Annotated in this window: 202 protein-coding genes, 8 tRNA genes, 3 pseudogenes and 2 riboswitches (1 of these 215 only partly in view); of the genes and pseudogenes, 115 read left to right on the top strand and 98 right to left on the bottom strand. The window is 60.2% G+C overall.

Going from position 1 to position 229638, the window contains the following annotated elements:
• The 7 genes from M8Q45_RS18330 to M8Q45_RS18300 form a co-directional block, all read right to left on the bottom strand.
• Positions 1-1109, bottom strand: the 5' portion of a protein-coding gene (locus M8Q45_RS18330; RefSeq protein ID WP_249875864.1) for a di-heme oxidoreductase family protein. The gene continues 319 nt to the left of window position 1, outside the view; the window shows 1109 of its 1428 coding nt (coding positions 1-1109); it begins with the start codon at positions 1107-1109; its stop codon lies off the left edge, out of view.
• A 245-nt stretch (positions 1110-1354) separates the two neighbouring features.
• Complete coding sequence (locus M8Q45_RS18325) at positions 1355-2695, bottom strand: sensor histidine kinase (protein ID WP_249875863.1); 1341 nt, start codon at positions 2693-2695, stop codon at positions 1355-1357.
• Between the two features lie 68 nt (positions 2696-2763).
• On the bottom strand, positions 2764-3201 hold the full coding sequence (locus M8Q45_RS18320) for a Spy/CpxP family protein refolding chaperone (protein ID WP_249875862.1): 438 nt from the start codon (positions 3199-3201) through the stop codon (positions 2764-2766).
• A 273-nt stretch (positions 3202-3474) separates the two neighbouring features.
• Complete coding sequence (locus tag M8Q45_RS18315) at positions 3475-4152, bottom strand: response regulator transcription factor (RefSeq protein ID WP_249875861.1); 678 nt, start codon at positions 4150-4152, stop codon at positions 3475-3477.
• A gap of 7 nt (positions 4153-4159) precedes the next feature.
• On the bottom strand, positions 4160-4570 hold the full coding sequence (locus M8Q45_RS18310) for an SH3 domain-containing protein (protein ID WP_249875860.1): 411 nt from the start codon (positions 4568-4570) through the stop codon (positions 4160-4162).
• A 115-nt stretch (positions 4571-4685) separates the two neighbouring features.
• Positions 4686-4985 (bottom strand): YciI family protein, encoded by a 300-nt coding sequence (locus M8Q45_RS18305; protein ID WP_249875859.1) that lies wholly within the window; start codon positions 4983-4985, stop codon positions 4686-4688.
• A 1-nt stretch (position 4986) separates the two neighbouring features.
• Positions 4987-5583 (bottom strand): septation protein A, encoded by a 597-nt coding sequence (locus tag M8Q45_RS18300; RefSeq protein WP_249875858.1) that lies wholly within the window; start codon positions 5581-5583, stop codon positions 4987-4989.
• 87 nt (positions 5584-5670) lie between these two features.
• Between M8Q45_RS18300 and M8Q45_RS18295 the strand changes: the two genes are divergently transcribed.
• The 5 genes from M8Q45_RS18295 (at position 5671) to rluB (ending at position 10421) form a co-directional block, all read left to right on the top strand.
• Positions 5671-6534, top strand: coding sequence for a PHP domain-containing protein (locus tag M8Q45_RS18295; RefSeq protein ID WP_249875857.1), 864 nt, complete (start codon positions 5671-5673; stop codon positions 6532-6534).
• A 13-nt stretch (positions 6535-6547) separates the two neighbouring features.
• Positions 6548-7177 (top strand): L-threonylcarbamoyladenylate synthase, encoded by a 630-nt coding sequence (locus M8Q45_RS18290; protein ID WP_249875856.1) that lies wholly within the window; start codon positions 6548-6550, stop codon positions 7175-7177.
• Positions 7178-8008, top strand: coding sequence for a segregation and condensation protein A (locus M8Q45_RS18285; RefSeq protein WP_502940351.1), 831 nt, complete (start codon positions 7178-7180; stop codon positions 8006-8008).
• Positions 8009-8019: 11 nt separating this feature from the next.
• Positions 8020-8949, top strand: a complete 930-nt coding sequence (gene scpB, locus M8Q45_RS18280; protein WP_249875855.1) for an SMC-Scp complex subunit ScpB — start codon at positions 8020-8022, stop codon at positions 8947-8949.
• Between the two features lie 236 nt (positions 8950-9185).
• Positions 9186-10421: a 23S rRNA pseudouridine(2605) synthase RluB gene (rluB, locus tag M8Q45_RS18275; RefSeq protein ID WP_030142493.1), complete on the top strand. Its 1236-nt coding sequence runs from the start codon at positions 9186-9188 to the stop codon at positions 10419-10421.
• A gap of 227 nt (positions 10422-10648) precedes the next feature.
• Here rluB and M8Q45_RS18270 read toward each other — a convergent pair whose 3' ends face one another.
• Together M8Q45_RS18270 and M8Q45_RS18265 are read right to left on the bottom strand one after the other, a co-directional pair.
• Entirely contained in the window at positions 10649-11614 is a 966-nt protein-coding gene (locus tag M8Q45_RS18270) for a M29 family metallopeptidase (protein WP_249875854.1), read from the bottom strand.
• 84 nt (positions 11615-11698) lie between these two features.
• Entirely contained in the window at positions 11699-11836 is a 138-nt protein-coding gene (locus M8Q45_RS18265) for a hypothetical protein (RefSeq protein WP_249875853.1), read from the bottom strand.
• A 937-nt stretch (positions 11837-12773) separates the two neighbouring features.
• Here M8Q45_RS18265 and M8Q45_RS18260 point away from each other — a divergent pair.
• Complete coding sequence (locus M8Q45_RS18260; protein WP_249875852.1) at positions 12774-14192, top strand: amino acid permease; 1419 nt, start codon at positions 12774-12776, stop codon at positions 14190-14192.
• A 232-nt stretch (positions 14193-14424) separates the two neighbouring features.
• On the top strand, positions 14425-14838 hold the full coding sequence (gene arfB / locus M8Q45_RS18255) for an alternative ribosome rescue aminoacyl-tRNA hydrolase ArfB (RefSeq protein ID WP_249875851.1): 414 nt from the start codon (positions 14425-14427) through the stop codon (positions 14836-14838).
• Here the strand turns inward: arfB and M8Q45_RS18250 are convergent.
• The 3 genes from M8Q45_RS18250 to M8Q45_RS18240 all read right to left on the bottom strand — a co-directional run bounded on the left by M8Q45_RS18250 (position 14835) and on the right by M8Q45_RS18240 (position 16691).
• On the bottom strand, positions 14835-16034 hold the full coding sequence (locus M8Q45_RS18250) for an MFS transporter (RefSeq protein ID WP_249875850.1): 1200 nt from the start codon (positions 16032-16034) through the stop codon (positions 14835-14837). The two genes, arfB and M8Q45_RS18250, sit on opposite strands and share 4 nt — an antisense overlap.
• An 83-nt stretch (positions 16035-16117) precedes the next feature.
• Positions 16118-16330 (bottom strand): hypothetical protein, encoded by a 213-nt coding sequence (locus M8Q45_RS18245; RefSeq protein WP_249875849.1) that lies wholly within the window; start codon positions 16328-16330, stop codon positions 16118-16120.
• Between the two features lie 217 nt (positions 16331-16547).
• Complete coding sequence (locus tag M8Q45_RS18240; RefSeq protein WP_249875848.1) at positions 16548-16691, bottom strand: hypothetical protein; 144 nt, start codon at positions 16689-16691, stop codon at positions 16548-16550.
• A 286-nt stretch (positions 16692-16977) separates the two neighbouring features.
• Between M8Q45_RS18240 and M8Q45_RS18235 the strand changes: the two genes are divergently transcribed.
• The gene (locus M8Q45_RS18235; protein ID WP_249875847.1) at positions 16978-18603 is read left to right on the top strand and encodes a methyl-accepting chemotaxis protein; all 1626 of its coding nucleotides are present in this window, start codon (positions 16978-16980) and stop codon (positions 18601-18603) included.
• A 260-nt stretch (positions 18604-18863) separates the two neighbouring features.
• Here M8Q45_RS18235 and M8Q45_RS18230 read toward each other — a convergent pair whose 3' ends face one another.
• The 3 genes from M8Q45_RS18230 to M8Q45_RS18220 form a co-directional block, all read right to left on the bottom strand.
• The gene (locus M8Q45_RS18230) at positions 18864-19886 is read right to left on the bottom strand and encodes a transporter (protein ID WP_249875846.1); all 1023 of its coding nucleotides are present in this window, start codon (positions 19884-19886) and stop codon (positions 18864-18866) included.
• Positions 19887-20058: 172 nt separating this feature from the next.
• Positions 20059-20364 (bottom strand): PepSY domain-containing protein, encoded by a 306-nt coding sequence (locus M8Q45_RS18225; protein ID WP_030142484.1) that lies wholly within the window; start codon positions 20362-20364, stop codon positions 20059-20061.
• A gap of 121 nt (positions 20365-20485) precedes the next feature.
• Complete coding sequence (locus M8Q45_RS18220) at positions 20486-21613, bottom strand: glycerophosphodiester phosphodiesterase (RefSeq protein ID WP_249875845.1); 1128 nt, start codon at positions 21611-21613, stop codon at positions 20486-20488.
• A gap of 240 nt (positions 21614-21853) precedes the next feature.
• On the opposite strand from M8Q45_RS18220, the gene M8Q45_RS18215 reads away from it, so the two are divergent.
• Entirely contained in the window at positions 21854-22180 is a 327-nt protein-coding gene (locus M8Q45_RS18215; RefSeq protein WP_249875844.1) for a DUF2025 family protein, read from the top strand.
• 142 nt (positions 22181-22322) lie between these two features.
• On the opposite strand, the gene M8Q45_RS18210 is transcribed toward M8Q45_RS18215, so the two are convergent.
• A complete protein-coding gene (locus M8Q45_RS18210) occupies positions 22323-22631 on the bottom strand; it encodes an antibiotic biosynthesis monooxygenase family protein (protein WP_249875843.1) in 309 nt (102 codons plus the stop codon).
• On the bottom strand, positions 22628-23338 hold the full coding sequence (locus M8Q45_RS18205) for a CTP synthase C-terminal region-related (seleno)protein (protein ID WP_249875842.1): 711 nt from the start codon (positions 23336-23338) through the stop codon (positions 22628-22630). Before M8Q45_RS18205 ends, M8Q45_RS18210 begins: the two co-directional genes overlap by 4 nt.
• A gap of 13 nt (positions 23339-23351) precedes the next feature.
• Between M8Q45_RS18205 and M8Q45_RS18200 the strand changes: the two genes are divergently transcribed.
• Positions 23352-24299 carry a LysR family transcriptional regulator gene (locus M8Q45_RS18200; RefSeq protein ID WP_249877351.1) on the top strand — a complete coding sequence of 316 codons (948 nt, stop codon included), beginning with the start codon at positions 23352-23354 and terminating at the stop codon, positions 24297-24299.
• Between the two features lie 3 nt (positions 24300-24302).
• On the opposite strand, the gene M8Q45_RS18195 is transcribed toward M8Q45_RS18200, so the two are convergent.
• A complete protein-coding gene (locus M8Q45_RS18195; protein ID WP_249875841.1) occupies positions 24303-24911 on the bottom strand; it encodes a TetR/AcrR family transcriptional regulator in 609 nt (202 codons plus the stop codon).
• Positions 24912-25100: 189 nt separating this feature from the next.
• On the opposite strand from M8Q45_RS18195, the gene M8Q45_RS18190 reads away from it, so the two are divergent.
• Entirely contained in the window at positions 25101-26141 is a 1041-nt protein-coding gene (locus M8Q45_RS18190; RefSeq protein WP_249875840.1) for an MBL fold metallo-hydrolase, read from the top strand.
• 11 nt (positions 26142-26152) lie between these two features.
• Here M8Q45_RS18190 and M8Q45_RS18185 read toward each other — a convergent pair whose 3' ends face one another.
• Both M8Q45_RS18185 and M8Q45_RS18180 read right to left on the bottom strand, forming a co-directional pair.
• The gene (locus M8Q45_RS18185) at positions 26153-26470 is read right to left on the bottom strand and encodes a helix-turn-helix domain-containing protein (protein ID WP_249875839.1); all 318 of its coding nucleotides are present in this window, start codon (positions 26468-26470) and stop codon (positions 26153-26155) included.
• Between the two features lie 82 nt (positions 26471-26552).
• The gene (locus tag M8Q45_RS18180) at positions 26553-27329 is read right to left on the bottom strand and encodes an AraC family transcriptional regulator (protein WP_249875838.1); all 777 of its coding nucleotides are present in this window, start codon (positions 27327-27329) and stop codon (positions 26553-26555) included.
• Positions 27330-27442: 113 nt separating this feature from the next.
• Here M8Q45_RS18180 and M8Q45_RS18175 point away from each other — a divergent pair, with 113 nt between their 5' ends.
• From M8Q45_RS18175 to M8Q45_RS18165, 3 genes and pseudogenes are all read left to right on the top strand, one after another.
• The gene (locus M8Q45_RS18175; protein WP_249875837.1) at positions 27443-28255 is read left to right on the top strand and encodes a sulfite exporter TauE/SafE family protein; all 813 of its coding nucleotides are present in this window, start codon (positions 27443-27445) and stop codon (positions 28253-28255) included.
• 47 nt (positions 28256-28302) lie between these two features.
• Positions 28303-28653: a hypothetical protein gene (locus M8Q45_RS18170; protein WP_249875836.1), complete on the top strand. Its 351-nt coding sequence runs from the start codon at positions 28303-28305 to the stop codon at positions 28651-28653.
• 26 nt (positions 28654-28679) lie between these two features.
• Positions 28680-29376, top strand: a pseudogene (locus tag M8Q45_RS18165) (DUF6933 domain-containing protein).
• Between the two features lie 34 nt (positions 29377-29410).
• On the opposite strand, the gene M8Q45_RS18160 reads toward M8Q45_RS18165, so the two are convergent.
• The gene (locus tag M8Q45_RS18160; RefSeq protein ID WP_249875835.1) at positions 29411-30397 is read right to left on the bottom strand and encodes a hypothetical protein; all 987 of its coding nucleotides are present in this window, start codon (positions 30395-30397) and stop codon (positions 29411-29413) included.
• A 346-nt stretch (positions 30398-30743) separates the two neighbouring features.
• Between M8Q45_RS18160 and M8Q45_RS18155 the strand changes: the two genes are divergently transcribed.
• The 3 genes from M8Q45_RS18155 to M8Q45_RS18145 all read left to right on the top strand — a co-directional run bounded on the left by M8Q45_RS18155 (position 30744) and on the right by M8Q45_RS18145 (position 32786).
• Positions 30744-32060, top strand: a complete 1317-nt coding sequence (locus M8Q45_RS18155; RefSeq protein WP_249877350.1) for a type II toxin-antitoxin system HipA family toxin — start codon at positions 30744-30746, stop codon at positions 32058-32060.
• Positions 32057-32461, top strand: coding sequence for a helix-turn-helix domain-containing protein (locus M8Q45_RS18150; protein WP_249875834.1), 405 nt, complete (start codon positions 32057-32059; stop codon positions 32459-32461). The genes M8Q45_RS18155 and M8Q45_RS18150 overlap by 4 nt, the downstream gene beginning before the upstream one ends.
• 79 nt (positions 32462-32540) lie before the next feature.
• On the top strand, positions 32541-32786 hold the full coding sequence (locus tag M8Q45_RS18145) for a type II toxin-antitoxin system Phd/YefM family antitoxin (RefSeq protein WP_249875833.1): 246 nt from the start codon (positions 32541-32543) through the stop codon (positions 32784-32786).
• A 159-nt stretch (positions 32787-32945) separates the two neighbouring features.
• On the opposite strand, the gene M8Q45_RS18140 is transcribed toward M8Q45_RS18145, so the two are convergent.
• From M8Q45_RS18140 to M8Q45_RS18120, 5 genes are all read right to left on the bottom strand, one after another.
• A complete protein-coding gene (locus tag M8Q45_RS18140; RefSeq protein WP_249875832.1) occupies positions 32946-33329 on the bottom strand; it encodes a hypothetical protein in 384 nt (127 codons plus the stop codon).
• Positions 33330-33496: 167 nt separating this feature from the next.
• Positions 33497-34006 carry a BRO-N domain-containing protein gene (locus M8Q45_RS18135; protein ID WP_249875831.1) on the bottom strand — a complete coding sequence of 170 codons (510 nt, stop codon included), beginning with the start codon at positions 34004-34006 and terminating at the stop codon, positions 33497-33499.
• Positions 34007-34397: 391 nt separating this feature from the next.
• Complete coding sequence (locus M8Q45_RS18130; RefSeq protein WP_003204812.1) at positions 34398-35645, bottom strand: ribonucleotide-diphosphate reductase subunit beta; 1248 nt, start codon at positions 35643-35645, stop codon at positions 34398-34400.
• A gap of 490 nt (positions 35646-36135) precedes the next feature.
• Entirely contained in the window at positions 36136-36351 is a 216-nt protein-coding gene (locus M8Q45_RS18125) for a hypothetical protein (protein WP_249875830.1), read from the bottom strand.
• Positions 36352-36380: 29 nt separating this feature from the next.
• Positions 36381-36644 carry a DUF2790 domain-containing protein gene (locus tag M8Q45_RS18120; RefSeq protein ID WP_030142463.1) on the bottom strand — a complete coding sequence of 88 codons (264 nt, stop codon included), beginning with the start codon at positions 36642-36644 and terminating at the stop codon, positions 36381-36383.
• A 523-nt stretch (positions 36645-37167) separates the two neighbouring features.
• Here M8Q45_RS18120 and acs point away from each other — a divergent pair.
• The 13 genes from acs to astE all read left to right on the top strand — a co-directional run bounded on the left by acs (position 37168) and on the right by astE (position 52366).
• On the top strand, positions 37168-39123 hold the full coding sequence (gene acs, locus M8Q45_RS18115) for an acetate--CoA ligase (RefSeq protein WP_249875829.1): 1956 nt from the start codon (positions 37168-37170) through the stop codon (positions 39121-39123).
• A 787-nt stretch (positions 39124-39910) separates the two neighbouring features.
• Positions 39911-40684, top strand: coding sequence for an L-arginine-binding protein AotJ (gene aotJ / locus M8Q45_RS18110; protein ID WP_249875828.1), 774 nt, complete (start codon positions 39911-39913; stop codon positions 40682-40684).
• Positions 40685-40774: 90 nt separating this feature from the next.
• Entirely contained in the window at positions 40775-41464 is a 690-nt protein-coding gene (locus M8Q45_RS18105) for an ABC transporter permease (protein ID WP_003178836.1), read from the top strand.
• Positions 41461-42159 (top strand): ABC transporter permease, encoded by a 699-nt coding sequence (locus M8Q45_RS18100; RefSeq protein ID WP_030142460.1) that lies wholly within the window; start codon positions 41461-41463, stop codon positions 42157-42159. The genes M8Q45_RS18105 and M8Q45_RS18100 overlap by 4 nt, the downstream gene beginning before the upstream one ends.
• A gap of 56 nt (positions 42160-42215) precedes the next feature.
• Complete coding sequence (locus M8Q45_RS18095; RefSeq protein ID WP_030142459.1) at positions 42216-42980, top strand: ABC transporter ATP-binding protein; 765 nt, start codon at positions 42216-42218, stop codon at positions 42978-42980.
• A gap of 113 nt (positions 42981-43093) precedes the next feature.
• On the top strand, positions 43094-44074 hold the full coding sequence (argR, locus tag M8Q45_RS18090) for a transcriptional regulator ArgR (protein WP_249875827.1): 981 nt from the start codon (positions 43094-43096) through the stop codon (positions 44072-44074).
• A gap of 405 nt (positions 44075-44479) precedes the next feature.
• On the top strand, positions 44480-45700 hold the full coding sequence (locus tag M8Q45_RS18085) for an aspartate aminotransferase family protein (RefSeq protein WP_249875826.1): 1221 nt from the start codon (positions 44480-44482) through the stop codon (positions 45698-45700).
• A 238-nt stretch (positions 45701-45938) separates the two neighbouring features.
• The gene (gene aruF, locus M8Q45_RS18080; RefSeq protein WP_030142456.1) at positions 45939-46958 is read left to right on the top strand and encodes an arginine/ornithine succinyltransferase subunit alpha; all 1020 of its coding nucleotides are present in this window, start codon (positions 45939-45941) and stop codon (positions 46956-46958) included.
• A 47-nt stretch (positions 46959-47005) separates the two neighbouring features.
• Complete coding sequence (astA, locus tag M8Q45_RS18075; protein WP_030142455.1) at positions 47006-48031, top strand: arginine N-succinyltransferase; 1026 nt, start codon at positions 47006-47008, stop codon at positions 48029-48031.
• Positions 48028-49497 (top strand): succinylglutamate-semialdehyde dehydrogenase, encoded by a 1470-nt coding sequence (gene astD / locus M8Q45_RS18070; protein ID WP_249877349.1) that lies wholly within the window; start codon positions 48028-48030, stop codon positions 49495-49497. The genes astA and astD overlap by 4 nt, the downstream gene beginning before the upstream one ends.
• 145 nt (positions 49498-49642) lie before the next feature.
• The gene (gene astB, locus M8Q45_RS18065; RefSeq protein WP_249875825.1) at positions 49643-50989 is read left to right on the top strand and encodes an N-succinylarginine dihydrolase; all 1347 of its coding nucleotides are present in this window, start codon (positions 49643-49645) and stop codon (positions 50987-50989) included.
• A gap of 69 nt (positions 50990-51058) precedes the next feature.
• A complete protein-coding gene (locus M8Q45_RS18060) occupies positions 51059-51346 on the top strand; it encodes a hypothetical protein (protein ID WP_030142452.1) in 288 nt (95 codons plus the stop codon).
• A gap of 12 nt (positions 51347-51358) precedes the next feature.
• Positions 51359-52366 carry a succinylglutamate desuccinylase gene (gene astE, locus M8Q45_RS18055; protein ID WP_249875824.1) on the top strand — a complete coding sequence of 336 codons (1008 nt, stop codon included), beginning with the start codon at positions 51359-51361 and terminating at the stop codon, positions 52364-52366.
• A 122-nt stretch (positions 52367-52488) separates the two neighbouring features.
• Here astE and M8Q45_RS18050 read toward each other — a convergent pair whose 3' ends face one another.
• Complete coding sequence (locus M8Q45_RS18050; protein ID WP_249875823.1) at positions 52489-52998, bottom strand: 6,7-dimethyl-8-ribityllumazine synthase; 510 nt, start codon at positions 52996-52998, stop codon at positions 52489-52491.
• Positions 52999-53096: 98 nt separating this feature from the next.
• Positions 53097-53264: riboswitch (FMN riboswitch) on the bottom strand.
• Between the two features lie 269 nt (positions 53265-53533).
• On the opposite strand from M8Q45_RS18050, the gene ltaE reads away from it, so the two are divergent.
• The 7 genes from ltaE (at position 53534) to M8Q45_RS18015 (ending at position 59491) form a co-directional block, all read left to right on the top strand.
• Positions 53534-54538 carry a low-specificity L-threonine aldolase gene (gene ltaE / locus M8Q45_RS18045; RefSeq protein ID WP_249875822.1) on the top strand — a complete coding sequence of 335 codons (1005 nt, stop codon included), beginning with the start codon at positions 53534-53536 and terminating at the stop codon, positions 54536-54538.
• Positions 54539-54684: 146 nt separating this feature from the next.
• Positions 54685-57306: an alanine--tRNA ligase gene (gene alaS / locus M8Q45_RS18040; protein WP_249875821.1), complete on the top strand. Its 2622-nt coding sequence runs from the start codon at positions 54685-54687 to the stop codon at positions 57304-57306.
• Positions 57307-57391: 85 nt separating this feature from the next.
• Positions 57392-58633 carry an aspartate kinase gene (locus tag M8Q45_RS18035; RefSeq protein WP_030142447.1) on the top strand — a complete coding sequence of 414 codons (1242 nt, stop codon included), beginning with the start codon at positions 57392-57394 and terminating at the stop codon, positions 58631-58633.
• A 183-nt stretch (positions 58634-58816) separates the two neighbouring features.
• Entirely contained in the window at positions 58817-59005 is a 189-nt protein-coding gene (gene csrA / locus M8Q45_RS18030; RefSeq protein ID WP_003178872.1) for a carbon storage regulator CsrA, read from the top strand.
• Between the two features lie 62 nt (positions 59006-59067).
• A tRNA-Ser gene (locus M8Q45_RS18025) sits at positions 59068-59158 on the top strand.
• A 107-nt stretch (positions 59159-59265) separates the two neighbouring features.
• Positions 59266-59342, top strand: a tRNA-Arg gene (locus tag M8Q45_RS18020).
• Positions 59343-59414: 72 nt separating this feature from the next.
• A tRNA-Arg gene (locus tag M8Q45_RS18015) sits at positions 59415-59491 on the top strand.
• A 19-nt stretch (positions 59492-59510) separates the two neighbouring features.
• Here the strand turns inward: M8Q45_RS18015 and M8Q45_RS18010 are convergent.
• A pseudogene (locus M8Q45_RS18010) lies at positions 59511-60024 on the bottom strand (cell envelope protein SmpA).
• 322 nt (positions 60025-60346) lie between these two features.
• On the opposite strand from M8Q45_RS18010, the gene mgtE reads away from it, so the two are divergent.
• Complete coding sequence (mgtE, locus tag M8Q45_RS18005; RefSeq protein ID WP_030142446.1) at positions 60347-61789, top strand: magnesium transporter; 1443 nt, start codon at positions 60347-60349, stop codon at positions 61787-61789.
• Positions 61790-61910: 121 nt separating this feature from the next.
• On the opposite strand, the gene M8Q45_RS18000 is transcribed toward mgtE, so the two are convergent.
• A complete protein-coding gene (locus tag M8Q45_RS18000; protein ID WP_030142445.1) occupies positions 61911-62237 on the bottom strand; it encodes an Arc family DNA-binding protein in 327 nt (108 codons plus the stop codon).
• A gap of 526 nt (positions 62238-62763) precedes the next feature.
• Between M8Q45_RS18000 and M8Q45_RS17995 the strand changes: the two genes are divergently transcribed.
• The 5 genes from M8Q45_RS17995 to M8Q45_RS17975 all read left to right on the top strand — a co-directional run bounded on the left by M8Q45_RS17995 (position 62764) and on the right by M8Q45_RS17975 (position 68359).
• Positions 62764-62840 (top strand) — tRNA-Arg (locus tag M8Q45_RS17995).
• 219 nt (positions 62841-63059) lie between these two features.
• Positions 63060-64667 (top strand): tetratricopeptide repeat-containing response regulator, encoded by a 1608-nt coding sequence (locus tag M8Q45_RS17990; protein WP_249875819.1) that lies wholly within the window; start codon positions 63060-63062, stop codon positions 64665-64667.
• Positions 64660-65352, top strand: coding sequence for a sensor histidine kinase (locus tag M8Q45_RS17985; protein ID WP_249875818.1), 693 nt, complete (start codon positions 64660-64662; stop codon positions 65350-65352). Before M8Q45_RS17990 ends, M8Q45_RS17985 begins: the two co-directional genes overlap by 8 nt.
• A 328-nt stretch (positions 65353-65680) precedes the next feature.
• Complete coding sequence (locus tag M8Q45_RS17980; protein ID WP_249877348.1) at positions 65681-66922, top strand: glutamine synthetase family protein; 1242 nt, start codon at positions 65681-65683, stop codon at positions 66920-66922.
• Between the two features lie 69 nt (positions 66923-66991).
• Positions 66992-68359 carry an MFS transporter gene (locus tag M8Q45_RS17975; protein WP_249875817.1) on the top strand — a complete coding sequence of 456 codons (1368 nt, stop codon included), beginning with the start codon at positions 66992-66994 and terminating at the stop codon, positions 68357-68359.
• Between the two features lie 62 nt (positions 68360-68421).
• Here M8Q45_RS17975 and M8Q45_RS17970 read toward each other — a convergent pair whose 3' ends face one another.
• The 4 genes from M8Q45_RS17970 to flgA form a co-directional block, all read right to left on the bottom strand.
• Positions 68422-69168 (bottom strand): flagellar brake protein, encoded by a 747-nt coding sequence (locus M8Q45_RS17970; protein ID WP_249875816.1) that lies wholly within the window; start codon positions 69166-69168, stop codon positions 68422-68424.
• Positions 69169-69260: 92 nt separating this feature from the next.
• Positions 69261-69728, bottom strand: coding sequence for a flagella synthesis protein FlgN (locus M8Q45_RS17965; protein ID WP_249875815.1), 468 nt, complete (start codon positions 69726-69728; stop codon positions 69261-69263).
• 49 nt (positions 69729-69777) lie between these two features.
• Positions 69778-70092 (bottom strand): flagellar biosynthesis anti-sigma factor FlgM, encoded by a 315-nt coding sequence (gene flgM, locus M8Q45_RS17960; protein ID WP_030142438.1) that lies wholly within the window; start codon positions 70090-70092, stop codon positions 69778-69780.
• Between the two features lie 161 nt (positions 70093-70253).
• On the bottom strand, positions 70254-71018 hold the full coding sequence (gene flgA / locus M8Q45_RS17955) for a flagellar basal body P-ring formation chaperone FlgA (protein ID WP_030142437.1): 765 nt from the start codon (positions 71016-71018) through the stop codon (positions 70254-70256).
• A gap of 77 nt (positions 71019-71095) precedes the next feature.
• Here flgA and M8Q45_RS17950 point away from each other — a divergent pair, with 77 nt between their 5' ends.
• From M8Q45_RS17950 to flgE, 6 genes are all read left to right on the top strand, one after another.
• The gene (locus M8Q45_RS17950; protein WP_030142436.1) at positions 71096-72022 is read left to right on the top strand and encodes a chemotaxis protein CheV; all 927 of its coding nucleotides are present in this window, start codon (positions 71096-71098) and stop codon (positions 72020-72022) included.
• A gap of 56 nt (positions 72023-72078) precedes the next feature.
• Complete coding sequence (gene cheR, locus M8Q45_RS17945) at positions 72079-72906, top strand: protein-glutamate O-methyltransferase CheR (protein ID WP_030142435.1); 828 nt, start codon at positions 72079-72081, stop codon at positions 72904-72906.
• A 357-nt stretch (positions 72907-73263) separates the two neighbouring features.
• Positions 73264-73671 (top strand): flagellar basal body rod protein FlgB, encoded by a 408-nt coding sequence (flgB, locus tag M8Q45_RS17940; protein ID WP_249875814.1) that lies wholly within the window; start codon positions 73264-73266, stop codon positions 73669-73671.
• 3 nt (positions 73672-73674) lie between these two features.
• Positions 73675-74118, top strand: coding sequence for a flagellar basal body rod protein FlgC (gene flgC, locus M8Q45_RS17935; protein ID WP_030142433.1), 444 nt, complete (start codon positions 73675-73677; stop codon positions 74116-74118).
• Positions 74119-74133: 15 nt separating this feature from the next.
• Entirely contained in the window at positions 74134-74856 is a 723-nt protein-coding gene (gene flgD / locus M8Q45_RS17930; RefSeq protein ID WP_249875813.1) for a flagellar hook assembly protein FlgD, read from the top strand.
• Positions 74857-74884: 28 nt separating this feature from the next.
• On the top strand, positions 74885-76183 hold the full coding sequence (gene flgE, locus M8Q45_RS17925; RefSeq protein WP_249875812.1) for a flagellar hook protein FlgE: 1299 nt from the start codon (positions 74885-74887) through the stop codon (positions 76181-76183).
• 274 nt (positions 76184-76457) lie between these two features.
• On the opposite strand, the gene M8Q45_RS17920 is transcribed toward flgE, so the two are convergent.
• Positions 76458-79349: a ribonucleoside-diphosphate reductase subunit alpha gene (locus M8Q45_RS17920; RefSeq protein ID WP_181288529.1), complete on the bottom strand. Its 2892-nt coding sequence runs from the start codon at positions 79347-79349 to the stop codon at positions 76458-76460.
• Positions 79350-80185: 836 nt separating this feature from the next.
• On the opposite strand from M8Q45_RS17920, the gene M8Q45_RS17915 reads away from it, so the two are divergent.
• Both M8Q45_RS17915 and M8Q45_RS17910 read left to right on the top strand, forming a co-directional pair.
• Positions 80186-80908 (top strand): response regulator, encoded by a 723-nt coding sequence (locus M8Q45_RS17915; protein WP_249875811.1) that lies wholly within the window; start codon positions 80186-80188, stop codon positions 80906-80908.
• Positions 80905-82515 carry an ATP-binding protein gene (locus M8Q45_RS17910; RefSeq protein ID WP_249875810.1) on the top strand — a complete coding sequence of 537 codons (1611 nt, stop codon included), beginning with the start codon at positions 80905-80907 and terminating at the stop codon, positions 82513-82515. The genes M8Q45_RS17915 and M8Q45_RS17910 overlap by 4 nt, the downstream gene beginning before the upstream one ends.
• Positions 82516-82633: 118 nt before the next feature.
• Here the strand turns inward: M8Q45_RS17910 and M8Q45_RS17905 are convergent, their stop codons facing one another.
• Both M8Q45_RS17905 and M8Q45_RS17900 read right to left on the bottom strand, forming a co-directional pair.
• Entirely contained in the window at positions 82634-83359 is a 726-nt protein-coding gene (locus tag M8Q45_RS17905; RefSeq protein WP_249875809.1) for a 4'-phosphopantetheinyl transferase family protein, read from the bottom strand.
• Between the two features lie 176 nt (positions 83360-83535).
• Entirely contained in the window at positions 83536-84324 is a 789-nt protein-coding gene (locus tag M8Q45_RS17900; RefSeq protein ID WP_249875808.1) for a dienelactone hydrolase family protein, read from the bottom strand.
• Positions 84325-84466: 142 nt separating this feature from the next.
• Here M8Q45_RS17900 and M8Q45_RS17895 point away from each other — a divergent pair, with 142 nt between their 5' ends.
• From M8Q45_RS17895 to M8Q45_RS17885, 3 genes are all read left to right on the top strand, one after another.
• Positions 84467-85066 (top strand): membrane protein, encoded by a 600-nt coding sequence (locus M8Q45_RS17895; RefSeq protein WP_030142425.1) that lies wholly within the window; start codon positions 84467-84469, stop codon positions 85064-85066.
• 157 nt (positions 85067-85223) lie between these two features.
• Positions 85224-85901: a response regulator gene (locus M8Q45_RS17890; RefSeq protein ID WP_013694070.1), complete on the top strand. Its 678-nt coding sequence runs from the start codon at positions 85224-85226 to the stop codon at positions 85899-85901.
• Complete coding sequence (locus tag M8Q45_RS17885; protein WP_249875807.1) at positions 85898-87244, top strand: ATP-binding protein; 1347 nt, start codon at positions 85898-85900, stop codon at positions 87242-87244. The genes M8Q45_RS17890 and M8Q45_RS17885 overlap by 4 nt, the downstream gene beginning before the upstream one ends.
• Before the next feature lie 186 nt (positions 87245-87430).
• Here M8Q45_RS17885 and M8Q45_RS17880 read toward each other — a convergent pair whose 3' ends face one another.
• The gene (locus M8Q45_RS17880; RefSeq protein WP_249875806.1) at positions 87431-88429 is read right to left on the bottom strand and encodes an AraC family transcriptional regulator; all 999 of its coding nucleotides are present in this window, start codon (positions 88427-88429) and stop codon (positions 87431-87433) included.
• A 331-nt stretch (positions 88430-88760) separates the two neighbouring features.
• Here M8Q45_RS17880 and M8Q45_RS17875 point away from each other — a divergent pair, with 331 nt between their 5' ends.
• Positions 88761-90092 carry a dicarboxylate/amino acid:cation symporter gene (locus M8Q45_RS17875; protein WP_249875805.1) on the top strand — a complete coding sequence of 444 codons (1332 nt, stop codon included), beginning with the start codon at positions 88761-88763 and terminating at the stop codon, positions 90090-90092.
• A gap of 383 nt (positions 90093-90475) precedes the next feature.
• On the top strand, positions 90476-91657 hold the full coding sequence (locus M8Q45_RS17870) for a CaiB/BaiF CoA transferase family protein (protein ID WP_249875804.1): 1182 nt from the start codon (positions 90476-90478) through the stop codon (positions 91655-91657).
• Between the two features lie 119 nt (positions 91658-91776).
• Here M8Q45_RS17870 and M8Q45_RS17865 read toward each other — a convergent pair whose 3' ends face one another.
• Both M8Q45_RS17865 and M8Q45_RS17860 read right to left on the bottom strand, forming a co-directional pair.
• Complete coding sequence (locus M8Q45_RS17865; protein WP_030142420.1) at positions 91777-92271, bottom strand: SprT family zinc-dependent metalloprotease; 495 nt, start codon at positions 92269-92271, stop codon at positions 91777-91779.
• A gap of 160 nt (positions 92272-92431) precedes the next feature.
• Complete coding sequence (locus M8Q45_RS17860) at positions 92432-93034, bottom strand: Yip1 family protein (protein WP_030142419.1); 603 nt, start codon at positions 93032-93034, stop codon at positions 92432-92434.
• Between the two features lie 305 nt (positions 93035-93339).
• Here M8Q45_RS17860 and ttcA point away from each other — a divergent pair, with 305 nt between their 5' ends.
• Both ttcA and M8Q45_RS17850 read left to right on the top strand, forming a co-directional pair.
• Positions 93340-94164 carry a tRNA 2-thiocytidine(32) synthetase TtcA gene (ttcA, locus tag M8Q45_RS17855; protein WP_249875803.1) on the top strand — a complete coding sequence of 275 codons (825 nt, stop codon included), beginning with the start codon at positions 93340-93342 and terminating at the stop codon, positions 94162-94164.
• A 225-nt stretch (positions 94165-94389) separates the two neighbouring features.
• On the top strand, positions 94390-95064 hold the full coding sequence (locus M8Q45_RS17850; RefSeq protein ID WP_249875802.1) for a DNA-3-methyladenine glycosylase I: 675 nt from the start codon (positions 94390-94392) through the stop codon (positions 95062-95064).
• 99 nt (positions 95065-95163) lie between these two features.
• On the opposite strand, the gene M8Q45_RS17845 is transcribed toward M8Q45_RS17850, so the two are convergent.
• From M8Q45_RS17845 to arsC, 3 genes are read right to left on the bottom strand one after another with little or no spacing between them, the layout of a single operon-like run.
• Positions 95164-95589 carry a DUF2069 domain-containing protein gene (locus tag M8Q45_RS17845; RefSeq protein WP_249875801.1) on the bottom strand — a complete coding sequence of 142 codons (426 nt, stop codon included), beginning with the start codon at positions 95587-95589 and terminating at the stop codon, positions 95164-95166.
• A complete protein-coding gene (gene wrbA, locus M8Q45_RS17840; RefSeq protein WP_249875800.1) occupies positions 95582-96187 on the bottom strand; it encodes an NAD(P)H:quinone oxidoreductase in 606 nt (201 codons plus the stop codon). The genes M8Q45_RS17845 and wrbA overlap by 8 nt, the downstream gene beginning before the upstream one ends.
• The gene (arsC, locus tag M8Q45_RS17835) at positions 96184-96537 is read right to left on the bottom strand and encodes an arsenate reductase (glutaredoxin) (protein WP_249875799.1); all 354 of its coding nucleotides are present in this window, start codon (positions 96535-96537) and stop codon (positions 96184-96186) included. The genes wrbA and arsC overlap by 4 nt, the downstream gene beginning before the upstream one ends.
• Before the next feature lie 104 nt (positions 96538-96641).
• On the opposite strand from arsC, the gene M8Q45_RS17830 reads away from it, so the two are divergent.
• Entirely contained in the window at positions 96642-97106 is a 465-nt protein-coding gene (locus tag M8Q45_RS17830; RefSeq protein ID WP_249875798.1) for a TlpA disulfide reductase family protein, read from the top strand.
• A gap of 154 nt (positions 97107-97260) precedes the next feature.
• On the opposite strand, the gene M8Q45_RS17825 is transcribed toward M8Q45_RS17830, so the two are convergent.
• The 4 genes from M8Q45_RS17825 to M8Q45_RS17810 form a co-directional block, all read right to left on the bottom strand.
• Entirely contained in the window at positions 97261-97665 is a 405-nt protein-coding gene (locus tag M8Q45_RS17825) for an META domain-containing protein (RefSeq protein WP_249875797.1), read from the bottom strand.
• On the bottom strand, positions 97665-98099 hold the full coding sequence (locus tag M8Q45_RS17820; protein ID WP_030142411.1) for a hypothetical protein: 435 nt from the start codon (positions 98097-98099) through the stop codon (positions 97665-97667). Before M8Q45_RS17820 ends, M8Q45_RS17825 begins: the two co-directional genes overlap by 1 nt.
• Positions 98100-98283: 184 nt before the next feature.
• Positions 98284-99273, bottom strand: a complete 990-nt coding sequence (locus tag M8Q45_RS17815; protein WP_249875796.1) for a 2-hydroxyacid dehydrogenase — start codon at positions 99271-99273, stop codon at positions 98284-98286.
• A gap of 263 nt (positions 99274-99536) precedes the next feature.
• Entirely contained in the window at positions 99537-102287 is a 2751-nt protein-coding gene (locus M8Q45_RS17810; RefSeq protein ID WP_249875795.1) for a response regulator, read from the bottom strand.
• 279 nt (positions 102288-102566) lie between these two features.
• On the opposite strand from M8Q45_RS17810, the gene cysM reads away from it, so the two are divergent.
• From cysM to M8Q45_RS17785, 5 genes are all read left to right on the top strand, one after another.
• Complete coding sequence (cysM, locus tag M8Q45_RS17805; protein ID WP_039591907.1) at positions 102567-103469, top strand: cysteine synthase CysM; 903 nt, start codon at positions 102567-102569, stop codon at positions 103467-103469.
• Positions 103469-104839, top strand: a complete 1371-nt coding sequence (gene rlmD, locus M8Q45_RS17800; protein ID WP_249875794.1) for a 23S rRNA (uracil(1939)-C(5))-methyltransferase RlmD — start codon at positions 103469-103471, stop codon at positions 104837-104839. Before cysM ends, rlmD begins: the two co-directional genes overlap by 1 nt.
• Positions 104840-104940: 101 nt before the next feature.
• On the top strand, positions 104941-107187 hold the full coding sequence (relA, locus tag M8Q45_RS17795; RefSeq protein ID WP_181288509.1) for a GTP diphosphokinase: 2247 nt from the start codon (positions 104941-104943) through the stop codon (positions 107185-107187).
• Between the two features lie 135 nt (positions 107188-107322).
• Positions 107323-108156 carry a nucleoside triphosphate pyrophosphohydrolase gene (gene mazG, locus M8Q45_RS17790; RefSeq protein ID WP_249875793.1) on the top strand — a complete coding sequence of 278 codons (834 nt, stop codon included), beginning with the start codon at positions 107323-107325 and terminating at the stop codon, positions 108154-108156.
• 26 nt (positions 108157-108182) lie between these two features.
• Positions 108183-108722 carry a DUF2058 domain-containing protein gene (locus M8Q45_RS17785; RefSeq protein WP_030142404.1) on the top strand — a complete coding sequence of 180 codons (540 nt, stop codon included), beginning with the start codon at positions 108183-108185 and terminating at the stop codon, positions 108720-108722.
• A gap of 139 nt (positions 108723-108861) precedes the next feature.
• Here M8Q45_RS17785 and M8Q45_RS17780 read toward each other — a convergent pair whose 3' ends face one another.
• From M8Q45_RS17780 to purM, 4 genes are all read right to left on the bottom strand, one after another.
• Entirely contained in the window at positions 108862-109056 is a 195-nt protein-coding gene (locus M8Q45_RS17780) for a hypothetical protein (RefSeq protein ID WP_181288507.1), read from the bottom strand.
• A gap of 402 nt (positions 109057-109458) precedes the next feature.
• Positions 109459-110172 carry a DUF3108 domain-containing protein gene (locus M8Q45_RS17775; RefSeq protein ID WP_030142402.1) on the bottom strand — a complete coding sequence of 238 codons (714 nt, stop codon included), beginning with the start codon at positions 110170-110172 and terminating at the stop codon, positions 109459-109461.
• 8 nt (positions 110173-110180) lie between these two features.
• Positions 110181-110831 (bottom strand): phosphoribosylglycinamide formyltransferase, encoded by a 651-nt coding sequence (gene purN, locus M8Q45_RS17770; RefSeq protein WP_030142401.1) that lies wholly within the window; start codon positions 110829-110831, stop codon positions 110181-110183.
• 11 nt (positions 110832-110842) lie between these two features.
• Positions 110843-111901 carry a phosphoribosylformylglycinamidine cyclo-ligase gene (purM, locus tag M8Q45_RS17765; protein ID WP_003204658.1) on the bottom strand — a complete coding sequence of 353 codons (1059 nt, stop codon included), beginning with the start codon at positions 111899-111901 and terminating at the stop codon, positions 110843-110845.
• Positions 111902-112266: 365 nt separating this feature from the next.
• Between purM and M8Q45_RS17760 the strand changes: the two genes are divergently transcribed.
• The 5 genes from M8Q45_RS17760 (at position 112267) to M8Q45_RS17740 (ending at position 117036) form a co-directional block, all read left to right on the top strand.
• A complete protein-coding gene (locus M8Q45_RS17760) occupies positions 112267-113325 on the top strand; it encodes a DUF2066 domain-containing protein (protein WP_249875792.1) in 1059 nt (352 codons plus the stop codon).
• 31 nt (positions 113326-113356) lie between these two features.
• Positions 113357-114430, top strand: a complete 1074-nt coding sequence (locus M8Q45_RS17755) for an AI-2E family transporter (RefSeq protein ID WP_030142397.1) — start codon at positions 113357-113359, stop codon at positions 114428-114430.
• A 314-nt stretch (positions 114431-114744) separates the two neighbouring features.
• Positions 114745-115449 (top strand): DnaA regulatory inactivator Hda, encoded by a 705-nt coding sequence (hda, locus tag M8Q45_RS17750; RefSeq protein WP_003178999.1) that lies wholly within the window; start codon positions 114745-114747, stop codon positions 115447-115449.
• Positions 115450-115709: 260 nt separating this feature from the next.
• Entirely contained in the window at positions 115710-116336 is a 627-nt protein-coding gene (locus M8Q45_RS17745) for a C40 family peptidase (protein ID WP_181288502.1), read from the top strand.
• Between the two features lie 166 nt (positions 116337-116502).
• A complete protein-coding gene (locus tag M8Q45_RS17740) occupies positions 116503-117036 on the top strand; it encodes a C40 family peptidase (RefSeq protein ID WP_030142395.1) in 534 nt (177 codons plus the stop codon).
• A 79-nt stretch (positions 117037-117115) separates the two neighbouring features.
• Here M8Q45_RS17740 and M8Q45_RS17735 read toward each other — a convergent pair whose 3' ends face one another.
• Positions 117116-118426 (bottom strand): PQQ-dependent sugar dehydrogenase, encoded by a 1311-nt coding sequence (locus tag M8Q45_RS17735; protein WP_249875791.1) that lies wholly within the window; start codon positions 118424-118426, stop codon positions 117116-117118.
• A gap of 196 nt (positions 118427-118622) precedes the next feature.
• Positions 118623-119207: a hypothetical protein gene (locus tag M8Q45_RS17730; RefSeq protein ID WP_249875790.1), complete on the bottom strand. Its 585-nt coding sequence runs from the start codon at positions 119205-119207 to the stop codon at positions 118623-118625.
• 159 nt (positions 119208-119366) lie between these two features.
• Positions 119367-119653, top strand: a riboswitch (cobalamin riboswitch).
• Between the two features lie 80 nt (positions 119654-119733).
• On the opposite strand from M8Q45_RS17730, the gene cobO reads away from it, so the two are divergent.
• The 13 genes from cobO (at position 119734) to M8Q45_RS17665 (ending at position 135139) form a co-directional block, all read left to right on the top strand.
• The gene (cobO, locus tag M8Q45_RS17725) at positions 119734-120345 is read left to right on the top strand and encodes a cob(I)yrinic acid a,c-diamide adenosyltransferase (protein ID WP_030142392.1); all 612 of its coding nucleotides are present in this window, start codon (positions 119734-119736) and stop codon (positions 120343-120345) included.
• A gap of 11 nt (positions 120346-120356) precedes the next feature.
• Entirely contained in the window at positions 120357-121763 is a 1407-nt protein-coding gene (locus M8Q45_RS17720) for a cobyrinic acid a,c-diamide synthase CobB (protein ID WP_249875789.1), read from the top strand.
• A complete protein-coding gene (gene bluB, locus M8Q45_RS17715) occupies positions 121760-122410 on the top strand; it encodes a 5,6-dimethylbenzimidazole synthase (RefSeq protein ID WP_249875788.1) in 651 nt (216 codons plus the stop codon). Before M8Q45_RS17720 ends, bluB begins: the two co-directional genes overlap by 4 nt.
• Positions 122407-123315 (top strand): adenosylcobinamide-phosphate synthase CbiB, encoded by a 909-nt coding sequence (gene cbiB / locus M8Q45_RS17710; protein WP_249875787.1) that lies wholly within the window; start codon positions 122407-122409, stop codon positions 123313-123315. Before bluB ends, cbiB begins: the two co-directional genes overlap by 4 nt.
• Positions 123308-124300, top strand: a complete 993-nt coding sequence (cobD, locus tag M8Q45_RS17705) for a threonine-phosphate decarboxylase CobD (protein ID WP_249875786.1) — start codon at positions 123308-123310, stop codon at positions 124298-124300. Before cbiB ends, cobD begins: the two co-directional genes overlap by 8 nt.
• Positions 124297-125748, top strand: coding sequence for a cobyric acid synthase (locus M8Q45_RS17700; RefSeq protein ID WP_249875785.1), 1452 nt, complete (start codon positions 124297-124299; stop codon positions 125746-125748). Before cobD ends, M8Q45_RS17700 begins: the two co-directional genes overlap by 4 nt.
• 249 nt (positions 125749-125997) lie before the next feature.
• Complete coding sequence (gene cobU / locus M8Q45_RS17695; protein WP_249875784.1) at positions 125998-126519, top strand: bifunctional adenosylcobinamide kinase/adenosylcobinamide-phosphate guanylyltransferase; 522 nt, start codon at positions 125998-126000, stop codon at positions 126517-126519.
• Positions 126516-127571, top strand: a complete 1056-nt coding sequence (gene cobT / locus M8Q45_RS17690) for a nicotinate-nucleotide--dimethylbenzimidazole phosphoribosyltransferase (RefSeq protein ID WP_249875783.1) — start codon at positions 126516-126518, stop codon at positions 127569-127571. The genes cobU and cobT overlap by 4 nt, the downstream gene beginning before the upstream one ends.
• Positions 127568-128143, top strand: coding sequence for an alpha-ribazole phosphatase family protein (gene cobC / locus M8Q45_RS17685; RefSeq protein WP_249875782.1), 576 nt, complete (start codon positions 127568-127570; stop codon positions 128141-128143). Before cobT ends, cobC begins: the two co-directional genes overlap by 4 nt.
• A gap of 2 nt (positions 128144-128145) precedes the next feature.
• Positions 128146-128880 carry an adenosylcobinamide-GDP ribazoletransferase gene (locus M8Q45_RS17680; RefSeq protein ID WP_249877347.1) on the top strand — a complete coding sequence of 245 codons (735 nt, stop codon included), beginning with the start codon at positions 128146-128148 and terminating at the stop codon, positions 128878-128880.
• 189 nt (positions 128881-129069) lie between these two features.
• Complete coding sequence (locus M8Q45_RS17675; protein ID WP_249875781.1) at positions 129070-131043, top strand: hypothetical protein; 1974 nt, start codon at positions 129070-129072, stop codon at positions 131041-131043.
• Positions 131044-131336: 293 nt separating this feature from the next.
• Positions 131337-133541 (top strand): autotransporter outer membrane beta-barrel domain-containing protein, encoded by a 2205-nt coding sequence (locus tag M8Q45_RS17670; protein WP_249875780.1) that lies wholly within the window; start codon positions 131337-131339, stop codon positions 133539-133541.
• 119 nt (positions 133542-133660) lie between these two features.
• Entirely contained in the window at positions 133661-135139 is a 1479-nt protein-coding gene (locus M8Q45_RS17665) for a hypothetical protein (RefSeq protein ID WP_249875779.1), read from the top strand.
• Positions 135140-135186: 47 nt separating this feature from the next.
• Here the strand turns inward: M8Q45_RS17665 and M8Q45_RS17660 are convergent, their stop codons facing one another.
• The 6 genes from M8Q45_RS17660 to M8Q45_RS17635 form a co-directional block, all read right to left on the bottom strand.
• A complete protein-coding gene (locus tag M8Q45_RS17660; protein WP_249875778.1) occupies positions 135187-136362 on the bottom strand; it encodes a fimbrial protein in 1176 nt (391 codons plus the stop codon).
• Entirely contained in the window at positions 136353-138869 is a 2517-nt protein-coding gene (locus tag M8Q45_RS17655; protein ID WP_249875777.1) for a fimbria/pilus outer membrane usher protein, read from the bottom strand. The genes M8Q45_RS17660 and M8Q45_RS17655 overlap by 10 nt, the downstream gene beginning before the upstream one ends.
• Before the next feature lie 19 nt (positions 138870-138888).
• A complete protein-coding gene (locus tag M8Q45_RS17650; RefSeq protein ID WP_249877346.1) occupies positions 138889-139644 on the bottom strand; it encodes a fimbrial biogenesis chaperone in 756 nt (251 codons plus the stop codon).
• A 76-nt stretch (positions 139645-139720) separates the two neighbouring features.
• Positions 139721-140272 carry a fimbrial protein gene (locus tag M8Q45_RS17645; protein ID WP_249875776.1) on the bottom strand — a complete coding sequence of 184 codons (552 nt, stop codon included), beginning with the start codon at positions 140270-140272 and terminating at the stop codon, positions 139721-139723.
• Positions 140273-140523: 251 nt separating this feature from the next.
• Complete coding sequence (locus tag M8Q45_RS17640) at positions 140524-145449, bottom strand: RHS repeat-associated core domain-containing protein (protein ID WP_249875775.1); 4926 nt, start codon at positions 145447-145449, stop codon at positions 140524-140526.
• Positions 145450-145510: 61 nt separating this feature from the next.
• Positions 145511-146047 (bottom strand): hypothetical protein, encoded by a 537-nt coding sequence (locus M8Q45_RS17635; RefSeq protein WP_249875774.1) that lies wholly within the window; start codon positions 146045-146047, stop codon positions 145511-145513.
• A 202-nt stretch (positions 146048-146249) separates the two neighbouring features.
• Here M8Q45_RS17635 and M8Q45_RS17630 point away from each other — a divergent pair, with 202 nt between their 5' ends.
• The 5 genes from M8Q45_RS17630 (at position 146250) to M8Q45_RS17610 (ending at position 161068) form a co-directional block, all read left to right on the top strand.
• On the top strand, positions 146250-148031 hold the full coding sequence (locus tag M8Q45_RS17630) for a hypothetical protein (protein ID WP_249875773.1): 1782 nt from the start codon (positions 146250-146252) through the stop codon (positions 148029-148031).
• A gap of 31 nt (positions 148032-148062) precedes the next feature.
• Positions 148063-150468: a hypothetical protein gene (locus tag M8Q45_RS17625; protein WP_249875772.1), complete on the top strand. Its 2406-nt coding sequence runs from the start codon at positions 148063-148065 to the stop codon at positions 150466-150468.
• A gap of 119 nt (positions 150469-150587) precedes the next feature.
• Complete coding sequence (locus M8Q45_RS17620) at positions 150588-152972, top strand: hypothetical protein (RefSeq protein WP_249875771.1); 2385 nt, start codon at positions 150588-150590, stop codon at positions 152970-152972.
• 86 nt (positions 152973-153058) lie between these two features.
• Positions 153059-156442, top strand: a complete 3384-nt coding sequence (locus M8Q45_RS17615) for a hypothetical protein (RefSeq protein ID WP_249875770.1) — start codon at positions 153059-153061, stop codon at positions 156440-156442.
• Positions 156443-156514: 72 nt separating this feature from the next.
• The gene (locus M8Q45_RS17610; RefSeq protein ID WP_249875769.1) at positions 156515-161068 is read left to right on the top strand and encodes an RHS repeat domain-containing protein; all 4554 of its coding nucleotides are present in this window, start codon (positions 156515-156517) and stop codon (positions 161066-161068) included.
• A gap of 114 nt (positions 161069-161182) precedes the next feature.
• Here M8Q45_RS17610 and M8Q45_RS17605 read toward each other — a convergent pair whose 3' ends face one another.
• The gene (locus tag M8Q45_RS17605) at positions 161183-161917 is read right to left on the bottom strand and encodes a response regulator (RefSeq protein WP_249875768.1); all 735 of its coding nucleotides are present in this window, start codon (positions 161915-161917) and stop codon (positions 161183-161185) included.
• Between the two features lie 66 nt (positions 161918-161983).
• Positions 161984-162259, bottom strand: coding sequence for a helix-turn-helix transcriptional regulator (locus tag M8Q45_RS17600; protein WP_283939054.1), 276 nt, complete (start codon positions 162257-162259; stop codon positions 161984-161986).
• Positions 162260-162611: 352 nt separating this feature from the next.
• Here M8Q45_RS17600 and M8Q45_RS17595 point away from each other — a divergent pair, with 352 nt between their 5' ends.
• The 3 genes from M8Q45_RS17595 (at position 162612) to M8Q45_RS17585 (ending at position 165012) form a co-directional block, all read left to right on the top strand.
• The gene (locus tag M8Q45_RS17595) at positions 162612-163016 is read left to right on the top strand and encodes a MarR family winged helix-turn-helix transcriptional regulator (protein WP_249875767.1); all 405 of its coding nucleotides are present in this window, start codon (positions 162612-162614) and stop codon (positions 163014-163016) included.
• Positions 163017-163068: 52 nt separating this feature from the next.
• On the top strand, positions 163069-164277 hold the full coding sequence (locus tag M8Q45_RS17590; RefSeq protein ID WP_249875766.1) for an MFS transporter: 1209 nt from the start codon (positions 163069-163071) through the stop codon (positions 164275-164277).
• Positions 164278-164460: 183 nt separating this feature from the next.
• Positions 164461-165012 (top strand): glutathione peroxidase, encoded by a 552-nt coding sequence (locus M8Q45_RS17585; protein WP_249875765.1) that lies wholly within the window; start codon positions 164461-164463, stop codon positions 165010-165012.
• Positions 165013-165102: 90 nt separating this feature from the next.
• Here the strand turns inward: M8Q45_RS17585 and M8Q45_RS17580 are convergent, their stop codons facing one another.
• The 3 genes from M8Q45_RS17580 to M8Q45_RS17570 form a co-directional block, all read right to left on the bottom strand.
• Positions 165103-166380: an OmpP1/FadL family transporter gene (locus M8Q45_RS17580; RefSeq protein ID WP_249875764.1), complete on the bottom strand. Its 1278-nt coding sequence runs from the start codon at positions 166378-166380 to the stop codon at positions 165103-165105.
• A gap of 144 nt (positions 166381-166524) precedes the next feature.
• The gene (locus M8Q45_RS17575; protein ID WP_030142378.1) at positions 166525-167007 is read right to left on the bottom strand and encodes a hypothetical protein; all 483 of its coding nucleotides are present in this window, start codon (positions 167005-167007) and stop codon (positions 166525-166527) included.
• A 274-nt stretch (positions 167008-167281) separates the two neighbouring features.
• On the bottom strand, positions 167282-167506 hold the full coding sequence (locus M8Q45_RS17570) for a hypothetical protein (protein ID WP_249875763.1): 225 nt from the start codon (positions 167504-167506) through the stop codon (positions 167282-167284).
• A gap of 900 nt (positions 167507-168406) precedes the next feature.
• Here M8Q45_RS17570 and M8Q45_RS17565 point away from each other — a divergent pair.
• Together M8Q45_RS17565 and M8Q45_RS17560 are read left to right on the top strand one after the other, a co-directional pair.
• The gene (locus M8Q45_RS17565; RefSeq protein ID WP_030142376.1) at positions 168407-168730 is read left to right on the top strand and encodes an SEL1-like repeat protein; all 324 of its coding nucleotides are present in this window, start codon (positions 168407-168409) and stop codon (positions 168728-168730) included.
• 175 nt (positions 168731-168905) lie between these two features.
• Positions 168906-170288 carry a DNA recombination protein RmuC gene (locus M8Q45_RS17560; protein WP_249877345.1) on the top strand — a complete coding sequence of 461 codons (1383 nt, stop codon included), beginning with the start codon at positions 168906-168908 and terminating at the stop codon, positions 170286-170288.
• A 223-nt stretch (positions 170289-170511) separates the two neighbouring features.
• Here the strand turns inward: M8Q45_RS17560 and M8Q45_RS17555 are convergent, their stop codons facing one another.
• Together M8Q45_RS17555 and M8Q45_RS17550 are read right to left on the bottom strand one after the other, a co-directional pair.
• On the bottom strand, positions 170512-173982 hold the full coding sequence (locus M8Q45_RS17555) for a hybrid sensor histidine kinase/response regulator (protein WP_249875762.1): 3471 nt from the start codon (positions 173980-173982) through the stop codon (positions 170512-170514).
• A 244-nt stretch (positions 173983-174226) separates the two neighbouring features.
• Complete coding sequence (locus M8Q45_RS17550; RefSeq protein WP_030142373.1) at positions 174227-174766, bottom strand: TetR/AcrR family transcriptional regulator; 540 nt, start codon at positions 174764-174766, stop codon at positions 174227-174229.
• 103 nt (positions 174767-174869) lie between these two features.
• Between M8Q45_RS17550 and M8Q45_RS17545 the strand changes: the two genes are divergently transcribed.
• The 3 genes from M8Q45_RS17545 (at position 174870) to M8Q45_RS17535 (ending at position 179430) form a co-directional block, all read left to right on the top strand.
• The gene (locus tag M8Q45_RS17545; RefSeq protein WP_249875761.1) at positions 174870-176063 is read left to right on the top strand and encodes an MFS transporter; all 1194 of its coding nucleotides are present in this window, start codon (positions 174870-174872) and stop codon (positions 176061-176063) included.
• A 103-nt stretch (positions 176064-176166) separates the two neighbouring features.
• Positions 176167-177330: a TDT family transporter gene (locus tag M8Q45_RS17540; protein WP_249875760.1), complete on the top strand. Its 1164-nt coding sequence runs from the start codon at positions 176167-176169 to the stop codon at positions 177328-177330.
• 225 nt (positions 177331-177555) lie between these two features.
• Complete coding sequence (locus tag M8Q45_RS17535) at positions 177556-179430, top strand: MFS transporter (RefSeq protein ID WP_030142370.1); 1875 nt, start codon at positions 177556-177558, stop codon at positions 179428-179430.
• Between the two features lie 108 nt (positions 179431-179538).
• Here M8Q45_RS17535 and sugE read toward each other — a convergent pair whose 3' ends face one another.
• The 3 genes from sugE to rdgC all read right to left on the bottom strand — a co-directional run bounded on the left by sugE (position 179539) and on the right by rdgC (position 182005).
• Positions 179539-179853, bottom strand: a complete 315-nt coding sequence (sugE, locus tag M8Q45_RS17530; protein WP_249875759.1) for a quaternary ammonium compound efflux SMR transporter SugE — start codon at positions 179851-179853, stop codon at positions 179539-179541.
• A 121-nt stretch (positions 179854-179974) separates the two neighbouring features.
• Positions 179975-180940 carry a bile acid:sodium symporter family protein gene (locus M8Q45_RS17525; protein ID WP_249875758.1) on the bottom strand — a complete coding sequence of 322 codons (966 nt, stop codon included), beginning with the start codon at positions 180938-180940 and terminating at the stop codon, positions 179975-179977.
• A 144-nt stretch (positions 180941-181084) separates the two neighbouring features.
• Positions 181085-182005: a recombination-associated protein RdgC gene (rdgC, locus tag M8Q45_RS17520; RefSeq protein ID WP_030142368.1), complete on the bottom strand. Its 921-nt coding sequence runs from the start codon at positions 182003-182005 to the stop codon at positions 181085-181087.
• 160 nt (positions 182006-182165) lie between these two features.
• Here rdgC and M8Q45_RS17515 point away from each other — a divergent pair.
• The 4 genes from M8Q45_RS17515 (at position 182166) to M8Q45_RS17500 (ending at position 182683) form a co-directional block, all read left to right on the top strand.
• Positions 182166-182241: transfer RNA gene (locus tag M8Q45_RS17515), tRNA-Val, on the top strand.
• A 19-nt stretch (positions 182242-182260) separates the two neighbouring features.
• A tRNA-Asp gene (locus M8Q45_RS17510) sits at positions 182261-182337 on the top strand.
• Between the two features lie 176 nt (positions 182338-182513).
• A tRNA-Val gene (locus M8Q45_RS17505) sits at positions 182514-182589 on the top strand.
• Positions 182590-182606: 17 nt separating this feature from the next.
• Positions 182607-182683, top strand: a tRNA-Asp gene (locus M8Q45_RS17500).
• A gap of 92 nt (positions 182684-182775) precedes the next feature.
• Here the strand turns inward: M8Q45_RS17500 and M8Q45_RS17495 are convergent.
• Together M8Q45_RS17495 and M8Q45_RS17490 are read right to left on the bottom strand one after the other, a co-directional pair.
• On the bottom strand, positions 182776-183912 hold the full coding sequence (locus M8Q45_RS17495) for a catalase family protein (RefSeq protein ID WP_249875757.1): 1137 nt from the start codon (positions 183910-183912) through the stop codon (positions 182776-182778).
• A gap of 31 nt (positions 183913-183943) precedes the next feature.
• Positions 183944-185749, bottom strand: a complete 1806-nt coding sequence (locus tag M8Q45_RS17490; protein WP_249875756.1) for a di-heme-cytochrome C peroxidase — start codon at positions 185747-185749, stop codon at positions 183944-183946.
• Positions 185750-186017: 268 nt separating this feature from the next.
• Between M8Q45_RS17490 and bamJ the strand changes: the two genes are divergently transcribed.
• From bamJ to M8Q45_RS17450, 7 genes and pseudogenes are all read left to right on the top strand, one after another.
• Positions 186018-186731 (top strand): BamJ family beta-barrel-assembly machinery protein, encoded by a 714-nt coding sequence (gene bamJ / locus M8Q45_RS17485; RefSeq protein WP_003204577.1) that lies wholly within the window; start codon positions 186018-186020, stop codon positions 186729-186731.
• 294 nt (positions 186732-187025) lie between these two features.
• Complete coding sequence (locus M8Q45_RS17480; RefSeq protein ID WP_030142015.1) at positions 187026-187481, top strand: YkvA family protein; 456 nt, start codon at positions 187026-187028, stop codon at positions 187479-187481.
• Between the two features lie 114 nt (positions 187482-187595).
• On the top strand, positions 187596-187937 hold the full coding sequence (locus M8Q45_RS17475; RefSeq protein WP_249875755.1) for a helix-turn-helix domain-containing protein: 342 nt from the start codon (positions 187596-187598) through the stop codon (positions 187935-187937).
• Complete coding sequence (locus M8Q45_RS17470; protein WP_003179080.1) at positions 187934-188305, top strand: hypothetical protein; 372 nt, start codon at positions 187934-187936, stop codon at positions 188303-188305. The genes M8Q45_RS17475 and M8Q45_RS17470 overlap by 4 nt, the downstream gene beginning before the upstream one ends.
• Complete coding sequence (locus tag M8Q45_RS17465; protein ID WP_249875754.1) at positions 188306-188707, top strand: SEL1-like repeat protein; 402 nt, start codon at positions 188306-188308, stop codon at positions 188705-188707. It begins immediately after the preceding gene.
• 212 nt (positions 188708-188919) lie between these two features.
• Positions 188920-193558 (top strand): annotated as a pseudogene (locus M8Q45_RS17460) (RHS repeat-associated core domain-containing protein).
• Positions 193559-193561: 3 nt separating this feature from the next.
• Positions 193562-193867, top strand: a complete 306-nt coding sequence (locus M8Q45_RS17450) for a hypothetical protein (protein WP_249875752.1) — start codon at positions 193562-193564, stop codon at positions 193865-193867.
• 181 nt (positions 193868-194048) lie between these two features.
• Here M8Q45_RS17450 and M8Q45_RS17445 read toward each other — a convergent pair whose 3' ends face one another.
• Complete coding sequence (locus M8Q45_RS17445; RefSeq protein WP_249875751.1) at positions 194049-195836, bottom strand: bifunctional diguanylate cyclase/phosphodiesterase; 1788 nt, start codon at positions 195834-195836, stop codon at positions 194049-194051.
• 130 nt (positions 195837-195966) lie between these two features.
• Positions 195967-198045, bottom strand: a complete 2079-nt coding sequence (locus M8Q45_RS17440; RefSeq protein WP_249877343.1) for a carboxy terminal-processing peptidase — start codon at positions 198043-198045, stop codon at positions 195967-195969.
• A gap of 139 nt (positions 198046-198184) precedes the next feature.
• Here M8Q45_RS17440 and M8Q45_RS17435 point away from each other — a divergent pair, with 139 nt between their 5' ends.
• From M8Q45_RS17435 to M8Q45_RS17425, 3 genes are all read left to right on the top strand, one after another.
• Positions 198185-199147 (top strand): zinc-binding dehydrogenase, encoded by a 963-nt coding sequence (locus tag M8Q45_RS17435; RefSeq protein WP_249875750.1) that lies wholly within the window; start codon positions 198185-198187, stop codon positions 199145-199147.
• A gap of 233 nt (positions 199148-199380) precedes the next feature.
• Positions 199381-200016 (top strand): DUF1326 domain-containing protein, encoded by a 636-nt coding sequence (locus tag M8Q45_RS17430; protein WP_249875749.1) that lies wholly within the window; start codon positions 199381-199383, stop codon positions 200014-200016.
• 2 nt (positions 200017-200018) lie between these two features.
• The gene (locus M8Q45_RS17425; RefSeq protein WP_249875748.1) at positions 200019-200807 is read left to right on the top strand and encodes a DUF2182 domain-containing protein; all 789 of its coding nucleotides are present in this window, start codon (positions 200019-200021) and stop codon (positions 200805-200807) included.
• Between the two features lie 206 nt (positions 200808-201013).
• Here the strand turns inward: M8Q45_RS17425 and M8Q45_RS17420 are convergent, their stop codons facing one another.
• From M8Q45_RS17420 to M8Q45_RS17395, 6 genes are all read right to left on the bottom strand, one after another.
• A complete protein-coding gene (locus tag M8Q45_RS17420) occupies positions 201014-201667 on the bottom strand; it encodes an HAD family hydrolase (RefSeq protein ID WP_249875747.1) in 654 nt (217 codons plus the stop codon).
• A 46-nt stretch (positions 201668-201713) separates the two neighbouring features.
• Positions 201714-202703, bottom strand: coding sequence for an ABC transporter ATP-binding protein (locus tag M8Q45_RS17415; protein ID WP_249875746.1), 990 nt, complete (start codon positions 202701-202703; stop codon positions 201714-201716).
• Positions 202700-203500 carry an ABC transporter permease gene (locus tag M8Q45_RS17410; protein ID WP_249875745.1) on the bottom strand — a complete coding sequence of 267 codons (801 nt, stop codon included), beginning with the start codon at positions 203498-203500 and terminating at the stop codon, positions 202700-202702. Before M8Q45_RS17410 ends, M8Q45_RS17415 begins: the two co-directional genes overlap by 4 nt.
• Positions 203487-204323, bottom strand: a complete 837-nt coding sequence (locus M8Q45_RS17405) for an ABC transporter permease (protein WP_217861974.1) — start codon at positions 204321-204323, stop codon at positions 203487-203489. Before M8Q45_RS17405 ends, M8Q45_RS17410 begins: the two co-directional genes overlap by 14 nt.
• Positions 204324-204328: 5 nt before the next feature.
• Positions 204329-205135, bottom strand: coding sequence for an alkaline phosphatase family protein (locus M8Q45_RS17400; RefSeq protein ID WP_249875744.1), 807 nt, complete (start codon positions 205133-205135; stop codon positions 204329-204331).
• A gap of 183 nt (positions 205136-205318) precedes the next feature.
• Entirely contained in the window at positions 205319-206386 is a 1068-nt protein-coding gene (locus tag M8Q45_RS17395; protein WP_249875743.1) for an ABC transporter substrate-binding protein, read from the bottom strand.
• Positions 206387-206736: 350 nt separating this feature from the next.
• On the opposite strand from M8Q45_RS17395, the gene M8Q45_RS17390 reads away from it, so the two are divergent.
• Entirely contained in the window at positions 206737-207462 is a 726-nt protein-coding gene (locus M8Q45_RS17390; protein ID WP_249875742.1) for a UTRA domain-containing protein, read from the top strand.
• Positions 207463-207469: 7 nt separating this feature from the next.
• Here M8Q45_RS17390 and M8Q45_RS17385 read toward each other — a convergent pair whose 3' ends face one another.
• From M8Q45_RS17385 to minC, 6 genes are all read right to left on the bottom strand, one after another.
• Positions 207470-207652 (bottom strand): hypothetical protein, encoded by a 183-nt coding sequence (locus tag M8Q45_RS17385; RefSeq protein ID WP_030142352.1) that lies wholly within the window; start codon positions 207650-207652, stop codon positions 207470-207472.
• Between the two features lie 266 nt (positions 207653-207918).
• Positions 207919-209208, bottom strand: coding sequence for a M18 family aminopeptidase (locus tag M8Q45_RS17380; protein ID WP_249875741.1), 1290 nt, complete (start codon positions 209206-209208; stop codon positions 207919-207921).
• A 215-nt stretch (positions 209209-209423) separates the two neighbouring features.
• On the bottom strand, positions 209424-210059 hold the full coding sequence (locus M8Q45_RS17375; protein WP_018612476.1) for an RluA family pseudouridine synthase: 636 nt from the start codon (positions 210057-210059) through the stop codon (positions 209424-209426).
• 187 nt (positions 210060-210246) lie between these two features.
• Positions 210247-210501 carry a cell division topological specificity factor MinE gene (gene minE / locus M8Q45_RS17370; RefSeq protein WP_003179111.1) on the bottom strand — a complete coding sequence of 85 codons (255 nt, stop codon included), beginning with the start codon at positions 210499-210501 and terminating at the stop codon, positions 210247-210249.
• Positions 210501-211313 (bottom strand): septum site-determining protein MinD, encoded by an 813-nt coding sequence (gene minD / locus M8Q45_RS17365; RefSeq protein ID WP_025214989.1) that lies wholly within the window; start codon positions 211311-211313, stop codon positions 210501-210503. Before minD ends, minE begins: the two co-directional genes overlap by 1 nt.
• Positions 211314-211515: 202 nt before the next feature.
• Positions 211516-212250, bottom strand: coding sequence for a septum site-determining protein MinC (gene minC, locus M8Q45_RS17360; RefSeq protein WP_249875740.1), 735 nt, complete (start codon positions 212248-212250; stop codon positions 211516-211518).
• 118 nt (positions 212251-212368) lie between these two features.
• Here minC and M8Q45_RS17355 point away from each other — a divergent pair, with 118 nt between their 5' ends.
• Positions 212369-213301 (top strand): lipid A biosynthesis lauroyl acyltransferase, encoded by a 933-nt coding sequence (locus tag M8Q45_RS17355; protein ID WP_249875739.1) that lies wholly within the window; start codon positions 212369-212371, stop codon positions 213299-213301.
• A 36-nt stretch (positions 213302-213337) separates the two neighbouring features.
• Positions 213338-214492 (top strand): patatin-like phospholipase family protein, encoded by a 1155-nt coding sequence (locus tag M8Q45_RS17350; protein WP_249875738.1) that lies wholly within the window; start codon positions 213338-213340, stop codon positions 214490-214492.
• 227 nt (positions 214493-214719) lie between these two features.
• Here M8Q45_RS17350 and M8Q45_RS17345 read toward each other — a convergent pair whose 3' ends face one another.
• The 6 genes from M8Q45_RS17345 to puuE form a co-directional block, all read right to left on the bottom strand.
• On the bottom strand, positions 214720-215505 hold the full coding sequence (locus M8Q45_RS17345) for an outer membrane protein OmpK (protein WP_249875737.1): 786 nt from the start codon (positions 215503-215505) through the stop codon (positions 214720-214722).
• A 495-nt stretch (positions 215506-216000) separates the two neighbouring features.
• Positions 216001-217296 carry a urate hydroxylase PuuD gene (locus tag M8Q45_RS17340; RefSeq protein ID WP_249875736.1) on the bottom strand — a complete coding sequence of 432 codons (1296 nt, stop codon included), beginning with the start codon at positions 217294-217296 and terminating at the stop codon, positions 216001-216003.
• Between the two features lie 51 nt (positions 217297-217347).
• Positions 217348-217851 carry an ureidoglycolate lyase gene (locus M8Q45_RS17335; protein ID WP_249875735.1) on the bottom strand — a complete coding sequence of 168 codons (504 nt, stop codon included), beginning with the start codon at positions 217849-217851 and terminating at the stop codon, positions 217348-217350.
• Positions 217852-217971: 120 nt separating this feature from the next.
• Entirely contained in the window at positions 217972-218967 is a 996-nt protein-coding gene (gene alc, locus M8Q45_RS17330; protein ID WP_249875734.1) for an allantoicase, read from the bottom strand.
• Between the two features lie 65 nt (positions 218968-219032).
• Positions 219033-219548: a 2-oxo-4-hydroxy-4-carboxy-5-ureidoimidazoline decarboxylase gene (gene uraD, locus M8Q45_RS17325; RefSeq protein ID WP_249875733.1), complete on the bottom strand. Its 516-nt coding sequence runs from the start codon at positions 219546-219548 to the stop codon at positions 219033-219035.
• Positions 219545-220471 carry an allantoinase PuuE gene (gene puuE, locus M8Q45_RS17320; RefSeq protein ID WP_249875732.1) on the bottom strand — a complete coding sequence of 309 codons (927 nt, stop codon included), beginning with the start codon at positions 220469-220471 and terminating at the stop codon, positions 219545-219547. Before puuE ends, uraD begins: the two co-directional genes overlap by 4 nt.
• Positions 220472-220884: 413 nt before the next feature.
• Between puuE and uraH the strand changes: the two genes are divergently transcribed.
• Entirely contained in the window at positions 220885-221238 is a 354-nt protein-coding gene (gene uraH, locus M8Q45_RS17315) for a hydroxyisourate hydrolase (RefSeq protein ID WP_249875731.1), read from the top strand.
• Positions 221239-221432: 194 nt separating this feature from the next.
• Here the strand turns inward: uraH and M8Q45_RS17310 are convergent, their stop codons facing one another.
• The 3 genes from M8Q45_RS17310 to M8Q45_RS17300 all read right to left on the bottom strand — a co-directional run bounded on the left by M8Q45_RS17310 (position 221433) and on the right by M8Q45_RS17300 (position 224242).
• Positions 221433-222059 carry a LysE family translocator gene (locus tag M8Q45_RS17310; RefSeq protein ID WP_249875730.1) on the bottom strand — a complete coding sequence of 209 codons (627 nt, stop codon included), beginning with the start codon at positions 222057-222059 and terminating at the stop codon, positions 221433-221435.
• A gap of 62 nt (positions 222060-222121) precedes the next feature.
• Entirely contained in the window at positions 222122-223471 is a 1350-nt protein-coding gene (locus M8Q45_RS17305; protein ID WP_249875729.1) for an NCS2 family permease, read from the bottom strand.
• A gap of 333 nt (positions 223472-223804) precedes the next feature.
• Positions 223805-224242, bottom strand: coding sequence for a MarR family winged helix-turn-helix transcriptional regulator (locus M8Q45_RS17300; protein WP_249875728.1), 438 nt, complete (start codon positions 224240-224242; stop codon positions 223805-223807).
• 81 nt (positions 224243-224323) lie between these two features.
• Between M8Q45_RS17300 and M8Q45_RS17295 the strand changes: the two genes are divergently transcribed.
• Positions 224324-225490 carry an aminotransferase-like domain-containing protein gene (locus M8Q45_RS17295; protein WP_249875727.1) on the top strand — a complete coding sequence of 389 codons (1167 nt, stop codon included), beginning with the start codon at positions 224324-224326 and terminating at the stop codon, positions 225488-225490.
• A gap of 143 nt (positions 225491-225633) precedes the next feature.
• On the opposite strand, the gene M8Q45_RS17290 is transcribed toward M8Q45_RS17295, so the two are convergent.
• The 5 genes from M8Q45_RS17290 to M8Q45_RS17270 form a co-directional block, all read right to left on the bottom strand.
• On the bottom strand, positions 225634-226005 hold the full coding sequence (locus M8Q45_RS17290) for a glutathione S-transferase N-terminal domain-containing protein (RefSeq protein ID WP_249875726.1): 372 nt from the start codon (positions 226003-226005) through the stop codon (positions 225634-225636).
• Positions 226006-226106: 101 nt separating this feature from the next.
• Positions 226107-226652 (bottom strand): GTP cyclohydrolase I FolE, encoded by a 546-nt coding sequence (gene folE / locus M8Q45_RS17285; RefSeq protein WP_030142335.1) that lies wholly within the window; start codon positions 226650-226652, stop codon positions 226107-226109.
• Between the two features lie 77 nt (positions 226653-226729).
• Positions 226730-227287, bottom strand: a complete 558-nt coding sequence (locus M8Q45_RS17280; RefSeq protein WP_025214971.1) for a Smr/MutS family protein — start codon at positions 227285-227287, stop codon at positions 226730-226732.
• 74 nt (positions 227288-227361) lie between these two features.
• Positions 227362-227682 carry a hypothetical protein gene (locus M8Q45_RS17275; protein ID WP_030142334.1) on the bottom strand — a complete coding sequence of 107 codons (321 nt, stop codon included), beginning with the start codon at positions 227680-227682 and terminating at the stop codon, positions 227362-227364.
• Positions 227683-227813: 131 nt separating this feature from the next.
• Positions 227814-228404, bottom strand: a complete 591-nt coding sequence (locus M8Q45_RS17270; RefSeq protein WP_249875725.1) for a cysteine hydrolase family protein — start codon at positions 228402-228404, stop codon at positions 227814-227816.
• Between the two features lie 254 nt (positions 228405-228658).
• Here M8Q45_RS17270 and prmB point away from each other — a divergent pair, with 254 nt between their 5' ends.
• The gene (gene prmB / locus M8Q45_RS17265) at positions 228659-229567 is read left to right on the top strand and encodes a 50S ribosomal protein L3 N(5)-glutamine methyltransferase (RefSeq protein ID WP_181289807.1); all 909 of its coding nucleotides are present in this window, start codon (positions 228659-228661) and stop codon (positions 229565-229567) included.
• Positions 229568-229638 lie beyond the last annotated feature (71 nt).

Raw genomic sequence — 229638 nt, 5'->3', positions numbered from 1 at the left:
GTGGCGGACGTGGTGTATTGGGGGGTGTGACAGGACTGGCAACCGGCCTGGAAAAACAGGTTCTTGCCCGCCAGCACCTGGGGCGAGTTCACGTCGCGGCGGGCCGGCACGGCGAGGTTGCGGCTGTAGAACAACACCAGGCGCAGAATATTGTCGCTGACTTCCGGCTCGCCCTTCGGACCGTTGCCGTTGGGCGCGCGCTTGCAATCGACCTGGGCCTCGGTGCAATCGTCGACCGGACGCAGGCTGGTCGTCAGGCCCATGTCGCCGGAAAACGCATGGACGTTCTGTTGATTGAGGTTCGGCTGCCCGGCCTTCCAGCCGAAACGCCCCGGCACGGTCTTTTGCTGGACGTCGTCCCAGACCCTGTTCAGACGGCCAGCAATCCCGTTTTTGTCCCGTGCCTGAGCCTGTGCATTCGCCAGGATGGCGTCGTCGGGGATGGCTTCCAGCAAACCCAGGCCGATCATCGGCGGTGCGACGCGGGCCGAAAAGCGCGTGTCGGGGTGCATCGGGCCATACCCCAATTGGCTGATCTGCAAGGTCGGCTTGCGCAGTTCCACGACGGTGCCGTCGTTGAAACGCACCGGGACCGGCGAGTAGTCGACCCGCACCTTGCCTTCTGGCGCAACGCCTGGCACGGACATGTCCTGCAATTGTCCGCCGTAGGTCGGTTCCGGCACGACGCCGAGCTGTTCGATGACCTTGGCGTAGGGTGGCGCGTCAGGAATCGACAGGCGCACCAGCATCGATACCGCGCTGGTTGCGTCTGGCGCCGGCGGGTGGCCGCGACCGTCCTTGATATGACAGTTCTGACAGGCATTGGTATTGAACAAGGGGCCGAGGCCATCGCGGGCAGTCGTCGTCGAAGGGGCGATCACCCAAGGGCTGCGGAAGAAACTGTTGCCGACGCTGAAATCCACGCGCCGCGAGGGCGGCAGGTTGGCCGAAGGCAGGGAAAAGGCATTCTGGTCAGCCTTGCGTACCGTCGCGTTGCCACCGGACTTGGCTTCGCCGGGCTCGGCCTGGGTGAAACGCGGGGCGTCGTCGCAGGCACTCAGGCCCAAGGCCAACAGCAGAGCGCATAAGCGAAGAGGCAACGACGGCATTGGAAATCCTGCGGGACGAGTGAAACGCGGGCGCAAAGTCTAACAGGGCGGGGCGGTTTGAATAAGAGGAATTATCGTTTGGTTTGATCGGGGCTGTATGGTTCTGACGCCATATAGGAGCCATGTAGGAGCTGCCGAGTGCAACGAGGCTGCGATCTTGTCCCAGACGATTGAATCTGGAGCGAAAGATCAAAAGATCGTCCGAACGCGGCCCGAGCCTTCGGCAGCTCCTACAGTGCGGTGTGTTACGGGAGGACGACAGCCCCTGGCACCAACGGCAATTCCAGCGTCGCGATGAACCCGCCCTCGGGATGGTTGGCCAATACCAGCGCTCCGCCGTGGCGTTCGGCTGCGCGGCGGGCGATCGCCAGGCCCAGGCCGTGACCGGCAGCGGTCTGGCCGGGCGCGCGATAGAACGGTTCGCCCAGTTGGCCCAGATGCTCGGCCTCGACGCCCGGCCCATGGTCACGCACGCTGATCAGGATCCGTTCCCCTTGCTGAACCGCACGCATCTCGACGGGTTGCCCATTTGGACTGAAGCGCTGGGCGTTGCGCAACAAATTGTCCACGGCACGCTCGATCATCGTCGGCCAACCCTTGAGGGTCAGGTCCGGCTGGGTTTCCAGCTGCACGATTTGCTCCGGCGAAGCCATCTGGGCATCTTTTTGTAAATTGATCAGCAGCCCGTTGAGATCGACCTCTTCGGCACTGGCATTGTCGGCATCGACGCGAGCCAGGACCAGAATTTCACTGATCAGCGCTTCCAGGCGATCACACTCACGCGTCAGGCGCGGCCAGAGCTTTTCGCGCTCCTCGGGGCTGGCGCGCTCCGCCAGTGCCAGGGCGATGCGCAGCCTGGCCAGGGGCGAGCGCAATTCGTGGGAAACGTCGCGCAGCAATTGGCGCTGGCTGGCGATCAGGCTTTGCAAGCGCGCACCCATGCGGTTGAAATCCGTGGCCAGCACACCAAACTCGTCTCGGCGGTTGGCCAGCTTGGCGAGGCTGTTCTGCTGATAGGCGGCTTGCCCCAGATCATGCACCGCGCCGCGCAGGCGGCTCAGCGGCCGGGTGATGGACAGGGTCACCAACAGGCTGAACAGGGTCAGCACCACCAGTGCGATCGCCAGTGCGCTAAGGGGCCAGAGCAGGCTTTCGCGATGCCAGGCGTCCAATTCGGGATGGGGAATGCGGTAGATGAACAGGTACGTGTCGCCAGTCTTGGCGCTGGTGAACTCGTCGGTCAGGCGCCGCCAGGGCAGGCGTCGGTCGTCGTTGTTCTGGCGCGCCTCGAACGCGGCGGCACGGTGAGGAAAGGTACCTCGCACCACCGGGTCGCCACTTTCGTTGAGCACTTGGACGTCGATGTGGTACTGGCGCTTGCGCTGTTGGAGGATGTCTTGGGCGGCGTCTTCGCCCTGACTTTCGTACGTCTGCGTCCACTCTTCGGCCAGGGTGTTGAGACCGGGATGACGGCTGAGGATCCAGGCGTCCTGGTTCAACATGTGGCCCATCAGAATCGAAAGTCCCGCCACCAGAGCGATGGCCAGCCAGAAACTGGCCAGGACGCGCCAGAACAATGAGCGCACGGATTTATCCTCGAAAACAAAGAAAGCCCAACGGCGGTGTGCCGTTGGGCTGGTGGTACTTCAGGGCATTATTGCGCTTTTTGCGGCTGTTGCGCTTTCCAGGCCTTGAATTCGGCCCACTCGGCCCGACGTTCGGCCTGCTTCTTCTGGATCGCGTCGAATGCTTTCTGTTGTTCCGGCTTCAACAGTGCGCGGATCTGCGCATCGACCTTCTGGTGCCGAGCCTCCCTTTCATCCTGCATGGCTTTCTGGTCGGCTGGCGACAGCTTGGCCAGGTATTTGTCCACCAGTTCACGTTGTTCGTGGCGTTGTTCACCCATGATCCGACGGATCTGCTGGCGTTGCTCGTGGCTCAGGTCCAGTTGGCTATAGGGGCCTCTGTCGTGCATCTGGCCACCGTGGCGCGGGCCGTCCATCGGGCCCATCGGGCCAGGACCTTCGGGCATGGCCATGGCGACGGTCGGCAGCGCAGCGGCGAACATCAGGGCGGTGAGGGTCTTGCGCATGGTGTTTCTCCTTGTCTCGTTCCCGGTCAGTTCCGGATGTGTCCAGATTACGGAGATCAAGGTCAGCGGCGGTCAGGGGTGGGTAAAGCTTGGGTAAAGACGGTTTGGTGCGGACCTGACAAAACGAGGAGTCAAACACAAATCCCCGTGGCGAGGGAGCTTGCTCCCGCTGGGCTGCGAAGCGGCCCCAAAGATCTTGCGGTTGCTGCGCAACCGAGCGGGAGCAAGCTCCCTCGCCACAGGGCTGGCCATGTCCCTCGGTCCAAGCTGCGTTCAGAGGCTGTAGTAATAACCCCGGCTACGCAGCGCCACGATCCGTGGCCGGCCGTCGGGGTGGGGGCCGATTTTCTTGCGCAGGTTGCTTACGTGCATATCGAGGCTGCGGTCGTACAGGGTCAGCTTGCGGCCCAGGGCGAGCTGCGCCAGCTCCTGCTTGTCCAGCGGCTCGCCCGGCTGCTTGAGCAGCGCTTCGAGCAGACGGCTTTCGGACACGGTGAGGGTTTGTTCCTGCTCGTCGATGCTGACGACGCCGCGTACCGGGCTGAAGGTCAGGTCGCCCAGTTCGATCTGGCTGGACACGGCCGTCGGATGACTGCGTCGCAGCACCGCGCGCAGGCGGGCGGTCAGTTCCCGTGGGTCGCAGGGCTTGGCCAGGTAGTCGTCGGCGCCCAGTTCCAGGCCAAGAATGCGGTCCAGCGGCTCGCCACGGGCCGAGAGCATCAATACCGGCAGATCCGGATGATCGTTGCGCAATTGCTTGAGCAATTCCAGGCCGCTGCCGTCGGGCAGCATCACATCCAGCACCACCGCCGCCGGGGCGGTTTCAGCCAGGGCCTTGCGGGCGCTCAGGCCATCGTGGCAAGCGCGGACCTGGAAACCTTCCTGGCCCAGCCAACTGCCGAGGAGCTCACACAGCTCCTGGTCATCATCTATCAGTAACAGCTCGCTCATGACTCACTCAATTTAGCCATTGCCGACGTTGTCTACGTCCACCGCTGGCAAAGATACCGCAGAGCAGGGCCAATAGCGCTACCCCGGCGCCCACCACGAACCACTGCTGCTGATCGGTCAGCAGGCGTGGCAGGGGACTGGCCTGGGCTTCCTTGAGCTGCAGTTTCAAGCGCTGGTTTTCCTGGCGCAACCGCCCCACCAGCGCGCTTTCGCGTTCGCCGTTGGTGTTCTGTAATTGTTGGGTGAGCTCTTCACGCATGCGCTCGCTGTCTTTCAAGCGTTGCTGCAATTCGGCGATCTGGCCGCCTGCGCTCAGCGACAAGGGCGTCGAATGGCCGGCTTCGGCGGTTTCCTCGCCATGGGCGGGCGCCCCGATCGCCAACGTGACCAACAACAGGCACAACGGACCTTTGCGCATTGCAGCTCCTGAATTCCAATCGAGATTTAGCAGATTAGACAGGTTGTCGGCAGGCGGACGAGAACAATGAGCCATTGGGCGCAATGAGCCAGGAAGGCTCATCGCGCCGGGGGATTTACGGCAGGACTTGCTTGAACGGCTTGACCTCGACATTGGCATAGACGCCAGCTGCCACGAACGGGTCGGCCTTGGCCCAGGCTTGCGCGGCGGCCAGGGACTCGAACTCGGCCACGATCAGGCTGCCGGTAAAACCGGCGGCGCCCGGGTCGTTGCTGTCCACCGCCGGATGGGGACCGGCCAGCACGATGCGGCCTTCGGCCTTGAGCTGTTGCAGGCGCTCCAGGTGCTCGGGGCGGGCAGCCAGGCGTTTTTCCAGGGAGTTGGCGACGTCGGTGGCGATGATGGCGTAGAGCATGTCAGTCCTCGGTTTTTGGCGTGGTGGGGTCGGCATCGTGCAAGTGACGGGACAGGTAGATGCCCTGGCCAATCAGGAACAGCAACGTCATGCCCAGGCTGCCGAACACCTTGAAGTCGACCCAGTATTCCTGGAACGTGAACGCAACGAACAGGTTGGCGGCACCACAGAACAGGAAAAACGCGATCCAGGCGATGTTCAGGCGGGTCCAGACCAGCTCGGGCAGGTTGATGGCGTGGCCCATGATGCGCTTGATCAGCAGGCGGTCGCCGATGAAGTGGCTGCCGATGAAGGCCAGGGCGAACAGCCAGTTGACCACCGGGGCTTTCCATTTGAGGAAGGTCTCGCTGTGGAAGGCCAGGGTCAGGCTACCGAATACAAGGCAGGCGATCAGGGTCAGCCACTGGCTCTTCTCCAGCTTGCGCTGGGAGATGAACAGCGCGCCGTAGACCACCAGGGAACTGATGATCAGCACCGCGGTGGCGCTGTAGATACCGCCTACAGTCAAGGACTGGCCGGCGATATCGACGGTCCGGGGATCAAGTTTGTAGACGATGAAAAACAGCAGGAGCGGGATGAAATCGATGAATTGTTTCACAGTGGCAGCCAGGAGCAGGATGTGGCGGCATAATAACAAACATCCTTGGCCGCGATAGGGCCAGCTGATTTGAGGTAACAAAGTCCCGTGAATGTTGATTTGCACTGCCATAGCACGGCCTCCGATGGCGCCCTGGCGCCTGCGGTTCTGGTGGCGCGGGCGTTCGAGCACGGCGTGCGAGTCCTGGCCCTGACCGATCACGATACCCTCGAAGGCCTCGACGAGGCCCGCGGCGCCGCGACCGCGCTGGGCATGCAGTTGGTCAACGGGGTCGAGCTGTCCTGTACCTGGGGCGGGGCGACCATTCATGTACTGGGCTACGGTTTTGATGTGACGGCACCGCCCTTGGTCCAGGCCATCGCCGAGTTGCGCGATGGTCGTTGGCTGCGCTCCGAGGAGATCAGCCGCAAGCTCGCCCTCAAGGGCATGCCCGGCGCGCTGGAAGGCGCGCGGCAGATCCAACAGGAATTGGGCGACAGCGGCAACGCGCCGGCCCGACCGCATTTTGCCGACTGGATGGTGCGCGAAGGTTTCGTCAAGGACCGCGCCGAAGCCTTCCGCAAATGGCTGGGGGCCGGCAAGCTGGGGGACGTCAAGCAGCACTGGCCGACGCTCGAGGAGACGGTCGGGACGCTGCGGGCCGCTGGCGCCTGGATCAGCCTGGCCCATCCCTGGCACTACGATTTCACCCGCAGCAAGCGCCGCCGCCTGATAGCCGACTATATTCAAGCAGGGGGCCATGCCATCGAAGTGGTCAATGGCCATCAGCCGGCCGAGCAGGTCGGCAGCCTGGCGATCCTCGCCCGGGAGTTTGGACTGCTGGTGAGCGCCGGCAGCGATTTCCATGGCCCGGGGGGCTGGTCCGAGATTGGCGAATACCGCCCGTTGCCGGAAGATCTGCCACCACTATGGTGTAGATTCAAACATGATCCCGTTATCGCCGCCGTCTGAACAGGTAGAACACGTGAGTCAATTTTTCCAGATTCATCCGGAAAACCCGCAAGCGCGCCTGATCAAACAGGCCGTGGAAATCATCCGTGGCGGTGGCGTGGTGGTTTATCCCACCGACTCGTCCTACGCCATTGGTTGCCAGATCGGCGACAAGAATGCCGTCGAGCGGGTCAGACGCCTGCGTCAGCTGGATGACAAGCACAACTTCGCGCTCATCTGCAGCGACCTTTCGCAGTTGGGGCTGTTCGCCAAGATCGACACCGGTACTTTCCGTCTGCTCAAGGCCCATCTGCCCGGACCCTATACGTTTATCCTGAACGCTACCCGGGAAGTCCCGCGGCTGTTGTTGCATCCAAAAAAACGCACCATCGGCCTGCGCGTGCCGAGCCACCCCATTGCCCTGGCGCTGCTGGCGGAGCTGGGGGAACCCTTGATGAGCGTGACGCTGATCATGCCCGGCGAGATCGATCCGTTGACGGATCCCTACGAAATCCGCCAGTTGCTCGAGCATCAGGTCGACCTGATCATCGACGGCGGTTTCGGTGGCATGGAGGCCTCCACCGTGATCAACCTGGCCGACGGCGAGCCGCAGGTGGTGCGCGTCGGCTGCGGCGACCCGACGCCGTTCATGGTCGAGGCCTGAATGTCCGTTGTGGAAACCGCCGTCGACAGCGTGGACAGCCAGGCTGGCGCGCAACAGGAGCTGCCATTCGCGATGGTCTATGGCCAGGCGGTCATGGAAATGCCCCTGGACCTGTACATTCCGCCGGATGCGCTGGAGGTTTTCCTCGAAGCCTTCGAAGGCCCGCTCGACCTGCTGCTGTATCTGATCCGCAAACAGAACATCAATATCCTCGACATTCCCGTGGCGGAAATCACCCGCCAGTACATGGGCTACGTCGAGCTGATGCAGTCGGTGCGCCTGGAACTGGCGGCGGAGTACCTGGTGATGGCGGCCATGCTCGCCGAAATCAAGTCGCGCATGCTGCTGCCGCGTTCGGCCGAAATCGAAGAGGAAGAAGACGATCCACGGGCCGAGCTGATCCGGCGCTTGCAGGAATACGAGCGCTTCAAGGTGGCCGCCGAGGGCATCGACGGCCTGAGCCGGGTTGGGCGCGATGTGGTGGTGCCCAAGCTCGATGCCCCCGAGGCGCGGGCACGCAAGTTGTTGCCCGACGTCAGCCTGGAAGAGTTGCTGATGTCCATGGCCGAGGTCCTGCGCCGGGGCGATATGTTTGAAAGCCACCAGGTCAGTCGCGAAGCGCTGTCCACCCGCGAGCGCATGAGCGATGTGCTGGAACGGCTCAAGGGCGGCGGCTTCGTCCCCTTCGTCGAGCTGTTCACCGCCGAGGAAGGGCGGCTGGGCGTGGTGGTGACGTTTATGGCGGTCCTGGAATTGGTCAAGGAATCCTTGGTCGAGCTGGTGCAGAATGAGCCGTTCGCAGCGATCCACGTGCGAGCCCGAGCCGAATAACGAGCAAATCAATGAATCTGACTGAACCCCGCGAGCTGGCCCCCTTGCTTGAAGCTTTCCTGTTGGCCTCGGGAAAGCCGCAATCGATGGAGCGTCTGTTTGAACTCTTCGAAGAAGGCGAGCGGCCCGAGCCGGCCGTGTTCAAGAAAGCGCTGACATTGCTGGGAAAATCCTGCGAGGGTCGGGCTTTCGAGCTCAAGGAAGTGGCATCCGGGTACCGCCTGCAAATCCGTGAGAAGTTCGCCCCATGGGTCGGGCGCCTGTGGGAAGAACGGCCGCAGCGTTATTCCCGGGCGCTGCTCGAAACCATGGCGCTGATCGCCTATCGCCAGCCGATCACTCGCGGCGAGATCGAGGATGTGCGCGGCGTGGCGGTCAACAGCAACATCGTCAAGACCTTGCTGGAGCGCGAGTGGATTCGCGTCGTCGGTTATCGCGACGTGCCGGGCAAGCCGGCGATGTTCGCCACCACCAAGGCCTTTCTCGATCACTTCAACCTGAAGAACCTCGATGATTTGCCGCCGCTGGCGGAACTGCGGGAGTTGGAACCCGAGCCGATGCTGGAATTCGACGACGCTCCGGTGCCCCAGGGCTTGCAGGAACTGGCCGACGCCAGCGCCGAGCCTGAGGAGCCGAAGGAAGAGACCAGTTTCCATTCGTTGCTGCTGGAGCTGGACACGATGGAGGAGGGCTTGAAGACCGACTTCGACGACCTGCTGCGTGAAGGTCCTGGTCCTGAGGGCGAGACGGATGAGCTGGCGCCACCTCTCAGTGAAATCGAGCACACGCCGGCGCCCGAGCCCGAGGAGGACATCCTTGGCGTCGCCGAAGCCCGGGAAAAATTGCTGGCCGCCGTCGCCGCCCTTGCGCCGACGGAACCCGCACTGAGCGACGAAGAGGCCGAAGCGATCGAGAACGAACGGCGCCAGTTCGACGACTGATCCAACTGATTTGGAAACGCTGGCTCCCACAGGGGGCATTCATTAAGTCCCCGCCAAGCCGGGCATCACCAGTCGGCGGAAAAAGCGCCGGACGCTGGTTGATCAGCTAGTCTCTGATGCGCAATCACCTCAACGAGCGTATGATTCGCGACCCTTTGGCGATCCCTTCGCCGAAAGACCTGTTTTTCAAAGTGTCAGGCCAAGCCTGGCTCGACCACACCGGGAGGTGCCCAGAAATGAACGACCAAGACCAGAACGACAGCCAGGAAATCGGCCCAGCAGGCGAAAAACTGCAAAAAGTCCTCGCCCGCATTGGCGTCGGTTCGCGCCGTGACGTGGAAGCCTGGATCACCCAGGGTCGCATCAAGGTCAACGGCAAAGACGCCACCTTGGGCCTGCGCGTCGACATGCACGACGCCATCACCATCGATGGCAAGGTGATCAAGCGCGAAGAGGCCGCTGAAACGGTGCGCCGCGTGATCATGTACAACAAGCCCGACGGTGAGATCTGCACCCGTGACGACCCGGAAGGCCGTCCGACCGTGTTCGACAAGATGCCGCGCCCGAAAGAAGGCCGTTGGATCAACATCGGTCGCCTGGACATCAACACCACCGGTTTGCTGATGTTCACCACCGACGGTGAGCTGGCGAACCGTCTGATGCACCCGTCCTACGAAATGGACCGCGAATACGCCGTCCGTGTGCGTGGCGAAGTCGACGACGAGATGATCGAGCGTCTCAAGGCCGGCGTCGTGCTGGAAGACGGCCCCGCGCGTTTTACCGACATCAAGCAGGCGCCGGGCGGTGAAGGTTTCAACCACTGGTACCACTGCGTGGTGATGGAAGGTCGCAACCGTGAAGTGCGGCGCCTGTGGGAATCCCAGGGGTTGGTGGTCAGCCGCCTGAAGCGCGTGCGTTTCGGCCCGGTGTTCCTCAACTCCGACCTGCCGATGGGCCGGTGGCGTGAAATGACCCAGCAGGAAGTCGACATCCTGGCGGCCGAAGTGGGCCTCAAGCCTGTGGCAATGCCACAGATGACCGCCAAGAGCAAGGACAAGCTGGAGCGGATGCAGCGCAAGTCCTCGCGTCCGATGGGCAAGACCGAGCGCGTGCGTACGCTGCGTCCTGCGGCCGACGGCGTAGCGACCGGCCCGCGTCCTTCCCGCGAGCCGCAGATCGAAGGCGAACGTCCGGCCCGCAAGCCAGCACCACGCCAGGACGGCGAGCGCGGTCCGCGTGCGCCACGTCCGGCCAATGGTCGTACCGAGCGTGGCGAAGGGCGTGGAGCCCCGGCTGGTCGCGGTACGCCAGTGGCGGATCGCCCGGCCGACACCAAGCGCCCGGCCAAGCCTGCGCCGAAAAAGCGCCCGGGCATCATCCTGGCTGACCGCGACGCACCATCGGGCAAGCGCCGTGGTGCCCCGGCAGGTTCGGGACAGCGTCCGGGGTTTGGGCGTCGTAAGCCGGAGTGAGGCAGCTGTGAGTTTCTAGCTGCAAGCTGCAAGAAAAAACGCCGACCGTTGGGTTGGCGTTTTTTTTTGGCCTGCCTTTAAGTGATGCAGTGCCTTTGAGTCCGTCTTCGCGAGCAAGCTCGCTCCCACAGGGACCGCGTCGAGCACGGACCCATGGTTCACTGAAGATCAACTGTGGGAGCGAGCTTGCTCGCGATGGCGCCAGCAGCCCCACCATCGATTTCAACCTAAAGCACAAACCGCCCATCAAACATCGGCTCATTATCCAACGCCAGCACACCGCTTTCGAAAATCAGATCCAGGTGATGGCTGCCCTTGGCGCCGCCACCGAGCCCCAGGTGCAGGCCGCAATGGCGCTCTTCGAAACCGGCGTTGCGGGCGTACAGGCTCTTGACCCCTTCGTTGGTGCCGATCCCCAGTTCTTCGATGCGTCGATTGGATGGGTTGGCGTCCAGGTACCGGTTGAAATCGTGTTCCAGCCCCGGGACATCGGTGGCGATTTTCTGGATCGTGGAGTCTTCGATCCACAGTTCCAGCGGCGACTGCAGCACGCCATATTTGCGTGCGAAGGGAATCGTGCTCAGGAAAGTCCCTACGAATTTCACCCGGCCATTGATGGTGTCGCTGTGGGTGGCGATTTCGCCGGGAGCCAGGTCGTAATTGCCGACGCCATTGATGTCGGTCCACTTCTTGACGTTGTGCAGCGCGGTGTCGAAATACGAGCCGTGTTCATCCTCGAAGCTCAACGTCGTAGCCTGGGACATGCGGCGGATCAGGTGGCTATTGAGCCCGGCGATCCGTTGGGGAATGACGCTGAAAGTGTCGTAGAAGTAGTCGCCATAGTCCTTGAACAACAGCGATTTTTTCCAGTTGTCCGCCATTACGCCTTGCAGCGCGCGGACAAAATCCGGGCCATCGGGGCGTGGGTTGGGAAGGGTGGATGAGTCGTAGAAGAAAATGTACAGGTCGCTGTCGGCGATGGCCTGGGACAGGCGCTCCGTGGGTTCGAGGTCCAGGCGCATGGCGTTGAACCTGAACGGCGAAGTGCTCCCGGCTTGTTCTGCAATGCTACCGGCCAGCGCTTCGTAATCGGCGGTGTGGCCGAGCAATACCTTGGCGGGCTGGACACCGGCCAGGGCAGGATGATGTTCGAGGTAGTAAAGGAAATGTGAGATGGCTCGTTGTGTGTCCATGCTTATTCTTCCCTGACGATTGATTTGGCTTCCTGACAGCAGGATGCGGAGCCGACCGGCCGGATCAGCTCCGCCGGGTATCGCTTACAGAGGCCACATCGCCGTGCCGAACGGAACGACGGCGTCGGCTTGCATCATTTCAACGGCGGCTTCATGGGTCGGTGCCTCGAACCATTCGTCCAGTTGCAGTTCGGTTTCCAAGTCTTTGTCCAGTGCGTGCATAGTGAATCTCCTAGATGACTTTTGCGGAAAACGCGGGCCGATCCAGCGAGTCATACCCGGCAGAATCGGCACCGCCAAAACTCGCCGGCACGATGCCTGGGCAAGTGGCTGAAAACCTAGTCGAGGGTTTTTTGGAATGCAAAAAATTATTTTATTTTTTTTGTTTGAACTTTTTGTTCCATTTTTTCATGCGCAAATTAGCTGTTTAAAAACAGTCGTCTGGTTGGCTGTCTTAGTTAGGTAGCTACCTACCGTCAATTTGTGGTCAGGCTTTGAAAACACCCTTGATGGAAAGTCTGCTTTACGCGTTGTAAAGAATTGATTACGCAAAAAGCCGTTCATGCGGGTCGTAGAGGCGGGTTTTCCCGGTTGTAAGAAAAAGCTTCCGCATGGCCCCGGCGTGGACGGTTTGCGGAGCTCTGGCCCGCTTGTTTCAGCGCTTCTTCAAGGGTGAGATGCGCTCCATGCCTGTCGTGCAGGCGAATAACAAAAAGGAGGCGCAATGAACGCCGTAGCTCCGTTTCCCTTCTCCCGTGGTTGCGTTTTTCGCGCTCCACCTTTCAACGGCTCGCAAGAGCCCGGACCTGTTTTCGCAGCCGCCCGAGATGTTCGAGGCGGCCCCGTGCGATCCCGGCAATGACACGCTGATCCGGTGGTGTCTGGCAGCAGGGGGGCAGCGGTGTACAATGCGCCGCGTTTTACTGTGACCCTTCGCGTAGCCACGCACTTTCAAGGTTATCCGCCTTGTTCACTCCGCCACGCCACAAGCGTGTCGGGTTCGATTTCGTCACAGATAAAAACAAACAGGTGACGCATGACCGTTGTAAAAACGCTGAATTCCTGGTGCCTGCGCTGGGGTTTGATCGGCGCTGCTTGAGATCCGATTCGAGTGGCAACGTCTAACGAATATCATCAAACCTTGCGTGAGACCCTTTTCATGAGTGGACAAAACTCGCATTCAGGCGAGCTGAAGCGCGGCCTGAAAAATCGCCATATTCAACTGATCGCCCTTGGCGGCGCGATCGGCACCGGCCTGTTCCTCGGCTCGGCGGGGGTGCTGAAATCAGCCGGCCCGTCGATGATCCTCGGCTACGCCATCTGCGGCTTCATCGCCTTCATGATCATGCGCCAGCTAGGCGAAATGATCGTCGAAGAGCCGGTGGCCGGATCCTTCAGTCATTTTGCCCACAAGTACTGGGGCGGTTTCGCCGGATTCCTGTCGGGTTGGAACTGCTGGATCCTGTATATCCTGGTGGGCATGTCCGAGCTGACGGCGGTCGGCAAATACATCCACTACTGGGCGCCGGACATTCCGACCTGGGCCTCGGCAGCGGCGTTCTTCATCCTGATCAATGCGATCAACCTGGCCAACGTCAAAGTCTTCGGCGAGGCCGAGTTCTGGTTCGCGATCATCAAGGTCGTGGCGATCGTCGGCATGATCGCCCTGGGCAGCTACCTGCTGGTCAGCGGTCACGGCGGCCCGCAAGCGTCGGTCACCAACCTGTGGTCCCACGGTGGGTTCTTCCCCAACGGCGTGAGCGGCCTGGTGATGGCGATGGCGATCATCATGTTCTCCTTCGGTGGCCTGGAAATGCTCGGTTTCACCGCCGCTGAAGCCGACAAGCCGAAGACCGTGATCCCCAAGGCCATCAACCAGGTGATCTACCGGATCCTGATTTTCTACATCGGTGCCTTGGTGGTGTTGTTGTCCCTGACGCCTTGGGACAGCCTGTTGGCCACCCTTAACGCTTCCGGCGATGCCTACAGCGGCAGCCCGTTCGTGCAGGTGTTTTCGATGCTGGGCAGCAACACCGCTGCGCACATCCTCAACTTCGTGGTGCTGACCGCCGCGCTGTCGGTTTACAACAGCGGCACCTACTGCAACAGCCGCATGTTGCTGGGCATGGCCGAGCAGGGCGATGCGCCCAAGGCCCTGGCGAAAATCGACAAGCGCGGCGTGCCGGTGCGCTCGATCCTCGCCTCGGCGGCGGTCACGCTGGTGGCGGTGCTGCTCAATTACCTGATTCCCCAGCATGCGCTGGAGCTGCTGATGTCGTTGGTGGTCGCGACCCTGGTGATCAACTGGGCGATGATCAGCTACTCGCACTTCAAGTTCCGCCAGCACATGAACCAGTCTCGCCAGACGCCACTGTTCAAGGCGCTGTGGTACCCGTATGGCAACTATGTCTGCCTGGCGTTCGTGGTGTTCATCCTCGGCGTGATGTTGCTGATCCCCGGCATTCAGGTCTCGGTGTACGCGATTCCGGTGTGGGTGGTGTTCATGTGGGTGTGCTATGTAATCAAGAACAAGCGCGAGGCTCGGCATGAGCTCGCCGTGGCGGCTGCCGCCAAGTAAGCATCGCTGAAAGAAGACAAACCCGGCCGAGTGCCGGGTTTGTCGTTTCAGGCCAGCTACAAATCCCTGTTGGAAACCCCTGTGGGAGCGAGCTTGCTCGCGAAAGCGGTGGATCAGCAGCATTGATGTTGACTGACACACCGCTATCGCGAGCAAGCTCGCTCCCACAAGGGGTTAAGTGTTGTCTTGGGAATTCGCGGTATCCTGTGGGCCCTGACACCGGACACTTTCCATGCTGGTCATTTCCAACACCGTGCACATCCCGGACGCCGAGATCGAGCTGACGGCCATTCGAGCCCAGGGCGCCGGTGGACAGAACGTCAACAAGGTTTCCAGCGCTGTGCACTTGCGCTTCGATATTCCTGCGTCGTCGCTGCCCGAGTTCTACAAGGAACGGTTGCTGGCGCTGCGCGACAGTCGCATCACCGGCGACGGTGTGTTGATCATCAAGGCCCAGCAATACCGCACGCAGGAACAGAATCGGGCCGATGCGCTGGAGCGCCTGGTCGAACTGATCGTCAGCGCCACCAAGGTCGAAAAGAAACGCCGCCCGACCAAACCGACCCTGGGCTCGAAAAAACGTCGCCTCGAATCGAAGACCAAGCGCGGCTCGATCAAGGCCGGGCGCGGCAAGGTGGATTTTTAGAGTTTCTCCCGCGCCTCACGGTAGCGAGGCGCCTGACGGTACAGGTAGACGCTCAATGCCAACCCTCCCAGGGCCGCCAGCGCAGCGAACAAAAAGATCGAGGCAAAGCCGAAGCCGGCAGCTATCGCCCCGGCCAGTGGGCCGGTGACGCCCAGCGACAAATCGATGAATAATGAATAAGCCCCCACCGCCGCCCCACGGCTGGAGGCTGGCACCAGGTTGACCGCTTCCACGCCCAACGCCGGGAACACCAGCGAGAAACCGAAACCACTCAACGCCGCACCCGCCAGTGCCCACTGTGCATCGGGCGCCAGCCATAACAGCAGCAAGCCCAGGGTTTCCACCGACAGGCACGCAATCGCGACCCTGAACCCTCCGAGACGGTTGATCAGGTTGCCGAACAGCAGGCGCGCACCGATGAAACAGGCGCCGAACAGGCTCAGGCAGAGCACGGCGTTGTCCCAGTGCTGCGTGGCGTAGTAAAGGGTGATGAAGGTCGCGATCGTGCCAAACCCGATGGAACCCAAGGCCAAGCCGCAGCCGTGGGGCAATACGCGCCCCAGCACATGCATGAACGGCAGGCGCTCGCCGACGACGATGGGCGCGGCGGTTTTCGGCCAAGCCAATGCCAGCCCGAGCACGGCCAGCAGGATGATGCTGACGCCCATGCTCCACAGCCCGAGGGATTTCACCAGCCACACCCCCAACGGCGCGCCGATCGCCAGCGCGCCGTAACTGGCGATGCCGTTCCACGAGATGACCTTGGCGGTATTCGCCGCGCCGACCCGGCCGATGCCCCAACCGATCGAGCCCGAGCCCACCAGGCTTTCGGCGCTGCCCAGCACCAGGCGACCGATCAACAGGCTGGTCAGGCTCACGGACGGCAGCTCAGCGGTCCACGCGGAAACCAGCATGAATACGCCGCTCAAACCACACCCGGCCAGGCCGAACATGACCGCGCGCTTGCTGCCGAGGTTGTCGATGATGCGTCCCGCATAAGGACGGCTGAGCAGGGTAGCCAAATATTGGACGCTGATGACCAGCCCGGCGATTACCGCGCCGAATCCCAGTTCGCCATGAACGAACCCGGGCAGCACGGCCAAGGGAATACCGATGTTCAGATAGCCGATAAAGGTAAACAGGACGATGGAAACGACTTGCAGCGTGACCGCCATGGGGCGCTGGAGATCTGGCATGGGGAAAAGGTCCACGGGGCAGCAGGATAGATAGGCTGCTTATGATAACGGTGACCGTGCGGGTGGCGCGCAGAAAAGTAAAACTATTTGCCGGACGGCGGTTCGGGTGTCGTCGTGCCAGCGACCAGGTGCGCAGTGACCAGCGCGGCAATGGCATTTTCTTCCGTGCCGAACCGAGTCAACAGGGCGGCTTGTTTCTCGGAAGAGAGGCGGGTCCAGATCTCGACCATTTTCTCGGCGGTGCCGATCAGCACGCTGGCCTGGGCCGGGCTGAAGGAGGAAGTGTCGTCGGTCATGGCGTGGGGCTCGGATTCAGGCGGTGTGGAAAGCGCATCTCAGGCTCTGTACGAAATGTGTTCGCGCGAAGGCCAGACACGGCGAAACGGGGCGAGGAAGCGCAGTGTACTGGAGTACATGAGCATTCCGGGCCCCATTTCAACGCAGTCTGGGCGAGTGCGGATACATTTCGTACAGAGCCTTGCGCTTTCCACACAGTCTGGTGCTGCGGGTGGATCAGTCTTCGTTGTCGGCCTGGCGGCGTTCAGTGGCTTGCTGTTGCTCGGGTTGCTGGGCGTCGGGTTGCCCTCCGGCTTGTCGCGGGGTCGTCTGCTCTGGTTCGTGCAGGCTTGGGAAGGGGAGATTAGGGATCTCGTGCATATCGCGCTCCTCGCAAAGTCTGTTGATCGATCGGGTAGATCCGCGCTTTTACAAAGCGTGGGCAGGATACCCCAGGAGAAATGACAAAAAGACTTTCAATCCGGGTGGGGCGACCGGTGGGCTTGTCTGGACAGGTCATGTCCAGCCAGCGAAAACACCATCGCTACCGGCGGTCGCCACGGCTCAAGAACGGGCGCCGCGGGCCGATGCCGAGTACATATCCTCCACATTCAGTCGCGAGAGTGGACCCTGGACATGGAGGTCCTTTTTCGAAGAGATCGACTCCATGTTTCTACAAAAATCCCTGAGAGCGCAGATTCTGGCCCTGCTGAGCGGCAGCCTGCTGGCGATGCTGCTGATCGCCCTGGCCTCCTTTCATTTCCTTTCCGATGGCATTCAGAATTATCGCAGCCTGATTGATGGCCCGTTGCGTGCGTCGCAATTGATCGACGAGGCCAATCTGCAATTCAAGGTACAAGTCCAGGAATGGAAAAACGTCTTGCTGCGCGGCAAGCAGCCGGCGGACCTGGAAAAATACTGGAAGCAGTTCGATGATCGCCAGCGCGATGTCCAGAACCTCCTGGGTGAGTTGATCAAGCACGAAGGTGTCCCGGCATCGATCAGGGCACGCATTGAACGCCTGCGGGGCGAGCACGCGCAATTGGGCGCCGCCTATCAAAAGGGCCGTGATGCGTTTGTCGCCTCTGGCGCAGACGCCGCGGCAGGGGATGCGGCGGTCAAGGGGGTTGACCGTGCCGCCAGCGAGCAGATGAGCGAATTGGTGGTGGAGCTGCATAAACTGGGCGATGAACAATCGGCGCTGATCAGTGCCGGTGCGGATCGCACGATCCTGTTGGGCACCGGGATCATGCTGGTTTCGGGATTGCTGGTCGGCTTGCTGAGTCTGTGGCTGGTCAACCGCAACCTGGTGCAGCCAATCCGTAGCCTGATCGAATACGTGACTCAACTGAGCCGCGGGCGTTTCGCCGAGCGCGTAACCAGCACGCGCCAGGATGAGTTGGGCGACCTGGCCCTGGCGGCGAATACGCTGCGTGATTTCCTCGCCGAAACCTTTACCCGTCTGCAACGCAGCGCCACGGAACTGGACAGCGCCAGTGGTGAACTCAACGCGATTGCGAGCCTGATGAGCCAAGGCACCAGCGAGCAATTCGAGCGCACCGATCAAGTCGCAACGGCGATGAACGAGATGTCCGCCACTGCCCAGGAAGTCGCCCGTCATGCCGCCGATGCGGCGCGGGCCGCTGATGATGCCGATCATTCCGCGCAGTTGGGTGAAAAGGTCATGCAAGGCACTATCCACACGATCACTCAAATGCGTGGCGAGATTGCCAACACGGCGACGGTGATCCGCCGCTTGGAAACCGACAGCGGACGCATCGGCAAGGTTCTGGAAGTGATTCGCGGGATCGCCGAGCAGACCAACCTGTTGGCCCTCAACGCCGCCATCGAAGCCGCGCGGGCCGGTGAGGCCGGGCGCGGTTTTGCCGTGGTGGCCGATGAAGTGCGCAGCCTGGCCCAGCGCACCGCGTCGTCCATTATCGAGATCAACCAGATCATCCAGACCGTTCAAACAGGCGCGGTGGACGCGGCCCAGGCCATCGAGAGCGGGCAGTCGCGCAGCGAAGAAAGTGTCGAGCAGGTGACTCAGGCCGGTGAGATGCTCGAACGTATCACCCAGGCTGTCGAAGCGATTCGCGACATGAATCGCCAGATTGCCACGGCGGCGGAGGAGCAGACCTCCGTGGCGGAGGATATCTCGCGCAACCTGACTGAAATCACCTGCATTGCCAGCACCAACCTGGACAATGTGCAGCGTACTGAAGCGGCCAGTCGGGATTTGCATGGATTGTCGGGACAGCTGAACGAAGTGACGGCGCGGTTGAGTGCCTGACGGCATTGATCGGTTTGGAACAGGGCTTGGTTAACACCCGTGGCGAGGGAGCTTGCTCCCCCTCGACGCTGTAGGAGCTGGCGAAGCCTGCGATCTTTTGATTTTGATCTTTCGCTTGAGATTCAATTGCCAGGGACAAGATCGCAGCCTCGCTTCGCTCGGCAGCTCCTACACAGCTCCTACACAGCTCCTACACAGCTCCTGCACAGCTGTAGAGCGGGAGCAAGCTCCCTCGCCACAAAGGCCCAAGTGAACCGGGTTCAATAATCGCGCCGCTTGCGAAACGCCCATCGGCCTGCAATCACGGTGAAGGTGGCGACCAGCGCCACCAGGATCCAGAAGCCCTCGGGATCACTGGCCAGCGGCACGCCGCCGACGTTCATGCCGAAGAAACCGGCAATGATGTTGATGGGCAACGCCAGCACCGTGACCACCGTCAGGGTGAACAATGTGCGGTTGCTTTGTTCGTTGAGGTTGGCGGCGATTTCTTCCTGCAGCAGCTTGATGCGCTCGCCCAAGGCCGTGAGGTCATTGATGATCAGGGCGAACTCCTCGGTGGATTTGCGCAGCTCCTTGACGTCCTCTTTCTGCAACCATTGCGGCGGGCGATTGAGCAGGCGCAGCAACGAACCCGGCTCCAGGGCCAGCAGGCGTTGCAAACGCACCAGCACCCGACGCTGGCTGCCCAGTTCGGCGCGGTTGGTGGACAGGCGCGAAGACAGCAACTGATCCTCTATCTGGTCGACGCTGAGGCTGGTCTTGCGCACGATCTGGGTCAGCACCTCGCCTTGGTCGCGCAGCAGATGCACGAGCAATTCCAAAGGCGACCGAAAGCATTCGCCGGCCTTGACCGATGAGCGAAGCTTGTCGACCGAGTGCAGCGGTTGCAGGCGTGCGCTGACAATCAGCCGACTGCTCACGCAAACCCACAACGTGGACACATCCGAGGACACCAGGTTGCTGAGGTTGAACACCACATCGTTGACCACGGCGAGCAAGGCCGAGTCCACGTGTTCGATGCGGGTCGAGCGCGAGCCCTCGTGCAAGGCTTCGAAGAATTCCTGGGGCAAGGCCAGCCGGCTTTTCATCCAGCGCTCGCACGCGGCGTGGGCCAAATTCAGGTGCAGCCAGAGGAATTCGTCGGGATCTTGCGGTTGTTGCAGGCTTTGCAGGGCCTGGGCCGAATCCATTTCTCGTCCGCGCTCGCCAGGCAGGAAGCGAAACCCGTAAAGCAGGCCGAACAGGTCCGGGTCGCGATGGCTTTGGTCGATGCTGTGGTTCATGAAGGCTCGCTGGCGGGAGTGCCTGTCGCGGCGATGACAGGTTCACTTGAGCGGCATCATTGCAGGGTTCTTTGAAGGTTTTGTGACGGTTGGGCGGCGGCGAAGGCTTGGTCAGCGTTCACGAAAAAAGCCGCGCAACTTTCAAGTTGCGCGGCTTCTTTTATTTCATGAATCAAGTGTCTTGTTTGTTCGACAAGACTTTGCCCGTGGTGGCGTCGAAATCAACGTCAAATTCCTTGCCATCGGCAGTTTTGAGTTCCACTTCATATTCGTAGCCGTTGAAGTGGTTATCCAGGTCGGTGTCGGTGATGGTGGCGCCCGGGTGCAACTTCAGGGCTTCGGCATTCATCGACTCGAGGGATTTGATCTTGCCGTCCTTGACCAATTGAGGAATCTGGTCGATTCGTACATCCGCCTGGGCCAGGCCAGCGGTGAGGGTCAGGGCGGCAGCAGTGAACAGGGCAGTCAAAGTTTTCATCTGTCTTTCCTTGGTGTCGTTAAAGGGTGATTCGTTTAAGTGGGGCCAGATTATCTCTGGCAACTTAATTCACCCTTAATTCGAAAAACTTGCAGCGACCGCACCGATCCGGCCCTGATTCTCAATAACCGTTCTTCTCCAATAGTTGCGCCACACTGCCGGTTTCGGGACGCTTGAAGTACTTGAGTAACTCACTGGAGCGGTTAGTGAAAATGCCATCTACGCCGGCATCCATCACTTTCTTGAAGTCCACCGGCTCATCCACGGTGTAGACATGTACCAGCAGGCCCTGCTCATGGGTGTACTGGTTCATCCACGGTTTCACCAGGTCCGAATAACTCTGGCTGCCACCATGGGTCAATGCCGCTGAAGGTCCGGTGCCGATGGCGCCGTGGGCCTTGGCGTACTGGATCCATTGCTCGAACTCGGCCTTGTCCTTGGGCTCCTGTTTGGCGTAGTAGGCGGCCTTGTCGGTTTCGCCGGACTCGGCGAATGTCACTTTTGATTTAGGCTCGATGTTGCCTTCACCCACCCACAGCAGAAGGATTTTCGGCACCTTGGGCATTTCCTGATGAAGCAGTTCCAAGCTGCTCTTCTCGAACGTTTGCAAGACCACTTTGCCTTTGCCCTGGCCCACGCCGGTGGCGCGTTTGGCCAGCTTGGACCCGGACGGACTCAGCCAGCCACGGTCCTGCAATTTGTCCTTGAGGTCGCGTTCGATGCCGGGAAACAGCTTGGGCTCCTTAGTCTCGATGTAGAGCCCTGGTTTCTGCTGGGGGTTGCCCTCGGCGATGTTGATCACCTCGTCCAGCGTCAGGATTTTCAGGCCCACAAAGGAAGGCCGAGCACGGTCCGGATAAGCCGCGTTGAACCAACTGCCGGCGTCCAGCGTCTTGAGTTCGGCCATGGTGAACGCGTTGGCGCTGCTGTCCTTGCGCTCGGGGAACTTGGTCGCGACATCTGTCGTGCGTAGCAGGCTGTCGTCATGCAAGACGAACAGGACGCCGTCCTTGCTGCGTTGCAGGTCGAGCTCCAGGTAATCCGCCCCCAGGTCCCGCGCCAATTTGTAGGCTGCGGCGGTGGATTCCGGGGCGTCGAACGATGCGCCGCGATGGGCGATGACCGCTGGATGGGGAATACCCTGCTGGGTTGCCAGGGCCTTCGGACTTGGCGTTTCGAGGGCGTGTGCCTGGCCGATGCCGAGCAACAGGCTGAGCATCAGGGCGCTACGGGTAAAGGTGACAGGCATGCTCGAGATCCTTTCGTGGTTTCTGTAGAACCTCTCTTTTAACAATTGAACGCTGCGGACGCTATCGCCATACCGACATTGACCTGCGTAAAGCAGATTTTCCCACGCACGTTCGAACCACTTTGAAGTAGCCTTGGCCGCACCAGTTTCCCCGGTAGAGGGAAACCTGAACAGCATTCGCTTGCCCTGCGTGTAAACCATCGATCAGACGTCCCTCGGGACGCATCCGTGAGGTTTACCATGCGCATCACTTCGACACTCATCTGCCAGGCCGCCGACCAGCTAAAAGGTTTTGTCGGCCTGAACCGCAAGACCGGCCGATACATCGTGCGTTTCAGCGAAGACGCGTTTGGCATGGACGTCGCCGACGACGGCATCATCCCCACCAGCGAATTTGCCTGGGCCCCGGCGGCAGGCGGCACCATGGTCCTCAAGCGCGAGCGAATCCAGTTGCTGTTGGACCAGAACGTCGACGACCGGATCAACCTCACCGAGCCGCTGCGTGTGTACATGGCCCGCCGCGATCTACCGGAAATTGTTGCGGTGCGGCAGTTGGTCGAAGGCTGAACCTCCGATCTTGAACCGAACAAAGAACCTGTGGGAGCGAGCCTGCTCGCGATGGCGGTACGTCAGTCACTGTGATGTTGGCTGATACACCGCTATCGCGAGCAAGCTCGCTCCCACAAGGGTTTGTGCCCTGGCATCAGGTTTAGCGTCGGAACGCATAATCCCGTTCAACCTTGCACACCCTCGTTTGGAACTGGGCATACCAGGTTGATCGGCCACGTTCGCGGATCGCGACGTGTTCGGGATGTTGCTTCCAGGCCAGGATGGCTGCCTCGTCACTCCAATAGGAAACAGTGATTCCCAGGCCGTCGTCGCCACGGGCCGATTCGACGCCCAGGAATCCGGGTTGCTCCCGGGCAAGGGCCAGCATGCGTTCGGCGGCTTCGGCATAGCCTTGGTCCCCCTCGGTACGCAGGGAGGTGAAAATTACCGCGTAATAAGGGGCGCTCATGGCGTTTTCCTCGCGCAGGCTTCGACAAACGCGCTGACCAGTGGCGGCACGCGGCCTTCCAGTGCGGCGCGTTCTGGCTGGAACAGCGTGGCGACGAAGAAAGGATGATCGCGCAGTTCCACGGCTCGCAGGTCGCCGGCCGAATCCCTTGCCACGGCGTGCAGGCGCTGGCTCAGCAGATCTTTTTCAAAGTCTGGATTAACCCCGAATCGGCAATGGTAGCCCTCGAACGCAGTCTGTCGACCATAAGCCATGGCAATCAACGAGCCCGCATCGAGCTGAAGGCTGTCGATGGTCTCGACCAAGGCACAGCTCAACGGCGTCAGCAGCGCCCGTTCAGCGTTGGGAGACGTTTCGCCATGGGCGGCGTCAGCCCAGCCCATCACGTTGCGGGCATATTCCAGCACGGCATGTTGAAAACCGCCGCAGGTACCGAGGAAAGGCCGACGTTGTTCGCGGGCAAACCGAATCGCTCGCAAGGCGCCATTTTCATCGCGGTAGGGGCTGCCGGGTACGCACCAGACACCGTCGAAGTCATTCAGCAACGTATCGTCGCCAAGGCCGCTGGTGGCCAGCCACTGGAAGCGAATGTCGTGGCCCGTTTGCCTGCCGGCCAGTTCAAGCGCGATGGGGATCGCTCGGTGAGCGGTGATTTGCGGGTCATAGTCGCCGACCAGGGCGATGTTGAGGGGATGCTGTTTTTCCATGGTGGCTCGCCGCTTGTTGATTCCTGGTTGCCACTATAGATTGGCGTTCACGCAATCAATATTGGCGTTTACCCAAGTGATCAATGCAGCCACGCACTATCGTCTGGACTATCCCGATCTGTCCCTGATCCTCGCGCTGGTCCGTGGCGGGTCTCTGGCACGGGCGGCTCGACTGTTGGCGGTGGATGTTTCCACGGTCTTTCGCTCGGTGCGTCGTTTGGAGGCCGCCCTCGGCCAACCCTTGTTCGATAAAAGCCGTTCGGGTTACTTGCCCACGAGCCTGGCCCAGGCGTTGGCCGAACAAGCCGAACGGGCAGAGCAAGCCTTGGAGGCGGCGCGGGTGGGCGTGGAGCAGGGCGGTGAGGTTATCAGCGGGACGGTGCGCCTGACCTGCAGTGACTCGGTCCTGCAAGCGTTGTTGTTACCGGCGCTTGCGCGTTTCATGCCGGCTTATCCGGCGTTGAGCCTTGAACTGAGCACTTCCAACGACTTTGCCAACCTGAGCCGCCGCGATGCCGACATTGCGTTGCGATTGACCCGTACACCGCCGGAGCATCTGGTCGGTCGAAACCTGGGCAGTGTGGCTTACCGGGTATGTGCCGGGGCCGAGTATCTGCGATCGATGAATACCCAAGCGCTGGCTTCCATGACGTGGATCGCGCCGGACGATTTCCTGCCCGATCACCCCACCGTGGCCTGGCGTCGCCAACATCTACCCGGCGTGGTGCCCACCTATCGTTGTAACAGCATGCTCTCGGTCACCGAGCTGGTGCGGGCCGGCCTGGGGGTTGCGGCGCTGCCGGACTTCCTGATCGACGCAAGCAAGGGCCTGATGCCTCTGGGCGAACCGCTGGAGGGTTACGACACGGCGCTGTGGCTGCTGACCCGTCCGGACTGCCGGGCCTTGCGCTCGGTGGTGACCTTGTTCGACGAGTTGGGGCGCAATCTGCGCTGGCGCTGATACTCAGGTTTCGTAGCGACTCAGGAACATATCGAGCGCCGACTCGATCACCCGGGTCTGCTCCTCCTGAGTCAGGCTCGGCTGGCCCATTGAAACCTGCGGCCAGAACGCGAACGTCTTGAGCAGCCCATGCATCTGTTGGGCGGCAAAAGCTGGCTCAACGGGCTTCAACCGACCATCGGCCTGGGCCTGGCGGATCCAGGCCGTCAGGCCTTCTTCGCGTTCACCCATGCGCGACACCATGTCCTGTGCTCGCTCCGGGGAGTGAATCGTCGCGGCGATGGCAATGCGTGCCAGGTCGAGGAAGTTCTCGTCCGCCAGCAGATGCAGTTTGGCTTGCAATAGCGTTTGCAGTTGCTCCCGTAGTGGCGCCTGGGAGCGGTAGGGCATGTCCTGTTCCGCGGTGATGCTGTTCCATAACCGATTCAGGATTTCGGCAAACAGTTCTTCCTTGCTCGGGAAATGGTTGTACACCGTGCGTTTGGATACGCCCGCAGTCGCCGCGATCCTGTCCATGCTGGTGACCTCGAAACCGCTGCTACGGAATTCAGCAATCGCGGCTTGGAGGATGGCTTCGCGTTTTCGCTCGGTGAGGCGTTGCGGTGCGGTCATGGGCATTCGTCGGTTGAAGGAGAGAATTTACACTCGGCAGTTTACTTGGCTGGAGGATTCATGCAATGTAGAAACTACACCGAGCGGTGTAGTTTTTCTGAATCAAGCGGCTGAGCGTGTACGTAGCGGCCATCCAGCGTCCACAACGGCAAAGCACACAGATGCCGACGCCCTTGGAGTTATCGCATCATGACCATTTCTTCTCCCGATAACCCTGCATCGCGACATGAACAGGGTAAGTATCGCAATCATGCCTTCACACCGCGCGAGGGCTTTGGCACCACACTGCGCATCATCTGGAACATGATCTTCCACAAGCCGCGCTCCACCCGTCCTGCGGGTACCATCGATGTAAAACCGCTGACCCGTGCCGCCCTGCTGGCCGCGCCGAACCACAGCGTCTTCCGCCTCGGCCATTCCACCGTGCTGCTCAAGCTGCGGGATAAATTCTGGCTCACAGACCCCGTGTTCTCCGAGCGCGCCTCACCTGTGCAATGGGCCGGCCCCAAGCGTTTTCACCAACCACCCATCAGCCTGGAAGAATTGCCGCCCATCGAAGCGGTGATCCTTTCCCATGACCATTACGATCACCTCGACCATCAGGCCATTCTCAAGCTGGCGACCAAGACCCGTCACTTCCTGACGCCCCTGGGCGTAGGCGACACCCTGATCAAATGGGGCGTCGACGCCAGCAAGGTGCGCCAGCTGGATTGGTGGCAGGACACCGAGGTTGACGGCATCGAATTCATAGCCACGCCCTCCCAGCATTTTTCCGGGCGCGGCCTGTTCGACAGCAACAGCACCCTGTGGGCCTCGTGGGTCATGATCGACGGCGATACGCGGATTTTCTTCAGCGGCGACACGGGTTATTTCGACGGTTTCAAACGCATCGGCGAACGATACGGCCCGTTCGATCTGACGCTGATGGAAACCGGCGCCTATAACGTCGATTGGCCTCATGTCCACATGCAGCCGGAGCAGACCTTACAGGCCCATGTCGACCTGAAGGGGCGCTGGCTACTGCCTATCCACAACGGCACGTTCGACCTGGCGATGCATGCCTGGTATGAACCCTTCGATCGCATCCTGGCCCTGGCCTGGGAACGAAACGTCTGCATCACCACGCCCCAAATGGGCGAAGCCTTCACACTGACGCAGCCACAATGTGGCCGCGCCTGGTGGCTGGACGTGGAATCCTCGGTGTATCAAGATCAGGCCGGTATCGCCTAGAACCTGTGGCTTTACTCGATCATGGCGTAATCGGATCGCCCCATCGGGTCTGGCGTGGCGCCCTTGATGTTCATGCCGCGCCCCGGTGCGAAGCCGGGGAAGAACACCAGGCCCTCGGCCTCCAGGCGAAACGCCAGGGCCAGGCGGGTCACGTCGAGCAAGTCGCCACCGGCTTCGAAGCGCCGGATAGCCTTGACCGAGACGCCGGACTGCCGGGACAGCTCCTCGACGCTCCAGCCCAACATGGCGCGGGCCTGCGCACTGTGGGCAGGGGTGAATTGATAGACAGCGATGCGTTCCAGGGTGGTTTTGATTGCGAGAGAGGCCATGAGCAGCTCCAAAGCGGCGGATTTTAAAAATACTGTGTTTTTGTACAGTTGTTTTGAAGCCGCTTCAATCTCATTTTTTTGATCAACGACCAGCGGTCATCTCCAACCAAGTGCTCGGAGCATGGCCGAGCGTCCGGCGAAACATGGTGGAAAATGCCGCCGGGCTGTCATAGCCCAGGTCCAGGGCAATGCGCGTCACCGAGTCCCCGTCAGCTAGCCGAGGCAGCGCCGCCATCACGCACGCCTGTTGACGCCATTGACTGAAACTCAGGCCAGTGTGCCGACTGAATAGCCGATTGAACGTGCGCAAGCTGACGTGCAACTGCGCCGCCCATTCCACAGGCGAGGCGTGGGCGCCAGGGTGTGCCAGGAACGCCTGGCATAGTTCGAGCAGCCGTGGATCCCGTGGCATGGGAAGGTGCAGCGGCAAATGGGCACTGCGAAGCAGTTCATGCAATAGCAGACCTATCAGCGCACCGTCCCGTCCAGCCTCGTCGTATTCCGGCGCAAGCTCGACGGCTTCCATCAACAACTGACGCATCAAGGGCGACACGCTGATGACTTGGCAGCGTGAATCCATTGCTGTTACCGCGGCCGGTTCGATGTAGAGACTGCGCGTACTCACGCCCAGCATCAGTACTTCATGATCGACCCCCGGCGGAATCCACACCGCCCGCTGCGGCGGCACCACCCAATTGCCGTCCACCGTGCTGACCTGCATCACGCCGGTGGCGCCATAGAGCAACTGCGCGCGGCGATGGCGATGCAACGGCAATACTTGCCCGTGAGCGTAATCGGTGCCGATGGCAACGACGGCCCTGGGGGTCGCATCCAATAGATCGATAGAACTGTTGCGCATCGATGGGCTACTCGCAATTGGCGTAAACGCGAACATTGTTGGCCTATTTGCTACCGCGAGCCAAGGTTGGCGTCTTTATCGTAGGCGTCTCCCCATTTCACGGATTCGCCGCGATGTTCTACGTATTGCTTGCCTGTTTTGGCTGCCTGAGTGGTGTGACGGCTGTGTTGTTCGGCTTCGGTGGTGGTTTTGTCGTGGTCCCACTGATGTACCGCATGCTCACCGCCAGCCACGGTACCGACGACCCAATCGGCCAATCGGCGATGCACATTGCCGTGGCCACTTCGACCTGCGTGATGATCGTCAACGCGCTGATCGCCACCGTGAAGCATCACCGTGCCGGTAACCTCATTCCCCATTATGTATGGCCGTTGGGCGGTTTCATCGGCCTGGGCGCCATCGTCGGCGCCGTTGCCGCGATGTGGTCGAACAGCGAAGTCATTCGCTATGCCTTCATCGTTTACCTGGGCGTGACCATTCTGGACTGCTTGTTCAGACGCGGTTTTCTGACACAGTCTGACGCTGTGATCCCACGGCGATTGGGCAGGGCAGAGGTCTCGGCTGGCGGGATCTGCATCGGTGCCATTGCCACTTTCCTGGGCGTGGGTGGCAGCGTCATGACGGTGCCCTTGCTGCGCCGTTGCGGGCTGAGCATGTCCCGCGCGACGTCCATGGCCAACCCGTTGAGTTTGCCGGTTGCGGTGGTTGGGACGCTGACTTACATGCTCATGGCTGGTTTTACCGAGTTTGATTTGGGGGCGTGGTTTGTTGGGTATGTGGACTTGATGGCCTTCGTTGTGCTGACACTTGGCGCGTTAGTGGGGATTCGTCTGGCAACGCCATGGATCGGACGGATACCGGATGGAGTTCATGCCTGGGTCTATATTGGATTGTTGGTTGTTGTGATGCTGGGCATAGCTATGTAATGAATGGCTGGGTAGCGTTGCTCTATGTTTTGTTGCGGGAGGGTGGCATGTCGGTATCAGACAGTGACTGGAAGCTTTACAACGGCCTCCGCGATCTCGCGCTGGAGCGCTTCTGCCAAGGCGTTCTTTCGGATGCGCAGGCGGTGGTCCAGAACGAAACGTTATCAGCTCACGCTCGATATCGCACGCTCTACGACCTCATGCGAGAGCGGGACAAGAGCTTGGCGATGGCGTTCAACGTAGGTCGACGTCGAGACATTTCTTTATCTTTGAGATTGCTGATTGCCTACGACCTGCTGAGCGATCAAGAATTGACGATTCTGAGTGAAGAATTACGTGAAAGGGTCTCTGACGCTGTTCGCCAACCCTTCGAGATTGAATGGGCCGACGACGCCTAGCGTTTCTAATATTTCCGAGAATTTGAATGCTGATCTTCAACTGCACCGAAGCGGCCAGCAACTTTTTCAGCCGTGTGAGCAAAGGTAAGAAAGTCACCCCGGTAGGAAAACCGCCATCCCCCTGTTATCGAGGACGATGAACTGGGTGAGCTCGACGAGCAATGGCTGGTTCATGTGATCATTGTGCAGCGCAAACACGTGTTGTTCGTCATCCATGTGCAAACCCGTTACTGCATGATTTTCGCCGGTGCTAAAAAAGCGGACATCGAAGGTTTTGTCCACCGGTTTTCCGAACGATGGATCAATGGCCTGATGCGCCACGCGGGGCACCATGATCTTCTTCGCTGGGTCGATGACGAGCCGATGATGGAGCGCTTCCAGGAAAGTTGCCGTGAGTACGTCTTTTACAAACGTGGTCATCGTGGTGCGCAAAAGCATCTCAATGAGATTTCCTGGATTTTTGAGGACTGCGCTGCCGAATGGGGCACGTTACCCTCCGATGAGTTCTCTGCAGGTCGCTTCGACGGCAATATGAACGACACCCCGAGAAGCAGTAAGGGACATAAGGACTATTACTACCCGGACGAAGAAATGATCGTCCACTGGTTGCGGCGTTATGGCAGCTTGGATGAGCCTGCCGCCCAGGCAGCACACGAGCGGCACATCGAAGTGAAACGAGAGATGCGGTCGTTCGAACGGCAACTTGCTCAAGAAGCGCAATGAAGGAGGCTAGCGCTACGGCTAACCCAAGGCGAAATCAGTTATCGGTTAGCCCCGGCGCCTCCCGAATAATGAAGTGATCCAGGTTCTCGATATTGGCACTGAACACCCCGAACGTTTCTTCGGGGTTCTTCTTGCTCGGCACCTGCTTCAACTCCGGCGTGACGCCATAGAAGAAACAATACAACGGCGCATCACTGTCGATGGCATGCTTGATCTCTGCCAGGAACGCCTTGCGCTTGCGGTAGTTATCGATCAGCTTCTTGCTCAGGTAAACGTTGACCGAGTAAGGTTTTTTCTTCGCCTCGTCCGGCTGCTTGAACCAGACCTTTGCTTCGAAATCGATGCGAAAGCTCAGGGTGTAATCCTTGATTTCCTTGATCTTGCCCCAGTAAATCAAGCCTCTGTTGTCCTGCAGATACTCGATCTTCTTGAAGAACGATCCATAGGGCGCCGTGTGCTCGCCAATCTTCAACGGCTTGCGCTTGAGCAGATCCTTGTCCGCGAAGTTAGAGACGAAACATTCCACTGGGTGGGCGAAGACGCTGGTCTTGTCCGGTGTCGAGTCCTGGGCGGAATGAGCGTTATCACCGTGGGACGATAGGGGGGGCGACGTAGGCCGAGTCGCTGCCTCAACGTCCTTCGACGGATCGGACGGCTTGCGCACGTACTGACGCCGAGTCAGCAACAGCTCCGACGGAAAATGCTCCTCGCGGTCGTCATCTGCCTCAACGCTTTGCGCATCAAGCCCTGGCGTTTTCGGACTGACATAAGGACAGCCCACGATATGCTGGGTCGTCGGCTGATTCTTGAAATGCGGCGTGCGGATGTAATTGACGTTCTTGGCGTTGAACGTCGTCAGCCGATTCTCCTCATCAAACGCCGCCCGACAAGCATCGTTGGGGCACTGAAAGCGCTCCTTGGCCGAATCGAAGGCCATGGTCTCGTCGAAATTCAGATCCCGAACGTCATAGATCGAAAGCTTGGCATCGAGGCTGAGGCAATAGGCGGTGTCGAATTTCATCGGGGCTCGGGTCCGTGAGAGGAAGTGTATTAATACCGAAGGGCAGGGCGGGATGCACCCGAAGTTTCAACGCATCACAAACCCTGTGGGAGTGAGCTTGCTCGCGATTCCCAAACCCAACCCCGCCATCAAGCCCGCCGCCCGCCTGCGCCCTGACATCGACCCGTGGCGAGGGAGCTTGCTCCCGCTGGGCTGCGGAGCCGCCCTCGTTCTGCAACTCCAGGTCCAACTAGTCGGCATTAGAATGCCGATTATCTGCCGCGTTCCGCCATTAATCGGAATTATATTGCTGGTAGAGAGGCTTTGGGCGAGACTAACCGGCATCATAGTTCCGGTTGATTTAAAAATGTCCGAACAACTCACCATCCAGACTTACGTTGAAGGCCATTGGCGCGACGCTGTGGTCTTCAGCGTGTCGAACGCTCAGAAGGTTGAGGAGTCGCGATGCAGCGTATCTTACGACCAGGATTACTTGGTTCACTTCATTAATCAGCTAGATACCGCATTTGAACACGCCCTCAGCGTAAATCTTCCGCTGAGCTGGAATGCTGTCGACGGTAAAGGCTATCCTCCATTCGTCTACGACATCATACCGGCCGGAGCTGCTCGGAAATCGTTGCAGAAGAGATTCGGTGGGGAAAAGCCAGACGGCATGGACATGAGTTTTTTCCTCCTGAGCCGCTGCACACCTTCGCCCATTGGGCACTTAAGGGTGAAGGAGTCTTTTGAGCATATCGACCAGACTCGCAAAGAGGCTTTTGCTCGCAAGGAAGTTGTAGACAGGACCAATGACTTTCTTGAGTACGCCTATGAGTCTGGCGCTGCGCTAGGCGGTGCTACAGGGGCTCAAGGGGAAGCTCCGAAGCTGATTATGGTTGAGGATCAGAATGGCGCGCTTTATGCCGATGCGATGCTTTCTGATGAGCTTGCGCGCCGCCATTGGTTGGTGAAATTTGCTCGCAACAAGGTTACTGAGCGCGACAAGAACATCCTGCGGGCCGAGTACCACTACTACAAAGCGATCTCCCAACTCGATTTGAACACGATATCTACAGATGGACTGGTGCTTGAGGAAGCCGATAAGCCAAGCCTGTGGATGCCGCGCTTTGATCGGCGAGTCGCCAACGGCATGGTGGAAAGAATTCCGGTCGAGTCGATTTATTCAGTGTGTGAGAACGCCGAGCCTGGTTCGAGAATGAATCATGAGGATGTGCTCAGTCGCCTGATCCATCTGTGGCGTACGAATGGACAGGAAGGTGAGCTTGAAGAGCTGGTATTTGAATACCTTCGCCGTGACCTGCTGAACCGTATCCTGGGAAACTCGGACAACCATGGGCGCAACACGGCCATCTTCAGATATCGGGACAAATTCGAACTGGCGCCGATCTATGACCTTGCACCGATGGTGCTCGATCCGGAAGGCGTCACTCGGGTAACCAAATGGAAGGTCGAGCATATGGGAAGTCCAGACTGGAAAGCGGTCTGCAGTGACTTCCAGGACTTGGTCAGCCCTGACGTGCTTTTCGAGCGTCTGCTTGGAGCCGCCGAGACATTCAGGGCTTTACCGGATCTGCTGGTTGATCTTCCAGAGGAAGTGAGGCGCGCTCAGTCTATTCCGTTGAACAATTTGGATAAGCGCCTGGCTGAATGGGGGCTGCGATGAAAGAGAACATCAACGAACGGCGCAGGGAGCTCATTGACGACATCGTCATGCAACATGTAACGGGGATCGAAACCCTGGGAACCGCTATCCGCCGGCTACGGCTTGAGGTGACCGGTCTGGATCAGGAAACCTTTGCTGTCATGTGCAACATGTCGACCAAGGCCCTGTACCAGATCGAGAAGGACAAGGGTAATCCAACCCTTAGCACCATCGAAGCCATCTTGAGGAAGTTCGGGCTGCGCCTGGGACTGACGAAGTCTGCCACGACCCTTTACACGCCGCCGCCCAAGCCGCAAAAAACGACTCCCCAAATGCCCGTTCGCGGTGTTAATCCTAAACGTAAGACCGCAGCACAGCTCGGTACGAAGGCCAAGGATGGCGACAAGGGCGCGGCCGGGTAGGTGGAGAAATGTTCAGAAACGCCAGCTTGAACCTATCGAGCGCTCAAGCTTGGGTCAGTTGAATCCGTGGAGACGGTGTATGAGTGAACAGGTGCAAGTAACCCTGCGCGAAGCAAAGTCCCAGCTCTTACAACTGGGTGTACGTGCATGGCAGGGCGACAAGGTGGTGATCACCAAGACCGGTAAGCCTTATCTGGATCTGCTGCCCCATGTCGCTACACCGCAGGCGCGCAAGCCTGGGCGGTTGAAGGGGAAGATCAGGATGTCGGCGGATTTCGACCGCACACCTGAGGACATCATCAAGGGTTTTGAGTGCCGGCTCTGAGTGTAGGTGAATCCTCTTGATCTGAGATTTCAGCGGATACCTCAGCCGTGCAGGCCTCGTCGAACTCTCGCATGGTGGTCTCGTCGATAGCGCCGATTTTCAGCAGCGCTTCGGCCGAGCTGTGAATCGACTCGAAAGCCTTACTTTTGATTACTGTCTTCACCGGACGCCTACACTCAGTAGGCTCATAAGGATGGAATGTTCGTGCTCCCCGGAATGTGCATCAAGAAAAACCATATCCTGACTAATACCTTGAGAGCTAGAAACACCTAAGACGAACTCTCGTTCCGTAGCGACAGCGAGCCTCCGCGCAAAAGGAATCAAGCGGTTGGCCTGCTCGATGCCATAGTTCTCAATGGGAAGGTTCAACCCAATAAACCAATCGGGCGAGTCATTCTCAGATACGCTCTCATCGCGTTCGTGTTTCTGATTCACGAGGAATGCACCCTGCTCAGACCATTCGCAAACGAGATCATTGAACGCAGCCACAAGCTGTGCCTCGACAGCGTCGTTGTCGCTGCCATCTACATATAGATAAAGCATGTCCTGAGCGTCCGAGGGCTAGAAAGCACCTATGATAGCGCTGGCGCATGCCAGTGTGAGCAGATGCCCGCCACCGTGCTTATAAGTGGGGATCGGGTAGATGACTTCGCCGGATGATTACAAAATAGCCGCCGCCCGAACGATGGACGACGGCTTCCGATTGAATCTCAAAACCCTCGCAAAATCCGAGAGGCTTTCCGCCACCAGGACTCATGCTGGCTAAACGGATCATCCACCAGCACCGCCGGCATATCCCGCAAGCGAATCCATGGCTCATCCTGCCAGTGCAGCATGCAGAGCGACATCTTCGGCCAATCCAACACGCTCAACGTAGGCCGCTCCACCTTATGCGGGTGGCGCTCATCCCGCAGGGTTGGCACCACCTGATGCGTGATCCACTCACGCAGCAATCGATACTCAGGGCAGTAGTGATAAACCAGCAACGCATAGACGCCCGACTCGCTCAGCATCAGACGCTCTTGGGTCAAGCCGTGGACATGCACGAGCATCATCCGGCGCTGGTCAGGATCAAGCTTGCGGGTCATGCGCTCATCGAGGTGCTTGCTCATCAAACGCCCCAAATCGGATGCGCTGAACCAAGCCTGGTTTTCAACCAAGAGGGCATGCAAATGGATGTTATGACGGGTGAAAACCGCCGGAATATAAGCATCAGGCATGATGGGTCTCCGAGGTATACGGAGAGCAGAGCTGCGTTCTTGTGGGCATAACCACCTCTACGTTCGAAGGTTAGCGGTGCAAGCCCGACGTAGAGGATCTAAGAAAAAATCCCAACTAGCTATCTTCTCCCACAGAATTGCAATGTCGTCAGACAGTACGCGGTTCTATGGTCGGCGATTAGCTACTACGTTGGGCGTTTCTTAGGCACCTGCGACTAAGATAGGTAACGAGACGATGTGCCGTCAATGCGGAACAATTCTGAGTTTTGTGTAGGGGAACGGTAGAGTACCGGTCTCAGAGTTAAACGCGGTTTTTAGTTCTGTAGGATAAAAAAACCCCGCTTTCGCGGGGTTTTCAGTTACGCATGAAACATAGGATTATTCTTTCGAATCAATCCCAGCTCAAAGCCCCACCCGTCTGATACTCAATCACCCGAGTCTCGAAGAAGTTCTTCTCTTTCTTCAAGTCCATGATCTCGCTCATCCATGGGAACGGGTTGGTCGTCCCTGGGTACTCTTCCTTCAAGCCAATCTGCGACAAACGACGGTTAGCGATGAACTTGAGGTAATCCTCCATCATCGCCGCGTTCATGCCCAGCACGCCGCGAGGCATGGTGTCGCGGGCGTATTCGATTTCCAGCTGGGTCCCTTGCAGGATCATCTGGGTCGCTTCTTCCTTCATCTCGGCATCCCACAGGTGTGGGTTTTCGATCTTGATCTGGTTGATCACATCGATGCCGAAGTTCAGGTGCATGGATTCGTCGCGCAGGATGTACTGGAACTGCTCGGCGACGCCGGTCATTTTGTTGCGGCGGCCCATGGAGAGGATCTGGGTGAAGCCGCAGTAGAAGAAGATGCCTTCCAGGACGCAGTAGTAGGCGATCAGGTTGCGCAGCAACTCTTTATCGGTGTCCGGGGTGCCGGTTTCGAACTTCGGATCGGAGATCGAACGGGTGTACTTCAGGCCCCAGGCGGCTTTTTTCGCGACCGATGGGATCTCGTGGTACATGTTGAAGATCTCGCCTTCATCCATGGCCAGCGATTCGATGCAGTACTGGTAGGCGTGGGTGTGGATCGCCTCTTCGAAGGCCTGGCGCAGGATGTACTGGCGGCACTCCGGGTTGGTGATCAGGCGGTACACGGCCAGGACCAGGTTGTTGGCAACCAGGGAGTCGGCGGTGGAGAAGAAGCCCAGGTTGCGCATCACGATGCGGCGTTCGTCGTCGGTCAGGCCTTCCGGGTTTTTCCAGAGGGCGATGTCGGCGGTCATGTTGACTTCTTGCGGCATCCAGTGGTTTGCGCAGCCGTCCAGGTACTTCTGCCAGGCCCAGTCATATTTGAATGGCACGAGCTGGTTGAGGTCGGCGCGGCAGTTGATCATGCGCTTTTCATCGACGGCGACACGGGCGGAGGCGCCTTCGAGTTCGGCGAGGCCTTCGGCGACGTCGAGTTTATCGAGGGCGGCCTTGGCGCGAATGATCGCGGCCGAGTCGCTGGCCGTCACGGCCCGGGCTTCGAGGGCGGCGGCACCGCCGGCGCTGTCGAGGCGGTCCATGTTGGCTTCAGAAGCGTGGCCGGCGTTGGCGCCTTTTACAGCTACTTCGCCGTCTTCTTTGTCGAATTCGTCCCAGCTCAGCATGACGTGTCGTCTCCTGCGTGAGGGCCAGATGCCCGATGAAGGCCTACTGGCCGCGGTGGATCTTGAAAAATCGTTTGTTGCAGCAGCTGACGCAGGCAATAAACAGAAAAATGTACGGGTCATTCCGGAGCAGCGGTGAACGCGAGGAGGCGATGGGCCCCTGCGTGGGCTCCAGGCTGGCGTGATCCCCTGTAAGGGAATATTGCAGGCCCGTTTAAGGCGGCATTATAAGGACTTTTTTGCCTACGTGGTGCGGCGAAATAGCTCACAGAAGAGGCGGCGGGGGGGTATATCCGCGTGGGAGCGAGGGTTTACAAGGCTTTGGCCGTTGAAGATTTTTTTTGCAGGGTGCGGATCGCGGTTTTTTTTGATCAAAAAACCAGCGTTTTTTGCGGTTTTGCACTACATGTTGTGTTTGTGAAGGGTTTTCGGCGGTTCCAGACACAACCTGGCCCGACCGAAATCGGGCCATGGAAGTTGCCAGCAATGATCAGTCGGTGCGCGCCGAATCGGCATGATCGCGGTCATCGGTGGCGACAGTCGCCGTGTGTGTGCGGTCGTGAGCGTCGGTGGCGATCGTGGCGGAATCCGTCAGGTCCTGGCGCTTGATTGCGGCGGCGGAACCGGTGCGATCGAAGCCGTCGGCGGCGAAGGTATTGGCAGCCAGTATGGACAGGGTCAGGGTGAGGATCAGTTTGCTTTGCATGATGCTGGGTCCTGGTTCGATTAGGTTGATCAGCCGTTGGAGCAACCGTTGCCCATGACGCTGTAGCGCAGGATGTGGCGTTGGCCCTTGGAGTCGTCGTATTCCATCTTCGCCGGGACCACTTCGCAGACATTCGGGATGTCGCTCATGTAGATAACCTTGGCGATGTCCAGGTGGGTGGAGTAGGTGTACTCCTCAATGGCCGGTTTTTGCTGTGCAACATCGGTCGGGGCCTCATCCGCCATCGCGGTGGCGCACAGGCTGCCGAGGACCAGAACCCATAAAGCTTTCATCTGTATTTCACCTTTTTTGAGGTCGAGTGGGGTCACGCAACCTTTTTGGGGTTGCGTGTGGAGCAAGTGTTGGAAGTTGGATCAACGGCCTTCGTGGGGGCTGTGTTGCGTCAATCGTGTTTGCCGGTTGGCGAGGTGAATTCTAGGAGCCGGGGGCGGGGGTAAACAGACTCGGTTTTGATAAACACTGTTGGTTGATCTGGTAATAATCGACTGGAAGTCTGTGGCTGTCTGGTGAATTGATATTGAATGGGCAGTCGCCATCGCGAGCAAGCTCGCTCCCACAGGGGAAGCTGTGTTGGACACAAGGCAAGCGTTCAATGTGGGAGCGAGCTTGCTCGCGATAGCGGTGGATCAGTTTGCAGGGATATTGACTGACCCACCGCCATCGTGAGCAAGCTCGGCTCCCACTAGTACCGACATTTTGTAGGGACTTGTTACTACCATCGTCGAATGGTTCTATAGGCCCGCCCCGGGCTACAACGGGATCATACAAAAACAACTATTCACCGAGGTAAGAAAGATGAGTGCGGCTTCTGTGTATCCCGTTCGTCCCGAGGTTGCGGCCAACACGCTGACTGACGAGGCGACCTACAAGGCCATGTACCAGCAGTCGGTCGTCAACCCCGATGGCTTCTGGCGCGAGCAGGCCAAGCGCCTCGATTGGATCAAGCCTTTCACCACGGTGAAGCAGACTTCTTTCGACGATCACCACGTCGACATCAAATGGTTTGCCGACGGCACCTTGAACGTGTCCTACAACTGCCTCGACCGTCACCTGGCCGAACGCGGTGATCAAATCGCGATCATCTGGGAGGGCGATGACCCCTCCGAGAGCCGCAACATCACCTATCGCGAGCTGCACGAAGAAGTCTGCAAGTTCGCCAACGCCCTGCGCGGCCAGGACGTGCACCGCGGCGACGTGGTGACGATCTACATGCCGATGATTCCTGAAGCCGTGGTTGCGATGTTGGCTTGCGCCCGCATCGGTGCGATTCATTCGGTGGTGTTCGGTGGTTTCTCTCCGGAAGCCCTGGCTGGGCGGATCATCGACTGCAAATCCAAAGTGGTGATCACCGCCGACGAAGGCATTCGCGCCGGCAAGAAGATCCCGCTCAAGGCCAACGTCGATGACGCGCTGACCAACCCGGAAACCAGCAGCATCCAGAAGGTCATCGTGTGCAAGCGCACGGCGGGCAACATCAAGTGGAACCAGCACCGTGACATCTGGTACGAAGACCTGATGAAGGTGGCCGGTACCGTTTGCGCACCGAAGGAAATGGGCGCCGAAGAAGCGCTGTTCATCCTCTACACCTCCGGTTCCACCGGCAAGCCCAAGGGCGTGCAGCACACCACCGCCGGCTATTTGCTGTACGCGGCGCTGACCCATGAACGCGTGTTCGACTACAAGCCCGGCGAGGTCTACTGGTGCACCGCCGACGTAGGTTGGGTCACCGGTCACAGCTACATTGTCTATGGCCCGCTGGCCAACGGCGCGACCACCTTGCTGTTCGAAGGCGTGCCGAACTACCCGGACATCACTCGGGTGGCCAAGGTTGTCGACAAGCATAAGGTCAGCATCCTCTACACCGCGCCGACCGCGATCCGCGCGATGATGGCCTCGGGCACTGCCGCCGTGGAAGGCGCCGATGGCAGCAGCCTGCGCCTGTTGGGTTCGGTGGGCGAGCCGATCAACCCGGAAGCCTGGGACTGGTACTACAAGAATGTCGGCAAGGAGCGTTGCCCGATCGTCGATACCTGGTGGCAGACCGAGACCGGTGGCGTGCTGATCAGCCCATTGCCAGGTGCCACGGCATTGAAGCCGGGTTCGGCCACGCGCCCATTCTTCGGTGTGGTGCCGGCGCTGGTGGATAATCTCGGCAACCTGATCGAAGGCGCCGCCGAAGGCAACCTGGTGATCCTCGATTCGTGGCCAGGCCAGGCGCGTACGCTGTACGGCGATCATGACCGTTTTGTCGACACCTACTTCAAGACCTTCAGTGGCATGTACTTCACCGGTGACGGCGCCCGTCGCGACGAGGACGGCTATTACTGGATCACCGGTCGGGTGGATGACGTGCTCAACGTGTCCGGCCACCGCATGGGCACGGCCGAGATCGAAAGCGCGATGGTTGCCCACCCGAAAGTCGCCGAAGCGGCGGTGGTGGGCGTGCCGCACGACATCAAGGGGCAGGGCATCTATGTCTACGTCACCCTCAATGCCGGCGAAGAAACCAGCGAAGCCTTGCGCCTGGAACTGAAGAACTGGGTGCGCAAGGAGATCGGTCCGATTGCTTCGCCAGACGTTATCCAGTGGGCACCGGGCCTGCCGAAAACCCGCTCCGGCAAGATCATGCGCCGCATCCTGCGCAAGATCGCCACGGCGGAGTACGACGGATTGGGTGATATCTCCACGCTGGCCGATCCGGGTGTGGTGGCGCACCTGATCGAGACGCACAAGACCATGAACGTCGCCTGACGGTCGCGTGTAGCACTGAAAAGCCCCGCCCGGCGTTTGCCGGGCGGGGTTTTTTAATGGCCGCTGGTGCGCGCCATGTGAGCCGGGAGTGGCAGTGCCTTTGTGGCGAGGGAGCTTGCTCCCGCTCGGCTGCGCCTGTAGGAGCGTAGGAGCTGCGTAGGAACTGCGTAGGAGCTGCCGAGTGCAACGAGGCTGCGATCTTGTCCCAGGCAATTGAATCTGAAGTGAAAGATCAAAAGATCGCAGCCTTCGGCAGCTCCTACCCCCAGCGGGAGCAAGCTCCCTCGCCACAGGGGCTGGTGTTTGGCTCACAGGTGGGTGAATAAATATCGGCGTTCAATGTAGGACGCGTCTGAACGTTACCGGTGTTTCGAAATGTGTAACCAAAGGCGCCACAACGGGGCGATGTGAAACGCCAAGCCCCGTTGCAGGGCGTTTTCAGGCGTTTGGAAAAACAAGCCGACACGCTGTGCTTGCCGGATTAGAAGGGTTTGCGAATAATGGGCCCGCTATTTGCAGCGATGATTGGTTCCCTTTCTGTTGCTCTTGCATGAATTTGCGGGGCTGTCAATGTGCTCGATCAGCTTTCTCGGTGCTTCTGTAATTTGTTGTCGCATTGAAGAAATATCGACTTCGGGCCTGTCGTTAGAATGCCGATCACTCGCTCGTCGTGGCGTGCGTTGAAAAACGCGAGCCATCGAATGCGGCACCCAAGTTCGTTTTACCCATTCGCATATTGGGCTGTTGCTCACTCTGCCGTTTTGCCCTTTACCGATGGAGTCCCAAGATGAAGAAACTTGTGCTGCTTGGCGCCCTGGCGCTGTCCGTGCTGTCCCTGCCGACCTTCGCCGATGAGAAGCCCTTGAAGATCGGTATCGAAGCGGCTTACCCGCCGTTCGCCTCCAAGGCTCCGGACGGCAGCATCGTCGGTTTCGACTACGACATCGGCAATGCGCTGTGTGAAGAAATGAAGGTCAAGTGCGTGTGGGTCGAACAAGAGTTCGACGGCCTGATCCCGGCGCTGAAGGTGCGCAAGATCGACGCGATCCTGTCGTCCATGTCGATCACTGAAGACCGCAAGAAGTCCGTGGACTTCACCAACAAGTACTACAACACCCCGGCCCGTCTGGTGATGAAGGCCGGCACCGAGGTCAGCGACAACCTGGCCGAGCTCAAGGGCAAGAACATCGGCGTGCAGCGCGGTTCGATCCATGAGCGTTTCGCCCGCGAAGTCCTGGCGCCGCTGGGTGCCGAGATCAAGCCGTACGGTTCGCAGAACGAAATCTACCTGGACGTCTCCGCCGGTCGTCTCGACGGCACCGTGGCAGACGCTACGCTGTTGGATGACGGTTTCCTGAAGACTGACGCTGGCAAAGGCTTTGCGTTCGTCGGTCCGGCCTTCACCGACGTCAAGTACTTTGGCGACGGCGTCGGGATTGCGGTTCGCAAGGGCGATGCGCTGAAAGACAAGATCAACACCGCCATTGCCGCCATTCGCGAGAACGGCAAGTACAAGCAAATCCAGGACAAATACTTCGCCTTCGATATCTACGGCAAGTAACCACGTCTCGCCACTCGTGCGAAATGGCGCAAGCAACAGGATCTCTGCGGTTTGCGCCATTTTTTCATCCCACTTTCGAGGACCTGAATCATGTTGAAAGGCTACGGGGCTGTCATCCTCGATGGCGCATGGTTGACGCTTCAGCTCGCCTTGTCGTCCATGGCCCTGGCCATCGTCCTTGGGCTGATCGGCGTCGCCTTGCGCCTCTCGCCGGTGCGTTGGCTGGCGTGGCTGGGCGACCTGTATTCAACGGTCATCCGCGGCATTCCCGACCTGGTGCTGATCCTGCTGATTTTCTACGGCGGCCAGGACCTGCTCAACCGCGTCGCGCCGATGCTTGGCTATGACGACTACATCGACCTGAACCCGCTGGCGGCCGGTATCGGCACCCTGGGCTTCATCTTCGGTGCGTACCTGTCGGAAACCTTTCGCGGTGCCTTCATGGCGATCCCCAAGGGCCAGGCCGAGGCGGGCATGGCGTATGGCATGAACGGTTTCCAGGTGTTCTTCCGGGTGCTGGTGCCGCAGATGATTCGCCTGGCGATCCCAGGCTTCACCAACAACTGGCTGGTGCTGACCAAGGCCACCGCGCTGATTTCGGTGGTGGGCCTGCAAGACATGATGTTCAAGGCCAAGCAGGCGGCGGATGCCACTCGCGAGCCTTTCACCTTCTTCCTCGCGGTGGCGGCGATGTACCTGGTGATCACCAGTGTCTCGTTGCTGGCATTGCGTCACCTTGAGAAGCGCTACTCGGTAGGCGTAAGGGCGGCTGATCTATGATCTTCGACTACAACGTCATCTACGAAGCTTTGCCGCTGTATTTCAGCGGCCTGCTGACCACCCTGAAACTGTTGGCCCTGTCGCTGTTCTTCGGTCTGTTGGCCGCGTTGCCCCTGGGGTTGATGCGGGTGTCCAAGCAACCGATCGTCAACATGACGGCCTGGCTCTACACCTACGTGATCCGCGGCACGCCGATGCTGGTGCAGCTGTTCCTGATCTACTACGGGCTGGCGCAGTTTGCGATCGTACGTGAGAGCTTCCTCTGGCCATGGCTGTCCAGCGCAACGTTCTGCGCCTGCCTGGCGTTCGCCATCAACACCAGCGCCTACACCGCCGAAATCATCGCCGGCAGCCTGCGGGCCACGCCCAATGGCGAGATCGAAGCAGCCAAGGCCATGGGCATGTCTCGCTACAAGCTGTATCGCCGGATCCTGTTGCCGTCGGCCCTGCGCCGGGCGCTGCCGCAGTACAGCAACGAAGTGATCATGATGTTGCAGACCACCAGTCTCGCGTCCATCGTGACCCTGATCGACATAACCGGTGCCGCGCGCACGGTGAACGCGCAGTATTACTTGCCGTTCGAGGCCTACATCACCGCCGGTGTTTTCTACCTGTGCCTGACCTTCATCCTGGTGCGCCTGTTCAAGCTGGCCGAGCGCCGTTGGCTGGGTTACCTGGCCCCGCGCAAGCACTGATAACGCATCGATCCGATCGACTGCTCAACGACTGACGTTTTGTGAGAACCGACCGCATGTACAAGCTTGAAGTCCAAGACCTGCATAAACGCTATGGCAGTCACGAAGTGCTCAAGGGCGTGTCCCTGAAGGCCGCCGCTGGCGATGTGATCAGCATCATCGGCTCCAGTGGTTCCGGCAAGAGTACTTTCCTGCGTTGCATCAACCTGCTTGAGCAACCCCACGCTGGCAAGATCCTGCTCAACAACGAAGAGTTGAAACTGGTCGCCGGCAAGGATGGCGCCATGAAGGCTTCGGACCCCAAGCAACTGCAGCGCATGCGTTCGCGGTTGTCGATGGTGTTCCAGCATTTCAACCTGTGGTCCCACATGACTGCGCTGGAAAACATCATCGAAGCGCCGGTCCATGTGCTGGGCGTCCCCAAGGCCGAAGCCCGCGAGAAGGCCGAGCACTACCTGAACAAGGTCGGCGTGGCCCATCGCAAGGACGCCTACCCAGGCCACATGTCCGGCGGCGAGCAGCAACGCGTGGCGATTGCCCGTGCGCTGGCGATGGAGCCTGAGGTGATGCTGTTCGATGAGCCGACCTCGGCCCTTGACCCGGAATTGGTCGGTGACGTGCTCAAGGTGATGCAGGCCCTGGCGCTGGAAGGCCGGACCATGGTGGTGGTGACCCACGAAATGGGCTTTGCCCGTGAAGTGTCGAACCAGTTGGTGTTCTTGCACAAAGGCATCGTCGAAGAAAGCGGCAACCCGCGCGAAGTGCTGGTCAATCCGCAATCGGAGCGCCTGCAGCAATTCCTGTCGGGCAGCCTCAAGTAATCGCCCTTGTTCCGTACCTGATTTGGATCATGCCGCGCGCCACGCGCCAGATGGTCTAATTTGGTTGCAGCCGCTTTTGGCTTTAACACTGTTTTCGCTTCGGATTGCCCGCCATGACTGCCCATCGAATAGGTTTCCTGATTTGGCCCAGCACTAAAGCCTTGACGCTGGCGCTGGCCGAGGAGGCCTTGCGTGTCGCTCAGCGAGTGCATCCGGACGTGGTCTACGAGCTGTCGTTCCTGCAAGCCGAGCCGCCGGCCGAGGGCGCCTGGCAACTGCCGGGCGAACCCTGGGCGGGCAAGCTCGAAGGTTTGCAGAAGCTGTTCCTGGTTGCCGATGAGCCGCCGACTGCGCTGGCTTCGCCGCTGAGCAGTGCGCTTAAACAATTGGTGCGGGCCGGTTGCGTCATTGGCGGCTTGTCCGCCGGCGTCTATCCCCTGGCTCAGTTGGGCTTGCTCGACGGCTATCGGGCCGCTGTGCATTGGCGCTGGCAGGATGATTTCTCCGAGCGCTTCCCCAAGGTCATCGCCACCAGTCATCTGTTTGACTGGGACCGTGATCGCCTGAGCGCTTGCGGCGGCATGTCGGTGTTGGACTTGTTGTTGGCGGTGCTGGCCCGGGATCACGGCGCCGAGCTGGCCGGTGCGGTGTCGGAAGAGCTGGTGGTCGAGCGCATTCGCGAGGGCGGTGAACGCCAACGCATTCCGTTGCAGAACCGCTTGGGTTCCAGTCATCCGAAGCTCACCCAGGCCGTGCTGCTGATGGAGGCCAACATCGAAGAGCCGCTGACCACCGACGAAATCGCCCAGCATGTGTGCGTGTCCCGTCGGCAGTTGGAGCGGATCTTCAAGCAGTACCTCAATCGTGTGCCGAGCCAGTATTACCTGGAACTGCGCCTGAACAAGGCGCGGCAGATGCTGATGCAGACCAGCAAGTCCATCATCCAGATCGGCCTGTCCTGCGGTTTCTCTTCCGGCCCTCATTTTTCCAGCGCCTATCGCAACTTCTTTGGTGCGACACCGCGAGAAGATCGCAACCAGCGGCGCAGCAGCAGCCCGTTCGAATTGTCCTCGGTGCCGTCCGAACGCGGGTAAGGCTGGCGCAACCCCTTATATGGGTTGTGCATGAAATTCTGTGGCGAGGGGATTTATCCCCGCTGGGCTGCGAAGCAGCCCCAATACAGCCAACCCAATCTATCTGGCACACCGAGCTGCCTGGCTTTAGGGGGCGCTTCGCACCCCAGCGGGGATAAATCCCCTCGCCACAAGGTGTGTTTTGCATGGCCGAGGGAAATGTAGATGCAGGGACCTCAAATACACCGGCAACGTTTAAACTGCGCCTTTGCGACGCTATTTGTCGCATTGCCGTAAACCCGCGAAAAACGTGGGTTGGCGCTATAAGAAGTTGTCGCTTGGCGGCAAGGCCGGGCTGAAAACTGTCCTTACAATCCTTACCAAGCCCGCCAGTTCCAGGTGGGTGTTCCTCTTCAGGAGACTCCGATGTCCGTTGAGCAAGCCGCGGTACAACGCGCCGATTTCGACCAGGTGATGGTTCCCAACTATGCACCTGCTGCCTTCATTCCTGTGCGTGGTGCCGGTTCCCGCGTGTGGGACCAGTCCGGTCGCGAGCTGATCGATTTTGCTGGCGGTATCGCAGTCAACGTACTGGGTCACGCCCACCCGGCGCTGGTCGGAGCCTTGACCGAACAGGCCAACAAGTTGTGGCACGTATCGAACGTTTTCACCAATGAGCCGGCCTTGCGCCTGGCCCATAAGCTGGTGGACGCGACCTTCGCCGAACGTGCGTTCTTCTGCAACTCCGGCGCCGAAGCCAACGAGGCCGCTTTCAAGCTGGCCCGTCGCGTCGGGTTCGATCGGTTCGGCAGTGAAAAATACGAAATCATCGCTGCGCTCAACAGTTTCCACGGCCGTACGCTGTTCACCGTCAACGTGGGCGGGCAGTCGAAGTACTCCGACGGTTTCGGTCCTAAAATCACCGGCATCACCCACGTTCCTTATAACGACTTGGCGGCTTTGAAAGCAGCGGTCTCGGACAAGACCTGCGCCGTGGTGCTGGAGCCGATCCAGGGCGAGGGCGGTGTGTTGCCGGCCGAATTGGCTTACCTGCAAGGCGCCCGCGAACTGTGCGACGCACACAACGCGCTGCTGGTGTTCGACGAAGTGCAGACCGGCATGGGCCGCAGCGGCCACTTGTTCGCCTACATGCATTACGGCGTGGTCCCGGACATCCTCACCAGCGCCAAGAGCCTGGGCGGTGGTTTCCCGATCGCGGCGATGCTCACCACCGAAGCGCTGGCCAAGCACCTCGTCGTCGGCACACACGGCACCACCTACGGCGGCAACCCGCTGGCCTGCGCGGTGGCCGAGGCGGTGATCGACGTGGTCAATACCCCTGAGGTGCTCAATGGCGTCAAGGCCAAGCACGACAAGTTCAAGACCCGCCTGGAGCAGATCGGCGCGAAGTACGGCCTGTTCACCCACGTGCGTGGCCTGGGCCTGCTGATCGGTTGCGTGCTGAACGACGCCTGGAAGGGCAGGGCCAAGGACATCTTCAATGCCGCCGAACAGGAAGGCCTGATGATCCTGCAAGCCGGCCCGGACGTGATTCGCTTCGCCCCGAGCCTGGTGGTGGAAGATGCCGACATCGACGCCGGCCTGGACCGCTTCGAGCGGGCCGCGGCGAAGCTGACGCAAGCCTGAGGCTGACCCGGCCCTCCCTTGTGGGAGCGAGCTTGCTCGCGATGGCGGTGCTTCAGTGAAATGAATGTTGACTGACACACCGCTATCGCGAGCAAGCTCGCTCCCACAGGAGTCTTGCAGCGGCTGAAAATCGAAGACCGCCGCAGATGCAATGCGGGCCAGGGTGTTCGTTTAGTATTTTTTCTCTGTGTATCGATCCTTTGGTCGAACCGTTTATTTCAAGTTAAGGAGTGACACCATGCTGGTGATGCGCCCCGCGCAAATGGCTGATCTGGGCGAGGTACAGCGTCTGGCTGCGGACAGCCCGATCGGTGTCACTTCCTTGCCGGATGACGTGGAACGCCTGAGCGACAAGATCGCCGCAAGCGAAGCCTCGTTCGCCGCCGAAGTCAGTTTCAACGGCGAAGAGAGCTATTTCTTCGTCCTCGAAGACACCGCCACCGGCAAGTTGGTGGGTTGTTCGGCCATCGTTGCGTCGGCCGGGTATTCCGAACCGTTCTACAGCTTTCGCAACGAGACCTTCGTTCATGCGTCCCGCGAGCTGAAGATCCATAACAAGATCCACGTGCTTTCCCAATGCCACGACCTGACCGGCAACAGCCTGTTGACGAGTTTCTACGTCGTGCCGGAACTGGTCGGATCGCCCTGGGCTGAACTCAATTCCCGTGGGCGCCTGCTGTTCGTCGCCAGCCATCCGGAGCGCTTTGCCGATTCGGTGGTGACCGAGATCGTCGGCTACAGCGATGAGAACGGCGACTCGCCGTTCTGGGACGCCATCGGTCGCAACTTCTTCGACCTCAACTACGCCGCCGCCGAGCGTCTGTGCGGGCTGAAAAGCCGGACCTTCCTCGCCGAATTGATGCCCCATTACCCGATCTACGTGCCGCTGTTGCCGGATGCCGCCCAGGAAGCCATGGGGCAGGTCCACCCACGTGCACAGATCACCTTCGACATCCTGATGCGCGAGGGTTTCGAGACCGATCACTACATCGACATCTTTGACGGCGGCCCGACCTTGCATGCCCGCGTCTCGGGGATCCGCTCGATCGCCCAGAGCCGCGTGGTGCCGGTCAAGATCGGCGAAGCCGTCAAGGGCGCCGGCCGCCAGTACCTGGTGGCCAACGCCCAATTGCAGGACTACCGCGCCGTGCTGCTCGACCTCGACTATGCGCCAGGCAAGCCTGTGACGCTGGACATGGAAGCAGCCGAAGCCCTGGGCGTTGGCGAAGGCGCCAGTGTGCGCCTGGTGGCGGTTTAACAGCAGTGTTTCGCGGGTGGCGTGAGCGGCCCGTCTGAGGAGATAGCATGATCGTTCGTCCCGTACGCAGCAGCGATTTACCCGCTCTGATCGCCCTGGCCCGCAGCACCGGCACCGGCCTGACCACCTTGCCGGCCAACGAAGAGCGCCTGGCCCATCGGGTTGGCTGGGCCGAGAAGACGTTTCGCGGCGAAGCCGGGCGTGGTGACGCGGACTACCTGTTCGTGCTCGAAGACGATGACGGTCGCGTGGTGGGCATTTCCGCCATCGCTGGCGCCGTGGGGTTGCGTGAGCCTTGGTACAACTTCCGGGTCGGCCTGACGGTCAGCGCTTCCCAGGAACTGAACATCTACCGGGAAATCCCGACGCTGTTCCTGGCCAACGACCTGACGGGCAATTCCGAGCTGTGCTCGTTGTTCCTCCATGCGGACTACCGCAACGGTCTCAATGGCCGGATGTTGGCCAAGGCGCGGATGCTGTTCATCGCCGAGTTCCCGCAGCTTTTCGGCAACAAGATCATCGCCGAAATGCGCGGCATGTCCGACGAAAATGGCCGCTCGCCGTTCTGGGAAAGCCTGGGCCGGCATTTCTTCAAGATGGAATTCAGCCAGGCCGATTACCTGACCGGCGTGGGCAACAAGGCGTTCATTGCCGAGCTGATGCCCAAGTTTCCGCTGTACACCTGCTTCCTGTCGGAGGACGCCCGGGCCGTGATTGGCCAGGTTCATCCCGACACCGAGCCGGCGCTGTCGATGCTCAAGAGCGAAGGCTTCAGCTACCAGGGCTACGTCGACATCTTCGATGCCGGCCCGGCAGTCGAATGCGAGACCGGCAAGATCCGTGCGATCCGCGACAGCCAGGCGCTGGTGCTGGCCATCGGCACACCAGGCGATGACGCCACGCCGTTCCTCATCCATAACCGCAAATGCCAGGACTGCCGCATCACGGCGGCGCCGGCGCGCTTTGCCGCGGGCACCCTGGTGGTCGATCCGCTGACCGCCAAACGTCTTCAACTCAACGCTGGCGACCAGGTGCGTGCCGTGGCGTTGTCCGCTGCTCGGGAGTCGAAATAATGAAATCGCTGTACATCGCTGGAAGTTGGCTGGAAGGCCAGGGCGACGCCTTCGAGTCGTTGAACCCGGTGACCCAGCAAGTGCTGTGGTCTGGAAGAGGCGCCACGGCGGCCCAGGTGGAATCCGCAGTGCAGGCTGCGCGCCAGGCGTTCCCGGACTGGGCTCGGCGTCCGCTGGACGAACGTATCCAGGTACTGGAAGCATTTGCCGGCACCCTGAAGACTCACGCTGACGAATTGGCCCGCTGCATCGGTGAGGAAACCGGCAAGCCCCTGTGGGAAGCGGCCACCGAAGTCACCAGCATGATCAACAAGGTCGCCATTTCGGTGCAGAGCTATCGCGAGCGTACCGGCGAGAAGAGCGGCCCCCTGGGCGACGCCACCGCCGTGCTGCGCCACAAGCCCCACGGCGTGGTGGCGGTGTTCGGCCCTTACAACTTCCCCGGCCATTTGCCCAACGGCCACATTGTGCCGGCGCTGCTGGCGGGCAACTGCGTGTTGTTCAAGCCCAGCGAGCTGACGCCGAAAGTCGCCGAGCTGACGGTCAAGTGCTGGGCCGAAGCCGGCCTGCCGGCGGGTGTGCTGAACCTGCTGCAGGGCGCGCGTGAAACCGGCATCGCCCTGGCGGCGGAGCCGGGCATCGACGGGCTGTTCTTCACCGGGTCCAGCCGTACCGGCAACCTGTTGCACCAACAATTCTCCGGTCGTCCGGACAAGATCCTCGCGCTGGAGATGGGTGGCAACAATCCGCTGGTGGTGGATGAAGTGGCCGATGTCGATGCGGCGGTGTACACCATCATCCAGTCTGCGTTCATCTCCGCCGGCCAGCGCTGCACTTGCGCACGCCGCCTGCTGGTGCCGGAAGGCCCGTGGGGCGATGCCTTGCTGGCGCGCCTGGTGCAGGTCAGCGCCACCATCGAAGTCGGGGCGTTTGACCAGCAACCGGCGCCGTTCATGGGCTCGGTGGTGTCCCTCGGCGCCGCGAAGGCCTTGATGGATGCGCAGAATCATTTGCTGGGCAAGGGGGCCGTGCCGCTGCTGTCCATGACCCAGCCACAATCCCAGGCGGCGTTGTTGACGCCGGGGATCCTCGATGTCACCGCCGTGACCGAGCGTCCCGACGAGGAGTTGTTCGGGCCGTTGCTGCAAGTCATCCGCTACAAGGATTTCGCCGGTGCGATCGCCGAAGCCAACAACACTCAATATGGCCTGGCCGCCGGGTTGCTGTCGGATTCCCAGGAACGCTATGAGCAGTTCTGGCTGCAAAGCCGCGCCGGTATCGTCAACTGGAACAAACAACTGACCGGCGCCGCCAGCAGCGCGCCGTTCGGCGGTGTCGGCGCCTCGGGCAACCATCGCGCCAGCGCTTATTACGCGGCGGATTATTGCGCGTATCCGGTGGCGTCGTTGGAAACGCCGAGCCTGGTCATGCCGGCGGCCCTCACTCCCGGCGTGACAATGGTGTGAGCCCCAATCGCGAGCAAGCTCGCTCCCACAAGGACAGTGCAGGACCCTGTGGGAGCGAGCTTGCTCCGGGCGGCGATTCGACGATCGGCGCGCCGCAGTCGTTATTGAATGCCTATAAAAAACAGATTCTCATGGAGCCTCGCTGATGAAATCCTATGAAGTCAACTTTGACGGTCTAGTGGGGCCGACCCATAACTACGGCGGGCTCTCCTACGGCAACGTCGCCTCCCAGAGCAACAGCCAGCAATGCTCCAACCCCAAGGAAGCGGCGCTGCAAGGCCTGGCGAAAATGAAGGCGCTGATGGACATGGGGTTCCAGCAAGGTGTGCTGGCGCCACAGGAACGTCCGGACGTGGCGGCCTTGCGCCGCTTGGGCTTTGCCGGCAGCGACGCGCAGGTCATCCAGCAGGCCGCGAAAGAAGCGATGCCGTTGCTGGTCGCCAGTTGCTCGGCGTCGAGCATGTGGGTAGCCAACGCCGCCACCGTCAGCCCGAGCGCCGACACGGCTGACGGCCGCGTGCATTTCACCGCCGCCAACCTCAACTGCAAATACCACCGCAGCATCGAGCACCCGACCACCAGTCGCGTGCTGGGGGCGATGTTCGCCAACCAACAACACTTCGCCCACCACGCCGCGTTGCCAGCCGTGGCGCAATTCGGTGACGAAGGTGCGGCCAACCACACGCGTTTCTGCCGCGCCTATGGCGAGGCTGGTGTCGAGTTCTTCGTGTTCGGCCGCAGTGCGTTCGACAGTCGTTTCCCGTCGCCACAGAAGTACCCGGCGCGCCAGACCCTCGAAGCCTCCCGCGCCGTCGCTCGCCTGCATGGCTTGAGTGAGGAGGGCGTGGTGTACGCCCAACAGAACCCGGCGGTGATCGACCAGGGTGTTTTCCACAACGACGTGATCGCGGTGGGCAACGGCGAGGTGCTGTTCTACCACGAGGACGCGTTCCTCGAGACCGAGAAGATGCTGGCCGAGTTGAGCGACAAACTCGCCAAGGTCGGTGGGAAATTTCAATCGGTGTGCGTACCGCGTTCGGCGGTCACCGTCGATGACGCGGTACGTTCCTACCTGTTCAACAGCCAATTGCTGTCGCGTGCCGATGGCTCGATGCTGTTGATCGTCCCGGAAGAGTGCCGCGGCAACGAACGCGTCTGGCAATACCTGCAAGGCCTCACAAGCTCTGGCGGCGTCATCCGTGAGGTGAAGGTCTTCGACCTCAAGCAAAGCATGCAGAACGGTGGCGGCCCGGCTTGCCTGCGGTTGCGCGTGGCGCTGAACGAAACCGAGCTGGCGGCCGTCAACCCAGGGGTTATCATGACCGCGCCGCTGTACGATTCGCTGACCCAGTGGGTCGAGACTCACTACCGCGACCGCATGACCGAAAACGACCTGGCGGACCCGCAATTGCTGCTGGAATGCCGGTCGGCCCTGGATGAGCTGACACAAATCCTTAAACTTGGCTCGGTCTATCCTTTCCAGATCAATTGAAAGCGCGCGCGACCTGACTACAGTCAAAGCAGGGCGCGTTGCCTTATCCCCAGACGAGAATGTAAAAACATGAGCGATACCCTGCAACTGATCCTTGAAGACACCGACGGCACGCAACTGGAAACCTCCTGCACCCGCGTCGCGGTGATGTGGCAGGGCAAGGAGCTGTGGATCCAGCAGGACGGCCGCGGCCAGTTGCTGATCGGCGTCGATGTCGAGGAAGGGGACGAGGAATACGCCAACCTGCTGTTGCGCCCATTGGCGACCAACCTGGTCAGCCTGCAGCTGGAAATGGAGCCGGCTGACATGAGCGATGACGATCATGTCCATGGCCCGGATTGCGGCCACGACCATTAAGGAAATCGCACTATGCTCGCCCTCGGCAAACTGCTTGAACTGACCCTCGCCGGCCGTGAACCGGCGGAGAAGACTCAACTGACTGTCGAAGGCGTACGGATGCGCTGGTTGAGCGAGGGCGCGCTGGAGGTCAAGCCGCCCGAGGCGCGGGATAATGGCCTGGACCTGCTGCTCTCGGCCGGTATCCACGGTAACGAAACCGCGCCGATCGAATTGCTCGACCGCCTGCTGCACGACATCGCCCGTGGCGACCTGAAGCCTCGGGCGCGCATCCTGTTCCTGTTCGGCAACCCCGAGGCGATCCGTCGCGGCGAGCGTTTTGTCGAGCAGGACGTCAATCGCCTGTTCAATGGTCGCCATGAGCTGAGCGGCGGCCCCGAGGCGTTGCGCGCCTGTGAGCTGGAAAGGCTGGCCGCGAGTTTCTTCAGCGTGCCGGACCGCAGCCGCTTGCATTACGACCTGCACACCGCCATCCGCGGTTCGAAGATCGAGCAATTCGCCCTGTATCCATGGAAAGAAGGCCGCCAGCATTCACGCCGTGAACTGGCCCGTCTGCGTGCGGCGGGCATGGAGGCGGTGCTGCTGCAGAACAAGCCGTCCATCGTGTTCAGCGCCTATACCTACGATCAGCTCGGCGCCGAGTCCTTCACCCTGGAGTTGGGCAAGGCCCGGCCATTCGGCCAGAACGACGGCGTCAATGTCAGCCTGCTGGAAACGCGCCTGCAGCAGATCATCGAAGGCAACGAACCGGAGACGGAAGACAGCCTCGACGGCCTGCAACTGTTCAGCGTCGCACGGGAAATCATCAAGCACAGCGACAGCTTCCGCCTGAACCTGCCGGCGGACATCGAGAACTTCTCGGAGCTTGAGAAAGGCTACGTGCTGGCCGAAGACATCGCCCATACACGCTGGGTGATCGAAGAAGAGGGCGCACGGATCATCTTCCCGAACCCCAAGGTCAAGAATGGCTTGCGGGCGGGGATCCTGATCGTGCCGGCGACGGATGAAAACCTGATCTAAAACCCACACCGAACTATTGTGGGAGCGAGCTTGCTCGCGATAGCGGCGTTTCAGTCTATGTTGAAGGTGACTGACACTCCGCTATCGCGAGCAAGCTCGCTCCCACAGGTTTTTTTGCAGCTTTAGACCGCTACCGCCCGCTGTTCACTGCGGCGCAGCGCCCGGGTCTTGTGCAGCGTATCGGCGCAGGTCTTCGCCGCTTCCTGGCCCTTGTGCACGAAATGATCGAAGAAGAACTTCTGATGTTCTTCCCCGGCATGGAAGTGATGCGGCGTCAGCACGACCGAGAACACCGGCACTTCGGTTTCCAACTGGACCTGCATCAGGCCGCTGATCACCGATTGGGCGACGAACTCGTGGCGGTAGATGCCGCCGTCTACTACCAGGCCGGCCGCGACGATGCCGGCGTAGCGGCCGGATTTGGCCAGCAGCTTGGCGTGCAGCGGAATTTCGAAGGCACCGCCGACTTCGAAGAAGTCGATGTCACTTTCCTGATAGCCCTGGCTGATCATCTCGGCGACAAAGCCTTTGCGGCTCTGGTCGACGATTTCCTTGTGCCAGCAGGCCTGGATGAACGCGACGCGCTCGCCCGGATGGTTTTTGGTCTTGCTGTCGATTGCGGTGGGTTGCATGTTCTGGTTCCTGTTTGTGTGAAAAACAGGGCGTCATGAATCGAAGGGGATTCGAGGGTACGCCGCGCACAGAGTCGCCGTCGGCCCTTGGGTGTCAATCCCGTTCTCTCTTCATCCGGACTATGACCGTCGGCCCCGGGATCACACCGGGTCTGCTGACCTTGTCGCTGCACCGCAAAAGCCGTGTAGTGCCAAGCGCTCGCGGGCTATGCGCATTGCGCGCAATTACCGCCGGTGGGGAATTGCACCCCGCCCTGAGAACGTTTTGCCGACACATTTTGTGACGGCGGACGATTTTTAACACATATTTCGGTGCAGTGCATGACCCGGAAGCCATGAGCACGCACTGTGGCGAGGGAGCTTGCTCCCGCTGGACTGCGAAGCAGACTCAATCTCTGGCGGCTACTTCGTAGCCGAGCGGGAGCAAGCTCCCTCACCACGGAAATTCCTCAGGCCGGTCTTGATTAATTCTGCTCATGCCCGCAGTAATTGCCCTCCGAAAGGGAATTCCCCACCAGAACCCGAGGCCAGATTCATGAGTGTTATCGATCTTCGCAGCGACACGGTTACCCAACCCTCCGCCGGCATGCTGGATGCCATGGCCAATGCGCCGACCGGCGACGATGTGTATGGCGAAGACCCGACCGTCAATCGCCTGGAAGCCGAGCTGGCCGCACGCCTGGGGTTCGCTGCGGCGTTGTTCGTGCCCACGGGCACCATGAGCAATCTGTTGGGGTTGATGGCCCACTGCGAACGCGGCGACGAATACATCGTTGGCCAGCAGGCCCACACCTACAAATACGAGGGGGGCGGTGCGGCGGTGCTCGGCTCGATCCAGCCCCAGCCTCTCGAAGTGCAGGCGGATGGCTCCCTGGATCTGGCGCACGTCGCGGCGGCGATCAAGCCCGACGACTTTCACTTTGCCCGTACCCGGCTGCTGGCATTGGAAAATACGATGCAAGGCAAGGTCCTGCCGCTGGAATACCTGGCCCGGGCTCGGCGCTTCACGCGGGAACATGGCCTGGCCCTGCACCTGGACGGCGCGCGGTTGTATAACGCCGCCGTCAAATTGAATGTCGATGCGCGGGAAATCACCCAGCATTTCGATTCGGTGTCGGTGTGCCTTTCCAAAGGCCTGGGCGCTCCGGTGGGCTCGGTCCTGTGTGGCAGCGCCGAACTGATCGGCAAGGCACGCCGGCTGCGCAAGATGGTCGGTGGCGGCATGCGCCAGGCCGGGATCCTCGCCGCGGCGGGGTTGTATGCCCTGGAGCATAACGTCCAGCGCCTGGCCGATGACCACGCCAATGCCCAGCGGCTCGCCGAGGGTTTGCGGGCGGCGGGCTACGAGGTCGAGCCGGTGCAGACCAACATGGTCTATGTGCACATGGGCGAGCGGGCCGAGGCGATCAAGGCGTTTGCTGGTGAGCGGGGCGTCAAGCTCAGCGCGGCGTCGCGCCTGCGAATGGTGACGCACATGGACGTAAGCGCGGCGCAAATTGATCGGGTGGTCGCCACTTTCGTCGAATTTTCCCGCCAATGACCCGCCAACCGGGCCAATTGACAGTTTCTATCGCATAAACACGCTGTACCCCACGCAAAGGGCCGATATAATGCGGCCCTTTGCCGTTGCTTCGTCTGTTGACGTTATGCACAGGCCTTTGGCCGCAGCCTCCGTGGAAGAACCTAATGAAAAGCGCAGAAATCCGTGAAGCCTTCCTTCGCTTCTTCGAAGAGCAAGGCCACACCCGAGTAGCCTCCAGCTCTTTGATTCCGGGCAACGACCCGACCCTGCTGTTCACCAACGCGGGGATGAACCAGTTCAAGGACTGCTTCCTGGGCCAGGAAAAACGTGCCTACACCCGTGCGGTGAGCAGCCAGAAATGCGTGCGCGCGGGCGGCAAGCACAACGACCTGGAAAACGTCGGCTATACCGCTCGTCACCACACCTTCTTCGAAATGCTGGGCAACTTCAGCTTCGGTGACTATTTCAAGCGCGACGCCATTACCTTCGCCTGGACGTTCCTGACGTCTGACAAGTGGCTGAACCTGCCCAAGGAAAAACTCTGGGTCACGGTCTACGCGACTGACGATGAAGCCTACGACATCTGGACCAAGGAAGTGGGCGTCCCGGCTGAACGCATGGTGCGCATCGGCGACAACAAGGGCGCGCCCTACGCGTCCGACAACTTCTGGACCATGGGCGACACTGGCCCATGCGGCCCTTGCACCGAGATCTTCTACGACCACGGCGCCGACATCTGGGGCGGCCCACCCGGCTCGCCGGAAGAAGACGGCGACCGCTACATCGAGATCTGGAACAACGTCTTCATGCAGTTCAACCGCACCGCCGATGGCGTGTTGCATCCGCTGCCAGCGCCGTCTGTGGACACCGGCATGGGCCTGGAGCGGATCAGTGCGGTGCTGCAGCACGTCCATTCCAACTATGAAATCGATCTGTTCCAGAGCCTGCTGAGCGCGTCGGCCAAGGCCATCGGTTGCACCAACGACAACCAGGCTTCGCTGAAAGTGGTGGCCGACCACATCCGTTCCTGCGGCTTCCTGATCGCCGACGGCGTGCTGCCGTCCAACGAAGGCCGCGGCTACGTGCTGCGCCGGATCATCCGTCGCGCCTGCCGTCACGGCAACAAGCTGGGCGCCAAGGGCAGCTTCTTTTATCAGATCGTCGGAGCGCTGGTGGCCGAGATGGGCGAAGCCTTCCCGGAACTCAAGTCCCAGCAAGCGCACATCGAGCGCGTGCTCAAGGCGGAAGAAGAGCAATTCGCCAAGACCCTGGAGCAAGGCCTGAAAATCCTCGAACAGGACCTGGCGGAGCTCAAGGGCAATGTGGTCCCGGGCGACGTGGTGTTCAAGCTGTACGACACCTACGGCTTCCCGATGGACCTGACCGGCGACATCGCCCGCGAACGCAACCTGACCCTCGACGAGGAAGGTTTCGAGCGCGAGATGGAAGCCCAGCGCGTGCGGGCGCGCTCCGCCAGCTCCTTCGGCATGGACTACAACAGCCTGGTCAAGGTTGACGTGGCCACTGAATTCACCGGCTACAGCGCAACCACCGGTTCGGCCAAGATCGTCGCCATCTATAAGGATGGCCAGTCGGTCGACATCCTGAGCGAAGGCCAGGAAGGTGTGATCGTCCTGGACAAGACCCCGTTCTACGCAGAGTCCGGCGGCCAGATTGGCGACAGCGGCTACCTGCAGGCCGGCAACTCGCGCTTCGACGTGCGTGACACCACGAAGACCGGCGGCGCATTCCTGCACCACGGCGTGCTGGCCTCCGGCAGCCTGATGATCGCTGCGCCCGTGGCCGCCCATGTCGATGCAGAGGTTCGTCACGCGACGTCGCTGAACCACTCCGCCACGCATTTGCTGCATGCAGCCTTGCGCCAGGTGCTGGGCGAGCACGTCCAGCAGAAAGGCTCGTTGGTGGACAGCCAGCGCCTGCGTTTCGACTTCAGCCACTTCGAAGCCATCAAGCCTGAACAGCTCAAGGCGCTGGAAGACATCGTCAACGCCGAGATTCGCAAGAACTCCCCGGTAGAGACCGAAGAAACCGACATCGAGACCGCCAAGCGCAAGGGCGCGATGGCGCTGTTTGGCGAGAAGTACGGCGACAGCGTGCGCGTGCTGAGCATGGGCGACTTCTCCGTTGAGCTGTGCGGTGGCATCCACGCCAATCGCACCGGCGACATCGGCCTGCTGAAGATCGTCAGTGAAGGCGGCGTGGCCTCCGGCGTGCGGCGTATCGAGGCGGTCACTGGCGCTGCGGCGCTGGCGTATCTCAATGCGGCGGAAGAACAACTCAAGGAAGCGGCAAGCCTGATCAAGGGCAGCCGTGACAACCTGATCGACAAGCTGTCGGCTGTGCTGGAGCGCAACCGCCTGCTGGAAAAGCAACTCGAGCAGTTGCAGGCCAAGGCTGCCAGCGCCGCGGGCGACGATCTGTCGGCCCAGGCGGTGGACGTCAAGGGCGTGAAAGTGCTGGCCGCGCGTCTCGACGGCCAGGATGGCAAGGCGCTGCTGGCGCTGGTCGATCAACTGAAAAACAAACTCGGCCGCGCAGTGATCCTGCTCGGCGGTGTCCATGAGGAAAAGGTCGTTCTCGTCGCAGGCGTGACCAAAGACCTGACTGGCCAACTCAAAGCCGGTGATTTGATGAAGCAGGCCGCTGCAGCAGTGGGCGGGAAGGGCGGTGGTCGTCCGGACATGGCGCAAGGCGGCGGTACCGACGCCGGCGCATTGGACGCGGCACTGGCCCAGACCGTTGCATTTGTAGAGCAGGGTATTTAAGACGGCGCTCCGGGCTCGCCAAGGTGGGCCCGGCCGCTGTTGATTGATTATTTGGGCGCCCTTCATGGGCAGAGGCGGCTTTGAAATGGCTTTGATCGTACAGAAATTTGGAGGCACCTCGGTCGGCACCGTCGAGAGAATCGAACAAGTCGCCGACAAGGTTAAGAAATTCCGTGAAGCGGGCGACGACCTGGTGGTCGTGCTGTCGGCAATGAGCGGCGAGACCAACCGTCTGATCGATCTGGCCAAGCAAATCAGCGGCGACCAGCAACCGGTTCCCCGCGAGCTGGACGTGATCGTTTCCACCGGCGAGCAGGTGACCATCGCTCTGCTGGCCATGGCGCTGATCAAGCGTGGCGTGCCGGCGGTGTCCTACACCGGCAACCAGGTTCGTATCCTGACGGACAGTGCGCACAACAAAGCGCGTATCCTGCAGATCGATGACCAAAAGATTCGCGGCGACCTGAAGGCCGGTCGCGTCGTGGTGGTCGCCGGTTTCCAGGGCGTAGACGAGCACGGCAACATTACCACCCTGGGGCGTGGCGGTTCCGACACCACTGGCGTTGCGCTGGCGGCGGCCCTCAAGGCGGATGAATGCCAGATCTACACCGATGTCGATGGCGTCTACACCACCGATCCACGGGTCGTGCCCGTGGCCCAGCGCCTGGACAAGATTACCTTCGAGGAGATGCTGGAAATGGCCAGCCTCGGTTCCAAGGTGTTGCAGATCCGTGCGGTTGAATTCGCTGGCAAGTACAACGTTCCGCTGCGCGTCCTGCACAGCTTCAAGGAGGGTCCGGGCACCCTCATTACTATTGATGAAGAGGAATCCATGGAACAGCCGATCATTTCCGGCATCGCTTTCAACCGCGATGAAGCCAAGCTGACCATCCGTGGCGTGCCAGACACCCCCGGCGTGGCGTTCAAGATTCTCGGCCCGATCAGTGCCGCCAATATCGAAGTCGACATGATCGTGCAGAACGTCGCGCACGATAACACCACCGACTTCACCTTCACCGTGCACCGCAACGACTATCAGTCCGCCGAAGCTGTGTTGAAGAAAACGGCCGGCGAGATCGGTGCCCGCGAAGTGGTTGGCGACACCAAGATCGCCAAGGTCTCGATCGTCGGTGTGGGCATGCGTTCTCACGCAGGCGTGGCCAGCCGCATGTTCGAATCCCTGGCCAAGGAAAGCATCAACATCCAGATGATCTCCACATCGGAAATCAAGGTGTCCGTGGTGATTGAAGAGAAGTACCTGGAGCTGGCCGTGCGCGCCCTGCACACGGCGTTTGAACTCGACGCTGCGGCCCGACAGGGCGAGTAAGGCGCTGCCTTGAGGGCGCGGTTTTCACCGCGCCCTTTGTTTTTCCAAATGGCGTGTCCCAAAACTGTTCTTTTGCGCGCGCTGGTCAATACTAGGCCTGTAGGCTGCGACCGTTTCGGTTGTAGGTCCCATGCCTTTTTTGCAGACGGTTGTCCCTTAAGTGAATTGCGTGAGGAGAAAGGTATGCTGATTCTGACCCGTCGGTGTGCAGAAAGCCTGATTATTGGCGATGGCGAAATCACCGTGACCGTGCTCGGCGTCAAAGGAAACCAAGTGCGTATCGGCGTCAACGCCCCGAAAGAGGTCGCTGTGCACCGCGAGGAAATTTACCTGCGTATCAAGAAAGAGAAGGACGACGAACCAAGCCATTAATTTTTATCGATTTTTATGTTTGCAAACGGGGATGAAGGTGGTTAATATACGCCCCGTGTTGCGGAGAGCTGGCCGAGTGGCCGAAGGCGCTCCCCTGCTAAGGGAGTACACCTCAAAAGGGTGTCGGGGGTTCGAATCCCCCGTTCTCCGCCATTATTCGTTTAGTGCGCTGTAATCTGGCTTGATCGGTAAGTGTTTGAAATTACTGAAAAAAGCGCTTTACAAAAAGATTTAGCGACCTATAATGCGCGGCAACAAATGCACTCGTAGCTCAGCTGGATAGAGTACTCGGCTACGAACCGAGCGGTCACAGGTTCGAATCCTGTCGAGTGCACCATTTAAGAGTTGCTTGCAGCAATGCAAATAACTTGGCTTCAACCAGTTGTGATCTGGTATAAAACCACAACTTGCACTCGTAGCTCAGCTGGATAGAGTACTCGGCTACGAACCGAGCGGTCACAGGTTCGAATCCTGTCGAGTGCACCAAACACCAAAAAGCCTGCGTTTATCGCGGGCTTTTTGCTGTCTGCGATTCAGTTTTTTACACATCCTTTCTCGTCAAATATCACCTCTGCACTGCGACCCTTCTTGGTTTTGTAGGTATACCGCGTGCTCGAATTCCGCACCTTGATCGTGTCGGGCTTGCCAAGCGCGCTCTCGACGTCTTGCTGGCTCATGCCGGCGATGATCCGTCGGTTGATGACGGCTTCGCGGCGTCGGCCGGCGCTGATCGGGTTTGCGCAGCGGTCTTCGAGGCCACCGACAATGGTCGGTTGCTTGTGCCTGGTTTTGTTGCTGGATGTTTGACGGCTCTCGGCTTCGGGCAGCATTGGCTTGATGTGGCCTGGGTTGAACGAATGGATCGGCTGCAGCGTCAGGGTTTCTCCCGGTCCGCAGCTCAAGCTCGTGTATGTGATCTGCCCAGCGATGTCTTCGCAGCGATGCACAAGGTGCTCACCAGCCCAGAGCGGCAGGCAGGGCAGGGCGTAGAGCAAAAATAGACAGCGGAATCCAGGCATCCTGGCGTCCTCCTTGACGGTGAATAGAGCAAGGGTAGCCGCTGCATTTTTGCCGGGTGGTGTGTTTTCTTTTCAGAATAAGTCGTCGTAGATGCAGAGGTTCAGCCTGTGTTCAGGTTTGTCTCGCAAGCGCTTGTTCTTGCCATGATTTTTTAACGTTTTACAGCGCTAAGCGGTGTATGATTGCGCCCGTCAGCCCCGCCGGGGCTTTGGAATATCTTCATGGACTTACCCAGTAGTTACTCAACAGCTTGTTTTGCCAATCATGAATTAACTGATTGATCCTTCCGGCGTGCTCCACTGCTGGGAGTGGAGTTCGCCTATGACTGAAATCGAAGTAAAAAAAACGCAGGAAAGCCTTCAGGATCGCCTCGCTCAAGTCGTTGAGCTGCTGCATCGCCAGCGGGTCGTGGAAGACCTGACGCATCGCCAGGAAGGGCCGCATCATGACCGGGTCGAGAACCTGGTCCACCGGCAGAACCTCGTCGAGTTGCAACGCAAGCTCGATGACCTGCACTCCGCCGACGTCGCCTACATTCTTGAAGCCTTGCCGCTGGAAGAGCGCCTGACGGTCTGGCAACTGGTCCAGGCCGATCGCGACGGCGACATCTTGCTTGAAGTGTCCGACTCGGTTCGTGAGACCCTGATCGCCGACATGGATGATCATGAGCTTCTCGCCGCAGCCAAGGAAATGGACGCCGACGAACTCGCCGACCTTGCCCCCGAATTGCCCCGCGACGTTGTCCATGAACTGATGGAAGCCCTCGATGGCCAGCAGCGCGAGCGTGTGCGCTCGGCGTTGTCCTACGACGAGGAGCAGGTCGGTGCGCTGATGGACTTCGAGATGGTGACGATCCGTGAGGACGTCAGCCTTGAAGTGGTCTTGCGTTACCTGCGTCGTCTGAAGGAGCTGCCGGGGCATACCGACAAACTCTTCGTCGTCGATTATGACGGCGTGCTCAAGGGCGTACTGCCCATTAAGCGTCTGCTGGTCAACGACCCGGAAAAGCAGGTGGCCGAGGTGATGGCCAGCGATCCCGTGAGCTTTCATCCTGACGAGAATGCCTACGATGCGGCCCAGGCGTTCGAACGCTACGACTTGATCTCGGCGCCGGTGGTGGACAAGAACGGCAAGCTGATCGGCCGTCTCACCATCGACGAAATGGTTGACCTGATTCGTGAGGAAAGCGAAAGCGAAGTCCTCAGCATGGCGGGTCTGCGGGAAGAAGAAGACATTTTTGCTTCTGTCTGGAAATCACTGCGTAACCGCTGGGCCTGGCTGGCGATCAACCTGATCACGGCGTTTGTCGCATCGCGCGTCATCGGCCTGTTCGAAGGCTCCATCGAGAAGCTGGTAGCACTGGCGGCGTTGATGCCTATCGTTGCCGGCATCGGCGGTAACTCCGGCAACCAGACCATTACCATGATCGTTCGCGCCATGGCGCTGGACCAGGTCAGTACGGGTAACACGTCGCGGTTGATGCGCAAGGAACTGGCGGTGGCCTTGATCAACGGCGTCATCTGGGGTGGCGTGATTGGCGTTGTGGCCTATCTGCTCTATGGAAGCTGGTCGCTGGGAGTGGTCATGACCGCTGCGATGACCCTCAACCTGTTGTTGGCGGCGTTGATGGGGGTTTTGATTCCCATGACCCTGGCTCGCCTGGGACGCGACCCGGCGATGGGCGCCAGCGTGATGATCACCGCCATGACCGACAGCGGTGGATTCTTTATCTTCCTGGGCTTGGCGACGATCTTCCTGCTCTGAATGGCTTATCAAGAAGCCCGCCTTGCCGGCGGGCTTTTTTCTGGGCGATTACTTTTCACGGCGGCCAAATTCCGGGCAAAAAAAAGCCAGCACCAGGCTGGCTTTAATATCTTGGGCGCGATCAGGACGCGTCTGCGGCCATTTCGGCGTCGTGGGCGATCAGCGAAACGAGGGCGTTCTGCTGACGATGGGAAAGTTGTCGGAAGCGTTGAAGCAACTCGCGCTCATGCAGCGAAAGCTCCGGGCTGTCCAGGCGCATGCTCAGCTCTTCGCCCAATGCACCTTCCTGAATCAGGCTTTGCTCCAGGCGCGCAATGATTTCGGAGTTCATGCTGCGGTGATGATTACGAGCCACCTCGGCAATGCGTTCGCGCATTCCGTCTGGCAGACGCACGACGAACTTGTCAGCCGTACGGCTGGAATAAATTGGCTTTGTCATTGGGCGCATATTTATTTAACCGGTTAGTTCAGGGGAGCGGTTCTCGGGATTGGCCGCAGGATGTCGATAGGACAAGGCCCGTAGCCAAATGTTCAACCTGAATTGTTAAGAGGCCCGCATCATGCCTCAAAATTGCCAGATCATTGGCGCCAATTCTGTGACAAATTCTGATCCGGGTAAAGGCGTTATGCCAGCACCTTTCATCAAAAAATGCGGACTGGTTTGAAAAAACCGTCAGGTTCCGCATTTGTGACCACTGCATCGTGTCGTTGTGCCATACCGTTGGGCGGATAACCGGTGCGGAACAAGACGGCTGCTTTCCTTGTTACGTATAGGATAGTGGCAATTGGCCGATTTACTAGATCGACAAGGCTGGGACAGATGAGTGGCGGCTGGAGTCACGGGCTATTCGCTTGACGACACGGTGGGCCGTACCATTTGCCTACACTTAATAGGCGGGGATGCATGACAAAAGCGGGGCTGGCCGTTAACATGCTCGCCGTCCAACGCACCGCGTTTCTCGTGGTCGACCCGTGTCTCAGTAGCTCAATTGGATAGAGCATCCCCCTCCTAAGGGGAAGGTTGGCAGTTCGAACCTGCCCTGGGACACCATTTCCTGTGCCAATCCTCCCAAGCCCTTCCACAAATCCTTAACGGATCGCCGTTTGCGGCCGATAACCCAATGAGGCCCCCTTCCTGACGTCGCGGCGTCCCGGAGCGGCTCGCGGTGGGTGTCGCGGTTGTCTATGATCCGCGCCTCGCCCAACCGCGGGGCGGTGTAGTGCTGTTTTTGCCATTGAGCTTATTTTCTTATTTGCCTGGACATCCTCGATGCTGGCGTACCACCAAAAAAGTTTTCTGATCGTCGATGATTTCTCGGATTTCCGCAGTTCCGTCCGGTCTATGCTGCGTGAGCTGGGCGTCAAGGACGTGGACACCGCCGATACGGGTGAAGTAGCGCTGCGCATGTGCTCGCAGAAGCGCTATGACTTTATCCTGCAGGACTATCACCTGGGTGATGGACGTAAGAATGGTCAGCAGGTCCTGGAGGACCTGATGATCGAGAAATTGATCAGCCATGAAAGCGTCTTCCTCATGGTGACCGCCGAGACCAGCCAGGCAATGGTGCTCAGTGCCTTGGAGCATGAACCCGATGCATACCTGACCAAGCCATTCAATCGCTCCGGCCTGGCCCAGCGGTTGGAGCGCCTTGAGCAACGCAAGACGCTGCTCAAGCCGATCCTGCAAGCCCTCGATCGTGGCAAGCCGATGGAAGTGCTCAATGCCTGTATCGCCCTGTGCAAGCAGGACCCGCGCTACGGGCCGCTGTGCCTGCGCTATCGGGCCGATGCGCTGCGCGACCTGAATCAGAACGAGGCCCTTGAGCGGTTGTACAGTTCCATCATCGCGGATCGCCCGTTGCCGTGGGCGTACGCGGGGTTGGGTAAATTGCTCTTCAAGCGTGGGCAGATAGGCGAAGCCAAGGCTGTCTATGAAAAAGCCCTGAAGGTCTTTCCGATGATGCCGGCCTTGTACGACGGCATGGCCGATGTGCTGGTGGCCGAAGGCGACACCAAGCAGGCTCAAAAGGTGCTGGAAGAGGCCGTCCGCCTGTCGCCCCTGGCGGTGCGCCGACAAGCGTTGTTGGGCAAGTTGGCGATGACCAACGAGGATTACGACACCGCCTCAAAAGCCTATCGCCAAGCGGTGGGGCAGGGCGCGCAGTCGCGCTTCAAGGACCCGGAAACCAACCTTGGACTCGCCCATGCGTTGATCAGCAAGGGCAGCGAGAAGGGCCTGGATACTCGGACCCGCCTGGAAATCAACACGACGCTCAGCGCCGTGGCGAAGGAAAACCCCAGCGATCCGGGGCTGCAGGTTCGGGCGCGGCTGATGAAAGCCACGAGCCTGCTGCTCAACGATGCCGAAACCGCCGAGAAGTTGACCGAGCAGGCCTTGCAGCGCCTCGACGGCATGGAGCAGTTCATGAGCGCCGAAGCGGCGTTACTGGTGGCCAAGCAGTTGCAGATGCTCGGCCAGACCAGCGCCGGCGAGTCGATGCTCAAGAACTGCGCAGAGATCTACGGTGATGATCCGGCGGTCATGCAAGGCATCGCGAAGCTCACCGATGACCCGAACATTCTCAATCAGGGCAATGCCGCCGCCGAGCTGAACCGCGAAGGCGTGCGCGTCTACAAGACGGGTGCGTTGCCCGAGGCGCGGGAATTGTTCCGGCGGGCCCTGAAGATGCAACCGAAAAACATCAGTATTGCTTTGAACATGGCGCAATCACTGCTGCATGGCACCGATACCAGTGTGGAATCGGAGCTGCTGCAGGAATGCCGCGCCTGCCTGAAACTGGTGGGCATGATGCCCGACACCGATGCGCGTCATGCGCGCTATCAAAAACTGCGAAGCAAGGCATTTGGCGATGAATGACAGCGAACAGGCACTCGATTTTTCCACGGTGATCGCGTCTACCGTGCATGACATGAAAAACTCCCTGACCTTGCTCATGCAGGCGCATACGCAATGGCTCGAGCGTTTGCCGGAGCGCGAGCGGCAGACATCGGAGCAGGGCGTGATGGACTTCGAGTTCGCCCACCTCAACGGTCTGTTGGTCCAATTGCTGGGATTGTACAAACTGGGTGTCAACCAGTTGCCCCTGCATCCGGCGTACCACGAACTGGATGACTTCATCGAAGCGCAACTGGCCGGCCACCAGGACGTGTTCCGCAGTCGTGGGATCATGGCTACTTACGAAGTCGACCCGCTGAGCCCGCTGGGTTTCTTCGACCGTGAGCTGATTGCTTCGGTGCTCGATAACACGATCAACAACGCCATTCGCCATGCCCGGCAGGCATTGCTGATCAGCGTGAGCGATGAGGCCGGGCAGTTGGTGTTGACGATCAACGACGACGGTGAAGGTTACCCGCCTGAGATGATCGAGCGTCAGGCCGAGTACGTGCAGGGCATCAACCACAGCAGCGGCAGCACCGGGCTGGGCCTGTATTTCGCCGCCAGGATTGCCGGGCTGCACCAGCGTGGCGGCTTGAGCGGGCGTACCGAGATTGCCAACGGCGGTGTGCTGGGCGGTGGGGTGTTCAGGCTTTATCTGCCCTGAGCCAATCTTCGGTCGGTACAGAGCCCTGTGGGAGCGAGCTTGCTCGCGATAGCGGTGTTTCAGCTTGCATCGATGCTGCTGACCTGACGCTATCGCGAGCAAGCTCGCTCCCACAGTGCGTTCTATGCCAGATGTTTATTGTCTCTGGATGCTTGATATTCCGAACAGCCGGAGCCTATTTTGTACGGGTTGCCGCTCGCGGCTCGCACATAACAAGGATTGCGTCATGACGACCGATGGCCAGTGTTCACTCGCGCAGCGATTGACGGGCATTGATGAGATTGAATGTGTCACGCCGGATTTGAATGGCGTGCCCAGGGGCAAGGTGATGAGCGCCGAAGGCTTCCTCGAGGGCCGGCGGTTACAACTGGCGCGAGGTGTGCTGCTTCAATGCATCATGGGCGGTTATCCGCCATCGCGCTTTTATGGCAGCGATGACGGCGACCTGGCGCTGGTGCCCGATCCGCAGCAGATTCATCGCTTGCCATGGAGCCATCCGCCCCGTGCCTTGGCGATTTGCGATGCCGACGAGCTCAGCGGCGAAAGCTCGCCACTTTCGACACGTGGCCAGCTCAAGGCAGTTGTCGCTCGATACGCTGCCCTCGGACTGGCGCCGGTGGTGGCGACGGAGCTGGAGTTCTTTGTGTTTGCGCCCAATGCGGACCCTACGCAGCCGTTCCGGCCGCCGGTGGGCCTGGATGGTCGTCGCGAAGACGGCCAGTCGGCGTTCAGTATCAGTTCCAATAACGGCTTGCGGCCGTTTTTCAACGAAGTCTACGAATGCATGGCGACGCTGGGGTTGCCGCGCGACACCTTCATGCATGAAATGGGCGTGAGCCAGTTCGAAATCAATCTGCTCCACGGCGACCCTGTGCTGCTGGCCGACCAGACGTTCCTGTTCAAGCACTTGCTCAAGGAAGTGGCCCTCAAGCATGGCCTGATTGTGGTTTGCATGGCCAAGCCGCTGGCGCAAACGCCGGGCAGTTCGATGCATATCCACCAGAGTGTCGTCGAGTTGGGCAGCGGTCGTAATGTATTCAGCGACGAGGCGGGCGAGCCAACGGCAGCGTTCCGTCACTTCATTGGCGGGCAGCAGGCCGGCATGGCCGATTTCACCGCGCTGTTCGCGCCAAACGTGAATTCCTACCAGCGCCTGTGCCATCCGTTCGCATCGCCAAACAATGCGTGCTGGTCCCATGACAATCGCTCGGCCGGGCTGCGCATTCCCGCCAGTTCACCGGTGGCCCGCCGTGTCGAGAACCGCTTGCCGGGGGCCGATGCCAACCCTTACCTGGCGATTGCCGCGAGTCTGGCGGCGGGGCTTTATGGGATCGAAAACCGGCTGGAACCGGGCGCAGCGATCCAGGGCGAGTTCGAGGTGCCGGATAATCTGTCCTTGCCATGTACCTTGCACGCTGCCCTTGAGCGTCTCAAGCGTAGCCATTTGGCGAAGGAACTGTTCGGGGCCGAGTTCATCGAAGGTTACATTGCGTCGAAGACCCTGGAACTGACCAGTTTCTTCGACGAGATCACGCCCTGGGAACGGCGTGTACTGGCGGCCCAGGCATAACGAACCCGTTGTATCAGGGCTATCTTCAAGGTAGCCCTCACTTACCTCAAGGAGCCGCTCGGAACGCCGATGCGCCAAATCTGGAAACCTTTTCGAGCGCTTTATTTCGCCTCGCTGATGATGCTCATCGGCTCGGGCCTCTTGAGTACCTACCTGGCGTTGCGCCTGGCTGCCGATCATGTCGACAGCCTGTGGGTCGGTGCGTTGATGGCCGCCAACTATTTCGGCCTGGTGCTGGGCGGCAAGATCGGCCATCGGCTGATCGCCCGTGTCGGGCATATTCGTGCCTATTCGGCGTGTGCCGGGATTGTCGGCGCGGCGGTGCTGGGCCATGGCTTGGTGGACTGGCTGCCGGCCTGGATCGTGCTGCGGATGATCGTCGGCCTGGGCATGATGTGCCAATACATGGTCATTGAAAGTTGGCTCAACGAGCAGGCTGATGCCAAGCAGCGCGGGGTGGTGTTCAGCGGCTACATGATCGCCTCGTACCTGGGGCTGGTGCTGGGCCAGTTGATCCTGGTCATGCACCCGGCCCTTGGGCTGGAGCTGCTGATGCTGGTGGCGTTGTGTTTTGCCCTGTGCCTGGTGCCCGTGGCATTGACCCGGCGGATTCACCCGGCGCCGCTGCATCCGGCGCCGATGGAGCCGCGTTTCTTTATCAAGCGCGTACCGCAATCGTTGACCACTGTGCTGGGCTCCGGGCTGATCGTCGGCTCCTTTTATGGCCTGGCACCGCTGTACGCCTCCCAGCAAGGGCTCACCACCGAACAGGTCGGTCTGTTCATGGGCTGCTGCATTTTTGCCGGGCTGTTGGTCCAGTGGCCGCTGGGCTGGCTATCGGATCGTTACGATCGTGCGTTGCTGATCCGCTGCTTTGCGCTGGCCCTGGCGGTCTGTGCGTTGCCGTTGGCTATCTTGTCGCAGGTGCCGCTGGAAGTATTGTTCGTTGCGGGGTTCTGCTGTTCGCTGGTGCAGTTCTGCCTGTATCCGCTGGCGGTGGCGTTTTCCAACGACCATGTCGAAGGCGATCGCCGGGTGTCGCTGACGGCGATGCTGCTGGTGACCTATGGCGTAGGCGCCAGCATCGGCCCATTGGTTGCCGGGGTGCTGATGAAGCTCTACGGCAGCCAGATGCTCTATGGCTTCTTCGCCCTGTTTGCGTTGGTCCTGGTGTGGCGGATCCGGCCGAAAGCGGTCACCAACCTGCACCAGGTCGACGATGCGCCGCTGCACCACGTGGCCATGCCGGACAACATGACCAGCTCGCCGCTCGTGGCGTGCCTCGATCCTCGGGTAGACGAGCAGGTGGTGCAGGACCAGATGCAGGCATCGCCCAATCCAGACGTCGAGCCCGAGCCGGAGCCGGAGTTGGAGCCAGTCACCGAAGGTGCGGACGACGAACCGCCATCCTCCGATTTCACCCAGGCCAGGCCTTGAGCCGGGCATAAAAAACGGGCAATCCTTGCAAGGGATTGCCCGTTTTTTATCGCCCGCGAAAATCAGAAGTCGTCTTTATCGAACCGACGGGCTTCACGTTGCAGCTGATACACGAAGCGTTCAACCTGGCGCTGCACCAGGCCGCTGATGTTGTGGAAGCGTACACCTGCGAACGTGGTATTGATCCGCTCTTCAAAATGCAGGTAGCGCAGTTCCACCGGCGCGGTCATGTTGCCGAATGGCAGGGCGGCGATGAAGCGTTCATAAACCTGGCCCAGTTGCAGCCGTTCGGTGATGTCGCCATCGAAGCGCAGCTTGCAGCCGGTGGCAGAGATATCCAGCAATTGGCCATTGACCGGTGATTTGAGCTTGTCGCCACCCAACTCCACGCTCACCAGTTGCGCCAGTTTCAACGCAGCCCGAAAGGCGTTGCGACGCTGGTGATACACCACTTCTTCGGGCAGGGCGCCGCGGTAGCAACGGCCGTCGTTGGAATCATCGATGGTCAGCGGGCCATTGCCTTCCCACGCGATACGCACGCCGTCATGGAAACCCTCGACACGAAACGGCTCGCCCGCCAGCAGGAAACGCTCGCCGTCCCGGGGGATCATTTCGTCCAGGGCGATGGTGTTTTTCTCGCGATCAACGTCCACCAGATAGCTCTGGAAGCGCTGGCTGCGCTCGTGGAAAGTAATGATCAGCGGATCGTGACTGTCTTGCAGCATCCGCAGGTTGCCGGAGATTTCCAGGGGCGTGGTAAGGACCTTCGGTGGCTGCGGAGCATCTTCCGCGTTTAAGGCATTGAACACGGTGGGTCAGTCTCCAAGCAAAATACGACTACAAAGAGCCAGCATTTTGCCAGCATGTTTCGCGCGTTGATAGTGCGCAGGCATCGTTCGCATCACGCCTGGCTGAGCGGACGGTGCTTGACCAGTTTCGCGGTCGATCCGCGAGCGTCATACAGCGTCGGGATTTCGCCGCCATTGAGGATGCGCAACTGATTGGCGGTGGCGGCCTGTTGCATTTGGATGGATTGGCCGTTTCGAGCGTTGGCGGCCTGGCATTGGCTGAGCAGGTCGTTGAGCGCTGCGCTTTGGGACAACAGCTGATCGCCAATCGACGATTGGCTGGCCAATTGTTCAAGGCCGTTATTGTCTGCGGGCAGGTTGAGGCTGGCGAGAATCTCGCTGCGCTTGCGGCCATGCTGGTCGAGCAAAATGATCAATGCCTGTTTCTGCGCCAGAATATTTTCCAGCAGGGGCATGTCCCGCCCATGGAGTGCCAGGGCTTCGGTCTGCAACAGCTCCAGCAATTGTTGCGCTGGAGCGAAGTCGTCGGTGATCAGTTGCAACAAATTAGTGTCGTGCATGGCTGGCCTTGGGTCTTGAGCGTCCAAAAGCCTGGCGCCGGCGGACGGCCTAGCGCTGGGCTTCGAAGTTGAGCAGCTTGCTGGCTACACGGTTGCTGTCGACTTGATAGCTGCCATCGGCGATTGCTGCTTTCAACGCGGCCACGCGGGCGTTGTCGACGACAGGTTGATCGCGCAGCTTGTCAGTGACCTTCTGCAACTGCTGAGCCTCATTGCTGAGGTGTACCGATTCCCCATTGCTGACAGTGGCGGCCTGTTCGGCTGGCTTGGATTTGCCGGTTTCGGCGGTTTCCTTGCTGGCGCTGGTACGCGCAGTCCCTGTCACAGGTGAGGAGCTGTTTAAACGATTGAAATCGATGACCATGGTAAAAAACCTCTGGGTATTTGGACGCTTGCCATGTTTTCGGCCATCCCCAAAAAAACTTTAGGCTCATTTTTCAATGAACGAGCGCACGTCTGCGCTTGCCTTTGCGTAAGGCACAGTCTAGGGAACACCGAGGTCAAGCGCCAGCCTGTCTACCCTCCTTACATAGCCACTTCCACCTGGCCAGGCGCCATCACTTGCGCCTTGATGACCCGCTGGGAGTTGAGGTTCTTCACCCGAATCTGTTCGCGCATGCCGCCGTTGGACAGGGCCTCGCCCGGCATCCGCACGGCTAATGTGCCACTGCGGGCGGTGATGACCACCTGGTCGCCCTTGCGAACCACTTCGGCCTGTTCCAGATGTACCTGCGTGATCACTTGGTCAGCGACCATTGGTCGGACAAGTTTCTGACCAATGGCTTCATCAACGGAAGTCAGGAAGCCCTGGCTGATCTGGCTGACGTCGCGTTCACGCAGCACCACGTCCTGGGGTTCGACAATCCCGGCGCGCTTGAGGGGGCGAGTGGTGGTGACAATTTCGCGATACAGGCGCACTTGAGCGGGCACGAACACTGTCCAGGGGGCCGCGCTGTCGCAACGAACCTTCACCGTGACGCGGCCCAGCGGCCTGGCCGGACTCTCCAGCGAGGCAGTCAATTCCTTGTCGCACATTGGCATCCGCAGGCGCGGGTCGAGCTGGTTGACTTCGATCTCGTAGCGACCTTCGGTTTGACTGGTTGCCAGATAGTCTTCTACGGTGAACTCAAGAAAGCCCTGAGTGACGCCGATAAGGAGATCAGGCAAGGTTACTTCAGCAGCACCGACGGCAGGACCGCCAGAAGCGAGCAGGCAGGCAGCCAGCAGTGCACCGAGCCAGTGGCGGCAGTGAGTGGTCAGGCGTCGAGAAAATGTCGTTTGTGCGTTCATGCCGGTTCAATAGCAAGCCCCGTGCCGTTTAGTGATGAATGCGCGACGGACACATTAGCGTGATTAGGAGTCAGGGCATGGCGGGAGTGATGGATTCGGTAAACCAGCGCACACAGCTGGTGGGTCAGAATCGCCTGGAGCTGTTGTTGTTCCGTCTCGATGGCCAACAGTTGTATGGAATTAACGTATTCAAGGTACGCGAAGTGCTGCAATGCCCTAAGCTGACCCTGATGCCCAAATCCAGTCCCGTCGTGTGCGGTGTGGCGAATATCCGGGGAGCGACGATCCCGATTCTCGACCTGGCGATGGCGACCGGTTCCGGTCGACTGCTGGATCAGAGCAATCCGTTTGTGATCATCACCGAGTACAACACCAAGACCCAAGGGTTCCTGGTGCGGTCGGTGGAGCGCATCGTTAACATGAACTGGGAAGAGATCCATCCGCCACCCAAGGGGACGGGGCGCGACCACTACCTCACGGCGGTGACGCGGGTCGACAACCAGTTGGTGGAGATCATCGACGTGGAGAAAATCCTCGCCGAAGTCGCGCCAACGCCGGAGACCATTTCCGTCGGCGTGGTGGATGCCGAGACGCAGCACAAGGCGGTTTCCCTGCGGGTGCTGACCGTCGATGATTCGTCGGTGGCACGCAAGCAGGTCACGCGTTGCCTGCAGACGGTCGGCGTCGAGGTGATCGCCCTGAATGACGGACGGCAAGCGCTGGATTACCTGCGCAACCTGGTCGACGAGGGCAAGCGGCCGGAAGAGGAGTTCCTGATGATGATCTCCGACATCGAGATGCCGGAGATGGACGGGTACACGCTGACGTCGGAGATCCGCAGCGACCCGCGCATGCAAAAACTGCACATCATCTTGCATACTTCGCTGTCCGGGGTATTCAACCAGGCGATGGTCAAGAAAGTCGGCGCCGATGACTTCCTGGCCAAGTTCCGGCCCGACGACCTGGCTTCCCGGGTCGTCGAGCGAATCAAGACAGCAGGCTAAAAAGGTCGGGCGCATTGTGCGCCCGGCAAGTCAACACAGTGAAAAGAGGCGGTATCTTGTCTACGGGTAATTTGGATTTCGAACAGTTCCGGGTCTTCCTGGAAAAAGCCTGTGGCATCTTGCTTGGTGAAAACAAGCAGTACCTGGTGTCGAGCCGTCTCAACAAAATGATGGAACAACAGGGCATCAAGTCATTGGGCGAGCTGGTCCAGCGTATCCAGAGCCAGCCGCGCAGTGGCTTGCGCGAAATGGTCGTGGACGCCATGACCACCAACGAAACCCTGTGGTTTCGTGACACTTATCCCTTCGAAGTGCTGAAGAACAAAGTATTGCCGGCGGCCATCAAGGCCAGCCCGGGCCAACGCTTGCGGATCTGGTCGGCGGCGTGTTCGTCGGGGCAGGAACCCTATTCGCTGTCGATGTCCATCGATGAGTTCGAGCGGACCAACCTCGGCCAACTGAAGGCGGGCGTGCAAATTGTCGCCACCGACCTGTCCGGGACCATGCTCAATAACTGCAAGACCGGCGAGTACGACAGCCTGGCCATTGGCCGTGGGTTGTCACCCGATCGCCTGCAGCGCTATTTCGACGCGAAAGGGCCGGGCAAGTGGGTGGTCAAGGCGCCCATCAAGAGCCGTGTGGAGTTCCGTTCGTTCAACTTGCTGGACAGCTACGCCAGCCTGGGCAAGTTCGACATCGTGTTCTGCCGCAACGTGCTGATCTACTTCTCCGCGGAAGTGAAGAAGGACATCCTGATGCGTATCCACAGCACCCTGAAGCCGGGTGGCTATCTGTTCCTGGGGGCGTCGGAAGCGTTGAACGGCTTGCCGGATCATTACCAGATGGTCCAGTGCAGCCCGGGGATCATTTACCAGGCGAAGTGATTCGTTCAGGTTGTCAAAAAAACGGGAGTCCCTTGGGGCTCCCGTTTTTTTTGCCTGCTGACAATCATTCACCACCGCCCCCTGTGGGAGCGAGCTTGCTCGCGATAGCGGCAGCCCATCCAAAATAGATGTAACTGACAGACCGCTATCGCGAGCAAGCTCGCTCCCACATTTTGATCTCCCTTTGCCAGGGTGAAAGCGGCAGAAAAGCGGCAGCCAGCGGAAGCCGATTGCCGCTTTTCTGGCATTGCCGCTTTGCCGATCCCCGCAAAGCCCCGGTTTACGGGCTCTTTAAAAGTGGCACGGCGCTTGCTAAAGCCATCGTACGTACATTCTGGTCACCCAAAGGTTTCCGACATGAGCATCAGCTTCGATAAAGCGCTCGGTATCCACGAACAGGCCCTGGGCTTCCGCGCCCAGCGTGCCGAAGTCCTGGCCAATAACATTGCCAACGCCGACACCCCGAACTACAAGGCGCGTGACCTGGACTTCTCCAAGGTCCTCGCCGAGCAGAACGAAAAAGCCAAGAACGGCCACTTCGCCTTGAACATGACCAACAGCCGTCATATCGAAGCCGAAGGCGTGGGCAGCGGCGACGAGTCGCTGATGTATCGCACACCGATGCAACCTTCGATCGACCAGAACACCGTGGACGCTCAACTGGAACAGTCCAATTACGCGGAGAACTCCGTGAACTTCCAGGCCAGCTTCACCCTGCTCAACAGTAAATTCAAAGGGCTGGTATCGGCCCTGCGTGGAGAGTAAGCCATGTCGATCGCGAGCGTTTTCAATATCGCCGGCAGTGCCATGAGTGCCCAGACCACTCGCCTGAACACCGTCGCCAGTAACATCGCCAACGCCGAGACCGTCTCGTCGAGCATCGACCAGACCTACCGCGCCCGTCATCCGGTGTTCGCCACCATGTTCCAGGGCGGCCAATCCACCGGCGGCGACTCGCTGTTCCAGGAACAGGACGCGGCCGGGCAGGGCGTGCAGGTGCTCGGCGTGGTCGAGGACCAGAGCAACCTCGAAGCCCGCTACGAGCCCAATCACCCGGCGGCCGACGCCAAGGGCTACGTCTACTACCCGAACGTCAACGTCGTTGAAGAAATGGCTGACATGATTTCCGCCAGTCGTTCTTTCCAGACCAACGCCGAAATGATGAACACCGCCAAAACCATGATGCAGAAGGTCCTGACCCTCGGTCAGTGATAAGGGGCGAGTCACATGAGCGTCACTAACACCACCGGCGGTTTGAGCCTCAACGAGATCCTCGCCAACTCTTCGGTCAAGACCAACACCACGACCGATGGCCTGGGCGCGGCAACCAGTGCGGCGACCGGCAAGAAGGAGCTGGGCAAGGATGCGTTCCTGCAACTGCTCGTGACCCAGCTGAAGAACCAGAACCCGCTGGAGCCCCAGGACAACGGCGAATTCGTGGCCCAATTGGCGCAGTTCAGCAGCCTGGAAGGCATCACCACGCTCAACCAGACCGTGAGTGGCATCGCCGGCAACTACAACTCGTCCCAGGCCCTGCAAGCTTCGTCCCTGGTCGGTCGCTCGGTCATCGCTCCGGGCGACAAGGCCGTGGTCGACACCTCCAAGAGCCTCAACGGCACGGTGGTGGTTCCGTCGGCGGTGTCGTCCCTCACGGTCAAGGTCATGGACAAGGATGGCAAGACCGTCCGCACCATCGACCTGGGCAGCCAGAAGGCCGGCAACTCGGCCTTCATCTGGGACGGCAAGAACGATGCGGGCACCACGGTTGAAGCGGGCACCTACACCTTCGCGGCCTCGACCACCATCGACGGCAAGGCCACGTCGCTGATCACCAACCTGCCGGCCACGGTCAGCAGCGTGACGATCAGCCAGACGGGCGGTGAGCTGATGCTCAACCTGGCCGGGCTGGGCAGCATTGCCCTGTCCAAAGTACAAACTATTGGTATGTAGAGCCGACTAACCGGCAAAAGGAGTCAACATGTCTTTCAACATCGGCCTTAGCGGTCTCTATGCAGCCAACAAACAGCTGGACGTGACCGGCAACAACATCGCCAACGTGGCGACCACCGGTTTCAAATCGTCCCGTGCGGAATTCGAAGACGTCTACTCGGCCACCAAGCTGGGCTCGGGCAGCAAGACCGTCGGCAACGGCGTGCGCCTGGCCAACGTTTCCCAGCAGTTCGGCCAGGGTGACGTGAACAACACTGGCAACGTGCTGGACATGGGTATCCAGGGCCAGGGCTTCTTTGTCCTGGATAACGACGGTTCGCTGAGCTACACCCGTGCCGGTACCTTCAAGACCGACAAGGAAGGCTTCATCACCAACAGCGATGGCACTGCACGCCTGCAAGGCTACGGCGTCGACGCCAACGGCAAGATCCTCAACGGTATCCTGACCGACCTGCGCATCGACACCTCGAACCTGCCGCCGCAAGCCACCAGCCTGGTTTCGTCGACCATCAACCTGAACTCGACGGCGACCCCGATCACCGCCGCGTTCAACCCGGCCGATACCGCCACCTTTACCAAGCAGTTCACCACGCCGATCTACGACACCCAGGGTAACCAGCACTCCATGGACCAGTACATGGTCAAGACTGCCGGCAACACCTGGAATGTCTATACCTTGATCGACGGTCGTAACCTGAACGGCAGCTTGCCGACCACGACCGGTGCCACCGCGCCAGTCCCTTCGACCATGAACTTCGATTCGAGCGGCAAGCTGACCTCGGTCACCACGCCGCCAGCGACGGTCAATAGCGACCTGGTACTGACCGGCTGGGTTCCTGGCACCGTGACCAACGGAACCTGGACTGCCAACGGCGCCGCCAGCGCGCCGACCATCACGATTTCCATGGGCAACACCACTCAGTTCAACGCCGACACCGCACGGTCGATTCCGGCCCAGAACGGCTACGCCACCGGCCAGATCACCAACCTGACCATCGATGGCAGCGGTGTATTGCTGGCGAACTTCAGCAACAACGAAACCAAGCCGATCGGCCAGATCGCCCTGGCCAGCTTCACCAACGAGCAAGGGCTGCAGCCAATAGGCGGCACCAGTTGGAAGGAAACCTTCGCCTCGGGTATCCCGGGCTACGATGCTCCGCAAACCGGCACCCTGGGTTCGATCGTCTCCAACTCCCTGGAAGAGTCCAACGTCAACCTGACCAACGAACTGGTCGAGCTGATCAAGGCGCAAAGCAACTACCAGGCGAACGCCAAGACCATCTCCACCCAGAGCACCATCATGCAGACCATCATTCAGATGACCTGATATCGATGGTTGCTTGAACGCTGCACAAGGAGCCCCTCCAAAGAGGGGCTTTTTTATGAGCTTCAGTTTTGTATTGCCTGGACCGGCCTCATCGCGAGCAAGCTCGCTCCCACACTGGATTTTCGGCGTTCACAAATCCTTGTGGGAGCGAGCTTGCTCGCGATGGGGCCGGCACAGGCGCCGACTTTCCTCCAGGCAAAAGAAAACCCCCGATAAACCAGCGGTCTATCGGGGGCTTCTTCAGCAGGCGCCTTTACACGCCCACCCGCTCAGCTTATTGGCAAGCTTCGCAATCCGGCTCGTCGATCGCGCAAGCCTTTGGCACGGGTGCCGGGCCGGCTGGCGCAGCCAGGACCGAATCGTCACCGTGGTTGCCGCCGCTGGAAACCGCGTTCAGCTTGCCGGTGTTGATGGTCGACTTCTCGGTGCTGGTGGCGGCCAGGGCACGGAGGTAGTAGGTGGTTTTCAGGCCACGGTACCAAGCCATGCGGTAGGTCACGTCCAGCTTCTTGCCCGAGGCGCCGGCGATGTACAGGTTCAGCGACTGAGCCTGGTCGATCCACTTCTGGCGACGGCTGGCAGCGTCGACGATCCACTTGGTGTCCACTTCGAACGCGGTGGCATAGAGCTCTTTGAGTTCTTGCGGGATGCGCTCGATCTGCTGCACCGAACCGTCGTAGTACTTCAGGTCGTTGATCATGACCGAGTCCCACAGGCCGCGGGCCTTGAGGTCGCGGACCAGGTACGGGTTGATCACGGTGAATTCGCCCGACAGGTTCGATTTCACGTACAGGTTCTGGTAGGTCGGTTCGATCGACTGCGACACGCCAGTGATGTTGGCGATGGTGGCGGTCGGTGCGATGGCCATGATGTTCGAGTTGCGGATGCCTTTCTGCACACGGGCACGAACCGGTGCCCAGTCCAGGGTTTCCTTCAGGTCGACGTCGATGTACTTCTCGCCACGCTGGGCGATCAGGATCTGTTGCGAGTCCAGCGGCAGGACGCCCTTGGACCACAGCGAACCCTGGAACGTCTCGTACGCACCGCGCTCGTCGGCCAGGTCGCAGGAAGCCTGGATCGCGTAGTAGCTGACCGCTTCCATGGACTTGTCGGCGAACTCGACCGCAGCGTCCGAACCGTACGGGATGTGCTGCAGGTACAGCGCGTCCTGGAAGCCCATGATGCCCAGGCCGACCGGACGGTGCTTGAAGTTCGAGTTCTTCGCTTGCGGCACCGAGTAGTAGTTGATGTCGATCACGTTGTCGAGCATGCGCACGGCGGTGTTCACGGTGCGTTGCAGCTTGGCGGTGTCCAGCTTGCCGTCGACGATGTGGTTCGGCAGGTTGATCGAGCCCAGGTTGCAGACCGCGATCTCGTCCTTGTTGGTGTTCAGGGTGATCTCGGTGCACAGGTTCGAACTGTGGACCACGCCCACGTGCTGCTGCGGGCTGCGCAGGTTGCACGGGTCCTTGAAGGTCAGCCATGGGTGGCCGGTCTCGAACAGCATCGACAGCATCTTGCGCCACAGGTCTTTGGCCTGGACGACTTTGAACAGCTTGATCTTGTTGTACTCGGTCAGGGCTTCGTAGTACTCGTAGCGCTCTTCGAAGGCCTTGCCGGTCAGGTCGTGCAGGTCCGGCACTTCGGACGGCGAGAACAGGGTCCACTTGCCGTCATCGAAGACGCGCTTCATGAACAGGTCAGGGATCCAGTTGGCAGTGTTCATGTCGTGGGTACGACGACGGTCATCACCGGTGTTCTTGCGCAGCTCGATGAACTCTTCGATGTCCATGTGCCAGGTTTCCAGGTAGGCACAGACCGCGCCCTTGCGCTTGCCGCCCTGGTTGACCGCGACGGCGGTGTCGTTGACCACTTTGAGGAACGGCACGACACCCTGGGATTTGCCGTTGGTGCCCTTGATGTACGAGCCCAATGCACGAACCGGGGTCCAGTCGTTGCCCAGGCCACCGGCGAATTTCGACAGCATGGCGTTGTCGTGGATCGCGCCGTAGATGCCCGACAGGTCATCTGGAACGGTGGTCAGGTAGCAGCTCGACAGCTGCGGACGCAGGGTGCCGGCGTTGAACAGCGTTGGCGTCGAGGCCATGTAGTCGAAGGACGACAACAGGTTGTAGAACTCGATCGCACGGTCTTCACGCTGTTTCTCTTCGATCGCCAGGCCCATGGCCACGCGCATGAAGAAGACCTGCGGCAGTTCGAAGCGCACGCCATCCTTGTGGATGAAGTAACGGTCGTACAGGGTCTGCAGGCCCAGGTAGGTGAACTGCTGGTCGCGCTCGTGGTTGATCGCCTTGCCGAGTTTTTCCAGGTCGAATTCGGCCAGGACAGGGTTCAGCAATTCGTACTCGATACCCTTGGCAACGTAGGCCGGCAGGGCCTTGGCGTACAGGTCGGCCATTTCGTGGTGGGTCGCGCTCTCGGCGACTTCCAGGAAGCTCAGGCCTTCGGCGCGCAGGGTGTCCATCAGCAGGCGGGCGGTGACGAACGAGTAGTTCGGCTCGCGTTCCACGAGGGTCCGCGCGGTCATCACCAGCGCGGTGTTGACGTCCTTGAGGGCAACGCCGTCATAGAGGTTCTTCAGGGTTTCGCGCTGGATCAGGTCGCCATCGACTTCTTCCAGGCCTTCGCAGGCCTCGGTGACGATGGTGTTCAGGCGGCCCATGTCCAGCGGCGCGAGGCTGCCGTCGGCGCGTGCGATGCGGATCGAGGGGTGGGCCTGGACCGGGGCGTCGGCTGGGGTGCGGGTGGCACGTTCCTTGGCGCGGGAGTCACGGTAGATCACGTAGTCGCGAGCGACTTTCTGCTCGCCGGCACGCATCAGGGCCAGTTCGACCTGGTCCTGGATTTCTTCGATGTGGATGGTGCCGCCCGACGGCATGCGACGCTTGAAGGTCGCGGTGACCTGCTCGGTCAGGCGGGCCACGGTGTCGTGGATTCGCGACGAAGCGGCAGCGGTGCCGCCCTCAACTGCGAGGAACGCTTTGGTGATGGCGACGGTGATCTTGTCATCGGTGTAGGGAACGACAGTGCCGTTACGCTTGATCACGCGCAGTTGGCCCGGCGCGGTGGCGGACAGATCCGGGCTCGAATCGGCGGCCAGCGGCGCGGTGCCCTGCGGGTTCTCGCGAGTTGTGTCGGTGTGCATGGGTGTCTCCACGTTCTCTATGTTTATTTGGGCACCATCACGGTGCCCACCGTTCCGTCCTGAAGCACTACAACCGACTGGCGCCGGGTATAACAACTTCGGGACAGTAGGACGCGGGCCACGGGCACCGCCTCCATCCGAAGTTCTTGGGTAACGAGCCTGGGCTCGAAACCGGGTTTGCCAGGGTGGCAGCAAGGCGCTGCAACACCCGTACCGTTCCGGTCGTTTTCGACCGTTCGAAACGGTTGCCATCCGCAGGGGCGGTCTGGACTTGGAAAACTGCGGTGTTGCAGAAGGACAGAGGCAAGAAAAGCGCTTGAATTCTCTGTCCGACTTGTGTTTGGTTTTTGGCCTGAAACCCTACATGTAGGGTTTTTTGCGCGGCGGGCTACAAGATAATGCGTTTTTGGGCGTGAATCAACGTGCTACCTGTGGATAAGCCTGTGCGTAATTTGTGTGCGAAACGTGGAACTGCTCTGTAGGCCGCGACCTAGCTGGAGCGAGCCTTTTTTCGATGTTTTTGACGACTCGAAAACAGCCCGAGGTTTTTTGCGGGCGCGGACGTTACCACACAAATCCAGCCCGACCGAACGCATTTGTCCGCTTGTTTTCTGCGAAGGTGGCGTTTATACAATCGGCCGGTGCATGGGCGTGTTTATCCTCCTCTTTCCATATGACAAAAGATGGAGGGGCGGTAGTCATTGTGGGAGCGAGCTTGCTCGCGATAGCGGATTCACATCCACATTTTTGTCGGCTGATACACCGCCATCGCGAGCAAGCTCGCTCCCACAGGGTTTGCGTTTTCCTTTATACCCACAAAAAGAAGAGGCCCCCCAGTGGAACAAGAAGCCTGGCAGATATTGATCGTCGAGGATGACCAGCGTCTCGCCGAGCTGACGCGCGAATACCTGGAAAGCAACGGCCTGCGCGTCGCCATCGAAGGCAACGGCGCGGTGGCGGCGCAGCGGATCATCGACGAGCAGCCGGACCTGGTCATTCTCGACCTGATGCTGCCCGGCGAGGACGGCCTGAGCATTTGCCGCAAAGTGCGCGAGCGCTACGACGGACCGATCCTGATGCTGACGGCGCGTACCGACGACAGCGACCAGATCCAGGGCTTGGACCTGGGGGCTGATGACTATGTCTGCAAGCCCGTGCGCCCGCGCCTGCTGCTGGCGCGCATCCAGGCCCTGCTGCGGCGCAGCGAACCGGAACCTGCCGTGCCACCGAAGCAGAGGCGCCTGGAGTTCGGTCCGTTGGTGGTGGACGACGCCTTGCGCGAAGCCTGGCTGCAGGGCAACGGCATCGAGCTGACGAGCGCCGAGTTCGATTTGCTCTGGCTGCTGGTCTCCAATGCCGGGCGCATCCTGTCCCGCGAGGAGATCTTCACTGCCCTGCGCGGTATCGGCTACGACGGCCAGGACCGCTCCATCGACGTGCGCATCTCGCGCATCCGTCCCAAGATCGGCGACGACCCCGACCACCCGCGCTTGATCAAGACCATCCGCAGCAAAGGCTACCTGTTCGTCCCCGAAGCTTGCGTAGACGCCGCTCCGTGAATTCGATCTTCCTGCGTATCTACGGCGGCATGTGCGCGGCACTGGTGTTGGTGGCGGTGCTTGGCGTACTGGCGCTGCACCAGCTCAACCAGACGCGCGGCGAGCAGTACCGCGAGCGCCTGGCCCACGGTACGTTTTCCTTGATGGCCGATAATTTGCGGCCGATGAATGACACCGAGCGTCGTCGGGCCCTGGCAGTGTGGGCGCGCCTGCTGGGCATCCCGCTGGAACTGCAGGTGCTCAGCCAGGCGGACCTCGACCTGGGCCAGCGCACCCGCGTCTTGCGCGGGCAGGTCCTGGTGGAGCAGACCGGGCCCCATGCGGCGAAGGTCTATCGGCTGGTCAGCGATGGCGAGCAACTGACGCTGGTCGGCGAAGTTCGCCAGATCAGCGAGCAACTGGCTCGGGCGACGATCTACCTGCTGGCCGACGAGCTGGTGCGTTACCCGGTGGCCGAGCAGCCCGAACGGCTGGCGCAGATCAAGCGCGACAAGGGCTTCGGTTTCGAGCTGAGCTTGATGACCGTCGACCAGGCGGACATGGACGAAGACCAGCGCCGTCGAGTCTCCGAGGGCGATACGGTGATGGCGCTGGGCAAGGGCGGTGACTCGATCCGGGTGTTCGCCGGGATGGTCGGCACCCCATGGGTCCTGGAAATCGGCCCGCTGTACCAGATGAATCCTTACCCGCCCGAATGGCTGGTGCTGATCGCGGCGTTGGGGTTGAGCCTGATCGGCCTGATCGTCTATCTGCTGGTGCGCCAGTTGGAACGACGTTTGCGCGGCCTGGAGTCAGCCGCCACACAGATCGCCCAGGGCAGCCTGGAAACCCGCGTCCCGGCGCGCGGCGCCGACTCGGTGGGGCGGCTGGCCTCGGCGTTCAATGGCATGGCCGAGCATCTGCAGCAATTGCTGGCGATCCAGCGGGAGCTGGTGCGTGCGGTGTCCCACGAATTGCGCACGCCGGTGGCGCGCCTGCGGTTCGGCCTGGAAATGCTCGGCAGCGCCAGCACGCCCCAGGCTCGGGACAAATACCTGGCCGGCATGGACCACGACATCGAGGACCTCGACCGGCTGGTGGATGAAATGCTGACGTATGCGCGTCTGGAGCAGGGCTCACCGGCGTTGAATTTCCAGCGATTGGACCTGGACGCGTTGGTCAACCAAGTCATCGAAGAATTGGGCCCCCTGCGGGCCGGGGTTACCGTGGAGCGTGGCCTGTGCCTGTCCGCAGCCGATTGCGACGGCGCCTGGGTCGAGGCCGAGCCGAGATTCCTGCATCGCGCCCTGCAGAACCTGGTGGGCAACGCGATGCGCCACGCCAAATCCCGGGTGACGGTGAGTTACCAGGTGGGCCAGTTGCGCTGCCGGATCGATGTCGAGGATGACGGACCGGGCGTGCCGGAGGCGGCCTGGGAGCGAGTCTTCAAGCCGTTCCTGCGCCTGGACGACAGCCGCGCGCGCGCCTCGGGTGGCCATGGATTGGGGCTGTCGATCGTGCGGCGGATCATTCACTGGCATGATGGCCGGGCCTTGATCGGCAAGAGCAAAAGCCTGGGCGGGGCGTGTTTCAGCTTGAGTTGGCCGAGGCATCAGGATCGGTCCTGAAAGGTGCAGCGCCTGTGCCTGCGTTTTCGCGAGCAGGCTCGCTCCCACATTTTGAAAATCCATATCATCTGTGGAAGCGGGCTTGCCCGCGAAGGCGGCATTCCAGGCAATACAAATCTCAGGCCTCGATTCCCACCAGGCTCAACAACTGCCCATCCTTCACCCCAAACTGCCCTTGCAACTCACTGCCATGACGCCATTCGGGCGACAGGTCGGTCAGCAGCCGCAGGCGCACTTGCCCACCGTGGGACCATTCCAGCACCTCGGCATGTTCGAAATAGAAACGCTTCCCGACGATTGGGTAGAGCGCCTTGAACAGGCTTTCCTTGACGGAAAAGGTCAGAGTCACCAGCAGTGCCCGGTCATCCCGCGAGAGGGATGCCATGCGCAGCAGTTCGGCGGGCGTGAGGATTTCCCCGGCCAGGCGCTCGGCGCGCTCCGGGTCGAGCAGGTTTTCCAGGTCCATGCCCAAGCCTTGCCAACGCTTTTTCTGCGCGACGATGGCCGCTGCCCGGCCGGTGCTGTGGGTGATCGAACCGCTGACATGGGCTGGCCAGACCGGAGCGCGGTCTTCGCCGATGGCAGGGATACAGGTGATCCCATCAAGCCGATGCAAGGCCGCCCGGGCGCAGATCCGCCCGGCGAGGAATTCCGCCTGGCGCTTGGCCACCGAGCGCTGGATGCTTTCCGGCTTTTCGATGGCGCTGCCAGGGAAATCAGCCGCGACGAGCAGCAGCGGATCGAAGCGAGTACTGAACAGCACCGTATCGGGCAAGGCGTCGGGCAGCAGCCAACGTTCATCCAGAGGCGAGCAGCAGGCGGGCAGGGCGGGGAGTGGGTTCATGCCCGGCATTTTGCCGGGTTGGCTTGAGGCTGGGTAGTGGGAAGACACGATGTGTCGGAGGATAGCTTTTGTGGCGAGGGAGCTTGCTCCCGCTGGGCCGGTCAGCGGCCCCAGGATTTTGCGGTTGCTGCGCAACCGAGCGGGAGCAAGCTCCCTCGCCACAGGAACGGTAAGGATCAGAAAATCTTCTTGAAGAACTTCTGCATGTCCGCCCAGGACTTCTGATCGGCTTCCTTGTTGTAGCCAATGTCCGGACCGCCATGTTCGCCGTGGCTCAAACGGTCGGCGTCGGGGTTGCTGAAGCCGTGCTTGGCGCCTTCGAGGCTGACGAACTTATAGTCGGCGCCAGCCTTGTCCATCTCGCTCTTGAACGCGGTGACGTTGTCTTTGGTGACCATGCTGTCCAGCGCGCCGTGCTCCACCAGGATCTTGGCCTTGACGCTGCCAGGAGTGGCCGGCGTGTTGGTGACCAGGGCGCCGTGGAAACTCACCACGCCAGCCAGCGGCACGCCTTGGCGCGCTGCGTCCAGCACTACCTTGCCACCGAAGCAGTAGCCGATGGCGGCGAGTTTGTCCGGATCGGTCTGGGGTTGTTTCTTCAGGAGGTCGAGCCCGGCCTGGAAGCGTGCGCTGGCTGCCTGGCTGTCCTTGAGCGCTGCCTGCATGAACGCCATGGCGTCCTTGGGATGCTCGGTGTTCTTGCCGTCGCCGTACATGTCGATGGCCAGGGCGCTGTAGCCAAGACCGGCGAGGTCACGGGCGCGGCGCTTGGAATAATCGTTCAGCCCCCACCATTCATGCACCACCACCACGCCCGGGCGCGGGCCCTTGACCGCGTCGTCGTAGGCGTAATAGCCGATCAGCTTCGTGCCGTCGGCACTGGTGTAGGGAATCTCCTGGGTCTGGATGGCGGCGTGGCTGGCGCCGCTCAAGGCCAGAAGTACAACAGCAAGCAACCTGCGCATGATCGATCTCCTTAAAAAGTGGTGCACACAGACTAGCCGATTCATTCAGCCGAGGTTCAGAGAACGTTCAAGGGGTGTTCAGGGAGCGATGGCTATCGTGGCTGCGACTTCACACAACCATTGCTTCACAAGGAACTTGATCATGACTGCTATGAAAAAACTGTTGCTGGCATTCACTGTACTGGGCGCCAGCGCCATGGCCCACGCCGATGACAACTTCGCCAGCCTGACCCTCGGCCAGACCAGCGACAAGGTCAAGAAATCCAACGCCCTGGACCAGAACCTGAACCATCCGAACGCCGACGGCGCGATCGCCAAGGACACCACCTACGGCCTGCGCCTGGGTCGGCAGAATGATCAAGGTCGCTACTACGCCACCTACGACAACGTATCGGGCAGCCACAACGGCATCAAGCTGCGCCAGGAAAACCTGTTGGGCAGCTATGACCTGTTCTATCCGGTTACCAGCAGCACCAAGCTGTTCGGCGGTGGCACGGCGGGCCTGACCAAATTGACCCAGGACTCGCCAGGCTTCAGCCGCGACACCGACATCGGCTACGCGGTGGGCTTGCAAGGCGGTGTCCTGCAACAGATTTCACAAAACACCTCGGTGGAACTGGGGTACCGTTACCTGCGCAGCAATGCCAGCACCGAGATGAGTCCGCACGGTGGCGCCAAGGTTGGCTCGTTGGACCTGACCAGCAGCGCCCAGACCTATCTGTCGGCGAACTACACCTTCTAGGCTTTGTACGAAAAGTGCCTGCGCGATGATCATGCTGCGTTGAAAACAGGCTCGGAATGCTCATTTACCACCCGTAAAGTCGAGCGCGACCCCGAGCGTTCCTCGCCTGTTTTCGCCTTGTTTGACATGGCTGTTCTGAATCGCCTGGGAGAGGCCCATGAAACTATTGGTTGTCGAAGACGAAGCGCTGTTGCGTCATCACCTGCAAACCCGGCTCACCGACAGCGGCCATGTGGTGCAGGCCGTGGCCAATGCCGAGGAGGCCCTGTATCAGGTCCGCGAATTCAATCATGACCTGGCGGTGATCGACCTCGGCTTGCCAGGCATCAGCGGCCTGGAGTTGATTCGCCGGCTGCGCTCACAGGACAAGACGTTCCCGATCCTGATCCTCACCGCCCGCGGCAACTGGCAGGACAAGGTCGAAGGCCTTGCCGCCGGGGCGGACGACTATGTGGTCAAGCCCTTCCAATTCGAAGAGCTGGAGGCCCGGCTCAATGCCTTGCTGCGACGTTCCAGTGGCTTCACCCAGTCGACCATCGTCGCCGGGCCATTGCTGCTGGACCTCAACCGCAAGCAGGCGTCCCTCGGCGAAGAACCCCTCGCATTGACGGCCTATGAATACCGCATCCTTGAATACCTGATGCGCCACCATCAGCAGGTGGTCGCCAAGGACCGCTTGATGGAGCAACTGTACCCGGATGACGACGAGCGCGATCCCAATGTCATCGAGGTATTGGTGGGCCGCTTGCGCCGCAAACTGGAGGCCCCGGCCGGCTTCAAGCCGATCGACACCGTGCGGGGCCTGGGTTATCTGTTCAACGAGCGCTGCCAGTGATTCGTTCGCTGCGACTGCGCTTGATGCTGGCCGCCATGACCCTGGCGGCGCTGTTCATGCTGGCCTTGTTGCCGGCGATGCAGGGGGCGTTCAGCCTGGCCCTGCAGGAATCCATCGAACAACGCCTGGCCTCGGATGTGACCACGCTGATTTCCGCCGCCCGGGTGGAAAATGGTCGATTGAAGATGCCAGCGCAACTGCCGGATGAGCGCTTCAACCTCGCCGATGCCCGACTGCTGGGCTACATCTATGATCGCGACGGCAACCTGGTCTGGCGCTCGAAGGCGACCCAGGAAGAACACATCAACTACGCGCCGCGTTATGACGGCCAAGGCAACCAGTTCGCGCGTATCCGCGAGGACAACGGCCAGGAATTCTTCGTCTATGACGTCGAGGTCAAGCTGCTCGGCGGCCAGAGCGCGGCGTTCAGTATCGTCACCTTGCAGCCGGTGCGTGATTACGAACTGACCTTGCAAGGGCTGCGGGACAATCTCTACCTTGGCTTTGGTGCAGCCTTGGTGGTGCTGCTGGCGCTGTTGTGGATCGGCCTGACCTGGGGGTTGCGCGCCCTGCGGCGCCTGAGCCAGGAACTGGACGAAATCGAAGCGGGTACCCGGGAAAGCCTGAGTGCGGCACACCCTCGGGAGCTGTTGCGCCTGACGGGCTCGCTTAACCGGTTGTTGCACAGTGAGCGGGAACAGCGTAGCCGCTACCGCGATTCCCTCGATGACCTGGCCCACAGCCTGAAAACCCCGCTGGCCGTGTTGCAGGGCGTCAGCGAAGACATGGCCCGGCGCCCGCAGGACCGTGGGCAGGCTTGGGTGCTGCAGACCCAGATCGAACGCATGAGCCAGCAGATCGGCTACCAATTGCAACGGGCCAGCCTGCGCAAAAGCGGGCTGGTGCGCCACCAGGTGCGTCTGCGCCCGGTCCTGCAGAGCCTGTGCGACACCCTCGACAAGGTCTATCGCGACAAGCGCGTCCAGGTCCATTTCGATTTGCCGGAGCACTGCCAGGTGCCGATTGAACAGGGCGCCCTGCTGGAGATGCTTGGCAACCTGCTGGAAAACGCCTATCGGCTGTGCCTGGGTGAAGTGCGGGTCAGCGTGCACCAGACCCTCGGCGGTACGGAGTTGAGCGTCGAGGACGATGGCCCAGGCGTACCGCCGGACCAGCGTGCGCGGATTCTCCAGCGAGGCGAACGGTTGGATCGCCAGCATCCGGGGCAGGGGATCGGGCTGGCGGTGGTCAAGGACATCATCGAGAGCTATGGCGCGCGTTTGACCTTGGGGGATTCGGAATTGGGCGGGGCGGCGTTCCGGATTCTGTTTCCGGTGGTTTGACTGGAATATTTCCAGTGTTTTTTACGGGCCCCTGTGGCGAGGGGATTTATCCCCGCTGGGCTGCGAAGCGGCCCCCTGCATTCTGTCTGACACACCACCGCCACCCATTTGGGGCTACTGCGTAGCCCAGCGGGGATAAATCCCCTCGCCACAGGGCAGCACACCACAGAAGTGGGATATCCCCCATCAGTTTTCCAACTCCCGATAAGCCCCCGGCGTCACCCCCGTCCACTTCTTGAACGCCCGATGAAACGCCGACGGCTCCGAGAACCCGAGCTGCTCGGCAATCTGCTGCAACGACAGATCCGCCCGTCCCAAATGGTAGATGGCGATATCCCGCCGCAGTTGATCCTTGAGCTCCTGGAAGCTGGTGCCTTCTTCGCGTAGGTGCCGGCGCAGCGTCTGGGAACTGATGTGCAGATGCGCGGCGACGGTGTCCAGGTCGGGCCAGTGCGCCGTGTCGCGGCTGAGCAGGCGGCGCAGTTGGCTGCTCAGGCTGCGGCCATCATCCGGGCGCGAGAGCAGGTCGGCAGGTGAGCGCTCGAGAAAATGCTTGAGCGTTCGCTCGTCCTGGAGCAGCGGCATGTCCAGGTAGCGCCCGTGAAACAACAGGCTGGTCCGTCGAGCCTCGAATACCAGCGGGCAGGGGAACAGCAGGTCGTATTCCGCGCCGTGGGCAGGCTTGGCATAGCTGAAGGTCGCCTGCTCCAGGCCGATTCGCTGGCCGATCAGCCAACTGCCGAGGCGATGCCAGATGACCAGCAGGCTTTCTGTCAGGAAATGATCGGGATCGCGCAGCGTCGACTCATCCAGGCTCAACCGGACCCGTTCTCCTTCGGTGTCCAGTACCAGGCTCGGTGCATCGGGAAACAGGCTGTAGAAGAGCAGGCCGCGTTGCAGGGCTTTGCCCAGGGTCCGACAGTGGATCAACGTGTGACACATCATGGCAAACGTCCCGGGTTTACTCGCGGCCCGGCCAAATCCGAGGAATTCATCCTCCAGATCCGCCCATAGCGCCTGCAACAGCCGGGCGAACTGCTCCGGGGCGATTCGCGCTCGCGGTTCGTCGAGCAGTTCCGGGCTGATGCCCAATTGTTGCAGCAGGGGAAAGTAGTCAAACCCGTGCCGGCGCGCGCCGCCCAGGGCTGCGCGGGCGAAGTGGCTGGCGATCGTGCGTTGGCGCATGGCTCAAATCCGTCCGTTAAGCCGGCGATGGTAGCAGGGCGTCCGGGCTGGACAAGGCGGATATCCGCCAAATCCAGGAGTGAGAAACGGCGTCTTGGCGGAAATCCGCCATCCTTCTTCGCCTGTTTAACCGACGACGAATAAACAAAAGCGTTCTGCAACGGGGGTTGTAGGGCATTTCCTCAAAATGGCACGGGCCTTGCGATGCCCTGTGCAGGTCTGCCGCGTGCAGCCGACAAAACAAATCCCTCCAGTGCAGGAGGGTTCGCAATTGAGGTGTCGTGGACAACAGGTGGATGTTGTCACACGGGACTCTTGAGGAAGGTTTGCCATGACGACTCGTCAGCCACTGTACAAATCCCTGTATTTCCAGGTGATCGTAGCCATTGCCATCGGCATTTTGCTCGGTCACTTCTACCCGCAGACCGGCGTTGCCCTCAAGCCGTTCGGTGACGGGTTCATCAAACTGATCAAGATGGTCATCGCCCCCATCATCTTCTGCACCGTCGTCAGCGGCATCGCTGGCATGCAGAACATGAAATCGGTCGGCAAGACCGGCGGCTACGCGCTGCTGTACTTCGAAATCGTTTCCACCATCGCCCTGCTGATCGGCCTGGTCGTGGTCAACATCGTGCAACCGGGCAACGGCATGCACATCGACGTGTCGACCCTGGACACCAGCAAGATCGCCGGTTTCATTTCTGCCGGTAAAGACCAGAGCATCATTGCCTTCATCCTCAACGTGATCCCGAACACCATCGTCGGTGCGTTCGCCAACGGCGACATCCTGCAAGTGCTGATGTTCTCGGTGATCTTCGGTTTTGCCCTGCATCGCCTGGGTGCCTACGGCAAGCCGGTGCTGGACTTCATCGATCGCTTCGCCCACGTGATGTTCATCATCATCAACATGATCATGAAGCTGGCGCCGCTCGGTGCGTTCGGTGCCATGGCCTTCACCATCGGCGCCTACGGTGTCGGTTCGCTGGTGCAACTGGGCCAGCTGATGATCTGCTTCTACATCACCTGCGTGGTGTTCGTGCTGGTGGTGCTGGGCGCCATCTGCCGCGCCCATGGCTTCAGCGTCGTCAAACTGATCCGTTACATCCGTGAAGAGCTGCTGATCGTGCTGGGCACGTCCTCCTCGGAATCGGCCCTGCCGCGCATGCTGATCAAGATGGAGCGCCTGGGTGCCAAGAAATCCGTGGTTGGCCTGGTGATCCCGACTGGCTATTCGTTCAACCTCGACGGTACCTCGATCTACCTGACCATGGCCGCGGTGTTCATCGCCCAGGCCACCGATACCCCGATGGACCTGACTCACCAGATCACCCTGCTGGCGGTGCTGTTGTTGTCCTCCAAAGGTGCGGCTGGCGTGACCGGTAGCGGCTTCATCGTGCTGGCGGCCACCCTGTCGGCCGTGGGCACCTTGCCGGTGGCCGGCCTGGCACTGATCCTGGGCATCGACCGCTTCATGTCCGAAGCCCGCGCCCTGACCAACCTGGTGGGCAACGCCGTTGCCACGATCGTGGTCGCCAAGTGGGTCAAGGAGCTGGACGAAGACCAGTTGCAGACCGAACTGGCTTCCGGTGGCCGTGGCATCTCCGATGTCCGTGAAGAAGACGACGTGGTTGCAGCGGCTGATACCGCAGTGCCCGTGAAGTAATCTTCGGCTTGTCACGAAAAACCCGCTTCGGCGGGTTTTTCGTTGGGCGCTATTTATCGGCAGACTGGCGCTGGGCCCTGTAGGAGCTGGCGTAGCCTGCGATCTTTTGATCTGTCGCTTGAGATTCAAGCGTTTGGGGAAAGATCGCAGCCTCGTTGCACTCGGCAGCTCCTACGCAGCTCCTACGCAGCTCCTACGCAGCTCCAATGCAGCTCCAATGCAGTTTCCACGTAGCAGCTCCTCCAGGGTCCAGCGGGAGCAAGCTCCCTCGCCACCATGAAGTTGCGCTGAGCATAATTCTCAGCCCAAACGCTTCCCTTGGTAATTGCCCCACCGCCAGCCCCTGCCTAGTCTTGGATGCACATTCAAAGCGGAGATCTTCCATGCAAGGTCCATTGGCATCGCTCAAGGTTCTGGATTTTTCGACCCTATTGCCAGGGCCGTTCGCCTCGCTGTTGCTGGCGGACATGGGCGCCGAGGTGCTGCGCATCGAATCGCCGGACCGTCCGGATCTGCTGCGGATCCTGCCGCCCCACGACCAGGGCGTCTCGGCCAGCCATGCCTACCTCAACCGCAACAAGCGCAGCCTGGCGCTGGACCTCAAGCAGCCGGCGGCGCTGGAGATCATCAAACGGCTATTGGCCGACCATGACATTCTGTTGGAACAATTCCGCCCCGGTGTGATGGAGCGGTTGGGCCTGGGGTATGAAGCGCTGAAAGCGATCAATCCGCGGCTGATCTACGTGTCGATCACCGGCTACGGCCAGACGGGGCCCTACAAGGACCGCGCCGGCCATGACATCAACTACCTGGCCCTGGCGGGTCTGGCCAGCCATACCGGCCGTGCCGACAGCGGCCCGTTGCCGCTGGGGATCCAGGCGGCAGACATCGCTGGCGGTTCGCTGCATGGGGTGATCGGGCTTTTGGCGGCGGTGATCGCCCGTCAGCAGAGCGGGCAGGGCCAGCACTTGGACGTGAGCATGACCGATTGCGTTTTCAGCCTGAATGCCTTGGCCGGTGCCGGTTACCTGGCTTGCGGCGTGGAGCCGGCGCGGGAAAATCACGTGCTGAACGGCGGTAGCTTTTATGATTATTACCGCACCCGCGATGGCCGCTGGATGTCGGTGGGCAGCCTGGAGCCGGCTTTCCTGCAGGCATTGTGCGAAGCGCTGGGGCGACCGGAGCTGGCAGCGCAGGGATTGTCGTCCGAGCCTGGGCAACAACACCTGCTGAAACGGGAGCTGCAGACCGAATTCGAAAAATACGATTTCACTGAGCTCCGGACGATGTTCGCCAAGGTCGATGCCTGCGTCGAGCCGGTGCTGGGGCTGGACGAGGCGCTTGAGCATCCTCAGTTGAAAGCTCGGGACCTGGTCACCCAAGTGCCCCGTGGTGATGGCTCGCGACAGCCGCAGATCGCCTGTCCGTTGAAGTTTTCCGAAGGGCTGCCCGGGCCGCGGCATATCGGCGCGAGGCTGGGGGAGCATACGGACCAGGTATTGGGGGCGTTGGGGTTCAGTGCGGAGCGGATCAATCAATTTCGCAGTGACAGGGTGGTTGTGTAGCGACCGTCAGGGCCCTATCGCGAGCAAGCTCGCTCCCACAGGGGATTAATGTCGGTCACGGATCCAGTGTGGGAGCGAGCTTGCTCGCGATGAGGCCAGTCCAAACACTACAAAAAGCACTATTCGACCCGCGTCTCCCCACTAAACACCAAGGTATTGCGACAACTGCGGCACAAATACCGCCGCCCCTGACGCACCAGGCGGTGGCGCTGGGCCGTGAACGGGAAATCGCTGCCGTCGCACGGGCATTTATAAATGTAGCGGGTCGCGGTGCGGCGTTTGATCTCGTAGGTGTGGCAACGGTTGGGTGGCAGTTCGTAGACCCCACGCATGATCAGTTGCCATTCCTCGCCATGGGCCTGGATACGGTCGCCAAATAGCTGATGGGCAATCAGGTGCGCCACTTCGTGGGCAACGGTCTGCTTGAGGAAGTCTTCGGCGTTTTCCTGGTACAGCTGTGGGTTGAAGCGCAGCAGGTTTTCATGCAAATGCGCGACGCCGGCTTTCTGGCCGCGCAACTTGAGGCTGACCACCGGGCGCTTGAAAGGACGTTTGAAAAAGGATTCGGCTTGTTGGTAACACTCTTCGACGCGGGTATTGAGTTGCTCGAGCATGCTTTACGGGTCTCCAGAAAGGCGAGTATGCCGCAAGCGCTGGCCGTTGCGAATCGCCCAGGTGCCCAGTGGTCGTCCCGGCAGATCCCGAGACAGAGGAAGGCCGCCTTGCGGCGGCCTGTGGTGGCAGATCGTTTTTTTGTTGGAGAGCCTCAATCCTTCAATTGGTATAGACCGGACCCACGCCCAGCCCCCAGACAATCACCGTGAACGCCATGATAGCCACCAGCACCACCAGGCCCACGGCAAGCACCGAGCTGGAAAACAGGAAGCCTTCGTCCTGGGGAATGTTCATGAACGTCGGCAGGCCTACGTACAACAGGTAGACGGTGTAGCAGATCGCCGCAGTGCCGACGATCATCCCCAGCCACATGTGGGGATAGAGCGCCGCCAGGCCACCAATGAACAATGGCGTCGCGGTATAGGTGGCAAACGCGACACACCGGGCCAGGCTCGGGCTGGCGTCATAGGTGCGGGCCATCCAGTGAATGAACGCCCCCATCACCGCCACGCCGCCCAACATGGCCAGGTAGGACATGATGGTCATCCACAGCGCGCTTTCCTGGGTGAGCATGACCGGTGGACGATTGCCGATGACCCATCCCACCTGCGTGGTACCGATGAACGCCGACACCGCCGGGATGGCCGCCAGGATCAACGTGTGGGTGAGGTACATGTGGCTGATGCTTTCCTCCTGATCGCCACGGATTTCTTTCCATTCTTGATCAGGGTGGGTAAAGAGCCCCACGACATGATGGATCATAGTCAGTCACTCCTTTGTTATTGCCATCGCCCCCCAACGGAGCGCCTACGGGCCAAGTGGCCGGGTAAGTTAAGGTCTGTAAGTGTGTGCGACCTTATGCCGCAGTATAGGAAGGAGTGGCCGTCAGGGGGATAGCGTGCTTAGAGCAAATCGCGCTGTAGGCGAGACGGCTGATAGCTAAAAGCCTCAAGCCGCAAGCTGCAAGGAGAAGCGCCGCGCCCGGCTTGCAGCTTGTGGCTTGTAGCTTGCCGCTGCTTGAAAAGCTAAAATGCCGGCCTTTCGTCACACCTCACGGATTTCGCGTCATGGGCACTCTTACGGTCAACCAGAACAAACTGCAAAAGCGCCTGCGCCGCCTGGCCGGTGAGGCGGTCGCCGACTACAACATGATCGAGGACGGCGACAAGGTCATGGTCTGCCTGTCCGGCGGCAAGGATAGCTACACCTTGCTCGACGTGCTGATGTATCTGCAGAAGGTTGCACCGATCAAGTTCGACATCGTCGCGGTGAACATGGACCAGAAGCAGCCCGGGTTCCCCGAGCATGTGCTGCCGGCCTACCTCGAGTCGCTGGGCGTGGAATATCACATCGTCGAGAAAGACACCTATTCGGTGGTCAAGGAACTGATTCCCGAGGGCAAGACCACCTGCTCGCTGTGCTCACGCCTGCGCCGCGGGACGCTCTACACCTTCGCCGACGAGATCGGCGCGACCAAGATGGCCCTGGGTCATCACCGCGACGACATCGTCGAGACGTTCTTCCTGAACATGTTCTACAACGGCTCGCTCAAGGCCATGCCACCCAAGCTGCGTGCCGACGACGGGCGCAACGTGGTGATTCGCCCGTTGGCCTATTGCAACGAGAAGGACATCCAGGCCTATTCGGATTTCAAGCAATTCCCGATCATTCCCTGCAACCTGTGCGGCTCCCAGGAAAACCTCCAGCGCCAAGTGGTCAAGGAGATGCTCCAGGAATGGGAACGCAAGACTCCGGGGCGTACCGAGAGCATTTTCCGCGGCTTGCAAAACGTCATCCCGTCGCAACTGGCGGACCGCAACCTGTTCGATTTTACCAACCTGCGCATCGATGAAAACGCCACGCCGCGGTTCGTCAATGTGGTGAATCTCTGACGGCTCCAACCTTTTTTCTTCACGGCGCGGTGGCCTGTGTGGCCTGTTCGTTAGTTCAACTTCGGATGCCAGAAGTCCATAGCCAAGGCGCTGTGACGAGTCATAGCCCGCTATGGCGAGGAGCAGCAACGCAGGATATGGGCTCCTGGCGCCGAAGTTGACTAACAGAACGGGCCATACAGGCCACTTAGAGCGCCGTTTTCGTTTCCGACCCCAGGAGAGGGCATGCGCGATTACAAGTGGCTGCACGAGTATTGTCTGAACCGCTTCGGTTCGGCGGCTGAACTGGAAGCCCGTCTGCCGGTGCCCAAGACCCCGGCGCAACTGCGCAAGATCAGCGACGACCGCTACCTCTCGACCATGGCCCTGCGGGTCTTCCGCGCCGGGCTCAAGCACAGCCTGGTGGACGCCAAGTGGCCGGCGTTCGAAGAGGTGTTCTTCAAGTTCGACCCGGAGAAAGTCGTGCTGATGGGTGCCGAGCACCTGGAGCGATTGATGCAGGATACGCGGATCATCCGCCACCTGGGCAAGCTCAAGAGTGTGCCGCGCAACGCGCAGATGATATTGGACGTGGCCCATGAAAAGGGTAGTTTCGGCGCGCTGGTCGCCGACTGGCCGGTGACTGACATCGTCGGCCTGTGGACCTACCTGAAAAAGCACGGCCATCAACTGGGCGGCCAGTCGGCACCGCGTTTCCTGCGAATGATGGACAAGGATACCTTTTCGACCAGTTATGACGTCGTGGCGGCGCTCAATGCCCAGGACATCATCGACAAAGTCCCCACCAGCCAGCGGGACCTGGCGACGGTGCAGAATGCTTTCAACCAGTGGCATGAAGAAAGTGGCGGGCGGCCGATGTCGCAGATATCGATGATGCTGGCTTACACAGTGAATCATTGAGACCGCGTAGCGCCCATCGCGAGCAAGCTCGCTCCCACAGGGAATTTTCAGCGTTCAAAAACCCAGTGTGGGAGCGAGCTTGCTCGCGATAGCGGTGTATCAGGCGACGGAGATCTCTCCCTCGCCCGCCAACCTTCGATTCAACTGAAACCGCCAGCGCACATACAGCAACGCCGAGCAGAACACCGCCACGCTCGCCGCCATTTCCAGCACGCCGAACCACTGCCGGTTCGGGTCGTACGCGGCCAATGCGCCCTTGATGAAATACAGATTCACCACGAAACACATCCAGGAATGCCCGCGGGCGCTGCCGATGAGCATGCCTGGCGCGAGGATCAACAGCGGCACCAGCTCGATCAGCAGGATCACCCAAGGGCGCGCGCCGTGCAGGTCGGCGATCAGCAGGTAGTACGCACTGAGCAACCCCACCAAACCGAAGAAGCACAGCAGGCTGAGCGTGCGGGCGATGCGTACGCGCGGTTCCAGCCAGTGGATGGGCGGCAGGATCTTGGGCTTTTTAGCCACGGCCGTTCTCCAGCAATAGAGCGGTTTTCGCCAGGCGCAGGCCCAAGGCCCTGCACAGCTCGACTTCATGGGCGTTCAAGCCGCTTTTGCCGTCGGCGCCGGCGTGATGGCTCGGGCCGTAGGGCGTACCGCCACCCAGGGTGTCGATCAGGGCTGATTCGCTGTAGGGCAGGCCGGTGATCAACATGCCGTGGTGCAGCAGGGGCAACATCATCGACAACAGCGTGGTTTCCTGGCCGCCATGCAGGCTGGCGGTGGAGGTGAACACGCCGGCCGGCTTGCCCACCAGGGCGCCGGTCAGCCAGAGGTTACTGGTGCCGTCGAGGAAGTATTTGAGCGGCGCGGCCATGTTGCCGAAACGGGTCGGGCTGCCCAAGGCCAGGCCGGCGCAGTGCTTCAGGTCATCGAGCGTGGCGTACAGCGGGCCCTGTTCCGGGATATCCGGCGACACCGCTTCGCATTCCGTGGAAATCGCCGGCACGGTACGCAACCTGGCTTCCAGCCCGGCCTGCTCGACGCCCCGGGCAATTTGCCGGGCCATTTCGTTGGTGGAACCGCTGCGGCTGTAATACAACACCAGGATGTACGGCGCAGTCACGGCAGGATCTCCAGGATCTTCTCCGGCGGACGGCCGATCACGGCTTTTTCACCGGCTTCGAGGATCGGCCGTTCCATGAGTTTCGGGTGGGCGACGATGGCGGCGATCAGATCGTCCTCGGCCAGGTTTTCGTCGGCCAGGTTCAGGGTCTTGTACTCGTCCTCGCCCGTGCGCAGCAATTGTCGCGCGCCGATTTCGAGCTTGCCCAGCAGGCGCTTGAGCTGCGCGGCGTCCAGCGGGGTTTCCAGATAGCGGACGACGGTGGGCGCCAGGCCACGGGCTTCCAACAGTTCCAGCGCACCGCGGGATTTCGAGCAGCGCGGGTTGTGATAAAGCGTCAGATCAGTCATGAGCGGGTCGCATCTTGCGTAAGGTGGCGGCTATTCTACTGTGCAGCGAGGCGCCTAGCACCTGATGGGCGGCCAGCGTTCACATTTCAGGCAAGGATTGGCACATGACAAGGCGATTGGCGGCGGCAATGACATTCATCGGCATTTTATTGCTCGCCGGCTGTGGAAACGATTACGGCGTGGATCAGCACGGCCAGCCCATTGCTTCGCAACGGTTGGACAAACAATGGGTGGTGCTCAATTACTGGGCCGAGTGGTGCGCGCCATGCCGCACTGAAATTCCGGAATTCAATGCCTTGGCCGAACAGCTCAAGGGACGGAACGTGGGGGTGTTCGGCGTCAACTTCGATCAGGTACAGGGCGAGGAACTCAAGAGTGCCAGCGACAAGATGGGCATTCATTTCACCGTGCTGGCCCGTGACCCGGCCGAGATCTTCGACCTTCCACGCAGCGAAGGACTGCCGGTGACCTACATCATCGATAACCAAGGCAAGGTGCGTGAGCAGTTGCTGGGCGAGCAGACGGCGGCGGGGGTGATGGCCAGGCTTGAGGCGTTGCAGGCACTGTAGGAGCCGTAGGAGCTGCCGAAGGCTGCGATCTTTTGATCTTTCCCAAGACACTTGAGTCTCAAGCGAAAGATCAAAAGATCAAAAGATCAAAAGATCGCAGCCTTCGGCAGCTCCTACGGTGCAGTCCAGCGGGAGTGAGTCCTGGCCGCGAGCCTCAGCCTTCTTCCAACCACCAGCGCAGCGGCTTGCCCTGGGCGGGCCAGAAACGCATCTGTTCGATGGGCGAAACGTCCCAGCGCTCTACCTTCTCCAGCGCCTGCAGGAAACGGGTCTCCTGCTCCATGACCGCCGGGGCGCAGCGTTTGCGGGTACTGCCAACCTTGCCGAAACTCAACCGATGGCCTTCCAGGGTATACGGTGCGAACCAGTGGTTGCAGCCGGCATTGCCATAGGCCCGGCCATCATCGCCGAGGGTGATGGTCAGGTGGCTGTAGTCCATCAACGGCCGCTCGCCGATCCATTCAAGGATGTAGCTGCGGTTTTGCTGCAGTTGCACCGGCTCGCCGGCACAACCCAGCAGGCCGGTGCCGATCAGCGCGGCCAGGACCAGGCGTTTCATCAAGCGGCTTCCTGGCATTGAGGGCACAGGTGTTTTTCGCCGACGGTCGTCCAGCCCAACTCGGCGATGCGCGCAGTAGCGGCTGGCTTCTGGGCCTTGGTGCCAAGCTTGGCATCGACGGCGAACTCGAAGCTCAGTTCCTTGGCGCAACGGTCGCAATTGACCTGCCAGGTGTGGATTGCCAGTTCACCGAACACCGGGCCGGTGGTCATGGCAGTCCATTGGCCCATCGGCTTGAGCAGATGGCGAACGGTGTCCACGGTCAGGCGCATGGACAGGTCCTTGCTGCCCTTGAGGGTAACCAGCAATACATCGTTGGCCTGGATCGAACCGCCGTTGCCGGTGACCTGGTAGCGACCCGGCGCCAGGGCGCGGACCTCGGTCAAGGTGTGCTGTGGGTTCATCAGGGTGTAGCGGAAATCGTGTTCGGCCATGGGTCCTCCAAATAGGCGCGACATGCTAGCACGGGGCATGGCTTGGGCATGGACTCGATGAAAGGCTGGCCGACGAAACTCCATCCATCCCTTGTGGGAGCCTGCTCGCGAAAGCGGTATATCAGTCGGCAATGATGTCAGCTGACACACCGTATTCGCGAGCAGGCTCGCTCCCACAGGGAGGCTAGTTGGCTATCAGGTTCTGCGGCGCGCCGGCGGCCCAGGCCGCGATATTGTCCAAGGTGGTGGTGGCGATCGCCGCCAAGGCTTCCCGAGTCAGGAAGGCCTGGTGCGCGGTCACGACGACATTGGGAAAGGTCAGCAGCCGTGCGAGAACGTCGTCCTGCAACGGCAGGTCGGAGCGGTCTTCGAAGAAGAGTTGGGCTTCTTCCTCGTAGACATCGAGTCCCAGATACCCCAACTGGCCGCTTTTCAACGCTTCGATCAGCGCCGGCGTGTCCACCAGGCCGCCGCGACCGGTGTTGATCAGCATCGCGCCGCGCTGCAGGGTTTCCAGGGAGCGGGCATTGATCAGGTGTCGGCTCTGTTCGTTGAGTGGGCAGTGCAGGCTGACGATTTGCGCATGCGCCAGCAAATCATCCAAGGGCACATACCGGACGCCCAGGGCTTCGACCTGGGGATTGGGATAAGGGTCGTACGCCAGCAACTGGCAGCCGAAGCCGGCCATGATCCGGGCGAAGGTCGCGCCGATCTGGCCGGTACCGACCACGCCCACCGTCTTGCCCACCAGGTCGAAACCGGTCAGCCCGTTGAGGCTGAAATTGCCATCCCGGGTGCGGTTGCAGGCCCGGTGCAGGCATCGGTTGAGCATCATGATCAACGCCACCGCGTGTTCGGCCACGGCGTGGGGCGAGTAGGCCGGCACCCGGACGATGCTCAATCCCAGGCGTTTGGCGGCGGGCAGGTCGACATGGTTGTAGCCGGCCGAACGCAGGGCGATCAGCCGCGTGCCGCCTTCAGCCAGACGTTCCAGCACCGGGGCGCTGAGATCGTCGTTGATGAAGGCGCACACCACCTCGTGCCGTTCGGCCAGGGCCACGGTGTCGAGGTTCAGGCGTGCGGGTTGAAACTGCAGCTTCAGGTTGGCAGGTACGGGCGCATTGCTGAAACTGTCGCGGTCATAGGTCTGGCTGCTGAAAAGAATGGCGCGCATGGCGGCCTCCTGGCAAAAAAACAAGCCCGTAGGAACGTAGGACCGTAGGACCGTAGGAGCTGCGTAGGAGCTGCGTAGGAGCTGCGTAGGAGCTGCCGAGTGCAACGAGGCTGCGATCTTTCCCAGAACACTTGAATCTCAAGCGAAAGATCAAAAGATCAAAAGATCAAAAGATCGCAGCCTCGTTGCCCTCGGCAGCTCCTACAGTCCGGGGTCGGAGCGTGGATTTTCAGTGATTCCGATTTCCAGGGTATTGCCCTGGATCAGGCACTGATACGCGCCTCACTGGCCAGGCGATCGATGGCGCGCTCCAGGTCCTCAAGGGCCGCCGCCGCTTTGGGATCCTGCTGTTTGAGCAGGGTTTCGCTGCGCTGGCAGGCCGCGCGCAATTGCGGTACGCCGCAATAGCGCGTGGCACCGTGCAGACGGTGGACCCGTTCGATCAGGGCGTTGTGATCGTTGGCTTCGCTGGCCTGGCGAATCGCTTCGCGGTCGGCTTCCAGCGAGGCCAGCAGCATAGCCAGCATGTCTGCTGCCAGATCGGCCTTGCCCGCGGCCAGCCGCAAGCCTTCTTCGTGATCGAGTACCAGCAGCTCTCCGCTGCCATGGCCGTCCCAGCCTCGGTCCGGCACTTGGTTGCGCAAGGCCAGGCCGGTCCACTTGAGCACGACCTGGGCCAGTTGCCGCTCGCTGATGGGCTTGGTCAGGTAGTCATCCATGCCGCTTTGCAGCAAGGCGCGTTTCTCGTTGGCCATGGCGTGGGCGGTGAGGGCGACGATCGGCAGCGGCGAGCAGTGCCGCTCGCTTTCCCACTGGCGAATCGTCTCGGTGCTCTGGCGACCGTCCATGCCGGGCATCTGCACGTCCATCAAGACCAGGTCGAAGGTTTCCTTCTGCACGGCCTTGACCGCTGCGTAACCACTTTCCACCGCAAGCACCCGGGCGCCCATGTCCTCGAGCAGGGTCTGCACCAGCAGCAGGTTGGCCGGGTTGTCGTCCACGCACAGCACTTTGGGGGCACGGCTGGGCGCCGGTTCGTTGGGTTCGTTGCGCAATGGGCGCGGATTGACCAGGTCGGACAGCGAGCGGCGCAACTTGCGGGTGCAGGCGGGCTTGGCCTGGAGCTGGCTGTGTGGGTTGGGAACAGAGAGGTGATACAGCGTCTGCTCGGTGGTCGGGCAAAGCACGAGGACCTTGCAGCCCAGGTGTTCCAAGTCCCAGATGTGCTGGTTGAGGCGTTCCGGCGGCATGTCGTTGCTGGTGATGCCGAGCACGGCCAGGTCGATGGCCTGGTCGGTCTGGTGGGCCACGGTGACGCCGTTGGTCAGGTTTTCCAACGAATTGAACGGCGTGACCTGCAGGCCGCAATCTTCAAGTTGGTGCTGCAAGGCCTGGCGCGCCAGCTCATGATTTTCCAGGACGGCGACGCGTCGACCCAGCAGCGGTGGGCCGGGCAAGTCCTCGGCGTCGTCCCGGGTCCTGGGCAGGCGCAGGCTGATCCAGAACTCCGAGCCTTCGCCGGGGGTACTGTCCACGCCGATCTCGCCACCCATCTGCTCCACCAGCCGCTTGGAAATCACCAGGCCCAGCCCCGTGCCGCCGGGTTGCCGGGACAATGAGTTATCGGCCTGGCTGAAGGCTTGGAACAGCGCCCGTACGTCCTGGGCGGAGAGGCCGATGCCGGTGTCCTGGATGCTGATGCGCAATTGCACGCTGTCTTCATGCTCGTCTTCGAGCATGGCGCGGGCGACGATGGTGCCTTCGCGGGTGAACTTGATCGCATTGCTCACCAGGTTGGTGAGGATCTGCTTGAGGCGCAGCGGATCGCCCACCAGCGACAACGGCGTGTCGCGGTAGACCAGGCTCACCAATTCCAGCTGCTTGGCATGGGCGGCGGGGGCGAGGATGGTCAGGGTGTCCTGCAACAGGTCCCGCAGGTTGAACGGGATGTTGTCGAGCACCAGCTTGCCGGCTTCGATCTTCGAAAAGTCGAGGATCTCGTTGATGATCCCCAGCAAGCTGTCGGCGGATTTTTCGATGGTGCCCAGGTAGTCAAGCTGGCGCGGGGTCAGTTCGCTTTTTTGCAATAAATGGGTGAAACCCAGGATGCCGTTCAGCGGCGTGCGGATTTCATGGCTCATGTTTGCCAGGAATTCGGATTTGATCCGGCTCGCCTCCAGGGCTTCCTTGCGCGCCAGGTCCAGCTCGATGTTCTGGATCTCGATGGTTTCCAGGTTCTGGCGCACGTCTTCGGTGGCCTGGTCGATGCTGTGCTGCAATTCTTCCTGGGCATTCTGCAACGTGCCGGCCATGCGATTGATGCCCGACGCCAACTCATCCAGTTCCTGGCTGCCCAGCGGCGGCAGGCGGGTTTCCAAGTGGCCATCCTTGAGCTGCGCCACGGCCTGCTTGATCTGGCTCAGCGGGCGATTGATGGTACGACCCATGCGCAAGGCCAGCAGCCCGGTGCATCCCAGGCCGGCGGCGATCAGCAACAGGCTGGCGAACAGGCTGCGATAGCCGCGCAGCAACATGCCGCTGTGGGACAACTCCAGCTCGACCCAGCCCAGCAGGCGGTCGGCTTCCTCGGGAATCAGTTCACCCGCCAGGTTGCGGTGCTTGCCGAACACCGGCAGCAGGTAACGCGTCGCGTCGTTACCGGTGCGTTGCAGCAACTGCGTACTGTTGCCGTCGGGCGCGCGGTTGAGCATGGTCGGGCCGGCATGGGCCAGGGGCGAGCGGTCGGGGGCGAGGAAGGTTACGGCGCGTACGTCCGCTTGCTCAAGGGACTGGGTGGCGATGCGCTCCAGCAGATCGGTGTCATGCCGGCTCATCGCCGGCGCAACCAGCGGGGCCAGCTGTTCGGCGATCATCTCGCCCCGTTGCAGCAACTGGGCGTGCAAATCCGCTTGCTGCACCCAGGTGAAATAGCCGCCCAGGACCAGCGCCATCAGGCTGGTCGGCAACAGGGTCAGCAACAGGACGCGGCCTTTGATTCCCAGTTTCTTGAGCACACTTGTCTCCTGCATCCAGCGGTCTGATTGAGCTTTGCGCGCATCCGGCACGCAATACCTGCGCAGTGTAGCGATTTGCGGGCGGGTGATCTTCGTAAAAATTCACGGACGCTGGGTTCGTGATCCAGGTGGACCGCAATCCGGGGAAGTCGGGCACCGGGGGGCTGGGTATGCGCTTGCTTATTCCCATAAGCCATAACCCCCTTACTTTGCGTGATATGGCCTGGCGGGGTTTGCCGGTATGATAGGCGCCCCCGCAGCCCGGATTGCGAATACGCCATGACTTTGCAGTACCCCACCATCGCCGATTGCGTCGGCAACACTCCGCTGGTTCGTTTGCAGCGCCTGCCCGGCGCGACCAGCAATACGCTTCTGCTCAAGCTCGAAGGGAACAACCCGGCGGGTTCGGTCAAGGACCGCCCGGCGCTGTCGATGATCACCCGTGGCGAGTTGCGCGGGCAGATCCAGCCCGGCGATACGCTGATCGAGGCGACGTCCGGCAACACCGGCATCGCCCTGGCGATGGCCGCGGCGATCAAGGGTTACAAGATGATTCTGATCATGCCCGACAACTCCAGCGCCGAGCGCAAGGCCGCGATGACGGCTTATGGCGCCGAGCTGATCCTGGTGACTCAGGAAGAAGGCATGGAAGGTGCTCGCGACCTGGCCGAGCGCATGCAGGCCGAGGGCCGTGGCAAGGTGCTGGATCAGTTCGCCAACGGTGACAACCCCGAGGCCCACTACACCACGACGGGCCCGGAGATCTGGCGCCAGACCGACGGCACGATCACCCATTTCGTCAGTTCGATGGGCACCACTGGCACCATCATGGGCACCTCGCGCTATTTGAAAGAACAGAACCCGAACGTACAGATCGTCGGCCTGCAACCGATGGAAGGCTCGGCGATCCCCGGCATTCGCCGCTGGCCCCAGGAATACCTGCCGAAGATCTACCAGGCCGAGCGCGTGGACCGGATCATCGACATGGCCCAGAGCGAAGCCGAGGACGTGACCCGTCGCCTGGCTCGCGAAGAAGGCATCTTCTGCGGCGTGTCTTCCGGCGGTGCCGTGGCGGGGATGCTGCGCTTGTCCAGGGAAGTTGAGAATGCAGTGATCGTCGCGATCATCTGCGACCGTGGCGACCGTTACCTGTCGACCGGCATCTTCGACGCGCCCAACTGATGGCCAAGCAAGAAAGAGGCTTGCGCTTCCAGCCCAGCGGCGGAAGCCGGGCCCCGCAGGTGCCCACCGGCAAGAAGCAGCGTCTGACCATCGAGCGCCTGGCCAACGATGGCCGTGGCATTGCCTTTGTCGACGGGCGCACCTGGTTTGTCATCGGTGCACTGGCTGGCGAAGAGGTCGAGGCGCGGGTGCTCGGTGCCCACGGCAAAGTGGTCGAGGCCCGCACCGAACGGGTGTTTTCGGCCAGCGAGCTGCGTCGTGCCGCGCCGTGTGTCCATGCCGGTCGCTGCGGCGGATGCAGCGTCCAACATTTGCCCCACAACGAACAACTCGCCCTGAAACAGCGCATGCTCGCCGAGCAGTTGTCACGGGTGGCGGGCGTCGAGCCGGAGGAGTGGGCTGAGCCTTTGAGCGGGCCGGAATTCGGTTACCGGCGTCGCGCCCGGGTGGCGGTGCGTTGGGACCAGAAGGCGAAGAAACTCGAAGTCGGTTTCCGTGCCGTCGGCAGCCAGGACATCGTCGCCATCGACGACTGTCCAGTGCTGGTACAGCCCTTGCAGCCGATCATGAGCCGCTTGCCGGAAATGCTTCGCCGCTTGGGCAAACCCCAGGCATTGGGCCACGTGGAACTGTTCGCCGGCTCATCCCTGGCGCTGTTGTTGCGGCACATGGCGCCGCTGTCGGACGCCGACCTGACGCTCCTCAAGGATTTCTGCGCCCTCCACGAAGCCCAGTTATGGCTGCATGGCGAAGGCGAGCCGCAACCGGTCGATCCGGGATTGTCCTTGGGCTATCGCCTGGAAACCTGGGGCCTGGACCTGGCTTACCGGCCAGGGGATTTCATCCAGGTGAATGCCGCCGTCAACGAGGCGATGGTCGCCCAGGCCTTGCAATGGCTGGCGCCTCGATCCGAAGAACGCGTGTTGGATCTGTTCTGTGGCCTGGGCAATTTTGCCTTGCCGCTCGCCAAAAGCGTGCGCGAGGTGGTGGCGGTGGAGGGTGTGCAGACCATGGTCGACCGTGCGGCCGCCAACGCCCTCAGCAACAATTTGCATAACACTGCTTTTTTTCAGGCCGATTTATCCCAGCCTTTGGCGGGTGCCGAATGGATCGGCGAAGGCTTTTCTGCGGTACTCTTGGACCCACCCCGTGACGGTGCTTTCGAGGTGGTGCGCAAGCTGTCGTCCCTGGGTGCCAGACGGTTGGTTTATGTATCGTGCAACCCGGCAACTTTGGCCCGGGATACGGTCGAACTGATCAAGCAGGGCTACCGGTTAAAACGTGCCGGGATTCTCGATATGTTTCCTCAAACGGCGCATGTCGAGGCCATGGCGTTATTTGAAGCGAGCCAGGATGGCTTGTCCGACTGACCCGTTCGTGCCAGTCCGCCACGGCCCTGGGCGGAAACACGGGCAACGAAGGTCAGCGATGTTGACGCATTGAATCTGCGTCGTAGGGAAGGTAAGTAAAGATGGTACAGGTGAGAGCACACCAGCCGATCAACACCGACGGCAGTATCAATCTCGAGGCTTGGCTCGATCACGCGGTCAGTATCGACACGGCACTGGATCGCGAAGCCTTGAAGGCCGCCTGCGAGTTCGCTCGCGAGGCGGAACAGCAACACAACGCGGCGAAGAACCTGTGGTCCGAAGGCACGTCGAGTTTCCAGACGGGCCTCGAGATCGCGGAAATTCTCGCCGACCTCAAGCTGGACCAGGATTCACTGGTCGCCGCGGTGCTGTACCGTGGCGTGCGCGAAGGGCAGATCCAGTTGCCAGTGGTCAGCCAGCGCTTCGGCACCGTGGTCGCCAAGCTGATCGACGGCGTGCTGCGCATGGCGGCGATCAGCGCCAGCCTCAGCCCGCGCCAGTCCATGGTGCTGGGCACCCAGGGCCAGGTGGAAAACCTGCGCAAGATGTTGGTGGCGATGGTTGACGACGTGCGCGTCGCATTGATCAAGCTGGCCGAGCGCACCTGCGCGATCCGTGCCGTGAAATCCGCCGACGACGAGAAGCGCAATCGCGTTGCCCGGGAAGTTTTCGACATCTATGCACCGCTGGCCCACCGCCTCGGTATCGGTCATATCAAGTGGGAGCTGGAAGATTTGTCCTTCCGCTACCTGGAACCCGACCAATACAAGCAGATCGCCAAGCTGCTGCATGAGCGACGCCTGGATCGCGAGCGCTTCATCACCGATGTGATGACTCAGTTGCGCGAAGAACTGCAGGCCACCGGTGTGGAAGCCGATATCAGTGGCCGCGCCAAGCACATCTATTCGATCTGGCGAAAAATGCAGCGCAAAGGGCTGGAATTCAGCCAGATCTATGACGTTCGCGCCGTTCGTGTGCTGGTTCCGGAAATGCGCGACTGCTACACCGCGCTGGGGATCGTCCACACCTTATGGCGGCACATTCCGAAGGAGTTCGACGACTACATCGCCAACCCCAAGGAAAACGGCTATCGCTCGTTGCACACCGCGGTGATCGGTCCCGAGGGCAAGGTACTGGAAGTGCAGATCCGCACCCACGCCATGCACGAAGAAGCCGAGCTGGGCGTCTGCGCCCACTGGAAATACAAGGGCACCGACGTCAAGTCCGGCTCCAACCATTACGAAGAGAAAATCTCCTGGTTGCGCCAGGTGCTGGAATGGCACGAGGAACTGGGTGATATCGGCGGCCTGGCGGAACAGCTGCGGGTCGATATCGAACCTGACCGGGTCTACATCTTCACGCCCGACGGCCATGCGATCGACTTGCCGAAGGGTGCGACGCCGCTGGACTTCGCTTACCGGGTCCACACCGAGATCGGCCACAACTGCCGTGGTGCCAAGATCAACGGGCGGATCGTGCCGCTCAACTACAGCCTGCAGACCGGTGAGCAGGTCGAGATCATCACCAGCAAGCACGGCACGCCGAGCCGCGACTGGTTGAACCCGAACCTGGGCTACATCACCACTTCCCGGGCGCGGGCAAAAATTGTCCATTGGTTCAAATTGCAGGCCCGCGACCAGAACGTCGCCGCCGGCAAGACCTTGCTCGAACGCGAGTTGAGTCGCCTGGGCCTGCCGCAGGTGGACTTCGACAAGCTGGCCGAAAAAGCCAACATGAAGACTGCCGAGGACATGTTCGCGGCCCTCGGTGCCGGCGACCTGCGCCTGGCGCAATTGGTCAACCTCGCCCAGCAACTGGTGGAGCCGGAGCGCGGCAATGAACAACTGGAGCTGATCCCGCGCAAGGCCACGGGCTACAAGCCTGGCAAGCGCGGCGACATCCAGATCCAGGGCGTGGGCAACCTGATGACCCAGATGGCCGGCTGCTGCCAGCCGTTGCCGGGGGATGCGATCGTCGGCTACATCACCCAGGGCCGTGGCGTGAGTATTCACCGCCAGGACTGTGCCTCGGTGCTGCAACTGGCAGGGCGCGAACCGGAACGGATCATCCAGGTCAGTTGGGGCCCGGTACCGGTGCTCACCTACCCGGTGGACATCATCATCCGCGCGTACGACCGCTCCGGCCTGCTGCGCGACGTGTCCCAGGTATTGCTCAACGAGCGCATCAACGTGCTCGCGGTCAACACCCGCTCGAACAAGGAAGACAACACCGCGCTGATGTCCCTCACCATCGAGATTCCGGGGCTGGATGCATTGGGGCGGTTGCTGGGGCGGATTTCCCAGTTGCCGAACATCATCGAGACGCGGCGTAACCGGACACCAGGTTAAGCGCTGGTTGTCTTGGTTTATGTGGGAGCGAGCTTGCTCGCGATAGCGGTATATCAGACGCATCAAGGTTATCTGACCCACCGCAATCGCGAGCAAGCTCGCTCCCACAGGGCTTTTTTGTGACGGGATGGATTGATGTACAGCCTCGAAGACCTGCTCCACCTGATGAATCGCCTGCGGGACCCGCAATACGGGTGCCCGTGGGACATCAAGCAAACCTACGCCACCATCGTCCCCCATACCCTGGAAGAAGCCTATGAAGTGGCCGATGCGATCGAGCGCGGCGATTTCGATCACTTGCAGGGCGAATTGGGCGACTTGCTGTTCCAGGTGGTGTATTACAGCCAGCTGGCCCGGGAAGAGAACCGTTTCGAATTCGCCGGCGTGGTCGACAGCATCACCCGCAAGCTGATTCGTCGCCATCCCCACGTATTCCCGACCGCAGACCTCTACGCGCCCGTGGATATCCCGCGCCTGAGCGAAGAGCAGGTCAAGCAGCGCTGGGAAGAAATCAAGGCCGAAGAGCGCGCCGAGAAGGCTTCGGCGCCCGAGCAATTGTCCTTGCTCGACGACGTCCCGGCGGCGCTGCCGGCCTTGTCCCGTTCGGCAAAACTGCAGAAGCGTGCCGGCCAGGTGGGTTTCGACTGGCCGGGGCCGTTGCCGGTTCTCGACAAGGTCAGGGAAGAGCTGGACGAAGTGCTTGAAGCCATGGCGGACAACGATCCCGCGGCCATCAGCGATGAGGTGGGCGATCTGTTGTTCAGCGTGGTCAACCTGGCGCGACACCTCAAGGTGGACCCGGAGACAGCCCTGCGTGGCGCCAACGCAAAGTTCGAGCGGCGTTTCCGATTTATCGAACAGGCATTGCGCGACACCCACCGTCCCATGGAAGATTGCACCCTCGAAGAGTTGGACGCCTTGTGGGGCGAAGCCAAACGTCAGGAAAAGAATTTGCCCAGCTGTGGCTGAGGCCGTTGCCTAAGTGAGTAAGCACCATGAGCCTTTCCCTTCGCGACCAGTTGCTCAAAGCAGGGCTGGTCAACCAAAAGCAGGCCAAGCAGGTCGGCAAAGAGAAACAGAAACAGCAACGCCTGGCCCACAAAGGCCAGATCGAGCTGGATGATTCCCAGCAACGTGCTGCCCAGGAAGCCATGGCCGAGAAGGTCAAGCGCGACCAGGAACTCAATCGCCAGCAGCAGGAAAAGGCCGAGCAGAAAGCCCGGGCTGCGCAGATCAAGCAATTGATCGAAGTCTCGCGCCTGCCGAAGTTGACCACTGAGGACTACTACAATTTTGTCGACGACAAGAAGGTCAAGCGCATCTCGGTCAATACGCTGATGCGCAACAAGCTGAGCAGCGGCTCCCTGGCGATCGTTCACCATGCCGGCGGCTACGAAGTGATCCCGCGTGAGGCCGCCCTGAAGATCCAGGAGCGCGACCCCAAGCGCATCGTCCAGCTCAACACCCAGACCGAAGAAGTGGATGCCGATGATCCGTACGCGGCGTATCAGATTCCTGATGATTTGATGTGGTAAGCAGGGCGCAATGCCATTGAGTTGAAACACAAAACCTGTGGGAGCGAGCTTGCTCGCGATGGCGGTCTATCAGTGACAGAGATGTTGGCTGATGCCCCGCTATCGCGAGCAAGCTCGCTCCCACAGGTGTTTTGTGTGTTCAGGATTGCGCGGTCTCACGCAAGCGCTGCCGCTCCTCACGCTCCAGCTCGGCCTTGTAGCTGTGGGCGTCCGTCTCGGAGTGGAACATCCCTACCAGCATGTCCTGTTGATGCACGTCCCAGATCCGGATGCCGGCGGCAATGCCTTCGTGGGACATATGGGCGTCGTCGCGTTCAGTTACTTTCACAGTCATCTTGCAAGCTCCAATCTCTGTTATCTGCAGCAAGGCGTGTGCAGGACTTTGTTATAGATTTTGGTAGCGTGCTAAGTAAATGCCCCGGTTCGTTAAGAAGTTTTCATGGAAAGCGCAACCATCCTGCAGGCCAGGCAGGGCGCGGCATTCGGTCGCAGGTGGTGTTCATGAAAAAGATTTCATGTCGCCAGGCGTGAGCGCAAATAAAACCTGTGGGAGCGAGCTTGCTCGCGATAACTGTGTGTCAGTTGATAGTGGAGTTGGCTGATCCGGCGCTATCGTCGGATCGCCGCCCGGAGCAAGCTCGCTCCCACAGGTTTACTCCCACAGGCCCATCGGCCGGGTTGAAATCCGGCAACAAAAAGCCCCGCATTTGCGGGGCTTCGTGTTATCGCCGCGGGATCAGCTGCCTTTCACAGCCTTGCCGTTGACCGTGCCGTCCTGGAGCATGATGTTGTACTCCTTGCCGTCGGTCTCGACCTGTTGCAGGCGCACCAGCAGGTAGTCCCAGTCCTTGGCGAACCAGAGCACGGTGATGCGCTTGCTCTGTGTCGGGTCGCGCACGCGCTCGACCTTGATCGCGTCGATCTGGCCGGCCTTGGTGTCGACTTTTTCCGAGCCCAGCACGCGGAAATCATAGGTATCGATTTCGCCATCATCGACGACCTGATAGCTCATGCTTTTCTTGCCGGCCGCCACGTCATGCTGCAGGGCAAGTTGATAGGTTGACTTGTCGACCATGCCCCGGTTCAGCGGGATCTTGACCGCGTCACCGCGATCGGTGCCGGTGACCATCTTGGTGTTCCAGTCGAAGTCCAGGTCGGCCTTCTTGGCCTTGCCCAGGCCACCGCGCTCGAAGTGATAGGACTGCGGAAGCAACGTGTCCTTGTCCAGCGTCAGGGTGCTTTCTTCGGTCAGGCTGGCGATCATCATCGAAGCCTTGAAGCTCAGCTTCCAGGTACCGTTTGCCTCCTTGGTCAGGCTGCGCTCGGCGGTTCCGCTCATGGGCAACTGTTTCCAGTCGGCGGTGTAGCTGGCGGAGAACGGTTGAAGGTCTGCGGCCTGTGCCAGGGGCAAGGCAAGCAGAGCGCAAGCGAAGAGCAGGGCGCGACGCATAAAATCTCCTAGTATCGAATCAAATGGCCGCTGGCGGCGAGCAATTGGCCGTCCAGTGAAGCACCGCGATCGTCGAGGGTCAGCCGTCCTTCGGCAAACCAACGCACGGCCATCGGGTAGATCTGGTGCTCGCGGGCATGGACCCGTTGCGCCAGGCTTTGCGGCGTGTCGTGCAACTCTACCGGTATTACTGCCTGTACGACCAGTGGTCCGCCATCGAGTTCCTCGGTGACAAAGTGCACCGAGCAGCCATGCTCCGTGTCTCCGGCCTCCAGCGCTCGCTGGTGAGTGTGTAACCCTTTGTATTTGGGCAGCAGCGAGGGGTGGATATTGAACAGGCGTCCCTGGTAGTGCCGCACGAAGCCAGCGCTGAGAATGCGCATGAAGCCTGCGAGTACGACCAGTTGCGGATTGAAGGTGTCGATCTGTTCGATCAACGCGGCGTCGAAGGCTTCGCGGCCCTCGAACGCCTTGTGATCCAGGACGCGGGTGTCGATTCCCGCATCCTTGGCGCGTTGCAGGCCGTAGGCATCGGCGCGGTTGGAGATCACCGCGCGGATGCGGACCGGGCTGTCGCCGGTCCGCGTGCTATCGATCAGGGCCTGCAGGTTACTGCCGGTGCCGGACAGCAGCACCACGACGTTACAGGTTGCAGGCATCTGCTCGTGCATCAATGTGCCTTAAGATTTTTCAGCTCGACTTGTGCCGCGCCTTCCGCCGCAGTGGCGATCTGGCCGATGACCCAAGGCTGTTCGCCGGCTTCACGCAATACGTTCAGGGCGGTTTCGACGTGCTCCTGGGCCACGCAGATGACCATGCCCACGCCGCAGTTCAGCACGCGGTGCATTTCGGTTTCATCGACGTTGCCTTTTTCTTGCAGCCAGTCGAATACCGCCGGGCGGGTCCAGCTCGCCACGTCGACCACGGCCTGGGCGCCTTTTGGCAGCACGCGCGGGATGTTGTCCAGCAGGCCGCCGCCAGTGATGTGGGCCATCGCCTTGACGGCGCCGGTGTCCTTGATCAGCTTGAGCAACGGCTTGACGTAGATGCGGGTCGGGGCCATCAGCAGGTCGGCCAGCGGCTTGCCGTCGAGCTGGGTGTTCTCGATGTCGGCGCCGGACACTTCGATGATCTTGCGGATCAGCGAGTAGCCGTTGGAGTGCGGACCGGAGGACGGCAGGGCGAGCAGGGCATCGCCAGCCGCGACTTTCGAACCGTCGATGATCTCGGCTTTTTCCACGACGCCGACGCAGAAGCCGGCCAGGTCGTAGTCTTCGCCTTCGTACATGCCAGGCATTTCAGCGGTTTCGCCGCCGACCAGGGAGCAACCGGACAGCTCGCAGCCGGCGCCGATACCGGTCACGACCTGGGCAGCGGTGTCGACGTTCAGCTTGCCGGTGGCGTAGTAGTCAAGGAAGAACAGCGGTTCGGCGCCGCAGACCACCAGGTCGTTCACGCACATGGCCACCAGGTCGATGCCGATGCTGTCGTGCTTGTTCAGGTTCAAGGCCAGGCGCAGCTTGGTGCCGACGCCGTCGGTGCCCGAGACCAGGACCGGTTGCTTGTAACCGGCCGGGATCTCGCAGAGGGCGCCGAAACCGCCCAGGCCGCCCATGACTTCCGGGCGCGCGGTGCGCTTGGCGACGCTCTTGATGCGTTCGACCAATGCTTCACCGGCGTCGATGTCTACACCGGCGTCCTTGTAGCTCAGGGAGGGTTGCTTGCTCATGATCCAGGCCTTTAAAGGGGGGATTTCTGGGTAACGACCGATCGCCGGGGCCGTTGAATAACCGTTGTACGAATTATTCCGGGTGCCCAGCCATTGCCGGTCTGCGAAGGCGCGCGATTTTATCAGGCTTGTGGAGCAGCGGCCATCCTCGTGCCGACGGGCAGGGACATATCCGCCAAAAAAAACCGATATTTCTTGTATTGGTACTGTGCGACGCGTCTGTATAAGGTGTAGCGGTAAGCGACTATGGTTATGACCGTGGAAACTTGCATCGGGCAGGTGAATGTTTTGCCAGGTGCCGTGTCACAGCCATGCTCAATCTTCTCCACACGGCCGGTGGCAGCCGTTATGTCCGGGAATCTTCCATGCGTTTGTTCAAATTCTTGCCTGTTGGCTGCTTGTCGCTGATCAGCCTCGCGAGCCATGCCGAAACCCTCAATAACCTTTACCAGGTGCGTGAGCCGGTCAGCAGCCAGGCGCCGGACGAGCGTAACCAGGCGACATTGCGAGCCCTGGACACCTTGGTGCTGCGCCTGACCGGTGACACCAAGGCCGCGCAGAACCCAGGCCTGGCGTCGATCCGCAAGGACCCGCAGCAAATCATTCTTCAATATGGCTACGATGCCGGTCCGCCTGAGAGCCTGCAGGTCGATTTCGATCCCGCCAGCACCGATCGCGCGTTGCGCTCGGCGGGTCTATCGCTTTGGGGAGCGAATCGTCCTTCGATCCTGGCCTGGTGGCTGAATGATTCGGCGGAAGGTTCCAGCTTGGTGGGGGATGGGCAAGGCAGCGCTACGCCGCTGCGCCGTGCCTCCCAGCACCGGGGTTTGCCGTTGCACTTGCCGCTGGCGGACCTGAGCGAGCAGATTGTCGCGACGGCACCCAACCTGGAAGGCAATGATCCCGCCCCGTTGCGCAGTGCTTCGGAGCGTTATGGCTCCGATGCCTTGCTGGCCGTCCACGCGAAAGAAGAGGGCGGCCAATGGCAAGCGACTTGGCGCCTGTGGTTGGGCGACCAGCGCGAACAAGGCAGCGCGCAAGGGGCTGATCCAGCGGCGTTGGCCGATGCCGTCATGTTGGCGGTGAGCCAGCGCCTGGCACCACGCTTCGTGGCCAGGCCGGGTGTGGCGACCGAGCAGTTGCTGGAAGTGCGGGGCATGAGTCTTGAGCGTTACGCGGCGCTGGGGCGATTGCTCGAACCGTTCGGTGGGCAGTTGCAACGGGTCGAGGGTGACATGAGTTTCTACAAGGTCAACGGCAGTGCCGAGCAGTTGAAGGCGCAGTTGGCCCTGGCGAAGCTGCAGGAAATCCCCGCCGGTGAGGCTGTAGCACCAACGCCTGCGGTCCAGCCCGCCGTCGATGGGACCGTTGCGCCCGCCCAGCCAGCACCAGCGCCGGCGGCCAATCTGCGGTTCCGCTGGTAGTTTCTTCTTTATATAGGGTCAGGAGTGGTTCATGGGCGATACGCGGCGTTGGTTCTGGTTGGGTGGGGTCGCCCTGCTGATTGCATTTATCTACTTGCTGCACCCGATCCTCACGCCGTTCCTGGTTGCGCTGCTGTTGGCCTATCTGTTCGATCCGGTGGTGGATCGCCTGGAGAAGCTCGGGCTGTCCAGGACCTGGGGCGTAGTGGCGGTGTTCGCGCTGTTTACCTTGATCGTCAGCGCCCTGTTGCTGGTGCTGATTCCCATGCTCGCCAAGCAACTGTTTCGCCTGTATGAACTGGCGCCACAGATGCTCGACTGGCTCCAGCACAGCGCGGTGCCATGGGTGCAGTCGAAGCTGGGGCTGGCGGACGGCTTCTGGAAATTCGACAGGGTCAAGGCCGCCATCAGCGAGCACATGGGCCAGACCACCGATATCGTCGGGGTTGTGTTGAGCCAGGCCACGGCTTCGAGCCTGGCGTTGATTGGCTGGCTGGCGAACCTGGTGCTGATTCCGGTGGTGGCCTTCTATCTGCTGCGTGACTGGGACCTGATGATGGCCAAGATCCGCAGCCTGCTGCCGCGTCATCGCGAAGAACGCATCATGACCCTGACCGGCGAATGCCATGAGGTGCTGGGCGCCTTTGTGCGCGGGCAGTTGCTCGTCATGGTGGCGCTGGGCTTCATCTATGCCGCCGGGTTGATGCTGGTGGGGCTGGAGCTTGGGTTGTTGATCGGGATGATTGCCGGGTTGGCGGCCATCGTGCCCTACATGGGGTTTGTCATCGGCATCGGCGCGGCGCTGGTCGCCGGGCTGTTCCAATTCGGCGGCGACCTGTACCCCATGGTCGGCATCGTGGCGGTGTTCATGGTCGGACAGGCCCTGGAAGGCATGGTACTGACGCCCTTGCTGGTAGGCGATCGCATTGGCTTGCATCCGGTGGCGGTGATCTTCGCGATCCTGGCCGGTGGCGAGTTGTTCGGTTTTACCGGGATTTTGCTGGCGCTGCCGGTGGCAGCGGTGATCATGGTGCTGGTGCGTCACGTGCACGATCTGTACAAGGATTCGGACATCTATAGCGGCGTCGAAGACCCCGACCTGTAAGGCCAAGGGCGCGCGCGGTGTCAGGGAAACTGACGCTGCGCGCCCTTGTCGCTGCAAACCTTTGATTTTCCTCGTGGTCCGGTGCATTGTGCGGTCCGCGTCACGGGTATAAACTTTGCGAACTTTACACAGAGGCCACTAGGCTTTCGTGCGAAAAGTAGCCGAGCGGCGATCAGGCAAGGCGAAAACAGGCGAGGAAGCGGAGTTGACGGGTTGTCAATGAGCATTCCGAGCCTGTTTTCAACGCAGCATGATCGTCGCGCAGGCACTTTTCGGACAAAGCCTAACGGTTCCTTGGGAACTGTTCAGTCCGCATGAAACCGATTCAGCTGCCCCTTGGTGTGCGTCTGCGTGATGACGCCACCTTCATCAACTACTATCCAGGCGCCAATGCCGCTGCACTCGGCTATGTCGAGCGGCTTTGCGAAGCCGACGCTGGCTGGACCGAGAGCCTGATCTACCTGTGGGGCAAGGATGGAGTAGGGCGCACGCATCTTCTGCAGGCCGCGTGCCTGCGATTCGAACAACTGGGCGAGCCGGCGGTTTACCTGCCACTGGCGGAACTGCTCGATCGTGGCGTTGAAATCCTCGACAACCTTGAACAATACGAACTGGTCTGCCTGGACGATCTCCAGGCCGTGGCCGGCAAGGCTGATTGGGAAGAAGCGCTGTTCCACCTGTTCAACCGGTTGCGCGACAGCGGGCGGCGCTTGTTGATCGCTGCATCCACGTCACCGCGAGAGTTGCCGGTGAAACTGGCTGACTTGAAATCCCGCCTGACCCTGGCGCTGATTTTCCAGATGCGCCCGCTCTCCGATGAAGACAAGCTGCGGGCGCTGCAACTGCGCGCTTCCCGCCGTGGCCTGCACCTGACCGATGAGGTCGGGCATTTTATCCTCACCCGTGGCACCCGCAGCATGAGCGCGTTGTTCGAGCTGCTCGAACGCCTCGACCAGGCCTCCCTCCAGGCGCAGCGCAAGCTGACTATTCCTTTTTTGAAAGAAACACTGGGCTGGTAAAAATTTTTTTGGCGAGATTTTTTGTGGCGAGGGAGCTTGCTCCCGCTCGAGTGCGAAGCGCTCGTAAAAGGGGCCGCTGCGCCCGAGGCGTCGGACCGGCCCAGCGGGAGCAAGCTCCCTCGCCACAGTTCAAAATGGGCTTAAGCGCTTAGATGTAAACGCAAAACCGAGAAGTCACATTTGCATCGATTGAATTTGCAAATGAGGACGATAGAAGGCATAGTCTCGCCATCTTTACTACTTCAGCCACGGTCGTGCCCATGCTAAATCGCTTCGCACCCCTCGTGCCTCTCGCACTCGTTACCCTGTTGTTCGGTTGCGCTGCCCACTCCCCAGTGTCCCAGCAAGCGCCACAAGCACAGGTCAAGAATTCTGTAACCGCCCAGTCTTCCTCCGTTGCGTTCCAGGAAGAAATGGCCACCGACAAAGAGCTGGCAGAGTTCGCCGGCAGCAAGCCTTATCAGCTTCCAGTGCTGGCAGACAGCATCCTGGAGCGTGGCATGTCCTTGATCGGTACTCGTTATCGTTTTGGCGGTACGTCTGAAGCCGGCTTCGATTGCAGCGGTTTCATCGGTTATCTGTTCCGCGAAGAGGCCGGCATGAACCTGCCACGTTCCACTCGCGAAATGATCAACGTGAACGCCCCACTGGTAGCACGCAATCAGCTGGAGCCCGGAGACCTGCTGTTCTTCAGCACCAACGGTCGTCGCGGTCGCGTCAGCCACGCCGGTATCTACCTGGGCGACAACCAGTTCATCCACTCCAGCAGCCGCCGCAGCGGTGGGGTGCGAATCGACAGCCTGGGCGACAGCTACTGGAGCAAGACCTTCCTCGAAGCCAAGCGCGCTCTCGCCATGGCGCCGACTGTGGTCACGGCTCGCAAGTAAGCGCACAGTTTGTAGGGCAAACTTAAAGTCTTACTTGAAGTTTGCCCCATAGCCGCTAGAATCCTTGATCATTGATTGATGGCAATCCGCCTGCGTATTACGCGGGCGGATTTGTTTCCATCTCCACGGCAGAAAAAGCCGCATCCAGATCAGGATTGTTCTGCATATGTCGACGTCGGCCCGCCTCGCTCTCATGCTTCTCGCCGCGCTGCTCAGCGCCTGTGCCAGTCGTACTCCGCCACCCGCACCCGTGCGGGCTCCGGTGGTATTCGCTCCCTCCCAACCTTCGTCCCCGGCCGCTGAAGACGTGCTGTTTCGCGCGCTGGGGCTTGTGGGAACGCCCTATCGCTGGGGTGGTAACACGCCGGATTCAGGTTTCGATTGCAGTGGCTTGATCGGCTACGTGTACCGTGACGCCGCCGGTATTTCCCTGCCGCGTTCCACCCGGGAAATGATCAGCATGCGAGCGCCGGAGGTCGGCAAGGATGCGTTGGAGACCGGCGACCTGGTTTTCTTCGCCACCAATGGCGGCTCCCAGGTCAGTCACGCCGGGATTTATGTCGGGGAGGGGCGTTTCGTCCATGCGCCGGCCACGGGCGGGACGGTCAAGTTGGACAGCCTGTCCAAGGCCTATTGGCAGAAAGCCTACCTGGGCGCCAAGCGCGTGTTGCAGCCGGAGCATCTGGCGCGTAATCCCTGACGATTAAGAAGATCGACTCTGCTGGAGAGGCTCTTGTGGTGAGGGAGCAAGCTCCCTCGCCACGGTTCGGTTCCGGTTCTTAGTTCTTCGAAACACGCCAGACCTTGTTCCCCACGTCATCCGCCACCAACAGCCCGCCCTGTTTATCAATCACCACGCCCACCGGCCGGCCCTGGGCTTTTTCGTCGGCGTTGAGAAAACCTGTCAGCACATCCACCGGTGGTCCCACCGGTTTACCTGCGCTAAACGGGACGAAGATCACTTTATAACCACTGTGGGGCTTGCGGTTCCAGGAGCCGTGCTGCCCGACGAAGGCCCCTTCGGTGAAGGGCGCGGGCAAGGTGCTGCCTTCGGCGAAGGCCAGGCCCAATGACGCCGTGTGGGGGCCGACGGCATAGTCGGGGGCGATAGCCTTGGCCACCCGCTCGGGGTTTTGTGGTTCGACCCGGATGTCCACGTTCTGCCCGTAGTAACTGTAGGGCCAACCGTAGAAACCGCCATCCTTCACCGAGGTGATGTAGTCCGGCACCAGGTCACTGCCAATCTCGTCCCGTTCGTTTACCGCGGTCCACAACGCGCCACTGCGGGGCTCCCATGCGAGGCCGTTGGGGTTGCGCAAGCCCGAGGCGAAAATGCGATGAGCGCCACTGGCCCGGTCCACCTCCCAGATCGCCGCGCGACCTTCTTCCGCCTCCATTCCATTTTCCGCAACGTTGCTGTTCGAGCCCGTGGTGACGTACAACTTGCTGCCGTCCTGGCTGGCGATCACGTTCTTGGTCCAGTGGTGGTTGAGCGTGCCGCCCGGCAAATCGACCACTTTGGTCGGCTGTGCCGTGATCTTCGTGTCGCCATCCTTATAAGGGAAGCGAATCAACCGATCAGTATCGGCCACGTACAGGTCACTGCCTACCAGTGTCATGCCGAACGGTGAGTTGAGATTTTCCAGGAAGATCGTCCGGGTTTCAGCAACGCCGTCATGGTTTGCGTCGCGCAGCAACGTAATACGGTTGGGGCTTGGCACCCCAGCGCCGGCGCGTCCCATGACTTTTTTCATGACCCAGCCACGAATGCCCTTGGCATCGTCGGGCTTGGGCGGTGCGTTGGTTTCCGCCACCAGTACATCGCCATTGGGCAGGACATAGAGCCAGCGTGGATGATCCAGCCCCTCGGCGAACGCCACGACGTCCAGGCCCTGGGCCGGGGTTGGCTTGGCGCCGTCCGGCCAGCCGACGGCTTCGGCGATATTCACCGTGGGGATCAGGGTCTTGTTCGGCTCGGGCAGTTTCGGCGACGGGCCGATGCCGTCGGAAACCTGCAAGGTGGAAGACTCGCCGCAAGCGAATAGCCCTGTAGCAAGGGCGACGATCAAAAGATGAGAGGGCTTGAGCATGCGGGCTTCCCTATGAATGCATGTGGTTATTCATAGAGAAGCGTAGACGGGGGATGGTTCAACGGTGGGTGGTCATTCAGCCAAGCGATCCTTGTGGGAGCGAGCTTGCTCGCGATAGCGGTGTGTCAGGCGACCCTGACGCAACTGATAACCCGCCATCGCGAGCAAGCTCGCTCCCACAGTTTTTTGTGTGGCGTTAACCATGGGCCTGCTTGAACAGCACCGCGACGCCAGGGTGATAGTGCCCGGTTTCGTTGCGCAACTTGCGATAGGCATAGGGAAAATACCAGGCCACCGCGCAGGTGTTTTCTTTCTGCAGGTCATCGATCATGTCCTGCAGTTCTTCCGGCGTGGCACTTTGCTGGTTTTTTTGCGGGGCGACGAACAGGCAGCCGAGCCTCAAGTCGCTGGCATAGCTGATGCGCTTGGCGTCGCTGGTGGCTTCCAGCAAGGGTTGGGTCAGGTTCAGGTTGTTGACCTTCGGCCAGCGTTGGGTCGCCTGGATGAAGGCGCGTTCATCGGTACTGGCAATCAACAGGTCGGCGCGGGCGCTGCGTTCGCCTTCTTCGTTCTGTTTGCGCGTGGACGCGTCCTGCAGCGTGACCATCTCAGCCATCCAGGCGGCGGCCGACAGCAACCCGAGGTTGGCTTTTTCATCGTGCCAATAAGGTGTGTCGTTATCGCCGCGCACGGCGTTGTAGCGGTCGATACAGTCGAACCAGCGTTCCAGTACCGGGCGCAGGAATTCCAGGTTCGGATTGCTGATGATCATGCCTTGCATGCGTTTGCCCTCTTGTTCTTGTGATATCGGGTCATGGTGTCTCTTTGATATCACTTGCCGCAGCATCACACAAGATTGACGTCAGTTTATTGATCCGGGCCAATGTCCCAGGTGATGGCCGTCGCGGCTTTAATTGACGCTCCACCCCCAACCCTCTAACCTTCGCGGCTTGTTTCAGGTGCTCTATGGCATTGCCGATAGGGTGAAACAGGGAAGCCGGTGCGTGCACACAAACCCGGCGCTGCCCCCGCAACGGTAAATGAGTCAACGCTGCGCTTGTGGCCTGTGTGGTGGGTTCGTCAGTTCAAGTTCGGATGACGCCGAAGTTGACCGACAGAACTCGCCACACAGGCCACTCACCACTGTGTCCATTGACATGGGAAGGCGCGCAGCCAGGCGTTACGCCGCTCATGAGCCCGGAGACCGGCCTGATTCATCCAACGGCATCACGGTGGGCGATGCCAGGCTCATTGCCGTCCTCTTTTTGCCCGCCCGCCGTTATCCAGTCCCAACGGAGAGCTCCCCCATGACCGACACGCCCGATCGCGACGAACGCCACCTGGCACGCATGCTGCGCAAGAAAGCCGTGATTGACGAGCGCATCGCCAACTCGCCGAACGAGTGCGGCCTGCTGCTGGTGCTGACCGGCAACGGCAAGGGCAAGAGCAGTTCGGCGTTTGGCATGCTGGCCCGGGCCATGGGCCATGGCATGCAGTGCGGCGTGGTGCAGTTCATCAAGGGGCGCAACAGCACCGGCGAGGAGCTGTTTTTCCGCCGCTTCCCGGAGCAGGTGCGCTTTCATGTCATGGGCGAAGGCTTCACCTGGGAAACCCAGGACCGCCAGCGCGACATCGCCGCCGCCGAAGCCGCCTGGGCTGTGTCGCGTCAGTTGCTCAGCGACCCGGCCATTGGCCTGGTGGTACTCGATGAACTGAACATCGCCCTCAAGCACGGCTACCTCGACCTCGATCAAGTCCTGAGCGATCTGCAAGCCCGACCGCCCATGCAGCATGTGGTGGTGACCGGTCGCGGCGCCAAGCCCGAGATGATCGAGTTGGCCGATACCGTGACCGAAATGGGCATGATCAAGCATGCGTTCCAGGCCGGCATCAAGGCGCAGAAAGGCGTCGAATTGTGAGCGATGCGCCGATGACCAGTCGCCACTGTCCGGCGGTGTTGGTCGCCGCCCCGGCGTCCGGCCAGGGCAAGACCACCGTCACCGCCGCCCTGGCACGGTTGCATCGCAACCAGGGGCGCAAGGTGCGGGTGTTCAAGTGTGGCCCCGACTTCCTCGATCCGATGATCCTTGAGCGAGCCAGTGGCGCGCCGGTCTATCAATTGGACATGTGGATGGTCGGCGAGCAGGAGAGTCGCCGACTGCTGTGGGAAGCCGCCGCGGAAGCGGACCTGATCCTGATCGAAGGCGTGATGGGACTGTTCGACGGCACGCCGTCCAGCGCCGACCTGGCGCGGCATTTCGGCGTGCCGGTACTCGCGGTGATCGACGGCACGGCCATGGCCCAGACCTTCGGCGCCTTGGCCCTGGGCCTGGCGCGTTATCAACCGGACCTGCCGTTCGCCGGGGTCTTGGCCAACCGGGTCGGGACCTTGCGTCATGCGCAGTTGCTCGAAGGCAGCCTGACCGAAGGCTTGCGTTGGTATGGCGCGTTGTCACGGGAAACCGGCATCGAATTGCCAAGCCGTCATCTCGGACTGGTCCAGGCCAGTGAGTTGAACGACCTGGACGTTCGCCTGGATGCTGCCGCCGAGGCGTTGGCCAGCAGCTGTGAAGTGGCTCTGCCGCCCAGCGTTGAGTTCGCGGCTCCGGAGGTGAGCGTTGTTGAGCCGTGGCTCGACGGTGTGCGCATCGCTGTCGCCAGGGACGAGGCGTTTGCCTTCACTTACGGCGCGAGCCTCGATCTGCTGCGGGCCATGGGCGCGCAGTTGAGTTTCTTTTCGCCGATTCACGATACCCAGTTACCCAAGGCGGACAGCCTTTACCTGCCTGGCGGTTATCCCGAACTGCACCACGTCGCCCTGGCGCTAAACGCGCCGATGCTGGCGGCGATCCGTGCCCACCATGCGGCCGGCAAGCCGCTGCTCGCCGAATGCGGCGGCATGCTGTACCTGCTTGATTCGTTGACCGACGTCGAAGGCGTCCGCGCCGAATTGCTGGGTTTGCTGGCCGGGGATGCGCAGATGCAAAAACGCCTGGCGGCCCTCGCGCTGCAATCGGTGGATTTGCCGGAAGGTTCCCTGCGCGGGCATACCTACCATCATTCGCTGACCAGCACCGGACTCGAGCCGATTGCCCGCGGGCACAGCCCCAATGGCGGGCGGGGAGCTGAGGCGGTTTTCCGACAAGGACGAATGACGGCTTCCTACGTGCATTTTTATTTTCCGTCCAATCCGAGGGCGATTGCCGCGTTGTTTGCGCCTGACCGAGAAGCCGCCTTCGCGAGCAAGCTCGCTCCCACAGGGGATCGGGTTGAGCAGGGATCTACAGCAGCACCACAATCTAATGTGGGAGCGAGCTTGCTCGCGAAGAGGCCATGACAAACACCACTTTCTCCCAGGCCGAACGCGAAGCCGTCTACCGCGCCATCGCCGAACGCCGCGACATGCGCCATTTCAGCGGCGGCACCGTCGAGCCGCCATTGCTGCGCCGCCTGCTGGAAGCCGCGCACCAGGCTCCCAGTGTCGGGCTGATGCAACCGTGGCGATTCATCCGTATCAGCAATCGCGCCTTGCGCGGTGAAATCCAGCACTTGGTGGAAGAAGAACGGATCCGCACCGCCGAAGCCTTGGGCGAGCGCAGCGACGAATTCATGAAGCTCAAGGTCGATGGCATCAACGACTGTGCCGAAGTCCTGGTGGCGGCGTTGATGGACGACCGGGAGCGGCACATTTTCGGCCGCCGGACCTTGCCGGAAATGGATTTGGCCTCGCTGTCCTGCGCCATCCAGAACCTCTGGCTGGCGGCCCGCGTCGAGGGACTGGGGATGGGCTGGGTGTCGTTGTTCGAGCCCCAGGCCCTGGCCGATCTGCTGGGCCTGCCGGCTGGCGCCAAGCCGCTGGCGATCTTGTGCCTGGGGCCGGTCGAGGGCTTTTATCCTGCGCCGATGCTTGCGCTGGAAGGCTGGGCGCAACCGCGTCCGCTTAATGAACTGCTTTATGAAAATCACTGGGGAGTGCGCCCATGAGCGTGGCGTTGCTCAGCGCCGCCGCGGTGGCGCTGGATGCGTTGCTGGGCGAGCCCCGGCGCTGGCATCCGCTGGTGGCATTCGGCGGTTTCGCCACCCGTATCGAACAACGTTTCAATTCCGGTGGGCGTGGCTGGCGCAGTCACGGTGTCACGGCGTGGATCATCGCCGTGCTGCCCTTGACCTTGCTGGCTACGGCGCTGTCCTGGGCACCCTTGGTGGGCTGGCTGGTGGACATCCTCGCGTTGTACTGCGCCCTCGGCCTGCGCAGCCTCGGCGAGCATGTCGAGCCGGTGGCCCGGGCGTTACGCAGTGGGGATCTGGACGAGGCGCGCCAGCGGGTCAGTTATCTGGTCAGTCGCCAGACGGCTGAGCTGGACGAAACCGCTGTCGCCCGTGCCGCCACCGAGTCGGTGCTGGAAAACGGCAGCGATGCGGTGTTTGCGGCGTTGTTCTGGTTCGCGGTGGCCGGTGCGCCCGGCGTGGTGTTGTACCGCTTGAGCAATACCCTCGACGCCATGTGGGGTTATCGCAACGAGCGCTTCGAGCGTTTTGGCTGGGCGGCGGCGAAGATCGACGATGTGCTCAACTATATTCCCGCGCGGTTGGTGGCGTTGACCTACGCCGTCCTTGGCAAGACCCGCCCGGCGCTCAGATGCTGGCGCACCCAGGGCCCAACCTGGGACAGCCCCAACGCCGGGCCGGTGATGGCCGCCGGCGCCGGTGCGCTGGGCGTGGAACTGGGGGGCGCGGCGGTGTATCACGGCGAACTGCATCAGCGTCCGCCGTTGGGCGAAGGCGTGCCGGCGAGTGCTGATTCCATTGATCGTGGCTGGCAATTGGTGCAGCGCGGCGTATGGTTATGGCTGCTGATTCTCTGCCTCGGAGCCGAGTTCTATGCTTGAGCATGGTGGACGACTGCGCAACGCTTCCCGGCAGTACGGCATTGCCGAGGCCGACTGGCTCGACCTGTCCAGCGGCCTGGCGCCCTGGCCGTTCGACGTTCCGCCTATCCCATTGCGCGCCTGGGCGCGCCTGCCCGAGGCCGACGATGGATTGGAACAGGCCGCTTGCGATTACTACGAAGCGACGCATGTGCTGCCGGTGGCCGGTTCGCAGATGGCCATCCAACTGCTGCCGCGCCTGCGCCGGGCCGGCAAGGTCGGCGTCTTGTCGCCCTGTTACGCCGAGCACGCCGAAGCCTGGCGCCGTTGCGGTTACATCGTGCGCGAAGTGCTGGAGGCGGAAGTGGACTTCTTCCTCGACAGCCTCGACGTGTTGGTGGTGGTCAATCCGAACAATCCCACGGGCCTGAGCCTGAGCCCGGAACGCTTGCTCGACTGGCACGCACGGTTGGCCCAGCGTGGTGGCTGGCTGGTGGTGGATGAGGCGTTCATGGATATCACGCCGCACCTCAGCCTCAGCGCCCATGCCCATCAGGTCGGGCTGATCGTGTTGCGATCGTTCGGCAAATTCTTTGGCCTGGCCGGGGTTCGCCTGGGGTTCGTCCTGGCCGAGCGCCGTTTGCTGAAGCTGCTCGCCGAGCAAGTCGGGCCGTGGGCCATCAGCGGGCCGACCCGGGTTTTGGGTGAAGCTTGTCTGCTCGACACCGAAGCCCATGCACGGCAGCGCGAGCGTTGCGAAGAAACCAGCCAGCGCCTGGCCATGACGCTGGAACGCCACGGCTTCAAGCCCCAGGGCGGTTGTGCATTGTTCCAGTGGCTGGTCACCGAACATGCCCAGGCGCTTTACGACTTCATGGCCCATCGCGGCATTCTCCTGCGGCTCTTCACCGAGACCAGCAGCCTGCGCTTTGGGTTGCCGGCTGACGACGCGCAATTCCTGCGCCTCGAACAGGCTTTCGAGGCCTACGCCAAGGACATTCAATGACGACCTTGATGGTGCAGGGCACCACCTCCGATGCCGGTAAAAGCACCCTGGTCACGGCGCTGTGCCGCTGGGTCAAGCGCCAGGGCGTGCGCGTGGTGCCGTTCAAGCCGCAGAACATGGCCCTCAACAGCGCAGTGACCGCCGACGGCGGCGAAATCGGCCGGGCCCAGGCCGTCCAGGCCCAGGCCTGCGGCCTCGAACCGCACACCGACATGAACCCGGTGCTGCTCAAGCCCAACAGCGACACTGGCGCCCAGGTCATCATCCATGGCCGCGCCGTCACCACCATGAACGCCGTGGCCTATCACGATTACAAAGCCATCGCGATGCAAGCGGTGCTGGCCTCCCATGAACGCTTGAGCGCCGCGTATCCGGTCGTCATGGTGGAGGGCGCCGGGTCGCCGGCCGAGATCAACCTGCGGGCTGGCGACATCGCCAACATGGGCTTCGCCGAAGCGGTGGACTGCCCGGTGTTGCTGATCGCCGACATCAATCGCGGCGGTGTATTCGCCCATCTGGTCGGCACCCTGGAGCTGCTGTCCCCCAGCGAACAGGCGCGGGTCAAGGGCTTCGTCATCAACCGCTTTCGCGGTGATCTGGCCTTGCTTCAGCCCGGCCTGGACTGGTTGGAAGCGCGCACCGGCAAACCGGTGGTCGGCGTGTTGCCCTACGTGATGGACCTGCATCTGGAAGCCGAGGACGGCCTCGACCAGCGTCAGGCCGACAAGGCCGAACACGTGCTCAAGGTGGTGGTGCCGGTCCTGCCGCGCATCAGCAACCACACCGATTTCGATCCGCTGCGCCTGCATCCGCAAGTCGATTTGCAATTCATCGGCCCCGGCCAGGTCATCCCGCCGGCGGACCTGATTATCCTGCCCGGTTCCAAAAGTGTGCGCAGCGACTTGGCCTTTCTACGAGCCAATGGCTGGGAAACGGCGATCCATCGACACCTGCGCTACGGCGGCAAGCTGTTGGGCATTTGTGGCGGTCTGCAGATGCTTGGCCAGCACGTCCACGACCCGCTCGGCCTGGAAGGCGCGGCGGGCTCCAGCGCCGGGCTGGGCCTGTTGGAATTCGAAACGACCCTGGAACGCGAGAAGCAATTGCGCAATGTCCGCGGGCGGCTGGCGTTGGAAGAGGCTGAAGTCAGTGGTTATGAGATCCACGCGGGCGTGACCGTCGGCCCCGCTCTGGAAAATGCTGCGGTGCATCTCGATGACGGCCGTTGCGATGGCGCTCGGAGCCTGGATGGGCAGATTGTCGGGACTTATCTGCACGGGCTGTTTGAATCGCCGGCGGCCAGCAGTGCGTTGCTGCGTTGGTCGGGTTTGGAGAACGTACAGGCGGTGGATTACCACGGCTTGCGCGAGCGGGATATCGAACGGTTGGCGGACCTGGTGGAGCGGCATCTGGATACCGGGTTGCTGCGTGAACTCTGTGGGATCTAGGGTGGCTGTACTGGCCTCATCGCGAGCAAGCTCGCTCCCACATTGGATCTCTGATGACCACAGCATTCATGTACACCCTGGATCAACTGTGGGAGCGAGCCTGCTCGCGAAGAGGCCGGCAGCCACACCGCTAACAAAAGATAACCAATGTTCCAGCATCGGATCTGCGGGTGTACATAAGTCCCCTGTGGGAGCGAGCTTGCTCGCGATGGCGCCAGTCGCCACACCGCCAATAAAAGGTAATACCCCATGCTGCAACTGATCCTCGGCGGCGCCCGCTCCGGCAAGAGTCGCCTGGCCGAAAAACTCGCGGCAGAGACACACTTGCCGGTGACCTACATCGCCACCAGTCAACCTCTCGACGGCGAGATGAACCAACGTGTCGCCCAGCACCGCGCCCGGCGTCCGGCCGAATGGGCGTTGGTGGAGGAACCGTTGGCGCTGGCGCAGGTGCTGCGGGAAAACGCTGCAACCGATCGATGCCTGCTGGTGGATTGCCTCACCCTCTGGTTGACCAATCTACTGATGCTCGACGATCCCGAACGGTTGATCGCCGAGCGTGAAGCGCTGCTGGACTGCCTCAGCGCGCTCCCCGGCGAAGTCATATTCGTCAGCAACGAAACCGGCATGGGTGTCGTGCCGCTGGGCGAGTTGACCCGCCGTTACGTCGATGAAGCCGGTTGGCTGCATCAAGCCCTGGCCGAACGTTGTCAGCGCGTCGTGCTGACCGTCGCCGGCCTGCCCCTGACTCTCAAAGGTACTGCGTTATGAATCGCCGCTGGTGGCTGGAACCGTGCAAGCCCGTTGATACCCAAGCGCTGGAGCAGGCCACGGCCCGTCAGCAACAACTGACCAAACCGGCCGGCTCCCTGGGCCGCCTGGAGTCGGTGGCGGTGCAACTGGCTGGCCTGCAAGGCCAAGTCAAACCGAGCCTCGACCGGCTGTGGATCGCCATTTTCGCCGGCGACCATGGCGTCGTGGCCGAGGGCGTATCGGCCTACCCCCAGGAAGTGACCGGGCAGATGCTGCTCAATTTTGTCAGGGGCGGCGCGGCCATCAGCGTCCTGGCGCGGCAACTGGACGCCTCGCTGGAAGTGGTGGATTTGGGCACCGTGACGCCGTCGCTGGATTTGCCCGGCGTGCGCCATTTGAACGTGGGCCCTGGCACCGCCAATTTTGTCCAGGGCCCAGCCATGACCCCGGTCCAAGGCGAGCAGGCTTTGCAAGCCGGACGCGACAGTGTGATGCGCGCCTTGGCGACCGGGACGCAATTGTTCATCGGCGGCGAGATGGGCATTGGCAACACCACGGCGGCCAGCGCCCTGGCCTGTGCCTTGCTCGATTGCCCGGTGGCGCATCTGGTGGGACCGGGAACGGGGTTGGATGCAGCGGGTATCAGCCGCAAGGCTCGGGTGATCGAACGGGCCCTGGCGCTGCACGGTGTCAAGGACAACGACCCGTTGCAGGCCCTGTTCAACCTCGGCGGTTTTGAGATCGCGGCCTTGACCGGGGCCTATCTGGCCTGTGCCCAGCAGGGCATTGCGGCGCTGGTGGATGGGTTCATTTGCAGCGTCGCGGCGCTGGTGGCGGTGCGCCTCAATCCCGAGTGCCGGCCATGGTTGCTGTTCGGCCATCGCGGCGCCGAGCCGGGGCATCGCCACGTGCTGGAAACCCTCGAAGCCGAACCGCTGCTGGAGCTGGGCTTGCGCCTGGGCGAGGGCAGCGGCGCGGCGTTGGCGGTGCCGCTGTTGCGCCTGGCCTGTGACCTGCACGGGCAAATGGCGACGTTTGCCGAAGCGGCCGTGGCGGATCGCCCGGCATGACCTTGCGCCTGGACTTGCTGCGTCACGGCGAAACCGAACTGGGCGGCGGCTTGCGCGGCAGTCTCGATGATGCCTTGACGGCCAGGGGCTGGGAGCAGATGCACACCGCTGTCGAGCAAGGCGGGCCCTGGGATCGCCTGGTGAGCTCGCCGCTACAGCGCTGCGCCCGTTTCGCCGAGCAACTGGGCGCCCGGCTCAGCCTGCCGGTGCACTTGGACAAAGACCTGCAAGAGCTGCATTTCGGCGCCTGGGAGGGGCATGGCGCGGCGGCGTTGATGGACACCGACGCCGAGGCGCTGGGCCGCTTCTGGGCCGATCCTTATGCCTTCACGCCGCCCGATGGCGAGCCGGTGCTGGCATTTTCCAGCCGCGTCCTCACGGCGGTCGAACGCCTGCGCGCGGCCTATGCCGGTCAGCGGGTCTTGCTGGTCAGCCATGGCGGGGTGATGCGCCTGCTGCTGGCCCAGGCCCGGGGCCTGCCTCGGGAGCAGTTGCTCAACGTTGAAGTCGCTCATGGCGCGCTGTTTTCCCTGACCGTGTTGGCAGGTCCAGTGCTCAAAGAGGCGCAATGACCATGTTGCCCTTCTGGATCGCCTTGCAATTCCTCAGCAGCCTGCCGGTGCGCCTGCCCGGCATGCCCGAGCCCGAGCAACTGGGTCGTTCGCTGCTGTTCTATCCCATGGTGGGGCTGGTGTTCGGCGGCGTGCTGTGGCTGCTCGATGCACTGCTTCTGGGCGCACCGCCGCTGCTCCATGCCGCGCTGCTGCTGACCGCGTGGGTGCTGCTCAGCGGCGGCCTGCACCTGGACGGCTTGGCCGACAGCGCCGATGCCTGGCTAGGTGGTTTTGGCGACCGCGAACGCACGCTGCTGATCATGAAGGATCCACGCAGCGGGCCCATCGCGGTGATGACCTTGGTGCTGGTGCTGCTGCTCAAGTTCGCCTCGCTGGTGGCGTTGATCGAGCAGGGGCAAGCGTTGGCCTTGATCATCGTGCCGGTGCTGGGGCGTGCGGCGTTGCTGGGCTTGTTCCTCACCACACCTTACGTGCGGGCCGGCGGGTTGGGCCAGGCGCTGGCTGATCATCTGCCCCGACGCGCGGGTGGGTGGGTGTTGCTGGGGTGTGCGTTCGGTTGTGTGCTGGTGGCGGGGTGGGCGGGTGCCTGTGGGCTGGCCATTGGCTTGGTGGTGTTCGTTGGCTTGCGGCAAATGATGTTGCGCAGGCTCGGGGGCTGCACAGGGGATACGGCTGGGGCGTTGTTGGAGTTGCTTGAAGTGGCGGTGTTGGTTGGAGTGGTGCTGAGCCGATAAAGCCCCACTGTGCAGATAGCCACCTGTCAACTCTGACAGTTTCGGCCTATTTAAAAAAAGCGCTTACTTCCCTCCAGTGCAGAACGACGGGAAGCGTCTGGGCAGTGCCCGCAAATCATCGGTCTGCTTTTCGAGCTGAAGCGTCATGGGTAGCCATGGCTTCCAGGTATGAATACGGAGAGCGATAAGATGGCTGGTCCAGATAAAAAAGAGCAGTTCACTTCAAATGAAGGCGCATCCGGCGGACCTGCGCCGTTTGAGGTCCAGGATCCGGTTGTGAAGCCTGATCCCCTACTCGGGCTGCCGGCGGGGCTTATTCGTAGAGCTGATCTTAATACAGGCTTAACGACAACCATTACGACCTGGGGTAGCGACGTACCAGACGGAATGACGGAATATTTTCGACTACAAATTGCGCGAGCACAAAGTAGTGAGTGGGAGTTGATTGAGGAAAAATCTTTTACGGGAGGCAATACGTGGGAACCGCTGGTTTTCACTATCTCCAGCGGTTATTTGCTGGACCCGGAGCACGAAGGTGCTTTTGACCTGCGATACGAGCATGAGAACTTCCTTGGCGTTCCCGACCATTCCGGGCGAACGAGCATTTACATCGACAAGACCCCGCCCAACGGTGCGGTCCCTCCAAGTAGAATGGTGTTCACCGTCACGGAACCCATTACCGATGAAACTTTTGGTGCAAATGATTACTTGGAAGCGACAATTCCACCTTGGACGGTCGATCAGAGCGACGTGAAAATCTTGTACGCCTGGGTAAAGGACGAGCTGCCCGAAGATCCTTCGCTTATTTCTTTCGAAGGTCCTGACTCCATTGATCCGAACGGCAGCAGGGTCGTGCAAATTCCCAAGCAACACTTCCTTGACGCCGGAGATGGCCTTGGCTGTGGTGGCTACGTACTGGTCGACAAGGCCGGCAATCCGAGCCCGCTGTCTCTATATAAACTCATGTCGGTCGCTCTCGGCCCCCTGCCTGTTGAGCCATTGGGCGCACCCACGGCGGCGGATGCCACGGGCGGCGAGTTGCTGCGCTCGGACCTTGTCGACGGGAACGTCCTCGTCAATGTGCCTCATGTCACCAATGGCAAGTCCACCGATACCGTCGTTGTTAAATGGGGCACCAAGGAAGTCACGCCGGGTACGCCTCTAGGCAGCAACCCGTCGGGCGGAATCAACATCCCCGTGCCTTGGGCGACCCTCTGGGCCGAATACGGCAGTGCCACGACAGGCGTGGTGCCTACGTCGCTTTCCTACACGTTACTGCGGGGGGTAGAGCCTTATGTCTCAACTCCAGCTTCGGTCCCATGTAATTTTTCCGGCCCTGGACCGATCAACCCGGATCCGGAACCCGGCAACGACCTGCTGGAAGTGGTCACGGTCGTGGGTGAGTCGGGTGTTGACAATGAGCTGGAGGCAAGCGATGAAGACGGCGAGATCAAGGCCAAGATCGAACTGGTCGACCCACTGGCCGACGGTGATACCTATCAAGTCCTGTGGAACGGAACGCCCATCGGAGCCCCCTATGTGATTGACACCGACAATGACACGGCGGGGGACGTCATCGAGATTGATCTTGATTGGGACGTCATCCGCGGCGAAGGCCCGGATTCGGCCATGCCGGTCTGGTACGTATTGACCAACTCGGCTCATGCAAACCCGCAAGAGCCTAAGCAACGCACCTCGGTCATGATCGACTTCCTGGTCCAAGCCTTGCCGGAGGCCATCCCGAAACACACCAACACAAACGGTATCGTGACCTGCCTCTCACTGCGCTGGAATACGGGTGGTACAACCTTTGGCATCGAGTATCTGATTCCGCCGAGCCCCTATTTGAAACAGGGTGATACGGTCGAGGTGGTATGGAAGGCCTACACCGACTTCTCGAACCCGGTTCACGTTCCCGCCGCCGATAAGACGCACACGTTCAGCAATATCACCCAAGATCAGGCGGACAACGGGATTGTCTGGCTCATCGAACCCTACGCCACTCATGTTCTGCCCACGTGGCAAAGCACTGCCCAGATAGGCAAGGGTGAAGTGAGTTACAAAATCACGGGAGAACCTTTTCAACAAACGCCCACCAATACCAGGGTGGCGATGTCGCAGGGCGAGGGAACTTGCAACGTACCACCGCCGGCGAATCCTTGAGCATGCGCGCGCCCAGCCGCATACGAGGATTCATGGGAGGCACGGACCCTGCGGCAAGGGCGTTTGCCCCCGCAGGTTGTGCAGCAATCCAGGTTGCTGCACAGCCATCGACAGAGATGCCCGAGCTCCTTGGCTAGATACTCCCTTCACTGGCAGGCATGAGATGCGCGAGTGGGTTCCTACAGTTTGCTTCATCGTGTAAGTGGGTTAATTCAGAATAGTCCTACATACCATGGTGCCGGCGTTCTATAGCCTGCGCGGCCTTCTGTATTAAATTGTCACAGGGTGCCTGTATGTCCTTGCCTAAGTTGTTCAAGCTGCATCCGCTGTTCCGTGCCTTGAAACTGCTGTCCATTCCTCCCTTGTTGCTGATCGCCGAGATGGGGCACGCGCGGGTTCTGGTTCCCGGGGAAATCCTGTCCATCGATAGCACTACAGCCTCCGATAATTACGTGCTGAACGGCGAGTCGACATTGAATGCCGATGGCGCCGAGACCCGCGACATCACCGTTAATAATTCAACCCTGAACCTCAACGGCACCGATGTGAAGGCAACAAACGCCAATGGCGTTCTGCTGAATGCTGGTCGGGCCAACATCAGCGGCAACAGTACCATCACCAGTGACCGGATAGGCCTGGCGGTCAGTCGCGATTCCACGGCTACCCAGGGTTCCACCGCGACTGTGAGCGACAGCACCATCATCGGCGGGACGACGGGCGTTTCGGTCACCGGTTTGAGCGAGGTAACACTGGTGCGATCAACCGTCTTGGGCACGGGTGCCAATGCTGCCGGCCTGCGACTGTTCGGAGGGACTGCCACGGCTATTGGCAGCACGATTTCCGGGGCGAGGAACGGGATCGAAATTGGCGGGGATAGCCTCGTGAGCGCCCCCGCGAACTTGACCCTGGACGGCACCCATGTCGAAGGTCTCAACGGATCGGCAATCGTTGTCGATACCTTGGGCCTGGGAGCCAGCACCGCCAACATCTCAGTGACCAACGGTTCCACGCTGTCGGCCAGCAATGGCATCCTGATGGATGTTCGCCGTGGTGCAGAGGGTAATTTGAATGTTAGCGGCAGCGCACTGGTCGGCGATATCGTCGCCGACGACAGCAGTACCGCCAATGTGCTGCTGGAGAACGCCGCGACCCTGACCGGAAACCTGAAAAATGTCCAGGACCTGGGCATCAACAGCAGCGCCCGCTGGATCATGGTTGGCGATGGTGAGGTCGAAAACCTGGTCATGAATGGCGGCGCTATCCAGTTCGGCAACCCCGGTGAGTTCTACAAGTTGAACGTGGGCACGTTGTCGGGCGATGGCGGTACGTTCTACATGCACACCGATTTCAAGACCGGCCAAGTCGATACCCTGACTGTAACCGGCGCGGCCACCGGCAATCACACCATCGCGATCGATGCCAGTGGCTCAGAACCTGTAGGCGCCGGCTCCATTGCGGTGGTGAAGATTGGCAGCGGCGATGCAACATTTGCCCTGGCCGGTGGCGAAGTAGACCTGGGGGCTTATTCCTACGATTTGATCAAACAAGGCAACGACGCCTGGTATCTCAATACCCTCACTCGTACGATCAGCCCGGGCACCCGCTCGGTGATCGCGCTGTTCAACGCAGCCCCAACCGTCTGGTATGGCGAACTCAGCACCTTGCGCAGCCGCATGGGTGAAGTGCGCATGAACCCTGGTCAGAGCGGTGGCTGGATTCGCGCCTACGGCAACAAGTTCAATGTCAGCGCAAATTCCGGTGTCGCTTACCAGCAAGTCCAGCAAGGCTTGTCGTTTGGCGCGGATGCGCCGTTGCCGGTGGGCGACGGTCAGTGGTGGGTAGGTGTGTTGGGTGGCTACAGCAAGTCCGACCTTGACTTGAGTCGCGGTACCAGTGCAACGATCAACAGTTACTATTTGGGCGCCTATACCACTTGGCTGGATGAGCGGAGCGGCTATTACTTCGACGGCGTGCTCAAGTTCAACCGCTTCCAGAACGAATCCGACGTGCAACTGAGCGACGGCAAAAAAACCAAGGGAGACTACGACAGCCATGGGGTCGGTGGCTCCCTGGAATTCGGCCGGCATATCAAGTTGGCGGACGACTATTTCGTTGAGCCGTTCACTCAGTTATCGGGTGTGATTATCGAGGGCAAAGACTACAAGCTGGACAATGGTCTCTCTGCCGAAGGCAGTCAGTCCCACTCTCTGTTGGCCAAGGCCGGTGCGACCGTAGGGCGCGATTTCACCTGGGGTGACAAAGTTGTGCAGCCCTACATTCGTGCTGCTTTCGTGCACGAGTTTGCCAACAACAATGACGTGCAGGTCAACAACAACCGGTTCAACAACGACCTTTCGGGTTCCCGTGGTGAATTGGGCATGGGTGTTGCCATGACCGTGACCGACAAGGTTTCGATTCATGCCGATTTCGACTACAGCAATGGCAGCAAAATCGAACAACCGTGGGGTGCCAATGTGGGCGTGCGCTACCTCTGGTAGGTAGTGTCGGCATGCCGAATCTGATTTCGGCATGCTCCCTTGCGGCATTCGACTGTTCATCAGGATTTCCCCCCGGCCTTGGGCTGGGGGTTGATATTCAGCGATGGAGAACATGAACAATGTCATCGACCAAGTCCACCAAGCTCCCTCCCACTATGACCGCCCCCTGGACCGAGCCCGCACCTTTGGCGGATGTTCCTGGCGGCGAGCCAAACCTGCTGCATCGTTCGGCCTGGAGCGACCCGGACAATCCGCTGAAGGTCATGCTCCAGCCCTGGTATGACGGCGACGATCCGCCGGGCGGTCCGTGGACCGAGCGGGTCGATGTTTTTCTGGCCGATGACGAGAGCAATATCATCGGGTCCCGGGAATGGGATCTGCCCATGGATCCGGATGATTATTACGTACCGATCAGTGCCGACCGGTTGCCGTCCGGGACGCATACGCTCAGCTTCATCATGACCAACTTTGTGGACGTACCGGCGCGATCACATCCGTTTACGGTTACCGTGGATAAGAGCCCTCCAATACTCGCTGCCAATAGCGAGTTGATTTTCCCTGCCGAAGTCCTTCCTCCCAACCACATCAGCGCTGCCTACCTTGCCGATCCAGAAAACAACGATCAGGTGCTGGCAACCCTGCCAGACTACAACGAGAAAATGGTTGGGGATGTCATCACCTGGTACTGGGAAACTTCGCCCGGCGGCCTGGCAGTCGTAGACACCAAGACACTCGCAGAAGATGATCTGAGCCTGCCTGTACAGGTTGCCTTCTCTGGTGATTTGCTTCGTAGGGCCAATGGTGAGTTTTACGCAACCTATCGGGTGCGCGACAGGGCCGGCAATGGTGACGATGTCTTGTCCAGCCCGGAAAGGCTTACCGTCAACATTCGCCCACCCACCCCTCGCAGGTTTCCAACCGTCAAGGAGGCGTCGAACAATGGCAGCACTGGCGTGTTGGAACCATTCCAGGGTCAGTCAGGAGTGACCGTAGTGGTGGCGACGGCGGAGATCGATCCGGGAGAACAGGTGACCGTGGATTTTGTCGGTCTTGGCGGCGAGGACGGTGTCGGCTCCGTAACAGGCGTACAACCGATCACCCCGGGTGGGCTGGAGTTTGGCATCCCTGCATCAGTCGTTGCGGCGAACATTCCGGTGAACGGCGATGGTCGCAAGGTCGAGGTTTATTATTGGGCCGGTCAGGACACTCAGCCCTCGGCGGTCTATACACTGAGCATCAACGCTTTCGCAGCAGGTGCACTTGGCCGGCTCGTTTGCCTACAGGCGCAGGTCGGCTCGCCGGCGACGCTGTCCAAAGCTGCCGTCCCGGCACGTGGCGCGGATCTGGAAATAGCGAAATGGATTTATCAGGACCCTGCTCAGCTCATGAAGGTGTGGGCGATTGCTTCCGGTACGCGAACAGATTTTCTGAACGGTGTACCGGTTGAAATCGATGGAAAATTCACGACAGTATTACCCAAAGACTACGTAGACCAGCGGCCCCTCAATTCGACGTTCACCCTATACGCCAGTGTCAGTTTTGATCGGGGCCATAGTTATATTGCCTTCAGGACCCTACCATTGAAAGTCGTCGCATAGTCGATGCACTCAAGGAAGACCCGGCAGGGCTGACCTGCCGGGCAGGTTCATTTATAGGTAATGGTGAACCCCAGGGCGCCATCTGCCGAGCCGGCCATGACAGTGCTGGTGGGACCAGTCTGGTAATAGCGAGCATTGAACTCCAGCAGCATGCCTCCCGTGGCCGGAATAGCGCCTTGAAGCACCTCCGTCTCCAATGCGACTGGCGTCAGTGCATCGCGTCCCAACACTTGAATGCCGATACCTTGCGCGGTGGAACCGCTCCCCAGACTGAACAAGCCCAGCCCTGCGTCAAGGGTCGCGGAGCCTGCCGTAGGATCCAGGCGAATATGCGCATTAGTGACCGTGCCGCCGGGCAGTGGGTCGGAAATGCATGAGTTCAGCGCAATCGTGAAGGGGACCGCATCGGTGGTATGACCTTCGCCGGTAAACTCCGAGTCTGGCCACTCACCGAGATTAACCGGGTCCGCGCTCACAGGGTTGGCTGAAAGCGTGCATTCTGCCTGAGTGACGGAACCGCTCAAGGCCAGGCCGAAGGCGTTGGGGACGCCAGTGTAGGAGCCATTGACCAACTGCCTTCCCGAGTCCAACGATTGCATGCCTCGGCCGATCGGGCCGGTTTTGACCAGGCTGACGGTGCCGCGCAAAACACTGTGTTGCAAGACAAAGGGTGTACTGAAATCGATGTAGCCATCGAATGGCACCGAGCTGTCGGGGCCGGTGAGTTTCCAATAGCCGTTGGTGACACCATCGTACGGTGTACCTAAGGTGATTCGGGCGCCGACCCCCTCGATGTTGGTCTGTAGCAAGGCACCGCTCGTTTCCATACCGTTCCTTCTGGGGATTGGCCCAGGCACGGGTGCCACGGCGGACGAGGCGTTGAACGTCAGCCGAGCGCTGCCGTCGTTCACGCAGAAGACCGAATGCCCACCGCCACCTTGAATGAAGGGTTGGTCGATCGGGCCTATCGGGTCACCTATTTGGGCATCTCTTGGGACATACAGTGCACCCACATTGACCACATAATGTTGAGGCCCCGTACCGACCCCCCAGTAACATGTATTGGCTGCAGCACTGAATGGCATCAATGCGCCGACTGCGAGCGTGAACAAAACGCCTGGAAATAATCTGATCGACATGCTGTGTTCTATCCTGGCAGAAACAACGCGAGGCACCACAAGGTGCTTCGCGTATGAGTAAAGGAAGCGTTGAATCAGCGACAAATCAAGTCCTGAACCCGATAGCCTTGTTCCATGGGCATGCTCTGGACATCGAACTGCAACTGGCACTGCTCGGTTGAGGTGTTGCCCCAGCGCACGTACAAGGTTTGCTGCCCATCGACAGTGCCCAGCAGCACCTGACCGGCCTGGCCGACAATCCCGAGTACTTCGCCGTCGGTATTGCTCACCTGAGCACCGAAGGGCAGGGGAGCGCCTCGGCTGTCACGGGTGGTCAACACCAGCCTCTGTACCGTCCGCGCGGGGAAGCTCGCTTTGACCACCGCGCCACGCCGAGGCACCACCTGGGTCACGCCATTGTCGATCTGCACATTCGGATCGAGCTGGTCGGTATCAAGGATCACCCGGTTGACCCGATAGGGCTGTAGATACGGGATCAAGGCATAGCCGCGGTCATTGGTCCTGGCGCTGGAGGCGTTCAGCAAGCCGACGCCGGCGATGTCCGGAACATGGGCCAGGCCACTGGTTTCACCCAGATAAGGCCCCAACTCGAGCCCGTCGCCATGCAGCAGCAGTGCGCCGCTGGCATTGAGCGAAAGGTTGTTGTAATCGCTGCCTTGAGTGAGGCCCGCGCCAAGGCTGGCAAAAGGTGCCTGATAACCCAGCGACAGTTCAGCGCTTTGCTGATGGCTTTCATTGCTGGACAAGGACGCACGATAGTTGAGCCGGTCTCCCTCGCCTCGGCCCGATAAAGAGGCGCGATGGTTGAACTGACCGCGGTTCTCCCGCACATCGTAGGTGGCGGTCGTCGAACGTCCAAAATCCAGCGGCATTGAGATGTTCAAGCCGAACTGGCGGTCATTGAATGGGTCATCGTTCAGCGACTGCGAGGCGTAGAGGGAGTAGCTCACCCTGTTATAGCGGGTGCTGAAATTGAACTGGAACTGGCGCTGCTGATCATCGGAGCGCCAGAAATCCTCCTGGGATAACGTCAGGCTCAGCGAGCTATGGGTGCCGATGTCCTGGAACACCGAGGCTTCAAGCAGGCTGCGTCGACTTCCGCGATAACGCTGGTCGGCGCTGCGCTCGCGCACCGCTTCGCTAAAGTCGCGATAACCCTCGGTGGAGTAGCGATAGCCGGCAAAGCGCAGGTTGGTACGGGTCTCGAACGTCTTGCCATATTTCACGGCATAGCTCATGCCCTGAACGTTGCGACGGCTGTCATGGGGATCGATATCGGCAGCGGAGCGCGTGACGTCGAACGACAGCGCGCCAATCGATCCAAGATTTTTACCGATGCCAAGCGTGCCGGCCTGATAGAAGTCATTGCCCATCAACCCGCCGTACAGCGTCGAATCCCATCCGACACCGGTCGCCAGGGTCCCTTGCCAAAGCATTGCATCATCCACGGAAAAAGACGGTGCGTTATAGCGACCCAGGCTGGTGCTGTAGCGCCAGACGCCTTCGCGCAGCAGGTTGGTGAGTGTTGCATAGGGTTGAGTGAAGCGCCGCACCTGGCCATCGGCTTCGGTCAGGATGATTTCCAGCTCTCCGCTGCCGCCGGCAGTGGTGAGGTCGTTGATCTCGTAGGGGCCGGCACTGACATAGGTGGAATAGATCGGGTAACCGTTCTGCCGTATCTCGAGCCTGGCACGGGTCTGCGCCACACCTCGAATGATGGGTGCATAGTTTTGCAGCGAGTCGGGCAACATGCTCATGTCCGATGCAATCTGCACGCCTCTGACGGGTACGCTCCTGAAGACATCACCCGGCGTGTAGGTTTCGCCCAGGGTCAACTGCGAACGGGTGCCGGGGAGGTCGCGTTGAAGATAGGTATAGGCGCGCGACCATGTGCGCTCGCCCTGGGCGTCGCTGCGAAAAGAGTTGTTGCTGCGCAAGCGCCAGGCGCCCAGATTCAAGCCGCTGTTCAAGTACAGGTCCTGGCTGCTGTTATGGCCAGTCTGATGGCTGCGACCTTGTTGAGCCGATACTTGATAGTTCACGAAGGCCGAATTGATGCCGTAGTCCCACAATTGCGGATCGACATAACCGGCCACATCGCGACGCATGGCAATCTGCGGGATGGAAATCGACAATGCGAGCCGGCCGCCATCGAACTGAGTCAGCGCACCGGGAATCAGGCGCGGTAGGTCGACGCAAGTATCCAGCGCAGCCTGCGGCTGCGCCAGGCTGTCGAGCTTGACGCCGATGTCGTCGAGCAGTTGCTGCGACAAACAAGGAACCAGCCCATCGCCTCGGGCATTGGCGGTGAACTCTATTTCCCGGTGGTCGAAGAAGCTTCGGTTGACGTCGATACTCACCCGGTAACGCCCTGGCGCCAGGTCCTGGTTACTGGACAGTGTTTTCAAGGCCAGCGCACCGGCATCGCTGGCATGGTTGTCCAGTTGACGCATAAAGGTCGACTGAAACTCCACCGGCGTGGAGGCCCGGGCCGGATCGGTTTTCAGCAATACAACGCTGGCGCCGGTGAATACGGCAAAATGAAACAGGCGCTGCGCGGGAGTCGAACTCCAGTGCGGGAAGAAAGGCATGGTGAGAGTCCGCGCAATGTTAAAAATCAAGGCTGACCGGCGCCGCCATTGGGGTTGTGTAACCGCCGTAGTCGGTGATCACGGAAAAGTTCACCTGCATCCCCGGGCTCGGCTTCATGCCGTCCAGTTCAAACGTCCGGGAGTCCAGAGGGGGGGCCATGGGGGTGTTTTTCAGATTGACCGTTTGCCCGTTTGCGCTGAGTTCAATGCGCACGAAAGACACATGAAAGGGGCTTGGGTTGTTCACCATCAGGCGCGGTTTGCCGTCGACTTTTTGTATCGACCAACGCAGGTCTTGCAGGCTGTTCAAGGGATTGCTTTTAAGTTCGACGGGGCGGTAGAACAACTTGATCCGCGTGCGTAGCGCGATATTCAACTGGTTGGCTTCACTGGCCTCCCGCTGCGGTATTTCCTGAACGTTGAAATAAAACAGTGACTCGCGATCTCTGGGCAGCGTATTGGGCAACCCATTGATCTGCACCTGTTGTTCTTTGCCGGCATTCAAGCGAAACAGCGGCGGCGAGGCGATAAACGGCACGGCGGTGGTTTGATCGTCGGCAGCGGTATTGACCCAGGTCTGCACGGCGAAGGGCTTGTCGCTCGGGTTGGAAACCGTCAACGAAACATTGCGTTTATCGCTGTCGAATACCACTCGGGTGCTGCTCACTGTCAGTGCGCCATAACTGTTGGGGAGCCAAAGGGCCGTGGCCCCGAGCAACAAGCAGGTCAGTACGCCCGCCCTGAAAGGAACAGGGTGTTTAATAAAGCCAAACATAGTGAATCCCTGAATCGAGGAATTGGCCTGGAACAACGGGCGACGAGGCCCGTTGTTTTAATGAGGGAGTGCAGCGTCAGTTGATATCGACACGGAAGTTGACATCCGCGTCGGCAGGGCCAGCACCGACTGTTGCGGCCGTTGCGATATACATCGCGGTGAAGTACATCAGCGTTGGATCGGTATCACTCAGCGGATAGACCGCCGATGCGGTACCGTTCTTGACCAGCGTATTGGTATTGTCCTTGATGGCCACCGCGACGCCCGTGGCTGCACCGGCGACGGGTTTGATCCCATAGTGATCACCGCCACCGCCTTGAACCGAAGTGAAGGTGACGGTTGCGTTAAGTTTGTCCGGGTCCAGCGCGCAGCCACTGCCTGGGGTGATGCGCATTTGGAAGCCACGACCGCCGCCTTGACTGCCAACTCCGGTGAAAACGCCCGCATCCACCGCCCCCAATTGGACCAGATTGCCCACCGCGCCACTTTCAGGGTTGACGATTTCAATCGGGCAGGTCGCACTGCTGATTTTGCCGGAAAAATTGATCGTGCCATCAACGGCGAACGCCGAAGTTGCCGCAAAGCCCAATGCCAGGCCAAGCGGCAGTGCGAATAAAGATGTCTTCATGTAACAAATCCTTTGGTTGATTGAATCCGACGCTTATTGAACGAGACGGTGCCGGAACTACTCACGGTCGATGTGAGTGGGGAGAAGTAGTTGTGTGTCTCGGCGGCGGGAGTTTAGATAAGCGGGCGGGGTGGGGGATATGAGAGAACTCTCATTTTTACAGGAGGTGCTATTTGCAGGTGTGTATCGATACACAGGAAATAAAACGGGCTCCAGTTTCGAGAAATGGAGCCCGTCATTATCTTGGTTTGTTAGCCGAGTGGTATAGTGCCAAGAGCTCGTCGGATTTCGTTCATTTTTACTTCTGGCGTGCTACTGATGGTGTCAGTTGCGGGGGTGGTTCTTGGTTTTAGGTTAACTTCCGTAGTTTTAGTTCTTTGTTGACGTTGAAGATCATTCCAACTCCAATTAGAGGCACGGCCGCTGCTAGTAGAAGGGAGGTTCTCCGGAGTAGACGTTGAAGGTAGTGGACGCGTACGTATTGGCGAGGGAGCCACAGGGGCAACTGGTGTGGAAGGTATTGGCTTTTTCGAACCCAGGCTCGGGTATGTTCCCGTAAGCTGGGTAGAGGCATCTGCAACCTGTCTGGTTGAGCCAGCGGATCCCAGGTTAGAAAGCGCTCCAGTGCCGCTATCAGATACACCCGGCGCTCTGCGATAAGCCGCCTGGAAGTCCGCCATATAGTCCATGCTGGACTTGACCTTTGTATGCCAACTCGCTTGGGCCGCTTTGGCGGCAGCTCTGGCGCCATTTACGAAATAGAGACCCACCATACCAAACGCAACATCCAGACCGCCAGAGAGTAAAGTACTGAACTCGTGCTTCTCACGATCCTTCAATCTAGTCGCGGCAATGGCCATGTAGCCTTCGTAGGCACCGTAGGCGCTGCCGCCGAGGCCAGCCACTGTTACAACGGTACCAAGGGATAGAACCGTCACCGGAGGGATAACGAACGCGGCTACAGCCATTGCTGCACCGATCACCGCGAGCCCGATCCCCAAAATCCCCTTCCAGTTAACCCCCCGATTGGCATGCCCCGTCGGGTCGACAAAGTTGATCGGGTCCCCCGCGCAATACACGTAAGGGTTGATCCCGCCGGCCCCGAACGGGCTGAACGAGTCCGGGCTATGGAAGCGCATCAGCGTCGGGTTGTACGCCCGGTAACCGCGGCCCAGTAGATACCAGCCGCTCAGTTCGTCCCGAACCTCGCCATTGAAGCCGAGCAGGCATTGCAGGTCATCATCCGGGTTGCGTTCGCCATAGGCGCCATAAATCGCTTTGCGCAGTTCATTCTGGCCGCTTTCCGCCAGCACGCTGTTTTTGCCATCGGTCAACAGCAGCAGGGTTTGCTCGGGGTTGTCCTGCTGTTGCTGGCCCAAGGGCTGATCGTTGAGGTACAGGTAGTGAATTTTCGTGTCGCCTTGCTCGGTCCGGCTCAGGCGCTCGTCCTGATAAAAGCGCAAGGTTTCGGTTTGCGTGCCGCGGGTGACGCCCAGCAAGTGGTTATGCGCGTCATAGCGATACTGGCTGACAGTGCTGCCGTCGGCATCGGTAACGCGCAGTAACCGGCCCTGGCTGTCGTAGTGCAGGGTCTGGCCGTGTTCATCGTGCAGCAGGTTGCCATCTTCGTCGTAGTCGAGCACGCAGCTGGGCGGATAGGCGGGGTGGCTGTGGGTGACGCCCACCAATTGACACGGATCGTTCTCGGCGAAAGCGCTGATGGCCTCGTCGCGGCTCTCGTCGGCAAAGAGCGTGTACACCTCGCTGACATTGTCCAGCGCGTCGAAGGCGAACAGTTGCTCGCGGATGGCGTTGCCGTAGCGGTCCTTGGGCAGGTTTGTACCTTCGCAGTTGTACTGCACCATTCGTCCGCGCTGATCGTAGTCGAAGGTTTCCAGCAATTCGGTTTGGCCGTTCAACTGCAGGTGGCGGCTTTGCAACTTGTTATCGGCACGGTAGGTCTGGGTGATGGTCTGATCCGGGTGACCGCTCAAGGTCATGCGACGGGTGCTTTCCCGACCCTGGTCGTCGAAGGTCAGGTGGGTTTGCAGTTCCTGCCCGGTGCTTTCATTGCGGGTGGTAATGCGGCTTACCTGCCCCAGGTTGTCGTAGTCGAAGGTGGCGAGGATCTGGCCCTGAGCAGCACTCTTGACCCGGGCCTTTTCGTCATAGGTATAGGTGCAGAGCAAACCGTTGGTATCCAGGCGGGTCAGCGATCGCCCGTTCAAGGTGTGGGTGTAGGCGGTCTCCCACTGTTTGCCCGAGCGCTGTTCCTTCCAGCGTTCATGGCGTAATTGCCCGCTGGAGTTGTAGTCGAACGTATGCTCGCCCTGGGTGTTTTGCGACAGGGTCAGTTGCGCACTTTGATCGTCGTAGTTGAAGCTCGATTGCTCGTCCGGCGCGATGCTGCCCACCGGAGAACCCACCAATCCAGGCTTGTATTCGTAAGTGATGGATTGGTTGCTGGCGGTGATCATCGTGCTCACCTGAAGCTGACCACCTTGGTACTGGAACTGCTGAGTACGCGGGCCAACCGTCAAGGTGGACCTGCGATCAAGGCCATCAAAGGTCTGGATGCCGACGCTGGCGGTGGTCCCGTTGGCGCTGACGTCCAGGCCGACAGGCAATTCCTCGCCGCTGTGGGAGGCATAGGTGCGGCGGATTTCGGTGTAGTCGGGCAGGGTTGTGGTCTGTACCCGGGAGAACAGGTCGTACACAAAGCGTGTGGATTGGCCCATTTCGTCGATTTGTTCAACGCAATTACCCAGGCCGTCATACAGGTATTGACGCTCGCTGACGAGCTTGCCTTCTGCGTCCAGGGCCTCGATCTTGTCTTCCTTGCCGAATAGATTGAGTGTGGTTCTGCTTCTGGCGCTGAATGTCACCGGTGCCACGGTGCTTTCGGTCCAGGTGCGCAGGGTTTGCGTGGCCGGATTGTTTTCGGTGACCTGCGCCACGCCATCAGGCCCGACGACCTTGTATTGCTCCCCCCAAGCGTCGTATTCAAAGGTGCTGGTCAGGGCGATGTCCTGGTTTCCTTCCCAGTCAATAGCGGTCTCGCTGGTCAATTGCCCAAGATTGTTGTAGGTCGCACGGTAGGTCTCGCGAAACGCCTGTGGGTCGCCGCCCAATGCATCGACGTCCTGGCGCTGTTCTTTCAACACCCGGTTCAACCCGTCCAGCCAGGTGAGGGTCTCGACGCCCTTGACGTCTTTGCTGCGTTGCATTGCCTGTTGACCGGCGGTTCCGTTAGTGAGCGCATAGGTATAGGTGCGACTGGCCACGTAGTCGGTGCCCGGCGCCACGGTTTCTTCGGTCACCCGGCCCAGGCGGTCGTATTGGTAGAGGATTTCAGCGTCGTTATCATCGTGACTGAGCAATTTGGCGCCATTGAGCAACGAGTGTTCCTCGGTGGTGACTTTGCGTACCTGTTTGTCTGGTCTGTCGTCGTAACCGATCAAGGTACTCACGGTACGCATGGCCATCACACCGGCACGGGCATTACGGGTGATGCTGTAGGCGAACTCGGTGGTGGTCAGGGTATCGGCCTGGCCATGCAGGGTCTGCTGCATCTGGCTGATGAGCCCATGCTGCCCCGGGTCTTCAGGGGCGCTGATGTACTCATGGACAATGCGCCGTAACTCGGTTTGCGCACGGCCATCGACCACCTGCGCCAGGGTCTCGTCGCTCAAGGCCAGCCACGGCCCGCTGCCCGTGAGCCCTGGATATTCGGCATAGCGATAGTCGGTTTGCAGGGTCGGCGCATTCCCGTAATCGGAGCCGGCCGGGGTCACGGTTTTGCTCTTGAGGTTGCGCACGAACCCTTGCGGATCGGCCGGGCAGCCGTCCTCGCCCTCAGCCTTGTACCAAGCGCTGGTTTCGGTCACGCCGTTGGCGTTGACCTGGGTCAGCAGGTTGCCGAAATCGTCATAGCTGGTGCTCACCACTTCGGTGTGCCGGGGCTCGGTGGCGCTGGCGTTGCGCCAGGTCTGGGTCACGGTTTTCGGCAGTTGGCAATACGCCGGCTGATCCTTGAAATCCAGCTGCGGATCGATGTAGTACTCGGTCTCGGTCACCCACAGGGTGTCGGCGTTTCCGGGCGCGGCTTTTTGGCTCACCTCTTCCAGCACCATCAGATGAAAGCGGTTGAAGACTCGCCGGGTACTGCGCACCGCCTGGTTGCCGGTGGCATCCCAGAGGCGCTCGGTGGTTTCGTATTGATAGTCGCCACGCACCTTATACAGGTTGTCCAGACCATCGTTGCTCCAGGTGATGTCGCTGCCAAAGCCCAGGAAGTTGTGGTCGTCGCGGCCGTACTCATAGCGGGTTTCGATCACCGGCTGGCCGAAACCCGGATCGCGTTGGTGCGAGGCGACCCGAGGCAGCTTACGGTTGGTCAGGCCTGGAAAGGAATGCGGCGCGCCCGAATAACCGATGGTTTCATGGCCGCCGGTCGGGCTGTAAACGTGCTGGAGGCAAGTCAGGTCGTTCAAGGGCGTGTAGGCGAAGCGCCAGGACGCGCTGTCGTCGGTCGGCAAGACCAGGCTGCTGGTTTTACCGTCGATAATATTGAGCGTGAACAGGGCTTCGAAGGCACTGCCCGGGTGCAGCCTGAGCTGCAGGGTGTTGGTGGTGCGCACCAGGCTGAGCAACGGCGTGCCGTCGGCATTGCGGATGCTGCTGAGCAGCGGGTCGGTGCCGAAGGCCGTGTACTGGAGCGTGACGCTGTGGCCCTGAGGCGAGAGCATTTCTACCGGCATGGCCAGCCCGCCTTGTCCGACCTGGAGAATCTCTACCAGCCCGGACTTGTGTTCGACGCGATAGCGCTGGCTATCCAGTTCATGGAAATGAAAGGAGTCGAGTTTCTTCTCCGGGATGACCGTCTCGGCGCCGCCGGTATTGACCTTGAAGGTTTCGCCGGTATACAGCGACAACACCCGGCTGGTCGGGTCGAACTGCGAGAGTTGCAAGTTCCAGCCTTTGCCGAAACCGCTGTCGCCGCTATTGAGCGGGTTGAAATTCAGTTGCAGCGGCACGACCGGGCCGCACAGGTTATTGGCCTTGAGTTCGGGCAAGGAAATCGCGCAGGTGTATTGCCCGGTGCGCGGGTCGACCTGGCCTTGGATGAAATTCATGAAGTTGAAGGCGTTAGAGGACACGGAAGTGGCAATGGCCATGGAAAAAGCCTCGTTGCAAATGGGGAGACAGACAGTGATGCCAAACAATCAAAGGAGGTGATTAATTGACCGGTTGAGAACGTTCGATATAAACGCAGCTGAGTCGCTCGTTCAAATTTCTGGTGGCGAAATACGACCCCACGTGAGCGTCTTCCACACGCGTATTCTTTTTCGGAATCAGTTCGCCAGCACTCGATCTTCTCAGTTCATCAATGGACATGGTTGCACTAGACCATTCAGTCGGCTGTTTAACGGTTTTAAGTTTGAAGAAAAAGTTATCGTCAGTCTTCGCGTCCGAGCAGGATTCATTTTCATAAAACTGAATCAACGTCGCCGAAGGAATATTCTCGAGCCAGAAAGTGGAAACCATATTGTTCTCGCAATATTGATTGCTCGCCCCGAAATTAAAAATCTGACTGGTCGCAGGGATGGCTAATGTACATTTTTCCTCGCCTTTGTCATTGTTAAAGTGTATTCGCCCATACGGGTTTCGGGCGTCGTCTTGTTTGATCGGCGCGGTTTGCGCTGCGGCAAAACTGCTTACTCCGAAAAACATCATCCATGCGCAAGTAGTCAGTACTGTTCTGGGATAGTTCATATGGGATACCTCGAATCTGATCCGCGTGAAGTAGGAGTGTGGTGTTGCCTTCTGCCCGACTTTAGCACCCGTAGCGGCGTTGGCAACCTAGCAGTTCTGCTAGTACCCAGCGTGATTGATCGAGCGTAAAACGTACTGACATATTCAGGTTTCTTCGTGGATTAACCTTCCACTCATTCGTATTGGCGTGAGGAGTAGCAACATGGCAGCAGGCGATCTACAGGGGCCGATCATTCCACTTTTGATCAACAACACAATTGATCCGCAAGCCTTGAACGGTGGGCCACTCCCAACGTATGCCAAGTACGACAATCCGTTGCTGGGCGATATTCTTTATCAGAGTTGGCTCGGCCTGGCGCAGGACGGTACGCCGGTAGATGTTAAGGATATTCCGATCCCTATAAATCCGGCCGAGGAGACGCAGTGGGGTTTCCTGATGGAGATCGCCAATCACTTCGTGCAGGCATTGGATAAGGGGCAGGTGTTTTATTCGTTTTTTCTTGAGCGCGTCACAGGCGAGCCCAGGGAGGAGTCCAAGAGAATCCATTTTGGTATTGGCAAGGACGGCTGGTTATCCGCACCTCAGATAAAAGAGTCCCATGACAACCAGCTGGATCCTGATGCGATTGCAGGCACTACGATGACGATCGCGGTAGTGCCTTATACCGTGATGTCTAACGGTGACGAGGTCAAACTTTTCTGGACGGGAACACGTGAAAATGGCACTCCCGGTCCCATCGTTGGCCCCTTTACCAAGACCTTGAGCGACACCGATACCGATCCCACCAACAACCCGGGGCAGGTACTGAGCTGGACCGTGCCAAGAAGCAGCGCCGTGGCGCTGCGCGGGGGCTCTATTACCCTGCATTACGAGATCAGCTATGTGTCGCCCAGCGCACAGGCTGACACCAAGTCGGCAGCACGCACGATTCTGGTGACGCCGCCCACGGAGACCGAGCTTGCAGCGCCGAGTGTCAAGGACCTGACGGGCACCGTGATCAACCCCGGCCAGTTTCCCGAGGGTATTCGCGTGGTGATTGCGCTCTATCCGGGCATTCGCATCGGTGACGATGTGCTGGTTTACGGAACGCGCACTGGATCGGGCAGCGGCCCGAACAAGAACACCATCCAGCACTTGAAGATCGATATCACCAACATCGAAAGCGGCAAGATTGAAGTGCCCATCGCCGCCCAGTGGCTGCTGGACAACCGCGGTGGCGCCGTGACCTTGCGTTACCAGTATGCGCGGGCCGATGCCGCCGGCTCCGGCATCCCCCTGGAGTTGACCGTGCGAGAACCCTTGGTGTTGCCGACACCGACGGTCGATCGCAGTGTGGTTGCCAATGGCCGGGACGAGCTGAATCCGGTAATGGCCATCAGCGGGGCTTATATCGCGATTCCTCCCGCCGCCACGATCGGTGACGGGGATACGGTGACGGCGTACTGGAAAGGCTTCGGTGCCAGTGGTTCGTGTGAAGTACAGGAGCCCAGTCAATTGAACCCAATGAAATTCAAAGTGCCGTCGACCGTGTTACCGCCGAACTTCGGTAAAACCGTTGAGGTGACGTACAACGTAGCCGGACAAGACGCCGAGCCGCCTTTACAACTCTTTATTCGACAGCTTGCCAATCATCCGAGTATCACCTGCGAACACGCTGAGGTCGGCACAGTCGCCACCCTGAAACTCTCGGACATTCCTGACGCAGGTACTTGGCTGAGTGTCGGACTCTGGCCATTTATTTCGACAGAACAAACAGTGCGCCTGTGGCTGACTGCCAGCGGCATTGCCGACCGGGACATTATTGCTGTGCGTCAGGTGTTGCCTGAAGAGAGTACGGAGGGTGTCAAGGCGCGCTTATTGAAAACAGACCTGACGGGTATTGCAGTGAATGCAATATTCGCCTTGAGGGTCAGTGTGAGTTTCGATGGTGGCAATTCGACCGTTGTGTTTACTAATCCGTTGTCGCTGAAGTTGTTGGCCTGATGTTCAACGGCAGACCTGAGATGATCAAATCATGAGCAAAATGTCGTTGGTTCAATTAGTGAACACCATGCAAGGTAAATCCCTGACCTATGGCTGGGACGCACTGACGCTCTATGATCAACGCAAGACAAACGAGTTGTTGTCTCAGCTGTATGTTGAGCGGTTTAATACCGAGGATGGGTATATCGAGCCCCTGTCAATAGTTGCGGATTGGGGGGGTGGATCATACAAGGAACATATCTACAATCTCAAGTTGAGTGCACCCCGTCTGTCGTTCGAAATTTCGGATCCCGAACTTCCGGCCCGGGCGCGCCTGACGATGGATATGATCGGCGGCATGATTGTCAGCACCAAGGCACATACGGGCGGTGCTCGCTATGTTTCGAAAATGTTGCAAGTGCTACCGATTCGCGGGCCGCAATTATGGATGGATCAGCCAGTGACAAAGGGCGTAGTCACTGGGGCCGGGGAGGTACTGATTGATCTCACCAATGCCGTTAACTTCAAGGCGAATTTCGTCATGGGTGAGATTAACCAGGCGCAGATAGGTGCGCGCTTCAAGGCGTATTTTGATGAGACCCTAACGCCAGAGCAAAAACGTTTTTCATTGGGGCGTCTGAGTAATGATTCTAATGGTGTATTGACCCCAAAAAATTTCGAAATACGAACAATGGCGTCGGCCCCCACCGCCGTGATGGGGGCCGAAGACTACGGCGATGGCGCCGTCCTCATGTTCATTACTTTGAAGGATGGTCAGGACGGTACAGGTTTTCCCAACATCAATGCGCCTTATCTGATTCCAGCGGACGGAAACGGTGCCAGGTTTACCGGGGCGATGTTGCTGTCCAGTAAAGCACTTGCTGAAAAAATTCTGAAACCTGCAATAGAGCAGTCAGTCGGAGCAGGGATGACCCTTGCACTTGGCAATTCGAGTCAGCATCTTGCTTCAACCCTGATAGCGACAGGCGGCGGCGCGTCTACAAGTTTTACGACTCCAACCTATTGGTACAGTGGGGGTGGGCCATCGTTTCCGCGTCCTATAGCATCGAACAGCAAACTGGATCCATTCACCTATGCATTTTCACCCGCATCGAGTGGAGGGGCAGGCTTCGTAGTAGGTTACGTCGCCCCTGCAAGTTTGCAAATCAGTTGGGCCGGAAAAATTGTTGGCGTATGCAGGGTGTCGGCGAGTCAGCAGTATTTTAATTTTGGGTTTGAGAGTGATTATAGTCTGGGCATGCGACTTGGTGCTTCAGTTGATAAGGAAACCAATCACGTGGAACTGGGTGGGGCGAATATCACCACCTCTGAGGTTGTTACTACATTTCATGGGAATGCAGGCCAACATTGGAATACGGATGGCGAGTCTGTAACTAGGAATGCTATTTCCGAAAGAACAAGGTCTGTACTTTTCAATGTTCTAAGAAAAATTGACATCCCATCCATTGATACGTTTTTGCTCAGAAATCTATTATTTCCCGGCCACAACGCCTTGCACCTGACCGAGGCGTTCGTTCCCGGAGATCTTGCGGTATTCGGTGAGATCGATCCGCTTCGCACCACCACGGTGATGGCGCCGTTGAACTCGACCATCGAGGCCGGCAGTACCCTGCAATTCAGTTTGACGCCCATGCCGGCTAACGTTCAATGGCGTGTGCGGGATGTGGACGGGGGAAACACCACACCGGGCGCAATCAGTTCGACCGGCAGATACACGGCACCGTCTCAGGCTCAATTGCCCAATAGTTTTATCACGGTCATGGTGACCGCTCAGGGGACGCTGGATGGACAACCCGTGCAAAGTTCGGCACTGGTTTCGGTGCTCCACAGCGCCATACAGACCAACCCGCTTTATGCCAGCTGCGATACCGGGCGAACGTTGGAGCTCGAAGGCAAAACACAGGGGAGTACGACGCTGCAATGGAGGATCTTGACTGAGCAGTGGGGGTCAACTTTAACAGCGGTTGCCGATGAGCCCGATAAGCGCCTGTATACCGCCGGGACCAACATGGACGCTGAGGTGCCTTTCCCAATCGATATAATCGAAATTAAAAATACAGCTAGCAATACAATCTCTTATATCTATTTGACCATTAATAAACCGCTCGTTATGGCGGCTATGGTACTTGACGAATCGAGTGATCCTGCAACTGGCACTGTACGGTTTGTTTTGTGGGGGGGGGGTAGTCCTATCGTTCCAAACCCTGGAGTGGTTACGCTGACCTGGCACTTGCTGGCAGGAGAGGGAAGTGTTGATCAGGACGGTGTATACACCGAGCCGGAGACAGTGGTGCCTGGAAGTTTTGCTGTCGTATCGGCCACGGCAAATTTTTGGGGAGCTAATCAAAAAGTACATGGGTATACGGTCATTCCGTTGCCGCTTGACAAATACGCTGAGCTTATTGGATCGGTGAGTCAGACCATTCGCGGTATTTGATCAAACGCTGAACTCACGGGTGGGCGATTTGACAACGGTGCTTTAAGGATTTGTTGAAGCTATCGGCCTGATGTCGAGGATACGTTGCTGTTCAATCTATTGTTTTTGGAGAACGAGTCATGAGTAAAATGTCGCTGAGCCAACTAGTGGGCGCAATGCAAGGTAAATCCCTGACCTATGGTTGGGACGCACTGACACTCTACGATCAACGTAAGGCAAATGAGTTGTTGTTTCAGTTATATATTGAGCGGTTTAATACCGAGGATGGGTATATCGAGCCCCTGTCAATCGTTGCGAAGTGGGGGGATGATTCATACAAGGAACATATCTACAATCTCAAGTTAAGTGCACCACGTCTGTCGTTCGAAAGCTCGGATCCCAGCCTTGCGGCCCGGGCGCGCCTGACGATGGATATGATCGGCGGCATGATTGTCAGTACCAAGGAACACGCGGGCGTTCGCTATGTTTCGAAAATGCTGCAAGTGCTACCGATTGGCGGGCCGCAATTATGGATGGATCAGCCAGTGACAAAGGGCGTAGTCACTGGGCTGGGTGATGTGGTGATTGATCTCAATAATGCCGATACCTTCATGGCAAACTTTGTCATTGGTTCGCTTGCCCAGGAACAGGTGGGCAGACGGTTCCAGGAGTACTTCGAAAACAACCTGTTACCTGAACAGAAATTTTTCTCGCTGGGTAGTTTGGAGGGGGATTTGAACGGCGTGTTGACGCCAAAAAATTTCGAAATAAGGACAATGAAATCCGATCCCACCGCCCTGTTCGGCGATGAGAACTATGGTGATGGCGCCGTCATGATGTTCATTACATTGCAGGATGGTCAGGACGGCATCACCTTTCCTAATAAGAATGCGCCCTATCTGATTCCAGCAGACGGAAACGGTGCCAGGTTTACCGGGGCGATGTTGTTGTCCAGCAGAGTCCTTGCCGAAAAAGTTCTCAAACCCGCACTGCAGAGTTCTATCGGAAATGGGCTGGTTTTGACGGTCGACGATCAGGGCCAGGACAACGCCTCGACGCTGGTAGCGACTGCCGGTGGGGGCAGCGCCAGGTATGAGGTTCGTTATAAATACTGGCAAGGCGGCGCCGGTTGGGGATATGAAAATGATGCGACGTCTACTTTGGATCCATTTCCCTATGATTTTACCGGGGGGAGCAACGTTAACGCTGGCCTGAAAGTAGATTTTGGGGAGGGTGGGCTGACAATTGATATTAGTTGGGCTGGCACTATTTCTGGACGATGTACAGTGCAGACTCAAAACATTAGTGGTCCTGACGTTATTGATTTCCATTGCAGTCATGATGTGGGGGTGAGATTTGAAGTCTCGCTGGATAAGGTAACAAATTATGTAGAGTTGAATAATCCAGAAGTCGTCGGTGATGTCACTGGTGTTACATTCTCTTCCCATCCAATAGTACCGTGGAATATGGACGGTGAGGCTGCAACCAGAAACCTTATCATTGAGAGCGTACGATCATTGATTCGCGGCACCCTTGATAAAATTGAACTTCCGTCGATTGACACATTCTTGCTCAGAAACCTTTTATTCCCTGGACATAACGCCTTGCACCTGACTGAGGCGTTCGTTCCCGGCGATCTTGCGGTATTCGGTGAAATCGATCCGCTTCGCACCACCACGGTCATGGCCCCGTTGAACTCGACCATCGAGGCCGGCAGTACCTTGCAATTCAGTTTGAAGCCCATGCCGGCTAACGTTCAATGGAGTGTGCGGGATGTGGACGGGGAAAACACCACACCGGGCGCAATCAGTGCGAGCGGTTTATACACCGCCCCGTCTCAGGCTCAATTGCCCAACGGCTTTGTTGCGGTGATCGTGACCGCTCAGGGGACGCTGGATGGACAACCCGTGCAAAGTTCGGCGCTGGTTTCGGTGCTCCACAGCACCATACAGACCAACCCGCTTTATGCCAGCTGCGATACCGGGAAAACGCTGGAGCTCGAAGGCAAGCCACTGGGGAATGGGACGCTGCAATGGACGATCTTGACTCCGCAGTGGGGGTCAACATTGACAGCGGTTGCCGGTAAGCCCGATGAACGCCTGTATACAGCCGGGAACAACATGGACCCTGCAGTGCCTTTCCCAATCGATAAAATCGAAATTAAAAATACGGCTAACAATACAGCCTCCTATATCTATGTAACCATTAATAAAGTGCTCATCCTGGTGTCTATGGTGCTTGACGAATCGAGTGATCCTGAGACGGGTACTGTACAGTTTAAATTGGAAGGGGACAGCGGTCCTCTGCCAGTCCCTGTGACCTGGGAGTTGCTGGCAGGAGAGGGAAGTGTTGATGAGGACGGTGTATACACCGAGCCAGAGACAGTTGCCCCTGGAAGCTTTGCTGTCATATCGGGTACTGCGGATGTGGGAATTAAAGTTTATGGGATTACGGCCATTCCGCTGCCACTTGGCAAGTACGCTGAGCTTATTGAAGCGGTGAGTCAGACCATTCGCGGTAGTTGATCAAGTCATCCCGGATTTCATTCGTATTACCGGCAACCTGGTTGTCGGTATTATTTCCATATCATCATTTTTAAGGCAGGTGAATCATGGCCAATTATTCGTTGGTTGAACTCACTAACAAAATGCAAGGCAAATCCGTCACCCTCGGCTGGGACGCCTTGGTCTTCATGAACCGCGCCAAGGTCAATAGCCTGTTGGAGCAGCAATACGTTACCCGCTTCAATAGCGACAGTTTTTTGAAGCGCATTTTCGGGGCGCCGGCAATGACCCCGGATGGCGATGAAGTGCTTGAACTGAGCGGGCTGATATTAAGTCACCCGCGTTTGAGCTTCGAAAAGGCCTCGTTGCGTGACTCCCGAGCGACCGCGACCATGGATATTGTCTCCGGCACCGTCTCGTATGTGCGCAAAGGCTCCAATCAAGTCCCCGGGGTCATCCTCTACAGCTATGTGGTGAGCGCCCACCAAGGGTTCACCCTCACCATGGACATTGACCTGGCGGCCAGTCGAGGCACGGTCAATGAACAAGGCAAGGTCATTATCGATATCGGCGATGGTTATAACTGTCGCTGCAACCTGGTTAACGAGGACAAAGCCCAAGAAGATTTGGGGAACTTTTTCAAGGCATTATTCCTCGCGCAAAAACCCGAGGACCGGGTCTACGAGTTGGGCATGCTGGACCTGCGGGACGTCGATTGGCTGGCGCCGCGTTCGTTCCAGATCCGCACCATGGCGACCGAAGAAGGGAAAATCCGCAGTTCTGACGACTACGGTGAAGGGGCGGTGGTGCTGTTGGTCAGGACCAAGGGGAATCCGACAGAGGGGGATGATCCGTTGGAAGGAGCGCTTGATTATCTGATTCCTAATGATCGGGATGCCGAAACGGGTAAAGCGCTGTATTCGGGGTCGCTGGTGTTGGCCAGTCGGGCGGTGTTTGATTGGTATATTCAGGATCAAATAGAAAAAGCGTTAGGGCATCATGTCAGGCTTAAGCGTGTATCGGAGTCTAATTATATCGCAAGATCACTAATAGCCTATTCTGGAGGGTTTGAGTTACCAGGCTATTATAATAAATACATCGATACACTCAATGAGTCTCAAGAAACGGCAACGTTTGGGCCTCAGCACTTAAATTTTCATGACCCTGATAGCAGTAATGCCCTTCATGTTGTTGTGAGCAGTAAGGGCGAGCTTCAGGTCGTATGGTCGGGCTCGCAAAAAGTCAATTTCAGAACTTTCTATTGGAGTCTTCTTTTTCCCGATAAAACCTGGCATACGAGTGGGTTAATGATTCCGAATTTTGATTTTCGTTTTGCACCTATCGTCGACTCGTCTACTAACGCTGTAGTGTTTGAATGTCGCAACTATGCATCACAAGTGGCTCAAGACTTTTCCGATATCGGCGGCGATGACCCGTTTATGCAACTTCCGGCTTTTGTGAAGGATGAAATACAGAGTACTTACCGGTCTGCAGGTGTGAGTATCGCCACGGCAATTAAAGATTCTGCGCTTGTCGATAGCTTTGATATCCCCGAAATCAACGTCCTGGCCATCAGCAACCTGCTCTTCCCCGAACGCAACGCCTTGCAACTGACCGAAGCCCGACTGCCGGGCGATCTGCTGATGGTCGGTCATATCGACCCGAAAGAAACCAGCTTCACCCTCGACCCACTGCTGCCGGTGATCAAGGCCGGTGAGCGCCAAACCTTCACCATTCGGCAACTGGGCTACAGAGCGTCGGATGTCACCTGGAGCGTGCGCAGTGTCGACGGCAGTCGGGCCCTGGGGACGATCGACAACGGTGAATACACGGCGCCGGATGCTCAGCTACTCGATGGCAGCGCGACACGCAATGTGGTCACCGCGACTTATACCGACTCGGCTACCGGCAAGGACGTGACAGCCTCGGCGCTGGTGACCGTGGCGATGGCCGGCGTGGTGGTGACCCCTTCGATGTCGCTGATCGATATGAGCGGTCGCCACAGCGTAACGCTCAAGGCCACCACGCTGAGCGGTTCCAGCTTGACCTGGACCCTGCGCGGCAATCTTGGCACCCTGACCCCCAACGGCAATGAGGCTGTCTACACGCCGCCATCGACAAATCCCGCCAACACGCTGGAAACCGTGCTGATCGATATTCAGGATGATGTTACCCAAGAGACGGCGATCGCCACCGTACTCCTGCGCTCGGGATCATTCGCGCTGGGGATCACCCCGGCTTTCCATCCGGGCTTGTTGCCCAGCGGTCGAGCATTGTTGCAAGGCCCGGCGGAGGCTACGCAGATAACCTGGGAGGTGGTCGCAGGAGAAGGCTCAATCACCCCGGAGGGCCTGTTCACGGCACCGGCAGTCATAACCGCGCCCTACAGCGTGGTAAAAGGCACATTGGCGGGTGTCGTTTCCGGCTACAGCATCATTCACTTGTCCGAACACGCCCGGCAGTCGAACTGGTACACCCTGGACACTTTCGAGTTCGAAGTGACGGCTATGCCGCCCACGGTGTATGCCAACGGCCTGCAGCAGGCCAGGGTAGTGGTTCGGGTCAAGCCCACGGATGTCGATGGCCAGGCGGTGGAATTGTCGGAAGCTGAATATGACAGTATCCGTCTGGTTTCGGCCGATCAAAAAATTCCGCTACCGGAGGTGGGTGAAGACGGCGTACCAGAAGGTAATAAATGGTATTACACCGAAACTCAAAACACCTACGACACTTACCCTCATCAAAACCTGGCCCCCCAATTGAAGGCTCAGGGGGACAGGCCGAAAGGGGTGCAGGTCAAGGAGTTTTTTGTTCAGTGTCATAAAGTCGAAGACCTGCGTGTCGCCGCCATGTTGCGCAGTGATAACTATGAGGATTTCTATTCCAATCCAAATGACGGTGACGGCGAGGCTAATCGCAAAGTCATTAACCTCGTCGCCGTTCAACCGCCAGCCGCAGGGAGCGTGGGCGGGATTGTCCTTACCTTCGGTGATAATGGGCCAACTCGCGTAGAGGGCGATCCAGACGACGAAAACGATCTGAGTACGCTGGATTACTATTATTTGAAACTGTTGATCAGACAAGTGCAGGTGGATATAAGAAATATCGAGTTCATCGGCAATACGAGCATGGTCAAATGGGAAAGTGACACCTCGCTTGAGGATGTTCACAGTATCACCGGGTATGCCCTTGCCGATGACAAAAACGATCAGGGTAAGACGATCTTGCACATTGACCCGATCCTCATGCGGCGATTGAACGGGCAACTTCAACTTCCAGAAGAAACGGTCAATCCTGGTTTTCCTGTGCCTGAAGGTGAAGTGTTGTTCAGTCTGCAGCGCCGAGAATACTGGCGATACGACCGGTATGCGAAAGCCGATTTCGACGCGGCGTTGAATGTGATTGTGTATGACGCCTATGGGAATAAACACACTGTAAGAATCGGCTTCGACGGTGTGAATCGAAACAAGCTGAAGATCGTCGGTCAGTAACGCTAATGGCTCAAGGCGCGATCTTTTCAGGCCGCGCTGTTTAAACCTATCTCTATTTTCAGGAAGAACGCCATGTCGACTTCTACTTCCGTGCATTCCAATGCCTTCAACTTCATGAGTTTCATCCAAGGCCAGGTCGACCCGCGCACCGGGCAATACACCTGCGCGATTTCCTTGCCCGAACTCAAGGCCAATAACCTGTGCGGCCCGGTCGTGCCGCTGCAACTGAATTTCAACCCGCTCAATAGCGGCGACAGCGGTTTCGGCAAAGGCTGGAACTTGCAACTCTCGCAGTTCGACCCGACCAGCCGGGTGTTGTCGCTGTATACCGGCGAAACCTTCAAGGTCAATACCGGCGGCGCCGAGACGGTCATCCCGGAGAAGAAACTCGACTCCTTTCATTTCCATGAACTGGATAGCCAGCGCTATCGCGTCGAACACAAGTCCGGGCTGGTAGAGATTCTCCAGATCGGACAAGGCGGGCTGGCCATGCCGGTAGAAATGCTCTCGCCTCAGGGCCACAGCGTCACGCTCCAGTACACGGCCTTCGGCACCGACCCGCTGCTCAGCAGCATCCGCAATGCCGACGGCACGCCGTTGCTCAGCCTGGTGCGCACCACCAACACCCTGCAGCTCAGGCTGCACCCGGGCAGTGCCTTCGAAGCCCTGTTCACGCTCAATATTATCGACGGTAAAACCAGCAGCCTGGTCTTGCCGACCGACGACAGCGCGTCCTGGCGCTTCGCCTACACGCCCTTGAACGACCTGACTTGCCTCCAGCACGTTTACAGCCCGACCGGCGGCCATGAAACCATCGGTTATTCGGGCGCGCCGCATTCCTTTCCAGGCCTGACCAACCGTAAGCTGCCTCGGGTCGCCTCGCACCAACGCGATCCGGGTTTCGGCCAGCCGGTGATCGAAACCCGCTATGAGTACGGCCGCGACGACCACAACTTCCTGGGCTTTGGCAGCGACATCACCTGGAGCGACGATGGTCTGGACAACCTGTATAAGGTGCGTGGCGACTATCAATACGAAACCACCGAGCGCCTCTGGGATGCCACCGGCAACCAGGCGGTGCGCAGTACCCGGCGAGTCTTCAACCGCTTTCATCTGATGGTGCTGGAAGAGGTGAGCCAAAAAGCCGCGCCCGGAAACGCCGACACCCTGTGGGTGACCGAGACCGAGTACTACATCAATCCGCAGCTGGATTTCAAGGATCAGCCGGCGTATTGCCAACTGCCGAAAACCGTGACCCAGACCTGGCGCAACGCCAGCGCCACCGAGCCCCGGCACACCGAAGTGGTGAGCACCAGCTATGACGATTTCGGCAACCTGCTGACCCAGGTCAACGCCAACGGCGTGACCGAAACCAGCGCTTGGTACAAGGCTGAGGGCGAGGACGGCTGCCCGGCCGATCCGCAAGGGTTCGTGCGCAACCTCAAGAGCAAAACCGTGACCTCGGCCGGCTCCGATTACGGGAATGCGCCGACCCTGCAAACCGACTATCGCTATGCCGAATATCCAGGGCTCACGGGCAGCGGGCCGTGGCTGGCGTTGAGCGAAGAGACGCTGCTCAACGGCAACCAGGCTTTGCAACACAGCGCCTTCACCTACATTGATGCGCCGGACAATGCGTTCGAGCACGGGCGCAAACTGCAAGACGCAGTGACCCTCAACGGCAAAACCACCACCACCGGTTACGCCTACAGCAAAACTCGAAACGCCCGGGCTGGAGAAGTCGTGCTGCACACCGTCAATACGTTGACCGGGTTCGACGGCGAGAAAAAAGTCATCACCCTGGAGCACTCGCTGCTCAACGGTGAACCGCTGCTCAACCGCGATGACAACGATGTGGAAATCGCCTACGAGTATGACCTGCTGGGCCGGGTGACCAAGGAAACCGTGGCGCCGGGCACCCCCTATGAGGCCAGCCGCACCTATACCTACACGCTCACCAACGCGGTGGGTCAACAGGCGATGCAAAGCGCCATGGACGTCAAGGGCGTCGAGACCCGCACCTGGTTGGACGGGCACAATCGGGTGCTCAAGGAAACCCGGCGCGATGCCGATGCCCTGGGCGGCAATCCGCAGGCATTCCGTGAGACCTACCGCGCGACCTACAACCACCTTGAACAGATGATCAGCGAAACCGTCATCGATTGGGAAAGAGCAAAAGACGTTCCCCTGACCAGTCTCTTCAACTACGACGATTGGGGTGAGCAGCGCAGTGTGATCCGACCCGATGGTATCGAGGAACATGAGGTCACCGACCCGATTGCCCGCACGACCACTCAATGGCTCGAGGGCATGGGTAAAACGGTCACGACCAATAACCTGTTCGACAAGCCCGACAGCGTCAAGCGTATCGACCTGGGCGGTCAACAGATCAGTGAACATCTCTACCATTACGACGGGCTTGGGCGCACCGTCGAGGAATACGACGCTGCCGGCAACTGGACGCGTTATGAGTACGACGCTTTCGACCGCATGACCAAAACCCTATTGCCGGACAGCAATGAAGTCGAGCGCCAGTATGCCGGACACAGCAGCGAAGACCTGCCGGTGAAGATCAGTGTCAACGGCGTGGTATTGGGGGAACAGGTCTTCGACGGTCTTGACCGGATGATCGTTTCGATTACCGGCGGGCGTGAAAGTGTCTATACCTTCGATTCAGGGCAAAGCCAGCCAAAAAGCGTCAAGCGTCCCAGCGGCCTGGAAACCGGTTACGTCTACCGGCCTGAACTCGGTGAAGACCCGGAGCAACGGATCGCCGTCGAGAGTACCGCGCAATATGAATATGACCCCCAGAACGCTCGTCTGCTACGCACGCAAGAGCAGGGCAATACACTCATCCGCGAGTACTTCAGCACCGGCGAACTGAAAAGCGAGCGCCGGGAGCAGACGGATGAAGATCCGCGCGTCATGCACTACGAATACAGCCGGCAAGCACGCTTGATGAGTTATACCGATGTGCTCGAGCAAACCCAGACCTACGAGTACGACCAATACGCCAGATTGACCGCCACTGCACTGGGTAATACCCGCTCGACGTTCACTTATGACGAGCTGGGGCAACTTCAGGGCATCGAAACGCTCGATGGCGCGCAGAGGCTGAAGATCGATCTTGAGTACGATGATTTCGGCCGGGAAGTACTGCGTACATTCGACCTGAGCGGCGGGGTGATCCAGACCCTGGCCCAGACTTACGACGAGGTCGACAGGCTGACTCAGCGTACCTTGGTGCAAGGCACTGAAACGCTGCGTGACGAAGGCTATGCCTACGACTCGCGCGGACGTCTGGTCGAGTACACCTGCAATGGCAGCCAGGCGCCCGAAGATCCCTATGGTAAAACCATCCAGGGCCAGCTGTTCAGTTTCGATGCGCAGGACAATCTGGACTTTGTGGAGACCACGTTCGAGGGCGGGCGCAATGCGAGCTACTACGAATACACAAACGCGGCCGATCCCTGCCAGCTGACGGCGATCACCAATACCCATCCGGACTACCCGCAACGGCTTGACTTCACCTATGACGCCGACGGCAACCTGTTGCAGGACGAAGCCGGCCGTCTCTTGGGCTATGACAGCCTGGGACGCTTGATCAGCGTCAGCGCCTTGTCCGGTGAAACGGCCAATGACTATCACTATGACTCACTCGACACCTTGAACGGACGCAGTACTTCTGGCGGCCATGAACAGCGTTTTTATCAGAACGGCGAACTGACCAACCAGATTCAGGGTTCCACCCGCAGTACCTTCCTACGTGCAGATGGCATTGTGCTCGCCGAGCACCAGGCAGGTGCTGGGCCAAAGTCCCTGTTGCTGGCCAGTGATGACAAGAACAGCGTGTTGTGCGAGGTCAGTCAGGATGCGCGCCAGGACATCGCCTACTCACCCTACGGCCATCGCGCGGATGACGCGTCGCTGAGCAGCCATTTGGGTTACAACGGCGAACGACGGGAAACGCAAACCGGTTGGTATTTGCTGGGCAATGGCTATCGGGCGTTCAATCCGTTGTTGATGCGGTTTCACAGCCCGGACAGTTGGAGCCCGTTTGGGGAGGGGGGGGTGAATACGTATACGTATTGTCTGGGGAATCCGATCAGGTTTACGGATCCGACGGGGCACGGTGTTTTCGGGGGCGTTATGAGACTTTTCGGGGTTGCGACGAAAGCTAATAAAGCCGCAAAGCGTCAAGCAGGCAAGGCTGTATCGGAGATATTGGAAAGGGGCAAAAACAGTCCTGAACTAATACCTATTTCTAAGCTTGACCCGAAGCAAATTAAAAAAATAAACAGTCGAGAGGTTACATCAGAAATACTGGAACATAACTTAATTGTCGACGCAGTGAAGAAGGACCAAGCGCTTCGGAATGAGATATTATCCAATAATACATGGCTGAAAAAAGTTTCTGAAGGAAGAGTTTTTGCCAAACCTGACCGCGTGACTGAGGTAGTTGAGAAAAGTTCGATACTTAGACAAGAAGTGCTGGAGCATCAAGCCAGGACGCGAGAAACTCTTTTTAATCGCCCACCTACATTTGAAGGATTGAGTTCTTTCGAACATCCACTTCCCGGCTACAGTGATGTGGCTCATTCCAGCAGATCAATTAGGGGCGGCTGAGTACTCTCATCCATCTGCGGCACTGCACTACCGGGTGATGTAGTGCAGGACTACAATCACACTTTTTGTGACATGTCGTTGGCTGAATTCTGCCTTGAATATAAAAGGCGGCCGTCACCCCCTCAACCCATTCAACCTCGCAAACTCCACCAACCCACCGTCATGGCCAAGTCCCAACTTGTCCATGGCGGTGCGTTTTTGTCGGCTGATGGTTTTTTCACTGCGATTGAGCTGGGCTGCAATCTCCCTGCCCGACATTCCGCGCACGAACAACCTCACCACCTCCAGCTCCCGCTCGGAAAGGTTCAGCCGGCTGTCGTCCGAGCCTGTGGCGGCCAGGGATTGGCCTTGCACAAGCTTGAGAAATGCTGGGCAGGCATACCGCCGCCCCAGGGTGACACCGAGAACGGCCTGTTTCAGTTCCGTCAAAGGACTGCGTTTATCGAACAAGCCGTTCACGCCGGCATTGAGCAAGGCCCGCAACATGGACGCATTACGCAGCATGGTGATCACGATCAGGGGGCAGGCGCGGTAGTGCCGTTTCAAATAACCCATCAGGGCCAGGCCGTCCGGGAACTGCCCATCCGGCATCGAATAGTCGCTGATCATCAGGTCGCAGGGCGTGCGTTCCAAATGCTGGAGCAGTTCATCGGCGTTGCGGGCCTTGGCAACCACTGAAAACCCAAGCCCCGCCAGGACCATTTCGACGCCCGTCAGCACAACGGGGTGATCGTCGGCGAGGATGATGCGTATGGGCTTATCCGAAGGGGGCCTGTGCGACACGTGCGTATCGTCACAGGTACTGAGGCCGAAAATGTCGCGGTGTTCAGGCGTGTGGTTCAGATTCATTGCTGCCTTTAAGCCTCTACAGGGCCCAAGCACATCCCGACCGCTGCTGGGATGCCATCGGTGCGCTTAGATCAAGCCGCGTTCGCGCGCGATTTTCCCCGCGAGATGCCGGGAGCTGACGCCGAATTTTTTGCGGATGTTGTTGAAGTGGTAATTGACGTTGGCTTCGCTGCAATCGACGATCATGGAAATCTCCCAGGAGGATTTGCCGGCTTCGCTCCATTGCAGGAATTCCTTTTCACGCTTGGTGAGTAGAACCGTTTGGGGTTGGTCGCTCTCTGTGGAGGGGTAATGGCCTTGATATGGCGACGAACGTCCAGAAGTGGAGGTGCTGTGGTACATGATTGAAACTCCTATTTTCATTGATCTCGTGGGGGCGGCGGAATCTTCCTACTTCTGGATGGCATGATCCGCACGACCCGTCTTCAGCCCCTGAGCCAGGGCTGGAGGCACGGTTTCGTTTATAACTCCATTCAAACCAGCTGAAACCTGTCAGAGGTTACAGGTGGTGGACTCTAATGAGGATTGATCGAAAAGGCTGTCAGTCAAAGCGTTTGATATTGTGGGATTTGTTCTCGTTCGGCGTGGGTTTACCGCTTGTCCTGATGGGAGAAAACGGGGCTTGGTGCCTATGCCGCAAAGGTATCCTCCATTTAAATTTGCATTCAGCCAACCGCGGGTATATACACGCACCATGCTTCCTTCCCAGTGTTTGTGCATCAACCTGCGTCGTGCCGCACGTGGCGTCAGCAGGTATTACGACGGCGCCCTCGATGGCTTCGGGATCAACGTTGCCCAGTATTCTTTGCTCAATAACCTGGCGCGCCTGGACCAGCCGAGCATTTCCTCCCTGGCCGAGGCCATGGGCCTGGACCGCAGCACCCTGGGGCGCAACCTGCGGGTGCTGGAAGGCGAGGGGTTGGTGACCCTGGCCGAGGGCGAAGACCTGCGCAACCGTATTGTCGTGCTCACCGAGGCAGGGCATGCGCGGTTGGCGGCGGCGTTGCCGGCCTGGGAAGCGGCGCAACAGAAATTGATCGATAAGCTCGGTGCCGAAAAACGCGCGACCTTGCTGGCCTTGCTGGATGAACTGGCGTGATGCCGGTTCGTTCGATGATAAGTGGGTATATACCCGCGACCGGAGAATAAGAATGACATCGATGTGGCGTACCTGTGGTTGGGTCCTGGTGGGCAGCGCGTTGATATTGGCGTTGTCCCTGGGCGTGCGGCATGGCTTCGGGCTGTTCCTGGCGCCGATGAGCGCCGAATTCGGCTGGGGCCGCGAGGTGTTTGCCTTCGCCATTGCCTTGCAGAACCTGATCTGGGGGTTGGCGCAGCCGTTTACTGGCGCGCTGGCCGACCGCTTCGGTGCGGCAAAAGTGGTGTTGATCGGTGGCGTTCTCTACGCACTTGGCCTGGTCTTCATGGGCATGGCCGACTCCCCCTGGTCGCTGTCGTTGAGCGCCGGCCTGTTGATCGGCATCGGCCTGTCCGGCACTTCGTTCTCGGTGATTCTTGGCGTGGTCGGGCGGGCCGTACCCCCGGAAAAACGCAGCATGGGCATGGGCATCGCCAGCGCGGCCGGTTCTTTTGGCCAGTTCGCCATGCTGCCGGGCACGCTGGGCCTGATCGGCTGGCTCGGCTGGTCCGCCGCGCTGCTCGCGCTGGGGTTGCTGGTGGCATTGATCGTGCCGTTGGTCAGTATGCTCAAGGATGCGCCGGCGCCACTGAGCGGCAACGAGCAGACCTTGTCCGAGGCGTTGCGCGAGGCGTGCAGTCATTCCGGTTTCTGGCTGCTGGCGGTCGGTTTTTTTGTCTGCGGCTTCCAGGTGGTGTTCATCGGCGTGCATCTGCCGGCCTATCTGGTGGACCAGCACCTGCCAGCCAGTGTCGGCACCACCGTGTTGGCGCTGGTCGGACTGTTCAATATCTTCGGCACCTACACTGCCGGCTGGCTGGGCGGACGCATGTCCAAGCCGCGCCTGCTCACGGGTCTGTATCTGGTGCGTGCGGTGGTGATCGGCCTGTTCCTGTGGCTACCGGTGACGACGACCACGGCCTATCTGTTCGGCATGGCGATGGGTTTGCTGTGGTTGTCGACGGTGCCGCTGACCAATGGAACGGTAGCCACGTTGTTCGGCGTACGAAATCTCTCGATGCTGGGTGGGATCGTGTTCCTGTTCCACCAGTTGGGTTCGTTCCTGGGCGGCTGGCTGGGCGGGGTGGTGTACGACCGGACCGGCAGTTATGACTTGATCTGGCAAGTCTCGATTTTGCTCAGCCTGCTGGCGGCGGCATTGAACTGGCCGGTGCGTGAGCGCCCGGTGGCGCGCCTGCAAGCCCAGGTCGGTGCGGCATGAGTCGCGTCGGTCCCTGGTTGATCGTGGCTGGCGCTGCTGCGCTGCTGGCGCTCGCCTGGTGGGGCTGGCATCAGGGCGGGTTGGCTTTGATGCAACTGGGCATGGGCAACTGCTGACGTGTGGACGGCACTGGGCATGGCGGAGTAACGTCTTGGTCTGACAGGCTTACAAGGAAAATCCGACATGCTGATGCGCTGGCTTGCTGTTCCCGCCCTGTTGCTCGCTGTGGGCGGGCAAGTATGGGCGGCTGATTGCCCGCGGTTGCTGGAAGGCCAATTACTCAAATTGCGGGCCAAGGAAACCATCGATTTGTGCCAGCGCTTTGCCGGCAAGCCGTTGGTGGTGGTCAACACCGCCAGCTTCTGTGGATTCGCGCCACAGTTCAAAGGGCTCGAGGCGCTGAACCAGCGTTACAAGGGAGAAGGGCTGGAAGTGCTGGGCGTGCCGTCCAACGACTTCAAGCAGGAATCCAAGGACGGTGCGGAAACCGCCAAGGTCTGCTACGTCAACTACGGCGTGACCTTCACCATGACCGAGCCGCAACCGGTGCGAGGCGCGGACGCCATACCGTTGTTCAAGCACCTGGCCGAACAATCCAGCGCGCCGAAATGGAATTTCTATAAATATGTAGTCGACCGCCAGGGCAAGGTGGTCGGCAGTTTTTCCAGTCGGATCAAGCCTGATGATCCTGATTTCATCAAGGCGGTAGAGGCGGCCATTGCTTCCAAACCCTGACCGCCAGTCGCGAAAAAGCCCCGCCTCTTTGCAGAGTGCGGGGCTTTTTTTCGCTTCAATGGGGGAGGCGTTCAACCTCGCCGTGAATCATCAGAAGCGATAGGTTGCACCGACACCGAAGCCGTTGGCGCTGTTTTCGTATTCAGCGTTGTAGGCCTGACCCAAGGCGTTGGTCCTGTTGACGTTGACTTTTTCTTCCTTGAGGTAGGAATACGCCACGTCGATGGTCAGGTCTTCGGTTGGGCTCCAACCGGCACCGAGGCTGAAGATGGTCCGGTCACCGGTAGGAATGCGTGGCGAGCGGTCGGTGTTGTTGGCAGGCGACTGGTCGAAGGTCAGGCCGGTGCGCAGCACCCACTGTTTGTTCAACTGGTAGGAGGTACCGATGGCGTAGGCCCAGGTGTCATGCCAGTTCTGTTCTTCGGTGATGGTGCCGAAAAGGGTGGGGTTCAATGCGCCGCCGCCCGTGACGTCGTTGTTCACGGTGATGTCTTTCAGGCGGCTCCAGCGAGTCCAGGTGCTACCGGCATAGACCGTCCAGGCATCATTGATTTCCTGGGTCACCGAGAAGTCCACCGATTCAGGCGTGGTGATGTCCAGGGAGGCGTCGTAGCGCCCATCTACCAGAAGGCCTGGGAAAACGGGAGTGCCACCCGGGTTCACTTCAGTATGGCCTTCCAGCTTGTATTTGACCTTGGAGTGATACGTCAGGCCAACACGGGTGGTATCGGTCGCCTGCACCAAGAGACCGATGTTGTAGCCGTAGCCGATATCATCGCCTTTGATCTTTACATTGCCGTTGGTAGACAGGCCCGGTACATCCAGTGCCGACTCCAACGAACCCGAAATCCGGTTGATGGTCGGGCCAAAACCAATCGACACCTTGTCGTTGAAGGCGTAGCTGATGGTTGGCTGAAAGGTCACGACCTTCACTTCGCTCTTGCTGCCGAAATTGCGGCCCTGGAAGCTGTTTTCATAGTCGGTGATCAGGCCAAACGGGGCGTAGACGCCCAGGCCGAACGCCCACTGATCATCGATAGGCTTGACGTAGTAGCCCATCGGAACGCCAGTGAACGGGACCATGTCGCCATCGTTGGTGCCGGACTGGGTGCCGCTGGTGTCGCTGAGATCGGTGGACGCGTCGATCACGGCGAAGCCGCCGGTGACTTGCTGGCGCTTGAGGCGCGACATGCCGGCAGGGTTGCCAAACACGGTGCTTGCGTCATCGGCAGAAGAAGAACGACCCGCGAAGCCAGTGCCCATGCCACTGATGCTTTGTTCGTTCAAGGCAAAGCCACTGGCAAAAATTTGGGTGGATGCCAAGGTCACGGCAAGGCCAAGGGTGGTTTTGAGCATCATTTTTTTCATTGTTAGAACTCCAGGTGATCACCGAGGCGAAAATTACCAACATTTTCGTGCAAGCGCTATAGCTTGTATCGCTTGTTTTAGAGGGGTTTTGTAGGACAATCCGACCAAATTCATGACATTTGTAGGAAGTTTCCATTTTTCCGTTCAGCAGGCGACCTGATTCACAGGTGAGACACAATTTTGCCAGGCGCAGGTAAAGTCCCTTAGGCGGCCTGGAGGGTGGAAAACCTGGCGCCAGATCCGGGCCATGCCCAGCAGGTCGTCGGCGTTGGGAAGCGGGGTGGCGTGTTCTTCCACCAATAACCAGGCGATGGCCGTGGCGTAGCGCAGGTTGACGGTGAGTTCAAGATGAGGGCCGCTGAGGAAAGCGTGCTGGCTTGCCAGGCCACGCACCAGGCTGGCACGTTCCGGATCCAGGGCGAGGTAGTCGTCCCAGAGGGCTTGATGGCGAGGTTCGGTGATCCGGTACAAACCGTGTCCGCGGCGATCATGCAAGGCGGCGCCCAAGCCTGACTGGCTGGCGGCAATCCCCAGCAGCAAGGCTTCCGCCGTGGTGCTGTGGCTCCCCAGGTACAGGAGCGTCGGGCGGATCACATATCGACACAGTTCGCTGGCAGCGATACCCATAAGACCCTCGGATCGGGAAAATGGGCGAAGCCTGAAGGTATGGGCTTGGCAGCGGGTGGATCGGTTCAGGCTCCGCCGAAGCGGATCATGCCGCTCGAGTTGAAGTGTAGTGTCATATCTGCGCTGTAAAGGCCTGTTTTTAAACCATGTTCGCCGAACGGTTATGACTGTTATAGCCATACGTGCTTAAGCCGTTGCGCTTTATCGAGAAACGCCGGGCAATAAAAAGCCCCGCTTTCAGGGCGGGGCCTTTGGGTTTCAGCGCTTCGGCGTTTCAGGCAACCAGTGCCTGGCGGGTACGCTCGATCACGGCCTGCAGCGGCTCGGCGCTGGAGTACTGGTCGGGGTAGAGGCGTTCGCTGTGACGAGCGATACCGTGTTCGTTGACCAGCGTGAAGCTGAAGCAGCCTTTGCGAGCGGCCATGATCAGGCAGTTCATTGGAGCAAAAGCGTTGGTTAGGGTGCGAATGGCATCCTGTGTCTGGATTTGATTAGACATGTTATGGGTGTTCCTGCAAATGACACGGTTAAGAACCGTGCAGCGTTAAAACGTTCCAGTAACGTCGACCACCATTGGTCGAACGAAGAACCCGACTGGAACAAAGCAGCCAGTTTGAGCGCTATATAAAGGGCGCGCTTGGGCTGGCAGGTAGGTACTTAGGAGGGCAGGCAACACGGCAAGGGCAAAGGTTCTGGGCCCGGGGTGAAGATCCTGATCAATTTTGCAGGTTGGTTCGGTCAGAGTAACGAGCTTGGCATCACACCTCGCATTCGTGCGAAAAGCGTGTTGGCGCAAGGGGTACCTGGAAACCATCGAGGGGGGCGGTCTCTTTTTTCGGTGAGGCGTCCCTTGGGGGATGGCTGACCGCGGAGATGTTTCCGACCCGGAATTGACTTTCAGCTTGGTACTAACGCCGCGGATACTAACGGATCGAATCGGTGAAGGGAAGGGCGTTGGTCAAAAAAGAAACAGTCCCGCCGACGACCGGCAGGTGGCGGTTTGCCTTCATTGATCAGATTTGTCCACAGGATGCAAGCCCTCATGAGCCAAAAAAGCGCGGCGATATAACCGTTCGGATGTTACTTGTACACACCGGTGCGCCGAGTTGTCACCTAACTGTCACGTTGAAACATTCGGGGGTAGGTGCCTGTATCCAAAATTTAAGTCAATGAAAAACATCGCTTTTTTTTACTGGTGAAAAAATCGTCAGTTTGAGCGCAGGCCCCGTTCCACAGGGCTTGCGGCGGGTTCAAGGTGGGTTGTCCACTGAGTTATCCACAGCTTCTGTGGATTGTCCCGCGCGCTTGCTCTAGGACGGGCGTGCTGGTTTTTTTCGACTTTACCCGTACGAAAAAAGGAGTAGAGTGGCGCGCCTTCCGATCTGTCCCGTAGTGCGTCATGAAGTTTCGCTCCGTATCAAATCCTGTTACCGCCGCACCCTCCGGTGTTACCCCACCCAAACGCATATCGATGCGCGTTGCCGAGTGGCTGCTGGACAGCCCGCGCCTGGGCGAACGCCCTAGCGTCAAGCACTTGGCCGGTCGCCTGCTCAAGCAACCGGCGCGTGAAGGCGTGGTGGCTGCGCAAAGCCGCCTCGGCCAGTTGATGTGCCGCGAATGTGGCAACGCGCGCGACCGCCGCATCGGCCAGGATTTGTTGCGCCAAGCCGCGCGGGCCGGCGACCACCGTGCCCGTCAGGCATTGGGCGAAATCGAAGACTGAGCTGGGCAACGCTTGGCGGCTTGGTTAACCTTCGGCCTTTATTTCTTGCGCGGGAATTGTCATGGCGATGGATTTGACCAGCCTGTTGCTCGGCCTGGCAGGCGCAGCGGTGCCACTGTTGGCACTGGCCTGGCACCTGCAACGCCAGGCCAGCGCGGCGCAGACCGAACTGGCACTGCTGGAAGAACGCCTGGCCACCGCCCACATGGCCCACGATGGGTTGAACGCCCAGCTCGATGCTTGCCGCGACGAAATCAGTGATCTGAGCCAGGCCAATGCCGCCAAGCAGGCCGAGCTTGCCGCCGCGTGTCGCGAGGTCGAGTTGTTGCAGATCGAACGCGACAACGCCAGGGATGCCGCTCATGCCTGGAGTCTTGAGCGCGCCAATAAAGAAGCGGAACTGCGCCGCCTCGATGCCCAGGCGGCCTCGTTGCATGCCGAATTGCGCGAGCAGCAGGAAAACCATCAGCAGCGCCTGGACGACCTGCAAGGCTCGCGAGACGCATTGCGCGCCCAGTTCGCCGAACTGGCAGGGAAAATCTTCGATGAGCGCGAACAGCGCTTCGCCGAAACCAGCCAGCAGCGCCTCGGGCAATTGCTCGATCCACTGAAGGAGCGCATCCAGTCCTTCGAAAAACGCGTCGAAGAAAGCTACCAGGCCGAGGCGCGGGAGCGATTCTCCCTGGGCAAGGAGCTGGAGCGACTGCAACAACTGAACCTGCGCCTGAGCGATGAAGCCACCAACCTCACCCGGGCGCTCAAGGGCCAGAAAACCCAGGGCAACTGGGGTGAATTGATCCTGGAGCGAGTCCTGGAACATGCCGGCCTGGAGAAGGGCCGCGAATACCAGACCCAAGTCAGCCTCAAGGGGCCGGACGGTGAACGTTTCCAGCCAGACGTGTTGATCTACCTGCCCGGCGACAAGCAAGTCGTGGTCGATTCAAAAGTCAGCCTGACGGCTTACCAGCAATATGTGGCCGCCGAGGACAATGCCATCGGCCAGCTCGCCCTCAAGCAACACGTGGTGTCGTTGCGCGCGCATGTCAAAGGCTTGGCCGGCAAGGACTACAAGCGCCTGGACGGTTTGCACAGCCTGGATTTCGTGTTGCTGTTCGTGCCGATCGAAGCGGCATTTTCCGCAGCCTTGCAAGCCGAGCCGAATCTGTTCCAGGAAGCCTTCGATCGCAATATCGTGATCGTCAGCCCGACTACGCTGTTGGCGACCTTGCGGGTGATCGACAGCCTGTGGAAACAGGAACGCCAGAGCCAGAACGCCCGGGAAATTGCCGAGCGGGCGGGGTGGCTGTATGACAAGTTCGTCCTGTTCATCCAAGACCTGGACGAAATCGGCAGTCGCTTGCAGCAACTGGACAAGGCCTACGCGGCTGCGCGCAACAAGCTGACGGAAGGCCGCGGCAACCTGGTCAGCCGTAGCGAACAACTCAAGCTGCTGGGCGCCCGGGCGAGCAAGAGCCTGCCTGCGGAGCTGCTTGAGCGCGCAATGGCGGATGTGGATGGATTGCCTGAAGAAACCGGCGAAGAAAGCCAGGGTCAGTAGCCTCCAAGGTTTGCACCGCCCCCTTGTGGCGAGGGAGCTTGCTCCCGCTGGGCCCTGTAGGAGCTGGCGAAGCCTGCGATCTTTTGATCTTGATCTTGATCTTGATCTTTCTCTCGCGATTCAATGGGAAGTGGAAAGATCGCAGCCTCGCTTCGCTCGACAGCTCCTACGCAGTCCAGCGGGAGCAAGCTCCCTCGCCACAGAGGTTTACCTTTTTCCTGGATTACAACGGCAAATGCCGGCTCAACAACGCCCTCAGCGCCGCCGGTTTCACTGGCTTGGCCAAGTAATCCAATCCCGCCGCATGCACCTGGGCCACGGTCTCGGGCCGGCCGTCGGCGCTGATCACCACGCCCGGCACCGGTTCGCCCATCCGCGTGCGCAACCAGGCCATCAACTCGGTCCCCGTTTCGCCGTCGTCCAGATGGAAATCCACCAGCGCCAACTGCGGGCGGCCACCCTGGGTCAGCCAGCGCTCGCATTCTTCGCGGTTACGCGCGGTCCACACCCGGCAACCCCAGCGGGTCAGCAGGCTGTCCATGCCCATCAGGATGCTGTCTTCGTTGTCCACGCACAGTACCTGCGCACCACAGGGCAAGTGACCGTTGGGCTCGACCACGGCAGCAGGCGCCACGACTTGCGTGGTGGCCAGCGGCACGCTGACGCTGAACACACTGCCGCGCCCCGGCCAGGAGCGTACGCGCAATGTGTGGCCAAGCACGCGGCACAGTCCGTCGGCGATCGCCAAGCCGAGGCCAAGGCCTTTTTCGGCGCGGGTCTGATGGCTGTCGAGGCGTTTGAACTCTTCGAAAATCACCTGCTGTTTGTCTTCGGCGATGCCCGGCCCACGGTCCCAGACCTCCAGGCACAGTTCACCGTCGCGGCGGCGCGCGCCCAGCAGTACCGGCCCCTTGGCGTAGCGGAAGGCGTTAGTGAGGAAGTTCTGCAGAACACGCCGCAGCAGCTTGATGTCGCTGTCGACCCGCAGCCGCGAACCACGAACCCGGAATTTCAGGCCTTGCTCCTGGGCCAGCACCGTGAATTCGGCGCCCAGGGTGTCAAACAGATCATTGAGGGCGAACGGCTTGCGGTCGGGGTTGATCTTGCCGTTCTCCAGTCGGGAAATGTCCAGCAGGTCAGTGATCAAGTCCTCGGCCGAGCGCAATGAACTGTCCAGGTGCTGGACCAGCTGCCGGGCCTCGCTCGGCAAGCCGTCGTGCTGGTGGGACAGCGCAGCGGAGAACAGTCGCGCGGCGTTGAGCGGTTGCATCAAGTCATGGCTGACAGCGGCGAGGAAGCGGGTCTTGGATTGGTACGCGGATTCGGCCGTGCTCTTGGCTTCGGTCAGGGCCTGGTTCAGTTGCGAGAGTTCGCGGGTGCGTTCGGCCACCCGTTGTTCCAGCCCTTCGTTGGCTTCGGTCAAGGCCTGGGCGGCTTCGCGGAACGCGGTGATGTCGGTGAAACTCATGACAAAACCGCCGCCGGGCATCGGGTTGCCGATCAGCTCGATCACCCGGCCGTTGGGGAACAATCGTTCCGAGGTGTGCGCGCGGCCTTGGCGCATCCAGTGCAGGCGCCGGGCGACATGGACTTCCGCCTCGCCCGGGCCGCAGAGGCCGCGCTCGGCGTTGTAGCGGATGATGTCGGCGATCGGCCGACCGACGCTGATCAGGCCGTCGGGGTAATTGAACAGCTCCAGGTATCGACGGTTCCACGCCACCAGCCGCAGGGACTGATCGACCACGCTGATGCCCTGGGTGATGTTTTCAATGGCGCCTTGCAGCAGGGCCCGGTTGAATTGCAGCACCTCGGACGCTTCGTCGGCGATCCGCACGACGTCTTCCAACTGCATCTCCCGGCCTTCGATCGCCGCCTTGACCACCGCGCGCGTCGAAGAGGCCCCCAGGACACCGGCCAACAGCCGCTCGGTGTGGGCGATCCATTCGCTGTCGGCGTTCTGGCTCGGGTTGAAGCCTTTGCCTTGGCGATAGGCAAAGCGGATGAAACTCTGGCGCGCGCGTTCTTCACCGACGAAGCGCGCGGCAAGTTGCAACAGATCATCGATCTGCACCGCCAGCATCGAGCGAGGATTGGGGCGGGCGCTGATCTCCTGGCCGATGAAGCGTCCAGCCTGCCAGTGCTCCGACACCCGGGTGCGCGACAGCACCGAGACCCAGGCGAACAATATGAAATTGCCGGCCAGGGACAGGACGACGCCTTGGGTCAGCGGGGTGATCGGCAGGTTCAGCGGGTTGCCATGCAGCCAGGCCAGGCCTGGGAAACTGCCCAGCGACCAGCCCAGGCTGTGGGCGGCGATCGGCAGCACCAGCGTATAGAACCAGAGGAATATCCCCATGGCGAGGCCGGCAAACACACCGCGCCGGTTTGCCTGTTTCCAGTACAGCGCGCCAAGCATGGCGGGCGCCAATTGCGTCACGGCGGCGAAGGCGATCTGGCCGATGGTCGCCAGGCTCGCCGTCGAACCCAGCAACCGATAGCTGACGTAGGCCAGCAGGAGGATCACGACAATGCTCACCCGGCGTACCGACAGCATCCATTGGCGGAATACTTCGAACGGCCGCTCGGCATTGTTGCGGCGCAACAGCCAGGGCAACAGCATGTCATTGGAGACCATGGTCGACAGCGCGACACTCGCGACGATCACCATGCCAGTCGCGGCCGAGGCCCCGCCGATGAAGGCCAGTACCGCCAGCGCCGGATGGGCCTGGGCGAGCGGTAGGCTGATGACGAACGAGTCCGGCAACACCGAGCTGGGCAACATCATTTGGCCGGCGAGGGCGATCGGCACGACGAACAATGCGGCCAAGGCCAGGTAGGCGGGAAACACCCACTTGGCCAGGCGCAGGTCCTGGGGTTCGATGTTCTCGACCACGGTGACGTGGAACTGCCGCGGCAGGCAAATGATCGCCATCATCGCCACCCCGGTCTGCACCACCATGGACGGCCAGTTGATGGTTTCTTTCCAGTACTGCTCCAGTCGCGGCGCCAGCATCGCCTGGTTGAAGAGATCGTCGAAGCCGTCATAAAGGCCGAACGTGACGAACGCGCCGACCGCCAGGAAGGCGAACAGCTTGACCAGGGATTCAAAGGCAATCGCCAGCACCATGCCACGGTGGTGCTCGGTGGCGTCGAGGTTGCGGGTGCCGAAGACAATCGTGAACAGCGCCAGGATCAGCGAAACGATCAACGCCGTGTCCTGGGCCCGGGTGCCCATGGCGTCGGCTCCGGCGCCGATCAACAGGTTCACCCCGAGCACGATTCCCTTGAGCTGCAAGGCAATGTAGGGCAGCACGCCGACCAGGCAGATCAAGGCCACCACCACCGCCAGGGATTGGGACTTGCCATAGCGGGCGGCGATGAAGTCGGCGATGGAGGTGATGTTCTCCTGCTTGCTGATCATCACCATCTTCTGCAGGACCCACGGTGCCAACACCATCAACAGGATCGGCCCGAGGTAGATCGGCAGGAAGGCCCAGAGTTGTTCGGCGGCCTGGCCCACTGCGCCAAAGAACGTCCAACTGGTGCAATACACCGCCAGCGACAGGCTATAGACCCACGCCCGCACGCGCGGCGGCAGCGGCGTGCTGCGTCGGTCGCCGTAGAAGGCGATGGCGAACATGATGGCCATATAGGCCAGGGCGACAACGGCGATCAGCCCGCTGGACAGCGACATGGAAACTCCCAGACAAATACGCCCGGGCTTGGGCCCGGCAAGACAGTCTCGCATGCCCGCTCGGGTTCGTCAGTGTCGACCAAGGTCGAGGCGTGGCGGGGTGTCGCGGGTGGGATTTTTTTATGCAGCGATGTTGCCGGCCTCATCGCGAGCAAGCTCGCTCCCACAATGGCTATTTATCGAATACAAGATTTGTGGCACACCGAAATCCAATGTGGGAGCGAGCTTGCTCGCGATGGCATTTTCACTGATCCAGCGCCATATCCACCAACCGATACAACTCCTCGACCTCCAGCGGCGCAGTGGCGAACAGGATGCGAAACACCGTCGGCGCCACGATCACGTTCACCAACCGCTCGATTCCAGGATTCGGCTCATCGGGATAACGGTCCAGGATGATCTGCAACTGGCCGCTGATAATGCCCACGCAATACCCCGGCGTGGCGCAGGCCTGGATGTCGCGCATCATGTTGCGGCCGGGCTCGGAAGTCATTTCGTCCAGGTATTGCTCGGCCCAGGCGCGCAAGTCGCCGCGCAGGCTGCCGGTGTTGGCCGGTTCGCCGTCGGGACGCATGCGCTCGATGGCGACGTCAGCCAGCAGCGCCGGCAGATCGCCCCAGCGCCGGTAAATGGTGGACGGCGTGACCCCCGCGCGCGCAGCGATCTGCGGCACGGTCAGGGTGGCGCGATCCTGCTCCTGGAGCAGGGCGCGCACGGCCGAATGAATCGACTCTTGGACCCGGGCGCTTCTGCCGCCAGGGCGTAAACCTTCTTTGATAGCCATGTGTCGGACCTTAACACAAAGAATTTGCTTTAAGCACACACCGGTAGCACACTCGGCAAAAGCAAAAAATTAGCTTTTACGAATGTCCTTGTGGAGCGTGCCCATGTCTCGTCCAGCTTCGACCCGCGCCAGCCTGATATTCCTGGCGATTACCTTGCTCGGTTTCCTGGCGGCGTCCAGCGCGCCGACGCCGTTGTACCACCTCTATCAGGAGCACATGCAATTCTCCCCGGCGATCCTGACGCTGATCTTCGGCGTGTACGCGTTCAGTCTGCTGGCGGCCTTGCTGGTCGTCGGTTCGTTGTCTGATTACCTTGGCCGCAGACCGGTGATTTTCGTCGCGTTACTGCTCAACATGCTGGCGATGCTGCTGTTTATCAATGCCGAGAGTGTCGCCTGGTTGATCGGCGCGCGGTTGGTCCAGGGCTTCGCCACGGGCATGGCCACCAGTGTCTTGGGCGCAGCGTTGCTGGATTTCGATCGCCAGCAGGGCCCGCTGATCACCAGCGTGGCGCCTCTGCTCGGCATGGCGTGTGGCGCGATGGGGTGTGGCCTGTTGGCGGAATTCGCGCCGATGCCGTTGCAGCTGACCTATTGGATTCTGCTGGCGTTGTTCGTTCTCCAAGCCATTTACCTCTGGCGCCTGGCTGAAAGCGTCAGCCCACAACCCGGGGCCTGGCGATCACTGCGTCCGACCTTGCATGTGCCGGTCCAGGCGCGGCGCGCGTTGTGGCTGATATTGCCCCTGGACTTGGCGGCCTGGGCGGTGGGTGGGTTCTATCTGTCCCTGGCACCGTCCTTGGTTCGGGCCGCGACTGGCTCGACATCGAACCTGATCGGCGGCGCGCTGGTGGCCGTGCTGACGCTCACGGGGGCGCTGTCGATCTACACGTTGCGTAACCGCACGGCGGACATGATGCTGCGTCTTGGCGCCAGCCTGTTGGTGCTTGGCCTGGCCTTGGTGCTGATCGCCGTGCACGCGGCGAGCCTGCCGTTGTTCTTCATCGGTACGCTGATTACCGGCAGCGGTTTCGGCTCCGGGTTCCTCGGTGCCCTGCGCAGCATCATGCCGCTGGCCTTGCCCCACGAGCGGGCGGGGTTGATGTCGGCATTCTACGTGCTCAGCTACTTGGCGTTCAGCTTGCCATCGCTGCTGGCTGGGAACCTGACGCGTCTCTACGGTCTGATTCCGACCACCAATGGTTTCGGTGCAGTGCTGATCTTGATGGCCGTCGGCGCGCTGGCAGGCTTGCTGCGCCAACCCGACAAACCGTTGGCTGACGGACTTCGTTCTTGAGCGCATATCTGCAAAACAGATTAGATATAGAGAAATTACCCGTTATATAGATATTCTTTCGGGTTTTAGCATGGCATCACCTTATCCGAGGAGAGACGTGACCATGACGTGCCGTGCTGAAAGATTTCGCCTGCGCCCCCTGAGCCATCTGCCGAGTCCGCTGGAAGTCGTTCGGCAATTCACCCCGAACTGGTTCGCTGCCACCATGGGCACCGGCGTGCTGGCGCTGGCCCTGGCGCAGCTGCCAGGGGCGACCCCGGGCTTGCACCGGGTGGCTGAAGGGCTGTGGTTGTTCAACATTTTGCTGTTCATTGTGTTTGCCGGGCTCTACACCGCTCGCTGGGTGCTCTTCTTTGATGAGGCCCGGCGGATCTTCGGACACTCAACCGTGTCGATGTTTTTCGGCACGATTCCGATGGGGTTGGCAACCATCATCAACGGTTTCCTGCTGTTCGGCGTACCGCGCTGGGGGGAGGGCGTGCTGTCGGTGGTCGAGGTGTTGTGGTGGATCGACGTGGCAATGTCATTAGCCTGTGGCGTGTTGATTCCTTACCTGATGTTTACCCGCCAGGAGCACCGCATCGACCAGATGACGGCCGTGTGGCTGTTGCCCGTAGTGGCCGCCGAAGTCGCCGCCGCCAGCGGTGGGTTACTGGCACCGCACCTTGGGGATGCCCATTCGCAACTGACGATGTTGGTCACCAGCTACATACTCTGGGCATTTTCCCTACCGGTGGCATTCAGCATTCTGACGATCCTGCTGTTGCGCATGGCCCTGCACAAACTGCCCCACGAAAACATGGCCGCTTCGAGCTGGCTGGCTCTCGGCCCGATCGGTACCGGCGCCCTGGGCATGTTGTTGCTGGGCGGTGATGCGCCCATGATTTTTGCCGCCAATGGCCTGCCGGGCATCGGCGAGGTTGCTTCGGGCTTGGGATTGGTCGCAGGCATCACCCTGTGGGGCTTCGGTCTGTGGTGGATGTTGATGGCGCTGTTGATCACCGCGCGCTATCTGCGCGAGGGCATCCCGTTCAACCTCGGCTGGTGGGGTTTCACCTTTCCCTTGGGCGTGTATGCGCTGACGACCCTGAAGCTGGCGAGCTTGCTGGGCCTTGTGTTTTTCAATGTGTTCGGCTGTGGGTTGGTGGCGCTGCTGGGGGTGATGTGGCTGATCGTTGGCTGGCGCACGCTGGTCGGCGCCTGGCATGGCGAGTTGTTTGTGTCGCCATGCCTAGTGTCCTGTATCACAAATACTGTTCCTTCTTGACGGCGTCTGTTGTCGTCATGCGGCGTTGTCGCTCCTCGCCATAGCGGGCTATGACTCGTCACGTCGCCTTGCCTGACGACAACAGCCACTCGCCAAAAAGAAACATATTTGCGAAACAGGACACTTGCCGCCCTGGCGAAATAATCGGCAAAGACAGGTAATGTGTGGCCTGGATCGAAAAAGCGTCATTCCAATAAGCGTCCACGCCACTCAGGAACATGGAAGATGAGTCACCCTTCGCAGTTCAATTTGCTTCGCACGCGGCGCTTCCTGCCGTTCTTTATTACGCAGTCCCTTGGCGCGTTCAACGACAACATTTTCAAGCAGTCGCTGATTCTCGCCATCCTCTACAAACTGACCATCGAGGGTGACCGCTCGATCTGGGTCAACCTCTGCGCGCTCTTGTTCATCTTGCCGTTCTTCCTGTTCTCCGCCTTGGCGGGCCAGTTTGGAGAAAAGTTCGCCAAGGATGCGTTGATTCGCCTGATCAAGCTGGGCGAGATCGCGATCATGGCGGTCGGTGCGTTGGGGTTCCTGTTCGATCACCTGTGGCTGATGCTGGTGGCGCTGTTTGCCATGGGCACCCACTCGGCGCTGTTCGGGCCGGTGAAGTATTCGATTCTGCCGCAGGCCCTGCGCGAGGATGAACTGGTTGGCGGCAATGGGCTGGTGGAGATGGGGACGTTCCTGGCGATCCTCGCGGGCACCATCGGCGCAGGAATCATGATGTCGTCGGCGCACTACGCGCCAGTCGTGTCAGTGGCGATTGTCGGCATTGCCGCGGCCGGCTACCTGGCCAGTCGCAGCATCCCGCGGGCAGCGGCTGCCTCGCCGCAGATGCGCTTGAACTGGAACATTTTCAGCCAGTCCTGGGCCACGTTGAAATTGGGCCTGGGGCAGACGCCGGCGGTATCCCGTTCCATCGTTGGCAATTCATGGTTCTGGTTTGTCGGGGCGATCTACCTGACGCAGATTCCCGCCTATGCCAAGGAGTGGATGCACGGCGATGAAACCGTCGTGACCCTGATCCTTACCGTGTTCTCGGTGGGGATCGCCTTGGGCTCGATGCTCTGCGAAAAGCTGTCGGGGCGCAAAGTCGAGATCGGCCTGGTGCCGTTCGGCTCATTCGGACTGACCGTGTTCGGCCTGCTGCTGTGGTGGCATTCCGGTGGGATCCCCGACAGCGTCGACGGCCACGGCTGGCTGCAGATTCTCGGGTTCGGCCACGCCTGGCTGGTGCTGATCGATATTCTCGGCCTGGGCATCTTCGGTGGCTTCTACATCGTGCCGCTGTATGCGCTGATCCAGTCGCGTACCGTCGAGAACGAGCGGGCGCGGGTCATCGCTGCCAACAACATTCTCAACGCCTTGTTCATGGTGGTCTCGGCAATCGTTTCCATCGTCCTGCTGAGCCTGGCCAAGCTGTCGATTCCGCAGTTGTTCCTGGTGGTGTCGCTGCTGAACATCGGCGTCAACGCCTATATCTTCAAGATCGTCCCCGAGTTCAGCATGCGTTTCATGATCTGGCTGCTCAGCCATTCCATGTACCGTGTGGAGCATCGCAACCTGGACGCGATTCCTGACGAAGGCGCCGCGCTGCTGGTGTGCAATCACGTGTCGTTTGTCGATGCCCTGTTGATCGGTGGCGCGGTGCGTCGGCCGATTCGCTTTGTCATGTACTACAAGATCTACAACTTGCCGGTGCTGAACTTTATCTTTCGCACCGCCGGGACAATTCCGATTGCCGGGCGCCAGGAAGACATCCATATCTACGAAAAAGCCTTCAGCCGCATCGCCCAGTATCTGAAAGACGGTGAGCTGGTGTGCATCTTCCCTGAAGGAAAGTTGACCGCCGACGGTGAGATCAATGAGTTCAAGAGTGGCTTGACGCGCATCCTTCAGGAAACGCCGGTGCCGGTGATCCCGCTGGCATTGCAAGGGTTGTGGGGGAGTTTCTTCAGTCGCGATCCGAGCAAGGGGATGTTCCGCCGGTTCTGGTCGCGTGTGACGTTGGTGGCGGGAACGGCGGTGGCGGTCGAGGCGGCTGAGCCTGCGAAGTTGCAAGCGCTGGTGGGGGAGTTGCGCGGGGCTGTGAGATAAGCCGAAACCCTGTGGGAGCGAGCTTGCTCGCGATAGCGGTCTGCCTGTGACATCGTTGCCAGCAGGCTGATTGTAATCGCGAGCAAGCTCGCTCCCACAGAAACGGATCTAAGCGCTGACCTTGAGCCCAACCAGCCCGGCAACGATCAACGCGACGCTGGCCAACCGGATCAGCGCCATCGACTCACCGAACAGAATGATCCCGGCGATCACCGTGCCCACGGCACCGACCCCGGTCCAGATTGCGTAGGCCGTGCCCAGCGGCAATTCTTTCATTGCGAGACCCAGCAGGCCGAGGCTGACAGCCATGGCGGCAATGGTCAGTGCAGTGGGGAGTGGGCGGCTGAAGCCGTCGGTGTACTTCAGGCCGACAGCCCAGCCGACTTCGAACAGGCCGGCAAAAAACAGAATGATCCAGGACATCACGCACCTCATCGATGGATGGGGTCGTCCCCGGACAAGAAAAACTCCAATGGAGCAGCGGGGTCGTCCCCGCATTGGGCAGAAGGATGCCCAATGCTGACCGTTTGATCAAGTCGCTCGCTCAGTCCGCCGCCTGCCGGGCCAATTGCTCACGGTCCTGTTTTTCGCTCATGCGGCGGAACCAGGTCGAGAGCAATGCCCCGGAAATATTGTGCCAGACGCTGAACAGCGCACTGGGCACCGCCGCCAACGGCGAAAAGTGCGCGCTGGCCAAGGCCGCGCCCAGGCCGGAGTTCTGCATGCCGACTTCCAGAGACAAGGTCTTGCGCTGGGCCAAGGGCAATCCGAACAGTCGACCGGTGAAGTACCCCAGCAGGTAACCGAAGCTGTTATGCAGGACGACGATGGCCATGATCAACAGGCCGGATTCGGCAATCTTCGCCTGGCTGGCCGCCACCACGGCGGCAACGATAATCACGATGCTGACCACCGAGACCAGGGGTAGCACTTCAACCGCATGATGAACCCGCGCGCCCAACAGGCGCTGGGCAATGATGCCGAGTGCGATGGGCAACAACACAATTTGCAGGATCGACCAGAACAACGCGGAGAACGACACCGGCAGCCAGGCCGAAGCCAGCAGCCAGATCAGTGCCGGGGTCAGCAAAGGGGCGAGCAGGGTGGTGATGGCGGAAATCGCCACGGCCAGGGCCAGGTCACCGCGTGCGAGCCAGGTCATGACATTGGAGGAGGTGCCGCTCGGGCAACAGCCCACCAGGATCACCCCGACGGCGATTTCCGGCGGCAGGCTGAATACTTGGCAAAGCAGCCATGCCGTACCCGGCATGATCACGAACTGGGCAATCACGCCCAGGGCCACGCGCCCCGGACGACGCGCCACTTCGGCGAAGTCTTCCAGCTTGAGCGCCAGGCCCATGCCGAACATCACCAGCCCCAGCAGGGGCACGATGGCGACTTTCAGGTCGACGAACCACTGCGGTTGCATGAATGCCAGTACCGCAAAGAACAACACCCAGTAAGCGAACGTATTGCCGACAAAGCGGCTCAATGCAGCCAGTGCACGCATGACCTGATCCTTATTATTTGAAAACACCGAATACTAATGTGGGAGCGAGCTTGCTCGCGATAGCGGAGTGACAATCACTGAGATGTCGACTGGAGTTCCGCCATCGCGAGCAAGCTCGCTCCCACAGGATAGTTATTGCAGGGTTTAGATCCCCTGCGGAATCTCTTCCCCACCCAGCGCCTCAACCAACGCCGGCAGGAACTCGCCAAACGTCAGCATCATCAAGGTGAAGCTGGCGTCCAACTGGCCGAGGGCCTCGTCGCCGCCATCCTGCTCCGCCTGGTCTTGCAGCAGATCTTCGAATTTCAGGCGCTTGACCACCATTTTGTCGTCGAGCACGAACGACAATTTGTCCTGCCAGGCAAGCGACAGCTGGGTCACCACCTTGCCAGTGTTCAGGTGCAGCTGGATTTCGTCGCTGGTCAGGTCCTGGCGCTTGCAACGCACGATGCCACCGTCTTCGTGGGTATCGCGCAGTTCACATTCGTCCAGCACGTAGAAATCGTCAGCGGCTTTCTGCGTCTTGACCCAGTCGGTCATGATCGCCGTCGGGGCGGTCTTCACGGTGAGCGGACGCACGGGCAGCGTGCCGATGACTTCGCGCAGCGTGGAGAGCAAGTCTTCGGCGCGTTTCGGGCTGGCGGAGTTGACCAGGATCAGGCCCTGTTTTGGCGCGATGGCGGCAAAAGTGGACGAGCGACGGATAAACGCGCGAGGCAGGAAGGCCTGGATGATTTCATCCTTGATCTGGTCCCGTTCCTTTTTATAGACCTTGCGCATTTGCTCGGCTTCGATTTCCTCGACCTTTTCCTTGACCGCGTCGCGCACGACGCTGCCAGGCAGGATGCGTTCTTCCTTGCGCGCGGCGATCAACAGGAAATCCTGGCTGACGTGCACCAAGGGTGCGTCTTCGCCTTTGCCAAACGGCGCGACGAAACCGTAAGTGGTCAACTCCTGGCTTGCACAGGGGCGCGCCAGTTTGCTCGCCAGTGCAGTTTCCAACGCCTCGGCATCAACAGGCAGATCTTGGGTCAGGCGATAGATAAGCAGGTTCTTGAACCACATGGGGTGAGTCTCTCCTTTATACAAAGGGGGGCATTATTCTCTTCGCGGCGCCATAGGCCAACCCTTCGCTAAGCCTTTGGAAGGCCTGAAAAAATTAATTTAAAAAGTGCTTGCCAGCTTAGGGAGTGCTCCGTAGAATGCGCGCCACACCGAAAGTGAAGGGTGATTAGCTCAGCCGGGAGAGCGTCTGCCTTACAAGCAGAATGTCGGCGGTTCGATCCCGTCATCACCCACCATTCGCTTCCAGTGTTACGCGCAGCGGTAGTTCAGTCGGTTAGAATACCGGCCTGTCACGCCGGGGGTCGCGGGTTCGAGTCCCGTCCGCTGCGCCATATTCGGTTACCTGGAACACTGAACGCCAGGTCACCACGGAAAGCCCGCTCACGCGGGCTTTTTGCTGTTTGCAGTTCCTGCGGTGTGCATTGCTCATGTTTTTTTGCAGGATTTGTTAATTAAATCAGCACGTTACAAAAAACTGTGAGAGAATGCGCCCCGCATCGAAAGTGAAGGGTGATTAGCTCAGCTGGGAGAGCGTCTGCCTTACAAGCAGAATGTCGGCGGTTCGATCCCGTCATCACCCACCAAACTTTCAATGTTACGCGCAGCGGTAGTTCAGTCGGTTAGAATACCGGCCTGTCACGCCGGGGGTCGCGGGTTCGAGTCCCGTCCGCTGCGCCATATTCGGCACTTGGAATACTGAACGCCAGGTTGCCAACAAAAAGCCCGCTCATTCGAGCGGGCTTTTTGTTGCCTGTCTTTTTACCGCCTTCCTACTGCTCGGCATTCCGGCTATGGCGATAATCGCTGACCGCCTCATACACCGCCTTGCGCAACCGGTTGATACCGCCAATTGGCCGATGGGCCTCGATGCCGAACCACGGGTTGAAGGATTGGTTGTCACACGCCAGGTTCAGCTTGGGCGTATCGAAATCCTGTGCCGGTACCTTGATCCGCGCCACCGTCTCGAACGGTGCATCGCTTTCCTTCCATTCAATGCTGGTGTCTTCGATCGGCATGTACTTGCTCGGATCCTGACGCTGGATCTGCAAGACAAAACAGGCCGGCACGCGATCGGTGGATAACTGCTGATTCAGCGCGCTACGCAAGAAATTCGGCAAATCCTGGTTCTGCGGCGGCAAGGTGTAGCCGGGGCAGCTGTCCGGGTCCGGCGCGACGCGAAACTTGGCATTGGCCTCGCCGAATTTGTAAGGCGATACCGAGAAGTAAGTGGTCTGGGTCGGGCTGGCGGGTGGGGGTGAAAGTGTCGCCAGGGCAATGAATAAATGTCGGATCTGCCAGGTGCGTGGATCGAGGCTCGGAAAGAACGCCATTGCCCTCTTTCCGTCAGCCTGAGCGGCCACATTCTGACGGTATTCGGCGACGTCGCTGACAAAGAAATTCGGATGATTGAACATCACAAAGTCCTGTTCACCCTTGGACTGCCGATCAGCCAGCAGTTGCTTGCCAGGCACGTCCAGCAACTTGATGGCCATCCCCCGGGCATCGCGCAAGCTGTCAAATTGTGGATAGGCATTGCCATTGGACAGACGGATCGTCGCTTGCCAGGTCTTGCCCGGTTCGGCGAACACGCCTTGGCGCAACGGCGCAGGCAGGTCACTGGGCACCTGGACCTGCGCCATGACGCAACCGTGGGCCTTGGCATGGGCGTCGCGCAGGTAGCGCGTGCCTTCGCGGTGCTGATCAACGATGCGGATCGCGGTCTGGATGATGTCCTGGGTCATGGCGCTTTCGCCGAGCGGTATCTGTTCCTGGTCCGGGACCGGCCCGCTGTGCTGCCAGGCAAACCAGGCTGTGGCCAAGGCCCAGCCGAGGAGCCCGAAACCCAGCAGCCACAGGAGCGTCTTGCCCAAAAAGGCGCCGAGGCGCAGCCAGAGCGTGATCAACATGCCAACATCCTTTTACTTATAAGGTTCATCATTACAGTTGCGACTCCAGTGGCCCGCCAAGCACCTTCAGGTATTCCAGCAAGGCCCAGCGTTCCTGCGGTTGCAGCAAGCGGCCGATGACGCCGTTGCCTCGTTCACCTGCGCGGAATTCATGACCACTGTTATGGTTGCCGGTGATCTTGGTGTCGAAGAGGAAACCGTTGGCAAAGGCTTCCGTGCGATAGCCCAAATGCCGCGGATCGTATTCGAAGGTGCCTTTGTAGAAGGTGGTCGCCCGTTCATCCTGCGGTGACAGCAATTGATAAATCGTCGGCACCGAGCCGTTGTGCAGGAAGGGCGGCGTGGCCCAGACGCCCGCCAGTGGTCGCGCTTTGTAGGCGCGCAACTCGCGGACACCGATGGGCAACCCGAAACCATCCAGTGCCGGGCGTTCGACGGGGGTGACGCCGGCATCGCGATAGGCGCGGTTCTCGACGAATGCCGTGACGTAGGCCAGCCCCTTGGCGACCGAGACTTGGCTGAGATCCAACGGTTCCGTCGGGGTGGGGTGCAGTTGCACGTCGAGCTTCGCCAGTTCGGTCGGATCCCACTGCAGGCTGGTCAGGTTGAAGCGATGGTCGGCGATATTGTTGGCGGTGCCTGGGTCAGTGCCGATCACTTGCACCGGCAACATGTGCAGTTGCTGGACTGGCCTGTCAGGTCCTTGTACGACTTTAGGAACGTGGCAACCGGCGCAGTTCTCGGCGAAAAGTGCCCGGCCCTTGGCGGCCAAGGGCTTGTTGATCGAGCCCAGCAGCGCTTCCGGCCACGCGGGAGGCTTGAGCAGTTGCAGGGTTTCCTCGATCTTGTTCAGGTCGCGCACGCGCACGCTGGAAGGGTAGCGCGCTTCACCTTGCAACGGCTTGCCCTGGGCATCGAAGAAATTCAGGGTGGCACCGACGCCCAACGCTTCGCCGACGTTACGGGCCATCGGTTGCTGGGCCGAACCGTTCCACTGTACCCAGTCAAAGGTCCAGATTTCCCACAACTGAGGGTAATCCACTGGTGCGTTGGCAACCCGGTAGTTTTCCGCCGAAATCGCGTCGCCGAAACTGGCGTTGGCGATACGGCCAAAGGCGTCGGTGCGGCCCGGGCCTTCCTGGGTGGGGTAGAGGCCGCGGTGCGTGTCATTCCAGGCCGTGCGCAGGAAGGTGTCCAGGGAAACCTTGAATGCCTTGCGCAACGCTTCGTGGCGGGCGTCGTAGTCCTTGCCCAGCACTTGGCGGGCAAAACGTTCGAATTTCCATGGGTTGTAGTAGGTCGAGAAGAGACTGGCGACCATGGCCTGTCCGAAACTGCCCCCGCGTAATGTCGGAACGGTCGACGGCAGGACGTGTTGAGCGGAACCGCCATCGATCCGTATCGCCTGGCCCTTGAAGTGCAGTTCGCCGGTGTGGCAGGCGGCACAAGTGATGTCCAGATATTGCTCGCTGCTGCCCGCGTTCTGGTGTCGGGTGAAGCCTACCGGCAAGTTGCCGGGATTGTCCGGCGTGGCTTTTTGCGCCGGATCGATCAGGAAACCGAAGCGCGCCAGGTACTCCGGCGACGCGAAGCGCTGCTGCGAGAACGGCAGTTCAAGCGCGGTGAACCAGTCGTAGCGCAGGCCTTTGACCTGGGTGCCCTGGGGCGTGAAATAGTAAGTCTGGCGCTCGGTGGCGCTCCATTGGTCAAGGTAGTGCACCTGTTCGACAGGCGTGTAGGCCGGCAGGCGTGGGTTGGCGACGTAATAAAGCACTACGGCCACGACCGCGATGAGCAGGGCGAGGATCAGCAAGAGGAGGCGAGAGAGGAGGCGCACGGTAACGTCCTTGTTTTTTTGATATGTCCTTATGCCTCAGTGCCGCTTGGCCGGCAAGTGGCCATTACCCTTGGCTGCAGGGGGGCGGCAATCCGTCCCTGTACGAAACCGATGACAGATGCTTCATCTACCAGGGATTAAAAAGCGTTTGCCGACCTGAACTTATCATCGGTTTGCGGCTCACATGCCGGTAGCCATTGGTCGTGGCCGCCTGATAAGCTCGCGGCTTTACTCGATTGCCCTTTAGGCGCATGAACAAGGAAATAGCATGAAACAGCATCGGTTGGCGGCGGCGGTAGCCCTGGTTGGGCTGGTACTCGCGGGTTGCGACTCGCAGACCAGCGTAGAGCTGAAAACCCCGGCGCAGAAAGCTTCCTACGGTATCGGCCTGAACATGGGCAAGAGCCTGGCCCAGGAAGGTATGGATGACCTGGACTCCAAAGCAGTCGCCCAGGGCATCGAAGATGCCGTCGGCAAGAAAGAACAGAAGCTGAAAGACGAAGAATTGGTCGAAGCCTTTGCCGCACTGCAAAAACGTGCCGAAGAGCGCATGGCCAAGATGAGTGAAGAGTCGGCAGCGGCCGGCAAGAAATTCCTCGAGGAAAACGGCAAGAAGGCCGGCGTGACCACCACCGCTTCCGGCTTGCAGTACGAAGTGGTCAAGAAAGCCGACGGCCCACAGCCCAAGCCGACCGACGTCGTGACCGTTCACTACACCGGCAAGCTGACCAACGGCACCGTGTTTGACAGTTCCGTTGAGCGTGGCAGCCCGATTGACCTGCCGGTTAGCGGCGTGATCCCGGGTTGGGTCGAAGGCCTGCAACTGATGCACGTCGGCGAGAAGTACAAGCTGTACATCCCGAGTGACCTGGCCTACGGCGCCCAGAGCCCGAGCCCGGCCATCCCTGCCAACTCGGTCCTGGTGTTTGACCTGGAACTGTTGGCTATCAAGGATCCGGCAAAAGAAGACGCAGCCAAGTAATCGCGTCTGCTATAAAGACAACGCCTCGCTTATGCGGGGCGTTGTTGCATTCGGCTTTCGGTAAACGGTCAAAAAAACCGAACCCCCGCTGCAGGCCACAGTCATAGGCAATACGGGTCCTGTGCTAGACGCAGTCGACCCATCAAGTCAACGGAATATTGGGTTTTTTTATGTGAGTAAAAAACGCCCGATCTAAGCCGGGCCCTTATAAAACGGGGGCTTCAGCGGTGAAACGTAGCTCTGTTCACAAGGTTATCCACAATTTGTGTGGATAACATTTCAGCGGGAGAAAAAATGAAGGCGCCGTGGAATTTCACGCGATTCCTGCCCTTGGCGGGACGGCTGCTGGCCCGCGGCAGATTGCCGACGTTGCTGTTTGCCGTTGCCAGCAAGGGTGCCCGGGAAGGCGGTCGACTGGGCAAGCTCAAGGACGACCTGCGCTTGTTGCAGGCGCTGTGCCTGGCCTACTGGCGTGGCGAATACCGGGCGGTGAGCGCCAAGTCGTTGCTCTCGGTGGTGGCGGGGCTCATGTACTTCCTCAGTCCCCTGGATGCGATTCCGGACTTGCTGCCCATGTTTGGCATGTTTGACGATATCGCCGTGCTGGCATGGATCATGAAAACCCTCGACGACGAGCTGAGTGCGTTCCGTGCGTGGCGTGACCGCCAATCCCCCGAGAAACTCGCGTTGGTCGAAAGGCTCCCCGACACCCCGGAACAGCTGCAGCTCCAAGGTCCAAAAAAGACCTGATTCAGTCCGTTTCCCTTCAGAACTTCATCGCCCCGCGACCTTGGCTGCTATTTAGGATTACACTTCCTAGGAAAAAAGCTGACTCGCAAAGTGTTGTTGTCCTACGGGGTGTTCATGGATATTCAAATAATCACACGCGACGGAGAGCCCGAGTACGCGGTTTTACCGTGGGATCAGTACCAGTCGTTATTGAAGGCAGCCGGCATCAATCAAGCTCCGTCGCGTGAGGCAAACGTCTCGCATGCGGCGGCACCCGGCCAGGTTCTCCCTGGTCTGGATCAACTGCGCAGTCTGCGCGAAGGGAAGGGCATCGCCATCGAGGCGCTCGCCCGCACGGTAGGCATCAGCCCGTCTTATCTGGCCATGATAGAAAGCGGTGAGCGTCAGCCCGATGCCGCAATCAAGCGCAGTCTGGCCTGGGAACTGACGGTGCCGGGTTGGAGGGATGAATCGTGAGTGTACGCATCAGTCGGCAACATTGGGACGGGTTGTTGGGTGAGTTGGACCAGGCGCGTCGCCAGCGCCATTTATTGACATACCGCGCCTTGCTGGAGCGCTTGCAACTCCCTAGCCCGGCCATGCAGACCTTGACCGCGGCGCTTGAACATCTGGCGGCGCTGGATGCGCGGGCCGAGCAACCGCTGCGCAGTTCGCTGGTCATCAGCCAGGGCGCCAGCCGTTTGCCACGTACGGGTTTCTTCGAGTGCGTCGAACGTCTTGGACGTTTTTCCGGCCCTTCCGACGGCGTGGCTGCCGCGTCCTGGCATGCTTCTGAAGTGGTCCGCGTGTTCGAATACGAGTACCCCGAATCGGCGGAGGCCTGAATGCTCTGGCGCATCAAGGCCCGGGCCGGCTACTGGCTGGCACGCCGCTTGTTTCATTGGTCATGGCTCGTCCGACAGCCGCGCGGCTGGGCCTGGCTCGAAGGTCAATTTGCCCGCATGGCGAATCTGGGTGACGTCGGCGCCCAGAGCTTCTACGGCCATATCCTGACGTTTCGCGGCCAAGGCCTGGGCGCCAGGGAAGAGGGGGTTCGTCTGCTGCGGCTGGCTGCACTGGCCGGTGATGGCAAGGCCGCCTATCAGGTGGGTGTCATCAGCCTTGCTGGCTCCACCACCAAGGCGCCCGATCCGGCCGAAGCGGCGCGCTGGTGGACCCTGGCCGCGAAGGCTGGGCACCCGTTGGCTGATATCAAGCTCAAGGGGCTCGACGACCAGAATCCGTAGCGTTATCCACAGGCTGTCTGGCCATAATTCTTTTTCCGCCCCGAGAGGGAGCTGTAGGGCCAATTAAAGAATTGTCCTACTGGCGGCGTCTCCTTATCTGACTTATTTCTCCTGCCGCCCCCGGCAAAGTCTCGCGCTTCCTGATTTCTCGCGAGACGTTCTTCCATGTCCGACCGTTTTTTCCTGCTGCCTCATGGCCGAGTCGCCTCTTGATGGATCAGGTGCGCCGCATCGAGGAGGCACTCGAGGACTTCAAGGACACCCTTCCTCTTTACCGCGAGCAGCTCGAAAGTTGGTACAGCCGGGCTGCGGACCGGGCCAGCCAAGCGGCCGACCTGCCTTCGCTGATGGGCATGGAGCGGTTGATTCGTTTCGGCGACGGCATCACCCCTGTCAGTATCCAAGACAAGGATTTCCTCTCTTCCGTCGCCCAGTGCCCGCAAGGCGGGAGCATGACGATCGAGAGCAAGCTCGAGTCTGTGTATGACATCCCGCTGGGCGATATTGTGGTCGATGTGGTGGCGGTGGACACGGGCGAAGTCACCCCAGTCACGCTTGATGCCCAGGGTATAGGGACTTTCAAGGGCGAGGCGGGGCGGTCCTATCGGGTTCACGTCCAAGGCGACGTATCCCACAAGCAAATTGACGATCTGTTTTCTTCCTACGACGGCTTGAGCTCCGATCTGACGGACTGGCTGCGCGGCGAGTGGCAGGGCTTCAAGCCGCGATGGGCCCAGCAGTCGCTGGCGACTTCGGCGGCAGCGGTGGGTAACGGCCTGCTCGCGGGTGGTTGGGCGGCGATCGAGGGCGTGTGGGACAGCATCGGTTTGCTGTCGGACATCCTCAAGGATCCCAGCCAATTTGGCGACCGGTTGGGCAGCAGTGCGGACGATTTGGTCAAGCTTGCCAAGTCGGCGCCACAGGTCATGGCGAAGCTCCAGCTACTCGTCAGTGACGAAGCGGCGCTCTGCCTGCTGGTGCGAACCGCCATGCTTTGGCTGGAGATGCTGCCACCCAGCGAATTAGCGGGCGGGACAGCGGCGGCAGTCGCCACGATGGTCGTGCAGTTGGCGATTGATCTGCTGATCGGCGTGGTGCTGACCTTTGTCGGTGCGGGGGCGGGCATTGCCTATTTGACGATGCGCTTGTTCCGGTACGGCGCACGGCTGCTGGATGCGGTAAAGCGTTTTATCAGCGCCATTTTCGCGCTGGTCAACGGCTTCATGGGCTACGTGGATCGCTACAAGACTGTGGCCGCGCGAGGTATCTCCGCGGGCGTGAAGAAAGGGCGGATGCAGTTGCGCTGGGACGCGCAGCGCAATACCACGCTGAAAAAGCAAGAACACCTCGACGACGCCTCCACTCAATCGACAAACCCCAACGGCGACCCGGCCGACAGCGCCGCCCAGACCCGCACCCACGGCTGCCCGGTGTCGATGGTCACCGGCGAGGAACTGCTGACCCTGGAAGACGGCACCCTCGACGGACGCCTGCCGTTTACCTTCACCCGGCTCTATCGCACCAGCGCCGCCGAACTGGACATCGGCCTCGGCCGCGGTTGGAGCCATGCCCTGGCCCATCGCCTGGTGATCGAAGGCGAGCAGGTCATCTGGATCGACCAGGAAAACCGCCGCACCACCTTCCCCCGGCCGAGCCTGCAACGCCCGGAGATCCACAACAGCCTGGCCCGCGCGGCCATCTACCTGAGCAATGAGCCGGACGAACTGATCATCGCCCAGCCCGGCGAAGACGCTCCTTTCCTACACTTTCGCGACGGTTGTCTGATCGCCCTGAGCGATCGGTACGACAACCGCCTGACCCTCCAGCGCAACATCTACGGCGACATCAGCCGCCTGGACAACGGCGCTGGACGCTGTCTGCGCTTGCGCTACGAACACCGTCACCTGGTTGCCATCGACTATCAGAGTTTTCAGCCGACGCCGACTCGCGACGAAAGCTGGCGCACTGAACACACGCTGGTTTCCTACCGCTACGACGGCCGTTTCCGACTGATTGAAGCGACTAACGCCGCTGGCGAAAGCGAACGCTACGACTACGACGACCAGCACGTCATCCTCCAGCGGCAACTGGCCGGGGGCGCGAGTTTTTACTGGGAGTGGCAAGGCCTCGGTCCCGCGGCGCGCTGCGTGCGGCATTGGGCGTCGTTCGCGCAAATGGACAGCCGCTACACCTGGGGCGAAGACGGCAGCGTCACGGTTCATAACCTCGATGGCAGCGAGGAGGTCTACGTTCACGACGACCGCGCGCGACTGGTGCGCCAGGTCGATCCCGCTGGCGGCGAACACCTCAAGGCCTATGACGAACAAGGCCGGCTGATCGCCGAGCAAGACCCGCTCGGCGCCGTCACTGAATACCGCTACGACGAAGTCGGACGGCTGGTGGCGCTGATTCCGCCTGAAGACGAGCCCACGTCCTACGAGTACCGAAACGGTTTCCTGCACGCCCGGCAGCGCGGCAAAGCCGTGTGGACCTACCGCCGCAACGACCAGGGCGACGTCATCGAGGCCATCGACCCGGACGGCCAGAGCACCTGGTACCACTACGACGGCCAAGGGCAACTGAAAACCATCAGCTACCCGGACGCCAGCGCCCATTATTTTGTGCGTAATCACCTGGGCCAGTTGACGAAAGAAACCCTGCCCGACGGCAGCCAGCGGTGTTTTTCCTACGACGCCCTCGGACGTTTGCTGACCCGCCAGGACGAACACGGCGCCATCACCCACTACCAATGGGACGCCGTGGGCCGCTTGCTGCAGACCACCTTGCCCACCGGCGCGACCCGCGCCTGGCGCTACAACGCCTACGGCAAGGTCATCGCCGAGCGGGACGAACTGGGCCGCACCACCCGTTACGAATACGCCGACGACCTGCACCTGATCAGCCGCCGCCTCAACCCCGACGGCAGCGAGCTGAAATATCGCTACGACTCGGCGCGGCTGTCGCTGACCGACATCGAGAACGAATCCGGCGAACACTATCGGCTGGACTACACGCCCAACGGACTGATCCGACAGGAAACCGGCTTCGACGGCCAGCGCACCGGTTATGCCTACGACCTCAACGGTCACCTGCTGGAAAAGACCGAGTTCGGTGCCGATGGCAGCCAGCGCATCACTCACTACCAGCGTGACAGCGCTGGCCGCCTGGTGCGAAAAACCTTGCCAGATGGCGAGGCGGTCGATTACCGCTACGACGCCCTTGGTCAGCGTCGACGACGGCCATTGGCCGCTGGCCTACGAGTACGACGCCCAAGACCGCCTCGTCGCCGAACACCAGGGCTGGGCGACCCTGCGTTATCGCTACGACAGCGTCGGTCGCTTGATCCACTGCCGACTGCCAGACCGCAGCACCCTCGACTATCACCATGCTCGAGGCGGCGCGCTGATCGCCATCGACCTCAACGGCACCTGCCTGACTGAACACCGCTTCAAGGGCGGCCGCGAAACCCAACGCCAGCAAGGCCTGCTGCTCAGCGACTACCGCTACGACGAACAAGGCCGCCTCAAGGCCCAGACCGTCTGGCAAACCCAGCAGCACCAACTGTTCTGGCGCGATTACTCCTACAGCGCCAACGGCAACCTCGCCGCGCTTTCTGACAAGCGAAACCGCCGCCGCTACCAGTACGACGCACAAGATCGCCTGCTCCGCATCGACTTTGCCCACACCCAAGGCCCGGAACGCTTCGCCCACGACCCGGCCGGCAACCTCTTGCTGCAAGACCGCCCCGGCCCGACCACCCTCAAGGGCAACCGCCTGCTCATGGAGGGCGACCGCCACTACGACTACGACGCCTACGGCAACCTCATCCGCGAACGCCGCGGCAAGGCCCATTGCCTGGTTACGCACTACCGCTACGACAGCCAACACCGTCTCATCGGCGTCACCAGCCCGGACGGCAACGAAACGTCCTACCGCTACGACGCCTTCGGCCGACGCATCGAAAAGACCGTGGCTGGCCAGACCACGGAATTCATCTGGCAAGGCGACCAAGTCATCGCCGAAAGCAGCGATAGCCACTACCAAAGCTACGTCTACGAACCCGGCACCTTCCGCCCCCTGGCCCTGCTCGAAGGCGAAGGTCCACAAAACGCCACGCCATTCCACTACCACAACGACCACCTCGGCACGCCCCAGGAACTGACCAGCCACCAAGGCGAAATCGTCTGGAGCGCACGCTACAACGGCTACGGCAAACTCACCGAACTGCGACACGGCGACGGCAAGCGCCTGGAACAACCGCTGCGCTTCCAGGGCCAATACCACGACCGGGAAAGCGGCCTGCACTACAACCGGCACCGGTACTACAATCCGGAGACGGGGCGGTACCTGACGCTGGATCCGAGCAAGCTCAGGGGTGGGCTCAATGGGTATCGGTACACCCTGAACCCGACGGGGTGGGTGGATCCGTTGGGGTTGGTGGATTGTCCAGCAAAAGGTAAATGTACTCCTGAACAGGGAGATCAAGCTCCTGAACAAAAAACAAGTGCTAACGAAGGTACACCCGAGCTTCCAGATGTCGAATGGACAAATCACGGTAACAAGCATGTTTCTCCAAAAGCGCCTTGGCCCGCCGTCGTAAAGTCTACTGCCAACGGTGGTGCAGCCAGGTATTTACCGGGTACTGATATCGAGGCACTGGAGCGTTATGTTTTTGCAAATGGACAGAGTGTTAACAACGGGAAGCCATGGAAAGTTATGGACCTGGGACGAACGGTCGGAGCAAACAACGGCAATGAAACTAGATATATGAGAGTTGAATTGAGCGCCCGCACAATACATGGCCACCCGATATCCGAAGAATCATTTAAAAAATACACAAAGAAGAAGTAATCGATGAACACTCAGAAAATAAACGAGCTTGGCGGAAAAGTAACATTTGATGATATTTCGCATTTAAACCAAGCAACGGAACCATTGCTGCTTATAGACGACCTGAAAGAGGACCTGTTTCAAGCCTGCTTCCCCTTGGATCAAATTTTAGATATCGGGTGGTACCCGGAGTTTTGTAAGGATGGCCATTTTAGGGTCGTTCTGATATCAGAGTCTAACTGGGACACTCCAATACACTGTGAAAACGCAAAGAACTGGGCAGAGTTGGAAGAAGTACTAACGAATGCGCTAAATAAAATTAAAAAATAGGACTTGGCAAACAGGGGCAGGTGAGTTGAGTTGATGCTGACTGCTAAATCGCTTTCACGAGCAGACTCGCTCCTACCAAGGATCAGCTAAAGGCCTGAAACAGGCTGCTCGGCCAACGGGGCTGCTGCGCAGCCCAGCGGGAGCAAGCTCCCTCGCCACGGGGGAGATCACCTTGCGGCCCTTACGCCAACAACCCCACCCCCGCAACCGGCACCTGCCCAGCCATCCCATCAATCAAATACAAACTCCCCCCAACAATCTCCTTGGCATGATGCTTCGCCTGCGAAGCCATTTCCGCCAACTGGCTGGCATCCAGCCCCGCACAAGCCTCGGCGCGCAGGTGCACCACCCCAATCGACAGCGACAGCAACGCAAACTCCTGCCGCACCCCTTGCCGGTTCAGCGCAGTAAAACATCCAGCTTCGAGATGTTCGGGACGGTAGAAGCGGCGGCAGTGGGTCTGGAAGTCGTTGAGGAGTTGGGTCAGGCGTTTGCGCCAGTCGTCTGGGCCGAGGACGAGTAGGAAGTCGTCGCCGCCGATGTGGCCGACGAAGTCGCGGCTGGGGTCGATGCGTTCGTTCAGGCATTGCGCCAGGCACAGCAGGACTTCGTCGCCGCGGCCGTAGCCATAGATGTCGTTGAAGGGTTTGAAGCTGTCGATGTCGACGTAGCAGATCACCGATTCCTGGCGTTGCTGCAACAGGCGGGTGAGGCATTGCTGGATCGGTACGTTGCCGGGTAGCAAGGTCAGCGGGTTGGCGTAGCGGGCCTGCTGGATTTTCAGCTCTGTGATGAGTTTGAGTACGTCGATGACTCGACCCAGTCCCATGTAGCTGCCGTTGAGGGTGATGATGAAGTCTTCTTCGATGCGTTGCCGGGCGCGGCTGGTGATGAGCCGGCTGACTTGCTGCAGGGACTGGCTGAGTTCCACCGCGAGGAAATCGTCGCTCATCAGGCGGCTGATGGGTTTGCGTGCGAACAGGTCGGTGGCGAAGGGCTTGAGCAGTGCGTCCGAGAGCGAGTGGCGATGGACGATACCGCACGGTTGGCCACGGTCATCCAGCACCGCCAGGGAGTTGAGGTTGGCCTGGCGGCGGAATGCGTCCAGGACGGCCGCCGTCGGTGTGTTGTGGGTCACTGCCGGTTGTTCGTTGAGCAATGCGCCAAGGTCGTTGACTTCGTCGCCCAGGGGCGTCGCGCCGCTGTCTCGGCGGGGCATCAGCGCCTTGGCGTCGTGGGACGGATATTCCTGTGGCCGGGCGAGCAGGTAGCCCTGGACCAGGTCGACGCCCATCTCGATCAACACGGCCAGTTCTTCCGGCAGTTCGATCCCTTCGGCGATCACCTGGGCCCGTGATGCCTGGGCAATCTTCAGGATCGAACCGACGAACTCGCGCTTGAGCGCGTCTTGGTGGATGCCGTCGATAAAATGCCGGTCGATTTTGACGTAGTCCGGTCGCAGTTCCGACCAGAGCCGCAAGCTCGAATAACCGGCGCCGAGGTCATCCAAGGCAATGGAAAAACCCATGGCCCGATAGTGATGCAGGGCGGTTTGCAGGAGCTGGAAATCGTCGATCGGGGTTTGTTCGGTCAGCTCGATGACGACCTGGCTGGGCGGAATGCCGAAGTCTTGCAAGAGCTGCAAGGTACGCCCGGTCTGGTGGGCCGATTCGAGCAAGGATTCGGGCGACACGTTGAGGAACAATTTGCCCGGCAGCTTTTGCTCATTGAAGCGCTGGCAGGCACTGCGTCGGCAGGCCAGTTCCAACTCGGTGAGTCGTCCGGCCTGGCGGGCCACGGACAGTAAGGCAATGGGGGAGTGCAGCGGGCTGTTGGACGGGCCGCGTGTCAGGGCTTCGTAGCCGACGATACGTCGCTCGGAAAGGCAGATGATCGGCTGGAACAGACTGTGCAAACCGCTTTGAGTCAGGATTGAGCTCAAGGCACTCAGCTGTTCTGTCGTGGTCATGGCGATCTCTGGCGATAAAAAAAGGACTGGGCGCAACCCCTGCTGGGGTGCGCCCGGTCCTGTATTTCACGACAGACTGATGTCAGTTTGATGACACTCCGACGAGCATCACCATTAAATGGCCATCATCTCAGTGCTTGGCGACCGCCGTGTTGAGTTTCAGGTAATCCAACAGGATCCGCCCGGTTTCGCTCAGGTAGGCATCGTCTTCCGGCTTGGTCTTTTCCGGTTCGGTGATGAGGTCTTCGTCTTCTTTCTTCAGCTCTTTGAGCGGTTCTTCGCCCTTGGCCTTGCGACGCAGGTTTTCCATCGCCAGTTGCTTGGCCTCGATGTCGGCATGCTGAGCGCGGCGGTCGGCTTCGTTGAGGCTGACGGTTTTTTCTGTCATCAGTTTCTGCGCCAGGGCCAGCTTGTCGCGAATGAACACAAACTCCGCGTCCTGGGCGGTGCGGGCGTCATGTTCGGATTTCAGCTGGGCCAGGTACGGCTTGAACGGGTCCACGGCCGGCTTGATCGCAGGTCGGATGGTGTCCCACGGCATGGCCTCGGGCAGGGCGCTTTCACCGATTTCCTTGGTGTCGATGATCGACGGATAATCGATGTCAGGCAGTACCCCCTGGTGCTGGGTGCTCTGGCCGGAAACCCGGTAGAACTTCGCCAGGGTCAGTTTCAGTTCGCCGTGGTTCAACGGCTGGATGGTCTGCACGGTGCCTTTGCCGAAGGTCTGGCCACCGATGATCAGCGCCCGGTGATAGTCCTGCATGGCGCCGGCGAAAATCTCCGAGGCCGAGGCGGACAGGCGATTGACCAGCAAGGCCATTGGCCCCTTGTAGAACGCGCCTGGATTTTCATCTTCCAGCACATCCACCCGGCCATCGGCGTTACGCACCAGCACGGTCGGGCCTTTGTCGATGAACAGGCTGGTCAACTCGGTGGCTTCCTGCAAGGAACCGCCGCCGTTGTTGCGCAAGTCGATGACGACGCCATCGACTTTTTCCTTCTGCAGTTCGGTCAGCAGTTTCTTCACGTCGCGGGTGGTGCTCTTGTAGTCCGGGTCCCCGGCGCGGAAGGCCTTGAAGTCCAGGTAGAACGCCGGGATCTCGATGATGCCGAGCTTGTAGTCCTTGCCGTCCTGCTTGAGGTTGAGGACCGATTTTTTCGCGGCCTGCTCTTCCAGCTTCACCGCTTCACGGGTGATGGACACGATTTTGCTGGTCTGGTCGTTCGGCGCATTGCTGGCCGGAATGACTTCCAGGCGAACCACCGAGCCTTTCGGGCCACGGATCAGCTTGACCACTTCGTCCAGGCGCCAGCCGACCACGTCGACCATTTCCTTGCTGCCCTGGGCGACACCGATGATCTTGTCGGCCGGGCCGACCTGCTTGGTCTTGTCCGCCGGGCCCGCGGGTACCAGGCGCACGATCTTGACCTGGTCGTTGTCGCTCTGCAGCACCGCGCCGATCCCTTCGAGGGAAAGGCTCATGTTGATGTCGAAGTTTTCCGCGTTATCCGGCGACAGATAATTGGTGTGCGGGTCGTAGGACATGGCGAAGGTGTTGATGTAGGCCTGGAAGACATCCTCGGCGCGGGTCTGGTCCAGGCGAGCCAATTGGTTCTTGTAGCGCTTGGTCAGGGTTTCCTGGATCTGCTTGGGATCCTTGCCGGCGATCTTCATGCGCAGGACCTCGTCCTTGACGCGCTTGCGCCACAGGTCGTCGAGTTCGGCTGTGCTTTTGAGCCAAGGTGCGTCCTTGCGATCGACCAGCAAGGTTTCCTTGGCATTGAAGTCGATCTTGTCGACGCCCTTGTTCAACTCCGCCAGGGCATAGTCCAGCCGCGCCTTGACGCGGTCCAGGTAGCGCTTGTAGATGACGAAGCCGGCGTTCAGGTCGCCGCTCTTGAGGAAATCGTCGAACTGGGTCTTCCACTTGTCGAATTCGGCAATGTCACTGGCCAGGAAGTAGCTGCGCGACGGATCAAGCAGCTTCAGGTAGCTGTCATAGATGATGACCGAGCGTGCGTCATCAAGCGGCGGCTTGCTGTAGTGATGGCGCTTGAGCAGCTCGACGACGTTGAGGCTGGCGATCACCTCGTCGCGATCGGGCTGAAGCTTGTCCCAGCTGTTGGCCGCAAACGTATTGCTCGAAAGCGTCGAAACGCCGAGGCCAATGAGAAGGGCAAGTGCAGTACTGGGGAACAAGTGCTTCATGCTGATTCGACGCAGGGACAATTGATAACGCATATTAGGCCGTCTTTGAAGTCGCCGGTTCCATGTGGCCCGGGCGCATAATGCAAGAAAGCCCGGCGTTGAAGCAGCGGGCCCAGTCGAGACTCACTATGGAGGCACCGTGAAAGCATTGCAAGGCGTTGAAGGTCAAGTGGTATGGGCAGATGAGCCGAGTCCGGCCTGTGATGCGGGGCAAGTTCGCATCCGCGTGGCCGCCGCCGGCCTGAATCGGGCCGATTTGTTGCAGAAAGCGGGGCATTATCCACCGCCTCCGGGCGCGAGCCAGGTGCTGGGGCTTGAGTGTTCCGGGGTGATCAGCGAAGTCGGGCCTGGCTCTTCCTGGCAGGTCGGTGACCGTGTTTGCGCGTTACTGGCCGGCGGCGGGATGGCCGAAGAGGTGGTGGTCGATGGCCGCCATGTGTTGCCTGTACCGGAAGGCCTGTCGATGGCTGAAGCGGCCGCGTTGCCTGAGGTCTACGGCACCGCGTGGCTGAATCTGTTCCAACTTGCCGGGTTGCGGCCGGGTGAAAAAGTGCTGCTGCACGCCGGTGCCAGTGGCGTCGGCTCGGCGGCGATCCAACTCTGCAAGGCGTTTGGAAACCCGTGCTGGGTCAGCGTCGGTTCGGCGGATCGGCTGGCCTATTGCGAAGCGCTGGGAGCCCAGGGCGGCGTGGTGCGCACCGACGATATCAATAGCCTGAACGACTTTGCGCCGTTCGACGTGATCCTCGATCCGGTCGGTGCGAACTACGCCAGCCTCAACGTGAAACTTTTGTCAGTTGACGGCCGCTGGGTGTTGATCGGCCTCATGGGCGGTCGCACGACCGAACTCGACCTGGCCCAGGTGCTGGGCAAGCGCATCCAATTGCTCGGTTCGACCCTGCGCAGTCGCAATGATCAATTCAAGGCCGACCTGATCAGCGAACTGGGGCAGAACGTATGGCCGCTGTTTACCGATAAACGCCTGAGTCCGCAGTTGGCCAAGACGTTTGCAATCACCGATGCCGAAGCGGCGTTTGCGGAGCTGGCGACGAACACGGTGTCCGGGAAGTTGGTGTTGGTGATCGATGAAAGCTTGAGCTGATGCAGATCCTGTGGGAGCGAGCTTGCTCGCGATAGCGGCGTGACAGTCAACAAGGCTGTTGAATGCTCGACCGCCATCGCGAGCAAGCTCGCTCCCACAGGAGGCAAGGGCGACTCCGGCACGCGGACCTTTGGTCGGCCGTGCGTATCCGTTGCGCTAGGCCTGCTAGCGTTAATCAATGAGGGGATGGGGTAACCGCAGCTTTCATTTCACTTTAGGTGAAGGGGTCGATCATGACCATCGCCGAATGGCGCATGCAGGGCGTCGAATTCATTGCCTGCAACTGCAATTGGGGCTGCCCCTGCCAATTCAATGCGCCACCGACCCATGGCCACTGCCAGGCAGTGGCGTCGATGCGGGTGGAGCGGGGGTATTTCGAGCAAGTCACGCTGGACGGCTTGTGCTGGGCCGCCACCTTCGCTTGGCCGGGCGCCATCCATGAGGGCAACGGCAGTTGCCAGGTGTTTATCGATGAACGCGCCGACGAGGCGCAACGCCAGGCCTTGCTGACTATTCTCTCTGGCCTGGAGAGCGATCCCGGAGCCAACGTGTTCCAGGTGTTCAGCAGCACCATGAGTGAGGCGTTCGAACCGCAGTTCGTGCCCATCACCCTGTCCATTGATGTCGATCAACGCTTGGCGCACCTGGATATTCCGGGCGTGCTACAGGCCAGCGGCGAGCCGATCCGCAGCCCGATCGACGGCTCGCCTCATCGCGTCCGCCTGTCGCTGCCCGACGGCTTCGAGTTCCATGAGGCTGAAGTCGCCAGCGGCAGCTACCAGACGCATTCAGCCCTCAAGCTGCAATCCCAGGGCAGCCATAGCCACCTCGCGCACGTGCACTTCACTGGCCACGGCATAGAGTCGTAGCGATGGCAGAACCTCAGGCGATAACGCCGAGTAAGCGACTGTCCGGCGAGCAGTTGCTGTTCCTGTTCTGCCTGCTCGCGCTGATCGCCATGGCCTGGCTGGTGCTGCTGCGCCTGGCCCATGACATGAGCGCGCCGGGCGCGATGGCGGATGCGGCAATGGCCGGTATGGTCATGCCCTGGAGCCTGGGCGATGCGCTGCTGATGTTCGCCATGTGGGGGGTGATGATGCTGGGCATGATGCTGCCCAGCGCCCTGCCCATGCTGCTGATCTACCAGCAGATGCTGCGCAAGCGCATGCCGTCACCGCAGCGACACCTGGCCCTCCTGCTGTTCTGCGGCGCCTATGGCCTGGTCTGGGTCGGCTTCGCCCTGGGCGCCACGGCGCTGCAGTGGGCACTTGAACAACTGGCCTTGCTCAGTCCGGCGATGCGCAGCAGCAGTACCGCGCTGGGCGCCGGCCTGCTGCTGGTCGCCGGCGTCTATCAATGGTTGCCCAGCAAGGCGACCTGCCTTGAGCATTGTCGCGGGCCGTTGCATTTTCTCATCAGCTACTGGCGCCCCGACGTGCTCGGCGGCTGGCGCATGGGCCTGGCCCATGGTGCTTACTGCCTGGGTTGCTGCTGGGCACTGATGGGCCTGCTGTTCGTCGTCGGCGTGATGAACCTGCTCTGGGTGGCAGTGATCGGTGTCTTCATCCTGCTGGAGAAAAACCTGCCCCAGGGACTCTGGCTCAGTCGTATCTGTGGTGTGTTGTTGATTGGCTGGAGTTTTTGGCTGCTGCTAGGTTGAACCTGTGGGCGAACAAGCTCGCTTGTATGGTCCTGTATTCGCGGGCTTGGATCGCCCCCGTGGCGAGGGAGCTTGCTCCCGCTGGGTGGCGCAGCCGCCCCAATCGGGACGGCGCAACTATCCAGGTAGACCGCGTCAGCCGGTTTTACGACTGCTTCGCAGCCGAGCGGGAGCAAGCTCCCTCGCCACGGGGACCGGAGTGGGGGTTATTTCCAACTATGGATCGGCCACCCAGCCAACTCGGCATGGGCCTTCAACACCGGGTCCGGGTTCACCACATGCGGGTAATCCACCCGCAGCAACAACGGCAGGTCATTGCGCGAATCGGAATAGAAACTCGCGCCTTCGAGGTTTTCTTCCTCGGCATCCAGCCAATCCAGCAGCCGGGTGATCTTGCCTTCGCGGTACGTCAGGGTGCCCACGGTCTTGCCGCTGTACACCCCGTGGGCCACGTCGAGTTCGATCGCCAGGATTTCATCGATGCCCAGGCGTTCGGCAATCGGCTTGACCAGGTGCGTGCCCGAAGCCGAGATCACCAGGATCCGGTCGCCGGCCTTGCGGTGTTCGGCGATGGCCTTGGTGGCGTCGCTGAAGATGATCGGCTCGATGAAATCCTCCACCCATGGCGCCACCAGGTGCTCGATTTCTTCCGGCGTGCGGCCGATCATCGGCTCCAGGCTGAAGTCCATGTACTCTTCCATGCGCAGCTTGCCGTGGCTGTAGGCGTCCATGAGCTCGTTGTTGCGCCGCATGAACGACTCGGGATCGACCCAGCCCAGGCGCCCCATCTGTTCGCTCCAGAGGGTGGCGCAGTCGCCGTGGATCAAGGTTTCGTCCAGATCAAAAATTGCCAGGGCCATCAGCGCGTTTTCCTTCTCAAGATCAGCTTCAAAATCAACAAGGCCGTCAGGCTACCTCACACAGGGCCGACGGATCGATGGAAAGCGTCAACCGAGCACCGTCAGGATGCAGGTCGGCGGCCGAGCGATTGAGCACATCCACCACCAGTTCCACGCCGCGGGCCTCGACCCGGTAGCGGATCACGTTGCCCAGCAGGCTGTGGCTGCGGATCAGCGCATCGGGCTCGCCGCTGCGACTCAGTTCGATGGCTTCCGGGCGAATGGCGATGCGACCGGCCACCGGGCGTTGCAGCAGCTTGGTGGCGCTGTCGGCGTCCAGCAGGTTGTAGTTGCCGATGAAACCGGCGGCAAACACATCGACTGGCGCAGTGTAGAGGGTCTCGGCATCGCCGCTCTGTACGATCTTTCCCTGATTCATCAGGAAAATCCGGTCAGACATGGTCAGGGCTTCTTCCTGATCGTGTGTGACAAAGATCGTGGTCAGCCCCAATTCACGCTGGATCTGTCGGATCTGCTCGCGCAGGTGCTTGCGAATCCGTGCATCGAGGGCGGACAGCGGCTCGTCCAGCAACAACAGGCGGGGCCGTGTCACCAGGGAGCGGGCCAAGGCCACGCGCTGGCATTGGCCTCCAGAAAGTTGATGGGGGTAGCGCGCGGCAAAGTCGTGCAGCTCCACCAGGCGCAGGATCTCCAGCACCCGCTGGCGGCTGTCCGAGGCGTCGACCTTTTGCATGCGCAGGCCGAAGGCGACGTTCTGCTCCACGGTCATGTTCGGGAACAAGGCGTAGCTCTGGAAGACCATGCCGATCCCGCGTTTCTGCGGGCTCAATGGGACGATGTCCTGGCCGTCCAGCAGGATCTTGCCGTCATCCACCGCCGTCAGGCCGGCAATGCAGCGCAACAGCGTGGACTTGCCGCAGCCCGAGGGTCCGAGAAGGGTGACGAATTCGCCCTTGTGGATCTCACAGTTGATGTCGCTGAACACCGGCGTGCCGGCGTAGCTTTTTTGCAGGTGTTGGACGCTGACGTAGCTCATTGGCTTTTGTCCTTGTTCAAGATGTTGGCCGCCCAGGTCAGGACCAGTACGAAGAAGAAGTAGGAGATCACCAGCGCACTGGTGAAGTGGCCGCTGCTGTTGCGCATGTTGTTCAGGTACACCTGCAAGGTTTCATAGCGGGTGCCGACGAGGATGTTGGCGAACACGAACTCGCCGAACAGGAACGAGAAGGACAGCAGCAGCGCCACCATCAGGCCCTTGCGCAGGTTCGGCAGCACCACCAGCAACGCGGCCTGGAACGTGCTGGCGCCGAGCAGTTGCGCGGCGTCCATCAGGTCACGCAGGTTGATGGCTTGCAGGTTGTTGGTGATCGCCCGGTACATGAACGGCAGGGCAACGGTGAAATAGCAGCCGATCAGGATCCACGGTGTGCCGACCATCGCCAGCGGCCCGGAACCATAAAGCTGCAACAGCCCCACCGACGACACCACCGGCGGCACCGCGAAGGGCAGCAGGATGAGGATGTTCATCAGCGCATCGAGCTTGGGAAAGTGGTAGTGCACCACGAACAGCAGCGGCAGGATCAGCACCACCGAGAGCACCAGCGCCCCCACACAGACGATCAGCGATTGGCCGAAGGCATGGAGGAAGCGTGGGTCGCTCCACAACTGCACATACCACTTGAAGGTGAAGCCGCTGGGCAGCACGGTGGCCGACCAACTGCTGGCGATGGAGTAGATCAGCGTGCCGGCCAAGGGCAGCAGCAGGACGGCAAACAACAGGTACACCACCGTCCGGTGATAGAAGCCGGCAGGGCCCGATTCAGCGCGAGACATGGTAGCTCCTCTTGAGCAGCAACTGATGGACGATGGTTACCAGGGTCATCAACGCCACCAGCACCACGGCCAGGGCGCTGGCCATGTTCGGGTCGAGGGAAATGTCACCGGAGACCATGGCCGCGATGCGTATTGGCAGGACGTTGAAGTTGCCGGTGGTCAACGCATAGACCGTCGCATAGGCGCCAAGGGCGTTGGCCAGCAGGATCACGAACGTGCCCAGCAGCGCCGGGGTCAGCACTGGCAAGCCGATGTGCCGCCAGAACTGCCAGCCGCTGGCGCCGAGCAGGGAGGCGGACTCGCGCCAGTCTTCCCGCAACGCGTCGAAGGCCGGGTAGAGCAGCAACACGCCCAGGGGAATCTGGAAATAGGTGTAGAGAATGATCAGGCCGGTTTTCGAGTACAGGTTGAAGTCCTCGATGATTCCCGCCTGCTTGAGCATGATCGTGATGCTGCCGTTGAACCCCAGCAGGATGATGAAGGCGAAGGCCAGGGGCACGCCGGCGAAGTTGCTGGTCATGTTGGCGAACGCATTGACGAAGTTGCGTAGCCGCGAATCGACCCGGCGCAGGGAATAGCTGCCGAGCACGGCGATGACGATGCCGAACACGCTGGACCAGAAACTGATTTCCAGGCTGTGCTGGATCGCCTGCCGGTAAAACTTCGAACTGAAGATCTTGCTGAAATTGGCCAGGCCCCAGCCGAACTCTTCCGATTCCAGGCTGTTGACCAACACCCAGAGCAGCGGCGCGATCTGGAACACGATGAAGAAAATCGCGAAGGGCACCAGGCACAACGCTGCCAGCCATTTGCCGCGCGTCATGGCTTTCACTTGAGTAACTCCTGGCAATAGGGTTTGTCGTGGGCGATGCCGAGCAACTGGCAAATCGTGCCGCACAGTTCGGTCTGCCGAGGGGCGGCGTTGGCGTTCAGGCTGAAGCCATCCCCAAGGACAAACAGCGGCACTTCCCGTTCTTCCGCCAGCAGGCCGTTGTGGGAGCGGTCGTTGTTCATGCCATGGTCGGACGTCACCAACACCTGATACCCGGCGTCGAGCCAGGCTTGCAGATAGACCGCCAGGTTGATATCGGCCGAGCGGGCGCTGTTGCGGTATTGCGGCGTATCGAGGCCGTGTTTGTGGCCGGCGTCGTCGATGTTCATCGGATGCACCAGCAGGACATTCGGCAAGTAGCGTTCGCGCAGGTGCTCGGCGTCGGCGAACAGATGGGAATCGGGGTAATGGTCATTCCAGTAGAAATGCCCGTACTGAATCGGCAGGTCGGGGTTTTCGGTGTGACGATCACGACCGGCGACAAAGGGTGAAACGTTGTAGAGCTCACTCACCCAATGATAGGCAGCGGCTGCCGTAATCAGGCCGGCCTCGGTGGCGTAATGGAAAATGCTGCGTTGGTTCGACAAGCGCGAGACGTTGTTGTGCACGATCCCGCTGTCGATGGGCACGACGCCGGTAAGGATGCATTCGTAGAGCGGGCGGGACAGGGCGGGCAGTTCACATTCCAGTTTGTAGAGCGCCGCGCGTCCTGCGCCGACATACGCCTGCAAATGTCCCATGGCGTGCCGGGCAACCTCGTAATTGAGGCCGTCGAGCACCACCAGGATGACGTTGTGCTTCATGGGGACCGGGACTCCGGACAGAAACCAGAAACCCCGGATTCACCAAGCGTCCAATGTGGGAGCGAGCTTGCTCGCGATTGCGGTCTGCCGGCCAAAAAAATAATTGACCTGACACTCCCTCATCGCGAGCAAGCTCGCTCCCACAATGGGATCAGCGGTGATCCGGGAGCGGGAGCTAGCGCCTCACTTCATCTCGACGATGACTTCTTCATTCCATTTTTGCGGCAGGGCCTTGGAGGTCTTCTCCCATGCATCCGCATCCTTGATCGGGGTCACGCCTTTGTACTGCTCGTTCGGCAGCAGCTTGGCCTTGACCTCTTCCGGCAGCTTCAGGTGCTCGGCGCGGATCGGGCGGGCGTTACCCTTGGCGAGGTTGATCTGGCCAGCGTCGCTGAAGATGTATTCACGGGTCAGCTTGGCGGCGTTCGGGTGCTTGGCGTATTTGTTGATGATGGTGGTGTAGCCGGAAATCACCGAACCGTCGGATGGGATCAGCACCACGTAGTCATCCGGGTTGGCCATCTTGGCCTTGTAGCTCAGGCCGTTGAAGTCCCAGACCACGCCGACTTCGACTTCACCTTTTTCCATGGTCGCGATGGTCGGGTTGGCCATGGACAGGCGCCCTTGCTTGGCGATGTCAGCGAACAACAGTAAGGCTGGCTTAATGTTTTTTTCGTCGCCGCCGTTCGCCAGGGCTGCGGCCAGTACGCCGTTGGCAGCCTGGGCCGCGGTGCTCACGTCACCAATCGAGACTTTATATTTACCCGATTTCAGGTCGGCCCATTTGGTCGGCACTTCGGAACCGTGCAGCAGTTTCTTGTTGACGATGAACGCGATGGTGCCGGTGTAGGCCAGGGCCCAGTTGCCGTCCTTGTCCTTGGCCCAGTCCGGAACCTGCTCCCAGGTACTTGGCTTGTAAGGCTGGACCACGCCTTGCTTGACCGCGATCGGGCCGAAAGCGGCGCCGACGTCGCCGATGTCGGCGCTGGCGTTGTCTTTTTCAGCGGCGAACTTGGCGATTTCCTGGGCCGAGCTCATGTCGGTGTCGATGTGCTTCAAACCGTAGTTCTTGGCCAGGTCTTCCCAAGTGCCTTTCCAGTTTGCCCAGTCATCGGGCATGCCGACGCTGTTCACGGCGCCTTCCGCTTTCGCAGCGGCTTCCAACGTTTTCAGATCGGTATCAGCGGCCATGGCGGCGGTGCACATGGCAATGGTCGAGCCTAACAGTGATGCCAGGAAAAGCTGTTTCATCCGAAGCTCCTATGGGCGTTTTCAACGCTGCGATTGCGGTTGTGTTGGTCTAGGTCAGCAATACCTGAGCCAATGTAGGCGGCTCCCATGACATTTTGATGTCGATGGGAAGTTCGCCAGCAATCTTCGGGCTCACGGAGGGTCGCTGTGGGATAAGCGTAGACCATGAGTAACCGCCTGATCTGCAAGGCCTTGGCCGTTTATTTGCAAGCGCATGTGTTGACCGTTCGGCGGTTGTGTCATCTATCAGTCATGCGCAGTGCCTAGGCTTGCAGGCATGAGATCCGGATCGATGCTGCATCGAATCCTGCCCCGAAACAGTGCTGGTCTAGTCCAGATAGGTAACGTTGATGCGCGTTGAGACAACCAAAGCGGTGACAACCATCGGGCAGGTCCTGCAGGAGCAGCTTGACCACGGCTTGCTGGCGCCGGGCAGCAAGTTGCCGGCCGAGCGCAAGTTGAGCGAGTTGTTCGGGACCACCCGGATTACCGTGCGTGAGGCTTTGTTGCAACTCGAAGCCCAGGGACAGATCTATCGGGAGGAGCGCCGGGGCTGGTTCGTCTCGCCGCCACGGTTGGCTTACAACCTGATGCAGCGTAGCCATTTCCATGCGATGGTCGCCGCCCAAGGTCGGGTGCCGTCCACCCAAGTCATTTCGGCCCGCCTGCAGCCCGCCTCGGCGGCGGTCTGTGCCTGGCTGCAGTTGCCGGCGCTCTCCAGCGTCATCCAGATCTGTCGCACCCGGCGCATTGATGAGCGGCTGGTACTGTACGTCGAACACTACCTGAACCCGGCGTATTTCCCGGGCATCCTCGAATTTGACCTCAACCAGTCCATGACCGAACTGTATGCGCGCCATTACGACCTGCATTACGGGCGGGTGAAATTCGAGATCGTGCCGACGTCGCTACAGCCTGAAGCGGCAGCGGCACTGAAAGTATCGGTCGGCAGCCCCGGGCTTCGGATTGCGCGTGTCAACTATGACCAGCACCAACGGCTGATCGATTGCGACTTGGAGTTCTGGCGGCACGATGCGATTCACGTGGGCGTGGACGTGCCGGAACAACCCGCCTGAGGCGTGTTCAAGAGGACTCGTTGAGTTTCGCCAGGATCCGGAACAACACCGTCGCGAGGATCAGCAACATGCCGATCCACATGGCGAATACCCCGACGTTCTTGTCGCGGAAATTGAAGCCGATGGCCAACAGGATCATGCCGGCGATGATGGGCACCAGCATGGCGTTGAACGAGGACATGGAGATCATGGCGACAGCCTTGTCGGGAAGGATAAGGTCAGTCTAGTCGGGGTTTGGCTGGGGTAGGCTGATGTGTGTCACAGCCTCCCAGAATCTAAGGCGGGCATTGTTGTGGCGAGGGAGTTCGCTCCCGCTTGGTCCTGTAGGAGCTGGCGAAGGCTCGGGCCGCGTTCGGACGATCTTTTGACTTTTCGCTTGAAAGTCAGGTGGCTTGGAAAAGATCGCAGCCTCGCTGCGCTCGGCAGCTCCTACACAGTGTCTGCAGTCATGAAGACTTATGGCAACTCGCGAGAAGCGTAGAACGCGCTCAGCACTTTCACCAGGTGCGCCAAGTCATGGCTGCCGCACAGTTCGCGAATCGAATGCATGGCGAAGGTCGGCAGGCCGATATCCACCGTGCGCACGCCCAGCTGGCTGGCAGTGATCGGGCCGATGGTCGAGCCGCAGCCCATGTCGCTGCGCACCACGAAGCTTTGCACCGGTACTTCCTCGGCCATGCACAGGTGTCGGAAGAATCCGGCGGTTTCGCTGTTGGTGGCGTAGCGCTGGTTGCTGTTGACCTTGATCACCGGCCCGGCGTTGAGCTTGGGACCGTGGTTGGCGTCGTGCTTGTCGGCGTAGTTGGGGTGAACACCGTGGGCATTGTCCGCCGAGACCAGCAAGGATTTCTGGATGGCGCGCACGAACTCTTCCCCTTCGGGCAGCAGGCGGCGCAGGGTCTGTTCGAGCATCGGACCGTCGGCACCGCAGGCCGAGGTAGAGCCGACTTCTTCGTGGTCGTTGCACACCAGCACACAGGTTTCTTCGGTGTCGGCGGTCAGCAGCGCTTGCAGGCCGGCGTAGCACGACAACAGGTTATCCAGGCGCGCACCGGCGATGAAGTCGCCATGCAAACCGACGACGGCGGCACTTTGGGTGTCATAGAAACTCAACTCGTAGTCGAGCACCACGTCGGCGTTCAGGCCATGTTCGCGAGCCAATTGGTCGGTAAGCACCGCGCGGAAATCGACGCGCTCGTCGCCGGCGAACTGGGCGAGTATCGGTGGCAGTTCATTCTGGGCGTTGATTGCCCAACCTTGATTGGCTTCGCGATTGAGGTGGATGGCCAGGTTCGGAATGATGGCGATCGGTGCCTTGAAATCGACCAACTGGCTCTCGACCTTGCCATCACGGCGGAAGGTCACGCGGCCGGCCAGGGACAGGTCACGGTCGAACCACGGCGCCAACAACGCGCCGCCGTAGACTTCCACGCCCAGTTGCCAGAATCCATGGCGTTGCAGTTCCGGCTGCGGCTTGACCCGCAGGCAAGGGCTGTCGGTGTGCGCGCCGACCAGGCGGATGCCGTCGTGCAGCGGTGAGTTGCGTCCGAGCTTGAAGGCGATGATCGAGGAATCGTTGCGCGTGATGTAGTAACGACCGTTGGCCTCGGTGGCCCAGGTCTCGCGCTCATCAAGGCGCTGGTAACCCGCCGCCTCCAGGCGCTGGGCAAGGCTGGCGGTGGCATGGAACGGGGTAGGGGAGGCCTTGAGGAAGTCGATCAGGCCCTGGTTCAACTCTGCGCGCATAAGTAACTCCAGACAGCGATGGGCGGGAGTTTACCGTATTAGCAGCGTTGGTGATCATTCCAGGCGGAACAGGGAGCTGGCTCCCGCTGGGTATGTAGGAGCTGGCGAAGCCTGCGATCTTTTGATCTTTTGATCTTTCGCTTGAGATTCAAATACCTTTGGAAAGATCGCAGCCTCGTTGCACTCGACAGCTCCTACAGCAACGGTGATGTTTTTCAGAACGGTGCCGGGCACTCGAAGCGCAGGCGCTCGCCGCTTTGCGGATGGGTGAAGCTGAGCATGCTGGCGTGCAGGCACAGGCGTGGCCAGGCGGCCAGGGCTTGCGGGTGGGCGTAGAGTCCATCGCCCAGTAAAGGATGGCCGATAGAGAGCATGTGCACGCGCAACTGGTGCGAGCGCCCAGTAATCGGTGTCAGCTCGACTCGGCACCAGTCGCCACAGCGTTCCAGCACGCGCCAGAACGTCAAGGCGTGCTTGCCCTGTTCGTGGTCCACCACGTGGCGGGGCTTGGTCGGCGGGTCGTAGCGCAAGGGCAGGTCGATGCTGCCGCTGTCCAGTTCCGGTTGGCCCCAGCACAATGCGGTGTAGGCTTTTTCGGTTTCTCGATCATGAAACTGCCGTGACAGTTCGCGATGGGTGTCGGGGTCGCGGGCCAGCAGGATGATACCGGAGGTTTCCCAGTCCAGCCGGTGCACGATTCGTGCTTCCGGATAGCCGTTTTCCTGCAGGCGAGTGATCAGGCAGTCCTTGTTATCGTCGGCCCGGCCGGGCACGGAGAGCAGCAGGGTCGGCTTGTCGACCACCAGCACGGCGGCGTCCTGGTGAATGATGCGGATGTTGGACAGGGGCATTGAAAACAGTCTCGTTACAAATGCCAACGGCGGCTCGGACCCTCTTCCCCTATGTAGGCGCTGGCGCAGCCTGCGATCTTTTCCGAGCTTCCCTTGGGTTTCAAGTGAAAGATCAAAAGATCGCAGGCTGCGCCAGCGCCTACACAAGGGCACAGGGCCCGAGCCGCCGTGGCTCCAGCCGGGTCGATCAGCGATCCGGCAGGGTGATGTTGAGTTCCAGGATCGAGCAACTGCCCTGGCTTTCCAGCGCCACGTGCACGTCATCGCTGCCGATGTTGACGTACTTGCGGATCACCTCGACCAGTTCCTTCTGCAGGGCAGGCAGGTAGTCAGGCGTGCTGCGTTGGCCGCGTTCGTGCGCCACGATGATCTGTAGACGCTCTTTCGCGACCGAGGCGGTACTGGGCTTTTTGTTGGCACGAAAGAAGTCAAAAAGGTTCATTACCTACCTCCAAACAGGCGCTCGAAGAAACCTTTCTTCGTGACGTCGAGGAATCGATGCTCGACGGTTTTGCCCAGCAGGCGATCGACAGCATCGCTGTATGCCTGGCCGGCGTCGCTCTGGTCGTCAAGAATGACCGGCACACCGGAGTTCGAGGCCTTGAGTACGGCTTGGGATTCTGGAATCACGCCCAGCAGGGTCACCGCGAGGATTTCCTTGACGTCTTCGACGCCAAGCATTTCACCGTCGCTGACGCGTTGCGGGTTGTAGCGGGTCAGCAGCAGGTGCTCCTTGATCGGCTCTTCGCCTTGCTCGGCGCGGCGGGATTTGCTCGCCAGGAGGCCCAGCATGCGATCGGAGTCACGGACCGAGGAGACTTCCGGGTTGGTCACGACGATCGCTTCGTCAGCGAAGTACATGGCCAGGTGGGCACCTTTCTCGATACCGGCCGGGGAGTCGCAGACCACGAACTCGAAGTCTTCCTTGAGTTGCATCAGGACCTTTTCCACGCCTTCCTGGGTCAGCGCGTCTTTGTCGCGGGTCTGGCTGGCGGCCAAGACATAGAGGTTCTCAAGGCGTTTGTCCTTGATTAGGGCCTGCTGCAGGTTCGCTTCGCCATTGACCACGTTGACGAAGTCATAGACCACGCGGCGCTCGCAACCCATGATCAGGTCGAGGTTACGCAGGCCGACGTCGAAGTCGACGATGACTGTTTTGTGGCCGCGCAAGGCGAGGCCGGTACCGATAGCGGCGCTGGTGGTGGTCTTACCCACACCACCCTTGCCGGATGTAACCACGAGAATCTTGGCCAAGGTGTTTCACCCCTAAGGAAAAAGGACTTTGTCAGCCCCTGAAAAACATCTCTGGAAAACTGCTGCAATTGGACAGGCTCGGCTGGAATCGGGTATTGGGCGGGGTCTACCTCCGGTAAACGCTGCCTGATCCGTTTTTCCTACGTCGTGTAAGCCGTATTCGCTAGGTTTTAGAGATGCTTGGAAAATGCGGCAGTATCCGTTAAAGCCGAATGATGTTCAACACGTCGCCCGACAGGCTGACCTGGACGCCGGCCCCCCACAACGGGTCGCGCCGCAAATCCTCGGAAACCTTGTATTGCCCGGCGATGGAGACCAGTTCAGCGCTCAACTGCTGACAGAAGATCCTTGCCTTGGTGTCGCCCTTGACACCGGCCAGCGCACGGCCGCGCATCGGGCCGTATACATGGATGTTGCCATCGGCCAGAAGTTCCGCCCCCGGGCTGACCGAGGACACGACGACCAGATCGCCACCCTGGGCATAAATCTGCTGTCCGCCGCGCACCGGCGAGGTGATGACCCGGGTGGGCTTGATGATGGGCTCGGGTGGTTTTTCCGGTTTTTTCGGTTCGGCCGGGCTCAGTTCCAGCACCCGCTCACGGGCGCCCGAGGGTGGCAGCACCGGAATATCCACGGCAATGGCGGCGGCGATGTCTTCGATACGGCTGGCGCGGATCGCCAGGGTACGCAGGCCGTGCTGGCGGCAAACGCGCATCAGGCCTGGCAAATCCACCGAGCCTTCGCCGGCCGGCAGCTTGTCCAACGCCAGCACCAGCGGGGCGTTGCTGAAAAAATTCGGGGCCTGGGCGACTTTTGCCGCCAACTGCCGGTCAAGACCTTCCAGGTCGTTACGGGCCAGTTCCAGCACCGTAATGGCGAGCATGCTGCCCTTCAGCTGGAACACGGGATCTTGGTCTAGCGGTTCGGTTTGGCTCATGGTCGGCGTACAACGACTTGTCACTAAAAGTGCCGAGACTTATAACGAGATCGCCCGTCAGCCGCAACCCGGGTCGAACAATGTAGAATGCGCGGCCCATGTCTTAATGGAAGCTGTAATGGATCGCCCGCGTTTTCGAGCTGCATTTTTTCATCCGCGTTTCTGGCTGCTGTGGTGCGGCCTGGGGCTGTTGTGGCTGGTCGTTCAGTTGCCCTATCCGCTGCTGTTGCGGATCGGTCGTGCGCTGGGCGCGCTGATGTACCGGGTGGCCGGCGACCGGCGGCGCATCGCCAATCGGAATCTGCAGCTGTGTTTCCCCGAGAAGTCCGCCGCCGAGCGCAAGCGTCTGCTCAAGGAAAACTTTGCCTCCACCGGTATCGCTTTCTTCGAAATGGCCATGAGCTGGTGGTGGTCGCGTTCGCGCTTGGCGAAGCTGGCCCATGTCGAAGGGCTGGAGCACCTCAAGCAGGCCCAGCGCGACGGCAGGGGCGTGATCCTCATGGCACTGCATTTCACCACGCTGGAAATCGGCGCGGCGCTGCTCGGCCAGCAGCACACCATCGACGGTATGTACCGCGAGCACAATAATCCGCTGTTCGACTATATCCAGCGCCGGGGCCGCGAGCGGCACAACCTCGATTCCCTGGCGGTGGAACGCGATGACGTGCGTGGCATGCTCAAGTTGCTGCGCGCCGGTCGGGCGATCTGGTACGCGCCGGACCAGGACTACGGTGCCAAGCAAAGCGTGTTCGTGCCATTGTTTGGCATCCAGGCCGCGACGGTGACCGCGACCAGCAAGTTCGCCCGCCTGGGCAAGGCGCTGGTCGTGCCGTTCGTCCAGGAACGGCTGGCCGATGGCAGCGGCTATCGCCTGGTGATCCAGGCGCCGCTGGAGGATTTTCCCGGCGAGACCGATGAAGGCGATTGCATGCGGATCAATCAATGGGTCGAGCGCTCGGTGAGCGCCTGTCCCGAGCAATACCTCTGGGCCCATCGGCGTTTCAAGACCCGTCCACCGGGTGAGCCGAAGTTGTACGAAAAACGCGGTTGAGTATGTAGTCCAATTGATTGAGCACGGAGCATCGCGATGACCCCAGCTGAACCGGTGACAGGATTGATTCTTTCCGGCGGCGGGGCTCGGGCGGCGTATCAGGTGGGCGTATTGGCGGCCATCGCCGAGTTATTGCCGGACGGGGCGCGAAACCCGTTTCCGGTGATCGTCGGCACGTCGGCTGGGGCCATCAACGCGGTCAGCCTGGCAAGTGGGGCGACCGATTTCAAGACCGCCATCGAGCGGCTGACGGCTTTCTGGCAGGCGGTGCGCAGCCATCAGGTGATGCGCAGCGACTGGCGTGGCGTGCTCGCCCAGTCAACGCGTTTTCTCACCCATAGCCTGCTGGGCCTGGGGGCGAAGTTGCCGGTGGCGCTGATCGACAGTTCGCCACTGCGCGAGTTGCTCCAGGCTCAATTCCACGCGTCGGGTATCGAGCAGGCCATCGTGGAGCAGCAATTGCGGGCGGTGGCGGTGACCGCGTTCGGCTACGAGTCCGGACAGGCGGTGACGTTCTATCAAGGGCGCGGCACCATTGATGCCTGGTTGCGGCATCGCCGCATCGGCGTGCCCGCGCAGTTGTCAGTCGAGCACCTGCTGGCCAGCTCGGCGATCCCCTTGTTATTCGCGCCGGTCAAGATCGGTCCCCAGTACTTCGGCGACGGTGCGGTGCGCCAATCGGCGCCGATCAGCCCAGCCTTGCACCTGGGGGCCAATCGTGTGCTGGTCATCGGTGTCAGTGGCAACCCCCGCGGTGCGGGTGGGCAAACGCCCCAGGAGCGCAGCTACACCGGTTTGCAACCGACGCTTGCGCAGATCGGCGGTCACATGCTCAACAGCACGTTCATCGACAGCCTGGAAAGCGACATCGAGTTGCTTGAGCGTCTCAACCAGTTCAGTCACCTGCTGCCCGACGATGTACCGGCCCATGCGCTGGGTGCCGCTGCGGTGGAAGTGTTGGTGATCTCACCGAGCCAGCCGATTGATGAAATCGCCGCCCGTCATCGCCAGGAACTGCCCCGCGCGTTGCGGGTGTTTCTACGAGGACCGGGCGCGACCAAGACCAGCGGTGCCGGGGTGTTGAGCTATCTGCTGTTCGAGGCGGGATACTGCGGTGAATTGATCGAGCTTGGGCGTCAGGATGCGCTGGCGCAGCGTGAGGCGTTGAGTCGGTTCTTGGGATTGTCCTGAGGCGTGATGCACGCAGGTCCACCGCTTTCGTCGGATCGCCGCCCGGAGCAGGCTCGCTCCCACAGGGATTTGCAGTGGATGCCAAACCTGCGGTTGGCAGGCAGCCCATGTGGGAGCGAGCTTGCTCGCGATTGCGGTGGGTCAGTTTGCATTGATATTGAATGTGCCGCCGCCATCGCGAGCAAGCTCGCTCCCACAGGGTATTGCTGCGGATTTGGAACCCGGGGTCAGAAATGGTACTTCAGCAAGAAGCTGGTATTGCTCTGGTTGGTCTTGAACCCATCGCTGTCTTCGATCGCGTATTTGTTCTTCCAGTAGTCGTATTCCACGCCGACGTACAGCTGCTTGGCGCCCAGTTTCAAGGCCTTGCCCAAGTCATATTTGATCTGCGGGACGATGTGCAGGTTGGCGTGGTAGCTGCCCTTTGAGTGGGTGTCGTTGTCCACCACCCAGTCGATGAAGCCGTCGATGAGAATGTCGGACGAACCCACCGGCACGGTGTAGGCCCAGACCGGGGTGATCTGCCAGACGTTGTCGCCGGCGCGAGCCCCCTGGGTCTGGCGGTTATAGAAATTCAGCTGGAAATAATCGAAACCGGGAATCGCCAGGTCGAAGCCCGGGCCGATCAGGTACGACTCGTTGTCGCCTTCGCCGAACTCGTAGGTCATCGCCAGCAGCACGTCCTTCACCGGGCCCATTTCCAGCTTTTGATCGAAGATCTTGCCGAACGACAAGCGTGGGCTGAACTCGCCGTAGTAGGTGTTCGGGCCGGACTGGCTGTCGTCCTGGCCGTTATAGAAGATCCGGTCGAGGAAGAAAAAGTTGTCGCCGTATTTCCACGCATCGGCGTGCTCGAACGTCACGGTTTGCTGGATGCGCGGGTTGATCTGGAAATCCTTGCCGTAGAGGTAGCTCAGGCTGTTGTTCTGCCATTGGAGCAGATCGCCTGCCAGGGCCTGTCCCCCGGCCAATAAAGATCCCGCAACGATCAGGCTGGTGCACGTACGTTTCATTCGGTTTGCTCCCAAAGGTAAGTGGTACCGCGTTTCTTTTTTCAGGTCAGCGCTCTGGTGTGGCGCCTTTTTCCATGGATGAAAAACATCCGTTCGGTCAGCTTTTTGGGCGTGGCGAATGCTGATAGCAAGCGCTGAGCCAAGTTCGGCAAAAACTGGAAATGGCTTGCCCTGCAGTAATGGAACAGTCGGAACGTTGTGTTCAGGGGCGCGTTCAGGTCCGCCAGCGCCGCAATAAGCTGGCGGTCCGGTCAGGATCTGAAGGGATTTTGTTGTCGGCCCGCGTCGAACGGCCGCGCAGGATACGGACTTGCCTTGAAGGGCTCAAGTGCCCCGCAAAGGCGCGTGCACGGCGAATATTGGGCGTGATGGCGGTGCTGGATCATCTGATGCTTTCCTCTTGTTTTTATTGTTGAGGCGCAGGCAGTCGCTGACGGGCGACCGGTAGTTGCCGGTCGGCCTGTCAGCGGTATGACGTTTATCGAAAAAAGTGGCTCAGTTGGTTTGCGCGCCCTGGTTGATCCAAGCGCCAATCAGGTCGCGTTCCTGCTGGGTCATCTGGGTGATGTTGCCCAGAGGCATGATCTGGCTGGTCACGGCCTGGGCCTGGATACGCGCGGCCTGTTGCTGGATCTGCTGCGGGGTGTCGAACATCACTCCGCCCGGCGCCGCGCTGAACAGGGGGCTGGTGGGCTTGGCCGAGTGGCAGACCGAGCAGCGTTCCTGGATCACGCTGTGGACTTTTTCGAATGACGGCCCCTGGGCATTGGACGCCTGTGCTGGCGCGGGTGCCTGCGCCGGTGCCGCCGGTTTGGCGCCGCCGCCCACGGCGGTCTCGGGCAATGGCTGATATTCGATCGCACCCTGGACCTTGGCGACGTCCGGCGCGGTGGGCATCGGCTTGGGCCCGGTGACGTACGCCAGGCAGATCATCGCCAGGGCGCCGACCGGCAGTGTCCAGGCAAATCGATTGCTGTCATGGCGCGTGTTGAAATAGTGCCGCACCAATACCGCCGCCACGGCGATCCCGGCCAGGATCAGCCAGTTGTATTGGCTGCCGTAGGTGCTCGGGAAATGGTTGCTGATCATGATGAACAGCACTGGCAGGGTGAAATAGTTGTTGTGGCGCGAACGCAACAGACCCTTGGCGGGTAGCGCCGGGTCGGGCGTGCGGTTCTCGACGATGGCCGCCACCAGCGCGCGCTGGGCCGGCATGATGATGCGGAACACGTTGCCGACCATGATCGTGCCAATGACGGCGCCGACGTGCAGGTAGGCACCGCGACCACTGAACACCTTGCTGAACCCGTAGGCCGCGGCGATCAACAGCACGAAAAGGATCAGGCCGAGCAGGGCGGGGCGCTTGCCCAGGGCCGAATCGCAGAGCGATGAATAGACAAACCAGCCGACGAACAACGAGCCGATGCCCAGGGCGACGCCTTCAAGGCCGCTCAGGCTGCTGCCGGGGGCCAGCAGGTAGACGGTCGGGTTCCAATAGAACACCACGCACAACAGGGCGATGCCCGACATCCAGGTGAAGTAGGCTTCCCACTTGAACCAGTGCAGGTTGTCCGGCATGGACGGTGGCGCGAGCTTGTATTTTTCCAGGTGGTAGATGCCGCCGCCGTGGATGGCCCAGAGGTCGCCGGCCAGGCCGTTCCTGGGGTTGACGCGATTGAGGTTGTTTTCCAGCCAGACGAAGTAGAACGACGCGCCTATCCAGGCCACGCCAGTGATCATGTGAACCCAACGAATGCTCAGGTTCAGCCATTCCAGCAAATGTGCTTCCACAGTCTTTACCTCTCGCCCGTCACGCTTGTTTTCGCGTGATCGGACCTTCTCTTATTGGTGGGGGGCGAGGACTAGATATTCATCCTCTTGGAAAAAATGCTCATCGCAGTTATTGCCTGTGCCACTGCGATCAACCACCAGGAAGTCATCCCGCTTTTCGATCGTCAGCACCGGGTGGTGCCAGACGCCGCGATGGTAATTGATGCCCTGCCTGCCGTTGGTGACGAAGGCGCGGACCAAGCCTGATACAGGTGCATCGCCAAGTGGCGCGACCACGATCAGAAAGGGGTTGCCGAGCAGCGGAATGAAGGCCTGGCTGCCCAGCGGATGGCGCTCCAGCATGCGCACGGTCAGCGGCATGTCCAGCGCGTCGGCGCGGAAAATGCTGATGATCGCCTTGTCGTCCGGCGTCGCGGTTTCAACCGTCGCCAGGCGATGGAAGCGCATGGTCGAGCCGTTGTTGATCATGAAGTGATCGCTGCCGTCGGTTTCGATCACGTCACCGAACGGGGCGAAGGCTTCTTTGGTCAACGGTTCGATCTTGAGTGTGCGCATGCTGGTCTTCTTACCTTGAATTCAGTGTTGTTTGTTGTGCCGCCATCGCGAGCAAGCTCGCTCCCACATTTGAAATGCATTCCCCTGTGGGAGCGAGCTTGCTCGCGATTCGGGTTCACCTTATTTCGATACCTTACCCAGCACCCGCAGGCGACTCACGCCACCATCCGGGAACACATTCAGGCGGATATGGGTAATCGGCCCCAGTTCCTTGATCTGCTCGGCAAAGGTGTGTTCGGCATGCATTTCCAGCTTTTGGCTTGGCAGCAGTTCGCGCCAGAACAGCGACTGGGTTTCGATCTGGCTGTCGGTGCCGCCCTTGACGAACGCGCCCTGGATCGAGCAACTGTCGGGGTAGTTGCCTTTGAAGTGCAGCGTGTCGACGACGACTTTTTCAACGATGCCGGCATGGCCCAGGGCGACAATCACCCAGTCATTGCCCGGTGTGCGACGACGGGCGGTTTCCCAGCCATCGCCCATGTTCACGCCACGGCCCGGGTTGAGGATGTTGCTCATGCGGCCGAAGTGTTCATCGGAGCAGGCGAGGGCGCGTCCGCCATTGAGGGCGGCGGCCAGGTCGATCTGTTCGTTGTCGCCCACGGCCGACCAGTCGCGATACGGAATGCCATAGACCCGCAGGCGAGCCACGCCGCCGTCTGGATAAATGTTGAAGCGCAGGTGGCTGAAGGCCTGGTCATTGCCGATTTCGTGGTAGTGGTGGCTGTTGCCCTGCAGCTCGACGGCCGACAGCACTTCCGTCCACTGGGTGTTTTCGTCCGGCTCGCCGTCCGCCAGGAAACACGCTTCCAGGGAAGCCGACGGAGGGTAGTTGCCGGTGAAGAATGAAGTGTCGATGTCCACGCCCTTGATCGAACCCGGTACGCCCAGGCGGATGACCGCGCTGTCGTAGCCTTCGAAGCGCTTGCGGCGCGACTCCCAGCCGTCCATCCACTTGCCGTTGTCGTCGAACACACCCTCCTTCCACACGGCCGGAGTCGGCTGGAACAGGCGGTTGGCGTCGGCAAACCAGTCATCGGTTACCGAGATGATCTTGGTGCCCAGGCGGGCGTCGGCCAGGTTGACGAACTTTTCGAACGGTACGGCGTAAGCTTTCATTCTTCTTGTCTGCCTTTGATAAGTTGGCTGGGGATGCTTGCAGGACCTGGTGTCAGGGCCGCTCGCTAAAGGGTCAGTAATCGGAACAACGCGATCTTGTTGATCTCCGCCAATGCGCACTTGAATTCGGCATCTGCCGAGTGGTGGATGCGCGTTTCGAACGCGGCGAGGATCTGGTGCCGGTTGCTGCCTTTTACCGCCATGATGAAGGGAAACTTGAACTTGGCTTTATAGGCCTCGTTCAGCTCGGTGAAGCGCTGGAACTCTTCGGCCGTGCATTGGTGGATACCGGCGCCAGCCTGTTCGTTGGTGCTGGCTTCGGTCAGTTGGCCCTGGACGGCGGCAAAGCCTGCCAGGTCCGGGTGAGCGTTGATCAGGGCCAGCTGGCTGGCATGATCGGCACTCAACAGGATGTCGCTCATGCGCTGGTGCAGGGTCTCGATCTGATCGATGGAGGGATCCTGGCCCAGGTCGAAGGCCTTTTCGGCGACCCATGGCGAATGTTCGTAGATATCGGCAAAGGCCCGGACGAACGCTTCGCGGCTCAAGGTGGAAGGCTTGAGTGTCTGGAAAGCGGTCATTTGGACGCTCCCTGATACGGATGGGTCTGCTGCCAATGACGGGCGATGTCGACGCGACGACTGAACCAGACCTGCTCATGGCCCTTGGCGTATTCGAGGAAACGCTTGAGGGAGGCCAGGCGCGCAGGGCGGCCGATCAAGCGGCAATGCAGGCCGATGGAAAGCATCTTCGGGGCTTCGACGCCTTCGGCGTACAACACGTCGAAAGCGTCTTTGAGGTACTGGAAGAAATCGTCGCCCTTGTTGAAACCCTGCACCTGGGTGAAGCGCATGTCGTTGGTGTCGAGGGTGTAGGGGATCACCAGGTGCGGCTTGCCGGTGGGGTTGTTCGGCTCCCAGTAGGGCAGGTCGTCGTCGTAGGTGTCGCTGTCGTAGAGGAAACCGCCTTCTTCCATCACCAGGCGCCGGGTGTTCGGGCCGGTGCGGCCGGTGTACCAGCCCAGCGGACGCTCGCCAGTGATTTCGGTGAGGATGCGGATCGCTTCGAGCATGTGCTCGCGCTCCTGGGCCTCATCCATGTATTGATAGTCGATCCAGCGATAGCCGTGGCTGCAGATTTCGTGACCGGCGGCGACCATGGCGCGGATCACGTCCGGGTGGCGCTGGGCGGCCATCGCCACCGCGAAGATGGTCAGCGGAATATCAAATTCCTTGAACAACTTGAGGACCCGCCAGACGCCGGCACGGCTGCCATACTCGTACAGCGATTCCATGCTCATGTTGCGCTCGCCCTGCAACGGTTGCGCCGCGACCATCTCCGAAAGGAACGCTTCGGATTCCTTGTCGCCATGAAGGACGTTGCGCTCGCCGCCTTCTTCGTAATTGAGCACGAAGGACAGGGCGATGCGGGCATTGCCCGGCCAGTGTGGGTGCGGAGGGTTATTGCCGTAACCGATCAGGTCGCGTGGGTAGTCAGCGCTCACTGCAGTTTTCCTTCTTGTTCGAACCATGTGGGTGGCGCCCTGGCGATGAGTTTCAGGCTGGCGTCACGACGATGGGGTGATTGTATACAACTTTATGCGCGATTTGTAAGCCTGATTTTTTACATTTTTCACCGTGTCCCCCACGATGTCTACACTGCAAGAAACCTGCCCATTTGGTCAGTTTATCGCCTGGAGGGTCACGTATCCGTTGGTTTGGCTTGAACACGACGTTGAGCTGCCGTCGCGTGATCCATGGGCAAAATAAGTGTTTTTTATTGTGTACAATTTTTGTTTAAAGTGTCTTAATTCGCTCATCGCCGTAGCGTTTCGTGCTCCGAAACGGTGCGGCCTGTCTTTCAACTGATTCAGGAGGCGTCGGGCCGGACTGTTCTGCAGCGAGGCGCGCACAATCAATGGGACGTTTGACTACTCATGTTTTGGATGCAGCACACGGTTGCCCTGGAAGCTCGATCAAGATCGAGCTGTACCGTGTCGATGGTTCGCAATTGCAGTGGGTTGCCAGTGCTTTGACCAATAGCGACGGCCGTTGCGACGCGCCGCTGCTGCAGGGGGATGATTACCGCAGCGGGGTCTACCAGATCCAGTTCCACGCCGGTGACTACTACCGCGCCCGTGGCGTTCAACTGGCCGAGCCGGCGTTTCTCGATGTGGTGGTGCTGCGCTTCGGTATTTCGCAAGAGCAGGAGCATTACCACGTGCCGTTGCTGATTTCGCCCTACGCCTATTCAACCTATCGAGGCAGTTGATCCCCCAAGCAACTGCCTTGCCCTGGAAGCGACTGCGCATACAGCTTCTTTGGTTTTCAGCCCGCCCACACTGCGGGCTTTTTTTCGCCCATCGAATAAGTGGGGGCTCATCGCGAGCAAGCTCGCTCCCACAAGGTTTCGTGAGCGCCAGGAATCGGTGTGGGAGCGAGCTTGCTCGCGATGCTTTTGCTTTTTCAGCGGCTCAACAGGGAAGCCGCCCCGGCACCGCTGAACAACCCGGCACTGACCCGGTTGAACCAGCTCTGGCCCTTACCGGTGCGCAGATACCGGGCGGCGCCATGGGCACCTAGCCCATAAGCCAGCTTGCATAGCAGGTCGAGTACGGTCCAGGTGGCGATCATGATCAGCAGTTGTGGCAGGAAGGCTTGCTCGGCGTTCAAGAATTGCGGCAAGAACGCGGCGAAGAACAGGATGTCTTTCGGGTTGCTTGCCCCCAACACGAACGCCCGGCCGAACAAGGCGCGGAAGCGCGGAATGGCGGCCTCTTGGGGTACCTCGGCGCGCTGGGAAGGCTGGCGCGATTGCTGCCAGCTCTGCCAGGCAAGGTAGAACAGGTATAACGCACCGACGATTTTCAGGGCACTGAACAATTGCTCCGACGCCATCAACAACGCACCAAGCCCCAGCGCCGAAGCGCTCAACAGGCAGATCGACGCGATCACGCCACCCAGGAACGCCGGGTACGAGCGGCGCAGGCCGTAGTTCAGGCTATTGCCGATCATCAACAGCGACAACGGGCCGGGGATGAGGATCACCACCAAGGCGGCGCCACTGAACAACAGCCAGGTTTCCAGATTCATTGCGTTGCTCCTGATGTACAAAAGCCTCACCCAAGGGGTGAGGCGGGTGGATACGGCATCGCCTACAGGAAGATGAACTTGGCGATGAAGATCGCGCAGAGCACCCACAGGCTGACGGAAATGTCCTTGTGTTTACCGGTACCGGCCTTGAGCACCACGTAGGTGATGAAACCCAGCGCGATGCCATCGGCGACCGAGAAGGTCAGGGGCATCATGATGGCCGTGACGATGGCCGGGATGCTGTCGGTGGGTTCGTCCCATTCGATATGGGCCATGCCGCCCATCATCAGCATGGCGACATAAATCAAGGCGCCGGCCGTGGCATAGGCCGGGATCATCCCGGCGAGCGGTGCGAAGAACATGGCGGCAATAAATAGCACACCGACAGTCACGGCGGTAAGCCCCGTGCGGCCACCGGCAGCGACACCGGCGGCGCTTTCCACGTAGCTCGTCACCGGCGGCACACCGACCATGGCGCCGAATACACTGGAGGCGCTGTCGGCTTTCAGGGCGCGGGACAGGTTCTCGATCTTGCCATCGGCCTTCACCAGGCCGGCGCGCTGGGCGACGCCCATCAGGGTGCCGGCGGTGTCGAACATGTGCACGAACAGGAAAGCCAGCACCACGCTGATCATGCTGATGTTGAACACACCGGCCACGTCCATCGCCATCCAGGTCGGGGCCAGGCTCGGTGGTGTCGACATGACGCCGTTGTACTGCACCAATCCCAGGCCCCAGCCGGCCAACGTCACGGCGATGATGCTGATCAGGATCGCGCCGAACACGCGGTGATAACTGAGCACGGCGATCATCAGGAAGCACACCGCGGCCAACAACGGACCGGGCTCACGCAACGAGCCGAGCTTGATCAGGGTGGCGGGGCTGTCGACGATGATGCCGGCGGTCTTCAGGCCGATCAGCCCGAGAAACAACCCGACCCCTGCACCCATGGCGAACCGCAGGCTCACGGGGATGCTGTTGAGCAGCCATTCACGTACCCGCGACAAGGTCAGGATCATGAACAGCACACCGGATATAAACACCGCGCCCAGCGCGGTTTCCCAGTTGTAGCCCATGGTGCCGACCACGGTGTAGGTGAAGAACGCATTCAGGCCCATGCCCGGCGCCAGGCCAACCGGCCAGTTCGCATAGAGCCCCATCAACAGGCAGCCCAGGGCGGCGGCGATGCAGGTGGCGACGAACGCGGCACCGTGATCGATGCCCGCGTCGGCCATGATGTTGGGGTTGACGAAAATGATGTAGGCCATGGTGATGAAGGTCGTCAGACCGGCGATCAGCTCGGTCTTCACCGTGGTGCCATGCAAGCTGAGCTTGAAGATGCGCTCCAGCCAGCCACTGCGTAATGGCGGCGACAGGTCCAGGGTCCGGGCTTCGGGTTTGCGGCTTTCCACAGCGAGTACTCCTCAAGAGTTTTATTGTTATTTCCGGCCCCGCACGTCCCCTGAGGGTGACGGCGAAGCTTTGAGGCAGGTAAGGCTGGCGTAGTAGTTGACCTGATGGTCAGGAACTCGCACGAAGCGAATTATGCTTTTGTATACAAATAATGCAAATAATGTTTTCTGTTTTGTCGACGAAATTTATGGAGATAGGGATATATCGCCTATCAGGACGCTATCGCGAGCAAGCTCGCTCCCACAGCGGACTGTGATGAATGCAAGATTTGTCTTCACCACTGAACCCCTGTGGGAGCGAGCTTGCTCGCGATAGCGTCTGATCAGACGCCTTCAGTCACCGGATTTCCCCAATGCCAGATTCACTGCCAGCCATCCATCCACTGCCGCTTCCCCCGCTTCGGCAAACACCCGCTCCAGCAATTTCACCTGCTCCCGGCGCAGCGCCTGTTCGAATCGCTGGCCCTCCGCCGTCAATTCCAACAGCCGCTTACGCTTGTCGGTCTCGGACGCGACGCTGCTGACCAGGTGCATCTCCATCAACTGCCGCAAGGGCATGTTCAACGCCTGCTTGGTCACGCCCAGCAATGCCAGCAGTTCCTTCACGCTCAAGGAGGGGTAGCGGGCGATGAAAAAAACGATGCGCTGGTGCACCCGGCTCAGCCCACGACGCTCGAGCATTTCATCGGCCTTGGCCGTGAATGCCTGGTAACCGAAGAAGAACGCTTCCATGGCCATTTGTTGAGAGGGCGGATTCTTAAGGTCAAGCATGTTGACGTTTCCCAGGGCGGCGAGGTAATTTCGGTCAAACAGTTTGACTCATTTTTCCAAGGCCTCGCTACAGGTGACCCCATGGCTTTTTCCGAACGTGTCTCGCGCCTCAAAAGTTCTTTGATTCGAGAAATCCTCGCCGCGGCGCAGCGCCCGGAAGTGATGTCGTTCGCCGGTGGCCTGCCGGCCGAAGCCATGCTGCCCAAGGTGGAGTGGGACGCGATGCCGCTGTCCATGGGCCAATACGGCATGAGCGAGGGTGAGCCGGCCCTGCGCGAAGCATTGGCCGCCCAGGCGCGGTCGTTGGGCCTGGCTTGCGAGGCGAGCCAGGTGCTGGTGGTCAGCGGTTCCCAGCAAACCCTCGATCTGGCGGCCAAGCTGCACATCGACGTCGGCACCGAGGTCATGCTCGAAGCGCCGACGTATCTTGCGGCCCTTCAAATCTTTCAGCTGTTCGGCGCCGACTGCATCACCGTCCCCCTTGAGGCGGACGGCCCGGATCTGGAGCACATGCGGGCCCAGCTGGAGCAGCATAGACCGGCCTTTATCTACCTGATTCCAACGTTCCAGAATCCATCGGCGGTGCGCTACAGCGAGGCCAAGCGCGACGCAGTGGCGGCCCTGCTGGATGAATTCGGCGTGACACTGGTCGAAGACGAACCTTACCGCGAGCTGACCTTCGACGGCGGCAGCGCCACGCCTGTTGCCAGTCGCTTGAAGAAGGCCAGTTGGATCTACACCGGCACTGTGTCGAAAACCCTGTTGCCGGGCCTGCGGGTGGGTTATCTGATCGCCAGTCCGGACTTGTTCCCGCACCTGCTGCGGCTCAAGCAATCGGCGGACCTGCACACCAATCGCATCGGCCAATGGCAGGCGCTGCAGTGGATTGGCACCGAGCAGTACCGCAGCCACCTGCATGAGTTGAGGGATTTCTACCGGGATCGGCGCGATCGGTTCCAGGCTGCGCTAGAGGAGCACTTTTCCGATATCGCGGACTGGAACATGCCACAGGGCGGGTTGTTTTTCTGGCTGACACTCAAGCAACCGCTGGACACCCGGACCTTGCTTGCCGCGGCGTTGGCGGTTGACGTAGCGTTCATGCCGGGTGAGCCGTTCTTTCCAGAGCCGGACAAGCACCTGGGGCACTTGCGCTTGAACTTCAGCCACATCGATCCGGCGCGGCTGGATGAAGGGCTCAGGCGGCTGGCGGGTGTGGTGCGAGGGGTTTTGGCCGCAAAAGCAGCCTGACTGATGCGGTGATCAGGCTGGCCCTATCGCGAGCAAGCTCGCTCCCACAAGGAACCATGCATGACCGCAGAGTGATAGTCAGCACCGACCTCCTGTGGGAGCGAGCTTGCTCGCGATGAGGCCATCAGCCCACCATCAAATCCTCAGACCGCCGAAAACCGCTTATCCAGATAATCAATGATCACCTTGGACTCATACATCCAGGTGGTCTCGCCATGCTCTTCAATGCGCAGGCACGGCACCTTGATCCGGCCACCCTGTTCCAGCAGCGTCTGGCGATCCTGTTCGTTATTTTTTGCATCGCGCAGGGCTACCGGTACGTTGAGGCGACGCAGGGTCCGGCGCGTCTTCACGCAGAACGGGCAGGCATGGAATTGATACAACGTCAGGCCGCGAGCCGCCTGTTCGACTTGCGCCTGGGCGTCGGCCGGACGCTTTTTCTTGCCGGGGCGGGTGATGAAGTCGATGAAGATGATGAGCTGGCCCAGGCCAACTCGAAGCGTTTTGACGATCACGTTATAGCCTCACGGCGGAAAGAAGAGGGCGCGCAGCTTACCTGATTTTTCGCGGGCGAAAAAAAACCGGCGATCAATGCCGGTTTTCTTCGCGAGACGCTTTACTTGATCAGGCTGAGGAATTCCATGCGGGTTGCCGCATTTTCGCGGAACTCACCGAGCATCACCGAAGTGATCATCGAGGAGTTCTGCTTTTCCACGCCGCGCATCATCATGCACATATGCTTGGCCTCGATCACCACCGCCACGCCCAGGGCACCGGTCACTTGCTGGACCGCGTCGGCGATCTGGCGGCTGAGGTTTTCCTGGATCTGCAGGCGACGGGCATACATGTCAACGATGCGCGCGACTTTCGACAGGCCCAACACTTTGCCGCTCGGGATGTAGGCCACGTGGGCCTTGCCGATGAAAGGCAGCAAATGGTGCTCGCACAGCGAGTACAACTCGATGTCCTTGACCAGCACCATCTCGCTGTTGTCGGAGCTGAACAAGGCACCGTTGGTGACTTCTTCCAGGGTCTGTTCATAACCGCGGCAAAGGTACTGCATGGCCTTGGCAGCGCGCTTGGGCGTGTCGAGCAGGCCCTCGCGGGAAACGTCCTCGCCCAGTTGGCCGAGAATCGCGGTGTAATTCTGTTCCAGAGACATGAAACTACCTGTGGGGATTTACGCAAAGGGCAAGGGTACGGTGGCGGACTCGGCGCTGCAAGCTCGGCAATCGAGGGCTACTCGTCGCGACCTTCCATCATGGTGCGCTTGAGCATCACGTAGACCGCCCCGGCGCCGCCGTGCTTCGCCTGGCAGGAGGTGAAGCCGAGCACTTGCGGGTGCTGGCGCAGCCAGGTGTTGACGTGGCTCTTGATCATCGGTCGCTTGCCGTCCAGCCGCACGGCCTTGCCGTGGGTGACGCGCACGCAGCGGATTTCGAATTTGGTGGCTTCGGCAAGAAACGCCCACAGGGTCTCGCGGGCCTTTTCGACGGTCATGCCGTGCAGGTCGAGGCTGCCTTCGAAGGGAATCTGGCCAACCTTCAGCTTGCGCATCTGGCTTTCCTGGACGCCGTCGCGCGCCCACATCAATTCGTCTTCGGGACCGACGTCAATGACGAACTGATCGGACAACCCGTCCACGGTGGTGGCGTCGGTGCGTACGGTGGCGGCCTGGCGCAGCTTGGCGATCTGTGCGCGATCGGCCTTGGGTTTGCCCGTTTCGGCGCGATCGTGTTTGATTGGTTTTACGCCCTGGATCGCACTCTTGAACAGGGAAAAGTCGTCGTCTTGCATGTCAGCCTCCGCGAAGGCCGGCCAGTTTACCCAACTCCGGTGGGATAGGGCGCGACAAAACGTCGGATGGCGGATCAGTCGTGCTTTTTCATCAGGTGCGGAGCCATGGCCAGCTCGAGGGATTGGCGGGCGCGTCGGCGGCAACGGCGCCAGAGCCAGACGCCCAGCAGCAATACCAACAGACCGATTGCCAGGATGACCGCCGAACCCAGCGGGGTGGCATTCAACTCGCCCAGTGCGGGCGGACGACCCAGCAGGCTGGCGGCGCCGGCCATTGCCAGTAGCACACCGAGCGTTGCCAGCAGCGCCGCGATGCCCGCGCCGATACGAAATCGCCAGTTACTCGGGCCTTTGGGCCGCAAGCGACGTGCGTCAAAACCATCGGATATCTTCATTCCGACCTTCCTCAATGGGTATCGGCCCTTCGACCGGAAGATGTTCGGGTTGTTCCTGAAGCCAAGGCCATTGCGGCAAATGAGAGGCTTTTGCGGATGAGCGGCACAGCGACCGCTCATCCAGGGCGGGATCAGGCGAAGTCGCGGGTCATGGCCAGTGTAGCGAAGTTGTCCGCCATGATCGCCATTTCGGTCTGGTGTACATGTTCGGCGCTGAGGACGCCGCCCTTGTGCGGCAGGTCGCGCGTGGCGCAGGCGTCCTCCACCAGGGTGCAACGGAAACCCAGGTTCTTGGCGGCGCGCACGGTGGTGCTGACGCTGGAATGGCTCATGAAGCCGCAGACGATCAGGTCCAGGGGGCCAAGTTCTTCCAGGCGCTTCTTCAGGTCGGTGCCGTGGAAAGCGCTGGGCAGCAGTTTTTCCACCACGGTTTCGTCGCCCTGGGGCTCGAGGCCTGGAATGAATTCTCCACGTTCGCCCTGTGGATCGAACAGTCCGCCATGGGTGCCGAGGTGGCGCACGTGCACGATCGGCCGACCGGCGGCGCGGGCCGCGCCGAGCAATTGCTTGATGTTCGCGACCGCCTCATCCATGCCGCTCAGGGCCAGGGGGCCGGCGAGGTATTCCTTCTGGGCGTCGATGATGATCAGGGTCGCTTGACTCAAGTTGGCCGCCGCATAACCACGGCCACTGAGTTGAAACATCGTTTTTGGAACGGACATTCTGGGGCTCCTTCGAGTGGGGCTTTTGCGACATTCTCCTCTGGCTGAGCGGTTCTGTGAATCGCTTCCATCGCAAGGGCCGTCATTGCTGGCCTACAGCCTTGTCAAGAACTGCGCTTTGTTCAATGGGCCTCGCATAAAACGGAAGAATCCTACAGGTTGTCCGGCATATTTCGTCCTGACTTCAGGCACGTTTGGGTGACCGCGTGTTTGGCTGATAGACTCGCCCGTCGATTTTTCTGGAGTTTGCCGCCGTGATCACTTCCCGCCTTCGCACCCTGCGCGACCATATCCGTTGGGCCGTCAGCCGTTTCCATGGGGAGGATCTGTTCTTTGGCCATGGCACCGACAACGCCTGGGACGAGGCACGCCAGTTAGTGTTGGGCGCGCTGCACCTGCCATGGGAAATTGCTGACAGCTACCTGGATTGCCGCCTCGAAGACGAGGAGTTGGTGCATGTGCAACGTCTGCTGCGCCGGCGCATCGCGGAACGCATTCCGACCGCGTACTTGTTGGGTGAGGCCTGGTTCTGCGGAATGTCCTTCATCGTCGACGAGCGTGTGCTCATTCCGCGTTCGCCCATCGGCGAGTTGATTGAAAAACGTTTCGAGCCTTGGTTGGGCCAGGAGCCTGCACGAATCCTTGACCTGTGCACCGGCTCCGGTTGCATCGGGATCGCTTGCGCCTATGAATTCCCCGAGGCCGAGGTGGTGCTGGCGGACTTGTCGTTCGAAGCGCTGGAAGTCGCCAATCAGAACATCGAGCGCCACGGTGTCGATGAGCGTGTATTCACGGTCCAGGGGGATGGTTTCGATGGGCTGCCCGGGCAACGTTTCGACCTGATCGTGTCGAACCCGCCCTACGTCGATGCGGAGGATTTCGCCGACATGCCCCAGGAATACCAGCATGAGCCTGAGTTGGGCCTGGCCTGCGGCGATGATGGCTTGAACCTGGTGCGCCGGATGCTGGCCGAGGCGGCCGACCATCTGACCGACAAGGGACTGTTGATTGTCGAAGTGGGTAACAGCCAGGTGCACGTCGAGGCGCTGTACCCGGAAGTCGATTTCGCCTGGCTGGAGTTCGAGCGCGGCGGGCATGGTGTGTTCATGCTCAGCGCCGAGCAGTGCCGTGAGCACCAGGCGTTGTTCGCTTCCAGGGTTTGACGCAGGGCTGCCTTTGTGGCGAGGGAGCCTGCTCCCGCTAGGTTCTGTAGGAGCTGGCGAAGCCTGCGATC

Source organism: Pseudomonas sp. T1.Ur, assembly GCF_023516725.1.
Taxonomy (GTDB): Bacteria; Pseudomonadota; Gammaproteobacteria; order Pseudomonadales; family Pseudomonadaceae; genus Aquipseudomonas; species Aquipseudomonas alvandae.
Note: the sequence above shows the minus strand (reverse complement) of the source record. Positions and strands in the feature narration are given on the sequence as shown.

Bases quoted from the DNA above. Each gene is read 5' to 3' on its own strand.
- rlmD (WP_249875794.1), top strand. From the start codon at position 103,469: ATGGCCAAGCAAGAAAGAGGCTTGCGCTTCCAGCCCAGCGGCGGAAGC.
- M8Q45_RS17865 (WP_030142420.1), bottom strand. From the start codon at position 92,271: ATGCTCGAGCAACTCAATACCCGCGTCGAAGAGTGTTACCAACAAGCC.
- M8Q45_RS18235 (WP_249875847.1), top strand. From the start codon at position 16,978: ATGTTTCTACAAAAATCCCTGAGAGCGCAGATTCTGGCCCTGCTGAGC.
- M8Q45_RS17980 (WP_249877348.1), top strand. From the start codon at position 65,681: ATGAGCGCCGAAGGCTTCCTCGAGGGCCGGCGGTTACAACTGGCGCGA.
- purM (WP_003204658.1), bottom strand. From the start codon at position 111,901: ATGAGCAAGCAACCCTCCCTGAGCTACAAGGACGCCGGTGTAGACATC.
- M8Q45_RS18220 (WP_249875845.1), bottom strand. From the start codon at position 21,613: ATGCCTGTCACCTTTACCCGTAGCGCCCTGATGCTCAGCCTGTTGCTC.
- M8Q45_RS17580 (WP_249875764.1), bottom strand. From the start codon at position 166,380: ATGAAAAAAATGATGCTCAAAACCACCCTTGGCCTTGCCGTGACCTTG.
- M8Q45_RS17550 (WP_030142373.1), bottom strand. From the start codon at position 174,766: ATGGCTATCAAAGAAGGTTTACGCCCTGGCGGCAGAAGCGCCCGGGTC.
- M8Q45_RS18120 (WP_030142463.1), bottom strand. From the start codon at position 36,644: ATGAAAGCTTTATGGGTTCTGGTCCTCGGCAGCCTGTGCGCCACCGCG.
- M8Q45_RS17825 (WP_249875797.1), bottom strand. From the start codon at position 97,665: ATGAAACGCCTGGTCCTGGCCGCGCTGATCGGCACCGGCCTGCTGGGT.
- M8Q45_RS18175 (WP_249875837.1), top strand. From the start codon at position 27,443: ATGTTCTACGTATTGCTTGCCTGTTTTGGCTGCCTGAGTGGTGTGACG.
- M8Q45_RS18315 (WP_249875861.1), bottom strand. From the start codon at position 4,152: ATGAGCGAGCTGTTACTGATAGATGATGACCAGGAGCTGTGTGAGCTC.
- M8Q45_RS17655 (WP_249875777.1), bottom strand. From the start codon at position 138,869: ATGCCTTTCTTCCCGCACTGGAGTTCGACTCCCGCGCAGCGCCTGTTT.
- M8Q45_RS17645 (WP_249875776.1), bottom strand. From the start codon at position 140,272: ATGAAGACATCTTTATTCGCACTGCCGCTTGGCCTGGCATTGGGCTTT.
- M8Q45_RS17275 (WP_030142334.1), bottom strand. From the start codon at position 227,682: ATGAAGATATCCGATGGTTTTGACGCACGTCGCTTGCGGCCCAAAGGC.
- M8Q45_RS17440 (WP_249877343.1), bottom strand. From the start codon at position 198,045: ATGAAGCACTTGTTCCCCAGTACTGCACTTGCCCTTCTCATTGGCCTC.
- scpB (WP_249875855.1), top strand. From the start codon at position 8,020: ATGAATCTGACTGAACCCCGCGAGCTGGCCCCCTTGCTTGAAGCTTTC.
- M8Q45_RS17890 (WP_013694070.1), top strand. From the start codon at position 85,224: ATGAAACTATTGGTTGTCGAAGACGAAGCGCTGTTGCGTCATCACCTG.
- M8Q45_RS17760 (WP_249875792.1), top strand. From the start codon at position 112,267: ATGCGTTTGTTCAAATTCTTGCCTGTTGGCTGCTTGTCGCTGATCAGC.
- M8Q45_RS17535 (WP_030142370.1), top strand. From the start codon at position 177,556: ATGAGTCACCCTTCGCAGTTCAATTTGCTTCGCACGCGGCGCTTCCTG.
- M8Q45_RS17830 (WP_249875798.1), top strand. From the start codon at position 96,642: ATGACAAGGCGATTGGCGGCGGCAATGACATTCATCGGCATTTTATTG.
- M8Q45_RS18050 (WP_249875823.1), bottom strand. From the start codon at position 52,998: ATGCAACCCACCGCAATCGACAGCAAGACCAAAAACCATCCGGGCGAG.
- M8Q45_RS18130 (WP_003204812.1), bottom strand. From the start codon at position 35,645: ATGCTGAGCTGGGACGAATTCGACAAAGAAGACGGCGAAGTAGCTGTA.
- flgM (WP_030142438.1), bottom strand. From the start codon at position 70,092: ATGGTCATCGATTTCAATCGTTTAAACAGCTCCTCACCTGTGACAGGG.
- M8Q45_RS17280 (WP_025214971.1), bottom strand. From the start codon at position 227,287: ATGCAAGACGACGACTTTTCCCTGTTCAAGAGTGCGATCCAGGGCGTA.
- M8Q45_RS17640 (WP_249875775.1), bottom strand. From the start codon at position 145,449: ATGGCCATTGCCACTTCCGTGTCCTCTAACGCCTTCAACTTCATGAAT.
- M8Q45_RS17875 (WP_249875805.1), top strand. From the start codon at position 88,761: ATGACGACTCGTCAGCCACTGTACAAATCCCTGTATTTCCAGGTGATC.
- M8Q45_RS17990 (WP_249875819.1), top strand. From the start codon at position 63,060: ATGCTGGCGTACCACCAAAAAAGTTTTCTGATCGTCGATGATTTCTCG.
- M8Q45_RS17400 (WP_249875744.1), bottom strand. From the start codon at position 205,135: ATGAAGCACAACGTCATCCTGGTGGTGCTCGACGGCCTCAATTACGAG.
- M8Q45_RS17620 (WP_249875771.1), top strand. From the start codon at position 150,588: ATGAGTAAAATGTCGCTGAGCCAACTAGTGGGCGCAATGCAAGGTAAA.
- M8Q45_RS17310 (WP_249875730.1), bottom strand. From the start codon at position 222,059: ATGAATCTGGAAACCTGGCTGTTGTTCAGTGGCGCCGCCTTGGTGGTG.
- sugE (WP_249875759.1), bottom strand. From the start codon at position 179,853: ATGTCCTGGATCATTCTGTTTTTTGCCGGCCTGTTCGAAGTCGGCTGG.
- M8Q45_RS18105 (WP_003178836.1), top strand. From the start codon at position 40,775: ATGTTGAAAGGCTACGGGGCTGTCATCCTCGATGGCGCATGGTTGACG.
- M8Q45_RS17430 (WP_249875749.1), top strand. From the start codon at position 199,381: ATGACCATCGCCGAATGGCGCATGCAGGGCGTCGAATTCATTGCCTGC.
- M8Q45_RS17635 (WP_249875774.1), bottom strand. From the start codon at position 146,047: ATGAACTATCCCAGAACAGTACTGACTACTTGCGCATGGATGATGTTT.
- M8Q45_RS18305 (WP_249875859.1), bottom strand. From the start codon at position 4,985: ATGCTCTACGCCATCATCGCCACCGACGTCGCCAACTCCCTGGAAAAA.
- folE (WP_030142335.1), bottom strand. From the start codon at position 226,652: ATGTCTCTGGAACAGAATTACACCGCGATTCTCGGCCAACTGGGCGAG.
- M8Q45_RS17755 (WP_030142397.1), top strand. From the start codon at position 113,357: ATGGGCGATACGCGGCGTTGGTTCTGGTTGGGTGGGGTCGCCCTGCTG.
- uraD (WP_249875733.1), bottom strand. From the start codon at position 219,548: ATGACCGCTTTCCAGACACTCAAGCCTTCCACCTTGAGCCGCGAAGCG.
- M8Q45_RS18145 (WP_249875833.1), top strand. From the start codon at position 32,541: ATGAGTGAACAGGTGCAAGTAACCCTGCGCGAAGCAAAGTCCCAGCTC.
- M8Q45_RS17420 (WP_249875747.1), bottom strand. From the start codon at position 201,667: ATGGCCCTGGCAATTTTTGATCTGGACGAAACCTTGATCCACGGCGAC.
- M8Q45_RS17880 (WP_249875806.1), bottom strand. From the start codon at position 88,429: ATGCGCCAACGCACGATCGCCAGCCACTTCGCCCGCGCAGCCCTGGGC.
- M8Q45_RS17450 (WP_249875752.1), top strand. From the start codon at position 193,562: ATGAACACTCAGAAAATAAACGAGCTTGGCGGAAAAGTAACATTTGAT.
- M8Q45_RS17555 (WP_249875762.1), bottom strand. From the start codon at position 173,982: ATGTCGCTGTCCAGCGGGCTGATCGCCGTTGTCGCCCTGGCCTATATG.
- alc (WP_249875734.1), bottom strand. From the start codon at position 218,967: ATGAAAGCTTACGCCGTACCGTTCGAAAAGTTCGTCAACCTGGCCGAC.
- M8Q45_RS17700 (WP_249875785.1), top strand. From the start codon at position 124,297: ATGACGACCTTGATGGTGCAGGGCACCACCTCCGATGCCGGTAAAAGC.
- M8Q45_RS17405 (WP_217861974.1), bottom strand. From the start codon at position 204,323: ATGACGCGCGGCAAATGGCTGGCAGCGTTGTGCCTGGTGCCCTTCGCG.
- M8Q45_RS18225 (WP_030142484.1), bottom strand. From the start codon at position 20,364: ATGAAAACTTTGACTGCCCTGTTCACTGCTGCCGCCCTGACCCTCACC.
- M8Q45_RS18230 (WP_249875846.1), bottom strand. From the start codon at position 19,886: ATGAACCACAGCATCGACCAAAGCCATCGCGACCCGGACCTGTTCGGC.
- M8Q45_RS17540 (WP_249875760.1), top strand. From the start codon at position 176,167: ATGACGTGCCGTGCTGAAAGATTTCGCCTGCGCCCCCTGAGCCATCTG.
- bluB (WP_249875788.1), top strand. From the start codon at position 121,760: ATGACAAACACCACTTTCTCCCAGGCCGAACGCGAAGCCGTCTACCGC.
- M8Q45_RS17380 (WP_249875741.1), bottom strand. From the start codon at position 209,208: ATGCGCGCAGAGTTGAACCAGGGCCTGATCGACTTCCTCAAGGCCTCC.
- aruF (WP_030142456.1), top strand. From the start codon at position 45,939: ATGCTGGTGATGCGCCCCGCGCAAATGGCTGATCTGGGCGAGGTACAG.
- rluB (WP_030142493.1), top strand. From the start codon at position 9,186: ATGAACGACCAAGACCAGAACGACAGCCAGGAAATCGGCCCAGCAGGC.
- M8Q45_RS17300 (WP_249875728.1), bottom strand. From the start codon at position 224,242: ATGCTTGACCTTAAGAATCCGCCCTCTCAACAAATGGCCATGGAAGCG.
- M8Q45_RS17590 (WP_249875766.1), top strand. From the start codon at position 163,069: ATGACATCGATGTGGCGTACCTGTGGTTGGGTCCTGGTGGGCAGCGCG.
- M8Q45_RS17650 (WP_249877346.1), bottom strand. From the start codon at position 139,644: ATGTTTGGCTTTATTAAACACCCTGTTCCTTTCAGGGCGGGCGTACTG.
- ltaE (WP_249875822.1), top strand. From the start codon at position 53,534: ATGAGTGTTATCGATCTTCGCAGCGACACGGTTACCCAACCCTCCGCC.
- M8Q45_RS17785 (WP_030142404.1), top strand. From the start codon at position 108,183: ATGAGCCTTTCCCTTCGCGACCAGTTGCTCAAAGCAGGGCTGGTCAAC.
- M8Q45_RS18195 (WP_249875841.1), bottom strand. From the start codon at position 24,911: ATGACCGCACCGCAACGCCTCACCGAGCGAAAACGCGAAGCCATCCTC.
- flgC (WP_030142433.1), top strand. From the start codon at position 73,675: ATGTCGATCGCGAGCGTTTTCAATATCGCCGGCAGTGCCATGAGTGCC.
- M8Q45_RS17355 (WP_249875739.1), top strand. From the start codon at position 212,369: ATGGATCGCCCGCGTTTTCGAGCTGCATTTTTTCATCCGCGTTTCTGG.
- cysM (WP_039591907.1), top strand. From the start codon at position 102,567: ATGACTTTGCAGTACCCCACCATCGCCGATTGCGTCGGCAACACTCCG.
- M8Q45_RS18150 (WP_249875834.1), top strand. From the start codon at position 32,057: ATGAAAGAGAACATCAACGAACGGCGCAGGGAGCTCATTGACGACATC.
- M8Q45_RS17390 (WP_249875742.1), top strand. From the start codon at position 206,737: ATGCGCGTTGAGACAACCAAAGCGGTGACAACCATCGGGCAGGTCCTG.
- M8Q45_RS18085 (WP_249875826.1), top strand. From the start codon at position 44,480: ATGTCCGTTGAGCAAGCCGCGGTACAACGCGCCGATTTCGACCAGGTG.
- M8Q45_RS17465 (WP_249875754.1), top strand. From the start codon at position 188,306: ATGCTCTGGCGCATCAAGGCCCGGGCCGGCTACTGGCTGGCACGCCGC.
- M8Q45_RS17745 (WP_181288502.1), top strand. From the start codon at position 115,710: ATGCTAAATCGCTTCGCACCCCTCGTGCCTCTCGCACTCGTTACCCTG.
- M8Q45_RS17775 (WP_030142402.1), bottom strand. From the start codon at position 110,172: ATGCGTCGCGCCCTGCTCTTCGCTTGCGCTCTGCTTGCCTTGCCCCTG.
- uraH (WP_249875731.1), top strand. From the start codon at position 220,885: ATGGGACGTTTGACTACTCATGTTTTGGATGCAGCACACGGTTGCCCT.
- argR (WP_249875827.1), top strand. From the start codon at position 43,094: ATGACTGCCCATCGAATAGGTTTCCTGATTTGGCCCAGCACTAAAGCC.
- M8Q45_RS17335 (WP_249875735.1), bottom strand. From the start codon at position 217,851: ATGCGCACACTCAAGATCGAACCGTTGACCAAAGAAGCCTTCGCCCCG.
- M8Q45_RS17565 (WP_030142376.1), top strand. From the start codon at position 168,407: ATGAAGTTTCGCTCCGTATCAAATCCTGTTACCGCCGCACCCTCCGGT.
- M8Q45_RS17480 (WP_030142015.1), top strand. From the start codon at position 187,026: ATGAAGGCGCCGTGGAATTTCACGCGATTCCTGCCCTTGGCGGGACGG.
- M8Q45_RS17860 (WP_030142419.1), bottom strand. From the start codon at position 93,034: ATGATCCATCATGTCGTGGGGCTCTTTACCCACCCTGATCAAGAATGG.
- arsC (WP_249875799.1), bottom strand. From the start codon at position 96,537: ATGACTGATCTGACGCTTTATCACAACCCGCGCTGCTCGAAATCCCGC.
- M8Q45_RS18245 (WP_249875849.1), bottom strand. From the start codon at position 16,330: ATGACCGACGACACTTCCTCCTTCAGCCCGGCCCAGGCCAGCGTGCTG.
- bamJ (WP_003204577.1), top strand. From the start codon at position 186,018: ATGAAACAGCATCGGTTGGCGGCGGCGGTAGCCCTGGTTGGGCTGGTA.
- M8Q45_RS17900 (WP_249875808.1), bottom strand. From the start codon at position 84,324: ATGCGCAGGTTGCTTGCTGTTGTACTTCTGGCCTTGAGCGGCGCCAGC.
- M8Q45_RS18320 (WP_249875862.1), bottom strand. From the start codon at position 3,201: ATGCGCAAGACCCTCACCGCCCTGATGTTCGCCGCTGCGCTGCCGACC.
- M8Q45_RS18260 (WP_249875852.1), top strand. From the start codon at position 12,774: ATGAGTGGACAAAACTCGCATTCAGGCGAGCTGAAGCGCGGCCTGAAA.
- M8Q45_RS18285 (WP_502940351.1), top strand. From the start codon at position 7,178: ATGTCCGTTGTGGAAACCGCCGTCGACAGCGTGGACAGCCAGGCTGGC.
- M8Q45_RS17395 (WP_249875743.1), bottom strand. From the start codon at position 206,386: ATGAAACAGCTTTTCCTGGCATCACTGTTAGGCTCGACCATTGCCATG.
- M8Q45_RS17625 (WP_249875772.1), top strand. From the start codon at position 148,063: ATGAGCAAAATGTCGTTGGTTCAATTAGTGAACACCATGCAAGGTAAA.
- minC (WP_249875740.1), bottom strand. From the start codon at position 212,250: ATGAGCCAAACCGAACCGCTAGACCAAGATCCCGTGTTCCAGCTGAAG.
- purN (WP_030142401.1), bottom strand. From the start codon at position 110,831: ATGCCTGCAACCTGTAACGTCGTGGTGCTGCTGTCCGGCACCGGCAGT.
- cbiB (WP_249875787.1), top strand. From the start codon at position 122,407: ATGAGCGTGGCGTTGCTCAGCGCCGCCGCGGTGGCGCTGGATGCGTTG.
- M8Q45_RS17905 (WP_249875809.1), bottom strand. From the start codon at position 83,359: ATGAACCCACTCCCCGCCCTGCCCGCCTGCTGCTCGCCTCTGGATGAA.
- M8Q45_RS18000 (WP_030142445.1), bottom strand. From the start codon at position 62,237: ATGCGCCCAATGACAAAGCCAATTTATTCCAGCCGTACGGCTGACAAG.
- cobD (WP_249875786.1), top strand. From the start codon at position 123,308: ATGCTTGAGCATGGTGGACGACTGCGCAACGCTTCCCGGCAGTACGGC.
- M8Q45_RS17870 (WP_249875804.1), top strand. From the start codon at position 90,476: ATGCAAGGTCCATTGGCATCGCTCAAGGTTCTGGATTTTTCGACCCTA.
- M8Q45_RS17820 (WP_030142411.1), bottom strand. From the start codon at position 98,099: ATGGCCGAACACGATTTCCGCTACACCCTGATGAACCCACAGCACACC.
- M8Q45_RS17735 (WP_249875791.1), bottom strand. From the start codon at position 118,426: ATGCTCAAGCCCTCTCATCTTTTGATCGTCGCCCTTGCTACAGGGCTA.
- acs (WP_249875829.1), top strand. From the start codon at position 37,168: ATGAGTGCGGCTTCTGTGTATCCCGTTCGTCCCGAGGTTGCGGCCAAC.
- M8Q45_RS18210 (WP_249875843.1), bottom strand. From the start codon at position 22,631: ATGAGCGCCCCTTATTACGCGGTAATTTTCACCTCCCTGCGTACCGAG.
- M8Q45_RS17675 (WP_249875781.1), top strand. From the start codon at position 129,070: ATGGCTGGTCCAGATAAAAAAGAGCAGTTCACTTCAAATGAAGGCGCA.
- M8Q45_RS17410 (WP_249875745.1), bottom strand. From the start codon at position 203,500: ATGTCTCGCGCTGAATCGGGCCCTGCCGGCTTCTATCACCGGACGGTG.
- M8Q45_RS17600 (WP_283939054.1), bottom strand. From the start codon at position 162,259: ATGTACCACAGCACCTCCACTTCTGGACGTTCGTCGCCATATCAAGGC.
- csrA (WP_003178872.1), top strand. From the start codon at position 58,817: ATGCTGATTCTGACCCGTCGGTGTGCAGAAAGCCTGATTATTGGCGAT.
- M8Q45_RS18140 (WP_249875832.1), bottom strand. From the start codon at position 33,329: ATGCTTTATCTATATGTAGATGGCAGCGACAACGACGCTGTCGAGGCA.
- M8Q45_RS17730 (WP_249875790.1), bottom strand. From the start codon at position 119,207: ATGCAAGGCATGATCATCAGCAATCCGAACCTGGAATTCCTGCGCCCG.
- flgA (WP_030142437.1), bottom strand. From the start codon at position 71,018: ATGAACGCACAAACGACATTTTCTCGACGCCTGACCACTCACTGCCGC.
- M8Q45_RS17720 (WP_249875789.1), top strand. From the start codon at position 120,357: ATGACCAGTCGCCACTGTCCGGCGGTGTTGGTCGCCGCCCCGGCGTCC.
- M8Q45_RS18095 (WP_030142459.1), top strand. From the start codon at position 42,216: ATGTACAAGCTTGAAGTCCAAGACCTGCATAAACGCTATGGCAGTCAC.
- M8Q45_RS18270 (WP_249875854.1), bottom strand. From the start codon at position 11,614: ATGGACACACAACGAGCCATCTCACATTTCCTTTACTACCTCGAACAT.
- hda (WP_003178999.1), top strand. From the start codon at position 114,745: ATGAAACCGATTCAGCTGCCCCTTGGTGTGCGTCTGCGTGATGACGCC.
- M8Q45_RS17570 (WP_249875763.1), bottom strand. From the start codon at position 167,506: ATGTCTAATCAAATCCAGACACAGGATGCCATTCGCACCCTAACCAAC.
- M8Q45_RS17525 (WP_249875758.1), bottom strand. From the start codon at position 180,940: ATGCGTGCACTGGCTGCATTGAGCCGCTTTGTCGGCAATACGTTCGCT.
- flgD (WP_249875813.1), top strand. From the start codon at position 74,134: ATGAGCGTCACTAACACCACCGGCGGTTTGAGCCTCAACGAGATCCTC.
- relA (WP_181288509.1), top strand. From the start codon at position 104,941: ATGGTACAGGTGAGAGCACACCAGCCGATCAACACCGACGGCAGTATC.
- M8Q45_RS17495 (WP_249875757.1), bottom strand. From the start codon at position 183,912: ATGTTGATCACGCTCTGGCTGCGCCTCGGCGCCTTTTTGGGCAAGACG.
- alaS (WP_249875821.1), top strand. From the start codon at position 54,685: ATGAAAAGCGCAGAAATCCGTGAAGCCTTCCTTCGCTTCTTCGAAGAG.
- M8Q45_RS17295 (WP_249875727.1), top strand. From the start codon at position 224,324: ATGGCTTTTTCCGAACGTGTCTCGCGCCTCAAAAGTTCTTTGATTCGA.
- M8Q45_RS18215 (WP_249875844.1), top strand. From the start codon at position 21,854: ATGCGCATCACTTCGACACTCATCTGCCAGGCCGCCGACCAGCTAAAA.
- M8Q45_RS18240 (WP_249875848.1), bottom strand. From the start codon at position 16,691: ATGCACGAGATCCCTAATCTCCCCTTCCCAAGCCTGCACGAACCAGAG.
- cobC (WP_249875782.1), top strand. From the start codon at position 127,568: ATGACCTTGCGCCTGGACTTGCTGCGTCACGGCGAAACCGAACTGGGC.
- M8Q45_RS17475 (WP_249875755.1), top strand. From the start codon at position 187,596: ATGGATATTCAAATAATCACACGCGACGGAGAGCCCGAGTACGCGGTT.
- minE (WP_003179111.1), bottom strand. From the start codon at position 210,501: ATGAACCTTTTTGACTTCTTTCGTGCCAACAAAAAGCCCAGTACCGCC.
- M8Q45_RS18310 (WP_249875860.1), bottom strand. From the start codon at position 4,570: ATGCGCAAAGGTCCGTTGTGCCTGTTGTTGGTCACGTTGGCGATCGGG.
- M8Q45_RS18250 (WP_249875850.1), bottom strand. From the start codon at position 16,034: ATGCCAGATCTCCAGCGCCCCATGGCGGTCACGCTGCAAGTCGTTTCC.
- M8Q45_RS17585 (WP_249875765.1), top strand. From the start codon at position 164,461: ATGCTGATGCGCTGGCTTGCTGTTCCCGCCCTGTTGCTCGCTGTGGGC.
- M8Q45_RS17445 (WP_249875751.1), bottom strand. From the start codon at position 195,836: ATGACCACGACAGAACAGCTGAGTGCCTTGAGCTCAATCCTGACTCAA.
- M8Q45_RS17680 (WP_249877347.1), top strand. From the start codon at position 128,146: ATGTTGCCCTTCTGGATCGCCTTGCAATTCCTCAGCAGCCTGCCGGTG.
- M8Q45_RS17575 (WP_030142378.1), bottom strand. From the start codon at position 167,007: ATGGGTATCGCTGCCAGCGAACTGTGTCGATATGTGATCCGCCCGACG.
- mazG (WP_249875793.1), top strand. From the start codon at position 107,323: ATGTACAGCCTCGAAGACCTGCTCCACCTGATGAATCGCCTGCGGGAC.
- flgB (WP_249875814.1), top strand. From the start codon at position 73,264: ATGAGCATCAGCTTCGATAAAGCGCTCGGTATCCACGAACAGGCCCTG.
- M8Q45_RS17545 (WP_249875761.1), top strand. From the start codon at position 174,870: ATGTCTCGTCCAGCTTCGACCCGCGCCAGCCTGATATTCCTGGCGATT.
- M8Q45_RS18160 (WP_249875835.1), bottom strand. From the start codon at position 30,397: ATGAAATTCGACACCGCCTATTGCCTCAGCCTCGATGCCAAGCTTTCG.
- M8Q45_RS17270 (WP_249875725.1), bottom strand. From the start codon at position 228,404: ATGTCCGTTCCAAAAACGATGTTTCAACTCAGTGGCCGTGGTTATGCG.
- M8Q45_RS17850 (WP_249875802.1), top strand. From the start codon at position 94,390: ATGCGCGATTACAAGTGGCTGCACGAGTATTGTCTGAACCGCTTCGGT.
- M8Q45_RS18180 (WP_249875838.1), bottom strand. From the start codon at position 27,329: ATGCGCAACAGTTCTATCGATCTATTGGATGCGACCCCCAGGGCCGTC.
- M8Q45_RS17920 (WP_181288529.1), bottom strand. From the start codon at position 79,349: ATGCACACCGACACAACTCGCGAGAACCCGCAGGGCACCGCGCCGCTG.
- M8Q45_RS17350 (WP_249875738.1), top strand. From the start codon at position 213,338: ATGACCCCAGCTGAACCGGTGACAGGATTGATTCTTTCCGGCGGCGGG.
- M8Q45_RS18135 (WP_249875831.1), bottom strand. From the start codon at position 34,006: ATGCCTGATGCTTATATTCCGGCGGTTTTCACCCGTCATAACATCCAT.
- cobO (WP_030142392.1), top strand. From the start codon at position 119,734: ATGACCGACACGCCCGATCGCGACGAACGCCACCTGGCACGCATGCTG.
- cobT (WP_249875783.1), top strand. From the start codon at position 126,516: ATGAATCGCCGCTGGTGGCTGGAACCGTGCAAGCCCGTTGATACCCAA.
- M8Q45_RS17780 (WP_181288507.1), bottom strand. From the start codon at position 109,056: ATGACTGTGAAAGTAACTGAACGCGACGACGCCCATATGTCCCACGAA.
- M8Q45_RS17615 (WP_249875770.1), top strand. From the start codon at position 153,059: ATGGCCAATTATTCGTTGGTTGAACTCACTAACAAAATGCAAGGCAAA.
- M8Q45_RS17630 (WP_249875773.1), top strand. From the start codon at position 146,250: ATGGCAGCAGGCGATCTACAGGGGCCGATCATTCCACTTTTGATCAAC.
- ttcA (WP_249875803.1), top strand. From the start codon at position 93,340: ATGGGCACTCTTACGGTCAACCAGAACAAACTGCAAAAGCGCCTGCGC.
- M8Q45_RS18190 (WP_249875840.1), top strand. From the start codon at position 25,101: ATGACCATTTCTTCTCCCGATAACCCTGCATCGCGACATGAACAGGGT.
- M8Q45_RS17665 (WP_249875779.1), top strand. From the start codon at position 133,661: ATGTCATCGACCAAGTCCACCAAGCTCCCTCCCACTATGACCGCCCCC.
- cobU (WP_249875784.1), top strand. From the start codon at position 125,998: ATGCTGCAACTGATCCTCGGCGGCGCCCGCTCCGGCAAGAGTCGCCTG.
- M8Q45_RS18265 (WP_249875853.1), bottom strand. From the start codon at position 11,836: ATGCACGCACTGGACAAAGACTTGGAAACCGAACTGCAACTGGACGAA.
- M8Q45_RS17985 (WP_249875818.1), top strand. From the start codon at position 64,660: ATGAATGACAGCGAACAGGCACTCGATTTTTCCACGGTGATCGCGTCT.
- M8Q45_RS17375 (WP_018612476.1), bottom strand. From the start codon at position 210,059: ATGCCCCTGTCCAACATCCGCATCATTCACCAGGACGCCGCCGTGCTG.
- M8Q45_RS18060 (WP_030142452.1), top strand. From the start codon at position 51,059: ATGAGCGATACCCTGCAACTGATCCTTGAAGACACCGACGGCACGCAA.
- M8Q45_RS17740 (WP_030142395.1), top strand. From the start codon at position 116,503: ATGTCGACGTCGGCCCGCCTCGCTCTCATGCTTCTCGCCGCGCTGCTC.
- M8Q45_RS18155 (WP_249877350.1), top strand. From the start codon at position 30,744: ATGTCCGAACAACTCACCATCCAGACTTACGTTGAAGGCCATTGGCGC.
- M8Q45_RS17605 (WP_249875768.1), bottom strand. From the start codon at position 161,917: ATGAATCTGAACCACACGCCTGAACACCGCGACATTTTCGGCCTCAGT.
- M8Q45_RS17895 (WP_030142425.1), top strand. From the start codon at position 84,467: ATGACTGCTATGAAAAAACTGTTGCTGGCATTCACTGTACTGGGCGCC.
- M8Q45_RS18185 (WP_249875839.1), bottom strand. From the start codon at position 26,470: ATGGCCTCTCTCGCAATCAAAACCACCCTGGAACGCATCGCTGTCTAT.
- M8Q45_RS17610 (WP_249875769.1), top strand. From the start codon at position 156,515: ATGTCGACTTCTACTTCCGTGCATTCCAATGCCTTCAACTTCATGAGT.
- M8Q45_RS18205 (WP_249875842.1), bottom strand. From the start codon at position 23,338: ATGGAAAAACAGCATCCCCTCAACATCGCCCTGGTCGGCGACTATGAC.
- M8Q45_RS17415 (WP_249875746.1), bottom strand. From the start codon at position 202,703: ATGAGCTACGTCAGCGTCCAACACCTGCAAAAAAGCTACGCCGGCACG.
- M8Q45_RS17965 (WP_249875815.1), bottom strand. From the start codon at position 69,728: ATGCACGACACTAATTTGTTGCAACTGATCACCGACGACTTCGCTCCA.
- astB (WP_249875825.1), top strand. From the start codon at position 49,643: ATGAAATCCTATGAAGTCAACTTTGACGGTCTAGTGGGGCCGACCCAT.
- M8Q45_RS17815 (WP_249875796.1), bottom strand. From the start codon at position 99,273: ATGCGCGCCATTCTTTTCAGCAGCCAGACCTATGACCGCGACAGTTTC.
- rdgC (WP_030142368.1), bottom strand. From the start codon at position 182,005: ATGTGGTTCAAGAACCTGCTTATCTATCGCCTGACCCAAGATCTGCCT.
- M8Q45_RS18035 (WP_030142447.1), top strand. From the start codon at position 57,392: ATGGCTTTGATCGTACAGAAATTTGGAGGCACCTCGGTCGGCACCGTC.
- flgE (WP_249875812.1), top strand. From the start codon at position 74,885: ATGTCTTTCAACATCGGCCTTAGCGGTCTCTATGCAGCCAACAAACAG.
- M8Q45_RS17975 (WP_249875817.1), top strand. From the start codon at position 66,992: ATGCGCCAAATCTGGAAACCTTTTCGAGCGCTTTATTTCGCCTCGCTG.
- M8Q45_RS17595 (WP_249875767.1), top strand. From the start codon at position 162,612: ATGCTTCCTTCCCAGTGTTTGTGCATCAACCTGCGTCGTGCCGCACGT.
- M8Q45_RS17670 (WP_249875780.1), top strand. From the start codon at position 131,337: ATGTCCTTGCCTAAGTTGTTCAAGCTGCATCCGCTGTTCCGTGCCTTG.
- M8Q45_RS18125 (WP_249875830.1), bottom strand. From the start codon at position 36,351: ATGCAAAGCAAACTGATCCTCACCCTGACCCTGTCCATACTGGCTGCC.
- M8Q45_RS17425 (WP_249875748.1), top strand. From the start codon at position 200,019: ATGGCAGAACCTCAGGCGATAACGCCGAGTAAGCGACTGTCCGGCGAG.
- M8Q45_RS17950 (WP_030142436.1), top strand. From the start codon at position 71,096: ATGGCGGGAGTGATGGATTCGGTAAACCAGCGCACACAGCTGGTGGGT.
- aotJ (WP_249875828.1), top strand. From the start codon at position 39,911: ATGAAGAAACTTGTGCTGCTTGGCGCCCTGGCGCTGTCCGTGCTGTCC.
- M8Q45_RS17345 (WP_249875737.1), bottom strand. From the start codon at position 215,505: ATGAAACGTACGTGCACCAGCCTGATCGTTGCGGGATCTTTATTGGCC.
- astA (WP_030142455.1), top strand. From the start codon at position 47,006: ATGATCGTTCGTCCCGTACGCAGCAGCGATTTACCCGCTCTGATCGCC.
- M8Q45_RS18170 (WP_249875836.1), top strand. From the start codon at position 28,303: ATGTCGGTATCAGACAGTGACTGGAAGCTTTACAACGGCCTCCGCGAT.
- M8Q45_RS17385 (WP_030142352.1), bottom strand. From the start codon at position 207,652: ATGATCTCCATGTCCTCGTTCAACGCCATGCTGGTGCCCATCATCGCC.
- arfB (WP_249875851.1), top strand. From the start codon at position 14,425: ATGCTGGTCATTTCCAACACCGTGCACATCCCGGACGCCGAGATCGAG.
- mgtE (WP_030142446.1), top strand. From the start codon at position 60,347: ATGACTGAAATCGAAGTAAAAAAAACGCAGGAAAGCCTTCAGGATCGC.
- M8Q45_RS18100 (WP_030142460.1), top strand. From the start codon at position 41,461: ATGATCTTCGACTACAACGTCATCTACGAAGCTTTGCCGCTGTATTTC.
- astE (WP_249875824.1), top strand. From the start codon at position 51,359: ATGCTCGCCCTCGGCAAACTGCTTGAACTGACCCTCGCCGGCCGTGAA.